Source organism: Oxalicibacterium sp. (genome assembly GCF_057353965.1).
Window position 1 is genome coordinate 54208 of the sequence record NZ_JBMQZD010000005.1, and the last position, 225496, is coordinate 279703.

Sequence of the window (225496 nt, forward strand, 5' to 3'; positions counted from 1 at the left end):
CGCGCTCGATCTCGATCCCGATCGGGTGCGCGATGCGCAGGCGGCCGGCGTGCATGTTTCCTATGGCGATGCCGGCCGGCGCGAAAGTCTGGTGGCCGCCGGTATCAATCGTGCCGCCGCGCTGGTCGTGACCTATGCGAGTACGCCGTCAGCATTGAAAGTTTTGCATCATGTGCACGAGATGGCACCGGCGCTGCCGGTCATCGTGCGCAGCATGGACGACAGCGATCTCGATCGCCTGCGCGCAGCCGGTGCGACGGAGGTGGTGCCGGAAGTGATCGAAGGCAGCCTGATGCTGGCCTCGCATGCGCTGCTGACGCTGGGTGTGCCGCTGCGCCGCGTCATTTCCCGCATACAGACGGCGCGCGGCGAGCGCTATGCGTCGTTGCGCGGATTTTTCCACGGCGTCAGCGATACATCCGACATCGCCGAAAACCTGCAGGTGCGCCTGCGTTCGATCGTGCTGCCGGAAGGTGCGCGTTCGATCGGCAAGTCCTTGGGCGAACTGGAACTGGCTGAACTGGGCGCCGAAGTGATCGACCTGCGCCGCAATCGCAGCCGACTGGAATGGACGCCGGAGACGACCTTGCTGGCCGGCGATATCGTCGTGCTGCGCGGTGCGGTAGAGGAGCTGGCGCGCGCCGAAGAACATTTGCTGAAGACGCGCCGCAGCCAGCGCAGCGCCAGTGCGGGCGCCGGTTGACGGTATCCATATGAAGAAGGACAATTGCCGACCTTGGTCCGCGAGCTGCGGGCCGGTGCAGAGAATGTCCACATGGAGCAGCGGCGCGCCGCTTTGCCATGGCATCGATGGAAACAGGCGGCGTACCGAAGGCAATGAGCCGGCGCGCTTTTCCAGGACACCCCTATCTCGTTTGTTCCAGGTGGCGATTTGAGCGTTTCCCCAGGCAGCTTTTCCCGCGCGAACCGCGAGCCGTCCGCTCCTGATAACGGAACGGCACAGGCCGGATCGTCGCTGCCGCTGTACGTCGATCTGGACGGCACGCTGATCTACAGCGATCTGCTGTTCGAATCCTTTCTGCTGCTGATCAAGCGCAATCCCTTCTATTTGTTCCTTTGCATGTGGTGGCTGCTGCGCGGCCGTGCCTTCCTGAAGGTGCAGATCGCGCGACGCGTGGAGCTCGATGCATCGCTGCTGCCGTACAACGAAACGTTGCTGGCGTGGCTGCGCGGGCAGCATGCGGCCGGCCGCCGGCTGGTATTGGCGAGCGCATCGGATGCCGGGCTGGTGCGGCAGGTGGCCGATCATCTCGGCTTGTTCGACGACGTGCTCGGCAGCGATGCCGCGCACAATCTGAAATCGCACAACAAGCTGCGTGCCATTGCGCAGCATGCCGGCGCAGAAGGTTTCGCCTACGCGGGCAACAGCACGGCCGATCTGGCTGTCTGGGAGCAGGCGGCGGAAATCGTCGTCGTCAACGCATCGCAATCGGTCGCGCGCCGCGCCGAAGGTATGCGCAAGCCGGCGCTGGTGATCGCGCCGCGTCCGTTCAGCTGGCGTGCGCTGTTCAAGGCGCTGCGCTTGCATCAGTGGGCCAAGAACGTGCTGCTGTTCGTGCCGCTGCTGGCGGCGCACAATCTGCGATGGGAATTCTGGTGGCCCACACTGCTGGCCTTCGTCGCCTTCGGCATGTGCGCATCGGCCACCTACATCGTCAACGATCTGTTCGATCTCGCTTCCGACCGTGCGCATCCGCGTAAATGCATGCGGCCGTTCGCTGCCGCGACGCTGGCGATTCCGTTCGGACTTATTCTTGCCGGCGTGCTGCTGCCGCTGTCGCTGCTGCTGGCGGCGTGGATTTCGCTGCCGTTCTTCGGTCTGATGATCGTCTACGTCATCGTCACGCTGCTGTATTCGGCACGACTGAAGCAGCTCGCCATCGTCGACGTGCTGGTGCTGGCTTCGCTTTATACGCATCGTATCCTGGCCGGTGGCGTGGTCGGTGGCATCGTAATCTCGAACTGGCTGCTGGCGGTGTCGCTGTTCATCTTCCTCAGCCTCGCGCTGGTCAAGCGTTGTGCCGAACTGGAAGTGATGAGCGAAGGCGGCCGCACATCGGCTGCCGGACGCGGCTATCGCACCAGCGACCTGCCGTACCTGATTTCGATGGGCATCGCCAGCGGCTTCGTCGCGGTGCTGTTGCTGGCGCTGTATATCGATACGCAGAAGGCCGACGTGCTGTATCCGTATGCCGATCTGTTGTGGATGATTCTGCCGCTGATGCTGTTCTGGATCATGCGGCTGTGGCTGAAGATCGCGCGCATGGAAATTCATGACGATCCGCTGCTGTTTGCGATCACCGATCGCGCCAGCTGGATCGTTGCGCTGCTGGTCGGTGTCATTGCGCTGGCGGCATCGTTCGGAGGATGGGCATGAGCCAGATGGCGGCATTAGGGCTGGCATTTTTCTGCGTGTGCCTGACGGCGCTGGCACAGGTGCTGATGAAGATGGGCATGTCGACGCCGGCGATCCAGCAGGCGATGGGCGGCGAGTTGCGTGCCATCGTCGGACTGGTGCTGACGAATCCGTTGATCTGGGGCGGCATGCTGTGCTTCGGTGCGAGCGCCGGCCTGTGGCTGCTGGTGCTGGGCAGGCTGGAAGTGAGCATGGCGTATCCGCTGGTGTCGCTCGGCGTGGTGCTGACGACGCTGGCTGGCATCTTCCTGCTGGGCGAGACGGTCAGCATTGCCAAGGTGCTGGGCGTGGGATTGATCGTCGCCGGCGTGCTGGTGCTGGCGGTAAAAAGTTAAAGGCGGAATCAAGGAAGTGGTAATGAAATTGAACACGACGCGCGCGCTGTATGCCGACGCCGATCCGATACGCGCCCGCAGGGTGTTCTGGTGGACCTTCATCGTCACGCTGGCGATCCGCCTGTGGCTGGCGGCCGCGTTTCCGGTCACCGGCGACGAGGCGTTTTTCTATCAGTGGGGCGTCTATCCGGCGTGGGGTTATTCCGATCATCCGCCGATGGTTGGCTGGCTGCTATATGCGCTGAACAGCGTTTCGTCTTCGCCGCTTTCTATCCGTTTCTTCACGGCCGTCATGTGGAGCCTGATTGCGCTGGGCATGGTCGATCTGATGAAACGCCTGCAGCCGTATCAGGAAGGTTCGGCGTGGTGGATGGGCACGTTGTTCCTGGTGTTGCCGTTCACGCTGCTGCTGAACTTCGTCACGACGGACACGCCGCTGATCTTCTTCATGTTCCTGTCCGGCTACTGCTTCATTCGCGGTATGCATGCGCGCAATCACTGGTGGTCGGTGGCCTGCGGCATCTTTCTCGGACTGGCGCTGCTGTCCAAGTATTTCGCCGGCCTGCTGGCGATCGCCTACTTTTTCTACCTGTGCCGTTCGCGCCGCGGCTGGATCGACCTGATCATCATCGCGTTGTGCTCGGCGCCGCTGTTTGCGATCACCGTGGTTTTCAATGCCGATCATTGCTGGACCAACGTGATGTTCAACCTGATCAACCGCAACGAGGATGCGCGCTGGTCGTGGAAGACGGTCGGCACCTATCTCGTGATGATGGTTTACCTGATCACGCCATGGGCAACGTTACGCGTGCTGCGTTCGATGCCGTCGATGGCGCGCAATGGCGCAGTGGTCGTGCTGTTCGTCGTACCGTTTCTGCTATTCCTGTTGCTGTCGGTCGAAAAGACGATTGGCCTGCACTGGGTGCTGGGCTTCATGCCTTTCGTTTTCCTGTTCCTCGGCATCGTCGCCAGTGCAGGCGACCTGCGCCGCTATGCGATCTGGACCGGCCTGTTTTCGGTGCCGCATTTCCTGTTCCTGGCAGCAATCGTCCTGCTGCCGACGACGATGTGGAAGGACGTCGGCGGTCTGCATGACGACATCGTGTTCCACAAGGAAGCGAAGAACATCGTCGCTGCCTTGCGCACCAATCTGCCGCCGGGCACGCCGATCATGGCGCGCGCCTACACGCCGGCGGCGCTGCTGTCGTATCACGCTGGCGAATACTGGCCGACCTTCGGCGAAGGCAAGTTCCATGCGCGGCAGGACGATTTGCAGGTGGATTTCCGCAACTATGCCGGCAAGAGCATCCGCATCTTCGATCGCAAGCGGATCGATCCGCAGGACTTCGCACCGTACTTCTCGTCGGTGACGGTGGGAACGATCATGGCCGGCGGCGTACGCTACTGGTATGCGGACGGCCACGATTTCAACTACGCGGTCTATCGCGAACGCATCCTGAAGACGGTGGCCGACAAGTACTACCGCATTCCATCCTTCCTGCCGATGAACGGCTGTCCATTCCTGGAACGCTACGACCTGCCGCGGCCTGCAGCGTCCAGATAATGCCGGCGCCGGTGAAAATCCGGCAGCCGATGTAAAGTAGCGCATCCGGATGCCGGACGGGCTTGGCCCTCCGGCATTTTTCAATCCGGTTCCCGGAAAAAGCAGCAATGGAAATCTTCGAACGCATCCTCGGCATCATTCTGCCGGTCTTCATCATCATCGCACTGGGCTACGGCTATGCGCGGTTGCGCGGCGAGACCGTGCGCGGCGACATGCTGGCGGTCAATCGCATCAGCATGGATGTGCTGTGCCCGCTGCTGATCTTCACCGCGCTGGCGGCCAAGGATTTCGATCTGGCGCACAACGGCACGCTGATCCTGGCCGGTGCACTGATCTCGATCGGTTCCGGTGCGCTGGCATGGCCGGTCGCGCGTCTGTTCGGTTACGACGTGCGCAGCTTCGTGCCGCCGATGATGTACAACAATTGCGGCAACATGGGTTTGCCGCTGGCGGTGCTGGCTTTTGGCGGTGCCGGTCTTGGTTCGGCGGTGGCGCTGTTCATGGCCTGCAATCTCGTCTATTTCTCGCTCGGCATCAAGATCCTGGAAAGCGGCCGCAGCGATGGCGTGCGCGTATCGCCGTGGAAGTTTCTCGCCAATCCGATGATGATCGCGATGATCATCGGCACGGCATTCGCCGCCGTGCACGTGCCGCTGCCGGGGCCGCTGTTCCAGGCGATGAAGATGCTGGGCGATGCCTGCATTCCGCTGATGCTGTTTTCGCTCGGCGTGCGGATGCTGGACGTGAATTTCCGCAGCTGGCATATCGGTGTGGTCGGTGCGATCGTCTGCCCTGTTGCGGGTCTTGTCGTCGCGTGGCTGCTCGATCAGGTGCTGGGGCTAACGACGGAACAGCGCGGGCAGATGTATCTGTTCGCCTCGCTACCGCCTGCAGTGTTCTGCTTCATGATGGCCGAACAGTACAGGCAGGAACCGGACAAGGTGGCGTCCATCGTGTTGCTAGGCAATCTGGCGGCACTGGTATTCGTGCCGCTGGGTTTGTGGCTCGGTCTGCCAAAATGAAAAAGGCGAACTACGGTTCGCCTTTTTCATTGCCATCGAAGGCGTAATGCAGATGCTCTCTGCCGTCAGTGCCAATACCTCTCGTATTGCTCTCTGCGTCAACCGTAGGGTTCTGTAAACAGACGGGAACGTACATTCATGTGTCTGGCTGGCAACGCTTTCCGTTAAACTCCAGCTTGGGCAAGGGGATGGCATGGACAGAATTTCGGTAGTCATGGTGGAGGACGATGCGTCGTTTCGCGAATCGGTGCGAAACGCCATTGCTGCCGTGTCCGACATGACTGTTGCCGGAATGGCAGCAAGTCTGGCCGAAGGCAGAACCTTGCTGAAAGGCGCACCGGCAGATGTGCTGGTGGTGGACCTGGGGCTGCCTGACGGTTCCGGCATTGCGCTGATTCGCGAGGCGCGGCAGCGCTGGCCGCAATGCGAAGTGATCGTGGCGACGCTGTTCGGCGACGAGGACAAGGTGCTGTCGGCCATCGAAGCCGGCGCTTCGGGGTATCTGCTGAAGGATGCGCTGCCGCTGTCGCTGGTCGATGAAATCCGCAATGTATGCGCCGGCGGCAGTCCGGTCAGTCCGATGATCGCGCGCCAGCTTTTGCGCCGGCTGTGCACCGCGCCTGCGCTCAACGAAGAGGGGGGCGAACGCCTGTCGATGCGCGAAGTGCAGGTGCTGGAACGCATGGCATTGGGCTACACGATGGCCGAGACGGCAGCCCATCTCGGCATCGCGGTGACGACGGTCAACACGTTTGTCCGGCGCATCTACACCAAGCTGGGCGTCGGTTCCAAGGTGGAGGCGATCGAAGCCGGCTACCGGCGCGGACTATTGCACCGGAACTGAATGATGAAACGCGCGCATCCGTTGCGATTGTTCTTTCTGCTGTGGCTATTATGGCTATTGAGTGCGGCCGGCTTTGCAGCTGCCGCCGAATCCGGCCAGGTCGCGCATATCGTGCGGGTCGAACGGCTGATTCAGAACGTCGAAACGGCGTTGCCGGCTCCCGGCAAGACACTGCCGTTGTTACCGGAGCAGGGCTGGCAGGAAGTCGCGTTGCCTGATGTATCCATGCAGCGTACGCCGGGCGACATGGCCGAACGCCGGACGCAAACCACCTGGTATCGCTTTACGCTTGATGCGCAACTGGCTGCGGCAAAAAACGAATTGCATTTCTACCTGCCGCGCTGGCAGACGGTCGGGCAGGTGGCGCTGTATGGTGATCGATGGCTGCTATGGCGCTCGTCTGGCGATCCGGTCTGGAACGGCTTCAATCAGCCGGTCTGGGTAACGCTGGATGCACCGGAACTGACCAAGCGGCCGCAAACGATCGTGTTGCGCATGGACAGCGTGCCGGGTGCGGGGGCCGGCATTTCGACGGCCTGGATCGGGACGCGATCCGCGCTGGGATGGCGTTATCACACGCGTACCGCGCTGCAGGTGTATGTGTTGCTGGCGACCGGCATCGCATTCCTCGGACTCGGATTTTTCTGTCTCGGCGTGTGGCGCAAACGCCGGCATGAAATCCTGTACCTGCTGTGTTTTCTTGCGTCGCTGTGCTTCGCTGGCCGCTATCTGCATTACGTGACGCCGCTGAATACCAGCTTCATTTCTTCTGCGTGGTATGGCTGGATCAGCGTGAATGCACTGAACTGGTTGGCCGTCGTCATCCTGATCTTCAATTTCCGACTTTGCCGTCGCCACTATCGCTGGTTGGAGCGCGGCATGATCGCCAGCGTGGTGCTGCAAAGCCTGGTGACGCTGCCGCTACTGGAAAGCAGCGAAGCGATTGCCGCCTTGTCGTCCTATGCCTATTTGCTGGTGCTGCTGATGGCGATCCCGGCCTGCGGGGTTGCGTCATATGCGGCGTGGCGCGAACGCGAAAAGGCCGGCATGCTGCTCGCGCTGATTTCGCTCAGTGGCATCCCACTCGGCATACACGACATGATGATGCACGGCTATCGGATCAGCGTGGAACACGTGTATTTGCTGCCGCTCGCGCAGATCGGTTTCTTCGTCGTGTTTGCCTTCATCATCCTGCAGCGTTACCTGAACGGCATCGAACATCTGGAGCACAGCCGTGAATTGCTGACGCAACGCCTGCAGCAGCGTGAAACCGAACTCGCGGACAGCTATGCAAAGCTGCGCGAAATCGAACAACGCGATCTGTTGAGCCGAGAGCGCCAGCGTTTGATGCAGGACATGCATGACGGGCTCGGTGGTGCGCTGGTCGGCATGATGCGCATGGTCGATCGTGGCGACGTGCAGTCGGAACGGCTGAAGACGGCGTTGCAGGATTCCATCGATGAACTGAGGCTGACGATCGATTCGCTGGAGCCGGTCGGCTCTGACATCAGCGTATTGCTTGCCGGATTGCGTTTCCGCCTGCAGCCGCGATTGGAGGCGGCCGATGTACAACTGCGCTGGCAGCCGGAAGCCTTGCCGCCGGTGCCGTGGCTGACGCCGGGGTATGCGATGCATCTGATCCGGATCGTGCAGGAAGCGGTGACCAATATCGTCAAGCACGCCGGCGCCAGCGAGATCGTTTTCGCGACGCACGCGGATGCGACGCATGCGCGCATTTGCATCAGCGATAACGGCAACGGGTTTGCGGGTGAGGATGGCGACAACGGTGGCAAAGGATTGCGCAACATGCGTTACCGTGCAGAGCAGTTGAGCGCCGTGTTGCACTGGCAGAAAATCACCGATGGTGGTCGTGTGCAGGGCACGCAATTCACGCTGGAATTGCCGCTGGCACGAGCCACGTCGTGAACATTTTCTGCATGCCGAAAAAACAGCCGTTTGAAGACTGGAAGAATTTCTAGAAGAGCCAGTGCACCGCCAGTACCCAGTCGGAAACGATGCGCACCGAATTCTCCACCGACGTGTCGCGCGAGTAACGCAGACTGGCCGCCACGTCGGGCGCAATCATGGTGCTGATGTTGAACATCACGCGCTGCTGATCGGGTTTGTTGTTCTGACGCACGCCATCGATGATCTGATCGCCGCCGCCATTGCTCTGGAAGCCGACGCTGGCCGACCACGGTCCATAAAAACGCCAGCGCAGATAGCCGGTCAATGCATAGGCATTTTCCTGTTCCATGTGCGTGCCGACATAGTCGTTGTTATCGCTTTGCCAGCTGAATTCAGGCGTCAGTTCCATGCTGACGGTCTTCGACAGCGGCTCGATCCAGGTGAGCTGCAAAGTCAGGCGATTGCGGTTGTCGCCGGGACTCAGTACTTGATTGCGCTCGTACCGGCCAGTGTCCGGCTGCCAGATGCCCGTCAGCGCCAGATAACGTCCGCGTTCCGGATCGTTGACCGGCCATACCGAATACTTCAGACGCAGATCCGACATGCCGCTGGTTTCGTCGCCAAACCAGACGGGGAGGGTGCCGGCTGTCTTGTGGATGTCGAAGTAGGGCAGCGTGACCGACCATGCCGATGTCATATTGCCGATCTGTCCGTAGCGCGTATAGGCGGCAACGCTGGCGCGTGCCTTGGCTCTCGCACCACCGACGCGTTCGCCGTTGAAGTAATAGCCTTCGAAATCACGCTCGTACTGGTAAAAGCTCAGCACCTGGGTGCCGGCTGGCAGCGCGATGAAGTCGCCTGGATAGACTTCGCTGCCGGCGGCATGTGCGGACTCTACGATGCATAAGGAAGCGAGGATGCAGAGCATGCGTGCACGGTGGCCGGCAATGGTGCGCAAGTATCTGGCGAGGGCTTGGGAAAATCGTTTCGTCGGCGCCTGGCTTGCATGCGAGACGAAGCTGACATCGGGGTGCGCGGCCGAGTTCTTTTTCAGTCTGCCCGGATGTGTGCGGCACAGACTTGTCTGCGACTGCGATTCTTTTGATATTTCCATCGCCCGGTATGCGATGTAAATATCGCAGCGTTGTGATTAACCGCGCGAGTTTGCCGAAACGAGAAGATTTTGTCCATTTCCGATGTGCAGGAAATGTGTCTGCGTGCGTCTCTTGCGGAGACACATTTAAACAAGCCTGCAACCCGGCTACAGCAGCCCTATGTCATCAGAACGAGCTGCAACCGGGCGCATTCCTTGCGGAATCCGTTCGGAGCGAAATATTTGCGGCGACTTGTCAGAATGCCCAGTTGGCTTTGACGGAAGCGGTCTGGTTGATGTAATCGCTGCGTCCTTCGGCGTCATAGCGCAATGTGATTTCGGTGTCATTCGCGGTAGTCATGCGATAGCCGATGCCGCCGCGCATCAGCCACGGCGAATGATCGATGCCTGGCGTGACGAAAGATTGCGCCGGCGCGCCTGCGTAGGCGGCAACGATGCTGTCGCGATCGTTGATCGTGTCATAGCCGGCGCCGATGTAGGCATCCAGCCAGGATACGGCCGAGAAGCGATGCTGCAGGCGTGCATCTGCGCCGATGACAAAGGCTTCCGTGCGGTTCGAATCGACCTGCAGGTTAAGGCTGTCTGCGCCGCTTTCGTCATAGCTTTGCGATTTCAGCCATGTATAGTCGGCGCGCAGCATCGGCGTGAAGCTTGTCTTTTCGCTCAGCGCAAATTCCTGCGAGACGGCGAGGCCGAGATGGGCGCTGTATGTCCGGTAGTCGCCGGAGGCGGTGCGGCGCAAGCCGCCGAACTCGATGGCACGTGTGCTGTCGTTGTCGTTGAAGCCGACGTCGCCCTGGAACAGCAATGTGCGATTGTCGCCGATATCCTTGTTGCCGTAGAGGGAAAGAATGTGCGAGTCGACCTTCGCGTGCTGGCCGGTGCCGGTCAGATCGGTGTTGCCATCGACGGCGGTGTTGGCATAACCGTAGGCGACACCGAAGCGCGTGCCAGGAACGATTTCCGCATCGGCACCAAAGGCCAAGCCCCAACTTTCCGCCTTGAAGCCTGCGGTGCCGTCGCGATCATCCTGGTCGGCGCGCGATCCGAAGGCACGGCCCCAGAGTTGCCGATTCGCGAGATCGTCGCCGGACGACAGGCCAGTGGTGCCTGCATTACCGCCCGCACTGCCGCCGATGCGATCCTGTACCAGTCGCTGGAACGAAGCGAGCGTTCCCTGGATCGCCTGATTGCCGGAAACCAGTGGCAGGGTTTGCGCCGCGGCGCGTGCGACATCGCGATTATCCGTGAGCTGGCCGAGCGCATCGATCACCGTGCCCATGTCGCCAGTTGCACCGTTGTTCAGTTGCAGATCGAGCACGTCGGCTGCACCCAGCGCTGGCCAGAGGCGACGTTCGATCACGGCGTCGCGAATGCCCGCGAAACTGTTCTGGACGACGAACAAATCAAGGCTGCTGCCGGTTTGTCTGGCGCGGAAATTGAACAGTGCGGAGTTGTCCGTGACGGCGAATCCGGACGACGCGAAACTTCCGCTCGCCGTGACGACGTCATTCAGGACGTTGCCTACGGCCAGCGTATTGACCGCATTCACATTGACGTCGATTTTTGCGCGCGCGGCGAACGTGGCATTGCCGTTGACGGCAAGCTTGCCGTGGTTGCCGGCGTCCGCTGCATCAAGGCGCAGCACGCCGTCCGCCTGCTGTGTGTAATTGCCGTTGATGGTGAGCGTATCGCTGCCGGCCGCATGCACGGTGCCGCCGTTCATCAGCGTGGTACTGCCGACCGAACCGGTGCCGGACAGCGTGGCGCCGCTGTTGACGGTGGTGGCGCTGGCCACCGAGCCGTTCACAGTCAGTGTGCCTGCCGAGATCGTCGTGGCGCCTGTGTAGACATTGATGCCGGTCAGTACAAGCGTCCCGCTACCCTCTTTGTTCAGATTGCCACCGCCGTTGATGGCGCCGGAGAACGTGGTGCTGGTATTGTCGGCGCCTGTGTTGAGCGTGGCATTGCCAACTCCAAGCATAACGTTGCCCGCGCCGGCAAGTGAACCGATCGTTTGGGTGAAACTGGTGAGATCGAGTGTTGCACCGCTGTTGACTGTCACGGCGCTGTTGTTCCCCAAGGCGTTGGCGGCGCCAGTACGCAGTGTGCCCGTACTGATGGAAGTTGCGCCCCCGTAGGTATTGGCGCCGCTCAGCGTGAGTGTGCCGTTGCCTAGCTTGGTCAGACTGCCGCTGCCGTCGATGGTGCCGGAGAAGGTCGTGCTGGCGTTGTTGCTGCCGACGGTAAGCATGGCCGAGCCGAGCACGACATTCCCGCTGCCGGCCAGCGAACCGAGCGTCTGGCTGAAGCCGTTCAGGTCGAGTGTGGCGCCGCTGGCGACTGTCGTCGCACTGCCATTGCCGAGCACGTTGGCTGCGCCGGCCCGCACGGTGCCGCTGCTGATGTTGGTATCGCCCGTATAGTTGTTGGTGCTGGAAAGTGTCAACGTGTCTGCGCCTTGTTTGGTCAGATCGCCACTGCCGCTGATGATGCCGCTGTAAGTCACCGCGTTGCTACGATCGAAGACCAGCGACGCGTTGTTGGTGATGTCGCCGTCAATTGTGCCGGATGTGCCGCCGTTGCCGATCTGGAGCGTGCCGTCGGCGATGCTCCATGAAGTGGTAGTGGTACCGGTCACCACCCAGGTGCTGGCTCCGGTCTTTTCGAAATTGTTGAAGCCCTGATATTGGGAGCCGATCCGTGAAAGATCGAAACTGCTATCGGCACTTCCGCCCAATACCAGCGTATCGCCGCCATTGGTGGTGCCGCTGCTGCTGACCACATTGCCATCGAACGTGTAGCCGGCCTGTAGCTCCAGTGTGTTGCCGCCATCGGATAGCGTCATGGCATTCGCGCGTGTCGTGCCGTTGGCGGCAAGTCCGCCACTGATGCTGCCGCTGTTGACGACGGTATTGTTGCCACCGCTGACGACGAGGCCGATGCCGCCACTTCCACCACTTCCCGCGCCGCCGGTGCAAAAGGTGTCGCACAGGCCTGGCTGACCGCCATTGCCGCCCGTGATGTTGCCGGTATTGGTCAATTGAATCTGGCTGCCGGACAACGCGATGCCGTTGCCACCGTTACCGGCATTGCCGCCCCGACCATTGCCGCCGCCATCTCTGCCGCCATTTCCACCATTTCCGCCGATGACACTGGCATTATTCATGATGGTCGTTGTGCCGGAGGCCGTGGAAACGAATTGAACGCCACCACCGCCGCCGCCGCCGCTGCCACCGCCGCTGCCGTTATGTCCGACGGCACCGACGCCGCCGGTGCCGCTGCTGTTGCCGCCGGCACCGGACGTCGTGTTATAGCCACCGCCGCCGCTGGTGCCGCCGACACCGCCGGTGCCGCCCGTGATGGCAGCATCGATGGTCAACGATGTGCCGGTGCCGCTTGTGTTCACATACAGGGCTGACCCGCCGCCGCCGCCACCGCCGCCGCCGTAACTACCCCATCCCCCAACACCGCCCGTGCCGCCGGTAATGGTGGCATTGCTGTCCAGGTTGCCGCTGGCGTTCGACAGTACGATGCCGAAGCCGCCTGCACCACCACCGGCGCCATCGGCGGGATCCATGCCGCTGCCATCGTAAGCATTGCCACCATTGACGCCACTGACCGGTGACCCGCTCAGGGCAGTACCGCCGTTGGAGCCGCCATTGCCGCTGCGGGAATCAGAGCCGGCAGTCGGACCGGCAACGCCGGCATTGCCGCCCGTGCCGCCGGCTGCCACGTTACCAGGCGATCCGGAGGCGCCGCCACCGCCGTATGCAACGCCGAGCGTTTGCGCATGCGACGGCAGGCTGGCCGCCATCAGCAGGCAGGCCACGGCGGTCAGGCTGCGTAGCGGCACTAAATCGGCGAAAGCGATGCGGGAAGTCGATGACGTCGATGAAGGGAATGCATCCCGGGGATGTTTGAAACTGTCGCGGTTGTCCATGATTCTCCGGCGGCCCTGCTATTGAATTGCCGAACTATATCGACGCAGGATAGGACTGTCTGTCCTCTAAACAGATGACAAATGCAGGTACTTATGCCGACTGGCGCGAGGGTAGTGTTGTACTTTTGTAATTTGGTTGGCCGGCCCGGACGTATGTTTTTCCTGCGTGCGGCTTAGTGCATTTTTGACACGGGAAAAAAATCGAGTCGAATGACTTGCTTCTTTTGTGTCGTGCGTGGCGATGATGCAGATGGATTTACTCGGTAGGGCGAATGTCGAAAGATCCGATGGCGATCTGCGCGTCGTCCGTTTCGACGACATCGATGCGCTCCACGCGCGCCATCGTCGGCCCACGCTGTGCCCATGCGATCACCTGCTGCACGGTGGTTTCATCGCCGCGAATCATCGCTTCGACGGAACCGTCGCGACGATTGCGTACCCAGCCCGATACGCCGAGTGCGCGTGCCTGCGCATCGAAGCCGGCGCGGTAGCCGACGCCTTGCACGATGCCGTGGATGCGCAGGTGCTTCGCCATGATCACTTTTTCTTCAGCAGCGGCGCCAGGTACTTGCCGGTAAAGCTGGCCGGATTCTGCGCCACGTCTTCCGGTGTGCCGGTCGCGATGATCTGCCCGCCGCCGGCGCCGCCTTCGGGGCCGAGATCGACGATCCAGTCGGCCGTCTTGATGACGTCGAGGTTGTGCTCGATGATGACGACCGTGTTGCCCTGGTCGCGCAGGCGATGGATCACTTTCAGCAACAGATCGATGTCGTGGAAGTGCAGACCGGTGGTCGGCTCATCGAGGATGTACAGCGTGCGGCCAGTGTCGCGCTTCGACAGTTCCAGCGACAGCTTCACGCGCTGCGCCTCGCCGCCGGACAGCGTGGTCGCGCTCTGGCCGAGGCGGATGTAGCCGAGGCCGACGTCGAGCAGCGTCTGCAGCTTGCGCGCGATGGCTGGCACCGGCTTGAAGAACTCGTGCGCTTCTTCCACCGTCATGCCCAGCACTTCGGTGATGCTCTTGCCCTTGTAATGGATTTCCAGCGTTTCGCGGTTGTAGCGGTTGCCGTGGCAGACGTCGCACGGCACGTAGACGTCCGGCAGGAAGTGCATCTCGACCTTGATCACGCCGTCGCCCTGGCAGGCTTCGCAGCGGCCGCCCTTGACGTTGAACGAGAAGCGGCCGGCCGAATAGCCGCGTTCCTTCGCCTGCGGCACGGTGGCGAACAGTTCGCGGATCGGCGTGAACAGGCCGGTGTAAGTCGCCGGATTCGAGCGCGGCGTGCGGCCGATCGGCGCCTGATCGACCGAGATCACCTTGTCGAAATGCTCGAGGCCGGAGATCGATTCGTGCGCGGCCGGTTCTGCTTGCGAACCGTACAGATGGCGCGCGGCAGCCAGGTACAGCGTGTCGTTGACCAGCGTCGATTTGCCGGAACCCGATACGCCGGTTACGCAGGTCAAGAGGCCCACCGGTAGTTCCAGCGTCACGTTCTTCAGGTTGTTGCCGGATGCGCCGGTGATGACGAATTGCTTCTTTGGATTTGGTGCAGTGCGTTTCTTCGGCACGTGGATTGCCAGCGTACCGTTCAGGTATTGCGCGGTCAGCGACTTCTTGTTCTTCAGGATGTCCTTCAGCGGTCCTTCGGCGATCACTTCGCCGCCATGCACGCCGGCACCGATACCCATGTCGACCACATAGTCGGCACAGCGGATCGCATCCTCGTCATGTTCGACCACCAGCACGCTGTTGCCGATGTCGCGCAGATGCTGCAGCGTCGCGATCAGGCGGTCGTTGTCGCGCTGGTGCAAGCCGATCGACGGTTCGTCCAGCACGTACATCACGCCGGTCAGGCCGGAGCCGATCTGCGATGCAAGTCGAATGCGTTGCGCCTCGCCGCCGGACAAGGTATCGGCACTGCGTTCCAGCGACAGATAGTCGAGGCCGACGTTGTTCAGGAAGGTCAGGCGCGAGACGATTTCCTTGATGATGCGATCGGCGATCTCTTTCTTCGCGCCGGTCAGCTTCAGTTTCTGGAAGAAGTCCAGCGTCTCGCGCAGTGGCGTTGCGGCAATTTCATAGATCGCACGTTGCTGTTTGCCGCTGCCGACCTTCACATGGCGTGCCTCGACACGCAGACGCGCGCCGTCGCAAGTCGGACACATTTTTTCGTTGATGAACTTCGCCAGTTCTTCCTTGACGGCGATCGAATCGGTCTCGCGATAGCGGCGCTGCAGATTCGGCACGATGCCTTCGAACTCGTGTTCGCGGATGACGGTGCGGCCTTTTTCGTTCACGTACTGGAACGGAATCTTCTGCTTGCCGGAACCGAACAGGATGACCTGCTGCGCCTTCTCCGGCAGTTTTTCGAACGGCACGTCGAGGTCGAATTCGTAGAAGTCGGCGAGGTTCGACAGCATCTGGAAGTAGAACTGGTTGCGGCGATCCCAGCCTTTTACCGCGCCGCTGGCCAGCGACAGATTCGGAAACGCGACGATGCGTTTCGGATCGAAGAATTCGATATGCCCCAGGCCGTCGCATTCGGGGCAGGCGCCCATCGGATTGTTGAACGAGAACAAGCGTGGCTCCAGTTCCTGCAGCGAGTAGCCGCAGACCGGGCAGGCGAACTTGTTCGAATACAGGTGCTCGACGCCGGTATCCATCTCGACGGCGAGTGCGCGGCCTTCGGCCAGGCGCAACGCGGTCTCGAAACTTTCGGCCAGGCGCTGCTTCATGTCGGCGCGCACCTTGATGCGGTCGATGACGACGTCGATCGTGTGCTTCTCGGCTTTCTTCAGTTTCGGCAGCGCATCGACGTCGTAGACGTGCGGATTGCCGGTGCCGCTCTGCACGCGGAAACGCACGAAGCCCTGCGCCTGCATCTGCTCGAACAGATCCAGATGTTCGCCCTTGCGATTCGCCACCACGGGCGCGAGGATCATCAGTTTGGTGTCTTCCGGCATCGCCAGCACGGCATCGACCATTTGCGACACCGATTGCGCCGCCAGCGGATTTTCCGGATGGTCGGGGCAGTAGGGCGTGCCGACGCGTGCGTACAGCAGACGCAGGTAGTCGTGAATCTCGGTGACGGTGCCGACGGTCGAGCGCGGGTTGTGCGACGTCGCCTTCTGCTCGATCGATATCGCCGGCGACAGGCCTTCGATCAGATCGACATCGGGTTTTTCCATCAGCTGCAGGAACTGGCGTGCGTAGGCCGACAGCGATTCGACATAGCGGCGCTGGCCTTCCGCATACAGCGTGTCGAACGCGAGCGACGACTTGCCGGAGCCGGACAGACCGGTAATCACGATCAGCTTGTTGCGGGGAAGATCAAGATTGATGTTCTTCAGGTTGTGCGTGCGCGCACCCCGGATGCGAATTTCTTCCATTCACTCTTTCAGTCAAGGATGGTTCGGCCGCCGCCGTCCTTTTTGGAGACGTGAGGCGAGAGTCAACCTGCTACTATAACGGGTTTTCAAGGCGGCCGTAAAAGCGTTCCGCCGGGACATTTCCCAAGACGTTTAGCGCCTGTCATTCACTCTCAGGGATTGCCAGTCTTACATGTCATCGCACCCATCCATCGATGCCGGCAACGGCATGACGCGCACCGAAATCCGTGCCAGCACCTCGCTGGCCGGCATCTTCGCGCTGCGCATGCTGGGGCTGTTCCTGATCCTGCCGGTCTTTGCCGTGCATGCGCATTCCATGCCGGGCGGTGACAGCGCGACATTGGCCGGGCTGGCGATGGGTATCTACGGGCTGACGCAATCGTGCGGCCAGATTCCCTACGGCATCGCCTCGGACCGCTACGGCCGCAAGCGCGTGATCGTCATCGGGCTGATCGTCTTTGCCCTGGGTTCTTTCGTCGCTGCCGCTGCAACCAATATCTACTGGGTCATTGCCGGACGCGCGCTGCAAGGCGCGGGTGCGATTTCGGCTGCCGTCACGGCGCTGGTCGCCGATTCCACGCGCGATGAACATCGCACCAAGGCGATGGCGATGATAGGCGCATCGATCGGATTGACGTTTGCCGCTTCGCTGGTGTTGTCGCCGCTGCTGTATCGGACGATTGGCATGGGCGGCATCTTTGCGTTGACCGGCATGCTGGCGCTGCTGGCGATCCTTGCCGTGATCTTCGTTGTGCCCGCCGCGCCGGCGCTGCCGGCCGAACGTACACCGATTCGCGCGGTGCTGGCGAATACCGAACTGATGCGGCTGAACTACGGCGTGTTCGCCTTGCACCTGACGCAGATGGCTATGTTCGTCGTGGTGCCGGGCGCCTTGATTCGCCTCGGTCATCTGCCGCTGACCGAACACTGGAAGGTCTATCTGCCGGTGGTGGTGCTGTCCTTCCTGCTGATGCTGCCACCGATCTTCGTCAGCGAACGGCATGGCAAGTCCAAGCAGGTTTTCGTCGGCGCGATCGCCTTGCTGCTGCTGGTGCAGATCGGCATGGGCGTACTGCTGTCGGGCGCGCATGCAAGCTGGCCATGGCTGCTGGCATTGCTGCTCGCATTCTTCCTTGCCTTCAACATTCTTGAAGCCAGCCAGCCGTCGCTGGTGTCGCGCATCGCGCCGCCATCCGCCAAGGGCGCGGCGCTTGGCGTCTACAACACCCTGCAGGCGCTCGGCCTGTTTTGCGGCGGCGCGCTCGGCGGCCTGCTGGTCCAGCATGTCGGGCCGACTGCGGTCTTCGTGCTGGGCGCGGTGTTGACGACGGGCTGGCTTATAATTGCCGCCAATATGAAAAACCTGCCGCGCCGCAGTCGAGTCGAAGCTGCTGCCGCTTGATATCGGAAAATATCGGAAGCGCGGAAAACCTCCCGGAGAAAACAATGGCATCAGTCAACAAAGTCATCATCGTCGGCAACCTCGGCCGCGATCCAGAAACGCGCTACATGCCGAACGGCGAGGCAGTCACCAACATTGCGGTCGCGACGACCGAAAGCTGGAAGGACAAGAACACCGGCGACAAGAAGGAAATGACCGAGTGGCACCGCATCACCTTCTACCGCCGTCTGGCGGAAGTGGCCGGCCAGTACCTGAAGAAAGGTTCGTCGGTCTACGTCGAAGGCCGCCTGCAGACGCGCAAGTGGACCGACAAGGACGGCGTCGAGCGCTACACGACCGAGATCATCGCCGACACGATGCAGATGCTGGGCGGCCGTCCGGGCGCCGGTGGCGGCAGCGCATCGATGGACGACGACTATGGCGGCGGCGCACCGGCTCCGCGCCAGAGCGCGCCGGCGGCACGTCCGGCAGCCAAGCCGGCCGCATCGAACTTCAGCGACATGGATGACGATATTCCGTTCTGACGTCCATTTTTAAAACTTTTAAGAAATACCGGTCGTAATTGATTGCAATGGCCCGGCTGCCTCAGCATCCGGGCCATTGTTGCGTTTGTTCGACCGATTTGTTGCGGCATGCTTCTTCCGGCAAATTCTTCCCTCATTGCATCCCGCAAGCAATGCGACAAAAGACGGTCTTTTGTTCGCCAGCCCACAAAGCGTTATCTCCGCGAAGAGTACCTTACGGCGATGGCACGCCATTTCGGAATGCCCCTGTCTTTCGGAGAAGAAATGAAAATCAACGGAAAAATGCGCATCATTGGATTGGCACTGGCCCTGGGACTTGGAAACGTTACCGCTGCCGTCGCTGCGACGGATGCGACGTCGCAGGCCAAGGCTGGCGTGTCGAAAAAGGACAGCGATTTTCTGAAGAAACTGGCGCAAGCCAATCTTGCGGAAATCGAGACCGCGAAAATCGCGCAATCCCGCTCAAAGGATGAGCAGGTGCTCGGATTTGCGAAGCAGATGATCGAGGATCACACGGCGGGCTTGAGCAAGGTCAAAAAGCTCGCGGGGGAAAAAGGCGTAACGTTGCCGACAGAGCCGGACAAGGCACATAAAAAAGAGGCAGCGAAGCTGAGCAAGCTGGAGGGGGAAAAGTTCGACAAGGCATATCTGACAAATGCCGGCCTGAAGGATCATGAGGCTGCAAGGGATCTGGCGAAGAAGGTCGCGCAACAAGCAGATGATAGCGAGCTGAAAGCATTGGGCGAGGACATGGGGGCGACGATCAACAAGCATCTCGAGATGTTGCAGCAGGTCGTCAGAAAGTAGTAATGCACTGACCGTTGCTGGCAATTGCGTAAAACCTGTCAAGGGTTAAGCCATACGGCTTAACCCTTTTGCTTTCTTCCGATTTCAAAGCGGCGCCGCAACGTGTCAACAGCAAGGTTCGGATCATATTTGTATGCCGAGCCATTCATTGATCGTGTCAATCGTCCTCATTATCTAATTCCCTTCAACCTTTTCAGGCGTCGGAAATTCTTCAATATCCGGGTGTATGCGTATCGTGAATCGTCTCCGTACACGGACGGTGAATCTGATGCACAGCAAGCAGAATTTCGGCAAACTCGTTATAAAGGACATTTTCGTATTGCCGGAACCCGGAATTGGAGAGCGCAGATGAGCAAGCCCGTTTTGTTTACCCCGTATCAGGTCGGAAAGCTCGACCTTTCCAATCGCATCGTCATCGCTCCGATGTGTCAGTACTCGGCTGTCGACGGCTGCATGACGGATTGGCACCTGATCCATCTGGGCCATCTGGCCTTGTCGGGCGCCGCGTTGCTGACGATCGAGGCGAGTGCGGTGTTGCCGGAGGGGCGCATCACGTGGGCGGACGTCGGTTTGTACAGCGATGAGACGGAAGCGGCGATGCGTCGTGTGCTGGATGCCGTTCGCGCACATTCCGCGATGCCGATTGCGATTCAGCTGAGCCATGCCGGACGCAAGGCATCGACGGAAGTCCCCTGGAAAAAGGCGAAACAGTTTGCGCCGGATGAGGCGAAGGGATGGCAGACGGTTGGGCCTTCAGCCTTGCCTTTCACGGAAGGGCAGGTCGCGCCGACGGCATTGGACAAGCAGGGATTGCAGCGTGTGCGCGAAGCGTTTGCCGCTTCCGCGGTACGCGCGGCGCGCCTGGGCATCGATGCCATCCAGATTCATGCGGCGCACGGTTATCTGCTGCACGAGTTTCTTTCGCCGCTTTCCAACCAGCGGCAGGACGAATATGGCGGTTCGCTGGAGAATCGCATGCGTTTCCCGCTCGAAGTGTTCGATGCGGTGCGGCAGGCGTTCCCGGCCGATCGTCCCGTGACTGTGCGTGTATCGGGAACCGATTGGGTGGATGGCGGCTGGGATATAGAACAGACCGTCGCGTTTGCGCAGGCGCTGGAAGCAAGAGGATGCGATGCGATCCATGTATCCAGCGGCGGCCTGCATCCGGCGCAGAACATCCCGGTGGCGCCCAGCTATCAAGTACCGCTGGCGCGTGCGGTGAAAGCGGCGGTAAAGATGCCGGTAGTAACCGTAGGATTGATTACCGGCTTCGAACAGGCGGAAGCGATTGTCGCGAACGGCGATGCCGATCTGGTCGCGTTGGCGCGTACGATCCTCTACGACGCGCGCTGGCCGTGGCATGCGGCCGCAGCGCTTGGTGCAACCATCCGTGTACCGAATCAGTATCTGCGTTCGCAGCCGCATCAGTTCAAGCATCTGTTCGAATCCGAGTCGGAATGAGGCGCGAGCCGAACCTGATCCGGAAGATGTTCAGATCCAATTGACGTCATGGCCGTCGATACATTCAATCTGCAACGGTTCGTCGATGCACAGGACGATGTGTACGACGAAGTGCTGGCGGAATTGTCGCAGGGCAGGAAAACGACGCACTGGATGTGGTTCGTCTTTCCGCAGCTGCGTGCGCTCGGACACAGTGTCACCGCGCATTACTACGGCATCGCGTCTGCCGAGGAAGCCGGTGCTTATCTGCAGCATCCGGTACTGGGTCCGAGGTTGCGTGAGTGTGTCGACTACTTGCTGGCGCTGGACATCGCCAACCCGCACGTCATATTCGGTTCGCCGGACGACATGAAGCTGCGATCCTGTCTGACCTTGTTTGGCGCGGTTGCTCCAGGGGAGCCACGCTTCGGCGAAGCATTGCGCAAGTTCTATCCGGACGGGCCTGACGGGAAGACGCTTCAATTACTGGTGTCGTGATTGCCGGAAATTGCTGTCACAGCTTCCGTTTGCGGAAAAACGGATTGCCCAAGATTAGAGTTTCATGGCGATGCTAGAAACGGATGTGCACCGATTCCACATTCCGTTTTGCCTCGCCATGGTAGACCGCTTCGATGTTGTTCCCGTCCGGATCGAGTACGAATGCGGCGTAGTAACCAGGGTGGTAGGAACGCTCGCCTGGCGCGCCATTGTCCTTCCCGCCGTGTGCCAGTGCCTGCTTGTAGAACAGGTCGACCATGTCGCGGTTCTTCGCCTGAAAGGCAATGTGCTGACGTCCGGTGAGTTGTCCTTGCGCGGCTTCGCTGTCCGCGGATGACACGACGAATTCATCTGCCCAGAAAAATCCGCCTTCCTCGTCGTTGATCGCGATGTTCAATGCGCCCATCACAGCTGAGTAGAAGGTGCGTGAAACATCCAGATTCGATACCACCAACTGAATGTGATCGATGAGGCGGCCGTAATGAAGTTCGTCTATTTCCATGAGGTACTCCTCGACTATTCGTGCGTCGCTTGAGTCCGGCTGAATCTGTGCGCTTTGTGGAGCGTCGAATGGCGTTTCAATACTGTCTTCAATGATTAGCCGGATTTTTTCCGTAGGTGCATATTGTTGCGAATCGACATGCGCGCCTATCGGTGGGTTTCACCACGTAGTGTAGGAATTTTTGTTTTCTAATTGGGGAATCGAAGTTTGGTGTTTTCCTCAACGGAAAGACCTCGCTCTATAATGATGGCGCCGTTCTCTTTCCGTGTGATCACATTCGTTCAGCCATGTCATTACCGCTACCTTCGTCGCTTCCTCTCTATATGCAGATCAGGGAAGCGTTGCGAGCGAAAATTCTTGACGGCACCTATGCCGCACATGAGCGCCTGCCATCCGAGCGCGAGATGATCGATGCATTCGGCGTCAGCCGCATCACGGTACGCCAAGCAATGAACGACCTGCAGAAGGAAGGCGTGCTGTTCAAGGTGCATGGAAAAGGCACCTTTGTTGCGGCACCCAGCGTCTCGCAGGACCTGATGCATCTACAGGGATTTGGCGAGGCGATGCGATTGAAGGGGCATGAGACGCATTCGGATGTGTTCGGCCTGTCGAACGTAATAGGTACTTCGCTTGCCTGTCTCAAGCTCGGTATCATGGATGGTGCGCCCGTGACTGAAATCAAGCGTGTGCGCTATCTGAACCGTGATCCCGTTTCCATCGATTATTCATGGGTACGGAATGAAACCGGTTCTCTCCTTTCCGAGAAAAACCTGCGTGAGAAAGACTTGTTTTCATTGCTTGAAAACGACTTGCAACAACCGTTGCATTCGGCAGATATTGAAATCGAAGCGACATCAGCCAGCAATGAAGTCGCGGCACGTCTTCAAGTTCCAGCCGGTTCTCCAATCCTTCGCATTGAGCGGTTGACCTTTGCTGCGGAAAACAAGCCGCTGGTATTCGAGTATCTGCATTACCCGGCGGAGCGCTTCAAGTACAAAATGAAAATAATGCGTTGAAGATGCATGTTCGGCATATGCGTGCATTGCATATGCAAGTTCAAAACGATTCGTTTCGTTATTTGCACGTTGCCGTTACGCTTCCTTCATTGCGAGGTGAAATGCATTGTCGGCAATGTGGGAGTCGACTGCACGGCAGTCGTGCGCCCCAAAATCGATCCGACGTTCACCACGACGGTTAGCTTTTTGCCGCTTTTCGCACCGTTCGCGATCAATCTTCCTTAGTTCTGAACAATAAGCTGCTGGAATGAACTGGCACACGTTTTGCATAACTTGTTATGACGAGTTATGACGAGATGTGTTTGGTCGATTTCGCAAATGAGAACGACTTTTCTTTCGTCGATCAGGGAAGTTTCATCGCGGCAAGAAGGGCCGCAACATTCTGGAAAGGCAAACATGAAAACCATCGAACTGGAATACGACATAGTGATCGTCGGCGGCGGCACAGGCGGGCCGATGGCGGCCGCCAAGGCGAAGGAAAAGAATCCGAAGTTGCGCGTGCTGGTGCTGGAAAAGGCCAACGTCAAGCGCAGCGGCGCGATCTCGATGGGCATGGATGGCTTGAACAACGCCGTCATTCCCGGCCATGCGACGCCTGAGCAATATACAAAGGAGATTACGGTCGCCAACGACGGCATCGTCGACCAGAAGGCCGTGTATGCCTATGCGACGAACAGTTTCGACATGATCCAGGAACTGGATCGCTGGGGCGTGAAGTTCGAGAAGGACGAGACCGGCGACTACGCCGTGCGCAAGGTGCATCACTTGGGCAGCTACGTGCTGCCGATGCCGGAAGGGCATCACATGAAGAAGGTGTTGTACCGCCAGCTGAAACGCCAGCGCGTGGAAATCACGAACCGTGTCGTTGCCACGCGCCTGATCACCGGCGCCAACGGCGAGATCGCCGGCGTCATGGGTTTCGACTGCCGCACCGCGGACTTCTACGTGATCAAGGCGAAGTCGGTCGTGCTGTGCACGGGCGCGGCGGGGCGCCTCGGCCTGCCGGCTTCCGGCTATCTGTTCGGCACTTACGAAAATCCGACCAACTGCGGCGACGGCCACGTGATGGCGTATCACGCCGGCGCCGAGCTGACGAATCTCGAATGCTTCCAGATCAATCCGCTGATCAAGGATTACAACGGCCCGGCCTGTGCCTACGTGACCGGCCCGTTCGGCGGTTTCACCGCGAACTCGCAGGGCGCGCGCTTCATCGAGTGCGATTACTGGAGCGGCCAGATGATGCTGGAGTTCTACAACGAACTCGAAGGCGGACGCGGCCCGGTGTTCCTGAAGCTCGATCACCTGGCGGAAGAGACGATCGCCGAGATCGAACACATCCTGCACACGAACGAACGTCCGAGCCGCGGCCGCTTCCACGAAAAGCGCGGCAACGACTATCGCTACAAGGCGGTCGAGATGCACATCTCCGAGATCGGCTTCTGCAGCGGCCACAGCGCGTCCGGCATCTGGACCAATGAAAAGGGCGAATGTTCGATCCCCGGCCTGTACGCCGCCGGCGACTGCGCAAGCGTGCCGCACAACTACATGCTGGGCGCTTTCGTGTTTGGCAAGTTCTGCGGCGAGAACGCGGCCGACTATGTGTCCGGCAGATCCGATCCGGTGCTCAACACCGACATGATCGAAGCAGAACGGCAGCGCATCGCCGCACCGCTGTCGCGCAGCGAGGGACTGACGCCGTTCCAGGTCGAGTACAAGACGCGCCGCATCGTCAACGATTACCTGCAGCCGCCGAAGATCACCCGCAAGATGGAAATCGCGCTGGAGCGTTTCGGCGAGATCAGCGACGACCTGCACGACATCAGCGCGGAGAACCCGCACGAACTGATGCGCGCGATGGAAGCCAGCACGATCCGCGACTGCGCCGAACTGGCTGCGCGCGCCTCCATGTTCCGTGAGGAAAGCCGCTGGGGTCTGTACCACCTGCGCGTCGATCATCCGGAAAAGAACGACGCCGACTGGTTCTGCCACACCAACGTCGGTAAGGATGCGGACGGCAAGATGCGCTTCCGCAAGCGCGAGATCGATCCGTACATCGTCGAGCTGAACGAAGAGGAAAAAGCGGCCTATCAACGTCTGCGCGTCGCCGGCGGCAGCCAACACTAAACGAGGAAACCATCATGACCATTGCAACCACCCGTACCCAGGCCCCGGTCGTCGTCGATCAATCCAAATGCATCGCGGAGAAGGGCTGCACCGTTTGCGTCGATGTCTGTCCGCTCGACGTGCTGGCGATCGACATGGTGTCCAACAAGGCGTTCATGAAGTTCGACGAATGCTGGTACTGCATGCCCTGCGAGCAGGATTGCCCGACCGGCGCGGTCCACGTGAACATCCCGTATCTGGTGCGTTGAGGAGGCAGCATGCTTGCGAACAGTATCCATGACAGATTGCAAAGCGACGATCCCGGCGTGCGCCGCATCGCCGTCATCGACCTGCCGTATTCGGAAGAAGAGGACGACATCGTACCGCTGCTGGTGACGGCGATGGCCGATCCGGATGCCGGCGTACGACTGGAGGCGGCGAAGGCGATCGAAGGCTATGAAGAGCCGGAAGCGCTGGAAGCGCTGGTGCCGCTGCTGAAGGACCCGGATGCCGAAGTGCGGCAGGCAGCGGCGATCACGCTGGCCGAACTGAAGGAACCGACCTCGGCCGGACCTTTGCTGCCGTATCTGTCGGACAGCAATCCGCAGGTCAAGGCCGATGCACTGCGCGCGGTACGCGCATTGCGGGTGGACGAAGCCTTTTCGCCGGCGATGGTGGCGCTGGAAGACCGCAATCCGCAAGTGCGGCGCGAAGCGGTCGGCGTGCTCGGCTATCTGAAGAAGTTGGAAGCGATCGGCGCATTGACCAATGCCGCCGCCAACGACCCGGACCCCGAAGTCCGGCGCGTGGCGATTGGCGCGCTCGGCTATTCGTCGGCGATCAGCATCCAGCCGACGCTGAGCCGCGTGCTGGCCGATGCGGCGTGGCAGGTGCGCGAGGAAGCAGCGGCCACGATGGGAAAGCTCGGTCTGACGCTGGGCGCGCCGGACCTGATCCAGGCGATGGACGACGAATTCTGGCAGGTGCGCGTGAAGGCGGCGCGCAGCCTCGGCAAGCTGAAGGCGAAGGCGGCGGTGCCGGCGCTGTGCGAAGCGCTGCAGCATCCGATCAGCAACCTACGCAAGGAATCGGTGATCGCGCTGGGCGAGATCGGCGACGTGCGCGCGATTCCCTTCCTCGAAGCAGCGCAGCAGGATGCCGATTCCGACGTGCGCAAGCTGTCCAAGCTCGCCATCACCACCATTCACATGCAGGGAGGCGGGTCATGACACACGTGGTCGGAGAGTCGTGCATCGGCTGCAAGTACACGGACTGCGTCGCGGTCTGCCCGGTCGAATGCTTCCATGAAGGGCCGAACTTCCTGGTCATCGATCCGGAAGTCTGCATCGACTGCGGCGTGTGCGTGGCCGAATGTCCGGTCGAGGCCGTGTACGACGAAAAGATGCTGCCGGCGGAACAGCACGAATACATCGGGCTGAACGCGCGGCTGGCGAAGCAGTGGCCGTTGATCGTGCAGTCGACGGAGCCGTTGCCGGAAGCGGATACCTGGGCGGAGAAACAGGGCAAACGAGAGCATTTGATGGGGATGAGTTAGACGCAGTCCAGCGGTACGAATTTTCTCTAGGCGCAACTGAAGGGAGTTTCCATGACGATCTTGCATATGACGGCACGTGGCGGCAGCATCAGACTGGTCGCACGTTTTCTGGTTTCATCCGCGGCGCTGCTGTTCGCTGCCGGCGTCCACGCGAAGGAAGTGGTCACCATCGGCATTGGCACGCAGAACACGACGACCAACACGGTGACGGGTGGCGTCGTCATCAAGGAGCTCGGTCTGCTGGAAAAGTATCTGCCGAAGACCGGCAAGTACGCCGACATCGATTTCAAGCTGGAATGGCAGAACGCGACCTCGGGGCCCCCGATCACCAACGGCATGATGGCCAACAAGATCCAGATCGGCATGATGGGCGACTATCCGCTGCTGGTGAACGGCGCGATCGGACAGAACAGTGGCGGCAACGCCACCGAGCTGATTGCCATCATCGCCTATAACCAGTTCGGCGCCGGCAATGGCGTCGTGGTGCACAAGGATAGTCCTTACTATCAGCTCTCCGACCTGAAGGGCAAGGCGGTGTCGGTGCCGTTCGGCTCGGCGGCGCACGGCATGCTGCTGCAGGCGATGCAGTCGCGCGGCTGGGGCAACGATTACTGGAACCTGGTGAGCCAGTCGCCGGAAGTCGGCACTACCAACCTGCAGGAAAAGAAGATCGACGCCCATGCGGACTTCGTGCCTTTCCCCGACCTGCTGCCTTACCGCGGCTTCGCCCGCAAGATCTTCGACGGTGTGGAAACCAAGCTGCCGACCTTCCACGGCGTGGTGGTGCGCAAGGATTTCGCCGAGAAGTATCCGGAAGTGGTGGTGGCCTACATCAAGGCGCTGATGGCGGCCAACGACTGGCTGCGCAAGAATCCCAGACTGGCTGCAGAAAGCATCGAGAAGTGGACCGGCATCGAGAAGGAAGTGGCTTATCTGTTCCTCGGCCCGGGCGGTATTCATACGCTCGATCCGACCATCAAGCCGATCCTGGTCGATGCGATCAAGACCGACCATGCGGTGCTGGAAAAGCTCAATCGCGTCAAGCCGCTGGACGTCAATGCCTGGGTCGACGAGAAGTATGTGCGCGAGGCTTTCAAGGAAGACGGCCTCGACTACGATGCCCAGAAGAAATCGTTGCAGAACTATTACAACATCAGCGGACGTGATCCGATCTGCGACAAGGACATCGCCGATTCGAAGAACGCGGCGGAGATCTGGATAGCCGGCGGCGATATCGTGCCGGTCAGCTCCCCGGTGTGCGCCCTCAAGGGCATCGAGCAATACCGGAAGGCAGGCAAGAAAGTTGCTGTGTTCTACGTGTACGACCACGCACTGGGCATCAAGGTCTTCGGCGACAAGGCGTTCTACGCGGTGCCCGGCGGCACGCCGGCCAAGCTCGACGTCGTGCCTTTCCTGCTGAAGAAGGATGCGGAAGCGTACGCAAAGAAGAACGGCGGCACCGTCGTTTCGTATGAGCAGGTTCTGCAAAAAATGGAGAAATGATCATGGCCCTGACCGATCGAGCCGTGGAGTCGCCGCTGGCGAGTCCGGCGGCGCCCAAAAAGAGTGCTCCGACATCCCGTCCCGCATTGCAGGCGATCCAGGGCGGCGTGCGTGACGACGCGCTGTCGCCGAATCGGGGATTGCAATGGAGAACGATGATGGCATCGGCCTGGATGCACTATCTGCTGGGCGCCGTCTCGATCGGCAGCGTACTGCTGTTGTGGTATCTGGCCACGAGATATCGCTGGGACTTCTATGTCCGTTTCAGCAACATTCCGACCCCTGGCGACGTGTGGCGGACGTTGCTGGAAGTTAATCAGTCGGCCCAGTTCATGACGAATGTCTGGGTGAGTCTGCGCCGCATTCTGCAAGGTTTCTTCATCGCGGCAGTGGTCGGCGTTGCGCTCGGCATCTTGGTCGGCCGTTATCGGCTATTCCGCTCGCTGACGATGCCGGCGATGGAAGTCTTCCGCCCGATCCCGGCGATCGCCTGGGTACCAATGGCGATCATGATTTGGCCCAGCAACGAGGGCAGCATCGTGTTCATCACCTTCATCGGTGCCTTCTTCCCGATCCTGCTCAATACGATCCACGGCGTGGAAGAGATCGACGACGTGCTGTTCCGCGCCGCAGCCAGCCTCGGCGCAAAGGAGAAGGACATCATGCTGCACGTGATCCTGCCCGGCGCGCTGCAGCACATCTTCACCGGCCTCGCCGTCGGTATGGGCGTGGCGTGGGTGTCGCTGATCGCTGCGGAAATGATCTCGGGACAGTTCGGCATCGGCTACTTCACGTGGGAATCCTATTCGCTAATCGAGTATCCGAAGATCGCGCTCGGCATGCTGACGATCGGCGTGCTCGGCCTGCTGTGCAGCAAGGTGATCCAGCTGTGCGCCAAATGGTCGACCCCCTGGATAGACGCAGCTGCGGGAGGACGCAAATGAGCACACAGATGCATGCTTCCGCCGGACATGTGAATGCGCGCGACGTCAGCATCGCGTTCACGTCGCGTGGCACGACCGTGCAGGCCGTCAAATCAGTCTCGATCAATGTGCAGCCGGGCGAATTCGTTTCCATCATCGGGCCTTCCGGCTGCGGCAAGTCGACGCTGATGAATGCGGTGGCCGGTTTTACCAAGGTCAACAGCGGCGTGCTGACGCTGGACGGCAAACCAATCGACGGCCCCGGCGCGGATCGCGGCGTGGTGTTTCAGCAGTATTCGCTGTTCCCGTGGATGACTGTGCGCAAGAACGTCGAATTCGGCCTGAAGATGCAGGGCATGTCGGCGGCGCAGCGCGAATCGCAGGCGCGCACGCTGCTCGGCCTGGCCGGTCTGCTGGCGTTTGAGAACCACTATCCGTCGCAATTGTCGGGCGGTATGCGGCAGCGTGTCGGCATCGTGCGCGCACTGGCGACCAGCCCGCAGGTGCTGCTGATGGACGAGCCGTTTGGCGCGCTGGATGCGCAGACGCGCACCGTGATGCAGGAAATCCTGACCAACATGTGGCAGCGGCTGCGGCTGTCGGTGCTGTTCATCACGCACGACATTGAAGAGGGCATCTTCCTCTCCGACCGCATCTATGTGATGACGGCGCGCCCGGGCCGCGTCAAGGCGGAGATCGTCGTGCCGCTGCCTCGCCCGCGCAAGCCGGAGATGATGGAGTCGCCCGAATTCACCGGCCTGCTGCGCACAATACGTCGGCTGATCCGCGAGGAAAGCCTGGCGGCGATGGGCGGAGAACTGGACGACGGCGGCTGCGCAGGTTTGAGCACCGAGATCGGGCCGGAGGGCGTGCGCCATGTTCTGTGACACCGTGCCCAGCGAAATGACGCTGCATGCGGGCAATCGCACGCTGCAGCTGCAATGGGACGGCCGCAGCATAACGGTGCCTTACGCGAAACTGCGCGCAGCGTGCCGCTGCAGCGTCTGCGAAAGCCTGCGACGCAAGACGCACAACGATCCGCCGGTGGCAGCCGATGTGGCGCTGGTCGATATCGCGCCGGTCGGTTCGGTCGGCGTGCAATTGTTCTTTTCCGACGATCACGACCGCGGCATCTATCCGTGGCGCTATCTGCACGAACTGGCGTTCGGTGATGAAGGTGACAACGCCGGTGATGGCGCGACGGATGACCCGTGCTTTTCCTGAAAGGATGCAACGATGAGCAATTTCTATTCTGCAGAAGTATTGTCGGTCTATCACTGGACGGACCGGCTGTTTTCGTTCACCACCACGCGCGAATCGAGTTTCCGCTACCAGAGCGGACAGTTTGCCATGATCGGACTGGATGTCGAAGGCAAGCCGCTGATGCGCGCCTACAGCATGGTCAGCCCGCACTATGACGACCAGCTCGAATTCCTCAGCATCAAGGTGCCGGACGGCCCGCTGACGTCGCGCCTGCAGAACATCCGTGTCGGCGACAGCATTCTCGTCGGTCGCAAGGCGTCCGGCACGCTGCTGTCACAGAACCTGCTGCCCGGTAAACGGCTGTACCTGCTGGGTACCGGCACCGGTCTAGCGCCGTTCATGAGCATCATCCAGGATCCGGACGTCTACGAGAAATTCGAGAAAATCATTCTGGTGCACGGCTGCCGCCATGTGCATGAACTGGCCTATCAGAAGCGCATTCTCGACGAACTGCCGCAGCATGAACTGCTGGGCGAGATGGTGGCCGAGAAGCTGCTCTATTACCCGACCGTGACGCGCGAACCGTTCCGTAATCAGGGTCGCATTCCCGCGCTGCTGGAAAGCGACGCCTTCTTCGCGCAACTAGGCGTACCGGCCTTCGATGCAACTGACGACCGCTTCATGCTGTGCGGCAGTCCGGCGATGCTGAAGGACACGGTCGAGGTGCTGGAAGCGCACGGACTGGCCGAAGGCAACATGAGCCATCCGGGCCACTACGTGATCGAGCGCGCCTTCGTCGACAAGTAGGCCGGTACCTTTTCCCTTTGTTGCAATGAACGAACCGCATCGTGATGCGGCCGGGCGGTGCTTTGCCTGCCGTTCCGGCGCGCGCCGCGATGAAACCAAGTACAACCGACTACAACCGAATGCAACCGAACTGGAAGGAAATACGATGAAAGTACTGGTCCCCGTGAAGCGGGTGGTGGATGCCAACGTCAAGGTCCGCGTGCGGCAGGACGGCAGTGGCGTCGAACTGGCCAACGTGAAGATGGCGATCAATCCGTTCGACGAAATCGCCGTCGAGGAAGCAGTGCGCCTGAAGGAAGCCGGCAAGGCAACCGAAGTGATTGCCGTGTCCTGCGGCACAGCGGCATCGCAGGAAGCGCTGCGCACCGCGCTGGCAATCGGTGCGGATCGCGCGATCCTTATCGAAACGGACGTCGAACTGCAGCCGCTGGCGGTGGCGCGCCTGCTGGCCGCGATCGTCGCGCGCGAGCAGGCGCAACTGGCGATTCTTGGCAAGCAGGCGATCGATGACGACTGCAACCAGACCGGCCAGATGCTGGCGGCACTGCTGGACTGGCCGCAGGCGACGGCAGTATCACAGGTCTTGCCGGGCGAGGACACGGTCGAGGTCGTGCGCGAGATCGATGGCGGCGTCGAACGTCTGGAACTGGCGCTGCCGGCGGTGCTGACCGCGGATCTGCGGCTGAACGAACCGCGTTTCGTCAGCCTGCCGAATCTGATGAAGTCGAAGAAGAAACCGCTAGAGACGCTGCCGGCGGCAGAGCTCAGTGTCGACATCGCGCCGCGCTGGACGACGGTGAAGGTGGCCGAGCCACCGCAGCGTCAGCCCGGCGTGCGCGTAGATGATGCGGCGACGCTGGTCGCACGGCTGCGCGACGAAGCCGGCGTACTGTGACGCCTGTCCGACCGCCACGATGAATCAACGATAAGGAAAGGAAGCCTCATGACGACACTGGTCCTCGCCGAACACGACAACGCAGCGCTGCATCCCGCCACGCTGCATGCCATTACTGCGGCCGCGCAATGCGGCGGCCCGGTTCACGTATTGATTGCCGGCGCCGGCTGCCAGGCCGTGGCGCAGGCGGCAGCCGCGATTGCCGGTGTGGAAAAGGTTTTGTTGGCCGACGCGCCGCATCTGGCCGACCACCTGCCGGAAAACCTCGCCGCGCAACTGCGGGCGCTCGTCACCGGTTATACGCACGTGATCGCGGCTGCCACCGCGCAGGGCAAAAGCGTGCTGCCGCGCGTGGCGGCCACGCTCGACGTCGGGCAGATTTCGGACGTGACGCGCGTGCATGCGCCCGATACCTTCGAGCGTCCTATCTACGCCGGCAACGCGATCGCGACCGTGCGGGCACAGGACACGCCTTGTGTGCTGACGGTACGTACTACCGGCTTCGCACAGGCGGCGAACGGCGGCAATGCCGCCATCGAAACGATCGCCGCGGCGCCGGATGGCGGCAAGGTGCGCCTGCTGTCGCGCGAACTGGCGTGTTCGGCACGGCCGGAACTGACGGCGGCGCGCGTCGTTGTTGCCGGCGGCCGCGGCCTCGGTTCGCAGGAAAACTTCAGGATTCTCGATCCGCTGGCCGACCGCCTCGGCGCGGCCGTCGGCGCCTCGCGCGCCGCCGTCGATGCGGGCTTCGTGCCGAACGATTTGCAGATCGGACAAACCGGCAAGATGGTCGCGCCCGAGCTGTACATCGCCGTCGGCATTTCGGGCGCGATCCAGCATCTGGCCGGCATGACGGATTCGCGGATCATCGTCGCTATCAATCAGGACCCGGATGCGCCCATCTTCGGCGTGGCCGATTACGGACTGGTCGGCGATCTGTTCCATATCGTGCCGGAACTGGTGGCGGCACTCGGTGCGGCGGAGGACAGTCTCGAAAAAGCGGCCTGATTTTCGTTTGTCCTAACTGGTTATAACGAGTTATAATATGAGATTCCTTATGTCCTGACCTGGAGCGCCATGACGACCTACGCCAGCCTGATTCTGATTTCCATCGGCATCGGCACGCTGGTCGGCGCCGCCGGTATCGGCGGCTTCTTCATGGCGCCGGCGCTGGTTCTGCTGACCGGGCTGACGCTGCATCAGGGAATGGCGACGGCATTGTTCACCTTCATCTTCACCGGAGTGGTAGGCGTCGTCTATTTCCATCGGCAGGGTACGATCGACTGGCGTGCGGCGGTGCCGGTCTGTCTGGGTGCAGCCCTGACCGGATTCGGTGGCGCGTGGACCGGTTCGATGCTGAGCGCTGCGATGCTGTCGCTGGTGCTCGGCTCCGTCATCCTGGCGGCCGGCATCTATGCGTTGGCGGCGAAGGGCGGCCAGTATGTGCTGCGGCTGCCGCATGGTGCACGCGGCCGCTGGCTGGCGCTGGCCGGCATCGGTGCGGTGACCGGCTTCCTGTCCGGCCTGACGGGTATCGGCGGTCCGGCGTTGTCGGTGCCGCTGATGGCGCTGTTCGGTTTTTCCATCCTGACTGCGATCGGTGTCGGCCAGGTGCTGCAGATCGTCGGCGCCTTGTCCGGTTCGATCGCGAATCTGCATCTCGGCCAAATCGATTACCAACTGGCCTTCTTCATCACCATCTTCGAAATCGTGGGCGTGCTGCTGGGCGCCTATGTCACCCATCGCGTCAACGAATTCGCCGTCCGGCGCTTCGTCGGCGCGCTCTGCCTGCTGGCGGGCAGTGTCTTCATCGGCCGTGCGCTGTAGCTGCCGCATCGTTGTTGCGCGCGGAATTTTCTTCCGGTGACCATGCCGCCGGGCAGGCGGTGCTTTTATAATGAGGCCGGCTGCAGCGGCAGGCTCGTCGCTGCATTTGCTCCCGGAACGAACATCCTGGCCTTGCATGGCCCTGATTCTCATGGAATCCACATCCGCCGATTTCGCCGGCTTTGCCGACCTGATGCTCGATGCCGTCTGCGTGGTGGATGAGATCGGCCGTTTCGTCTACCTGAGCGCAGCTTGCGAACGCATTTTCGGCTACCGTTCAGACGAATTGATCGGTACGCCGATGATCGAACTGGTGGCGCCCGACGATCGCGAACGGACGCTGAAGGCCGCGTCGGAAATCATGTCCGGCCGCCCAAATCTTCATTTCGAAAATCGCTATGTCCGCAAGGACGGCCGTATTGTCCACATCATGTGGACGGCGCGCTGGTCGGAAAAGGACAGATTGCGTATCGCTGTCGCGCGCGATATCACCGAACGCAAACGCACTGAATCCGTGCAGACGGCGCTTTACATGATTTCCGAAGCGGCGCATGCGGCGGGCGATTTGCCGGAACTAATCGCCCGCTTGCGCGATATCGTCGGTGCGTTGCTGCCATTCGTGTCGTTTGCCGTCGCCGTGTGCGATGAAAAGAGCGGCCGGCTGGCATTTCCCTGCCAAAGAGACAGCGAGCGATTCGATCTGACGATGCCAGCCGTCGAGGCTGCCTGTACCGGGAAGCGCGACGGCATGTCGAGGGGAGTGGAAGTCGTGCATGAGGGGCGCATGCTGGTGGTGTTGTTGCATGCGGAGCGCGGTCCGGTCGGCGTCATGCTGCTGGAAAGCGGCGAACATGGCCTGGCTTATGTGGAACGGGATGGTGAACTGCTGAGTCAGGTCGCCGGCCGCATTGCCGCCGCCATCGAGTGCAAACGCCAGCAGGCGCGTCTGCAGCATACGGCGCAATACGACGAGCTGACCGACCTGCCGAATCGCCGGTTGTTGCACGATCGTCTCGAAACGGCGCTGATCCGTGCGCGGCGCAACTGCGACTGCATGGCATTGCTGTATCTGGATCTGGATTATTTCAAGGACATCAACGACAACTACGGCCATGCGGCCGGCGATGTGCTGCTGCAGGAAGTGGCCGACCGCCTGAAGCGTTGCGTGCGTGATGCCGATACGGTGGCGCGCATCGGCGGCGATGAATTCATCGTGTTGCTGGAAGGGCTGCATGCGCGTGAGGAAGCGGCGCTGGTGGCGGACAAGATACGTGTAGCGTTGCAGCGGCCGGTCAGTGTGAACGCCGATGTGTTGACGGTGTCGCCCAGCATCGGCATTGCGTTCTACCCCGAGCATGGCGAGGAGGCGCAGGCGCTGCTGCGCCATGCCGACGCGGCGATGTATGCGGTCAAGAATGCGGCGAGAAGCCTCGCCGGGAAGTCTGCGAAACGCACGTTGACGGTATCTGACGGACGTTGCCTGCCGAACTGAGATGGTGCGGTTGAACAGGTACGGGAAGCAGTGTGCGCGTGCGTCGTATTCTTGTCACTCACGTTTTTGCATTTTCAGCGTACGTTGCAGGCAGATGAGCGCCCGTATCCGGTAGCGGGCGCATGCTGTCGCACTGGCGGTGCGATTTCGTTTTTTTCATGCAAACTTCCCTATTCTTTTCCCTCGTGCTGCATTAAGATTTGAGACGTTACGTTTACAGATTTTGCATTTCAGGATTGCGAAATTGTTATTCCTGCGAGGTTTCCTCGGTTTGTCATAAAGCGATTTTCTCCACGGCTGAAAAGCCGTTTTCTTCAACCTCCAGCCTTCAAGCATGTCCCCACAACGTAACGACTTATCCGATGTCCGGCTTTCCAGTTTGATGGAAGTGGCTGGCGAGGTCGTGTTGCGGCTCGATTCGCAAGGGGAAATCCGTCATGCAAGCCGGCGTGCTTCCGGTGCCGTTGGTCTGGGCGACGATGCATCGTTGATCGGACTGAATCTGTTCGATCTGGTGCGGCCGTCGGACCGTCATGCGATCGAGGCGGCGCTGCGGCAAGCGGTGGAATCGCGCGATGTCACGCGCGTCAGCGTGCGCCTGATGACGCAGGCCGGCGCGGTCTGGTTCGAACTGGAAATGATCGCGTGCGCGGCGGACGAAGCAAATAAAACAATCGAAATTCTTGTCGTTGGCCGCGACGTGTCGGCACGACATGCGACGGAAGAGCGCCTGCGTCATATCGCGACGCACGACGAGTTGACCGGATTGCCGAATCGCTCGCTGCTGGCCGACCGCTTGCGCATGACGGTTGCGCAGTCACGCCGCAGCAATGCCGGGTTCACGGTGATGGCCCTCGATCTGGACGGTTTCAAGAAGGTCAACGATGCGCTCGGCCATCCGGTCGGTGATGTGCTGTTGCGCGTGGCGGCGGATCGCCTGCGCGCGACCTTGCGCGACGGCGATACGCTGGCACGGGTCGGCGGCGATGAATTCGTCGCGGTGCTGCCGGGCGTGATCGACGAACACGAAATTCACAACATTGCGCGCCGCATGATCGCCGGCATGCAGCTGCCGTTCGAGATCGCTGGCAATACGTTGTATGTCAGCACGTCGATCGGTGCGGCAATCTACCCGATCCATGGCGACGGTGACGTCAAACTGCTGGCGCATGCCGATACGGCGATGTATCGCGCCAAGGAGCTGGGCAAGGCGCGCTGCATTGTCTACAACCAGTTGGCGTTCGACCAGATCGAGCACGACGTGTCGATGGAAGCCGCGATGTTCGAGGCGGTGCGCAATGGCGAATTCCTGCTGCACTATCAGCCCATCGTCGATGCGCATAGCGGCCAGATCATGGGCTTCGAGGCGCTGATGCGCTGGATACGGCCCGACATCGGCCTGGTGTCGCCCGCGCAGTTCATCCCGATGGCTGAGGAAAACGGCCTCATCCATCTACTCGGTGCCTGGGCGCTGAAGGCGGCTTGCGTGCAGTTGAAGCGTTTCGAGGAGGCTGCCGGCCGTCCGCTGTATGTGTCGGTCAACGTCAGCCCGCGCCAGTTCCGCAACGACCAGTTCATCAATACGGTCGACGATGCGATCCGCCTGTCCGGTCTCGACGGTCACCAACTGCTACTGGAAATCACCGAAGGCATCCTGATGGCGGATCCCGAGCATGCGGAACAGCTGCTGACCAGGATCGCCAGCCGCGGTGTGCGCATCGCGATTGACGATTTCGGCACCGGCTATTCGTCGCTGGTTTATTTGAAACGGTTTCCGATCGCTGCATTGAAGATCGACCGCACCTTCATCCGCGATCTGCCGGATTCCGTCAAGGATGCGGCGATCTGCAATGTGGTGCTGAGCCTTGCCAGCCATCTGAGTCTGCTGACGGTGGCGGAAGGCGTGGAGAACGAAGATCAGCTGCGCTTCCTGTCTGCGCAGGGATGTTCACTGATACAGGGGTTTCATACGGGTAGTCCCATGTTGCCGGATGCTGTAATCGAAATACTGAAGGCAGACGCGGAAGCGCTGCAAAACTAGGCAACAAGAATTTGATTCATGAACACACATGACAGCATTGCGCTGAACCCGGAAAAAACGCTCGATCTGCTGTTGACCCGGGTCCGGCAACGCGGTGACCTGCCCGGATTCTCGAAGGTCGTCAGTGCGATCGTCGGTGCCATGCACGGCGAGGACGACCGCGAATTCAGCATGACGCGCACCGTCCTGTCCGATCCGACGCTGACGCAGCGCGTGCTGCGGCTGGCCAATAGCGCCATGTATTCAGCTTTCGGGCAGGGCATCAGCACCGTTTCCAAGGCCGTCATCGTGCTCGGCACGGAAACGATCGGCCATCTGGCTTTGGGATTGAAGCTGATCGACGGCCTGTCGGCTGCTTCGCTGGGCACGTCGGAAACGCGCAACGAGATGGAAAAGGCGGTATTGGCGGGAAAGATCGCGCGCCAGGTGGCGCTGATTTCCGCACGCCGCGATGCCGAAGAAGTGGTCGTCAGTTCCATCCTGCATTCGCTCGGCCGGCTGATGGTTTCCTTTTACCTGCCTGAACATTGGGCGCAGATTTTGCAGGAAGCCGAGGAAAAGCGGCTCTCCAACAACGATGCGGCGCAGGCCGTGCTGGGCCTCAAGCTGGACGAGATCGGTCGGCTGGTCGGCAAACGCTGGGGCTTGCCGAACGGACTGGTTGCCAGCCTGACCGACATGCCGCCGCGCGGCGATCTGACCGAGCCGCTCGAGCACACCGAGTGGCTGGCTGCGGTATCGACGATGTCGACGCACTGCGCCACGGTGCTGTGCGAAGTGGACGATGCGACGATTGCGGACCTGACGGACATCGCCGACGGCTATGCCGGCATGCTGGGGCTGGAGGCGGACGCGATGCTGGTTGCCATCGAAGCCGCGCAGAAGAGTGCCGAGGACGAGACGGCGGATGAGAGCGGCGCCGACGAACCGGAGAAACAGCTGCTGCTGCCGCTGGGGAAGCCGGCCGATTCTGTCGACATCCTGCAGCGCGGCGTGGCCGACATGTGTGGTGAAGTGATGACGTCCAGCACCGGGCAGATGATGACGGTTGCGCTGGAAACCGTTTACCAGGGCCTCGGGCTGAGCCGCGCGATCGCCTTCCTGCGCCATCATGACGAAGGACGTTACGTGGCGCGCATGTGCCTCGGCGAATGCACGGAAGAATTACTGCCGCGGCTGAAGTTCAGCGACGCCTATCAGCCCGATGTGTTCCACGCGTCGCTTGCCAACGACAAGATGATCTATGTCGAGGATGCGCGTGCGCGCGGTTTCGCCAGCAAGCTGCCGCGCTGGTGGCAGAACGAGCTGGGTACGTCGCACAGTTTCGTGATCCTGCCGCTGATGCTGAACTTCCATCCGGTCGGCTTCATTTACGGCGATTGGCATCCGTCGTTGCCGGTCTCGAAGATCGCGCCGGGCGAGGTTGCGCTGCTGGATGAATTGCGCGCCCTGGTCGTCAAGGCGATCGAACAACGTTGCCGCAAGGAACCGGCCTGGGCTTCGGCAATGCGTTGAGTGCCATGATCGCGATAATTGGGGACGGAGTCGTATATGATGATGCGACTCCCGTTTTCACCTTTATCGCATGGCCAGGCTTCCCCGACTTGTCGTTCCCAATCAGCCGCATCACGTGATCCAGCGCGGCAATGACCGCCAGCTGATCTTCCGCGATACGGCCGACTACCTGTTCTTCCTTGACCGTCTGCGCGAAGGATCGCGCCAGTTCAAGGTCGCGATCCACGCCTACGTCCTGATGCCGAACCACCTGCATCTGCTGGTGACACCCTCCGACGAGCAGGGGCTGTCGCGGATGATGCAATGGATGGGGCGGTTGTACGTACCTTATTTCAATCACAAATATCACCGTACCGGCACGCTGTGGCAGGGGCGCTACCGGGCGACCGTGATCGATGCCGAACACTATCTGATGTTGTGCTCACGCTATATCGAGCTGAACCCGGTGCGCGCCGGGCTGGCGCCGTCAGCCGGTGATTATCCATGGTCGAGTTATCAGCATCATGTCGGCATCAAGAACGATCCGGTCATCACCGACCATACGCTGTACTGGTCTTTGGGCAACACGCCGTTCGAGCGGGAAGCGACCTACCGTAGCCAGGTGGAGCAGGGGCTGGACGAGCAGGAAGTCCGCCAACTGAGCGAGGCCACGTTGAAGGGTTGGCCGCTGGGGTCAGACCAGTTCAAGCAGGCACTGGAGCGGCAGACGCAGCGACGCGTACGACCTTCCAGACGCGGTCGGCCGATTCGCAACATGCCCGGCGAAGCCCTGTAATGGTGCAGATTTCTGCTTTTTTCCGCTGTAATCCGATCACTCTGTCCCTTAATAAAACTTGAGTAAAATACTGCTTTATTAAATTTACTCTGACCCCTTTTATTCGGGTTGAATTTGCTATTGCGCTGCACTATTCTTCAGGCTCGTTGAAAAGCAGTGGAGAAGGCAATGCAAGCGCAAGGTTTGTACGATCCGGCTAATGAACATGACGCTTGCGGCGTCGGTTTCGTTGCTCACATCAAGGGGCAGAAAAGCCATTCCATCATTGAGCAGGGTCTGCAGATCCTGAAAAACATCGACCATCGCGGCGCCGTCGGCGCAGACAAGCTGATGGGCGACGGTGCCGGTATCCTGATCCAGATCCCGGATCAGTTCTATCGCGAGGAAATGGCGAAGCAGGGCGTGACGCTGCCGCCGCCTGGCGAATACGGTGTCGGCATGATTTTCCTGCCGAAGGAAAATGCATCGCGCATCGCTTGCGAACAGGAAATCGAACGTACCGTGCTGGCGGAAGGCCAGGTCGTACTCGGCTGGCGCGACGTCGCCGTCGATCGCGAGATGCCGATGTCGCCGACCGTACGCGACAAGGAGCCGGTGATCCGCCAAATCTTCATCGGCCGCGGCCAGGACATCATGGTCACCGATGCGCTGGAGCGCAAGCTGTACGTGATCCGCAAATCGTCCGGCCATGCGATCCAGGCGTTGAACCTGCTGCACGGCAAGGAATTCTTCGTGCCGTCGATGTCGGCGCGTACCGTTGTCTACAAAGGTCTGTTGCTGGCAGACCAGGTCGGCCAATACTATAAAGACCTGCAGGACTCGCGTTGCGTCTCCGCACTGGCGCTGGTGCATCAACGCTTTTCGACCAACACCTTCCCGGAATGGCCGCTGGCCCACCCGTACCGCCTGCTCGCACACAACGGCGAGATCAACACCGTCAAGGGTAACTTCAACTGGATGCGTGCACGCGAAGGCATCATGAAGTCGGCTGTGCTGGGTGACGATCTGCAGAAACTGTTCCCGCTGATCTACGAAGGTCAGTCCGACACGGCCTGCTTCGACAATGCGCTGGAACTGCTGGTGATGGCCGGCTATCCGATTCCGCAGGCGATGATGATGATGATTCCGGAAGCGTGGGAAAACCACACGCTGATGGACGATAACCGTCGTGCCTTCTACGAATACCACGCTGCGATGATGGAACCGTGGGACGGTCCGGCTGCGATGGCCTTCACCGACGGTCGCCACATCGGCGGTACGCTGGACCGTAATGGTCTGCGTCCTGCCCGTTACATCGTCACCGACGACGATCTGGTCGTGATGGCATCCGAGTCCGGCGTGCTGCCGATTCCTGAATCCAAGATCATCAAGAAATGGCGTCTGCAACCGGGCAAGATGTTCCTGATCGATCTGGAAGCCGGCCGCATCATCGACGACAAGGAACTGAAGGATACCTACGCCAACGCGAAGCCGTACAAGCAATGGATTCAATCGGTTCGCATCAAGCTGGACGAACTGAAATCCGAGCCGGTCGAAAAGAACGCGAACACGGCTTCCCTGCTCGATCTGCAGCAGGCATTCGGCTACACGCAGGAAGACCTGAAATTCCTGATGTCGCCGATGGCGGTTGCTGCCGAAGAGGCAACGGGTTCGATGGGCAACGACTCGCCGCTGGCCGTCATGTCCAACAAGAACAAGACGCTGTACAACTACTTCAAGCAGTTGTTCGCGCAGGTCACGAACCCGCCGATCGATCCGATCCGCGAAGCGATCGTGATGTCGCTGGTGTCGTTCATCGGTCCGAAGCCGAACCTGCTCGATACCAACAACATCAACCCGCCGATGCGTCTCGAAGTGTCGCAGCCGGTGCTCGATTACGCCGACATGGCGAAGCTGCGCAACATCGGCGCGCATACCGGCGGCAAGTTCAAGTCCTTCGAACTGAACATCTGCTATCCGACCGCATGGGGCAAGGAGGGTATCGAAGCGCGCCTGGCATCGCTGTGCGCGAAAGCCGTCGATGCGGTCAACTCCGGCCACAACATCCTGATCGTCTCCGACCGTAAAGTCGGCGCGGATCAGGTCGCGATCCCGGCATTGCTGGCAACGTCGGCCATCCACCTGCACCTGGTCAGCAAGGGCCTGCGCACGTCGACCGGTCTGGTCGTCGAAACCGGTTCCGCGCGCGAGACGCATCACTTCGCATTGCTGGCGGGCTACGGCGCCGAAGCGATCCATCCGTACCTCGCGATGGATACACTGGCCGAAATGTCGAAGGATCTGCCGGGCGAACTGTCGCCCGAGAAGACCATCGCCAACTTCCAGAAGGCAGTCGGCAAGGGCCTGATGAAGGTCATGTCGAAGATGGGCATCTCGACCTACATGTCGTACTGCGGCGCGCAAATCTTCGAAGCCATCGGCCTGAATAAATCGCTGGTCGACAAATACTTCAAGGGTACGTCGTCGAACGTCGAAGGTATCGGCGTGTTTGAAGTGGCTGAGGAAGCGCTGCGCCTGCATCGCCTCGCATTCAGCAACGATCCGGTGCTGGCCAATGCGCTGGACGCCGGCGGCGAGTACGCCTACCGCGTGCGTGGCGAAGAGCACATGTGGACGCCGGATGCGATTGCGAAGCTGCAGCATTCGTCGCGCGCCAACAACTTCAACACCTACAAGGAATACGCGCAGATCATCAACGATCAGTCCAAGCGTCACATGACGCTGCGCGGCCTGTTCGAATTCAAGGTCGATCCGTCTGCCGCGATTCCGCTGGATGAAGTCGAGCCGGCGAAGGAAATCGTCAAGCGTTTCGCCACCGGCGCAATGTCGCTCGGCTCGATCTCGACCGAAGCACATGCCACGCTGGCCATCGCGATGAACCGCATCGGCGGCAAGTCGAACACCGGCGAAGGCGGCGAAGATACGCGCCGTTATCGTCCTGAGCTGCGCGGCATCCCGATCAAGGATGCAACGACGCTGGCGGCCGTGATCGGCAAGGATGTCGTCGAAGTCGACCTGCCGTTGCTGCCGGGCGATTCGCTGCGTTCGAAGATCAAGCAGGTCGCATCTGGCCGTTTCGGCGTGACCACCGAATACCTGACGTCGGCCGAGCAGATCCAGATCAAGATGGCGCAAGGCGCGAAGCCGGGCGAAGGCGGTCAGCTGCCGGGTCACAAGGTGTCGGACTACATCGCACACCTGCGCTTCTCGGTGCCGGGCGTCGGCCTGATTTCGCCGCCGCCGCACCATGACATCTATTCGATCGAAGATCTGGCACAGCTGATCCACGATCTGAAGAACGTCAACCCGACCGCATCGATCTCGGTCAAGCTGGTGTCGGAAGTCGGTGTCGGTACCGTTGCAACGGGCGTCGCCAAGGCGAAGGCCGATCACGTCGTGATCGCCGGCCATGACGGCGGCACCGGCGCATCGCCGCTGTCGTCGGTCAAGCATGCCGGCTCGCCGTGGGAACTCGGTCTGGCCGAAACGCAGCAGACGCTGATCCTGAACGGCCTGCGTACGCGTATCCGCGTGCAAGCCGACGGCCAGATGAAGACCGGTCGCGACGTCGTCATCGCCGGTCTGCTGGGCGCGGATGAAATGGGCTTCTCGACCGCACCGCTGGTCGCTGAAGGCTGCATCATGATGCGCAAGTGCCATCTGAACACCTGTCCGGTCGGCGTTGCGACGCAAGACCCTGTGCTGCGCGCGAAGTTTGCCGGCAAACCGGAACATGTCGTGAACTACTTCTTCTTCGTCGCTGAAGAAGCACGTCAGATCATGGCGCAGCTGGGCATCCGCAAGTTCGACGACCTTATCGGCCGTTCCGATCTGTTGGACAAGGCCAAGGCGATCACGCACTGGAAGGCGAAAGGTCTGGACTTCAGCCGCATGTTCTATCAGCCTGCCGTCGCCGAAGGCGAAGCGCGTTATCACGTCGAAGAGCAGGACCACAACCTGATCAAGGCGCTCGACCACAAGCTGATCGCACAGGCGAAAGCTGCAATCGACAACGGCGAAAAAGTCTCGTTCATCTCGCCGGTCATCAACGTCAACCGTACGGTCGGCGCGATGCTGTCGGGCGTGGTGGCGAAGAAATACGGTCACGAAGGCTTGCCTGACGACACGATCCACATTCAGCTGCAAGGCACCGCAGGCCAGTCGGCCGGCGCCTTCCTCGCGCACGGCATCACGCTGGATCTGGTCGGCGAAGGCAACGACTACGTCGGCAAGGGCTTGTCGGGCGGCCGCATCATCGTGCGTCCGAACACCGAGTTCCGTGGCCGTGCCGTCGAGAACATCATCATCGGCAACACCGTGCTGTTCGGTGCCGTCGCTGGTGAAGCGTTCTTCAACGGCGTTGCGGGCGAACGTTTCGCGGTGCGTAACTCCGGCGCGATCGCCGTCGTCGAAGGTACCGGTGACCACGGTTGCGAATACATGACCGGTGGCACCGTCGTCGTGCTGGGCGACACCGGACGCAACTTTGCAGCCGGCATGTCGGGCGGTATCGCTTACGTCTACGATCCGAACGGCGAATTCCCTGCCAAGTGCAACATGGCGATGGTGGCGCTGGAATCGCTGCAGGCGCATGACGAGCAGGCGAAGGGCGAGCGCGCAACCTGGCACAGCACCAAGCGTGGTGGCGAAGCGCAGACCGACGAAGCGATCCTGAAGTCGCTGATCGAGCGCCACTTCAAGTACACGGGCAGTTCGCGTGCACGTGCACTGCTGGATGAGTGGAGTGTCGCACGCACCAAATTCGTCAAGGTGTTCCCGTCCGAATACAAGCGCGCACTGACTGAAATACATGCACGCAAGGTCGACGAAGCATCCAACACCACCGTGACGGCTTAAGCTCCGCAACTCCGCATTGATGTGATCGGGCCGGTTTCGGCCGGCCCGAAAGAATGGTTTTAGAAGGCGAAAAACATGGGAAAGATCACCGGCTTCATGGAATATCAGCGCTTGCAGGAAGCAAGCGAAGAGCCGCAAAAACGTTTGAAGCACTACAAGGAATTCACGCTGCATCTGAACGATGCCGACGCGAAGATCCAGGGCGCACGCTGCATGGACTGCGGCATTCCGTTCTGCAATAACGGCTGCCCGGTCAACAACATCATCCCCGACTGGAACGATCTGGTGTTCCACGGCGATTACAAGACGGCGCTCGATACGCTGCATTCGACGAACAACTTCCCGGAATTTACCGGCCGTATCTGCCCGGCACCGTGCGAGGCTGCCTGCACGCTGGGCATCAATGAAGAACCGGTCGGCATCAAGTCGATCGAACACTTCATCATCGACAAGGGCTGGGAAAACGGTTGGGTCAAACCGCAACCGGCAGCCGTCAAGACCGGCAAGAAGGTTGCCGTCGTCGGAGCAGGCCCTGCAGGCATGGCGGCAGCGCAGCAACTGGCGCGCGTCGGCCACGATGTGACCGTGTTTGAGAAGAACGACCGCGTCGGCGGCCTGCTGCGTTACGGCATCCCCGACTTCAAGATGGAAAAGTCGCACATCGATCTGCGCGTCAAGCAGATGGAAGCCGAAGGCGTGACCTTCCGTACCGGTGTGCTGGTCGGCAAGGACTTCCCGGCAAACATCCTGAACTGGTCGAAGGAAACGGTTTCGCCGGACCAGTTGAAGAAGGACTTCGACGCCGTGGTCATCACCGGCGGCGCCGAGCAACCGCGCGATCTGCCGGTACCGGGACGCGAGCTGAAAGGCGTGCATTTCGCGATGGAATTCCTGGGCCCGCAAAACAAGGTCAACGCAGGCGACAAGGTCAAGGACCAGATCATGGCGACCGACAAGCACGTCATCGTGATCGGTGGCGGCGACACGGGTTCCGACTGCGTCGGCACGTCGAACCGTCACGGTGCAGCATCGGTTTCGCAGTTCGAACTGCTGCCGCAGCCGCCGGAAGCCGAAAACAAGCCGCTGGTGTGGCCGTACTGGCCGACCAAGCTGCGCACGTCGTCGTCGCACGAAGAAGGTTGCGAGCGCGACTGGGCTGTCGCTACCAAGCGTCTGGAAGGCAAGAACGGCAAGGTCGAGAAGCTGATCGCCGCACGCGTCGAATGGAAAGACGGCAAGATGGTCGAAGTGCCGGATTCCGAATTCGAAATGAAGGCTGATCTGGTACTGCTGGCGATGGGCTTCGTGTCGCCGGTGCAAAGCGTGCTGGATGCCTTTGGTGTCGAGAAGGATGCACGCGGCAACGCGAAGGCGACGACGGATGGTGAAGGCTGCTATCGCACGTCGGTGGACAAGGTGTTCGCCGCCGGCGACATGCGTCGTGGCCAGTCGCTGGTGGTCTGGGCGATCCGTGAAGGACGCCAGTGCGCACGCGAGGTTGACGCCTTCCTGATGGGTGAATCTGTCTTGCCACGGTAATGGATCGCCCGGCTGCGGCTTGCAAGCCGCAGCAGCGCTCGCCGAGTTTGACAGGTGCAAGTCTGTCAAACTATATCCGGCTCCCGTCCGCGAAGGACGTCAATGCGCACGCGAAGTTGATGCCTTCCTGATGGGTGAGTCCGTACTGCCGCGATAATGCAACCTGTACTGATGCATCGATTATTCGACATCGCCTGACAAAAGCCCGGCATTTGAAAGAATGTCGGGCTTTTTTACAACGGTATGACGTGAATTCCCATCGGCAACATCGGGATGTGCGAGAGCGATTTTGTAATCTGCACTACAATTACAGGCTTGGCAATCTTCTCCAGACGTTGCGTCCGATCCTTTGTGTCCAATCTCGTAGAAATCCGCAATCTACATTTCGGTTATGGTGAGCGCCCGATCCTGTCGGCGCTCGACATGGCATTCCCGCGCGGCAAGGTCGTGGCTGTCATGGGCGGTTCCGGCTCCGGCAAGACGACGATTCTGCGCCTGATCGGCGGCCAGCTGACGCCGCAATCCGGCAGCATCACGGTAGGCGGCCGTCCGGTCGATGCATCGGACACGAAGGCAATCTACGCATTGCGCCGCAAGATGGGCATGCTGTTCCAGCATGGCGCGCTGTTTACCGACATGTCGGTCTTCGACAACGTCGCCTTTCCCCTGCATGAGCACACCGATCTGCCGGAAGACATGATCCGCGATCTGGTGCTGATGAAGTTGCAAACCGTCGGCTTGCGCAATGCGGCGCAATTGCGTCCGTCCGAGATTTCCGGCGGCATGGCGCGCCGCGTCGCGCTGGCACGTGCGATTGCGCTCGATCCGGAACTGATCATGTATGACGAACCGTTCGCCGGTCTCGATCCGATTTCGATGGGCATGACGGCCAACCTGATCCGCAAGCTGAACGACGCGTTGGGCTCGACGTCGATCCTGGTGTCGCACGACGTGCACGAATCGTTTGCGATCGCCGACTACGTCTATTTCCTGTCGAAAGGTGCGATCGTCGCGCAGGGTACGCCGGCCGAGATGATGGCTTCCGACGATCCTTACGTGAAGCAGTTCGTCCATGCCGAGCCGGATGGTCCTGTGCCTTTCCATTATCCCGGCGCATCGCTGGCGGAAGATCTCGGACTGGAGGCGCGATGATTGCTGCCTTTTTGACATTGATCGGCCGTACCGTGCGCGAGACGATAGAGAACGTCGGCTTCGGCACGCGCACCTTCTTCGGCGTCATCGGCGCATCGGGCAGTTTGTTGCGCCGGCCGCGGCTGGTGACCAGCCAGATACATTTCATCGGTAACTATTCGTTGGTGCTGATCGCGGTGTCCGGCCTGTTCGTCGGTTTCGTACTCGGCCTGCAGGGCTATTACACATTGAACAAGTACGGCTCCGAGCAGGCGCTCGGGCTGCTGGTTGCGCTGTCGTTGACGCGCGAACTGGGGCCGGTCGTGACGGCCTTGCTGTTCGCCGGACGCGCCGGCACATCGCTGACGGCGGAGATCGGCCTGATGAAGGCTGGCGAACAGCTGTCGGCGATGGAGATGATGGCCGTCAATCCGCTGCAGCGTGTGCTGGCGCCGCGTTTCTGGGCTGGCGTGATCGCGATGCCGATCTTGGCGGCGATCTTCAGCGCGGTCGGTGTGCTGGGCGGTTACATCGTCGGCGTGCAGCTGATTGGCGTCGACGAAGGCGCGTTCTGGTCGCAGATGCAGGCCGGCGTCGATCTGTGGAACGACATCGCCAACGGCGTCATCAAGAGCATCGTGTTCGGCTTTGCCGTCACCTTCGTCGCGCTGTATCAGGGCTACGAAGCGCAGCCGACGCCGGAAGGCGTGGCACGTGCGACGACACGTACGGTCGTCATCGCATCGCTGGCGGTGCTGGGGCTCGATTTCCTGTTGACGGCATTGATGTTCAGCAACTGATTTGGTAATTCGTACGGAAGAGCAGGCGAAAACGGCGGGCGGGCTTTTCGATTAAAATGTGCGCCCCTCGAAGGCGTTCCGGAGTCGGAGCGCCATGTATCGGCGCCGAAGGCTTCCCCCATATTTGAGGTATCTGTTTATGCAACGAAAATCGTTAGACTTGTGGGTTGGCCTGTTCGTGCTGCTGGGTGCTGCGGCGCTGCTGTTCCTGGCGCTGAAGGCCGGCAACATGAGCTCGCTGTCGTTCGCGCAGACGTATCCGGTGGTTACGCGTTTCGACAACATCGGCGGCCTGAAGCCGCGTGCGCCGGTGAAGAGCGCCGGCGTGGTGGTCGGACGCGTGGGCAGCATTTCGTTCGACGACAAGACGTTTCAGGCGACGGTAATGCTGGACATCGAAGACCAATACAAATTTCCGAAAGATACGTCGGCAAAGATCCTGACGTCGGGATTGCTGGGCGAACAATATATCGGACTTGAAGCCGGCGGCGACACGCAGAATCTTGCCGCGGGCGACAGAATTACCATGACGCAATCGGCGATGGTGCTGGAGAACCTGATCAGTCAGTTCCTCTTCAGCAAGGCGACCGAAGGGAAGGAAGACCAAAAATGAGAAATGCAGGGAAAACCATCTTGTTCGCGTCCGCGCTGCTGCTTGGCGGCTGCGCGAGCACGAATCCGCAGGCAGACGGCGACGACAACCACGATCCGCTCGAAGGCTACAACCGCGCGATGTTTTCGTTCAACGACGGCGTCGACCGCGCCGTGCTGAAACCGGTCGCCACTGCTTATCAGGACGTGACGCCGTCATTCGTGCAGACGGGCGTGAGCAACTTCTTCGGCAACATCGGTGACGTCTGGACGATGATCAACAATTTCCTGCAAGGGAAAGTCGAGAACGGTCTGAACGATTTCATGCGCGTGGCCGTCAACACAACCTTCGGTTTCGGTGGCGTGCTGGACATCGCGTCGGAAGCCGGTATCCAGAAGCACAAGGAAGATTTCGGCCAGACGCTGGGCAAGTGGGGCGTGGCTTCCGGCCCGTACGTGGTGCTGCCGCTGCTCGGCCCGTCGACACTGCGTGACACGGCGGCATTGCCGGCCGATATCTACGGCGATCCATGGGCCTACGTGGATCCTGTCAGTGTGCGTAATACCGGGTATGTGATCCGCGCGGTCGACCAACGTTCGCAGGCACTCAATGCGACCAACCTGCTGGAAGATGTCGCACTGGATCGCTATATCTTCGTGCGTGATGCCTACCTGCAGCGCCGCGAAAGCCTGGTAAACGACGGCATGCACAAGGATACGAAGCCGTCCGGCGACGCTGTTCAACCTTGATTGACCTTGATCAGGCCTGATTGAGTCTTGATTCGGTCTTGATCGTTGGTGCGCCGCAACGCGGCGCGTTGAACCAGGGTTGTCTGCCGCGGTCGAAACGCTGGAACGCGTGGCTTGGCCTGACGTTGCTTGAAAATCGCGATGTCTGCGCACATCTGTCGGAAGCCGAAAACGCCGCGCCCGAACATACGCAATCATCCATGGATCGGAGAATCATGAATTCGTTGAAAAAACTGTTGCTCACCTTTGCCTTCCTGTCATTCGGCGGCTCCGCCTTCGCGCAGGAAGCGCCAGATGCGCTGGTCAAGCGCATCAGCGAGGACGTCATGGCGACGGCCAAGTCCGACAAGCAAATCCAGAGCGGCAACGCGCAACGCATCCAGCAGGTCGTCAACGAGAAGATCTTGCCGCACGTCGATTTCCAGCGCATGACCGCTCTGGCGACCGGCCGCTACTGGCGCAGCGCGACGCCGGAACAGCAGGCGCAACTGACGCGTGAGTTTCGCGATCTGCTGATGTATACGTATTCGGGAGCGATCTCGCAGATTCGCGACCAGAAGCTGGAATACAAGCCGCTGCGCGCCGATCCGGCCGACACCGAAGTGATCGTCAACACGCAAGTCGTGCAGACAAGCGCCGAGCCGATCCAGCTCAGCTATCGTCTGGAAAAGACGCCGACCGGCTGGAAAATCTACGACGTGAACATTCTCGGCGCATGGCTGATCCAGAGCTACAAAGGCAGCTTTGCATCCGAAATCGGCAAGAACGGCATCGACGGCCTGATCAAGACGCTGTCCGACCGTAACCAAAAACTGGCCGGCAACATGGCCAAGACCGGCAAGGCATCGGTGCCGGCCGCGCAATAACGCGATCGCGACGCGATAGAAAGAACGACAACATGTATCAGCCGGGACCATCGCTGACCTTCGATACTGCCAGGCCGGCAATGCAGGCGGGCCTGCAGGCCATCGCCGGCGGGCAGAAGGACATCGATTTTTCCGGTGTGACGGCAGTCGATTCGTCTGCCGTCTCCGTCGCACTGGCCTGGCAGCGCGCTGCCAGGGCGCGCGGCCTGCAGCTGGGATTTCACAATCTGCCGGAAAATTTCCGCAGCCTAATCACGCTGTACGACGTGGCCGAACTGCTCGGCCTCGAACGACATCGCGGCTCTCCGCACCATCATTGACCCCGTCTTTTCCGGGCGTTTCGTCTCCCCGTTCTGAAGGACGGCGGGGAAATCCAATATAATCAAGGGTTTCGCTATTCCAACGGCATTTTGCCCTTGCCTAAGGTTTCATCGCCGTCATGGCTGCCATACAGATTAACAACGTCGAAAAAAGCTACCGCTCGCTGAAGGCGCTGAACGGTGTGTCGCTCGCTATCGAGGAAGGCGAGTTCTACGGCCTGCTCGGTCCGAACGGCGCGGGCAAGACGACGTTGATTTCCATCATCGCCGGCCTCAATCGTGCCGATTCCGGCAGCGTGCAGGTGCACGGCCACGATGTCGTGACCGATTACCGGCAAGCGCGCATGCGACTGGGCGTGGTGCCGCAGGAACTGGTATTCGATCCTTTCTTCACCGTGCGCGAGACGCTGCGCCTGCAGTCGGGATATTTCGGCCTGAAGAACAACGATGCGTGGATCGACGAAGTGATGCATAACCTCGATCTGACGAACAAGGCCGATGCCAATATGCGCGCGCTGTCCGGCGGCATGAAACGCCGCGTGCTGGTGGCGCAGGCGCTGGTGCACAAGCCGCCTGTGATCGTGCTGGACGAGCCGACCGCCGGCGTCGACGTCGAGTTGCGGCAGACGCTGTGGAAATTCATCTCGCGCCTCAATCGCGAGGGACACACGATCGTGCTGACCACGCATTATCTGGAAGAGGCGCAGGCGCTGTGCAACCGCGTCGCGATGCTGAAAGGTGGACGCGTCGTCGCACTGGATGAAACGGCTGCGCTGATTCGTCGCATTTCAGGTTCGCAGCTGATCGTCAAGCTGGCGTCGGGCGCGCTGCCGGACGAACTGAAGCCGCTGGTGTCGCATCCGGAAGAGCTGATCGGCGGCGACAAGTACACGTTGCGCGTCAACGAATACACGGATGTCGAACCGATCCTGGCGAAATTGCGTCAGGGCGGTGCCGTCATCGAAGACATGCAATTGCAGCAGGCTGATCTGGAAGATGTCTTCATCCAGATCATGGAGGGCGAGAAATGACCGGCTTCCGGACCCTGTTCTACAAGGAGATGCTGCGCTTCTGGAAAGTGGCGACGCAGACCGTCGGCGCGCCTATCCTGACGGCTGTGCTTTATCTGCTGGTCTTCGGCCATGTGCTGGAAGATCACGTCGAAGTGTATGACGGCGTCAAATACGTGGCCTTCCTGGTGCCGGGCTTGGTGATGATGAGCGTGCTGCAGAATGCGTTCGCCAATTCGTCGTCGTCGCTGATCCAGTCGAAGATCACCGGCAATCTGGTCTTTGTGCTGCTGCCGCCGCTATCGCATTGGGAACTGTTCGGTGCCTACGTGCTGGCGGCCGTCGTGCGCGGTCTGGTGGTGGGCAGCGGCGTGTTCATCGTGACCGCATGGTTCGCCGACATTTCGTTCGTCGCGCCGTGGTGGATCGTGATATTCGCGGTGCTGGGTGCGGCCATCCTTGGCACGATGGGATTGATCGCGGGCATCTGGGCCGACAAGTTCGACCAGCTGGCGGCATTCCAGAATTTCCTGATCATGCCGGCGACTTTTTTGTCTGGCGTATTCTATTCGGTGCACTCGCTGCCGCCGTTCTGGCAGACCGTATCGCACCTGAATCCGTTCTTTTACATGATCGATGGTTTCCGCTACGGTTTCTTTGGCCAGTCGGATGTCAATCCGCTGTCGAGTTGTGCGGCGGTTGCCTGCTTCCTGGCGCTGCTGGTGACTTTCGCCATATCGTTGCTGAAAAACGGCTACAAGCTGCGCCACTGATCATTCACACACTTATTCAGAAAGACAAAGGCAACCTCATGATGCCCACTCCCGAACTGGTAAAAAGCTATATCGCTGCAGGCCTCGATTGCACGCATCTTGAAGTGAGTGGCGACGGCGCGCATTTCGAAGCGGTGATCGTGTCGAATGCGTTTGCCGGCAAACGGCTGATCCAGCGCCATCAACTGGTCTATGCAGCGCTCGGCGATCGCATGCGCGAGGAAATCCACGCGCTGTCGATGAAGACGCTGACTCCCGAAGAGTTTCAGCAATAAATTTCAGCAATACATTTCAGCAATAAGCCGGTAATGGCGAATAAGCGAATTGCAGCAAGATTAATGGACCTGGACCCGCGTTAATGGACAAGCTTCTGATTCAAGGCGGCCACCGCCTTTCCGGCGAGATCGCCATTTCCGGTGCGAAGAATGCCGCGCTGCCCATTCTGTGCGCAGGGCTGCTGACGTCGGATGCCGTGGCGCTGTCGAATGTGCCGCGCTTGCAGGACGTCGCCACGATGCTGAAGCTGTTGCGCCAGATGGGCTTGCGCGTCGAGCAGGACGGCGAGAATGTCACGCTGAACGGCGATGCGATCGACAAGCTCGAAGCGCCGTACGAGATGGTGAAGACGATGCGCGCTTCCATTCTCGTGCTGGGTCCGTTGCTGACGCGTTTCGGTGAAGCACGCGTATCGCTGCCGGGTGGTTGCGCCATCGGTTCGCGTCCGGTCGACCAGCACATCAAGGGGCTGCAGGCGATGGGTGCGGAGATCGCGATCGAGGCCGGTTATATTCATGCGAAAGCCAAACGTCTGAAAGGCGCGCGCATCCTGACCGACATGATTACGGTAACGGGAACCGAAAATCTGCTGATGGCAGCCGTGCTGGCCGAAGGCGAGACGGTGCTGGAAAATGCGGCACGCGAACCGGAAGTGACGGACCTTGCCAATCTGCTGGTCAAGATGGGCGCGAAGATCGAAGGCATCGGCACCGATCGTCTGGTGATCCAGGGTGTCGACAGCTTGCACGGCGCCTCGCATGGCGTGATTCCCGATCGTATCGAGACGGCGACTTTTCTGTGCGCGGTCGCGGCCGTTGGCGGCGACGTCACTTTGCGTCATGCGCGTACCGATACTTTCGATGCGGCGATCGACAAGCTGCGCGAAGCCGGCGCGATCCTGACGACAGGCGACGACTGGATTCGCATCCAGATGTCGTCGCGGCCGAAAGCGGTCAGCTTCCGCACCACTGAATATCCGGGTTTCCCGACCGACATGCAGGCGCAGTTCATGGCGATGAACTGTGTTGCCGAAGGCAGCAGCCGCGTCATCGAGACGATCTTCGAAAACCGTTTCATGCACGTGCAGGAAATGAACCGTCTCGGCGCGGCGATCACGATCGAAGGCCACACCGCGATCATCAACGGTGTCGACAAGCTGGTCGGTGCGCCGGTGATGGCAACCGACCTGCGCGCCTCGGCGTCGTTGGTCATCGCCGGCCTTGCGGCAGAGGGCGAAACGCTGGTCGATCGCATCTATCATCTGGATCGCGGTTACGATCGCATGGAAATGAAACTGTCCGCCGTCGGCGCCCACATTCAGCGAGTGAAATGATGAACCAACAATTGACGCTGGCCCTGTCGAAAGGCCGCATCTTCGAGGAAACGCTGCCGCTGCTGGAGGCTGCCGGCATTCGCGTGGCCGAAGATCCCGAAAGCTCGCGCAAGCTGATCCTGCAGACGAACGATGCGAACGTGCGCGTCATCATCGTGCGCGCATCCGACGTGCCGACCTACGTGCAATATGGTGCGGCCGATTTCGGCGTGGCCGGTAAGGACGTGTTGCTCGAACACGGCGGTGAGGGCTTGTACCAGCCGATCGATCTGAATATTGCGAAGTGCCGTATGTCGGTCGCGGTACGCAACGGCTTCGACTACGCAAGCGCCGTCAAGCAGGGTGCGCGGCTGCGCGTGGTGACCAAGTATGTGCAGACGGCGCGCGAACACTTTGCCGCCAAGGGCGTGCACGTCGACCTGATCAAGCTGTACGGCTCGATGGAGCTCGGCCCGCTGGTTGGTTTGGCCGATGCGATTGTCGATCTGGTCAGTACCGGTAGCACGCTGCGCGCCAACGATCTGGTCGAGGTCGAGCAGATCATGGATATTTCGTCGCGCCTGGTCGTCAACCAGGCGGCACTGAAACTGAAACGCGAAAAGTTGCAGCCGATTCTCTCCGCATTCGAGAAAGCATCGGTGCAGCGCGCATAAGGCCGCACAAAACGACGCACAAAACGATAGAACACTGCACACCGGGAATATCATGGCCATCAACATCCGCAAACTCGATTCCACCGATGCCGACTTCAAGGCACAACTGGCCGCCGTGCTGGCGTTTGAAGCCAGCGAGGATGAAGCGATCGACCGCGCCGTGCTGCGCATTCTGGAAGACGTGAAGAAGCGCGGCGATGCTGCCGTGCTCGAATACACGAAGCAGTTCGATCATGTGGATGGCGCATCGGTCGCCACGCTGGAAATCGGCCGCGATGAACTGCAGGCGGCGCTCGACAGCCTGCCGCCGGCGCGTCGTGCTGCATTGCAGACGGCGGCAGATCGTGTGCGCGCCTATCACGAGCGCCAGAAGAACGAGATCGGCTCCAATGGTTTCACCTATACGGAGGCCGACGGCACCGTGCTCGGCCAGAAGGTTACGCCGCTGGATCGCGTCGGCCTTTACGTGCCGGGTGGCAAGGCGGCCTATCCGTCGTCGGTGCTGATGAATGCGATTCCGGCCAAGGTCGCCGGCGTGCCGGAGGTGGTCATGGTTGTGCCGACACCGAATGGCGTGAAGAACGAACTGGTGCTGGCAGCCGCCGCGATGTCCGGCGTTGATCGCGTATTCACGATCGGCGGCGCGCAGGCGGTCGGCGCGCTGGCCTACGGCACGGCGACGATTCCGCAGGTCGACAAGATCGTCGGTCCCGGCAATGCCTACGTTGCTGCCGCCAAGCGCCGCGTGTTCGGCACGGTCGGCATCGACATGATCGCCGGTCCGTCGGAAATCCTCGTCGTCTGCGACGGCACCACCGATCCGGACTGGATCGCGATGGACCTGTTCTCGCAGGCAGAACACGATGAACTGGCGCAGTCGATCCTGCTCTGTCCGGATGCGGCCTATCTCGACAAGGTTGCCGAAAGCGTCAACCGCCAGCTGGAAGCAATGCCGCGCAAGGACGTGATCGCGACGTCGCTGACGAATCGCGGCGCGCTGGTCAAGGTGCGCGACATGGACGAAGCCTGCGAGATCTCCAACATGATCGCGGCCGAGCATCTCGAAATTTCTGCCGAAAATCCGCAACAGTGGGCTGACAAGATTCGCCACGCCGGTGCGATGTTCCTTGGCCGTTTTTCTTCTGAATCGCTGGGCGATTACTGCGCCGGCCCGAATCACGTGCTGCCGACGTCGCGCACCGCGCGTTTCTCGTCGCCGCTGGGCGTCTACGATTTCCAGAAGCGCTCCAGCATCCTGATGGTCAGCGAAGGTGGTGCGCAGACGCTGGGCAAGGTGGCCGCCGAACTGGCTTATGGCGAAGGGCTGCAGGCGCACGCGCGCTCGGCCGAGTATCGGCTGAAATCCGGACTGAAGTGACGGCGCAGGCGCGGCGATGAACGACTGGCGCAATCAGGTCTTCTGCGAAGATGCGTTGGCTGGTATGGCGCGCATTCCTGACGCGTCCATCGATCTGATCATCGCTGATCCGCCATACGGGCTCGGCAAGGATTACGGTAACGATTCCGACAAACTCGATGCCGATGCCTATCTGCAATGGACGCAGCAATGGATAGATGCCGCGCTGCCCAAGCTGAAGCCGAACGGCAGCCTCTACATCTTCCTGACCTGGCGTTATTCGCCGGAAATCTTCGTCATGCTGAAAAAGCGGATGACGATGATCAACGAAATCATCTGGGATCGCCGCGTGCCGTCGATGGGTGGCAGTACGCGGCGTTTTTCGTCGGTGCACGACACGATCGGCTTGTTTGCCAACGCGCGCGACTATTACTTCGATCTGGACGCGGTGCGTATTCCGTACGATGCGGAAACCAAGAAGGCGCGCTCGCGTTCGATCTTCGTCGGGGCCAAATGGCTGGAGGTCGGCTACAACCCGAAGGACGTCTGGAGCGTGTCGCGCCTGCATCGCGAACACCGCGAACGCGCCGACCATCCGACGCAGAAGCCGCTGGAAATCGTGACCCGCATGATCAAGGCATCGTGCCCGCCGGGTGGCGTCGTGCTCGATCCGTTCTTGGGCAGCGGCACGACGGCGGTGGCAGCGCGCAGCTGTGGACGGGATTTCACCGGCTTCGAACTGAACCCAGACTATTGCGCACTGATCCGGAGCAGACTGGATGCAGTGGACGCCGAAACGGCGGTTTCCGGCATCGAACAGCAAGAAAAGCTGCGTGCATCGCCCGCATCGTGAGCAGGAATGCAAAGTGCTTGCTGAAAATATGGGTAAAATGCCTGTATTGCTGTAATTTGCCGTTTTAATAGGCCCGAATGCGTTGCCGACCGGCCGCATTGTCACTATCGTTGTCACTCGAACATGTCTACGCCACGCACTGCAGAAATCACGCGTAATACCAACGAGACGCAAATCCGCGTTGCGATCAATCTCGACGGCACAGGAAAGCAGAAGCTGGATACCGGCGTGCCCTTCCTCGACCACATGCTGGACCAGATCGCACGCCACGGCCTGATCGATCTGGATATCGAAGCGAAGGGCGATCTGCACATCGATGCGCATCACACGGTGGAAGACGTCGGTATTACGCTGGGTCAGGCATTCGCGAAGGCGATGGGCGACAAGAAGGGCATTCGCCGCTATGGCCACGCCTACGTGCCGCTGGACGAGGCGCTGTCGCGCGTCGTCATCGATTTCTCCGGTCGTCCGGGGCTGGAATTCCACGTGCCGTTCACGCGCTCGATGATCGGTGCATTCGACGTGGATCTCACCAGCGAATTCTTCCACGGCTTCGTCAATCACGCGCTGGTCACGCTGCACATCGACAATCTGCGCGGCGCCAACGCGCACCATCAGTGCGAAACCGTGTTCAAGGCGTTCGGCCGCGCGCTGCGCATGGCCATCGAACTGGACCCGCGCGCTGCGGGTACGATTCCGTCGACCAAGGGCAGCCTCTAAACTCTCGATATCGCGATGCCGCGTCAAGCGTTGCTAGCTGAAGTCAGAATCACCGTATGAAAAAGATCGTGGTAGTGGATTACGGCATGGGCAACCTGCGTTCGGTAGCCCAGGCGTTGCGTCAGGCTGCGCCGGAAGCCGATGTCCGTATTTCCGGCGAAGTCGCCGACATTCGTGCGGCCGACCGTGTCGTGCTGCCGGGGCAAGGCGCTATTCCCGATTGCATGCGTTCGATGCAGGCCGCGGGACTGCAGGAAGAACTGATGCAGGTCGCGCGCAGCAAGCCGCTGTTCGGCGTTTGCGTCGGCGAGCAGATGATGCTCGACTGGAGCGAGGAAGGCGATACGCAGGGACTGAAACTGTTTCCCGGCAAGGTCGTGAAGTTCCGTCTGGAAGACCGCCTGCAGGAAGACGGCTCGCGCTTCAAGGTGCCGCAGATGGGCTGGAACCGCGTGCGCCAGACGATGCCGCATCCGTTGTGGGAAGGCGTTGCCGACGACAGTTACTTCTACTTCGTGCACAGCTATTATGCAGTTCCGGAGCAGCGCGCGCATGTTGCCGGCGAGACGCCGTACGGCGAGATTTTCTGCAGCGCGATCGCGCGCGATAATATCTTTGCGACGCAGTTCCATCCGGAAAAAAGTGCTTCGGCCGGGCTGCAGCTGTACCGTAATTTCGTTCACTGGAACCCGTAATCCGCCAAGCCGGACTTTCATCCATTCAACCACCCAGACAGAACCATGCTGCTCATACCTGCCATCGATCTCAAGGACGGTCATTGCGTTCGCCTGAAACAGGGCGATATGGATCAGGCCACCGTATTTTCCGACGACCCAGGCGAGATGGCTCGCCACTGGTTGGCCCAAGGCGCGCGTCGCCTGCATCTGGTCGACCTGAACGGCGCTTTCGCCGGCAAGCCGAAGAACGAGCCGGCCGTCAAATCCATCCTGCAGGCGGTACGCGAGTATGCCGAAGCCAACGGCGTGGAACCGATTCCGGTCCAGCTCGGCGGCGGCATTCGCGATCTCGATACGATCGAGCGCTATCTGGATGACGGCTTGTCCTACATCATCATCGGCACCGCGGCGGTCAAGAATCCGGGCTTTCTGCACGATGCGTGCAGCGCGTTTCCGGGACAGATCATCGTCGGCCTGGATGCGAAGGATGGCAAGGTGGCGACCGACGGCTGGAGCAAGCTGTCCGGCCACGAGGTGATCGACCTAGCGAAGAAATTCGAGGACTACGGCTGCGAAGCCATCGTCTATACCGACATCGGCCGCGACGGCATGATGGGTGGCGTCAACATCAATGCCACCGTCAAGCTGGCGCAGAGCATGACGATCCCGGTCATCGCCTCCGGCGGCGTGCACAGCGTGAAGGACGTCGAAGCCTTGTGCGCGGTGCAGGACGAAGGCATCGAGGGCGTGATCTGCGGCCGTTCGATCTACGAAGGCACGCTGGACCTGCGCTCGGCGCAGGAACGCGCGGACGAACTGAGCGGCGTAGAGCCGGAAACCGATACAGAATGACGCTTGCCAAACGCATCATCCCCTGTCTCGACGTAACCGCCGGTCGCGTCGTCAAGGGCGTCAACTTTCTCGAACTGCGCGATGCAGGCGATCCGGTCGAGATCGCGCGCCGCTACGATGCGCAGGGCGCGGACGAGATCACTTTCCTGGATATCACGGCAACCTCCGACGGCCGCGATCTGATTCTGCACATCATCGAATCGGTCGCATCGCAGGTCTTCATTCCGCTGACGGTAGGCGGCGGCGTGCGCTCGGTTGAAGACGTGCGCCGGCTGCTGAACGCGGGCGCGGACAAGATCAGCATCAACAGCTCGGCGATCAGCAATCCGCAACTGGTGGCGGATGCGTCGAACAAATACGGTTCGCAATGCATCGTCGTCGCGATCGACGCGAAGAAGTCGGCGGACGGCCGCTGGGAAGTGTTCACGCATGGCGGTCGCAAGGCGACCGGGCTGGATGCGGTCGAATGGGCGAAGAAGATGGAAAGCCTCGGCGCCGGCGAAATCCTGCTGACCAGCATGGATCGCGACGGCACCAAATCCGGTTTCGATCTGCCGCTTACGCGTGCGGTATCCGATGCGATCAGCATTCCCGTCATCGCTTCCGGCGGTGTCGGCGGTCTGCAGGATCTGGCCGACGGCATCAAGCTCGGTCATGCGGATGCGGTGCTGGCCGCCAGCATCTTCCACTACGGCGAACACACGGTGCCGGAAGCCAAGCGCTTCATGGCCGATCAAGGCATTCCAATGAGGCTGACATGACCGCCAACGCAAAATGGCTCAACAAGGTTAAATGGGACGAGCACGGCTTGGTGCCGGTCATCGCGCAGGAAGTCGGCAGCAACGACGTGCTGATGTTTGCATGGATGAACCGCGAAGCGCTGGCGAAGACCATCGAGACCGGCGAAGCCGTCTACTGGAGCCGCTCGCGCAAGAAACTGTGGCACAAGGGCGAGGAGTCCGGCCACACGCAGAAGGTGCATGAAGTGCGTCTCGATTGCGATGAGGACGTCGTGTTGCTGAAGGTCGAACAAGTCGGCAGCGTGGCCTGCCACACCGGCCGGCATTCGTGCTTCTTCCAGAAGTTCGAAGGCGATGCGGCAAGCGGCGACTGGCAGACGGTCGAGCCCGTGCTGAAGAATCCGGACGATATTTACAAGTAAGGACTCCTCACATGAACGACATTCTCGAACGTCTGGCCGAGGTCATCGAATCGCGCAAGCCGGGCAATGGCGGCGATCCGGAAAAATCCTATGTCGCGCGCCTGTTCACGAAGGGCGATGACGCCATCCTGAAAAAAATCGGCGAGGAAGCGACCGAGGCCGTGATGGCGGCCAAGGATGCGCGCGCCGGTGGTGACAAGTCCAAGGTGCTGTACGAATGCGCGGACCTGTGGTTCCATTCTCTGGTCATGCTGGCGCAGTTCGATCTGACGCCGCGAGACGTATTGAACGAACTGGCGCGCCGCGAAGGCTTGTCCGGTCTGGAAGAAAAGGCGGCTCGTCCGAAGTGACGAGTCAATCGAGCTGGCACATACTGTCGAGACGGAGCACACGTTTTGGATAATTGCATTTTCTGTAAAATCGCCGCCAAACAGATTCCATCAAAACTTATCTACGAAGACGAAGATCTGCTGGCCTTCCACGACATCAATCCTGCTGCGCCGGTGCATTTCCTGATTGTTCCGAAGAAACACATCGCTACGCTGGCCGATTGCACGGCGGAAGACCAGGCATTGTTGGGTAAAATGTTCCTGCTGGCACCAAAGCTGGCGCAGCAGCTCGGATGTGGCTTCTGCATGGAAAACGGCCAGCCGGCAGGCGGTTTCAAGACGCTGTTCAATGTTGGACCGAACGGCGGGCAGGAGGTGTACCATCTGCACATGCATGTGCTGGGCGGGCCGCGTCCGTGGAATCGTTCGATGGCCTGACGAACAAGATATTTTCTGGGCGAAAGACGCCATCAAGGAGAAAGCGCAATGGGTTCATTCAGCATCTGGCACTGGCTGATCGTTCTGGTCATCGTGATGCTGGTCTTCGGCACCAAGAAGATCGGCAACATGGGTTCCGACCTCGGCAAGGCCGTCAAGGGTTTCAAGGACGGCGTGAAGGGCGAAGAGGAAAAATCCTCGACCCAGCAGGTCGCCGACAAGAGCACGGTCGACGTCGAAGTCAAAGAGAAATCGAACACCTGAGCGTCATCCGTGCCGCACTGAAGTGCGGTTGGTGCGGAAGACATAGGAAGGCGTATACAGGATTGGTGTACACATGATCGATATCGCCTTTTCAAAACTAGCGATCATCGGCGCCGCGGCGCTGGTCTTTATCGGCCCGGAAAGGCTGCCGAAGGTCGCCCGCATGGCCGGCACCTTGTTCGGCCGGGCGCAGCGCTACATCAATGACGTCAAATCCGAAGTCAGCCGCGAAATGGAGCTGGAAGAACTGCGCAAGATGCATCAGGACGTGCAGTCAGCCGCCAGCGACATGGAGCGCTCAATCGCGCGCAATCTGACGCAGACCGAGGACGAATTGCGCTCGGTCTGGGATGACACCCCAGCGGCTTCGCAGCCGGGAGCGATGACATCTTCGCTGGAAAGCCTCGCCGCTACGGCAAAATCGAAGGACTTCCGCAAGAAGAAACTGGCGCATACATCCGCCGTGCCGTCCTGGTACAAGCATCGCAGCGGCCAGCGGTCACGTGTGATTTCCGGTGCGGCACGCATGGCGAAATATCGTGCTACCGGCGCGCGCAAGTCATCGTCCTTTTTCTCCTGATGAGGCCATCGTTGCCGGCCATTCATCTCCACCTGTCTGCATCACACCATTAGAAGAATCATGAGCGGCAGCGAAGAATCCTTTATTTCCCATTTGATCGAATTGCGCAGCCGGCTGATGAAGGCTGCGCTGGTCGTGATCGTCGTTTTTCTGTGCCTGATGCCGTGGGCCGGTACGATCTACGACTATCTGGCGCTGCCAATGATGCAGTCGTTGCCGCAGGGCAGCAAGATGATCGCCACCGGCGTCATCACGCCTTTCCTGATCCCGGTCAAGGTGACGATGCTGGTCGCCTTCATCATTGCGTTGCCGTGGGTGTTGTACCAGATGTGGGCCTTCGTTGCGCCAGGACTGTATGCGCACGAAAAAAAGTTGATTGCGCCGCTGGTGATTTCTTCATCCGTGCTGTTCATCGCCGGCGTCGCGTTCTGTTATTTCTTCGTGTTCGGCGTGATTTTTCATTTCATCAATAATTTCGCGCCGCATTCGATTTCGGTCGCGCCGGACATCGACAGCTATTTCGGTTTCGTGATGACGATGTTCGTTGCCTTCGGCATGACTTTCGAAGTGCCGGTGGTGGTGATCGTGCTGGTGAGGATGGGGCTGGTATCCGTCGAGAAGTTGCGCCAGATGCGACCCTACGTCATTGTGGGCGCATTCGTCGTTGCAGCCGTGGTGACGCCGCCGGACGTGATGAGTCAGATGCTGCTGGCCGTGCCGCTCTGTTTGTTGTATGAGATCGGCTTGCTGCTGGCGCCGATGTTCGTGCGCATCACGCGTGCACCGGCCGAAACGGAATCGCTTTGATTCTTTGTTCTGATCCCTTTGTTCTGATTCTTCCGATCAGACCTGCCGCAGCCAGTCGATCAGCGGCCAGGCATCCTTGAAGCCGGCCATCAGCGTTTTTTCCAGTACGTCGCTGTCTTTCGGTACCGGCATCTCCTGCCAGACGATGAAGCTCTTCAGCTTGATGTATTCCGCATGCGGACCGTCGGCAGAGAAACCTTTCGGTGGGCGCGTCAGCTTGCCTTCTTCCTGCAGATCGCCGTAAGTCCGCACGAGATTCCGGTTCTTCAGCATCTTCGAAAATCCTGTCGGATCGTCGAGCACGCGCTGGCGTATTGCACGCAGCCGGTCCGGCGGCGGCATGTATTCGCCGCCAGCGAACAGCAGCGTGCCTTGCTGGTCGATATGGAAGTAATAAGCGGGGCCGCCGCCTTGGCTGGGTTTCTTCAAGCCGCTTGCCGTCAGCGCTGCCGAAAAATGCGTTTTGTACGGTATTTTTTCCCGCGAAAAGCGCATGTCGCGGTTGATGCGAAACAGTGCCTTCTTCGGGTTGCATTGCGCGATGGCCGGATCGAACTTGCTGATGCCACCAATCAGATGGATCACCAGCTCGAGGAATTCGGCGCGCAGGATGTCGTAACGCGGCTTGTTCATGACGAACCATGCGCGATTGTTGTTTTCTGCCAGTTCGGCCAGATACTGTTTCAGATCGCGGACGTGCATGCGTTTCCCCGTGCTTTCGTGCAGCCTATTGTCGTGCGGCTATTCGGATTCCCGCGGCGGTGCCTTCGGGCGCACGCCGACCAGCACGTTCAGCGTGGTTTCCTGATTGCGCCGCAGCACGACGATGGCGGCTTTCTTGCCGGGCTGCAGTTGCGCGATCTGGTTCAGCATGTCGGACATGTCGGCGACCGGCTTGCCTTCGACGGAAACCAGGATGTCGCCCGGCTGCATGCCGGCCTTGTCCGCCGGACCGCCGCGCAGCACGCCGGCGATGATGGCGCCGGAGCTTTTCTTCAGGTTGAAGCTTTCGGCCAGCTCCGGCGTGATGTCCTGCGGCTCGACGCCGATATAGCCGCGAATCACCTGGCCGTTCTTGATGATGGCGTCCATCACCGACTTGACCGTCGTCACCGGAATCGCGAAGCCGATGCCGAGCGAGCCGCCGCTACGCGAATAGATCGCGGTGTTGATGCCGAGCAGATTGCCATTGGCATCGATCAGCGCGCCGCCGGAGTTGCCGGGATTGATTGCGGCATCGGTCTGGATGAAGTTTTCGAATGCGTCGAGAATGCCGAGATGGTTGCGGCCGAGCGCGGAGATGATGCCCATCGTTACCGTCTGGCCGACGCCGAACGGATTGCCGATCGCCAGTACGACGTCGCCGACACGCGCCTCCTCGACGCGGCCCAGTGTGATGGCAGGTAGATTGTCCAGATCGATCTTGACGACGGCGAGATCCGTTTCCGGATCGGAGCCGACGACCTTGGCAAGTGCCTTGCGGCCGTCGGCCAGCGCGACTTCGATTTCGTCGGCGGCCTCGACCACGTGGTTGTTGGTCAGGATGTAGCCTTGTGCGCTGACGATGACGCCGGAGCCGAGGCTGACCTGTTTTTCCTGTTCCTCGTCGAAGCGATCGCCGAAGAACTTGCGGAAGAACGGATCGTCCAGGAACGGATTCTGTACGGGTGCAGCCGTCTTGCTGGTGAAGATATTGACCACCGACGGCATCGCCAGCTTGGCGGCTTCACGATAGGAGGACTGGATCGGTGCCGTGTTCGGCGGTGCCTCCAGCATGGGAATGGATGTCGCACTGCGCACTTTCTGTGCAGTACCGAATACGCCACCGGCCCATTCGGGTTTCAGGGTCGCTACAATGAACAAGATCGCCAAACCGACGGTTACGGTTTGCGCAAACAACAGCCAGAGACGTCGCATAAAAAGCAGGGAAGATGAGTCTGAAAATGATCGCCAGAGACGAACTTGCCGGATATCTGTCCGGCACGCTTGATATTACCCGCTTTCGGGACTATTGCCCAAACGGCCTGCAGGTCGAGGGGCGCGCGCAGATCGGACGGATCGTCACCGGGGTGACGGCCAGCGTTGCATTGCTGGAAGCGGCGATCGCGCAGGGCGCCGATGCCATCCTCGTGCATCACGGCTATTTCTGGCGCGGTGAAGACATGCGCGTGATTGGCCAGAAACACAGACGGTTGAAGCTGCTGCTGACGCACGACGTCAACTTGTTCGCCTATCACCTGCCGCTGGACATGCATCCTGAATTCGGCAACAACGCACAACTGGCGCGTCAACTCGGACTGCGTGCCGAATCCTGTTTCGGCGACGATGCGCTGGGCTGGCTGGGCGAGATGGATGATGCCGCCGTCGATACGGTCGGCGCATTGGCCGAACGCGTGACGCAACGCCTGGGACGTGCGCCGCTGATCATCGGAGATCCGGCGCAGAAACTGGGCAAGGTCGGATGGTGCACGGGGGCTGCGCAGAGCATGCTGGGCGATGCGGTCGAAGCCGGCGCCAGCGTTTATCTCAGCGGCGAGATATCGGAGCCGACCGTGCATCTGGCGCGCGAAGCCGGCGTCGCCTATCTGGCCTGCGGCCACCATGCGACCGAACGCTACGGCGTACAGGCGCTGGGCGAACATCTGGCCGAAAACTTCGGTATCGCGCACGATTTCATCGACATCGACAATCCCGTCTGAGGCGGGGCGATAACACGCTATACAGGGCGTTATCTTGTGTCATGGCAATAAATTGCTATGATATGACTCCACCTCGAATAACAAACCGATGCGCAATGATCATTGCGCGGGAGACGAATGATCATGTCGCAACTATCTGGCAAGGAAGAGCCGATCACCGTTCTGGTCGTCGAAGATGATGCCGTGACGCGCCGCGTGCTGTCGCTGGCGATTGAAAAGGAACCGGCGCTGAAGCTGGCGGCTGCGCTGGATTGCGTCAAGTCCGCGCGAGTCTGGCTGGAGACGCAGCCTGCCGACATCCTGCTGGTCGATCTCGGCCTGCCTGACGGTTCGGGTATCGACGTGATCCGTTTGTGCGCGGACCGTTACCCGGAATCGAACGTGATGGTCATCACCGCTTCCAGCGACGACGACAACGTGCTGGCCAGCATCGAGGCCGGCGCTTCGGGTTATGTGCTGAAGGATGCGGGGCAGCCGGACATCGTTTCTTCGCTGCTCGAACTGCAGCGTGGCGGTTCGCCGATCAGTCCGACCATTGCACGCAAGGTGCTGGCCAGGATGCGCAAGCCGGCCGAAGCGTCGGGGCCGCACGGCGAAAAGCTGCCGCAGGTGAATCTGACCAAGCGCGAGGCCGCGATCCTGGATTTGATCGCGCGCGGCGACAGCTACGGCGAAGTGGCACGGGAACTGTCGCTGTCGGTCGGCACCGTGCAGACGCACATCAAGAATATCTACGACAAGCTGTCCGTGCATTCGCGCGGCGAGGCGGTGTTCGAGGCCAGCCGGCGTGGCTTGTTGCAGATGGATCGTCTGCAAGCGCGCTGAGCGCTGCAAACGATACGGCGCCAGCTGGCGCCGATGCGAGAGATTATTTTTTCAGGGAGTCGCGAATTTCGCGCAGCAGCTGGATTTCTTCCGGCGTGACTTCCGGTGCAGGCGGTTCGTCTTTCTTCATCTTGTTCAGAATACGCACCATCTGGAAGATGATGAAAGCCAGGATCAGGAAGTTCAGCGAGATCGTGATGAAATTGCCGTAGGCGAAGACCGCGCCGAGCTTTTTCGCCTCAACCAGAGGCAGGCCGGCGGCCTGATTGTTCAACGGGATGTAGTAGTTGCTGAAATCCAGCCCGCCGAAAATCTTGCCGACGATCGGCATGACGATATCCTGCACCAGCGAATCGACGATCTTGCCGAATGCTGCACCGATGATGACCGCTACAGCCAGATCAACCACATTGCCCTTGACGGCAAAGGTTTTGAATTCTTGCAGCATGCTCATGGCTGAGTCCTTTCTCCTGTTTGTAAAAGTGCAACGCGCGGACGTATGCTAATTTTCAGCTTCGCAAAGGTCAAATCAAATTTGTGCAACAGAAGCGCGGATTCGTGGATAATGCGTCGCACAAGGAAGCAAATGGAATATCGAAAGCATTCAAACGGTTCCGCCGAGGCAGTCAAGGGAACATCCATTTGCTTTTAAAACGGAAGTTGTCTCCGTTATAATCAAAAGTTGCTAGTAGTTTCGTACGATTCGATAGACATATTGGGGTTAGTATGAACAACGAAAAGCAGGTCGATTCCGGTCGGCGAGGCCTGCTTGTCGCAACATGTGCGGCAAGCGGCGTGGCTGGACTGGCAACAACAGGAGTTTTTGTCTCAACCTTTCAACCATCGGAACGTGCGAAGGCTGCAGGTGCCCCGGTTGAAGTCGATATCTCCACGCTGGCTCCCGGAGAAATGCGCACCGTCGAGTGGCGCGGCAAACCGGTCTGGATCCTGAAGCGCACGCCGGAACAGATCGCATCCCTGAAAGAGGTCGACGCGCTCGTTGCCGATCCCGAATCCCAACGCACCCAATTCTCGACGACGCCTGAATATGCGATGAACGAATGGCGCTCCCGCCAGAAGGACATCTTGGTCGTCGTCGGCATCTGCCCGCATCTGGGCTGCTCCCCCACCTCGAAATTCCAGACCGGCGCGCAACCGTCGCTGCCGGATGACTGGCATGGCGGCTTTCTGTGCCCGTGCCACGGCTCCACCTTCGATCTGGCCGGCCGCGTCTACAAGAACAAGCCGTCGCCGGACAATCTGCAGGTGCCGCCTTACATGTTCGAAGGCGAGACCAAGCTGGTCATCGGCAAGGACGAGAAAGGGGAGGCTTGATCATGGCATTCCAGGAAAAACAGCTTCCCGCAGATGCATCCTCCTGTGACAAGGCGTTGAACTGGGTCGATGCGCGTTTTCCGCTGTCTTCCACGTGGAAGGCGCATCTGTCCGAATACTACGCGCCCAAGAACTTCAACTTTCTCTACGTCTTCGGTTCGCTCGCGCTGCTGGTGCTGGCGATCCAGATCGTCACCGGCATCTTCCTCGTCATGCACTACAAGCCGGACGCCAACCTGGCATTTGCGTCGGTCGAGTACATCATGCGCGACGTGCCATGGGGCTGGCTGGTGCGCTACATGCATTCGACGGGGGCGTCGGCTTTCTTCATCGTCGTCTACATCCACATGCTGCGTGGTCTGTTGTACGGTTCCTATCGCAAGCCGCGCGAACTGGTGTGGCTGTTCGGTGTCGGCATCTTCCTGTGCCTGATGGCGGAAGCCTTCTTCGGCTATCTGCTGCCGTGGGGCCAGATGTCGTACTGGGGCGCACAGGTGATCGTGAACCTGTTCGGCGCGATTCCGTTCATCGGCCCGGACCTGTCGCTGTGGATTCGCGGCGACTACGTGGTGTCCGATGCGACGCTGAACCGCTTTTTCGCCTTCCACGTGATTGCGATCCCGCTGGTGCTGATCGGCCTCGTCATCGCGCATATCGTCGCGCTGCACGAAGTCGGCTCCAGCAACCCGGATGGCGTCGAGATCAAGGAAAAGGTCGACGAGAAGGGTGTGCCGCTCGATGGCATTCCGTTCCATCCGTACTACTCGGTGCATGACCTGTTCGTCGTCACGATCTTCCTGGCGATTTTCTCTGCAGTCGTGTTCTTCGCACCGGAAATGGGCGGTTACTTCCTCGAGTACAACAACTTCATTCCGGCCGATCCGCTGAAGACGCCGCCGCACATTGCACCGGTCTGGTATTTCACGCCGTTCTACTCGATCCTGCGTGCGACCACGTCGGACTTCATGTACTGGCTGGCGGCCGGCGTGGCAGCCTACGTTGCGCTGATCATCCTGAAGACGCGGCTGGCCAGCAAGTTCAAGATCGCCGCAGCGGTGATCGGTCTGCTGGTCATCGTCGGCATGTTCATCTTCGACGCGAAGTTCTGGGGTGTCGTGCTGATGGGCGTGTCGGTGATGATCATGTTCGGCCTGCCGTGGCTGGATACGTCGCCGGTCAAGTCGGTCCGCTATCGTCCGGGCTGGCACAAGTACATCTATCTGGTGTTCGGCATCGTCTTCCTGATCCTGGGCTATCTGGGCGTGCAGCCGCCGACCGATGCCCGTACGACGGTTTCGCAAATCTGTACTTTCGTCTATTTCGGTTTCTTCCTGCTGATGCCGTGGTGGAGCGCAATGGGCACGTTCAAGCCCGTTCCCGACCGCGTGGTCTTCCATCCGCACTAAGTCGCAAAGGATAAAAGAACATGACATTGCTGAAAAAACTGATTGCGACGTTGGTGCTTCTACCGGGCCTTGCGATAGCGGCCGAATCCGAACTCCCGCTGGATCGTGCACCGGACCATACGCGGGATCTGGCTGCCCTGCAGAATGGCGCCCGCCTGTTCGTCAACTACTGCCTGAATTGCCACTCGGCTTCATCGATGCGCTACAACAAGTTGCGCGATATCGGCCTGACCGATGAGCAGATCAAGGACAACCTGCTGTTTACCGGCGACAAGGTCGGCGACATGATGACGGTGGCGATGGCCCCCAAGGACGCCAAGGCCTGGTTTGGCGCGACGCCGCCGGACTTGTCGGTGATCGCACGCGCCAAGGCTTCCGGCGCCGGCAGTGGTTCGGACTGGTTGTACACCTATCTGCGCACTTTCTACAAGGACGACACCCGCCCGACCGGCTGGAACAACATGGTGTTCCCGAACGTGGGCATGCCGCATGTCTTGTGGGAATTGCAAGGAATCCGGGCCGCAAAATACGAGGAAATCAAGGATCCGCACGACGAAAACAAGGTCATTCACAAGTTTGCGGGCTTTGAACAGGTCACTCCGGGTAAAATGTCGTCCTTGGAGTACGATAAGTCGGTTGCCGACCTGGTCTCGTTCATGACCTGGATGGCCGAGCCTGCACAAAATACCCGGAAACGCCTCGGCGCCTGGGTATTGATGTTCCTGGGTGTCTTCATCGTGATCACCTGGCGCTTGAACGCTTCCTATTGGAAAGAGATCAAGTAATTCGTGCCCGCAGAATTGCGGGCAGTTGTTCCGGGGTGAGCCGTCCAGCGTCTCACCCTTTTGTTTCTAAGGAAACTGCACAATGATGGTTCTTTACTCGGGTACGACCTGCCCATTCTCCCAACGTTGCCGTCTCGTCCTGTTCGAAAAGGGCATGGACTTCGAAGTGCGCGACGTTGATCTGTTCAACAAGCCGGAAGATATTTCGACGATGAATCCGTACGGCCAGGTGCCTATTCTGGTCGAACGCGACCTGGTGCTGTACGAATCCAACATCATCAACGAGTACATCGACGAGCGTTTCCCGCATCCGCAATTGATGCCGGCCGATCCGCTGATGCGCGCACGCGCGCGCCTGATGCTGTTCAATTTCGAGAAGGAATTGTTCATCCACGTTCACACGCTGGAAAACGACAAAGGCCGCGGCGGTGAGAAGATTCAGGAAAAGGCACGCAATGAAATCCGCGATCGCCTGACCACGCTGGCGCCGCTGTTCCTGAAGAACAAGTACATGCTGGGCGACGAGTTCTCGATGCTGGACGTGGCGATTGCGCCGCTGCTCTGGCGCCTCGATCATTACGGCATTGAGCTGTCCAAAACTGCAGCGCCATTGATGAAGTACGCCGAGCGCATCTTCTCGCGTCCTGCCTACATCGAAGCACTGACGCCGTCCGAAAAGGTCATGCGCCGCTAAGCTCCTGCCGCGTCCTTCCTGTGCAGTCTGCGGGAAGTACGCGGCAAATTCGTGGCAAATCTGCAGTATTTCATCATGTCTGAAACATCCACCAAGCCCTACCTGCTGCGCGCCATCTATGAATGGTGCACGGACAACGGCTACACGCCCTACATGGCGGTCGTCGTCGACGGACGCACGCGCGTACCGATGGAATTCGTCAAGAACGGCGAGATTGTGCTGAACATCAGCTTCAGTGCGACCAGCGGCCTGAAGATGGAAAACGAGTTGGTCCGCTTCAGTGCGCGCTTCGGCGGCGTCTCGCGCGACATCGTCGTGCCGGTCGATAATGTGGTTGCCATCTATGCACGCGAGAACGGTCAGGGCATGGCATTCGAAGCCACGAGTTCAGCCGATGCGACCGAAGCCGGGCAGGAAGCGTTGCAAACCGATGTGCCGGAAACGACAGCGCCGACGCTGACTTCGGTGCCGTCGATGGAGCGGCCGGAAGGCAGCGAAGACGGCGATCCCGAACACGATCCGGAGCCGCCGAAAAAAAGCGGCAGGCCTACTCTGACGCGTATTAAGTAGGTACAATACGCGCTCTTTGCCGGCTTAGCTCATCAGGTAGAGCACATGATTTGTAATCATGGGGTGGCGGGTTCGAGTCCTGCAGCCGGCACCAGAAAAACAAAGGCCATTCTTCGGAATGGCCTTTTTGTTTTTGATACGCGCGAGTAAAAACAGTCATTGCACCCACGTGCGCACATACTGCGCAAGCTGCCGCGATTCCAGCCCGGAAATATTCTTCGAGACTTCCTTCGTCACCAGTTGCTGTACTTCCTTGCTCATGTTCTGGCGCAGCATGCCGAGAAATTTCGGAAAGGCAATCAGCGTCAGCTGATCGTAGCGGTGTTCGATGCGGGCCTTGTCCAGATAGTCGCTGACCGATTTGGAAAACAGCGTGGTCTTGTGCAACACCGCACTATTGTCCGGTTCGGCGGACGAGCCGTTGACCAGTCCGCGTTTGCCGGAATAGCGGCCGTTCGCATCGGTATTCAAATCCTGTTCACGCAGGCGCGCTTCGGGATTCAGGAATGCTTCGATTTCGCGGAGCGGGGCGCGAAGATTGTCCGCTTCGAAAATCCGGGCGCGATGTTCATCGGCAGCAACGATCCAGGTGGTCATGTCTTCCTCCTTTGTCAGCGGTGGCGATTTATTTTCGACCCGGGAAAAGAAGGTTTCGTTCAGAGCGATTGTGCATATGTCGTCAGTGCAGGGCGGCAAGTGCAATGTCGTCATTCGGTATTGCCGAAAAGGTCGAGCTGGCTGCCGTGCGCTTTTCCGACAGCGGCAGGCACATGCAAGGGGCGGCGAAAGCGCGAATTGTCCAAGGATGTGAAGCGCGTGACGCGTTGGCCGATGCCCAGCCGTTCGACGGCGATATCGAAGCGCCGTTGTATCAGTTCCGCCCACAGTCCTTCTCCTTTCATTCTGGAGCCGAACGTCGCGTCATAATCCTTGCCGCCACGCATGTCATGGATGCGGTTCATCACGCGTTGTGCGCGATCGGGAAAATGTGCCTGCAGCCATTGCCGGAACAACGGACTGACTTCCCACGGCAGGCGCAGCACGATGAAACCGGCGCTGATGACGCCCGCGTCGGCGACGGCGGCGAGGATGCGTTCGAGATCGGGTTCGGTAACGAACGGGATCACTGGCGCGATGCTGACGCCGACCGGAATGCCTGCATCGGTCAGCGTGCGTATCGTGCGCAGCCGCCGTGCCGGCGCGGCGGCGCGCGGCTCCAGCGTGCGCGCGATCGCCGGGTCCAGTGTGGTGATCGTGACGGCAACCGATGCGAGGCGTTTCGATGCCATGTCCGACAGCAGATCGATGTCGCGTTCGATCAGCGACGATTTGGTGATCAGCCCGACCGGATGCTCGCATTCGTGCAGCACTTCGAGTATGCGGCGTGTCAGCTTCAGTTCGCGCTCGCATGGTTGGTAGGCATCGGTGTTGATGCCGAGCGCGATGGATTCAGGCCGATAGGAAGGGCTGGCGAGTTCTCGCCGCAGCAGTTCCGGCGCGTTGACCTTGGCGAAGATGCGGCTTTCGAAATCCAGCCCTGGCGACAGGCCGAGATAGCTGTGTGTGGGCCGCGCGAAGCAGTAGATGCAGCCGTGCTCGCAGCCGCGGTACGGGTTCAGCGAAACGCCGAACGGCAGGTCGGGCGAAGCGTTGCGTGACAGGATGGTCTTGGCCCGCTCTTCGATGATTTGCGTCTTCCATGTCGAAGCGGATTCGTCCGCATCGTCATCTTTCGACGTTTCGTCGTCATGGCCGCTCCAGCCATCGTCGAAGGCTTCGCGGGTTTGCAGTTCGTAGCGTCCCTGCATGTTGGTCACGGCACCGCGACCCTTGCGGCCTTTCAGCGGCGCGGCAATCCATTGCGCTTCGTTGTTCGATTCGTCGTCCCGGTCAGACATTGCGCATCCAAAATACTGTATAAAAACACAGTATATGTGTCATGCACGACGATGCGAAGCCGAAGAGCGATAAATTTTCAGAGGCTTGCCGACATGCCAATGGCAAAGCGGCAAGATTGCCTGGACGCAGTATTGAACAGCGTGGAAGTGGCGGATTAGTCCGATGTTTTCATGCCCGACCAGCGCGGCGCAAGCGCATGTTGCAAGCCGAACAGATCGAGCACGCGGGCTAGCGTGTGATCAACCATTTTCTCGATGGAAGCAGGACGGTGATAGAAGCCGGGTAGCGGGGGAAAGATAATGCCGCCCATTTCGGTAACGGCGGTCATATTGCGCAGATGCGCGAGATTGAATGGCGTTTCGCGCACCATCAGCACTAGGCGGCGACGTTCCTTCAATGTGACGTCAGCTGCGCGTGCGATCAGGTTGTCGGAGAAGCCGTGTGCGACGGCGGCCAGCGTTTTCATCGAGCAGGGCGCGACGATCATGCCGTCCGACTGGAAAGAGCCGCTGGCGATGGCGGCGCCGATGTCACGCACGTTGTACGTCACGTCTGCCAGCGCTTCGACATCCTTGCGATTGAGATCGAGTTCCTGATGCAGGTTCAGTACGCCTGCTTCGGAAATCAGCAGATGCGTTTCCACGCCTGCGATGTGGCGCAGTGCCTGCAGCAGGCGCACGCCGTAGATGACGCCGGTCGCGCCGGTGATGGCAACGATCAACCGTGTCGGTCGCGTCGTCATCTCGGCTGCGCCGGCAGTTGCCGTCACGTTAGTCTTTCAGCAGCGTCTGCAGTTCGCCGGATTCGAACATTTCGGTCATGATGTCCGAGCCGCCGACGAATTCGCCCTTCACATACAGCTGCGGCACGGTCGGCCAGTTCGAATAATCCTTGATGCCCTGGCGAACTTCGGCATCGTCCAGCACATTGACGGTTACCAGATCCTTGACGCCGGCTTCCTTCAGCAGGGCGATCGCCTTGCCGGAAAAGCCGCATTGCGGGAATTGTGCGGTGCCTTTCATGAACAGCACGACAGGGTGCTGCGTCACGGTTTCCTTGATCCAGGTTTGTACTTCGTCGCTCATTGCGGCCTCACATTGGGGTTGATACTGCTTGAATCCGTCATTATAGGAAAATCCGGGCTGGCACGCTGCACTGCATCAGGATTTCAGTTTTGCAAACGCGGCAGCCATTGCGCCGCCGACCTGCGGCTGTGGAGCGCGTTGTTGTTGCGACAAGCGGCGCTGGTCGTTGCGATCTCCGCGTTGCTCGGGACGGCTGCCCGGCGCCGGCGCGCTGTCGGACAGGCGCATCGTCAGCGCGATGCGCTTGCGCTTCTCGTCGACTTCCAGCACCTTCACCTTGACGACCTGGCCGGCCTTGACGACGGTGTGCGGATCTTTGACGAAGGTATTCGACAGTGCGGAAATATGCACGAGCCCGTCCTGATGCACACCGATGTCGACGAAGGCGCCGAACGCGGCGACGTTGGTCACCACGCCTTCCAGAATCATGTCGGGACGCAGGTCGCGGATTTCCTCGACGCCTTCCTTGAAGGTCGCGGTGGTGAATTCCGGACGCGGGTCGCGGCCTGGTTTGTCCAGCTCCTTCAGGATATCGGTCACGGTCGGCACGCCGAATTTGTCGTCCGCGTATTTGGCCGGGCTCAGTGATTTCAGCAGCTTGCTGTCGCCGACGACGCTTTTCACATCCTTGTTGATGTCGGCCAGGATTTTTTCGACCAGCGGATACGATTCCGGGTGCACGGCCGAGGCGTCGAGCGGGTTGTCGCCGTTCATCACACGCAAAAATCCTACTGCCTGCTCGAAGGTCTTGTCACCCAGACGCGGCACCGCGCGCAACGCTTCGCGTGAGGCGAACATGCCTTTCATGTCGCGATAGCTGACGATGCTTTGCGCGACGCTGTTGTTCAGGCCGGACACACGCGCCAGCAGCGGCGCGGATGCCGTGTTGACGTCCACGCCGACCGCGTTCACGCAATCCTCGACGACGGCGTCAAGTGAACGCGCGAGCTGCGTCTGGCCGACGTCGTGCTGATACTGGCCGACGCCGATCGATTTCGGATCGATCTTCACCAGTTCCGCCAGCGGGTCCTGCAGGCGGCGTGCGATCGATACGGCGCCGCGCAGCGAGACGTCCAGTTCCGGCAATTCGCGTGAAGCGAATTCGGAAGCGGAATAGACGGAAGCGCCGGCTTCGGAGACGACGATCTTGGTCAGCTTCAATTCCGGCGTCATCTTGATCAGGTCCTGTGCCAGTTTGTCGGTCTCGCGCGAGGCGGTGCCGTTGCCGATCGAGATCAGCGCGACGTTGTGCTTGGCGGCGAGCAGCGCCAGCGTGTGCAGCGAACCGTCCCAGTCGCGGCGCGGCTCATGCGGATAGATGGTTGCCGTATCGACCACCTTGCCGGTGGCATCGACCACGGCGACCTTCACGCCGGTACGCAGGCCGGGATCGAGGCCCATCGTCGCGCGCGGGCCGGCCGGCGCGGCCAGCAGCAGATCCTTCAGGTTGCGCGCGAACACGTTGATCGCTTCCTGTTCGGCTTTCTCGCGCAGCGTCGTCATCAATTCCGTTTCCAGATGCATGAAGACTTTCACGCGCCAGGTCCAGCGCACGGTGTCGGACAACCACTTGTCGGCCGGACGGTCCTGGTTGGCAATGCCGAAGCGCTTGGCGATGCGTTCCTCGCAGGGATTGTGCGGCGCATCCCATTTCGGTTTTTCTTCTTCAGTGTCGAGACGCAGATTGACGTTCAACATCTCTTCGCGACGACCGCGGAACAGTGCGAGCGCGCGATGCGACGGAATCGTGCCGAGCGTTTCCGAATAGTCGAAGTAGTCGGCGAATTTGGCGCCTGCATCCTGCTTGCCGTCGACCACCTTCGATTCGACGATGCCATGTTCGTTCAGGTATTCGCGCAGCGCTTGCAGCAGTGTCGCGTCTTCCGCGAAGCGTTCCATCAGGATCTGGCGTGCGCCGTCGAGCGCGGCTTTGGCATCCGGCACGCCGGGATTCTCGGTGCCGTCGACGGTGAAGGCCGGCTTCAGGTATTTTTCTGCTTCGGCTTCGGGCGACAGCATCGGATCGGCCAGCAGCGCATCGGCCAGCGGCGTCAGACCCGCTTCGGCGGCGATTTGCGCCTTGGTGCGGCGCTTCGGCTTGTACGGCAGATACAAATCTTCGAGACGCGTCTTGTCTTCCGCATGCTGGATCGCATCCAGCAGTTCCGGCGTCATCTTCTTCTGTTCTTCTATCGACGCGATGATCGCGGCGCGGCGATCTTCCAGTTCACGCAGATAACGCAGACGTTCTTCCAGCAGGCGCAGTTGCGTATCGTCGAGTCCACCGGTGGCTTCCTTGCGGTAGCGCGCGATGAACGGCACGGTGGCGCCTTCGTCCAGCAGGGCGACGGCAGCGGCGATCTGTTGCGGTTTGGCGGCGAGTTCGTGGGCGAGGCGTAATTCGATCGAAGGCAGCATGAGGATCCGGTGAAATGTAAAACGAGCGCTAGATGATACGCAAAACGAGGGGATGCGCCAGTCTTGACAAATCGGCCCAGACGCGCGGGCGTATCAAGGTCGATGCCTGGGAGTAATGTTCGATGGCGATATTGGATGACGGGTCTTATGGCAATGCCGTCAACAACCAGCCGGCCAATGCGCCGCCCGCCACCACCAGCCATGGCGGCCAACGGCCGAACGTCAGCGCGGCGAACGCCAATAACGCCAGCACAGCATCGCCTGCATCAAGAATGCCGGTCTGCCACACCGGCTGATACCAGGCCGCGAGCAGCAAGCCGACGACGGCTGCATTGACGCCGGCCAGCGCCGATTGCGCTTTCGGATTGCGGCGCAGCGTTTCCCAGAACGGCAGCGCACCGGTGACCAGAAGGAAAGCGGGAGCGAAGATCGCAAGCAGGCATGCCAGTCCGCCCAGCCATGGCGACGCGAAGCCCGGCATCGCGGCGCCGAGGAAGGCGGCGAACGTGAACAGCGGCCCCGGCATCGCCTGCGCGGCGGCATAGCCGGCCATGAAGGTGCCGGCATCGATCCAGCCCGGATGCACCACTTCGCTTTGCAGCAGCGGCAGCACGACGTGGCCGCCGCCGAATACCAGCGCGCCGGCGCGATAGAACGCGTCCACTGCCATCAACGCCGGCGCCGGAAAGATGTGCGACAGGATGGGCAGGGACGCCAGCAATATGAAAAAGATGCCCAGCCAGCCGGCGCCTGCACGATGGCCGATTGTTGTCGGTAGCGCTTCGTGCGGCGTGGTTTGTGCGGGTTTCAGCAACAGGCCGATCAAGCCGGCTGCGGCGATGATGCCGATTTGCGCTAGCGGAACGGGGAAGAGCAGTGCCGTGGCAGCAGCGGCAAGCATCACCGCAATGCGCGCTACGCCGGTGCACAGGATGCGCGCCATGCCGACGACGGCCTGTGCGACGACGGCGACTGCCACGACTTTCAGCCCATGCAGGATGCCAGAAGATAAAAGGTCCTGATGATGCGCGATGCCGAGCGCAAACAGGATCATGAGAATGGCCGACGGCAGCGTGAAGCCAGCCCATGCCGCCAGCGCGCCGGTATAGCCGCCGCGAAACAATCCCAGCGCGATGCCGGTCTGGCTGCTTGCCGGACCCGGCAGGAACTGGCACAACGCCACCAGGTCGGCATAGGCACGTTCGCTCAACCAGCGGCGGCGTGAGACGAATTCATCGCGAAAGTAAGCGAGATGCGCGACCGGGCCGCCGAAGCTGGTGAGCCCCAGTCGCAGGAAGATCAGGAAGATGCGGATGGCGCTATCGGCAGCACCATCCTTTGCGGGATGTTGCGAAGACATGAAGACGATTGCGCGATTGCGATATTCGTATCACTTCAACGAGAAATCGACGCGCGCCGCCGGTGTATCGCCCTTTGCATTGTCCTTGCCGTCGGCACCGGATTTTGAAGCGAGGATGAAGATGCGTTCAGCCGGAATCTTGCCTTCGGTCGTTAGCCAGTCCTTCGCTGCCTGCGCACGGCGATTGCCCAGCAAGGTGAGATCGTCATCGCTGACCTTGGCATTTTCGATCATCAGCTTTTCCATTTCCTCAACCGGCAGATCCTTCTGGAAGCCGATCATGTTGCGTGGCTTCTTGAAGTCCTCGTCCTTGTAGACGCGCTTGAGCAGCGCCGGATATTCCTGCGGCGTGACGATGACGCGCTCGCCTTCGGCAGACTGGCCGCGCGCGACCATCTCCTTCAGTTTGAGCGCGCGCACCTTGCGGTCTATCGATGCGCGCTTCAATCCTTCGCGATCGGCCTGCGGATCGGTGCGACCGGTGATCTCCAGTTTCAGCGCAGGACGGTCATCCAGCGCCTTGGCGATTGTCTTCAGTTTTTCCGCCGCCTTGTCGGTCAGTGCCGCGCGGCCCGGATCGAAGGCCAGGTGCGACAACTCCTCGCCGCCGCCGAACATCGAACCGATCAGCGAAAACGGCGCCGTCACCGCTTTCGTGATCAGGTTGACGATCACCTTGACGATGATGCCGCCGATCGAGAACTGTGGATCGTCGAGCGAGCCGCCGATTGGCAGATTGATGTCGATGACGCCGTTGCGATCCTTGAGTAGCGACAACGCGAACTGTACCGGAAGCGATGGCGCATCCGGACTGTCGACCTTGTCGCCCAGCGTCAGCTGTTCGAGGATCAGGCGGTTCTGCGCGGTCAGCACGCGATCCTCAACCTTGTACGACACGTCGAAGGTCAGCTTGCCCTTCTCGATGCCGTAGCCGATGTAGCGGCCGGAATAGGGCGAAAGCGGCGCCAGTTCCATGCCGCGTACTTCGGCGCGAATGTCCATGGACAGGTCGCCCTTCAGCGGGTTGACGCGTCCGGCCACCGCCAGCGGCGCGCTGTTGACCAATCCTTTCAGATCGACGTTGGCGTTGCTGTTCGCATCCGACGACAGGCCGGCAATGGAGCCGCCCAGACGCTCCAGCGTAGCCGTGTAGTTCGGCTTGATGAAGTTGTCGGTGAAGCGCACGCGGCCGCCACGCAGCAATACCTTGCCGATCTTGATCGGCGGTATGGCGCTGGCTGGTTTGGCCGGTTGCGGCAGCGGTGCGCTGGCGGTGTTGGTGCCGCGCACGCGTTCCTGCGTGGCAACCGGCTGATTTTCGTTGGTCACGCTCTTGTGCGCGCCATCCTCGCCGCGCGCGACATCCTGCAGATTGATGCGACCGGTCGAATCGATGATGATGCGCGCGAAGAAATTGTTGAGCGCGACCTGATCGATGTTCAGCGAGAACGGCGAAAAATTGACGTCCATGCCTTTGACGCTCAACGATTTCCAGCGCAGGAAATCGCTGGCGCTGAGCTTGTCGACGGTTGCCACGTCGCCGAGCGCGACATCGCCTTTAAAGCTGCCGGTAAAGTCGCCCTTGTTCTGCGCGAAACGCAGTGCGCCCTTGCCTGAAACGTTGGCACGCGTCAGCAGGATGTTGACCTGCTCGGTGAAGTAGGGTTGGAGCTGCATGATGTCGACCTGCTGGAAGTCCAGCACCAGATCGCCATACAGCGGCGCCATGCCCAGCTCGCCCTCCACGGACAGCTTGCCGTTCTTGTTGACGGTGGCTTGCAGATCGATGCGGCCGCGCGCATCCGGTTTGGTCGATACGTTCTGCATGGCCAGATTCAGCGGCGCGATCGTCGTCACCGCCGGACGGCGCAAACTGCGGTCTTCCAGTTGTGCAGACCAGCCGGCAATCGTGATCTTGCCGATATTGACGATGTAGCCCGGCTCTTCCGCACCCTTGCCGCCATTCTTCTTCGAGGCCGATTTTGCCGATGCGGTGCTCGGCGCATTTGCCGCATCGCCGGCACGTTTGCTTGCACCGGGCGATTTGCCCTGCTGCAGCGAGAAGCCGGCGCGGTTCGAAACGACTTCGCCGACGTCGACGATGCGCTTGCCGGTATCGATGTTGACGTTGCGTACGTTGAGATCGAAATCCTTGACACCAGCCTGCATCGGCTGCGCTGCATCCGCATAGCTGAGTGCTGCATTGCGGATGTCGAGCTCGCCAAGTGCCAGCACCAGCGGCTCGGCCGGTTTTGCCGGCGTGACCGGTTCGGTTGGCTGCTTTGCCGCTTGCCCGGTTGATTGTTGCGTTGTTTGCTGATCCGGTTGGACTGCGGTCAGCTGTTGCGCAGCCTTGTCTGCCGGCGCGGCAACCTTGATCTGCTTGGCTTGCGATTTCTGCGCGGATTTTTGTGCCGCCGGTTTCGGTGCTGATGCCGATGTCGATGTTGATGTTGATGTTGATACAGTAGGCGGCGTCAACAGATTGTCGATATTGAATTTGCCGCCGGCGGTGCGCGCGATGCTGGCCTCGATGCCGTCGATGGCGACGCGTGCCACGGCGATCTTGCTGTCGAGGACCTTGGCATCCTGCAGCGTCACCTTCAGCGAAGGCAGTTTCAGGATGGATTTGTCGCTGGCGTCGTTGAGCTGCACGTTCTTCAGCGTGATGTCGCCGGTCAGCAGCAGCGCGGGCGCTTCATCCTTCTTCTGCCGGAAATGCGCAGCCATCTTCATGTCCAGCCGCGCGCTCGGCAGCTTGAAGTGCGGCGTGCCGGGAATGTATTTCAGGTAAGTCGTCAGGTCGAAATTGTCGAGGTTCAGGTCGACGGTGGCATCCCGCGGATCGGCGAACGGCTGCGCCTTGCCCTTGATCAGCAGTGGCGTGCCATTGATGTTCGCGCTCAGCATCGGTTCGACGAAGACGTCGACCTGCGAGGGCAACGACGAGATGAAGGGGATGCCCAGCTTCAGGTCGGTGATCTTGTGCACCACCTGCTCCAGCTTGTCGTCGAGTTCGAAGCGGCCGTCGTTGATCTGGATGTTGAAGACCGAGAAGCGCGCCGGCTTGCCGTCGTCCGGTTTCGGCGGCTGGCTGTTGGCCAGCGCGATCAGGTCGTCGATGTTGTAGTGGTGGGCATCCTTGCGCACCAGATGCACGTAGGGCGTATCGAGTTTGACTTCCTCGATCACCGGCGCGAAGCGGAACAGCGATTGCAGCGAGACGTTGACCGTCAGCGCGCCAAAACTGGCGAAGACGGCATCGCCTTCCGGTTCCATCATCTTCATGTCGTGGATGGTCACCCGCATCGCGTACGGGCTGACGTCGACCTTGCCGATCGTGGTCTGGCGATGCAGCATTTCCGAAATCCGCTGTTCGGCCTGCGACTTGATGATGCCGGGGAGGACGAAGTAGCCGAACAGGCCGATCAGCAGGATGAAGGCGAGCAGCCCGATGAAGCTGCGTCTGGCGGCCGGTTTGCGCGAGAAGGTGCGAAGGTTTTGCGGCAACCGCGAAATGAAGTTGGGCATAGAGGCATCGCCGATGATGGTGATGACGGGATTCTATCAGCGCGCCGCCGCAGGCGTTGTCTTTTGATTATGAAGATTTTGTTGCGGCTGCATGAAAAAAAATCCGGCCGGAGCCGGATTTTTGTGCAGTGCGAATACGTTCAATAAGCCAGCGGCCCGAGTCCGCCGATCACAATGGTGAGCAGACCGAGCGCCAGATTGACGGCGACCAGCTTGCGGATGCTGGCCATGGCGACTCCCGCGGCCTGCCATTCCTGCGCGGCGACGCTGCGCTTGAGGCGCCGGTAGGGCGCGAAGAAGATGTGGCCGAAGATCAGCATCATCACGATGCCGATCACGGCCATCAGCGTGACGGGTACGGGCGGCTTGCCCATCAACGCCATCATATAGAGGCCGCTGCCGAGGATCAGCGCGATCGCGATCCAGACCCAGAAAAAGAATCGGGTGAAGACGCCGGCCAGCAGCGTCAGGCGCAGCGGCGGCTCCAGCGTGACGGCGACCGTCGGCCGCAAGGCATTGTGGGCGAAGAACATGCCGCCGATCCAGATGGTGAAGCCCAGTATGTGCAGAAATTTGGCAAGGAACATGGCGGTTTTCTCGCAGGTTGAGGGTGGAGCCGGGCGGCTGAAGGTGATGCGTCGTCGTTGAACGTTATCGTTACGCTGTCGATATTCGCTGGCGTTGTTCTGCGCGCTTATTCGTTTTCTTCCGGAAACCGATAGATACCGCCTGCGGCTGCTCCGGCGTCCTTCTTGCCTGCACGCAGGTCGCGATAAACCGCGGCCCGCATGATCATCATCGCGACGATGGGCGCGGTCAGCAGCAGAAATACCGAGATGATGATCTCATGGATCACCGGGCGTGACTGCAGCACGGTGAAATAAATCATCGATGCCACCAGCAGGCAGCCGGCGCCGAGCGTGACAGTGATGGCCGGACCGTGGATGCGCTGGTAGAAGCTCGGCAGGCGCAGCAGACCGAGCGCGCCGATCAGCACGATGCTGCCGCCGACGACCAGCAGCAGCGAGACCGGGACGATGGCCCAGGCCGGAATGGCTGTAATGTGATTCATTCGATGATCTCCCCGCGCATCATGAACTTGGCCAGCGCAATGGTGGAAACGAAGCCGAGCAGCGCGATCAGCATCGCCGCCTCGAAATAAATGAGATTGCCGAAGCGGATGCCGAACATGATCGCCAGCAGCATGGCGCACATCCACAGTGTGTCGAGCGCCAGCACGCGATCGTGCACGGTGGGGCCGATCAGCAGCCGGATCGTGCAGAACAGCATCGCCATCACGACGCAGAAGAAGGCGAAGCCGATCGCCAGTTCGAGTACGGTCATCATGGTTGCGAGGCCTCCTGTTCGAAAATCTCCATCAGCGGTTTCTCATAGCGCGTCTTGATGGTATCGACCCACCATTGTGCATCGTGCAGATCGAACACATGCAATGCCAGTTCATGCCGTTCCGGCAGGATCTCGACCCAGACCGTGCCGGGTGTCGAATTGATCAGACAGGACAGCAGCGCCAGTCCGTATGGACTGCGCATGTCGAGCGGGATCGTGATGAATTGCGAGTTCAGGCCGTGACGGCGGGGCGACAGAATGAGCCAGCTCACGTTGAGGCAGGAGCGCACGATCTCGACCAGCGCCATGCCGAGCAGGCGGAACAGCACGAATGGCTTGTGCAGTTTTGGATAACCGTCCGGCACCAGCGGCCGGCACAGCAGCGGAATAAGGATGCCGAGTACGGCGCCGAGCAGCAGATCGGAAGGCGCGACGCTTTCGTTGAGCAGCAGCCAGGTCAGCAGCAGCGCGATCGACAGCCGCGGAAAGGGAAGCCAGCGGCGGATCATGGCGTTGCTCCCGGCTGGACCACGCCCGGTACGACCGGTGCCGAGCGGATCTGTTCGACGTAATGAGCAGGGCGATGCAGGTCGTGGCTGGTGCGTTGCAGATAGTCGAACATCGGCCCCGCTTTCACCGTCAGCGCGACGCACAGCAACAGCAGCAGCGTGATCGAGGCGACCTCGGTCACGTGCAGTTTGGGTGCGGTGATCGCGCCCGACGCCCAGAAGGTACGCACGCCGAAACGCATCAGCGCGATGATGGCGGTCAGACCGGAAAACACGATCAGCGCCATCAATGCCCAGGTGGTGCCGCTGATCAGGATGTTCGCGTCGTCCGGATGCAGCAGTGCGTGGAACATGCCGAACTTGGCGACGAAGCCCGACAGCGGCGGCATGCCGGTGATCACCAGCGCGCAACCGGCGAACGCCAGGCCGAGGAAGGCAAGCGCGCCCGGAATGCCGACACCGGCGGTTTCTTCCGGGGTCTCATCGACGGCGAACGCTTCCATCGTCACCGCCAGGATCGAGGCGCCGGGTTTGCGTATGCGTTCGATCAGCTCGATCAGCAGCATGAAGGCGCCGGCCGCCAGCGTCGAGCCGAGCAGATAGTAGAGACCTGCCGTCACCAGCGATGCCTGGCCGTAACCGACCACCGCCAGCAACGTGCCGGACGACACGATGGCGGCATAGCCGGCCATGCGTCCCAATCCTTCGCTGGCCAGCATGCCGGCGGCGCCGAACAGGATGGTCGCCATGCCGCCCCACAGCAGTGCCGTGTAGCCGTAACCCGCGGCTTCGCCGGCATCGGACGAGAACACCAGCAGCCACACGCGCAGCACGACATAGGCGCCGACCTTGGTCATCAGCACCAGCATGGCGGCGACCGGCGGCGAGGCGGCGGAGTAGGTCGTCGGCAGCCAGAAGCCGAGTGGCCACATCGCGCTCTTGGTCAGGAAGGCGATCGCCAGCACGGCCACGCCGGTCTTTAGCAGGAACATGTCCTGCCCGGTGATGCTGCCGATGCGGCCGGCCAGATCGGCCATGTTGAGTGTGCCGGCACTGGCGTAGATCAGCGCCACGCCGATCAGGAACAGCAGCGACGCTGCGAGATTGATCGCGATGTACTGCATGCCGGCGCGCAGCCGCGTGACGTTGTAGCCGTGCAGCAGCAGGCCGTAGGAAGCGGCCAGCATGACTTCGAAGAACACGAACAGGTTGAACAGATCGTGCGTAAGGAAGGCGCCGTTGATGCCCATCAGCAGGAACTGGAACAGCGAATGGAAGTGCACGCCGATGCGGCTCCAGCGCGTGGCCGAGAACAGCAGTGCCGCACCGGCCATGATCGCGGTCAGCAGCAGCATCAGCGCCGCCAGGCGATCTGCGGCGAGCGCGATGCCGAACGGCGCCGACCAGTTGGCGGCCAGATAGACGCCGATGCCGTCATGCCACAGGCCGGTATCGGTCAGCTTCATCAAGGCGATGGCGATGGCGAATTGCGCCAGCACGGAAACCAGATTGATGGCGAACTTCAGATGATGGCGGTTTTCATTGATCATGATCAGCACCGCGCCGCACAGCAGCGGCAGCAGCACCGGCAGGATGATCAGTTGCTGGACCCAATGCAGATTCATTGATCGGGCTCCTCGCCGTCGACGTGATCGGTGCCGGTCAGCCCGCGCGAGCCGATCATCACGACCAGATAGAGCGCGGTGGTGGCGAAGCCGATCACGATCGCCGTCAGCACCAGCGCCTGCGGCAGCGGATCGCTGTACATGGACGGATCGACGGCGCCGCCGCCCAGCGTCAACGGCGCCTTGTCCACCCACAGCCGGCCCATGATGAAGATGAACAGGTTGACGGCATACGACATCAACATCAGCCCGGTCAGCACCTGGAAGCTGCGCGGGCGCAGGATCAGCCAGATGCCGGAGCCGAACAGCACGCCGATGGCGAGAGAAATGACGAGTTCCATCAGACGGTCCCTCGCTTGGGTTGGACAACGGGTTCGGACGCGCCGTCCGCCTGCGGGCGGCGGCTGCGGACGGTCTGGTGCGCCAGCGCGATCAGGATCAGCATGGTCGCGCCGACCACGACGAAAAATACGCCGAGGTCGAACATGAAGGCGCTCGGCACGTGCACCTCGCCCAGCAGCGGCAGATGCAGATGCGCGGTATGGCTGGTCAGGAACGGAAAGCCGAGCGCGAGCGCGCCCAGACCGGTCACGCAGGCGGTCACCAGTCCCCATGCGATCCAGCGCAGCGGACGCAGGCGGATGTGTTCTTCCATCCATGCGGTGCCGGCGATCATGTGCTGCACGATGATGGCGACCGAGAAGATCAGGCCCGCGACGAAGCCGCCGCCCGGCAGATTGTGGCCGCGCATGAAGAAGTAGACGACGATCACGCCCATGAAGGGCAGCAGGAAGCGCAGGTACACGCCCGGTATGTGCAGGTGCCCGTGCTCGAACTGTTCGGCCGGTGTCTGCGATGCGGCAGGATCGACGTTGTTGCTCTGCTGTTCGGGGATGACAATGCTTTCAGGCGCCGGGCGGAAGCGACGCAGCAGCGCATAGACGGTCAGCGCGACGATCGCCAGCACGGTGATCTCGCCCATCGTATCGAAGCCGCGGAAATCCACCAGCAGCACATTGACGACATTGGTGCCGCCGCCTTCCGGCAGCGCGCGTGCAAGGAAAAAGTTGCCGATGCTGTCCGGCTGCGGATGCGTGAGCACGACGTAGCTGATGCCGGCGATGGCAAGGCCGCCGAGCACCGCCAGCCCGAGATCGCGCGAACGGCGCAGCCACACCGAGCGCGGAATCTGCAGGCCGCCCTGCAATTCCTTCGGCGGCAGGCGGCGCGGCAGCCAGCGCAGGCCGAGCAGGATCAGCACGGTGGTGACGGTTTCGACCATCAGCTGCGTCAGCGCCAGATCGGGCGCGGACAGCCAGAGGAAGGTCATGCTGACGACCACGCCGACGCCACCCACCAGGATCAGCGCGGCCAGGCGATGGTACTTGGCCTGCCATGCCGCCGTGACGGCGCACGCGCAGCCGATCAGCCACATCACGGCGAACAGCGGCTTGATATCGGCGAGGGCGACCGGCTTCAGCGGCGGCAGCGGGCCGACCAGCAGATACGGCACCGCCAGCATGGCGGCGATCATCAGGAACAGCTGCGGCTGCAGGCGGCGCGTGCCCAGCCATTTCAGCAGCAGATTGGCGCTGGAGGTCAGGCGCAGCATGGTGGTTTCGTATGCCTGCGCGCCCGACAGGCGGTACAGCACCGGCACATCGGCGCGCTGCTGCAGCGTGAAATACTTGCGCAGGACGGTGTAGAACAGGATGCCGCCGGCCAGCGCCGCGAAGCTCATCGCCAGCGGCAGGTTGAAACCATGCCACATTGCGAGGCTGTACTCCGGCGTCTGCGCATCGAGCACGGCTTCCACTGCCTGATGCAGATAAGGGCCGGCACTGATGCCCGGGATGATGCCCACCACCAGGCACAGCAACACCAGAAACTCCACCGGGAAGCGCATCCAGTGCGGCGGCTCGTGCGGTTTTTTCGGCAGATCGTCGGGCAGCTTGCCGAAGAACACGCTGATGAAGCGCAGCGAATAGGCGACGCTGAAGATGCCCATCGCGACGGCGGCGTACGACATCCACCAGTTGTCGTTGCCGCCGACCAGCAGCGTCTCGGCGAAGAACATTTCCTTCGATAGAAAACCGTTGAGCAGCGGCACGCCGGCCATCGACGCACTGGCCACGATTGCCAGCGTGCCGGTGATCGGCAGGGCCTTGCGCAGGCCGCGCAGCACGCGCATGTCGCGCGTACCGGTTTCGTGGTCGATGATGCCGGCCGCCATGAACAGCGAGGCCTTGAAGATCGCGTGGTTCAGCGTATGGAAGATGGCGGCCACCACGCCCAGCGGTGTGCCGATGCCGAGCAGCGTGGTGATCAGGCCGAGATGGCTGATGGTCGAATAGGCGAGCAGACCCTTCAGATCATGCTGGAAGATCGCGACGAAGGAGCCGATCAGCAGCGTGCAGACGCCGGCACCGGCAATCAGCCACGTCCATTCCGGCGTGCCCGACAGCGCTGGCCACAGGCGCATCAGCAGGAAGATGCCGGCCTTCACCATGGTCGCCGAATGCAGGTAGGACGACACCGGCGTCGGCGCCGCCATCGCATGTGGCAGCCAGAAATGGAAAGGGAACTGCGCGCTCTTGGTCAGCGCGCCGAGGCCGATCAGCACCAGTGCCGCCAGATAGAGCTTGTGTTCGCGGATCGTGTCGCCAGCCGCCAGCACTGCATCGAGATCGTAGCTGCCGGCGATATGGCCGAGGATCAGCACGCCGCACAACAGGCACAGGCCGCCGGTGGCGGTCACGGTGAACGCCATGCGCGCGCCGCGGCGTGCATCGATGCGGTGATGCCAGTAACCAATCAGCAGGAAGGAAGTGACGCTCGTCAGTTCCCAGAACACCACGAGCTGGATCAGATTGCCCGACAGCACCACGCCCAGCATCGAACCCATGAAGGCGAGCAGGAAGGCGAAGAAGCGCGGCACCGGATCGTCGGCCGACATGTAATAGCGCGCGTACAGCACCACCAGCAGGCCGACGCCCAGCACCAGCATCGTGAACAGCCAGGCCAGTCCGTCCAGTCGCAGCAGGAATTCGAGGCCGAAGGCCGGTACCCATTCGGCCGAATAGCGGACGGTCTGACCGTCGCCGATGTACTGATACAGATAGATGACGACCAGCAGCCCGTACAGCGCCACGCCCCCGGCCAGCAGCGATTCCCGGTTGCGCGCATCGGACGGCATGCAGGCGGCGGCCACGCTTCCCAGGAAGGGAACCGCGATCAGGGAAAGAAGCAGCAGGGATTCGGGAGCAAATGTATGCATGCGCAGGAAAACATCCAGGAATAACAGCCGGTCGGACAACGCCGGACGGCACGGGTTTTACGGGATTCGGATCGTCGAGCGAATTCTGCCGGAGGCGACATCTCGTTCGGACCGCTGTGTACAACCGGTTGTCTGTGCAGTTCTCCTCTTTTTACGATTGCATGCGATGACGCGCAAGCCGCGCAGCGCCGTACCGGACGACAGAAGACAAGACGGATTGTCTTCTGCCCGATGCGCACTTGCATGGCGATTTTTGCTGCCGAGCCGACCGGACGCAGCCTGCGGGCGCGCCCTGTATCGGAAAATGTACTGGTATTTGTGGAACATCGGCCGGAACGAAGGGCATTCGATCGTCCGATATCCGGTGTCGGTGAGGCACGATGCAGACTGCTTCGTGCCGGAAGGCCGGCCAAAAACGCGATTGCACCACCTGTTTTTTGCCGGACAACTACCCTGCGCATGATACCAGACTCGCTCTCGTGCCGGCAGGCAATTTAACGAAAATTTCACGCATCGCCTGCGATGTGCGGCGATCGTCTGCATTACGGCGTCTATGGTTGGTGTGTCGACGGCATGTATCGGTGCGCGATTACTTGAGGTCCAGTTTGCAACGGGCTGCGTGCAATGCGCCGATGTCGGGGATATGCAAGAATTCTGCCTTGTCTGTCGTTCGCTGTCCGCGCAATGCTTGCGCGTGTGCCTCGATGCGGTCCCTTCAGTGCCACTTCGGCATCATTTGGCGCTTGGCGTAGCTTTGGGGCACTTGACTTGCTGTCCGCCACTCGTTCGCATCCCTTGCGCATATGCATGCGCGCTCTGCAACATTCCCGCGTGCCGGACCGATTTGGAGAAATGCATGCTTCGCTGGTTTGAAAACCTGCTGCATCCGTATCAGGATGCACAACCCGACACGCCGCCCAGCGGCTTCGCCGCTTTCATCTGGGCCTGCACCAAGGGTGCGCGCCGTTACATCCTGGCCATGACGCTGCTGACCGCGATGACCGGCGCCTTCGAGGCGCTGCTGTTCGCGATGATGGGCCATGTGGTCGACTGGCTCGGCAAGGTCGAACCGGCGCAATTGTGGGCGCAGGAGCGCGGCACCTTGCTGCTGCTCGGCGGCATCGTGCTGCTGAGCACGGTGCTGGTGGCGCTGCAGACCTTCTTCAAGCACCAGACTCTGGCCGGCAACTTCCCGATGCAGCTGCGCTGGAATTTTCACCGCCTGATGCTGAACCAGAGCATGGGTTTCTACCAGGACGAATTCGCCGGCCGCATCGCCGCCAAGGTGATGCAGACCGCGCTGGCGGTGCGCGACGTCTGCATGATCACCGGCGACATCCTCGTCTTTGTCGTCATCTATTTCGTCACGCTGGTCAGTGTGGTCGGCACTTTCGACCGCTGGCTGCTGGTGCCGTTTCTGGCATGGGCGGCCTGTTACGCGATTGCGCTGAAATGGTTCGTACCGCGTCTGGGCAAGGTGTCGCGGCTGCAGGCCGACGCGCGTTCGCTGATGACGGGGCGCATCACCGACGCCTATACGAACATCGGCACGGTGAAACTGTTCTCGCATGCCGGCCGTGAAGCCGGGTATGCCCGCAGCGCGATGAAGGAATTCCTGGTGACGGTGCACGGCCAGATGCGTCTGGTCAGCGGTTTCGAAGTCGTCAACCATGCACTCAGCATGCTGCTGATTCTCGGTACCGCAGGCGTGGCGCTGTGGCTGTGGACGCTGGGGCAGATCGGCGTCGGCGCAGTGGCGGCGGCGACCGCGATGGCCTTGCGGCTGAACGGCATGTCGCACTGGGTGATGTGGGAAATGGCGTCGCTGTTCGAACAGGTCGGCACCGTGCAGGATGGCATCAATACGCTGTCGCGCCATCATGCGGTGGCCGATGCGGCCGATGCCGTGCCGCTGAAAGTGACGAAAGGCGAACTGAAATTCGACGAAGTCGGCTTCTCGTACGGCAGCGGACGCTCGGTGATCGAAGGCTTCAACCTGACGATACGCCCGGGTGAAAAGGTCGGCCTGGTCGGCCGTTCCGGTGCCGGCAAGTCGACCATCGTCAACCTGCTGTTGCGCTTCTACGATCTGGAGGAAGGCCGCATCCTGATTGACGGCCAGAACATCGCGCACGTGACGCAGAATAGTCTGCGTGCGCAGATCGGCATGGTTACGCAGGATACGTCGCTGCTGCATCGTTCGGTGCGCGACAACATCCTGTACGGCCGTCCCGATGCGGGCGAGGAGGACATGGCCGATGCCGCCAGGCGCGCCGAGGCGCATGACTTCATCGGTACGCTGGGCGATGCGAAAGGACGTGTCGGCTACGACGCACACGTCGGCGAGCGTGGTGTGAAACTGTCCGGTGGGCAGCGCCAGCGCATTGCGATCGCACGTGTGATGCTGAAGGACGCACCCATCCTGCTGCTGGATGAAGCGACCAGCGCGCTTGATTCGGAAGCGGAAGCCGCGATCCAGGCCAGCCTGTACAAGCTGATGGAAGGCAAGACGGTGGTCGCGATTGCGCACCGGCTGTCGACGATCGCGGCGATGGACCGCCTGATCGTGCTGGATAAGGGCCGCATCGTCGAAGAAGGCACGCACCGTGAACTGCTCGCGCAAGACGGCTTGTATGCGCGCCTGTGGGCGCATCAGAGCGGCGGCTTCCTCGGCGAGGAAGCGGACGATGAACTGGTCGCCAACGGTTGATGTTGCGCCCGATGGAAAGCGTGTGCTTCCCATCGCTGGGCGATTGCGGAGACTCTATTTCGCGCGCGCCTCGATCATCTTCCATCCGTTGCCGGACGGATCGCGAAAACCGGCATCCACGGTGCCATAACGCTCGATCGGTTCCTGGATGAATTCCACGCCTTTTGCACGCAGGCGATCGTAGGTGGCGCGGCAGTCGTCCACCGCCAGCACCAGCGGCGGCATCGCGCCCTTGGCGACGATTTCACGTGCAGCCTGTGCGGTGGCGGCATCCAGCATCGGCGGGCCGGGTGCGAACAGACCAAGCTGAAACATCGGTTGATCGGGATGCTGAACGGTCAGCCAGCGATAGTCGCCGTTTTTGACATCCGTATGGACGCGGAAGCCGAGCTTGTCGACATAGAAGGCGAGCGCTTCCTCCTGATCGTGCACGTACAGTCCGACTACTTGAATACCCTGGGTCATGGAACCTCCTTGTTTGAAGAGGGTTTCTTTATACCGGCCGTCGCACGGCGTCGCTTCTCCGAAACTGCGATCGTGAGATCGGGACGATGCGAAGCGGCGGCGATGCAGCCCGGCACTTCCGCCAATCTTTCCATTGCCTCTCTTGCACGCGCCCGGTTTGTGCTTGGGCTTTCACCGGTGATGTCGCGAAAGGTGCGGCTGAACGTGCCCAGGCTTTCCCATCCGGTCTGGAAGGCGATGTCGGTGATCGACAGCTCGGTATCGCGCAACAATGCCGTTGCCCGTTCGATGCGCCGCGTCAGCAGATAGCGATGCGGCGGAATGCCGAAGGCTTGCCTGAAGGCGTGGGCAAAGTGGTCGGCGGACACGTCGCTTACTTGCGCCAGACGTGCGACCGGCCACGCTTCGTGCGATGCCGCATCCATTCTGTCCTTGGCGCGCAGCAGGCGGCGCAGCAGCCTGGGGTCTTGGGCTGGCCGATTGTCGGCAGGTCCGGATGCCGGCGAGCTTGCAGCTCTTCCAGTCAGGGTTTTAGACATGACCGTGCGTGCCATCAGCCGTTGCCGGTGAATTCTTCCGCGCGAATTCCTGCGTCGCCCAGTCGAGAAACACGCGCACGCGCGGCGACAGTTGCCGGTTGCGCGGATAGACCAGCGACACCGGCGCCGACGGCGGCGGGCGATCGTTCAACACGGTGACGAGCAGGCCGCTTTTCAGGTCTTGCTCGATGTGAAAACGCGGCACTTGTGCAAGCCCCAGCCCCAGGCGAACGCCTGCAAGAAAACTCTCGGGTCCGGTCACCGACAGTGTCGCCGGCAGCACGATGTTTTCGTGCGCGGGCCCGCCGGTGAATTCCAGCGGCGTCAGATTGCCGGTCGAAACCAGCCGAATGCCGACCATGCGATGGCCCTGCAGCGACGCGATGTCGACCGGCGTACCGAACTTTTCAAAATATTCCGGTGTGCCGCAGGTCACACGCTCTAGCATCGCGACCTGGCGTGCTACCAGATCGCTGTCCGGTAGCTTGCCGTAGCGCAGTGCGCAATCCATGCCTTCCTGTACCAGGTCGACCCAGCGGTCGCTCTCGCTCATCGCCAGTTCGATTTCGGGATGCTGCGCAAAGAAATCCGGCAGCGCCGGCATCAGGAAATGGCGCGCCAGCGTGCCTTGCACCTCGACGCGCAGCATGCCCTTCGGTACCGCGCCACTGAACGCGCCTTCGGCATCTTCGACGTCGTCGAGAATCGCCAGGCAGCGGCGGTAATAAGCTTCCCCGTCCAGCGTCGGTTTCACAGTGCGCGTGGTCCGCTGCAGCAGCCGCACGCCCAGTCTTTCTTCCAGTTGCCGGATCACTTGCGTGACGGTCGAACGCGGCACGCCAGTGTCGTTGGCCGCCAGCGTGAAGCTGCGGCGCTCCACGATGCGAGTGAACAGGCGCATGGCATCGAGTTTGTCCATTTCGTGTCGTTTTTCGGCTTATTGTTCCGCTAAATGGAATAGTGATGGCAATTTATCACAGATTATTTTTCTCAGGCCGGCTGCCATAGTGGGATCACAGCGCCGCTGATATCGGCGCTTACACCGACAAACCGAAGGAGAAAAACCATGAACGCAACGCAAAACGACAAGGTCGCCATCGTCACCGGCGCGGCGCGCGGCATCGGCGCCGCCATCGCGCAGCGTCTGGCGGCGGACGGTTTCATCGTCGTCGTCAACTACGCCGGCAGCGCACAGGCAGCCGAATCCGTGGTGCAGGACATCGAACGTGCCGGCGGCACCGCGATCGCCACGCAGGCGGATGTCAGCGATGCGGCAGCCGTCGCCCGCATGTTCGATGCGACCGAGGCGGCGTACGGCGGTGTGGACGTGCTGGTCAACAATGCCGGCATCATGAAGCTGGCGAATCTTGCCGACAGCGACGACGCATTGTTCGACAGCCAGATCGCGATCAACCTGAAGGGCAGTTTCAACACCTTGCGCGAAGCGGCACGACGCTTGCGCAGCGGCGGCCGCATCGTCAACCTGTCGTCCAGCGTCGTCGGTCTGTACCAGCCGACTTACGCGGTCTACGCGGCGACCAAGGCCGGCGTCGAAGCGATGACGCATGTGCTGACCAAGGAACTGCGCGGCCGCAACATCACCGTCAACACGGTCGCGCCCGGTCCGACGGCGACCAGTCTTTTCCTCGACGGCAAGCCGCAGGACGTGATCGACCGCCTCGCCAAGCTCGCACCGCTGGAACGACTCGGCCAGCCGGAGGATATCGCCGCCGCCGTTGCGGTGTTGGCCGGCCCGGACGGCGCATGGATCAACGGCCAGACGATACGTGTCAACGGGGGGATCGTCTGATCCCGCGATGGCCGTGAAGGAGCGCCGTTGCCATATCGGCTGCGTGCCGGGGTGCTGCTCCGCTTCGGCCTATCACAATGCCCGCTATCGGCGGGCGCATCTCGTTGATCAAGCAATAGGAGGATCCGATGTCGAATAAAACTGCACTTGTTTTTCCAGGCCTCGTACCGTTCTACGAAAAACTCAGGCCGCTGACTTACACGCTGCTCAGAATCGCTTTTGGCCTGACCATCTTTACTCACGGGCTACCGAAGCTGACTGGCTCCGCACACGGTTCGATGGCAGATCCGATGGCGGGGTCGATCAATCTCATGACCCATGTGTTGCACCTGCCGTTTGCGCCGCAGTTTGCAGTGTTCGTCGCGCTACTCGAAACGTTTGGCGGCCTGGCCGTGGCGGCCGGCTTCGTAACGCGGATATTCGCTCCCATGTTGACCATTCAGATGATGGTGATCTGCGTTGCTCTTGGTCCGACCTATCCCTGGATCGATCGCGGTTTTGAGTATCCGCTGATCCTGGGCTGTGTGGCACTGATGATTTCCATCCATGGCGGTGGAAAATGGTCGGCCGATCGGCTGATCGGCCGGGAGGTCTAGCTTCCCGCACGGGGAGCAGGAAGAAGGAATGATTTAAGCGTATCGCGTCCTGCCGACCAGCAGCAACGCGATCAGCGTCAGCAGCGCGGAAACGGCGAGATAGTAGCCGACATACTGCAGGCCGTAATGCGTGGCCAGCCAGGTTGCCGCGTACGGCGCCAGCGAGGCGCCGAAGATGCCGCCGAGGTTGAATGTCAGCGATACGCCGGTGTAGCGGATCTCGGCCGGGAACAGTTCGGACAGCATCGTGCCCAGCGGGCCGTAAGTCATGCCCATCAGCGCTAGTCCCAGCGACAGGAAGAAGGTCACGCCGATCAGGCTGTCACGGGCGAACAGCGGCGCCATCAGCAGGCCGAACACGATGATCGCGATCGTTACCAGGATCATCGTGATGCGGCGGCCGTAGCGGTCGGCCAGCAGCGCGGACACGGGAATCGTGATCGCGAAGAACAGCACCGCGAACAACTGCAGGATCAGGAAGGTTTCGCGCGAGTAGCCAAGCGCGGTCGTGCCCCAGCTCAGCGCGAATACCGTCATCAGGTAGAACAGCACGAAGGTCGCCAGCGCGATCACCGTACCCAGCACCAGCATGCGGCCGTGTTCGCGGAACACGGTGGCGATCGGCACCTTCACGCGTTCGCCTTCGTCGATCACTTTCTGGAAGGCCGGCGTCTCGGTGATCTTCAGCCGCACGTACAGGCCGATCAGCACCAGCACCGCGCTGGCGAGAAAGGGGATGCGCCAGCCGTAGCTGAAGAACTGTTCGTCGGTCATGCATTCGGACAGCAGCAGGAAGATGCCGCCCGACAGGAAGAAGCCCAGCGGCGCGCCCAATTGCGGAAAGCAGCCGTACCACGCAATCTTGCCGGGCGGTGCATTCTCGGTTGCCAGCAGCACGGCGCCGCCCCATTCGCCGCCGAGGCCCAAACCTTGCCCGAAGCGGCACAGCGCCAGCAGCAGCGGCGCCAGCGCACCGATCGTTTCATACGTCGGCAGCAAGCCGATGGCGACGGTGGAGAGGCCCATCGTCAGCAGCGCTGCGACCAGCGTCGCCTTGCGGCCGATGCGGTCGCCATAGTGGCCGAACACGGCGGAGCCGACCGGCCGCGCGAAGAAGGCGATCGCGAACGTCGCCAGCGATTGCAGGACGGCGGCAGTCGGATCGGACGACGGGAAGAACAGATGTGGGAACACCAGCACCGCCGCCGTCGCGTAGATGTAGAAATCGAAGAATTCGATCGTCGTGCCGATCAGGCTGGCGAACAGCACGTTGGCGGGCGAATTGACTTTCTCGAAGCCGTTGTTGCTCATGGATGTCTTCCCTGATTGCGTTGGTCCGGCGCGGTGGATGTTGGCCGGCACGCCGTTTTACAGCCCGCCATTGTAGAAGATTTGCGCGGATGTCCACCGCCGAACATGTCGTCAGCCGTGGCTTTCCGGCATCGCCTCCTGCCGCTTCCAGCGCGCCGGCGTCATGCCCATGTGCTGCTTGAAGGCGCGCTGGAATGAGGCTTCCGACTGGTAGCCGACCGCCTCCGAGATGGCGGAGACCGAGGCTGACGGCTTGCGCAGCGCATTCGCCGCCAGCGTCATGCGAATATCGGTCAGCATGTCGCTCGCCGAACGGCCCATGCTTTCCTGGAAATGGCGGGCGAAGGTGGCACGCGACATGTTGCACAGCGTGGCCAGTTCCGGCAGCGTCCACGGTTTCTCCGGCTCGTGGAACAGTGCCGATAATGCCGGAGCCAGGCGCGGATTGCCGGCCAGCGCCAGCAGGCCGGACGGCGTCTGCGCCGATTCGCCGGCGAAACGCAGCGTCAGCGTGAACAGCGCGGCCGACAATGCATTCAGCATCGCGTTGCCGCCGATGTTTTCATTGCCGGCTTCGGCGCGCATCATCGCCACCAGCGCCGCCAGTTGCGCGCCGGTCGGCGAGGACGAGGCCGCTTCGCGGCCGGCAAATACCACCAGCAGCGGCGGCAGATATTCGCGCAGCAGTTTGTCGTGCGGCCGTTCGACAATGAAGCGGCCGCACAGCATGTCGAGCCGTTCGCCGTTGCCGTTGTTTTCGGTGATCGTCAGATTTAGTCCCGGCCGCTTGGTGGCTGGCCCCGGCGGCACGCCGCCGCCATCGTGCAATGCGTGAGGCGAACCGTGCGGCAGGATCACGATGTCGCCGGCCTGCAATTGACGTACCGGTTCGCCCGGCGCTTCCATGACTGCGCTGCCGCCGACGATCACGTGATACGGCAGTTCGCCCGGCGGCGACGGTTCGTAGCCGACGCGCCACGGCGCGCCGTAGGCGCAGCGGATTTCCAGCCTGCCGCTGACCGGGATCATGTTCAGCAGCCGGCTCAGCCAATCGATGGGTGGCGACATGGATTTCTCCCGTGGTAATGGGTGTGAGACGAATTGATATTTTATTGAGTATTTTAAATATTATAAAGCTCATTGAGCTCCCCTAAAGTGAGGACTCCACAACAAGTGTTTTGAAAAGGAGTTTCACCATGGATCGCATCAATACCCCAGCCATCGAATCGGCAACCGGCGCAACCGCAGAAGTCTATGCACAGATCCGCAAATCCATCGGCAGCGTGCCGAACCTGTTCGTCGCGGTCGGCGCGCACGGTCCGGAAGCGCTGAAAGCGGTGCTCGCCGCTGAAAGTGCGCTGGCTGCCGGTACGCTGGACAAGAAGGATCAGGAAACCATCAAGTTGCTCGTCAGCGTGTTGACCGGTTGCGATTATTGCGAAGCCGCGCATACGGTGATCAGCAAGATTGCCGGCCTGCCGCAGGACGTGATCGGCAGGATCCGCCGAGGCGAACCGACCGGCGACGCCAAGCGCGATGCGCTGATTCATCTGGTGCGCACGTTGATCCAGACCAGCGGCACGATTCCCACTGCGGAATTCGATGCGATCAAGGCGGCTGGTTATACCGATCGCCAACTGGTCGAAATCAGCTTTGCGATTTCGCTGGTGATCTTCACCAACATCTTTAACCGCATCAACGATACGACAGTGGATTTCCCGGTCACGCCGCGTTGATGCCTCGCGGTGAATGCGCAGAAAGAAAAAGCGGTTCCTCACTTGTACGAGGAACCGCTTTTTTGCATGTCGTCCCGTATCGGACGATTGCCTGCCAGGCTGTGGGCAGGAAGGAGCAGATGCGGAATCAGATGCGTTCGGCGGATTTCTTCATCGTCATGACGGTGTCCGAACTGCTGATCAGCTTGTGCAGGATGCCGACGATCAACAACGCGGCGAGCACGAGTGCATAGTGCGCGATGCTGAAATCGTCGTTGACCCGGTTGGCGGATGTCGCTACCTGCACCGGTTCGACGATCAACTGGCGCAGCAGCGTGATGATCGCAACCTCGATGAAGACGGTCAGATGGAACACGCCGCTTTGCACATAATTGATTTCTGCCGCGATCAGGCTGGACAGCGTCCAGACGATGAACAGTGTGCCCAGCGCCTGCAGGAAGCCGTGCGCCAGGTTGTTCTTGTGCACGGACTCGATGACGGCCGCGGAAAATTCCCACATCACCATCAGGCTGGCGATGCCCAGCGCGATGGCCAGCAGCACGTGCAGCACGCGGTTGAAACTCTTCAACGCCTTGATGAGCTTTGTTTCGAATGTATCGATCATTTCGTTTTCTCCAGACTAAGTTGCAAAATCGGTCGGAAGGAGAGCGCGAAACAGGAGCGGAAACCACGCAATTCCGGCGCGGCCCGCGCCGGTTCGGGCGGACTCTGCTTCAGGAATGGTGGTGATGGACGACACCGGCACGCGCATTCGTGGCGGCGTTGGTGTCATGCGAGACGTGAGGCGTGCGTAGCGGCATGCATGTTGCGGTAACGCTGCACGCAGCCTGCGTACGATCAAACGAAATCGAGTCGAACGGGAGAGGAAGACGAGACGTTCCGGCAACGCATAGTTGCGGCTGAAAGGCAGCGGGAACGGATTGGATATTCATCTTGCGGGTCGCTTCTGTCGGTGGTCTTCGCACTGACGTCGGGTAGGACGTTGCCAAAGACGCATGACGCGGAGGATGTCGCTGTCATGTCCATCCATGATAAACCTGCGGTGTGTCGTTGTCGATGCAGATGTTGCGCGATGCCTGTGCCGGCATGCTGGACGATTGTCTCATCACGCAAAAAACGGTTCCGTGCCAAAAGCAGGGAACCGTTTTTTGCGGATGTGTAGGCGAGGCCTGTACCGATTCACGTTTTGCGTGCACGGTGCGCCGCCTGCTTGGCACGATTGCCGCAGATCGCCATGCTGCACCAGCGCCGCGCATGGCCGCGCGTCTTGTCCGCGAACAGCAGCGTGCAGGCATGGCCTTCGCAGGCTTTGACGTAGCTGAAATTTTCTTCGCAGACGACGCGTGCCATCGCTTCGGCGATCGGCAGCAGCAGCGATTCGGGCGAACGCCAGCGCCGCTCGCGCTGCCAGCCGACGCCGCGTTCGCCATCTTCGGCCGTTGCCACGATCTGGGCGAAACCTTCGTCGCGCGCCAGCAGGCGGTTCAGCGGTTCAAGTTCATGCAGCGCCGTTTTCGGCAGCGACTTTCCCTTGTGCGCCAGTACAAAATTCCTGAACCACTCGCGCAGTCCGCGCGCCTGGGCGGCGATCGCATCCAGTTCGCCGGGGCCGGCGCTGCGGCGGAAATCGTCCAGCACGTTGTGCGGCACCAGTTGCGCCTGTGCCAGCCAGTTCAGCAAATCCTCGCCGGAACCCAGCCATTCGACCGGCGTATCCAGCGGCGTGGCGACGGAATTAAGGAAGTCCAGGCCGAGCGCATCGGCGATGAAGATCGCGGGGGGCAGCGTTTCCTTCATGTGTGGCTCCTGTGTTTGATTGTGAGAAATGGTAACTCATTTGAATTAAAAATAGAAGTTACTTTTGTATCGGAGATGAGTAAGGGAACCAAGCGTTTCACCAGTTTTCGATATTTTCGCAACAAGGAAAATATTTGTAATTATTTGAATATAAAGGAATTTTAATGAAATGGTGGCTGATTTTAATTTCCAAAATTGAATAACCTCTAAAAATTTGTTTGACGGGTTACATTATGATGTATAACCTCCAATCCGTATTCAGCACGGTTATTTGCCGACTGCTTATCCGGTTATTCATCCGATCGTTCATCTCAAGGAGCCTGTCATGTATCAAGTCCGCCATAAAAAAGTCGTCGTCGATGGTCTGGAAGTTTTCTATCGCGAAGCCGGCCGCGCCGGCGATCCGGTGCTGTTGCTGTTGCACGGTTTTCCTAGCAGCAGCCACATGTTCCGCGACCTGATTCCGCTGCTGGCGGATCGCTTCCACGTGATCGCGCCGGACCTGCCCGGTTTCGGCCAGACGCAACTGCTGCCGCGTGAGCAATTCGCCTACACCTTCGACAATCTGACGAACGTGATTGCGCGTTTCACCGACGAACTGAAACTGCAGCGTTTCGGCATCTACGTTTTCGATTACGGTTCGCCGGTCGGTCTGCGTCTCGCGCTGAAGCATCCGGAGCGCGTGACGGCCATCGTCACGCAGAACGGCAACGCCTATCTGGAAGGATTGAGCGACGGCTGGAATCCGATCCGCCAGTACTGGCAGGAACCGAGCCAGGCCAATCGCGATGCGTTGCGTGCGCTGCTGCAACCGGAAACCACGCTGTGGCAATACACGCATGGCGTGACCGACAAGGAAGCGGTGTCGCCGGACGGTTATTCGCTCGACGATTTCTACATGACGCGGCCGGGCGCGCATGAAGTGCAGCTCGATCTGTTCCTCGATTATGCAAACAACGTTGCGCTGTATCCCGAATTCCAGGCGTATTTCCGCCAATACCAGCCGAAGCTGCTGGCCGTGTGGGGCCGCAACGATCCCTTCTTTTTGCCGGCCGGTGCCGAAGCATTCAGGCGCGATATTCCGCAGGCAAAAGTCGTGTTCTACGAGACCGGTCACTTTGCGCTGGAGACGCATGCTGCAGAGATCGCTGGAGAAATCCGCAGCTTCCTGCTGGAGCGGGCCGCTGCGGCGTAATCCGGTTCTTCTCCATTCCAATTTCAATATCCATCTTCAAAGGAGTGCAGCATGCGCGCCATCGTCATCAAGGAATACGGTCCGGTCGAAGGGCTGGCTTATCAGGAATTGCCGGAGCCGACGGCGGAAGCCGGTCATGTCGTCATCGCGATCAAGGCTTTCGGCCTGAATCACGCGGAGATGCATATGCGCCGCGGCGAGTGGGCCGAATCGGCGCCGGTGCCCGGCATCGAATGCGTCGGTCTCGTCAAATCGTGTCCGGGCGGCGAATTCAAGGTCGGCCAGAAAGTCGCGGCGCTGATGGGCGGGCTGGGCCGCACGGTCAACGGCAGCTATGCCGAATACACGAAAGTGCGCGTCGAGAACGTTGTCTCGATCGAATCGGATCTGCCGTGGGAAGTGCTGGCTGGATTGCCGGAAACTTATGCGACGGCGTGGACCTGCCTGTTCCGCAATCTCGATATCCAGAAAGGACAGACCTTGCTTATTCGCGGCGCGACATCGTCGTTCGGTCAGGCTGCGATCAACATGGCGGTCAATGCCGGCGTGAAGGTCATTGCAACGACGCGCAGCAAGGAACGCTTCGCGATGCTGGAAGAGCTGGGCGTCGCGCGTTGCGAACTGGAAGGGGCGGGATTATCGACGCGACTACCCGATACGAAACGGATCGACGCCGTGCTCGATCTGGTCGGCAACAGCGTCGTCATGGATTCGCTGAATATCGTGCGTCGCGGCGGCCGCGTTTGCCTGGCCGGCTGGCTGGGCGGGCTCGATCCGATTCCCGACTGCAATCCGCTGTTGCAGATGGCCAGTGGCGTGTACCTGACTTTCTTCGGCAGCTTCGTGTTCGGCGAACCGCAATTCCCATTATCCGATGTGCCGCTGCAGGACATCGCGCGCGACGTGGCGAAAGGCCGTTATGTCGCCAACCCGTCGCGCGTCTTCTATTTCAACGAAATTCACGAAGCACATCGCGTGATGGAAACCAATCAGGCCAGGGGAAAGATGGTCGTGCTGGTGGATTGACGCTTCATTGCGACGGTATGACGACATTCATTCAACAATATCAAGGAAAAACATCATGCAAAAAACAGCCATCGTGACAGGCGCAAGCCAAGGCATCGGTCGTGCAACGGCGATTCGCCTCGCCAGGGATTTCGCCAATGTAGTGCTGGTCGCGCGCAATGCCGACAAGCTGGAAGAAACGGTAAGGGAAGTCGGCAAGGCCGGTGCGCAGGCGCTGACCGTTGCGCTCGACCTGAGCGAATCGTCGGCGGCGGATGCGATCGTCGATCGGACGTTGAAACGTTTCGGCCGCATCGATGCGCTCGTCAATATTGCCGGGGATGTGCCACAGATTGATCTGTTCCAGATGACGGACGAGCAATGGGACGCCGGCATGGCGCTGAAATTTCACGGCGCACGCCGACTGACGATACGCGCATGGGAGGCATTGAAGGCGACGCAAGGTTCGGTCGTGCTGACTTCCGGCAATTCGGCCGACGTGCCGAAGGCGGCGTTTGCCGCAGTGGCAGCGATCAATGCGGCGATCGTGTCTCTGGCAAAAGCCTTTTCCGAACGCGGCATCCATGACGGCGTGCAGGTCAACAGCGTGCTGCCGGGGCCGGTGATGACGGGGCGGCGCGAAGCCTTTCTCGCCAAATGGTCGACTGCGAACAATCTGTCGGTGGAAGAAGCGAAGTCAAAGTTTCTCGATGCGGCGGACATCGCACGTTACGGCCAGCCGGAAGAAATCGCCGAACTGATGGCCTTTCTCGTTTCGCCGGCAGCGAAATGGATGACCGGATCGGCGCTGCGCATCGATGGCGGCGAGATCAAGTCGGTGTGATCCGAGCGATGAGACTGGCATATGAAGCAACCGTTCGGCGATGCCAATCGACCTCTGTTGAAAATATGTTACTTATTATGTTTATAATATTTAACGTTTATCGCCCATGTTTCATGGCACGAACCTGATGCGCGCTGGACGACTGCTGCAAGGCCAAGACTGAATGGAAGGAGAGGAATTGCGATACGAAAGACTGCCGAACATCGTGGTGAAATCTCTCGCCGGTTTGAGTTGGTACGCGCTCGTCGCGTTGCCGGCCGCCGCATATGATCTTCCCAAGGACATGCCGGCCCGCAAACCGGGGCTATGGGAAATGGTGATGACCGGCACCATGGACGGTTTGGGAAAAGTCAGCTCGAAAGAACAATATTGCCTCGATGCGCGCGCGGATCGGGCTTTGCATGAACTCTTTATCCTGCGCAAGGAGTTGCAGGTCGTGTATCCCGACTTGACCTGTCAGGCACCCGGCTTCAGTCAGTCCGGCAATGTCCTGAGCGGCGAGATGCTGTGCAGGACCAATTCTCAGACGGATGCCGAAGATGCCGGCAAGGATTTTCGCTGGAAATACATGTTTGAAAGCGATAGCCATGTCGTGCTGGAAGAGCACGATACTGCGCGCGAAATGCTGTTTTCTGGTGAAACACATATCGTCGAGGAGCAGCGCTGGATAGGTGAGTGCGCGGCCGATCAGCAGCCTGGCGATGGCATCATGGATCGTCTCGGCAAGCGGAAAAAGGGCGAGTACGACAATATCTACAAGTCGCAGGAAGTGGTGAATAAGCTGCTGCAAGAAGGGAAAGAGATCAACCAGCGCCTGGGGCCGATGTGATGCGGCGCGCTCGACGATTATCCATTCTGGCGGGAGCCGTATCCCTGGCGTCCTGCTCCCTTGCATTCGGCTTCGATCTGCCGGCAGACCTGCCTGTCCGTGCTGAGGGACTCTGGCGCATCGACCGGACGGGCACCATCACCGACGGCAAGACCACATTTGAAATTCAGAAGATCTGGAACGTCTGTCTTGATGCAAAAGCCGATCGCGCATTGCATGCACTGGAAGTGTACGAACAGCAGGCCAGTGTTGCCGGTCTGAAGGAAACCTGTGAAGGCCCGCAGCCGGCGTTTGCCGGAAATACGTTCTCCTGGACGATGCACTGCGCCGGTCCTTCTCCCATCGAAAACAAGACAGGCAAGACGGATATCCGGCATACGACGACGTTCGTTGCGGGCGATCAGACGCAGGGTGAATCCGTCATCATTAATCGCGACAACCTCGTCGAAAGCGACGGCCGATTTCTCACACGCATGCAGCATCTCGGCGCCTGCGAGGCCGGGACGAAGCCGGCCGACATGACGTTGATGCACTGGCGGGTCAATGGCGAGGAAACGCTGAAAGCCCGTCAGAAGCGAGACGTATACAGTGAGATCGAGTATTACAGGAAATTCACGGCGTCGCGATTGCAAAGATAGAAGCGCCAGCACTTTCTGAAGGCGCTTCAACGAAAGCGATTTTCAATACCTGCACTACCGTGCCGACCCGCGCCGCGGGATGCTCTCTAGTTGGCAGGCAATATCGCCGTCGTCACGCCGTGCGCCTGCTGATCCGCGTGATAGGAACTGCGTACCATCGCGCCGACGGCGGCATGCTTGAATCCCATCTTGTACGCTTCTTCCTCGTACATCTTGAAGGTGTCCGGATGCACGTAGCGGCGCACCGGCAGATGATCGCCGCTCGGCATCAGATACTGTCCGATGGTCAGCATGTCGACGTTGTGCGCGCGCATGTCGCGCATCACCTGCAGCACTTCCTCATCCGTTTCGCCCAGGCCGACCATGATGCCGGATTTGGTCGGTACTTCCGGATGCAGTTCCTTGAAGCGCTTCAGCAGATTCAATGAATACAGATAGTCGGAACCGGGGCGCGCTTCCTTGTACAGGCGCGGCGCGGTTTCGAGATTGTGGTTCATCACGTCCGGCGGCGCGGCTTTCAGGATTTCCAGCGCGCGATCCATGCGGCCGCGGAAGTCGGGGACGAGCACTTCGATTTGCGTCTGCGGCGACAGTTCGCGCACACGGCGGATGCAGTCGGCGAAATGGCCGGCGCCACCATCGCGCAGATCGTCGCGATCGACCGACGTGATGACGACATAGTTCAGGCGCAGTGCGGCGATCGTCTTCGCCAGGTTTTCCGGTTCGCTCGCGTCGAGAGGATCGGGGCGGCCGTGGCCGACGTCGCAGAACGGGCAGCGGCGCGTGCACTTGTCGCCCATGATCATGAAGGTCGCGGTGCCCTTGCCGAAGCATTCGCCGATGTTCGGGCAGCTGGCTTCCTCGCACACGGTATGCAGCTTGTGCTCGCGCAGGATGTCCTTGATTTCGTAGAAGCGAGTCGATTGCGACGCTGCCTTCACGCGAATCCAGTCCGGCTTGGGCAGACGTTCTGCCTGCACGACCTTGATCGGGATGCGGATGGTCTTGGCCGCGCCTTTCTGCTTTTCGTTGGGATTGTAGGCAGGTGTGGCGGAGGCGGATTCGGTGGTCATCTGGCTGGTCGCTTGTGGTTGTGTGCTGTCGTGCCGGTGCCGGGTAGGGCGCCGTCGATAGCGCATGGCGCGGAGTTTGTCGTTGCCATGTCGGTCAATAAAAATGCAAACCTGTCGATTCGTCTAGCGTTCCAGTTGCGCAAGCAGTTGATCGGCCAGTTGCTGCTGCACCTGATCCAGCACGGCTTGCGCGCCGACGCTGTACATGTCGACAGTCGCCAGCCCCTCGTAGCCACATGGATTGATCCACGTGAAAGGTGCCAGGTCCATGGCGACATTCAATGACACGCCGTGATAGGTGTGGCCGCTGCCGCGAATCTTCAGTCCCAACGCGGCGATTTTCGCGCCGCGCTGCGGGCCGTCCGACAGATAAATGCCGGGCGCGCCGGGTTTGCGTTCAACGGCCAGATTATACGCCGCCAGCGTATCGATCACTGCCTGCTCGATACGATGCACCAGATCGCGCGCCAGCAGTTTCGCACCGGTCTGGCGGCGGCGCAGATCGAGCAGCAGGTAGACGACGACCTGGCCGGGGCCGTGATAGGTGACTTCGCCGCCGCGATCGGTCTGCACGACCGGCACGCCGTGCGCATCCAGCACGTGCGACGGATCGGCGGCCAGGCCAAGCGTGAAGACGGGCGGATGTTCGACGATCCACAATTCATCGACCGTCTCGGCGGTACGCGTATCGGTGAAAGCGCGCATCGCGGCGAACGTCGTGTCGTAATCCTCGCGGCCGCGCCGGCGGACGACAGGCGGTAAAAGTGCGGACATGCAGTGCTGCCGGATTGTACGTGCCCGCCGTTACAGGACGAACTTCACCATCGGATGCGAGGACAATGCGCGATACAGATCGTCGAGCTGTTCACGGCTGGTGGCGCGCACGGTCAGTGTCAGCGAAAGGTAGTTGCCGGCCGACGACGGACGCATCTCGACCTTGCCCGCATGGAAATCGGGATCGTGCACGGTCACCACCTCGACGATGGTTTGCGCAAAGGCGTCATGCATGGTGCCGACCACCTTGATGGGGAAGTCGCTCGGATATTCGATCAGGCTTTCTTTCTGTTCTGTCATGGCTGTGCATTCCGTGCCGCTGGGCGGCAGTTCGATAAGGTTCGGGCGCTAGGCCCGTTTTGCTGTTTGATAGGCCGCATATAACTTCTTGAATATGGGGCCGGGTTTGCCGTTTCCAATGATACGGCCGTCGATGGTGGCGACCGGCAGGATTTCTTTTCCCGCAGACGACAGCAGCACTTCATCGGCGGCGAATACCTCGTTGCGTGCGATGCGGCGGCTTTCGAACGGAATGCCGTTCGCTTCGCACAACTCCGCAATCAGATGATAGCGGATGCCTTCGAGAATCAGGTTGTCGACCGGCGGGCCGAGCAGCGTGCCATCTTTCACGATCCACACATTCGACGACGAACCTTCGGTCAGGCTGCCGTCGCGGAACTGGATGGTTTCGTTGGCCTGCTGCGCGGCGGCATTCTGGGCGGCCAGTACGTTGCCCAGCAGCGAGATCGACTTGATCTCGCAACGCAGCCAGCGCTTGTCTTCCATCGTCACGCAGGCCACGCCGTTTTCCAGCATGGCCGGCGTCGGCGGGATCAGCGGATTGGACATCAGGAAAATGGTCGGTTTCGGTTCCTGTGCGGGGAAGGCGTGCGTGCGTGGTGCCGGGCCGCGCGTAATTTGCAGATAGGCGAGCTGGTCTTCGGTCGGCGCGGCCTGCACGACCTTGTCGACCAGTGCCAGCCATTCAGCCTCGCTGTACGGATTGCGGATATCGACCGCTTCGATGCCACGGAAGAAGCGCGCCAGATGCTGGGCGGGGCGGAACGGTTTGCGGTCGTAGACGGGAATTACTTCATAGATGCCGTCGCCGAAGATGAAGCCGCGGTCGAGCACGGATACCTTCGCTTCGGAAAGCGGAGTCATTGCGCCGTTCAGATAGACGAAAGGGTCTTCCATGGAGTGCATCCCGTGGGTTGGAGGTTCATTCTAAACGCTGCGGCCCGCGGCCGTGAGCGGAAGGTGGCGGCAAGCGATGATGCTCATGGGCAAGCCGCCAAAGAAAAACGGCAAGATCGTTGGTGCCGATCTTGCCGTTTTGTTCATGGCGATTCGCCTTTGCGATCAGTGCAACAACAAACGCAGCGAATCAAACGCACGACCGAACATGCCGGCCTGGCCGACCTGTTCCAGCGCCAGTACCGGCAGTTCCGCGATGGTCTTGCCGTCGGCCGTTACCTTCAGCGTGCCGACCGTGCTGTTCTTGTCGATCGGTGCGACCAGTGGGTCTTTGCGCGTCAGTTCGGTCTTGATCTTGTCGGCGGTGCCTTTCGGGACCGTCACGTACAGATCGTGGTTGAAGCCGATCTTCAGGCTGTTCTGCGAACCCTTCCAGACGTTCGGCGTATCGACGGCTTGGTCTTTCGCATACAGGCGCACCGTGTCGAAATTGAGGAAGCCCCAGTTCAGCAGCTTCTGGCTTTCCTGCGTGCGCATCTGATCGGACGAGGTGCCGAGCACGATCGAGATCAGGCGGCGGTCGCCGTTCTTGCCGTTCGGGCGCTTGGCGGTGGAGATCAGGCAGTAGCCGGCGTTTTCCGTGTGGCCGGTCTTCATGCCGTCGACGGTCGGATCCAGCCACAGCAGGCGGTTGCGGTTCGGCTGGCGAATCTTGTTGTAGGTGAATTCCTTGGTCGAATAGATCTTGTACAGCTCCGGATGATCGACGGCCAGATGTGAGGCAAGGGTAGCGAGGTCGCGCGCGGTCGAATAGTTGTCCGGGCTCGGCAGACCGTGCGAATTGGCAAAGTGCGTGGATTTCATGCCGATGCGTTCTGCTTCGCGGTTCATCATCGCGACGAAGGCGTCTTCGGTGCCGGCGACGGTTTCGGCCAGCGCGACGGAGGCGTCGTTGCCGGACTGGACGATCAGGCCGTAGACCAGGTCATGCACGCTGACCGGTACGCGCGGCTCGATGAACATCTTCGAGCTTTCGGCATCGACTTTCCATGCCTTGGTCGACACCGTGACCATCTGATCCATCGAGATGCGCTTTTCGTTGAGCGCGTCGAACACGACGTAGGCCGTCATCAGCTTGGTCAGCGATGCCGGCTCGATGCGCATGTCCGGTTCGTTCGAAGCCAGAATCTGGTTGCTTGTCGCATCAAGCAGCAGCCAGGATTTGGCGTTGATGGTCGGCGAGGGGATGGTGATCTGGGCGAAGGCGGAGGAAACCGAAAGCAGGGCGACGGCGAGAGCCGCAAATAGTTTTTTCATGAGACTGATCGAAGAACGGGCGCGTACCGTGTATGGCGTGCGGAGGTTAACAAAAATGAATCGAAAATCGAATCGTATGGTGCAGTGCAAACATCGCAACGAGGTCAGCAAGGCCACATTTCGACCACGAAGCGCTTGATATGTTGCAACTTGCGATTGAAAAAATGATCGGAGCCCGGCACCACGATCACCGGCAGGTCCTGCGGGCGCGCCCAGTCGAAGACGTCGGCCAGCGGAATCGTCTCGTCCAGCTCGCCGTGGATGACGATGGTGTCCTTCGGTACTGTCGGTAGCGGCCACTTGCCTGGTGCGGCGCCGCACAGCACCAGGCGTTCGGCCGGCGTGCCCTGTTCTTCCAGGCGTTTCTGCAATTGCGTCTGCACGAAGGTGCCGAACGAAAAGCCGGACAGCACGAACGGCAGGCCCGGATACTGCGCGCGCATGTGTTCCAGCAGCTGCGCCATGTCGTCGGTCTCGCCGCGGCCTTCGTCGTATGCGCCGCCGGACGCGCCGACGCCGCGGAAATTCATGCGCACGGTCGCGTAGCCGAGCGAGACGAAGGCGCGCATCAGCGTGGTGACGACCTTGTTTTCCATCGTGCCGCCGAACAGCGGATGCGGATGGGCGACCAGCGCCAGGCCGCGCGGCGCGTTGTGCTGCGCGTCATCTGGCAGATCCAGTGCGCATTCGAGCGGACCGGCAGCGCCTGCGAGGGTGAAGAGTTGGGTTTTCATGATGACATTCGATGGCGGAAAACGTTGCGCATGCGGATTCAGATGACAAGGCGCTCGACGATTTTTCCGCCGACCAGATGTTCGTCGATGATTTCGTCGATATCCTGCTCGTCGACGTAGGTGTACCAGGTGCCTTGCGGATAGACGACGATGACCGGGCCTTCCTCGCAGCGCCCGAGGCAGCCCGACTGGTTGACGCGCACGTCGCCGTTGCGGTTCAGCCCGAGTTCCTTGACGCGCGCCTTCAGGTGCTGCTGCGCCGCATGCGCGCCCTTGTCGGCGCAGCATTCGCGGCCGTCGTCGCGCTTGTTCATGCAGACGAATACGTGCTGGCGGAAAAAAGGCTTGTCGTCGGTCATCGCATTGTTCGCTTCAAGGAGCGGCCCGAAAGAAGGGCCTCAAAGAGCGAAATGATACACCCGCTGACTTGTCGGTATCCGCATCGGCATTGGCGGCATCGAACGTTTCGGCATCTGCCGCGCCTGCGGCGGAACGATTTGCTATTTGCGCTTCGTGCGGTGTGTCGCATGCAGCAGGAACCACAGCGCGGAAAACGGCCACAGCAGCGACAGGAATTGTGCGGCACCATTGAAGTTGAGGAACTTGCCCTGCACCCAGGTTTCCAGCGTGGCGACGAAATACGGATTCGGCGGCGCGAGATTGACGGCAAGCAGTGCGACGATCAGCAGCATTGCCGCACAGCGCCGTTGCAGCGGCGGACGCAGACGCGTCAATGCGCTCGACAACACGATGCCCAGCAGCAGGCCGCCCATCGCGCCGGCGGTGACCCAGGCAAATGCATTCTGCGGCTTGAACAGCAAGGCCGACGCCAGCGCCTTGACGGCGAGCGCGGCCAGCAACCATGCCGCCGGCAACAGCAGGCGCGGCGCCTTGTCGCGTAGCATGCAGTGCAGTGCCAACAGCGCGCCGGCAACCTGGCAGGCAGTGATGGCGGTTTCGGCCAGCCAGTATTGTTCGGCCGACAGCTGCACGCCGCTGCGCAGCAGGTCGCCGAGATCGATGGGCGCATCCAGCCAGGCCGACAGCCATTCGGAAAGAATGGGCAGGATCTGGCCATTGCCGAACAGATAGCCTTGTGGATAGATCTGCGCCAGCGGCCACAGCGCCAGAATGATTAGTCCGCGGCTGGCCTCGGCGGTGAACCAGCGATGGCGGATGTGGCGCAGGCGGCTGCGTTCTAGCACCAGATGGCTGCTGCGGCTGCCGATGACGGCGCCGATCAGCGCGCCCAGGCTATTGGTCAGGAAATCGAGATTGGATGCGACGCGATTGGGCAGGAAGGTTTGCAGCGTTTCCATCGTGCCGGAGACGACGATGCCGAGCAGCAGCGCCAGCAGCATCGCGGCGGTATTGCGGATGCGCGGATGTAGCGCATAGACGGCGAGGATGCCGAGCGGAATGTAGCCCAGCACGTTGATCGCTGCATCGAAACCGGTCCAGTAGCGCGGCATGCCGGCGAACAGATAAGCCTGCAATGGCAGGCCGACATGCTGCCAGCCCGTGAACGGATACAGGCTCGCATAGACGATCAGGAACAGCCACGCCAGCAATGCGCCGCGCGACACGATCGATGCTTCCGGCTCGGTGACCGGAAGCTGGGGCGTCATTTTTTCGGGGGCAGTGCCGCCAGCCATGCGCCGACCTCGCTGATGATGGCGTCGCTGGCGGCAGCCAGCGCAGCTGCGCCGCCTTTGGCATCGGCACTGGCGGCGGGCATTTGCTTGACGAAGTTTTTCTGTGCGCGCAGCACGCGGCCGTCAAACAGCGATGCGCGGATGGCGACATGCACGGTGCTGTTGCTGGCGCTGGCGAAGGTCTGCGAGAAATCGTCGGCTTCCAGATGCAGCACAGGCAGATTGAGTGCGCCGTCGGATGCCGACACGACGACCCCGCCGGCACGCGCCAGCGATGCCTTCAGCCGCTGCTCGAACAGCTGCGCCGGAGGCATCGTCCATTTGCTGGCCGAATAGGGGCGCGGCTGCAGATCGTTCGCATAGTTGAGCCGGTAGAACATCATCTGGCTGTCCATCCATGCAGGCGCGCGAATGTCGGCGACGCTGATCGCCGGCAGCGGCGAAGCCGAGACGGTATCCGGTTTCAGCGGCCCCAGATCGTATAGATCCATATCGGCCGGCGGTGTGCCTGCGCATCCGGACAGCAGGCCGGCAAGCAGTGTGCCGGCCGCCAGCGCAGCGACGGCGCGGCGGCGGGAAAGGGAGGTCGACAGTGCAGTCATCATAAGAAGAAGCCTGGAATGGTGAACGACGGTGAACTTACGGAGCGGCAGCGCTGAATCCGGGTTCGCCCGGGCCGGGCGGTACCGGCGACGCGCCGAACAGGATGCTTTGCGGCCGCTGGTTGAATGTCTCTAGCGTGCGGTTCAATGCACGCATCGACGTGCGGGTTTCGTTGAGCAGCGGCACGGCCTGGTATTCGACCATGGCGGCGGCGGAGCCGACGTTGCCCACTGTCTGATTGAGGCCGGCCAGCGGACCATCCGGGGAATTCAGATGCGTTGTCAGGTCATTCAGGTTGGATGTCAGTATGGCGGCATCGTCGGAAAGTTTGTTCAGTGAGGTAAGCACGCTATCGGCGCGTTTTGTCAGGCCGGGCAACTGTTCCAGCGTCGGCTGCAGTTTTTCCGGCACCTCGGCCAGTTTGTTGGCGGCGCGGCTGACATCGTTGAGTGCGGATGTTGCCGCCTTCAGGTTGGCGTCCGACAACAGATCGTTGGCACGCCTTGCCAGTTCTTCGGTCTGCTTCAAGATCGCCAGGCCGCGCAGTTGCAGCGTGTCGAGCAGGCCGGGGCGTAGCGCGATGCGTGCCGGTTTCTGTTTCGACGTCGGCAGTAGCGTCGGGTCGCGGCCGTTGTCGTCCAGCTGTAGATAGGCCAGGCCGGTGACGCCCTGATAGCTGAGCGTAGCGAAGGTCGAGTGCGTAATCGGCGTGTCTTTCGTCACGCTGAAGCGGATCAGGATCTGGCCCGGCTTCTGCGGATCGAACAGTACGGCGTCGACACGGCCGACATCCAGTCCGCGGTAGCGTACGCCGGCCTGCGGGTTCAGTCCCGGAACCGACAGCGTGGTGGCGATCTCGTACGGGACGCGTTCGACGCGATCCTGGTTGAACCACATCGCGATCAGCACGGCGGCGAGCAGCAGCGCGAGGGTGAAGATGCCGGCCATCAATGCATGTGCCTTGTTTTCCATATGCGACTCTCTATCGGTTTCCCGTTGTATTGCTCATTTAATTTCTCATCTTTTCTGCTGTTTCCCTGTCCCTATTCATCCGGCATTGCCTCGATCGCGCGTAGTCCGCGCTCGCCGCGGAAGAAGGTTTCGATGAACGGATGCTTGAACTCGACCACCTTGTCCGGCGCGCAGTAGGCGATGATGTGCCGGTCGGCCAGTACCGCCACGCGTGACGACAGCGCGAACAACGTGTCCAGATCGTGGGTCACCATCACCACCGTCAGCTTCATCTCGTCGTGCAGGTTGCGGATCAGGTCGACGAAGCTGTCCGAGGCGTTCGGGTCCAGCCCGGCGGTCGGCTCGTCGAGAAACACCAGTTCCGGATCCAGCGCCAGTGCGCGCGCCAATGCCACGCGCTTGATCATGCCGCCGGACAGGTCGGCCGGCATCTTGCGCGCATGCTCGCAGCCGATGCCGGCCATCTGCAGCTTCAGCAGTGCCGCGTCGCGGATCACTGATTTCGGTAGTGTGCCCAGTTCGCGCAGCGGTTGGGCAACATTGTCGAATACCGTCAGCGCCGAGAACAGCGCACCGTGCTGGAACAGCATGCCCCAGCGGTTGCGCAACTGCTGCAACCGTTCGCTGTCGATGCGGTTGATGTCCTCGCCGAACACGCGCACCGTGCCCTGCGCCGGTTGCGTCAATCCGAGCATCTGCCGCAGCAGCACCGTCTTGCCGGAACCCGAGCCGCCGACCAGCGAGACGATCTCGCCGCGGTTGATCGTCAGGTTCACGTCGTCGTGCACCACCGTCTCGCCGAACTGCGTGCGCAGGTGTTCGATCTCGATGATCGGCACGCGGTTCGTTTCCGGCTGCATCGGATCGCATTCGTTCAAAATCCCACCCCGCTGAAAACGATGGCGAACACGGCGTCGGCCAGGATCACGATGGTGATGGCGCTGACGACAGAAATCGTGGTGCCTGCGCCCAGGCTTTCGGTATTCGGTTCGATGCGCAGGCCGAAGTGGCAGGCTACCAGCGCGATCAGGCCGCCGAATGCCACGCCCTTGCCGAGGCCGATCCAGTAGTTCGCCAGCGGTACGGCATCGGGCAGGCCGGTCAGGAAATACTTGAACGTCAGTCCCAGTTCAATATTGGCTGCGACCATGCCGCCCAGCAGCGCCATCGCATCGGTCCACACCACCAGCAGCGGCATCGAGATCGCCAGCGCGATCACGCGCGGCATGATCAGCCGGTAGCCATGCGGCAGGCCCATCACCAGCATCGCATCGAGTTCTTCCGTTACGCGCATCACGCCCAGCTGCGCGGTGATCGCCGAACCGGAGCGGCCGGCCACCAGGATCGCCGCCAGCAGCGGACCCAGTTCGCGGATCACGGCCATGCCGAGAATGTTGACAAGGAAAATATCGCCGCCGAATTGATGCAATTGCTGTGCTGACAGATAGGACAGCACGACGCCGATCAAAAATCCCACCAGCGCGGTGATGCCCAATGCCTGATAGCCGGTGTGGAAGATGCTGGCGGAAATTTCCTTCCACGGGCCGCGCTTCGGTTGCCGGATGAAGCGGCCCAGATCCAGCACCAGCTGGCCGATCAGCATGATGAAGCCGGTCAGGTGATCGAGAAGATTGCATTTGATCCGGCGCAGCGTCTCTAGCGAATACCAGTGCGGTTTCGGCAGCTTCTTGATTTGCAGCGTACCGGTTTCTTCCAGCCGTCGGAAAAAATCCTCGTGCTGCGGCGCCAGCACCAGTTGCGCCGGGCGCTTGTGGCCCCAGGCGTTCCACAAAAATTGCGCGCCGATGTAGTCGAGCGCCTCGATCTGCGAAATGTCCCAATGCAGCGACTGCGCATCGTGTAGCGTATGCAGCGTCGCGTTGACCTGCTGCATCGCGGCGCGATCGGCCAGCGCGCGTACCTGCCACGATCCGGCGGCAGTCGCGTTGTCGTTCTGGCGGATGAGCGTAGGCGCGGCAAAATTCGACATCAGGCAAGTGTAAGGGAGAAACACCGATGTCGCATCATCGGTGTGCGGCATGCGTCTGCCATGTCCGTATTCCGCTGCTGCAATCTGCCGCTACAATGCCGCCATGCATTCTTTGCCATCTGCTTTCCCATCCGCGCCTCCTTCCGTCCAGAGACTGGCCGGCCTGTGCGGACCGGCGGCGCGCGACATTGTGCTGGAAATCGTCGCCGAAACCGGTTCGACGAATGCCGATCTGCTGGCACGCGCGGCGCGGCAGGAACTGGTGGGAGCGACGTTGCTGTGGGCGCTGCGCCAGACCGCCGGCCGCGGGCGCGCGGGCCGCAGCTGGCATTCGTCGGGCGCTGCGACGCTGACCTTTTCGCTGGCATGGCCGTTTGCATTGCAGCCACAGCAGCTTGCTGGATTGCCGCTGGCAGTGGGCGTCGCGGTTGCGGAAACACTGGCGGCATCCAGCATCGACGTGCGGCTCAAATGGCCGAACGACATCCTGCGCAATGGCGACAAGCTGGCCGGCATCCTCATCGAAACCGCAGTCGACAAGCGGCAACGCGGCACGATCTGGGCCGTCATCGGCATCGGCATCAATCTCGCGCAATCCGAAGCGCTCACTGAGCAGATCGGCCGCGTCGTGGCCGATGCTGCTGAACTGGATAGAGACCGCGAACGCCTGATGGCCGATCTGCTGAGTGCGCTGGCGCAGGCATTGCCGCGTTTCGCCGAACAGGGATTCGCCGCATTCGCCGATGCATGGAACCGGTACGATGCCTATGCCGGCGCAGCGGTGAATATCGTCGATCAGGGGCGCGTGCTGCAGCAGGGAACGGCGCGCGGCGTCGATGCCAGCGGCTGCCTGCAGCTCGATACCGATCAGGGCCGCGTCGCAATTGCGGCCGGCGACGTTTCATTACGCATCAAGGAGTAAGCGCATGCTGTTGCTGGTGGACGCAGGCAATACGCGAATTAAGTGGGCATTGGTCGACCGTGCGGCGGCGCATCCGGTGCCGGGTATCTGGCATGCGGCCGGCAGTGTAACGCGCGCGCAGGCGGCCGAACTGGAAAAGATCTGGCAGAACCTGCGCATCGGCCGCGTGCTGTTGTCCAACGTGGCGGGTGCCGGCACGCGCGACGAACTGGAGCGCACGGTACGGCATGCGCTGGGCAGTCGGCCGGTGGCGATCGAATGGTTCGTCTCGACCGCCGAGTGTGGCGGCGTGCGCAATCTTTATCGCAATCCCGCGCAACTCGGATGCGACCGTTTTGCCGCCGCGATCGGCGCGCATGCATTGTTTCCCGATCGGCCGCTGGTGGTGGCGACTTGTGGCACGGCGACCACGATCGACGCCGTCACTGCCGACGGCGATTTCATCGGCGGCATGATCCTGCCGGGCCTGGGACTGATGGCCGCATCGCTGGCGAAAAACACGGCGCAGCTACCGGAAGTCGCGCTGCAGGCGAGCGCCCTGCAGCCGTTCGCCGATCACACCGACGGCGCCATCGTCAGCGGCTGCATCGCGGCACAAGCCGGCGCGATCGAGCGTGCGGTTGCGGCATTGGCGCACATGCATCCGGCGCAGCAGGTCGCTTGCATTCTGGCTGGCGGAGCGGCAGACTTGGTCGCGCCGCATCTGTCGATCGCGCATGAACGCGTCGAGAATCTGGTGCTGATCGGTTTGCAAACGGTAGCGTTGGGACGTTCCTCATCATGTTAAAAATCCTGTTCGGCCTGTTGTTGGCAATCAATGGCGGCTTGTTCGCCTACCAGCAGGGTTGGCTGGCGCCGTTGCAGCCGCCCAGCCGGGAGCCGTCGCGGCTGAAGCAGCAACTGCATCCGGAACAATTGAAGCTGGTGCCGTTGCCGGAAAGCGCGCCTGCATCGTCGACAACGTCGAGCGCGTCGACTCCGGCTGCTGCGTCGCCGGTCGCCGGTACGCAGCAGGCAACGGCGGCGTCGGCAGCTGCCGGCACCTGTGCGGAAATCGGCAATTTCGATGCGACCGACGCGCAGCGTTTCGAAAGCCGGCTGGCGGCGCTGTCGCTGGGCGACCGTGTGACGCGCCGCGCAATTGCCGACAGCGCGCGCCACATCGTCTACATTCCGCCGCTGGGCAACAGGGAGGCGGCCGAACGCAAGGCGGCCGAGCTGCGCAAGTTCGGCGTCGAGGATTTCTTCATCATTCAGGACAATTCTGCGCTGCAGTGGGGCATCTCGCTGGGCGTGTTCAAGACGGAAGAGGCAGCGAATAACCAGTTGGCGATGCTGAACAAGAAGGGCGTGCGCAGCGCCCGTGTCGGTGGCGGCAATCGCATCGCCTTCCAGTTGCATGACATCGATGCTGCCACGCGCGGCAGCATCGACAGCATCAAGGCGGATTTCCCGCGCCTGCAATGGCGCGAATGTGTTGGCGGCAATTCGCCTGCCTGATTCGCTGTTTCGTCACTGAGCCTGGCAGCTACCTTCGAAATATCGGCGGCAATCTCGTCAGTCGCCTGAAAGCGACGCGCGCAACGCCTGTTGCCGTGCACGCAGGCAATCCGGACACAGGCAACTCTCCGCTTTTTCCATTCCGTCGCGCAGTGTGGCAGACGGCAAGCGCGGCAGCGCCATGCACCAGCAAGCCACGGATGTGCTGCTTTGCGTGCAGTGCTGCGATTCGTCGGCCACGCCGCAGGAGAAGCTTGCATTGCAGTTTGGGCAGTGGTTCATCGAGGGGAGATTCTTTCACGGGAAGTTGCCGGCAGTGCATCGTGCCGGCGCAGACGGAAGCGGCGCGGTGCCGGATGCGCCGTCAGTGGGGAGATGCAGGCGGCGTCATTTGTACAACAGTGGCGCAATAATCCCGCATTTATCCGGCATTTCAGCGGAAGCGCCCGGAAATCCGCGGGCATTCCCTGTAAAATCGCGGCATTCATTTCCCGAGCATGCCATGACCGACACGACTCCCGATCTTACTGTAATTTCCCCGCAAGTCCACGCGCAAATCCTGGCCGAGGCGCTGCCGTACATCCGCAAGTTCCACGGCAAGACCATCGTCGTCAAATACGGCGGCAATGCGATGACCGACGAAAAACTCAAGCACGGCTTCGCGCGCGACGTGATCCTGCTGAAGCTGGTCGGCATGAACCCGGTCGTGGTCCACGGCGGCGGCCCGCAGATCGACAATGCGCTGAAGAAAATCGGCAAGCAGGGCACCTTCGTGCAGGGCATGCGCATCACCGATGAAGAGACGATGGAAGTCGTCGAATGGGTGCTGGGCGGCGAAGTGCAGCAGGACATCGTGATGCTGATCAACCATTATGGCGGCCAGGCAGTCGGCCTGACCGGCAAGGATGGCGGCCTGATCCGCGCGCGCAAGATGCAGATGCCGAACAAGGAAAAACCGGGCGAATTCCTCGATATCGGTTTCGTCGGCGAAATCGAGGCGATCAACCCGGCAGTCGTCAAGGCGCTGCAGGACGATGCCTTCATTCCCATCATCTCGCCGATCGGCTTCGGCGACGACGGCCAGGCCTACAACATCAACGCCGACCTGGTGGCCGGCAAGATCGCGGAAATCCTGAAGGCCGAAAAACTGATCATGATGACCAACATCGCCGGCGTGCAGGACAAGCAGGGCACGCTGCTGACCGATCTGTCGGCGCGCGAGATCGACGAGATGTTCGAGGACGGCACGATTTCCGGCGGCATGCTGCCGAAGATTTCGTCGGCGCTGGATGCGGCGAAGTCGGGCGTCAATACCGTGCACATCATCGATGGCCGCATCGAGCATTCGTTGCTGCTGGAAGTGCTGACGGAGCAGGCGTTCGGAACGATGATCCGTTCGCACTGAGCGATTGGGCATCAAGCCCAAGCGGGCGAATGCGGCGAATTTAGCGAATAAAAAAGGCGCACCGAGGTGCGCCTTTTTTGTGTCCGCGTTTTTCAGGCATCGGTCTCGATGCGTGCGATCACATCGCCTTCGCCGACTTCGTTGCCTTCCTCCTTCACGATCTCGACCAGCGTGCCCGCCGCCGGTGCAACGACTTCGACGACCACCTTGGTGGTTTCCAGATCGGTAAGGTTTTCGCCTTCGGCAACGCGGTCGCCTTTTTTCTTGTTCCAGCCGAGCAGCGTGGCTTCGGTGGCGCCTTCGGTCAGCTCGGGAACTTTGACTTCGATCAGCATGCGATTCTCCTTGGTGGTGAGGGGATGTGGAATGGGATTCTATCGATATGCAGGCCATCCCGCGAGTTTCCTGAAGGCGGATGGCTGGTGTCAGCAGGAAACGGCTTTCCCGACAGTGAAGCGGCCGTTGTGCCGCTTATGCCATTGTTCGAATTCGGCCGCCGGCAGCGGACGGGAAATCGCGAAGCCCTGCGCAATGTCGCAGCCCAGTCCGGCGAGGACGCTGTAGATTTCCTCGTTTTCGACGCCTTCCGCGATGGTCTGCATGCCCATCTTGTGCGTCAGCGTCACGGCAGCCTCGACGATATGCAGCGCGCCCTTGTCGGCCGGCAGGCGGCGCACGAAGGACTGGTCGATCTTGATCAGCGAGATCGGCAGTTTGTGCAGGTATTGCAGCGACGAATAGCCGGTGCCGAAGTCGTCGATCGAGATCGTGATCTTGGCGTCGGCCAGGCGATGCAGTTCGACGATGGTGCGTGCCATGTCGGTCATCAGCGCGCCCTCCGTGACTTCCAGTTCCAGCAGACGGCCTTCGACGCCATGCCTTTCCAACAGGCTCAGGATCAGATCGGAAAAGCCCGGTTGCAGCAGGTTGCGCGGCGAGATGTTGACGGCGACCGGAATGTCGATGCCGTGGTCTTGCCACTGCACGATCTGCTGCATCGCCTGTTCCAGCGCGAATTCGGTGACCAGATTGATCAGCGTGCTCTGTTCCGCGCGCGGAATGAAGACGCCGGGCGGAATGTTGCCGCGCTCCGGATGATGCCAACGCATCAGCGCTTCCACGCTCTTGATGGCGCCGCTGCGCATGCAGATCTTGGGCTGGTAGTGCATCGACAGCTGGCCTTCGTGGATGGCCTGCATCAGGCTGCCAAGCACCGACAGGTTGTCCTTTGCGATGGTGCTGATTTCGGGGCTGTAGGCGATGCAGTCCTGTCCGCTCTCGTAGGCGGAAACCAGTGCTGCCTCGGCGCGCTGCAGATAGGTACCGGGCGGATGAATCAGCTGGTCGAAGGCAATGTAGCCGAGCCGCGAATCGGTATGGATCGGAATGCCGTTGAACTGGAACGGCTGGCGCGAGCCTTCCATCAGCTCGGCCAGCAGCGCATCGACGTTCCGGGCGCCACGGTTCTCGATCAGGATGCCGATCTGCTCCGCGTCGATGCGATAGACCTGCGTGCGGTGGCGCAGGATGCTGCCGTAGCGTTGCGCAGACTGGCGCATCAGGTCTTCGATGATCTCGAAGCCGAAGGCGGACTTCAGCTCCATCGCATTCTGCAGGCAGATGACGACGAGCAGGAAGGAATCTGCCGTCTGCTTTTTCTTCGACAGGGCGGACAGCGAATCGAGCAGTGCGGTGCGGTTGGGCAGCTGCGTGGCGGCGTCGTGGCGTGCGATCCATTGCAGGTGTCGCAGGTAGGAGCGCACGCTGTCGCTGACGGCACCGCTGAACATGCCCACCAGCATGAAGAAGCCGGTGCGGTAAATCCAGTTCAGCACGTTCTGCATTTCGCCGGTGACGGAATCGAGCGGCATGAAGGGACCGAGTATGAGGCCGCCGAGCAGGCCGATCAGCAGACCGCCGCGCATGCCGAACACGAAGCCGGCCAGCATCACGGGCAGGTACATCGAATGCAGGTAGGAGAATTTGACACCGCCGGTGGCATGGACCAGCAGTCCGACGCCGACGACCAGCAGGACGAGCGTCGGCATCATGGCGAGGCGTATTGCGCGCATGTGCAGGGTCAGCCATTCAAACAATCTTGTCGTGTTCATGGGAATTCTCACGGTTGGCGCGTTTGACGGCATGTCCTGCTTGCGCGGCATGCTTGCTGCATGTTGCCACGATGGCATTGTCCATGCAATGCCATGATGATGGCGATCGTGGCGATTTGCTGTCTGCCCGTTTTTGGTGCGGCGTGAAGAGGCAGAATAAAAGAGACGGAATAAAAGAGACGGAATAAAGTAGGCGGAAGAGAGAATGAATCAGGAAAATGACAGCCGCATGACAATGGCGTCGGCATCCTGCACGGCGATGTCGGCGAAAAAAACCGGCAGCCGTGCAATTTCCGCATAGCCGCAGTCGCGATAGATGCGATGCGCGGGCAACCATTCCGCGCTCAGCAGCAGAATGGAACTGTGCAGATGCGGCAGCCGCGTGCGCAGCAGCGCGACGGATTGCTGGAAGAAGCGTTTGCCGAGGCCGCCGCCGCGATGTGCGGGTGCGATGGTCATCGATGAAACATACAGATGCGCGCCGTCGTGGCGATGGGTTTGCCGGATGTCATGACCGAGTGTGAAATGATCCGTGTTGCAAGGGGCCGATCCGCCGGCATGATCCTGCGCCCACAGTTCGGAGCACAGATAGCCGATGGCGCCGTCCGCATGTTCGAGGATCAGGAAGCCGTCGGTGAAATGTTCCAGCCGCTGCCGCATGACGTCGCGGCTCTCGCGGATGGCGGATGGAAAGCCGCTCGCTTCCAGTTGCATGATCGCGTCCAGATCGTCCATGCGTGCCGTGCGGATGACAAGTGCGGTCATCAGTAAAGTTTCCTGACCTGATAGCCGCGCTTTTGCAGCAGCGCGGGAATGCTGTTTTCGCCGCCGATCAGATGCAGCATGCCGATGGCGACGAACGAGGTCTTGTCGTCGTTCAGCAGCATCGCGATGCCATCGGCTAGTCTTGGATTGCGCTGATTGAGCAGGATGTCTTCGATGAACCGCGAAGAAGCGGAGCCGTCATTGAGCATCTGCTGTTTCAGCGTGAGCATGCGTGCGCTGTCGGCGTGACGCCAGGCATCGATCAGTGCGATGGCTTGCGCGACTTCGGAGCCGTCGTTCAGATCCTGTAGCGTTTCTTCCAGATATTCCTGCTGTTGCGTGTCATCCAGGCGATTGAACAGCGACAGCTGATAGTCGGCCGTTTCCAGTCCGCGCACGATCTTGCCTTCCTTTGCCGCGACGGACAGGAAATACAGTTCGAGTCCTTGTTCCGCTGGATAGCCGTTGCGCGCCATCGTCTGCACGATCAGCAGGTTGGCGATCATCCACGGCTTCATGCGTGCGACGCGTTCGAACGGAATATCGTTCTGCTGCAGCGCGGCTTTCAGCTTGCCCAACCGGTCGGTCGTCAGATGATCGGCAACCGTGGTGCCGTCGGTATACAGACCGTGCTTGACGATGGCCTGATTGAAAGCGTTTTCGTTGCGGATGTCGATTTCCAGTGCGAGCGTGTTCGACGCATGCAATGCGCGCATGGCGATGGGTTCGAGCGGATAGAATGCGGCCTGCCCGACGTGTACGGTGCCGAACAGATAACAGGTATGCCCGTTGTGTTCGACGCGGTATAGCGTGCCGCGCAGCGGAATCGGCGCCTGAGCCTTTTCCGGCGACGCGCCGCCGATCGGTACGCGTACTGCATCGGCGTGCGCGGATGCGGTATAAAGACTGGCAAGCGGCAGCAGGACGGCAACGAAAAGGGCGACGATGAGATTGGGGGCGCGACGCATGCGGTATTTTCCGAAACTGTTTTTTATTGAATGACAAGATGTCCAGACAAGATCCGATCTGGCTGTTCGATCTCGACAATACGCTGCATGATGCATCGCATGCGATTTTCCCGGCGATCAATCTGAACATGAATGCCTATATCGCACAGGTGCTGCGCGAACGGGGCCTGCCGTGCGATGCCGATGCCGTCAACGCGGAACGCATCGGCTACTGGCGGCGCTACGGCGCCACGCTGCTTGGTATGGTAAATCATCATCAGGTCAGGCCGGACGATTTCCTGCGAGAGGCGCACCGTTTCGATGACCTGACGGCGATGATCCGCACCGAACGCGGACTGGCGCGCCTGCTGCACAAGCTGCCGGGACGCAAAATCCTGCTGACGAATGCGCCGCGCCGCTATGCGCGCGACGTGCTGCGCCACATCGGCCTGCACCGGCATTTTGCGCAGCACGTGCCGATCGAGGCGATGCGTGTGCATGGCCGCATCCGTCCCAAGCCGTCGCGGCTGATGCTGCGTCGACTGCTGGCGCGCGAGAAGCTGCCGGCCGGCCGCTGCATTCTGGTCGAGGATACCGTCGTCAACCTGAGGGCGGCACGGGCATTGGGCCTGCGCACGGCCTGGATCACCCAATATCTGGCCCCGGATGTGGCGCGCCACATGCATCCGGGCAGCGGCGCAACGGCTGCGGCCACAAAACGCCCCATTTACGTGGATGTCAAAGTAAAATCCGTAGGGCAACTATTCCGGCAGTTGCATCGATTGCGCTAGATTGCTGTTTCTTGTTGTTTCCTTCTCATAAATAGAATCATGGCAACGACCAAACCAGGCGAACGCAAGCTGCAGATACTCCAGACGCTGGCAGCGATGCTGGAGCAGCCCAAGGGAGAGAAGATCACGACGGCGGCGCTGGCGGCGCGGGTCGACGTGTCAGAGGCGGCGCTGTACCGGCATTTCGCCAGCAAGGCGCAGATGTTCGAAGGGTTGATCGAATTCATCGAGACGACGGTATTCGGCCTGATCAACAAGATCACCGAGCAGCAGGAAAACGGCCTCTCGCAAGTGCAGGCCATCGTGACCATGCTGCTCAATTTCGCCGAACGCAATCCCGGCATGACGCGTGTGATGATCGGCGATGCGCTGGTCAACGAGGACGAACGTCTGCAGCAGCGCATGAACCAGTTCATCGAACGCATCGAACTGGCGGTGAAGCAGTCGCTGCGCGTGGCGGCCACGCAGGGACAGGCGAACGAAGCCGAAGTGGCGGCGCGCGCCAACCTGATCGTCGGCGCGGTGCTGGGGCACTGGCAGCGTTATGCGAAGACCGGTTTCAAGCAACTGCCATCGGCGCACGTGCAGGCGCAGATCGCGATGTTGCTCGGCTGAGTTTTTTCTCGACGCTTTTACCGCCCTGGATTCCCCGCTTGCACCTTCCTCCCGTTTGCCGCGGAGCCGTACAATAGCGGCTGCTCTTCTTATCTTCCCGTCTCGCTTTCATGTTCCTGCCTGCTTCCACCGGTTCCGACGATTGCTTCGCATTGCTCGACGATTGCGAGACAGGCGGTGAGGACGGACATTCGCGTCTGTACTCGGACTACATTGGCACGCTTTGTTGCGATGACCATGCGCAATTGCCTGCGATGCTGGAAAGCATGCAGCGAAAACTGCAGGAAGGCTGTTTTGCCGTCGGCCTGTTTACGTACGAACTGGGCGAGGCGATGCATGGCATCGCACGGCGCATGGTTGATGTCGCGGCAGATACCGATGCTGATGCGAACGCTGAAGGAAGATTGGCAGAAGTGCTGCTGTTCCGGCGTTGCGAAAAATTGCGCGCCTCGCAGGTGAGCGACTGGCTGGAAGCGCATATTGAGGCACATGCCGCATCGCAGCCTGCCGGCGTCGCTAATGTGCATGCGGATATCGACCGCGCTGCCTTCCATACCGCGCTGACGCGCATTCGCGATTACATCGAGGCAGGCGATACCTACCAAGTCAATTACACGTATCGTCTGCGCTTCGACGCCTATGGCGATGCGGTTGCACTGTACCGCCGCTTGCGTGTGCGGCAACCGGTGCCGTATGGCGCATTGATTGGCTTGCCGGATGGCCGTGCTGTACTGTCGTTGTCGCCGGAACTGTTCGTGCGCCACGATGGCGGACGGCTGACCGTGCAACCGATGAAAGGCACGGCTGCCGCCAGCGGCGATGCGGCGCGCGATGCCGACGCTGCGCATGCGCTGGCGGCCGATCCGAAAAATCGTGCGGAAAACCTGATGATCGTCGACCTGTTGCGCAACGACCTGGGCCGAGTGGCGGCGACCGGCTCCGTCGCTGTGGAAAAACTGTTCGATGTGCAGTGCTTCAGCAGCGTGTTGCAGATGACCTCGACCGTTACGGCGCAGTTGCGCGGCGACATGACGCTGGCCGATGTGTTCGCCGCGTTGTATCCATGCGGTTCGATCACCGGTGCACCCAAGCACAGGACGATGCAAATCATCCGCGAACTGGAAGCGCATGCACGCGGCCTGTATACCGGCGCGATCGGCTGGTTCGATCCGCCATCGGCGAAGCAGGGCATCGGCGATTTCTGCATGTCAGTGCCGATTCGGACGTTGCGGTTGGGTGCCGTGCATGAGGATGGCGTCCGGCAAGGCGAACTGGGTGTGGGCGCGGGCATCGTGCATGACAGCGTCGCGGCGTTGGAATATGAAGAATGTCTGTTGAAGGCGCGTTTCCTGACAGGACTGGAAGCCGGTTTTGCGCTGTTCGAAACGATGCGAGCAACGCGCGACGGCTGCCGCAATCTGGAACGGCATTTGCAACGCTTGCGTCGCTCCGCAGCCTATTTCGGTTTCGCCTTCGACGAAGCGACGATTCGCACGACGATTGCACAGACGGTGGCCGGTTTCGATGGCGATACGGATTACCGGATGCGCCTGGCTTTGCAGCAGGACGGCGTCATCGAGATACAGACCGCGCCGCTGGCAGCATTGTCGACACCGGTGAATATCCTGATGACCGCACAGGCGACAGAGGCGGACGATCTGTTCCTGCGCCACAAGACGACGAATCGTACCGTCTATGACGAAGCGTGGCGCGATGCCGAGCGACAAGGCGCATTCGACAAGTTGTTCTGCAATTCGAGCGGAGAAGTGACGGAGGGAGGCCGCAGCAATGTCTTCGTCAAGCTGGACGGCAAGTGGTTCACGCCGCCGCTGACGGCCGGCGTATTGCCCGGCGTGATGCGCGGCGTGATGTTGGACGATCCGCAATGGAACGCGAAGGAGCGTGTGCTGACGGTGGACGATTTGCGCCGCGCGGAAGAGGTCGTCATGTGCAACGCTTTGCGCGGCGCATTGCCGGCGACCATCGTCTGGGGCTGATTGCCTTTCCGCCTTCGAAATTGCGCGGAATGTTCTTCAGCGCGGCAGCGTGACGACGAAGCAGCTGCCGCGGCCGTGGCGATCCGTGCAGAGGACGTCGCCGCCATGGCGACGCGCGATCTGCCTGACCAGCGCCAGGCCCAGCCCGACACCGCCTTCGCGTTCGCTGGCGCCGGGCAGCCGATAGAACGGCTCGAAGATTTTTTCGCGCTCGGCCGGCGGCACGCCGGGGCCTTCGTCGCAAATCTGCAGAGCTACCGTATTCCCCGCCATGGCAAGCGATGCCGTGATCGGCGTGCCGCCGCCGTAGCGGCGCGCATTTTCCAGCAGGTTGCGCACCAGCCTGCGCAGCAGCCGCGCATCGCCTTTCACTTCGACCGCTTCCGCATCCAGTACAGCGTCGACGCGTGCACATTCCTCGGCAACCAGCGCCGTCAGGTCGATCTTCTCGAACGCCATCGTCGTTTCCGCCGTAGCATCGAGCCGGCTGGCGAGCAGGATTTCGTCGATCAGCTGATCGAGTTCGGCGATGTTGTGCGCCAGCTCGTCGCGCATCGCCGGTTCGACAGAAGGCGATGCCAGCTCCAGCGCCATCCGGATGCGCGCCAGCGGCGAACGCAGTTCGTGCGATGCATTTGCCAGCAATGCCTTCTGTGCATTGACCAGTTCCTCGATGCGTGCCGCCGAGCGGTTGAAGCTGGTTGCCAAGCGCGCGATTTCATCCTTGCCTTCGACCGCAATACGCGTCGACAACTGGCCGGCACCCAGCGCTTCCACGCTGGTCTGTAGACGTTCGAGGCGGCGCGTCAGGCGGCGCACGATCGGATAGGCGCCGATGCCGGTGGCAAGGCAGATCATCGCCAGCGCGGCGAACAGGTTGATCGGCGGACCGCGCCGTCCGCGTATCTGGCCGACCAGCCAGCGGTCATCCGGCAGCTTGACGGCGAATACCGGCGGACCGCCGTCCAGCCAGCCGCTGGTGGTTTGCGTCGGCTCCAGTGGCGGCAGCGGCCGGCCGACCGCAGCAATCTCTTCGCGTTGCGCCGAGTACAGCGTGAGATCGGCGCGCATGCGGTTGCGCCAGCGTTCCAGCGCTTCCTGCTGCGTGGCGTTGTCGGCGTCGGCCGGCGGCAGCACATCGGCGGCGATGGCGGCGAACGATTCGAGGTTGGGGCCGATCTGGCGTGATTCGGTATTCAGTCGCCAGGCCCAGGCAAACAGCAGTGCTGCGACCACGATGCTGACCAGTACCGCGACGTAGATGCGGATGTAAAGCCGGTTCGGCCAGAACGAGCGTGCGGTCATGTCAGACATCCTGCGCCTTGGCGAATACGTAGCCGGCGCCGCGCACGGTGATGATGCGTTTGGGTTGTTTCGGATCGTCTTCGATGGCGGCGCGCAAGCGACCGATGTGGACGTCGATCGAGCGGTCGAAGGCTTCCAGCGGTTCGCCTTTTACCGCATCCATCAACTGCTCGCGCGAAAGCACGCGGCCGGCGCGTTCGGCCATTGCGGCCAGCAGGTTGAATTGATAGGAGGTGACGGGTTTTTCCTGATCATCGACACGAATGACGCGCGCGTCCAGATCGATTTCCAGGCGACCGAAGCGCAATGTGCGCTGCGTATCGCTCGCGGGGGCGGGTACACCTTGCTGCCGGCGCAGCACGGCGCGCAGGCGCGCCAGCAGCTCGCGCGGTTCGAAGGGTTTGGGGACGTAATCGTCGGCGCCGATTTCTAGGCCGATCACGCGATCCATCGGATCGCCCTTGGCGGTCAGCATCACGATCGGCAATGTATTCAGCGGCGCGGGAAGCGCGCGAATCTGGCGGCATACGTCGAGGCCGTTGGCATCGGGCAGCATCAGGTCCAGCAGCACGACGTTGAATGCCGGTTCGGCCTGCTGCAATTGCTGCAAGCCGTCTGCGGCGGTGCCGCTGTGGTGCACGTCGAAATCGTTCTGTCCCAGATAGGTGGCGACCATCGCCGCGAGGCGCTGGTCGTCTTCGATCATCAGTAGGCGTTGGCTCATGGGCGTAGTGTAACGCGGCGCCTCGCCTTCCCGGAAAGAGAAGGCGAGGCGTTGGTCATGCAGCGTTACTGTGCTGCGCCGTCATGCATCTTGCCGTCGTGGTGGCGCGGGCCGTGGCCGTGACCGTGACGGAAGTGATGGCGATGCTTGGCCAGTTTTTCTGCCGCGGCGACGCGCTGTGCCGGCGTCAGCACTTCGGCCGCATCGGCAAACGACTTGGTGACGATGCGCGAACGCTGGTCGGCCAGTTGCTGGTTTGCCTGGCGTGCTTTTTCCAGTGCGTTGCGATCGATGGTTGGCTGCGACAGCAGTTTCATCTCGTCGGCGCGTACGGCGCGTAGTTTTTCATTCAACGGACGCAGCTGCTCGAAATTGGCCTTGGCGATGGCAGACAGCTTGGTCTTCTGTTCCGCCGTCGCATCCGGCACCAGGCGTTCGATCATGCGTTGCGTGCGTTTCTCCGCTTTTTCCGGGCTCATGCGGGTGTGCTTCCCGTCATGTTTCTGTGCGGTTGCTTGCGGTGCGGACTGCGAAGCCGTCGTGTCGGCCGCCTGGCTGATGCCGGACAGCGACAATGCGCCGATCAGGGCGGCCGTAACGCCAGCCAGCACCATACGGTTGCGTGCTGGGGAAGTGGTGCGGATCGTGGTGATTTGCTTGTTCATATGAAGCTCCTTTCGATGTCTCCCGCAAGTCGAGCGGGCATGTCGTTACTGTAGGAGCGCTCTGTTGCCGATACGCTTGCGATCGGTAAAGTTGTGTAAAGCACGGTAACGACTTGTTGGAATAGGGCATCCACTTATTTGGGCGAATGGCTGCGTGGCAGAGGCGCCATGGCGGTTTTTCGCGGGATGGAACGCCGGGTGGCCCGCAAAATTTCGGAAACCGGCAGGTTATGGCGACGAACGAGGGTTCAGGGAAGCGATGCATGTGCAATGAAGTCGGCGTCTTCGTTGCCGGTATGCGGCAGATGATGTGGTCAGCCCGATTTGCGGGCAAGCGGATGGTCGATTCCGGCATCGCCATATGTGCGCAGTACCTGCGAGATGACGACCTGATAGCCATGCAGCCATTTTTCCTGCGCAGCCTTTGCCTCGAGATGCTTTGGATGTTGCATCAGCATCTGCAGGGATTCCAGCGATTCCCAGTAATACACGTTCGATACCAGGCCAGTGTCGGGGTTTTGCCAGGTTTCTTCGCCAAGATAGCCGGGGATGTTTTTGGCTATCTCTGCGATGGCCTGATCCAGGCGATGAAATGTATCGTCGTACTGCCCCGGGGCAAAGGTGAAGGTCGACGTGTACATGGCGGCTTCAGATCGCGCAGATCAATGCACGTGGCCGCAGACGCTGCAGGTCGGATTGCGGGCGATGCGAATGCTGCTCCATTCCATCGCACGTGCATCGAGCAGCAGCAGGCGTCCGGCCAGCGGTTCGCCGATGCCGGCGACCAGTTTCAGCGCTTCGGCCGCCTGCATGCTGCCGATGATGCCGACCAGCGGCGCGAACACGCCCATCGTGCCGCAATTGACTTCCTCGAACTGCTGGTCTTCCGGGAACAGGCAGGCATAGCATGGCCAGTCGCCGCCGATGCCACGCGGATCGAACACGCTGATCTGACCGTCGAAGCGGACTGCCGCGCCGGATACCAGCGGCACGCGATTGGCGACGCAGGCGCGGTTGACGGCATGGCGCGTGGCGAAGTTGTCGCAGCAGTCCAGCACGACCGAAGCCTTGCTCACCAGTTCGTTGAGCCGATCGCCCGACACGCGTTCCTTCAATGCGACGATTTCGACGGTCGGATTGATGTCTGTCAGCGTCTGTTTGCCCGATGCGACCTTGTCCTGTCCGACGCGTTCGGTTGTATGCAGGATCTGGCGTTGCAGGTTGGTCAGGTCGACAGTATCGTCGTCGACCAGCGTGATAGTGCCGAGTCCAGCGGATGCCAGATACATCGCTGCAGGCGAACCGAGGCCGCCGGCGCCGATGATCAAGGCGTGTCCGGCCAGCAGTTTTTCCTGGCCGGCGATGTCGATTTCGTCGAGCAGGATATGGCGGGAGTAGCGCAGCAGCTGTTGATCGTTCATGGATTTCGTTTACTCATTCGTACGTCTGTGCATTTAACGTGATCGCGTACGCTGTAATCAAAAGAGCCGCATCGCTGCGGCTCTTTTCTATCGGTTGTCGCGATTACTTCTTGTCGCCTTTTTCGTCGCCCTTGGTGCCTTTGTCGGCGGGCTTGTCACTGCCTTTTTCACCATTCTTCGGATCGTTGATGCTCGGTTCCTTCTTGGTTTCGATCTTGGCGGATTTCGACAGCGTCACCGGTTTGCCCTGCAGGAAATTCAGCGCCTGCTGCAGCTGGAAGTCGTCCGCGCTGCCGAATTCCAGCGGCTTGCGTTTCTTCTCCATGTCGAGCAGTCGCTGCTCTTCCGCCGGCGTGTCGATCTCGGCATGGACTTCCGGGCCTTTGTCCTTGTCGTTGATCAGATGCTTCTGCAGATCGGCTTCGCGCAGACGCAGGCCGTCGAGGCCGTCGCCATCTGCGGTTTCATCGACCAGCATGTCGGGCACGATGCCGCGCGCCTGGATCGAGCGGCCGTTCGGAGTGTAGTAGCGCGCCGTCGTCAACTTGACTGCGGTATCCGGCGACAACTGGCGGATCGTCTGTACCGAACCCTTGCCGAAGGTTTGCGTGCCCATGATGGTGGCACGCTTGTAATCCTGCAGGGCGCCCGACACGATTTCGGAAGCGGATGCCGAACCGGAGTTCACCAGTACGACCATCGGAATCTTCTTGATCGCATCCGGCAGCTTGGCCAGCGGATCGCCGACCATGCGCGTCGCATAGAATTCGCGGCGTGCGTAGAAGGTCTGCTTGGAATCCGGCAATTGGCCGTTGGTCGACGTCACCACGACATCCTTGGGCAGGAAGGCTGCCGCCACGCCGATCGCGCCCGGCAGCACGCCGCCCGGGTCGTTACGCAGGTCGAGCACCAGGCCTTTCAGATTCGGATCTTCGGCGTACAGCATGGCGATCTTCTTCGCCATGTCGTCGACGGTCGGTTCCTGGAATTGCGAGATGCGCAGCCATGCGTAGCCGGGCTGCACCATCTTGGCCTTGACACTCTGCACGCGGATTTCCTGACGCACGATCGTTACGATGACCGGCTTGTCGACATCCTTGCGGGCGATCGTCAGCGTGATCTTGGTATTCGGTTCGCCGCGCATGCGCTTGACGGCTTCGTCCAGCGTCATGCCCTTGACCGGCGTCGAATCCAGGCGCGTGATCAGGTCGCCAGCCTTGATGCCGGCGCGGTAGGCAGGGGAATCCTCGATCGGCGAGATGACTTTTACATAACCGTCTTCCATGCCGACCTCGATGCCGAGGCCGACGAACTTGCCTTGCGTGCCTTCGCGCAGTTCCTTGAATGCCTTTTTATCAAGATAGGCCGAGTGCGGATCGAGCGACGAGACCATGCCGGAAATGGCTTCGGTCAGCAGTTTCTTGTCGTCGACCGGTTCGACGTAGTCGGATTTGATCAGGCCGAACACATCGGCCAGCTGGCGCAATTCGTTCAGCGGCAGTGTCGAGCCGGCATTTTTCTGGGCGATTGCGTCCAGTTGTGTACCCATCCCGATCGCGCCGACAATCATGCCGAAGCCAACCAGTGCGATATTCTTGAGTTTCATTCCCATGTTCACCTGATATTTACCCAACCGAGCGGGTCGAACGCACGGCCATCATGCCGCATTTCAAAGTATAAACCCGATTGATCGTTGCCGCCGCTGTTGCCGGTGCCGGCAATCACGTCGCCGGCGCGCACTGCATCGCCGGCGCGCTTGAAGACGGACTGGTTGTTGCCGTAGATCGTCAGGTAATGGCTGCCGTGATCGATGATGATCAGGTTGCCGAAGCCGCGCAACCAGTCGGCGAAGACGACGCGGCCATTGGCCACGGCCTTGACTTCGGTACCTTCCGGCGCGCGGATGAACAGACCTTTCCACGGCGGGCCGTCGCCGCGTTTGCTGCCGTAGCGCGCGATCAGGTCGCCGGCGATCGGCAGCCGCAGCTTGCCGCGCAGCGCGGGGAAGGCACCATCCTGCATGCCGGGCACTGGTGTTAGTTCGTTGCGGGCCAGCGCTTCTGCGGGCTGTTCTTCCGGCGGTTCGTCGTCCTCGATGGCATCAGGATTGGTCTGCTTGTTCTGCGCCAGACGGCGTTCGCGTTCAGCCTTGGCACGCGCGGCGCGTTCCCGCCTTGCCTGTTCGCGTTTCTTGGCAGCGGCCGCTGCGGCACGCTTTTGTTCAGCGATCAGGGAGGTCAGCTTGTCCACCAGCGTCGACAGCCGGCGCTCGTTGCGCGCGATGTTGCCAGCTTCCTTGCGTTGCGCGGCCAGTTTGTTCGACAGCGTCGACAGCAGCGCGGCACGCTGCGTCTTCTGCTTTTGCAGGATGGCGTGCTGGTTGCGTGCCTCGGCGGCGATTTCGTCCAGTTCGGCCTTGGCGTTCTGCACTTCGACCTGTTTTTCTTCCAGCTTGTGCAGGTTGGCGCGCAGCGATTCGATCAGCTCGGCCTGCGCGCGCGACACATAGCCCATGTATTGCAGTTCGCGATTGATGCGGTTGGGATTGTCGCCCGACAGCAGCAGCTTGATGCGATCCTCGTTGCCGGCGACATACTGGTCGCGCAGCAGAGACGCGAGCTGGCCCTGTTGCGATTCGACCGTCTTTTGCAGCTCCGTCATCTGTTTCGACAGTTCGTCGAGCTTGGCCTGCGTCTGTTTCTGTTCGCCCGCCAGCTCGCGCAGATCGCGCTTGGCATCGGAAATCGCGGCTTCGGATTCCGCCAGTGCATCGGCGGCGTCGCTCTTGGCGCTTTCGGTCTTGTCGATGCTGCGCTTGAGTTCGTTCAGCTTCTGCCGCAGATCGGCGCGTTCGGCTTCAGCCGCCTTTTTCTGCCTGCTGCGGTCGGTTTCCTTTTGTGCGTGCGCAGCCGGCAGCGCCAACGCCAGCATGACCGACGTCAGCAGGACAAGCGAACGCATGGAGCGGAAGCGGCGCGGAAAACGAATGAAATGCGGAATCTGCACAAATTCGGTTGCGGAATCAGCGGGCCTGAGCGGCGGCCGGCGTTGCCGCCGGTTCGCCGAGATAGTAGTGGCGGATCGGCTTCAGGTTGGCGTCGAGTTCGTAGACGATGGGACGACCGTTCGGAATGTTGAGCGAGACGATGTCCTTGTCGCTGATGTCGTCCAGCACCTTGATCAGCGCACGCAGGCTGTTGCCGTGTGCCGAGATGATGACGTTCTTGCCCGAGCGGATTTGCGGTGCAATCGTGTCGTTCCAGTAGGGGATGACGCGTTCGACCGTGTCTTTCAGGCATTCGCCGAGCGGAATCTCGCTGCGGTCGAGATGGGCATAGCGCGGATCGTCGTACGAGGTGCGCGGATCGTCGGCTTCCAGCAGCTTGGGCGGGATGTCGAAGCTGCGACGCCATTGCATGACCTTGTCGGCGCCATACTGGGCGGCGGTTTCTGCCTTGTTCATGCCTTGCAGCGCGCCGTAGTGGCGCTCGTTGAGGCGCCAGTGGCAGACGACCGGAATCCACATCAGATCCATTTCGTCGAGCGCAATCCACAGCGTGCGGATCGCGCGTTTCAGCATTGACGAATAGGCCAGATCGAAGGTGAATCCCGCTTCGCGCAGCAGTTCGCCGGCGTGCCTTGCTTCTGCGCAGCCTTTTTCCGTCAAATCGACATCTGCCCATCCGGTGAAGCGATTATCGAGATTCCATGTGGACTCGCCGTGGCGCATCAATACGATTTTGTACATGGTTCTGGTAAGGGTAGATATGGGTTTTTGATGCAAAATGCCGAATCCGAATTGTAGCCGGCCTTCTATTTTATAATGCCGGGATTCATTCAACCCAGTAGGACACCGTGAAATTCATCATCGACAATATTTTTCTGATCGCCCTGGCACTGATTTCGGGCGGCGCCTTGTTGGTCACTTCATTGCAGCGCATGGGTGCGAAAGTTACCGCGTTGCAAGCTACGCAACTGCTGAATCAAGGGAAGACCGTGGTTGTTGACGTGCGTTCCGCCGAAGAGTTCGCGGCGGGCCACATTCGCGATGCAAAAAACATCCCGCTGAAGGAGCTGAAAAGCCGTACCGGCGAGCTGGAAAAATTCAAGGAGCGCCCGGTGATCGTGGTATGCGACAAGGGCTTGCAATCGAACAGGGCGACCGCACTTCTGAAGAAGGAAGGTTTCAAGGACGCGGCGGCGCTGCTGGGCGGCATGGACGGCTGGCAAACGCAGGGCCTGCCGATCAGCAAATAAGGAACAGGTAGAAATCATCATGACTGCGCATGTGACGATGTACAGCACGGGCGTGTGCCCGTATTGCCTGATGGCCGAGCGTCTGCTGAAGGCCAAGGGCGTGGCGGAGATCGAAAAGATTCGCGTCGACCTGCAACCCGAACTGCGCGCCGCCATGATGGAAAAGACCGGCCGCCGCACGGTGCCGCAGATCTACATCGGCGACACGCATGTCGGCGGCTTCGACGATCTGAGCGCGCTGGACCGCGCCGGCAAGCTGGATGGCCTGCTGCAAGGCGCCTGATTCCCACATTTCAATATCCGGCGGGCGCAAGCCCGCTTTCTTCAATCCTCGATGAAAGTGCCTCATGGCTGACGACAAACAACCCGTATTCCAGATCCAGCGTATCTACCTGAAGGACATGTCGCTGGAGCAACCGAACTCCCCGGCGATTTTCCTGGAACAGGAAAACCCGTCGATCGAGGTCGCGGTCGACGTCGGTGCGCAGCCGGTGGCTGAAGGCATCGTCGAATCCACGGTGACGATCACCGTGACCGCCAAGATTCAGGATAAGGTCGCTTTCCTCGTCGAGGGCAAGCAGGCCGGCATTTTCGAAGTGCGCAACATCCCGGAAGAGCAGCTCGATCCGCTGCTCGGCATCGGCTGCCCGAACATCATCTATCCGTATCTGCGTGCCAATATCGCCGACGTCATCACGCGTGCCGGCTTCCCGCCCGTGCATCTGAGCGAAGTCAATTTTGAGGTGTTCTACCAGCAGCGCCTGGAAGCCTTCGCACGCCAGCAGCAGGAACAGAATGGCGCCGGCATCGTCATGGCCGACGGCTCCGCCGCCAAGCATTGATTGCATGCGGCGCTTGCGTATGATGCAAGCGCCGCTTCATCGATCGTGGAGTGATCGCATGAAAACATCCGTTTTCCTGACGACTGGCATCAAGGGCGCGCTGTGCATGTTGTGCGGCATGGCGTTTGCTGCCAGTGCCTCTGCTGCCAATTACCGTTCGGTAGGCGACGATCCGGCCGTCATGTACAACGCGCCGTCGGAGCGCGGCCGCAAGGTCTTCATCGCGCCGCGCGGCATGCCGGTCGAGGTTATCCTGAATCAGGACGGCTGGACCAAGGTACGCGATGCGACCGGCGATCTGTCATGGATGCAGAGCAAGGCGTTGACGACGAAGCGCAATGTCGTCGTGACGGCCGCCAGCGCGACAATCCGCGCGGCGCCGGCAGAGACTGCCGCCACGGTGGCGACGGCGGAAAAGAATGTGCTGCTCGAATGGCAGGCTGCCGCCGCCGCCGGATGGGTCAAGGTTCGCCATCAGGACGGCACCAGCGGATACGTCAAGGCGAGCGAGGTCTGGGGTGAATGAATGATTCGCGACACATTCATTCGCGGCACATTCGCAGATGATGCGGTGCCGTTTCGTATTCGCTGCCAGCCGTCGGCGTTGTCTTCCCGGTTTCTTTCACGAGGTAATTCGTTGATCCTATCCATCGCATGAAGATCACCATTCTGGGCGCGGGCGCGTGGGGAACGGCGCTGGCCATTTCGCTGGCCGACCGCCACGACGTCGTACTGTGGGGACGTGAAGAAGACACCATGCGGCGCGCGCAGGCCAGTCGTGAAAACGCGGCTTATCTGCCGGGCTTTCCGCTGCCGGCAGCGCTGTCGCTGACGTCGGATTTCGATGCCGCCGTTGCGCATGCCGGAACGGACGGCCTGCTGCTGGCGGCAACATCGTTGTCCGGCCTGCGGCCGACCGTCACGCGGCTGCAGGGACGGCAGATTCCGAACGTCGTCTGGCTGTGCAAGGGCTTCGAAGAGCAGACGCATCTGTTGCCGCATCAGGTGGTGCGCGAGGTGCTGGGAAGCGCTGTGCCGGCAGGCGTGTTGTCCGGCCCGTCGTTTGCGCAGGAAGTGGCGCGCGGACTGCCGTGTGCGCTGACGATTGCCTCCGAGGACGAAGTCTTGCGCGACCGCACGATTGCTGCCGTTCATGGCGGCAATATCCGGCTCTATTCGACCGATGACGTGATTGGCGTCGAAGTCGGCGGTGCCGTGAAGAACATCCTGGCGATCGCCACCGGCATCGTTGATGGCATGGGACTGGGAATGAATGCGCGCGCCGCGCTGATCACGCGTGGTCTGGCCGAGATCGTGCGGCTCGGCGTGGCGCTGGGCGGACGCGCGGAAACCTTTACCGGCCTGACCGGCATGGGCGATCTGATCCTGACCTGCACCGGCGACCTGTCGCGCAATCGCCGAGTCGGTCTAGGGCTGGCGCAAGGAAAACGGCTGGAGCAGATCGTCGAAGAGCTGGGACACGTGGCCGAAGGTGTGCGTTGCGCGCAGACGGTACGCGAACTGGCGCAGCAGCACGGTATCGATATGCCGATTGCGCATGCAGTGGCGGCCGTGCTGTTCGACGGCGTGTCGCCGGCCGAGATGGTCGGCCGTCTGCTGTCGCGTGGTCCGCGCGACGAAAACGCCTAGCGAAAAACATCTGACTGAAACCGTTGCCGCGTTCAGTGCGGCAGCAGCAGCGTCAGCAAGACGGACGTGTCTTCCACCGCATGCAGCGCATGCGGTTCTCCTCCTGCCAGATAGACCAGTTCGCCGGCACGCAGCGTCTGCGTCTTTTGATGCGCGTGCAATTCGACCGCGCCTTCCAGGCACTGTATCGTGAGCGGTCCGTGCACCGCATGCTCGGGCATGCCCTTGCCGCGCGGCAGTACCAGCCGCATCAGTTCGAGCTGCGGCGTCTTGAACAAGGCATTGGAAACGGCGTTGGAAATACGCGGCCCCAGAGGGCGGACGTCAATCAATTCCCCGGATGTTGCGTGCGGCAGAGCCATCGTGTTCTCCTCGGCGTTCGTTCCGGTGTGCGGCGCCAGCGCGCCGTGCGGGATGCGACGCGTCTTTTATAGCAATAAACCGGGGATCGATCAATCGATGGAGGGTTGCGCTACGGCATGGCGATGATGCCGGTCTGCCGTTTCATTCGTCGTCCGGTTCCGGCAGTTTCGACAGCTTTTTACCGAGCTGGCGTTTCTGTTCCTGACGGATGCCGGAGGCCGATTTGCGATGCGGGCCGGCTGCGCGCTGCAGTGCCGGCGCTACCAGCGGATTGCGCGGCTTCAGGGCTTTTTGCGAAGGCTCGATGCGGATGGTCATCTTCTGCCGCTTGGCGAGTGCCTTGTTGGCCATGATGATGAGAAGAATGCCGGGATGAAAAAACAACGGCACCGCGATGGGTGCCGTTTGCGTGGATCAGGCGTTTGCGCACGCTGCTGTTTTTGCCTTGCCGCCGCTCATGTCCAGCATCAGCATGGCTTGCAGTTCCGGGCTTTTTGACTGGTCTGCAGCTTCGTTGCTGTAGGTGGATGCATATAACGTCTCTGCCGTGCTGCGTTCGACGCCTTTTTCAACCAGGGCGTCGACCCAGCGCTTTTGCCAGTAGTAGGCGCTCATCTCTTCTTCCTTTCCTTGTCTCTGTACCCATTCTTCCATCCGCTACCTGCGCAGGCCGGCGGATAGTTTGCGTCGCTATTATAGCGCCCGTCTCGTTTACAGCACGTAACGCGACAGGTCTTCGTCGACCGCCAGTGCGCCCAGTCGCGCGTCGACATAGGCGGCGTCGATGGTCAGCGTTTTGTCGGCGCTTTCGCTGGCGGAAAACGAGATTTCTTCCAGCAATTTCTCCATCACCGTGTACAGCCGGCGCGCGCCGATGTTTTCGGTCTTTTCGTTGACCGAGTAGGCGATCTCCGCCAGGCGTTTGATGCCGTCCGGCGCGAATTCGAGCTTCACGTCCTCGGTGCCGATCAGCGCTTCGTACTGGCGCGTCAGGCAGGCGTCGGTGCCGGTCAGGATGCGTTCGAAGTCGGCGATCGACAGCGATTCCAGTTCGACGCGGATCGGGAAGCGTCCCTGCAGTTCCGGAATCAGGTCCGACGGTTTGGCTAGATGGAACGCGCCGGAAGCGATGAACAGGATGTGATCGGTCTTGATCATGCCGTACTTGGTATTGACGGTGGTGCCTTCCACCAGCGGCAGCAGATCGCGCTGCACGCCGGCGCGGGAAACGTCGCCGCCGCCGACTTCCGAGCGCGTGGCGATCTTGTCGATCTCGTCCAGGAAGACGATGCCGTTCTGCTCGACGTTGGCGATCGCCTTCTGTTTCAGCTCGTCGTCGTTAACGAGTTTTGCGGCTTCCTCGTCGATCAGCAGCTTCATTGCTTCGCGGATTTTCACCTTGCGCATCTTCTTGCGATTGCCACCGACGCCGGAAAACATCGACTTGATCTGCTCGGTCATTTCTTCCATGCCGGGCGGCGCCATGATTTCCATCGTCGGCCCGGCTTCGGACAGTTCGATCTCGATTTCGTTGTCGTCCATCGAGCCTTCGCGCAGGCGCTTGCGGAAGGTCTGGCGCGCGGTATTGCCGCTGTCGCCGCTGTTCGGCGTGGAATTGAAGCCGAAGTCGCGCGGTGGGGGCACCAGAATGTCGAGCACACGGTCTTCCGCTGCATCTTCGGCGCGTGCACGTACCTTGCGCGTTTCCGCCTCGCGCGTCTGCTTGATGCCGATGTCGATCAGGTCGCGGATGATGGTGTCAACGTCGCGGCCGACGTAGCCGACCTCGGTGAACTTGGTCGCCTCGATCTTGATGAAGGGCGCATCGGCCAGTTTGGCGAGGCGGCGTGCGATCTCGGTCTTGCCGACGCCGGTCGGGCCGATCATCAGGATGTTCTTCGGCGTGATTTCATGGCGCAGCGGATCGGGCACCTGCTGGCGACGCCAGCGGTTGCGCAAGGCGATGGCGACGGCGCGCTTGGCATTGCCCTGGCCGACGACGTGCTTGTCGAGTTCGGAAACGATTTCCTGGGGAGTCATGTTCATGATGGAATGCTTTCGGATCAGTCCAGTGTTTCGATGATGTGGGACAGGTTCGTGTAGATGCAGAGTTCGCCGGCGATGGTCAGCGATTTCTTGACAATGTCGGCCGGCGGCAGATCGGTGTTCTCGAACAGTGCCTTGGCGGCCGATTGCGCGTAGGTGCCGCCGGAGCCGATTGCGCCGATGCCGTCGTTCGGCTCCAGCACGTCGCCGTTGCCGGTGATGATCAGCGTGCTGTCGCGATCGGCCACCAGCAGCATTGCTTCGAGCCGGCGCAGCATGCGGTCGGTGCGCCAGTCCTTGGCGAGTTCGACCGAGGCTCGCATCAGATTGCCCTGGTGTTTTTCGAGTTTGGCTTCGAAGCGTTCCAGCAGTGTGAAGGCGTCGGCCGTGCCGCCGGCGAAGCCGACCAGGACCTTGCCGTTGTAGACCTTGCGCACCTTGCGTGCAGTGCCTTTCATGACGACGTTGCCGAGGGTGACCTGGCCGTCGCCGCCGAGTGCGACGCTGTTGCCGCGCCGTACCGACAGGATGGTGGTGCCGTGAAATTGTTCCATGCTGGCCTCTGGATGAATGCGCAAGAGACGGTAAATCGGGTCCTTGCCGCGGAAATGATGAAAAAGCGGACGAAAAGTGGGCGAACAAGCGGTTGCGAAACGATCAAAACCGCAGAATGAAGCTGAAGGTTGGGGCGCTCGCCGCGATTGCAAGAGTATCGTGGCAAGCGTACCGCAGGAGCCGGTGGCGCGTCAGGTCTTGCGCGGGACGACGCGGATGATGTCCTTGATGCCCATCACGCCGCACAGCGCCGTGACGAAATGGTTGACGTTGTGCAGTTCGATGACGCGGCCGCTGTTGATCAGCGGTGTCATGCCGCCGAACAGCCAGCCGGCGGCGGTGAAATCCATGCGCGTCAGCTTTGCGCAATCGAGGATGGCCGGGTTGTGCTTGTGTACATGTGCGGTGATGTTCTGCAGCAGCGTTTCATTGCGCGCATCGATCACGGCCGGCATCATGAAACGGTCTTCGGCATCGTCCGTCGTATCCTGCCCGAACGACTCCTCGGTATCGGTGACGACCTTGTCCTGCGGCGATTCGAAGGCCGGCGGCGAGACTTCGAAGGTGACGCAGTAATCGATACTGGTTTCCTCGAATTCGGCTTCGCGGTTCAGCAGTCGCAGCAATTCGAGCAGCAGCAGCCACGGCGCTTCGGTCTCGTCGCGGCGGCCCACGGCGAGGATGGCACGTATCTTGTCTGCCAGTTCGGCGGCGCCGACCAGGATCAGGTTGTGCCCGGATTTCTGCAGCTTCTTCAGCACGCTCAGCAACAGGCCGCAGCCGATCGGATCGACTTCGGCCACGCGCGCGAATTCGAGGCGCAGCACGTTGCTCATCTCGGCCATGTTCTTCAGGCGTTCCAGCTGCTTGACGATGCCGGCATCGAGCTTGGCAGGAAAGGCGACGCCCGGTGTCGAGCCACCGGATTTCGGCGCGGCAGCAGGCGTTTCGGGTTTGCCGCTGTCGATCCAGGCCGGCGGCGACATTTCGAACTTGCCGGCATAGTCGAGTGACAGGTTTTCGAATTTTTCGCGCTGGCCGGTGATCTGGTACAGATCGAACAGCATGCCCCAGACGGTCTGCGGCGTGCTGCCAACGGCATCGTCGGCAATCGCGTGCAGCAGGATGGGTTCGATCATGTCCGTCTGGCCGTTGGCGAACAGGATGGCGGCTTCCTCAATGACGGGCGCCGCTTCCGATGCGGAAATCGCCGGCCGGCCGATCACCGTTTCCGCGCCTAGCAGGAAGGCTGTGCTGGCGCCCATGATGTCGGGTAGTACCGAAGAGTTCTCCGATTCGGCCGGGGTGTCGGTTTTGTTGGCGCCTTTGTCTGTTGGCTTGTCGGTCGTTTTGTCAGCGACTTTCGCGGTCGAGGCGGGCTGGGGTTTGGTTTGCGTCTCGGCAGTTTCCGGGAGCGGAATATTGGTGTTCAGGAACTGGCTGGGTGGGCCGGGCATCGTGTTGCCGCTGAACGGCAGCGGCTTGACGAATTCGGACGACATTTCGGACTCGATCGCATCGATCTTCAGCGCGGTTGCCTGTGCTGCCTTGCGCTGCACCTGCTGCGTCTGCTCGTCGACTTTGGGACGTGCGGTGTTGCCGTCGCGGCGTTTGCGGGTAGCGTCGGATTCGGCGGTCTTGCGTGCCGGCGGGCCGTCCTTTTTCCCGAATAACGAAAAAATCCCCACGTCTGTCCTGATTTGCAACGGTCTGCCGTTGCCGGCGATGCACCGAGTTGATAAGGAAACATCCCGCATGGTCATGCCAGCCTTGCGAGGATGCCGAAGTTCCGCAAAGGTAACACAAGCGGTAGGCCAAAAAACAGCCTGCCACCGTCACGCGGACAATGGCAGGCTCGTTAGTGTAGCCAAAAAACGGCAGTTGGCGATACCGGAATGGCCTTAGAAGTTGGTACGCACGCCGACGATCAGATTGCGGCCCGGCAGCGGCGCCACGTCGTTCAGTACCGACGTCGACAGGCGGATGTCGTCGTTCGTCAGGTTCTTGAGAATGGCGAACCAGGTGATCGGCATAGACGACGAGGCATTCTGCGTGTACGACAGGTTGGCATCGACCTGCGTATACGACGGCGTGGCGAAGGTTTCGAAGCGGGCCAGATTGTCCTGGCTGTCGGCATGCACCACCGACAGGCCGGAGCGCCACGGTCCCTGGCGATAGCCAATCTCGCCGCCGACGCGGGTCACCGGTTGCAGCGGCAGGTTGCCCATGTTGTCCAGGCGGCCGCGCGACGTGTCCGTGAAGCCGCGCAGCGACAGGCCGGGGCCGTCGAGGTTGTAGCTGATCTCGGCTTCCGCGCCGCGTATCGTCGCATCACCCTGCGACCAGAAGCGCTCGGTGAATTCGCCGTCCGGATCGGCAATGCCATCTTCGTCCACGGTACCGGTTGTGCGGCCATAGATGTAGTTCTTCACGCGGTTCTCGTAGACGTTCGCCTTCCAGCGGATCAGACCGGTCGTCTTCTGCAGGCTCAGCTCGATGTTGTGCGAGGTTTCCTTGCGCAGGTTGTTGTCGCCGATGTCGAAGGTGGCGGTCGATTCGTGCGGGCCGTTGGAATACAGTTCCTCGATCGCCGGGGCACGCTGCGCGACGGAGCCAGTCAGGCCGAGCGCGTAGCCGGGCGTAAAGGTCCACAGGCCGCCGAGCGAGTAGGAGCCGAGCGTGAAGTCGCGATCGGTCAGTGCGTCGTCCTGCGGTTTGCGCTTGACGCTTTCGATGCGCGCGCCGCCGGTCAGCTTGAACGGGCCGAAGTCGCGTTCCTCGACGATGAAGCCGGCAATCGAATCGGACTTGGTGACCGGCACCGTTTCCGGTCCGCTGCCGTCGGCCGCCAGCGCGGAAAACTTCGAATTCTCGGTCTGGATGCCGAAGGTGCCGCGCCAGCCCGCGATCGGCTTATGCGTCAGTTCCCAGCGGCTTTCGATCGCATCGTTCTTGAAGTCGGTGGCCGGTGTGCCGTCTTCTTCATGCTCGGTGTGCTTGTAGTCGGTATTGCCGATCTTGAAGCGCAGCGATTCGAAGGCGCCGCCGAACGGTTCCTTGATCAGGCCGTCGAGGTCGATGCGCGTCTGTTTCAGCGTGATGTACGAGCGCTCTTCGGTCGGAATGCCGTAGCGGTCGTCGTTGACGCCGACCGATGCACCGATGTGGCCCCAGCTCTGGATGTAGGAAGCGCCGACGCCCAGGCTGTTGGTGCGTGCAAACGAGTTCGGCAGACGGCCGCTGGCCGAGCCGGAATCGTTTGCGTCCGCATGGCCGGGGATCTTGTAGTCGTCGGCATCGCGCAAATTGCCGTCGACGTGCAGGCCGATGTCGCCGGCCGCACCATCGATCGACAGCGACGTGTTCTTGGTGCGATCGACGGTGCCGTAGCGCACTTCCGCTTCGCCGGTTGGTTTGTCTACCAGCTGCGTCGGGATGCGGTCGTTGACGATGTTGACGACGCCGCCGATTGCGCCCGAACCGTAGAGCAGAGAGGCCGGGCCGCGCAGGATTTCGATCTGACGTGCGGTCGATGCTTCACCGCCGACGGCATGGTCGTTCGACAGAGTGGATGCGTCGAGAATGGACATGCCGTTCTGCAGTATCTTCACGCGCGGACCTTCCATGCCGCGGATGATGGGGCGCGATGCGCCGGCGCCGAAGGCAGAAGCGGAAACGCCGAGCTCGTGCGACAGCGTGTCGCCGAGCGAATTGCCGAGCTTGTTGCGCAACTCGTCGCCTCTCAGCACGCTGGCGGGCGCGAGGATTTCGGAATTTTCATCGTTGCCGAACGGCGTGGCGGTGACGACGACGGCGGGCAGTGTGGTAGTGGCGGTGTTGTCCGCAGCAGGCGTGGGGTTTGCCGTCTGGGCGAGTGCGACGTGGGATAGCGAGGCAAGCGCGGAGACGACGGCGCTCGCCAGCAAAGTGCGTTGGGCGATCATGAAACTTCCTTGAATGCGAATGGGGACAGCCGCATGCCGAGCGACAGCGCGATCGGTGCGACGAAAAGGGAAAGTTCGATTACGCCCGCGGCGGCGCGCGGGAAGAGAAGTGGCAACGCAGCGGCGCATCCCACAGGATGGCCGATATGCGCTGCGTGATGATGCGCATGCCGGTACGGATGACCGGCAGTACGATAGGTAGCGGTGCTGAATCGCTCAGCGTGGCGCTGTCGTAGAGTTTGCAGGAATGGCCCTTGTCGCCGACGTATTCGCTTGAAGCGTCGGCTGCTTGTGCCGACTGGAACACGACATGGTTGCCGTCGATCAGATCGGCATGCGCGATGCTGTGTCGCAGCCCCATCCACTGTGCGAACAGCAGCAACATCGCCAGCGCTGCGATGAAGCAGAGTCGGTTTTGGCGACGCATGACTGGAAGCACGGGTTTCACGGGTTTGGCGTTGGGCTGCTAAAGGTTGCTATTCAAATTGCCATGAAGTTGTCACGAAATTGTTGCGAGTTGCCTCGAAGGCGTACCAGGATTGCCGCCGGGCTTGTCGTCGACAGGCGGCGATTTGCAATACAGGATTGCAACACGGTTGCATTCTATAAAAAAACAAAGCGCGCGGATAGAGCCGCGCGCTAATTATTTGCAGATGGCTGATTAGGGCGCCGAATCGACTGCGTGTGATCAGTCACCGTGAACCGTCATCGATCGGATCAGTCGCCGTACAACTTCTGCTTCAGTTCGCGGCGCTGCTGTGCTTCCAGCGACAGCGTTGCGGTCGGACGCGCCAGCAGGCGTGCCACGCCGATCGGTTCGCCGGTTTCCTCGCACCAGCCGTAATCGCCGGAATCGATGGAGGCGATCGATTGTTGCACCTTCTTCAGCAGCTTGCGTTCACGGTCGCGGGTACGCAGTTCCAGCGCATGCTCTTCCTCGATCGTGGCGCGGTCGGCGGGATCGGGTACCAGCACGGTTTCGCGCAGATGTTCGGTGGTTTCGTCGGCGTTTTTCAGCAGGTCTTTCTCAAGCTGTTGCAGGCGGTTCTTGAAGAACGCGAGCTGCGCCTCGTTCATGTAATCCTTGTCGCTCATCTTCAGGATCTGTTCTTCGGTCAACAGCGTGCCTTCTGCGGGAGCGGGAGATGCTTTGGATGTCTTGGTTGCCACTTCTCTTGCCTTTGAAACGGATGGTTCAATATTATCCATCGGTCTGGAGACGGTCTTGCCGCTCGTCGCTCCGGACCGGGATGCGTTTTTTTCGGGGACCGCTGCGGCAGTTTTGCGGACGGGTGTCGTGCTTTTCGCAGCGGGTCTGACCGCGGTTTTGGCGGCAGGTTTCGTTTGGGCTGCCGATTTTGTCGGCGTCTTTGCGGTTTTTGCCACGCTTGTCCGGGTTGCCGCCGGCGTTTTCGGCTTCGCCGTCTTGGCGGCCGGCTTCGGCGATTTTACCGCACTCTTGGTTGGTGTTTTCTTTGCCGGTGCCGCGGTTTTCCCTGCGGCTTTCAGCGGTTTGGCCAGCGCCTTGACGACTTTGCCGGTCAGCGCTTTCACGGAAGTTTTGGCCGGCGTCTTCTTGGCAGACGGCTTGGCGCGAGCACTACTTGCAGCGGTTTTTTTTGCGCTTTTTGCAGTTTTTGTGACGGTGGCGTTCATAGTCCCTTGTCCTTGATGAACCTTCGCACATTCGGATCGCATCGTGCCTTGCGCGATTGCCTCCCTCGCATCTACAGGCCGCTACCTCCAGAGCTCAAAACCACGGTAGTTTATACCAAACATTGTTTCAATCCGAGAATAAACGTGTCTTTCGGCAAATTCTGTCCGATGAAGACCATTTTGCTGCCGCGCACCTCGTTTTCGCCCCATTTCGCACCGATGTCGGTGCCCATCAATTGGTGCACGCCCTGGAACACGACCTTGCGGTCGGCGCCATCCATCCACAATACGCCTTTGTAGCGCAGCATGCGCGGTCCGTAAACCTGTACCAGGCCACCGAGGAATTCGTCCAGCTTTTCCGTATTGAACGGCCGGTCGGCACTGAAGACGAAAGCGGCGATGTCGTCGCTGTGGTGGCCATGATGATGGTCGTGATGATGGTGCTCGTGATCGCAGTGCGCGCCGCAGGCATGGTCGTGATCGTGATGCGCATGCTCGTGTTCTTCGGCGGCAAGAAAATCAGGATCGATATCCAGCTTGTCGTTCAGATTGAAGCCGTGCAGATCCAGCACGTCGGCGATCGGCACATGGCCGAAATCGACGTTGGCGATCGGTGCGCGCGGATTGATGCGCTTGATGCGATCGGTCAGCACCTGCAATTCGTCCGGCGTCACCAGATCGGTCTTCGACAGCAGCAGGCGATCGGCGAAGCCGACCTGGCGCTGCGCTTCTTCGTACTGATCAAGTTGCTGCATTGCGTGGCGCGCGTCGACGACGGTGACGACGGCATCGACGCGATATTCGGATGCCACTTCCTCGTCGATGAAGAAAGTCTGCGCGACAGGTCCGGGATTGGCAAGGCCGGTGGTTTCGATGACGACGCGATCAAACTGCAGTTCGCCGGCATTGCGCCGGTTCGCCAGATTGGTCAGCGCCACGATCAGATCGCCGCGTACCGTGCAGCAGATGCAGCCGTTGTTCATTTCGACGATCTGTTCCTTGCTGTCCTGCACCAGGATTTCGTTGTCGATGTTTTCCTGGCCGAATTCGTTTTCGATGACGGCGATCCTGTAACCGTGCGGTTCCTGCAGGATGCGATTGAGCAGCGTGGTCTTGCCGGCGCCGAGGAAGCCGGTGAGGATGGTGACGGGAATCAATGCCATGGTGGTTGCCTTGTGATGATTGATGGTGCCGTTGTCGGCCCGACTCAGGCGGACTTGCGGGTGCCGGTTTTCAGGGCGCCGGCTTTCGTTGCGCAGTCTGCGCACCAGCCCTTGATCGTGAGTTCGATGTCGTGGCTCTGGAAACCTTTGCCCAGTGCATCCTGCAGCACTTTCTGCAGTTGCTGGCGCAGCGATTTCGTGTTTGCGCCATCGTTGCCGGCGAACAGCTTTTCATCGACGTTCTCGATGCAGAAGACGCGTGCGCAGCGTGTGCATTTGAAATGGCCGTGCTGGTGCTGCTGTGCGTGGTCGCCGGCTTCGTGCTGTTCGACACCGGCGTTGTAGCGGAATACGCGGTCGTCACCGGCGATCTTGTGTGCCAGGCCGGCATCGGTCAGACAATCCAGTGCGCGGTACAGCGTGACGCGATCCATGTCGGTCAGCGTGTCCTGAATGTCCTGATGTGATTGCGCATGGTGTGCGCCGAGCAGCGAAGCCAGAACCTTGATGCGGGCATCGGTGGCGCGCAGCGGCGATTCGCGCAACTGGTGTTCGGCCAGCGCATGGAAATCCGGAGCGGCGGTTTTTTTCATGGTGTGCTCAACAATGATGTGCGGGTGGATGTGCTTGTACGATGAAAGTGCGGCGTCTGCGATTATGCCGCAATTCTGCAATTGAGTTGCATAATGAAATTCTGCAACAGGATTGGTCGGCCGATTCCTCGGATGCAATTCCTTTAATCAGGTTTCTCGATCGGCCTTCGATCGTCCTTCTGATTGACGTTCTTAATCGGTTTTCTTCTTTGCGCGTGGATGCGCAGCGTCGTAGACCTGCGCCAGCCGCTGGAAATCGAGCGACGTATAGATTTGCGTGGCGGAAATCGATGCATGACCTAGCATTTCCTGCACGGCGCGCAAGTCCCCCGACGATTGCAACACATGCGAGGCAAACGAATGCCGCAGTACGTGCGGATGCACATTGGTCGGCAGGCCGATGGCTTGCGCATGCGCCTTCAGCCGAAATTGGACGACGCGCGGCGAGATGCGCGTACCGCGTTCGCTGAGAAACAGCGGGTGAGGGTCGGTCTTCAACAGCGTTGCGCGCACGCCCAGCCATGCATGGATCGCTTCCAGCGCAGGACCGCCGATGGGCACCGTGCGCACCTTGTTGCCTTTGCCGGTGACCGTGACTTCGCGCGTGTCGAAATCTATCCAGCCGGCGGATGTATGGTTGCCTTCCCGGGCATAGCGCACGTCGAGGGCGGCCAATTCGGACACGCGCAATCCGCTCGAATACAGCAGTTCGAACATCGCGTGGTTGCACAGCGTCATCGTCGCATCGGCCTGTTTGCCCGGGGTGTTTTCGGCGACGACGCGTACCGCATCGTCGGCTGTCAGCGCCTTCGGCAAAGGTTTGGTGCGCTTGGGTGGTTTGATGCCGTCGACCGGATTGGAGGCGATCGCATTCTGTTCGGCCAGCCAGCCGAAGAAGCCGCGCCAGGCGGACAGCTTACGTGCGATGGAACGCGGATTCAATCCGCGCGCATGCAGTTGCGCGGCAAATTTACGAACCTGGAAATGCGAGATGGCGGCCACGTCCTGTTTCGCCTCGGCGGCGAAGGCAGCCAGTTCGAGCAGGTCGCGCCGGTAGCTGGTTATCGTCAGCTGCGACAGTTTGCGCTGACTGGCGAGACTGTCGAGATAGCCGTCCATGGTTGCATGATCGACGGCGTTGCGCATGATGGCGTTCAGTCGATCAGGCTGGCGAGCGCGGCGGCTGCCGTCTGTGCGATGTTGGAAAGGAAGTCGGTGCCCATGTCGGGCGTGAAACGCTCGGCATCGGGTGAGCCGAGCACGAGCAGGCCGAAGGCTTCCGATGTGCCGTCCAGACGCAACGGCAGCAGCGCAACCGACTGGATTGCCGGCGTGTCTTCCAGCCAGGAGACGGCTTCGAAATCGTTGTTCGGGCCGCAGAACGGTTCCGACAGGCTGTTCGTGAACAGGCGTACGTCGTCGGAAACTTCAGCCGCAAACCACGTATGCGCGAATTCTTCCGCGACGCCCCACAGGCGCAGCGTCACGTGCGGTACGCCGAAAATGCCCTGCAATCCGGTCGTCAGCGTATGCGGCAGGTCGACATCGTTGCGTGCCAGCAGCAGGTCGCGCGTCCATGCTTGAAAGTTATGCGTGATGCGGTCGTTTTCCTGGCCGATGCGCATCAGTTCAGCCAGACGCAGTTCCATTGCCTTCAGCTTGTCGCGCAGCACGTCCATCTGGCGTTCCTGCAGCGACAGCGTGCGGCCGCCCAGCACGCTGGACAGGCGGACCTGTGACAGCAACTCGGCATGCTCTTCGAAAAACTTCGGGTTGGCCAGCAGGTAATCGGCGACGGCGTTGGAATCCATGACTAGTCTTTTCTGTATCGAATGAGGTGTGTGGCGTGGCGCAGCACAAGGCTGCGCAGTCTGCGGGCGATTTTAACCGACAACCGGTCGGCTCGAAACAGCTGCGGCATGTGCCGGCAGAATGGCAAACCTGCATCCGGCATTTGTACGGCTTTGCAGCCTGCCGACCGTGTTTACTTAAATCTCGATTTCGCCGTCGAACACGCGAACCGCCGGTCCGGTCATCATTACCGGCGATGCATCGCCAGCCCATGCGATCGAAAGATCACCGCCGCGCGTATGCACCTTGACCGGCGACGCCAGCAATCCGCGGCGGATGCCCGAAACCACGGCAGCGCAGGCGCCGGTGCCGCAGGCCAGCGTTTCGCCGGCGCCGCGTTCGAACACGCGCAGCTTGATTTCGTTGCGGTTGACGATCTGCATGAAGCCGGCGTTGACGCGCTTCGGAAAACGCGGATGACGCTCGATCAGTTCGCCGTGCGTACGTACTGGTGCCGTTTCGACGTCGTCGACTACCTGCACGGCATGCGGGTTGCCCATCGAGATGGCAGCGATCCATTCTGTATCGCCATCGACGTCGAGCGGCCACAGCGTCTGGTCACCTTCGATGCGCGCCGTCAATCCGTCGGTATCGAACGGCACGTCCTGCGGCAGCAGGATGGGCGGACCCATGTCGACGGTGACGTTGCCATCCGCTTCCAGGCGCGGTTCGATGATGCCGGACATCGTCTCGACGCGGATTGCGTTCTTGTCGGTCAGTTTTTTATCGGTGACGAAGCGCACGAAGGCACGCGCGCCATTGCCGCATTGTTCGATTTCGCCGCCATCGGCGTTGTAGATGCGATAGCGAAAATCGATGCCTGCGCCTTGCGGTTTTTCGACGACCAGAATCTGGTCCGCGCCGATGCCGAAGCGGCGATCGGCGATGAAACGCCACTGTTCGGGCGTCAGGGAAATCTGCTGATTGATTGCATCGACGACGACGAAATCGTTGCCAGCGCCATGCATCTTGGTGAATTTGATTTTCATCTGCCGATTATATGGCGTATGGCTGCGGCGTGTGATGAATGGCGAACATGAAATGGAGACGTGGAATTACTCGGCAGATTCACTTCGTAGAAGTGTTCTGCAGCGTTTTCCGTGGTGCTATTCCGCGGTGTTATTCATTGATCAGTTGCGTATCGGTATCGTTTTTTGCGTAGAAGCCGGGCTCGCCGGGCGGTCGCGTCTTGAATCGCTTGTGCGTCCAGAAATATTCGGCCGGCGCTTCGCGCGCACGTTCCTCGATGAAGGCATTCATGCGGCGCGTAGCTTCGGTGATGTCGTCGCCCGGATAGTTTTCCCATGCCGGATAGAAACGCACGATCCACCCACGGTAATTCGGCAGGTAGGTGGCGATCACCGGAATCACCTTGCCCTGCGTGGCGGCGGCGATGCGTGCCGGTGCCGTCAGCGTGGCGGCGGGAATGCCGAAGAAGGGAACGAAAGCGGCATCCTGCATGCCGAAATCCATGTCCGGCAGCATGAAGAAGGGCAGTCCCTCGCGCATCGCACGGATGATCGGCTTGACGCCGTCCTCGCGCGTGACCAGCTTGACCGGACGGAAGCGCGAACGGCCCTTGCGCAGCACTTCATCGAAGACGTCGTTCAACTGCTTCGTGTAGATCGAGCACAGCGACGATTCCAGCATCACGGCCACACCGGCTACGTCCAGTCCGACGAAGTGCGGGCACAGAAGAATGGTTGGGCTGGCGGCGATCTCATCGACTGGCACACCGGGCTCCACCTTGATCAGTCGGCGCAGCCGCGCTTCTGAAGCCCACCACAGGATGCTGCGTTCCAGCACGCTGCGCGCGTAATTGCGGAAATGCTGACGGGCAACCTGTTCGCGCTTTTCTTCCGTCCATTCCGGAAAGCACAGGCGCAGATTGGTCAGCGTGATGTGGCGGCGCGATTTCTTGAATGCGTACAGCAGGTCGCCGATGCGTTCGCCCAGCCAAGCCAGCACCGGCAGCGGCAGCCAGTGCAACAACCACATCAGCAGGATCAGCAGGCGCATCGTCATTCTTCTTCTCCCGCCTTCTGTCCCGCGTCGGGTGCGGCCACGCCGGAGGGACGTTTGTAATGGTTGTAGCTCCACAGATACTGCGGTGGGCATTGTGCGATCAGGCGTTCCATCGCACCGTTGATGGCGTGCGCCTGCTGTTCGGGCGTCAGATTTTCTTCCAGCGAGAATGATGACAGATGCAATACGTAACCGCGTCCGCGCGGCAGGCGTTCGGCGAAAGCGAGCACGATGGCGGCGCGTGTCATTTGCGCCAGCTTGCCCGGCAGCGTCATCGTATAGGCCGGCTTGCCGAAGAAATCGGCCCATACGCCTTCGCCGTTCTGCGGCACCTGGTCCGGCAGCAGGCCGATGGCGCCGTTGCGTTTCAATACCTTGAACAGGCTGCGTACGCCAGAAAGGTTGGCCGGCGCCAGCGCGAGGTTATGGCGTGCACGCGCACCCTCGATCAGCGGCTTCAATGCTGCCTGCTTCGGCGGGCGGTACAGCACGGTCAGCGGCATGCGCGCGGCCGCGATCTGTGCCGATACTTCAAAGCAGCCGAGATGCGGCGTCAGGAACACGATGCCGTTGCCGGCAGCCAGCGCATCGTCGATGACGTTCCAGTTTTCGATACGGACCTTGTTCAGCACGCGTTCCGGCGAGGCGCACCAGATGAACGGCAGCTCGAGCGCGCTCTTGCCGGCTTCGCCGACGGCGGCGTGCAGATGTTCGCCGAAACCGGCTTGCGCCAGATTGGATTGCAGGCGTGTCCGGTAGCGCGACGACGACAAATAGACGATCCAGCCGAGTGCGGCGCCGATCGCATGCAAAACCGGCAACGGCAGGAACGACAGAAGGCGGAAGAGAAGAACGAGCATGCTTGTACGGCAAGGGTTTGCAACGTTTTGCCGATTTTTTTCAAGACGCGTAAAATACCACACAGTTTTTCCCGCCGAGTTAATCAGACAACTTGCGAGGCGGTATACAAATTTCGCTAAAGCGTCGCAGGCTCGGTAAGGTTGGCCGCGACATCCACCAACTTGTAGAAAGGGAGCCTGCACGTGGCAAACGACTATCTGTTTACTTCCGAATCCGTGTCCGAAGGTCATCCGGACAAGGTTGCCGATCAAATTTCCGACGCCATTCTCGACGCGATCTTCGAACAGGATCCGAAGGCGCGCGTCGCCGCCGAGACGCTGTGCAACACCGGTCTCGTCGTTCTGGCCGGCGAAATCACGACGACCGCCAACGTCGATTACATCAACGTCGCACGCAACACCATCAAGCGCATCGGCTACGACAACGCCGACTACGGCATCGATCACAAGAGCTGCGCCGTGCTGGTTGCCTACGACAAGCAGTCGCCGGACATCGCACAGGGCGTGGACGAAGGCGCCGGCATCGACCTCGATCAGGGCGCGGGCGATCAGGGCCTGATGTTCGGCTACGCCTGCAACGAAACGCCGGAACTGATGCCGGCCGCGATCCACTATGCGCACCGCATCGTCGAACGCCAGGCAGAACTGCGCAAGGACGGCCGTCTGGCATGGCTGCGTCCGGATGCGAAATCGCAGGTTACGCTGCGCTATGTCGACGGCAAGCCGGTTTCGATCGACACCATCGTGCTGTCGACGCAGCATGCGCCGGACATCGAGCACAAGAGCATCACCGAAGCCGTCATCGAGGAAATCATCAAGCCGGTCGTGCCGGCCGAATGGCTGAAGGACACGCGCTTCCTGGTCAACCCGACCGGCCGCTTCGTCATCGGCGGCCCGCAGGGCGATTGCGGCCTGACCGGCCGCAAGATCATCGTCGATACCTACGGCGGCGCAGCGCCGCACGGCGGCGGCGCGTTTTCCGGCAAGGACCCGTCCAAGGTCGACCGTTCGGCAGCGTATGCCGGCCGTTATGTGGCGAAGAACATCGTCGCCGCCGGTCTGGCCGAACGCGCGCAAATCCAGATTTCGTACGCGATCGGTGTGGCCAAGCCAACTTCCATCATGGTGACGACCTTCGGCACCGGCAAGATCAGCGACGAGAAGATTGCGCAACTGGTGCAGGAACATTTCGACCTGCGTCCAAAAGGCATCGTGCAGATGCTGGACCTGCTGCGTCCGATCTACGGCAAGACCGCGGCATACGGCCATTTCGGCCGCGAGGAACCGGAGTTCAGCTGGGAGCGTACAGACAAGGCTCAGGCGCTGCGCGCGGCAGCTGGTCTGTAATGGCCTGACCGCCGATGTCCGCCACGGCGCGGACATCGGTTTCGGGGATGCCGCCCGGCCTGCGCAGCAAATGTGGCGCAGAGCATACGGTGGCATTCCTGTAACCCTCTGGCCTGCATGACCGGATAGAATCCTACGGATTCTTCCGGTCTTTTTTTATGGAGTAACGATGCATCTTGCAGGAATTCTGGCCGTTGCAGCGGCGATTGCAGTCACGCCGCCGACACAGGCGGAAAAGCCGGTGCGCCAAACGTTCGCTGCATCTGCCTCACTGACTTCGCCGGCCGACTGGTGCAGGCAACTGGTCGTGCGCCTGCCGGAAGTGAGTAGTGCCGAATGCGAAAACAGCGGCATGTCGGCGACCGGTGCCCGATCCCGGCAGGGATTCCCGCTGCTGGCGCGGCATATCGCTGCTGCACCGGATGCCAAGCGCCGGCCGGTGCGCGTGCTGCTGATGGGCGGCATCCATGGCGACGAACTGACTTCTTCTTCCATCGTTTTCAACTGGCTGGAATGGCTGGGCGGGCCGCTGGCCAGCCAGTTCGAATGGCGCGTGATGCCGGTCGTCAATCCGGACGGCCTGCTGGCGCGAACCGCCACGCGCGTCAATGCGAACGGCGTCGATCTGAACCGCAATTTCCCCACGCCGGACTGGGAGCGTGACGCGCCGCATTACTGGCAGGTACGCACGCATCGCGATCCGCGCCGCTTCCCGGGCGACGCACCGCTGTCCGAACCGGAAAGCCGCTGGGTCAACGAGGAAATGCAGCGTTTCCGTCCTGACGTGATCATTTCCGTTCATGCGCCGTTCGGCGTGCTCGATTTCGACGGCCCGTCGGAGCCGCCGCGCAAGTTCGGCCGCTTGCTGCTGGATCGGGTCGGCGTGTATCCGGGTTCGCTCGGCAATTACGGCGGCGTGCACAAGAATGTGCCGGTGATCACGATCGAACTGCCGAATGCATTGCGCATGCCGACGCGCGCGGAACAGTGGCGCATCTGGGTCGACATGCTGGTCTGGATGTCGCGCAACGTCGAGCGTCGCAACGACCGGATGGCTTACGTGGTGTTTCCACAAGGACAAGACAGTGTTGCGCCGACGGCGGCTGTGTTGTCCAAACAGCCATGACAGGTGGATCGGCTTGGATTAAAATGCGTATCCGCATCAAGGAGCGTTGCGACAGGTTTCCCGGCCTGCCAGGCTTGATGTGTCAATATTCTGCAACCGCGCTCACGTTTTCTTTTTTCTCGAATGAAAGGAGGGCGTGATGAACGCCGCAGTACTCAATTCCGCATCCCAGGATTACATCATTGCCGACCTGTCGCTGGCCGACTGGGGCAACAAGGAAATCAAGATCGCCGAAACCGAAATGCCGGGCCTGATGGCGATCCGCGAAGAATTCGCCAAATCGCAGCCGCTGAAGGGCGCGCGCATTACCGGCTCGCTGCACATGACGATCCAGACCGCCGTGCTGATCCAGACGCTGGAAGCGCTGGGCGCGAAAGTGCGCTGGGCATCGTGCAACATCTACTCGACGCAGGACCATGCCGCCGCCGCGATCGCCGCCAACGGCACGCCGGTGTTCGCGGTCAAGGGCGAAAACCTCGACGAATACTGGGAATACACGCACCGCATCTTCGAATGGACCGATGGCGGCTACTCGAACATGATCCTCGACGACGGCGGCGACGCCACGCTGCTGTTGCATCTGGGTACGCGCGCCGAGAAGGACATTAGCGTGCTGAACAATCCGGATTCGGAAGAAGCCGTTTGCCTGTTCAACTCGATCAAGAAACATCTGGCTGCCGATCCGGCCTGGTACTCGAAGCGCCTGAAGGAAATCAAGGGCGTGACCGAAGAAACCACGACCGGCGTGCATCGCCTGTACCAGATGCACAAGGAAGGCAAGCTGGCCTTCCCGGCAATCAACGTCAACGACTCCGTGACGAAATCCAAGTTCGACAACCTGTACGGCTGCCGCGAATCGCTGGTCGATGGCATCAAGCGCGCGACCGACGTGATGGTCGCGGGCAAGATCGCCATCGTTGCCGGCTATGGCGACGTCGGCAAAGGGTCGGCGCAGGCATTGCGCGCGCTGTCGGCACAGGTGTGGGTCACCGAGATCGATCCGATCTGCGCACTGCAGGCAGCGATGGAAGGCTATCGCGTCGTGACGATGGATTACGCGGCCGAACACGGCGACATCTTCGTCACCTGCACCGGCAATTACCATGTGATCACGCATGAACACATGAAGAAGATGAAGGATCAGGCCATCGTCTGCAATATCGGCCACTTCGACAACGAAATCGAAGTCGCCGCACTGAAGCAGTACACCTGGGAAAACATCAAGCCACAGGTCGATCACATCATTTTCCCGGACGGCAAGCGCATCATCCTGTTGGCCGAAGGCCGTCTGGTGAACCTCGGTTGCGGCACCGGCCATCCGTCCTACGTGATGAGCTCGTCGTTCGCCAACCAGACGATCGCGCAGATCGAACTGTTCATGAACACGAACAACTATCCAGTCGGCGTCTACACGCTGCCGAAACATCTGGACGAGAAGGTCGCACGCCTGCAGTTGAAGAAACTCAACGCACAGCTGACGACGCTGACCGAAGAGCAGGCTGCCTACATCGGCGTCAAGCAGGACGGTCCGTACAAGCCGGAGCATTACCGCTACTGATGTCCCGGCGAAGCGGTGCGGCATGCATAAGCTGCCGCACCGCTGCATTTCGGTTTTTCCAACCTACTGAAGGAGAATCGCATGCGCCTGCTACTCATCTGGTTCATCAATGCCGTCGCGCTGTTTGCGCTGCCTTACCTGATGACGTCGATTCGCGTCGATAGCGTCGGGGCTGCACTGATCGGTGCGCTGGTGCTCGGCCTGATCAATGCGTTGATTCGTCCGGTGCTGGTACTGCTGACCTTGCCGGTCACACTGCTGACGTTGGGGCTGTTCATCTTCGTGATCAACGGCCTGCTGTTCTGGGCGATGGCGAGCCTGGTCGGCGGATTCCATGTCGCCGGATTCTGGTCGGCGGTGGGCGGAGCGATTCTCTACAGCATCATTTCGTGGCTATTGTCCGCACTCATACTGGACGACAAGAGAATATGACCCAACAGAATTTCAGCATCGAATTCTTCCCGCCGAAGACCGATGCCGGCGTCGAGAAGCTGCGCGCGACCTGCGCGAGGCTGTCCGAGCTGAAACCGCAGTTCTTTTCCGTGACCTTCGGCGCGGGCGGCTCCACCCAGCAGGGCACGCTGGATACCGTGCTGGAAATCCGCTCCGCTGGCCACGATGCCGCGCCGCATATTTCCTGTCTCGGCAGCTCGCGTGAAAACCTGCGCGAGATCCTGCAACGCTACAAGTCGCATGGCATCAAGCGTCTGGTTGCGCTGCGCGGCGATCTGCCGAGCGGCTACGGCGATTTTTCGTCCAGCGAATTCCATTACGCGAACGAACTGGTCGAATTCATCCGTGCCGAAACCGGCGACTGGTTCCACATCGAGGTGGCCGCCTATCCGGAAATGCACCCGCAGGCGAAGTCGCCGCGCGACGATATCGACAGCTTCGTGCGCAAGGTGAAGGCGGGCGCGGATTCGGCGATCACGCAGTATTTCTACAATGCCGATGCCTATTTCCGTTTTGTCGAAGATGTGCGGAAAGCCGGCTGCGACGTGCCGGTGGTGCCGGGCATCATGCCGATCACCAATTATTCGCAACTGGTGCGCTTCTCCGACATGTGCGGCGCGGAGATTCCGCGCTGGATCAAGCTGAAGCTGGCAAGCTTCGGCGACGATACCGATGCGATCCGCGCCTTCGGCCTCGATGTGGTGACGGATTTGTGTGGCCGCTTGCTGGATGGCGGTGCGCCTGGCCTGCATTTCTACACGCTGAACCAGGCGGCGGCGACGCATGCGATCTGGAGCAGGCTGAACCTTGCACGCGGCTGAGTATTTTCGCGTGAAACGAAACGGCGCCATTGGCGCCGTTTTTTTATGTTCATCCGAGAGATCGATTCAGGCAGCGTAGGGGCCTTGTTCCGTGATCAGGAAATCCAGCGCCACATCGAAGGTGTCTGCCGCGAATTCAGCTTCGCCCAATGAATAGGAAACGCCGACCGTGCGCGGACGCGGTACGGCCTCCAGCGTACGGTCGTAGAATCCGCCGCCGTAGCCGAGCCGGAAACGGCCGGCGTTGAAACCTACGCATGGAATGATCAGAATTTGCGGCCAGACCTGCGGATTCGCTGCCGGTGGCGTGCGTGCGCCGTAACGATCGTCCCGCAATGTGTCATTTTCTTTCCACAGAACGAACTTCAGCGGCGCATTGTCGTCCACTACGACAGGCAATGCCAGTTGCACGCCGTGCGCGCGCAAGGCGGCATAGGTTGCATGCAGGTCGGGTTCGCCACGCATCGGCCAGTAGACGCCGATCGTCGTGTCCCGCGCGGTCTGCCACCAGGCCAGGATCGCGTCGCCAATGCGTCGGTCGAATGCGGTTTTATCTTCGGCGGGAATGGCGTTGCGCAGCGCCAGCAATTTGCGTCGCAGTTCGGGTTTTTCCTGCATGTTTTCATCATCGTCTGAAGGGTGTCGCGTGCTATTCTAGCCGCATCGCCATTCGGTATCAGCCAGCATAGAAAAGGGGCATAAAAAGGCCATGAATTACACGTTCTCGACAGCTTTGTTTGCACGTTTCGTAGTCGTCGCGGCATGCGTCGTCCTGCTGCCGGCTGCACACGCGCAGAAACGGACGAACAGCTTCGCGAACGACGACGATGCCTTCCTGGCGCTGCGCGATGCGGCACGCCGTGGCGATGCAACGCGAGCTGCCGATATTGGCATGTTGCTGCGCGATTATCCGATTCCTTCCTATGTCGATTATTACCAGTTGCAGCCGCGCATCGCGGAGGCCTCGCCGGACGAAATCCTGGCCTATATATCGCGCTACAACGGTAGCGCGATTGCCGATCGCCTGCGCAACGACTGGCTGCTGGAGCTTGGCAAGCGGCGCGATTGGGTGACCTTCGACGCCCAGTATCCGCTGTTCCAGTTGAAAGACGATACGCAGCTGAAATGCTATGCGCTGATGTCCAGAATGGCGAAGGGTGACGACGTTGCCGCCGAGGCTCGCCTGTTGCTGACGGTGCCGAAGAATTACGGCGAAGGCTGCACGGCGTTGATCGGCATGTTGGTCGAAAACCGTCAGTTCGATGACGACGATCTGTGGACGCAGATTCGCATGGCGGCCGATACCGGCAACGCCGATTACGTGCGCCGTCTGCAAGCGTTTGCCGGCATCGACGACGATGCGCTGGGCAAGGCGATGGACAAGCCGATGTCGGTCGTTGCGCGCGGTCCTGGCTTTCGCCGCGTCAAGCATGAAATCTTTATCGTCGCGTTGGGACGTGTGGCGCGCAACGATCCGGATCGTGCGGCCGAAGTATTGTCATCGAAAGACGGCAAGCGTCTGAGCCGCAAGCAGCAGGAACTGGCATGGGCGCAGATTGCGATGCCGACGGCGCGCAAGCTGCTGCCGGAAGCCGACGATTACTGGCACAAGGCCGGCGATGCGCCGCTGTCGCAGGAAGCGCATGAATGGAAAGTGCGAACCGCGCTGCGTGCAGGCGACTGGAAACTGGTGAAGCAGGGCATCGAGCAGATGCCGCCGTCGCTGCGCAACGATACGGCTTGGGTGTACTGGATGGCGCGTGTGCTGCGCGAAGAAGGCAAGCGCGAACAGTCCGATGCACTGCTGCAATCGATCGCCGGCCAGCACAGTTTCTATGGTCAGCTGGCTGCGGAAGATCTGGGTCGCAAGATCACGATTCCGCCACGTCCGGCGCCGGTCACCGAAGCCGAAGTGGCGCCGATGGCGAACAATGCCGGTTTCCGTCGCGCCTTCAAGTTCTTCGATCTTGGCCTGCGTTTCGAGGGCTACCGCGAATGGAACTGGGAATTGCGCAGCATGAACGAGCGCCAGCATCTGGCTGCGGCCGAGTTTGCGCGCCGCAATTCAGTACTGGACCGGATGGTCAATACATCTGACCGCACCAAAATCGAAGTCGATTTCGATCAGCGTTTTCCGACGCCTTATCGCGACGTGATGCAGGAAGCGACGAACAAACTTGGGCTGGAAATGGCCTGGGTGTACGGATTGATCCGGCAGGAATCGCGCTTCGTGATGGATGCGCGTTCGCATGTCGGCGCATCCGGCCTGATGCAATTGATGCCGGCAACCGCGCGGCATGTGGCGAAGAAAATCGGCTTCGACGATTTCAAGCACAGCCGCGTCAACGAACTCGAAACCAATATCCTGCTGGGTACCAATTACCTGAACATGGTGCTGAACGATCTGGAAGGTTCGCAGGTATTGGCGACGGCTGCCTACAACGCCGGGCCGGGGCGTCCGCGTGCCTGGCGTGCGACGTTGACGCGTCCGGTCGAAGGCGCGATCTTTGCCGAGACGATCCCGTTTACCGAAACGCGCGACTATGTGAAAAAGGTCATGTCGAACGCGACCTACTATGCCGCGATGCTGGAAAACAAGCCGCAGTCATTGAAGGAGCGGTTGGGCAGCGTCGGCCCCGAAGCCTACGAGCCGAGTACGTTGCCCTGATCGTTGTAGTTCAATACAGGCCTGTTTCTCTCTGAATCGTTTTTCCCTGACGACGGAAAGCCATGCAAACCACAGAACTCGATCCGGCGCTGTCGCAGACCCTGGCCGATGCGGAGAACAGCGGCCTGAAGCTGGTGATCGCCAACAAGAACTATTCGTCCTGGTCGATGCGGCCGTGGGTGGTGATGACGGCTTTCAGCATCCCGTTCCAGGAGGTCTGCGTACTGCTGGACCGTAGCGACACGGCCCTGCAGATCGCACATTATTCGGCGGCGGGACGCGTGCCCGTGCTGCTGGCTGGCGATATCACGATCTGGGATTCGCTGGCGATCTGCGAATACCTGGCCGAGCAGTTTCCCGAAAAACGTATGTGGCCCGAGGATGTCGCGGCACGCGCGCTGGCGCGATCGATCTGCGCCGAAATGCATTCCGGCTTCGCCGGTTTGCGTTCGGCGATGTGGATGAACATCCGCGCGAAATTCCCGGGCAAGGGGCGCACGCTGGAAGCGCAGGCCGACATCGGCCGCATCAGCGAAATCTGGGAAACCTGTCTGGCGATGTCCGGCCCGAGCGATTATCTGTTCGGCGACTTCACGATTGCCGATGCGTATTTCGCGCCGGTCGTCATGCGTTTCCGTACCTATGGCGTCACGCTCGGACCGCTGCTCGATGCCTATGCGGATCGTGTCGCGCAACATCCGGCGGTCGCGCAATGGATTGCCGGCGCGCTGGCCGAAACCGCGTGCATCGACAAATACGATATCTATCCTGACTGACTTGCACCGATTGAGTTACACCAACTGAGTTACATCAACTGAATTACCCCGATCGATTTCGATGGCAGAGATGAAGACCTATGTCGTTGGCGGCGCCGTACGCGATGCCTTGCTGGGCGTGCCCGTGCAGGACCGCGATTACGTCGTCGTCGGTGCGACGCCGGAGCAGATGGTCGCGCAGGGTTATCTGCCGGTGGGCAAGGATTTCCCGGTTTTCCTGCATCCGAAGACGCATGCCGAATACGCGCTGGCGCGTACCGAACGCAAGACCGCGCCCGGTTACAAAGGCTTCGTATTTCATGCCGATGCCGCGGTGACGCTGGAAGAGGACCTGGTGCGGCGCGACCTGACGATCAACGCGATGGCGCAGCAGGAAGACGGTACCATCGTCGATCCTTTCAACGGTCGTCGCGATCTGGAACAGCGCATTTTCCGCCACGTATCGCCGGCCTTCGCCGAAGATCCGGTGCGTATCCTGCGTGTGGCGCGGTTTGCCGCGCGCTTTTCGGATTTCACGGTAGCACCGGAAACCAATGCGCTGATGCGAAAGATGGTGGAAGCCGGCGAAGTCGATGCGCTGGTGCCGGAGCGCGTCTGGCAGGAGCTGGCACGCGGCCTGATGGAAAAGACGCCATCGCGCATGTTTGCCGTGTTGCGCGACTGCGGCGCTTTGCAACGCATCCTGCCGGAGCTCGATGCACTGTGGGGCGTGCCGCAGCCGGAAAAATACCATCCGGAAATCGATACTGGCGTGCATGTGATGATGGTGGTCGATTATGCCGCAGCACAAGGATTCGATCTGCCGATCCGCTGCGCTGCGTTACTGCACGATCTGGGTAAGGGCGTGACGCCGTCCGATCAGTGGCCGCGCCATCATGGTCACGAAATGCACAGCGAGAAACTGGTTGCCGCGGTTTGCAAGCGCCTGCGCGTGCCAAACGATTGCCGCGATCTGGCGCTGATGACGGCACGCGAGCACGGCAATGTCGGCCGCGCGCTGGAATTGCGCGCTTCGACGATCGTCACGCTGTTCGAGCGCTGCGATGCTTTCCGCAAGCCGCAGCGCTTTCTCGACATGCTGGCGGCGTCGGAATGCGATCATCGCGGACGCACCGGTTTCGAGGACGTGCCGTTTCCGCAGCGCGCCTATCTGCAACAGGCGTTGGCAACGGCACAGACCGTCGATGGCGGCAAGATTGCGGAATGGGTGCGGCAGCGTCATCCAGACCAGTTGCAGCGTGTGCCGGAAGCAATTCGCGAGGCGCGGGTGGAGGCAGTTGCCAAGGCCATCAAACGGGACGACGGCAGTAATGCGGGATGAGTGCTTTATGGAATAAGTGCTTTAACGATCTGTCATCGATGTGGCACAAAACATGTGACCTCAGGCATGCGGTAAAAGACGCAGTGCGACGTCGCATCAGGTCATCGGCACATGACGGCGCATCGACAGCGCGTAAGCGCGCAATTCGTTGCGTGTGACGATGCCATCGTTATTGGCATCGATTCTTTCGAAATTTTCCACGACGACAGCCATCTTCGCAGCCTTGGCTTGCGATTTCGTCACGCTCTGACGTGCTGCGGTGGAAGATTTTTCCGGCACGGCGTGCCGTAGCGGTTGCGCGGCGGCGATGTTGGCGCCGAGCAGGATTGCCATCAAGGCGGCAAGTTTGACGTTCATATTGCTCCCCTTCGTCAATGTGAGGCGATTGACAGAGGATATTGAAAGCCCGTTTGCCGATCGCGCCAAATCCATTTACGCCTTGTTACATTCAACGCGTTGAATTCGCTTGCGCGAATCCGTCATGGAATGGCGTTCAGATTAGGCGGGTGCGTGGGAGATTTCTGTGCGGAATCTCACGCGGGAAGACAATCTACAGCTTCGGAATGTGCAGCGTCTTGCTGATCATCAACGTGCCCGACAGCGCAAACAGCAGTGCCACCGGATGCAGTTGCCACGACAGGAAGGTCCAAGCGCCGCCGAACAATGCGTCGCCGACCTGCCCGTTGGAAGCCAGCCACGCCAGGATGCCGGTGAGGATGACGCTGGTCGGGATCGGCGTGCCTTCGAAATAGGCGACCTTGTCGCTGCCTTCGGAGAGTTCCTCCGCCGTGACGTTGAAACGCGCCAGCCGGCTGACGCCGCAGCAGACAAAATAGATCATCGCGATCCAGTCCCAGCCGCCATTCAGGCCGGCGGCGAAACCGAGCGTGGCCGGGGCGACGCCGAAGGAAATCACGTCGGCCAGCGAATCGAGCTCGCGTCCCAGCGACGAATGCTGCTGGCGCCAGCGCGCGATGCGTCCATCCAGTACGTCGAACAGGAAGGCGGCCGGTGCCATCGCGGCTGCGGCGTAGAAATGCGTGAGCGACTGGCTGCCCATGTACAGCATCGCCAGAAAGACTGCAGCGACGCCGCAGGCTGCATTGCCCAGCGTAAAGAAATCGGCGAGATGGAATTCGCGCAGCATCGAGAAGTGCTTGCGGCGGGAAGTCGGTGGAGAACCCATTGCGTCTCTCTTGGCGGTCAGTGATGATGAGATTGCCGGTGGCGGCGGAAAGTTTTCATGTTGCAGTACCTGCAGTCGCAAGTATGTCATCGAATGAAATGATTGTGCGCAGGAAATGCAGCATTCCTGTGGACATTGTCTTGCATTGCTCTGTAATGCGCTGAAATGCTGCGTCCGCTACCGCACATACGCGACGCCGAGTTTTTCCTACAATGAGGATTTTCGATGACAGGAGACTGCCATGCCATTCGTTCATTGTTCGTTTTCCGTCATGTCCGCAGCCTCACGGGCCGCAGTCACTGCCCTCGCATGCTGTCTCGCCGGCTTTTCCGGCCAGGCGCTGGCGGCTCCGGCCGGCGGCAATGCCTACCAGAAGGAAAGAGCCGCCTGCGTGGACGGCAGCTCCCAGCAGGATCGCACCACCTGCCTGCGCGAAGCCGCTGCAGCGCGTGGCGAAGCCAAGCGCGGCCATTTGACCGAAAGTAGCTCATACGAGGAAAATGCGACGGCGCGCTGCAACGTGCTGCCGCCCTCCGATCGCCAGGAATGCGTCAAACGCATACACGGGCAGGGAACGGTGTCGGGTAGCGTGGAGAGCGGTGGGATCTACCGCGAAACCACGACGACCGTAGTCGGCACGCCGCCCCCTCCACCTTCGTCAACCTCGTCGCCTTCGTCGGTAACGCCACCGCCGCCGGCTCCGGCGCCACAGCAGTCTTATCCGCCGATTGCGCCGCGTTATTGAAGCGAGGTGAGGGTGTGATGTGATGAGGCGAGGGCGCCACATCAATTAGCATTCATGGCGTTGCAACAAAGAGAAACGGCGGTGTCTGGACACCGCCGTTTTTGCGTGCAGTTTGATGAAAACGATCAGGCGGGTTTGTTGGCCCCGGCAATGAAATTTTCATAGCCGCGCGCGCGCAAGGCGCAGGCCGGGCAGGTACCGCAGCCGTAGCCCCAGTCGTGCAGTGCGCCGCGTTCACCCAGATAGCAGGTATGCGTTTCCTTGCGGATCAGGTCGAGCAGCGTCTGGCCGCCGAGATCTTCGGCCAGCGCCCAGGTTTGTGCCTTGTCTATCCACATCAGTGGCGTTTCCACCTTCAGTTTCGTTGCCATGCCGAGATTGAGCGCGACCTGCAAGGCCTTCATCGTATCGTCGCGGCAATCGGGGTAGCCGGAAAAATCCGTTTCGCACATGCCGCCGACCAGCACCGTCAGTCCGCGGCGATAGGCGACGGTGGCGGCTACCGTCATGAACAGCAGATTGCGGCCGGGAACGAAGGTGTTCGGCAGGCCGTTTTCCTGCATCGCGATTTCGACATCCTGCGTCAATGCGGTGTCGGAAATCTTCGAAATCAGCGACAGGTCGATCATGTGGTCGTCGCCGAGTCGTTCGTCCCATTCGCGATTCAGCGCGCGCATTTTCTGCAGCACGGTGGGCCGCACGGCCAATTCGATTGCATGGCGCTGGCCGTAGTCGAAGCCGATGGTTTCGACATGCGCATAGCGCGCCAGCGCCCATGCCAGGCAAGTGGTGGAATCCTGCCCGCCGCTGAACAGGACGAGCGCGCCTTCCGATGTATTCATTGTGTTTTTCATCGACGGCATTATAAGGGCGCGACGGAGGCAAGAAAGGCCGCGACGGGCATCGTCATCGACTGCGGCACGGCAGCCATCAGGACTTCGGCGTGATCGAGGCGATCGTCTGTTCGATGAAATCGCCTTCCGGTTCGGCGAAGCGGATGCGTACCGGATACCAGTTGCGCGCCGGTGCGAACCAGATGTCGATCTTCTGTTCCTTGCCGCCATCTTTGACGACCTTGCTGATCTTCACGGCACTCAGATCGCCCAGTGGCGATTTGATCTTTTCGGACTTGCCGACCTTGAAGTGCCAGGTTTCCGCATCCTTCTGTCCTGCCACGACGATGGCAAGCGAGGCGCCGGTCTTCAGTTTCGACGGCGTGCTGCGTGCCATCGTGGCCAGTTGCCAGACGATGCTGTTGCGATCCTGTTCGCCGCCCTTGATTGGCTGGCTGTTGCCGGAAGCGTTGAACGTGATTGTATTGGCCTGGCGATCGAAGGTCGTGACGGTTTCCTTCTTGCGGTAGCGTTTTTCGGTGGATGACAACGGCACCAGGCCGTTCGCATCGATGGTGCCTTCACTCTTCGCTTCCAGGATCTTGCCGAGCAGCATGGCGCGGGTTTCCGTCACGATCGTGTAGCGTCCGTCCTTGTTGGTCCAGTGCACGTCGGCGGAGCCATTGAGCGACAGGCCATGCTGGTTGGCGTTGATCGTGTAGTTCAGGTCGGCCGAGGGCGGCGGGCTGGTAGCACGCTTGCCTTGCGCCGCTGCGCCGTGCGAGGCGATCAGCGCGCACGCCAGCAGTGCTGCATGCACAGGGCGAATGGAGCGGAAAAGGGATTGCTTCATCGTTTTTACCGGTGTGAGGATGAAATAAGGTGGAAATATCTGACTAAGGTACAGCAGAATCGTTCAAGTCGGTCAGCGTCATGTTCAGGACGTCGCCATTGGGTTCCGTATAGCGCAGGCGTACCGGATACCACTGCAGTTGCGGTGCGAACCAGATGTCGAGCTTCTGGTCGCGACTGCGCGCACGCGGCGCGCGCACCACATGCCACGCACCGAGTGCGCGACCGTCGAAGTCGATATTCTCCTGTCCGACGACTTGAATCTGCCATGGTTCGGCATCGCGTGTGCCGGTGACGATGACATCGAACACGGCCCCGGGAACGTAGCGCGTTTCGTCGCCGCGGCCGATGCCGGCCAATTGCCAGATGATGCTGGCGCGATCCTGTTCGGTGCCGGTGCGCGGATAGGTTTTCGAAGAGGTCGAAAAGCTGATCGTATTGGATTCGCGCTCGAAGCGTGTACTGGTCTCGGCGCGTCGGAAACGCTTTTCGCTGTACAGATCGGGCGCGATGCCGCCATTCTCTATTGCGCCTTCGCTGTGGAAGTGCAGCGCGGTGATGAACAGTACCCCGAAATCGCCGTCGATCGTGTAGCGGCTGCCATCCTGATGCCAGGCGATGGTGCCGCTGCCATAGGTGGGCTGGCCGTCGACCGGTGTTTTCTGCACGTCGTATTCCAGTGTCGCGGAGGGCGGAAGGTCTAGCGTGTAATCCGGCTCCACCGGTTCGGCAGTCTCGCCTGCCGGATCGGTTGCAGTATCTGCTGCGTTTGCCGACGATGCGATGGCGTCGCTTTGGATATCGGCAGTTTGTTTCGCCGATGCGGGAGGAGCCGGCGGCTCGGATTTTTTCGGAGCGGGACGCGGTTTGGGATGCGGCTTTGGCCTGGGTTTGGGTTTCGGCTTGGGTGGCGGTGCCGGGGGAGGCGGAGGCGCGATCAGCTCTGCATCGATCACGTCATCTGCCGATGCCGCCGGAGACGGCAATGATATCCATTCGCCGGCGCGGCCGATGACCAGCAGATGCAGTAGAAGAGAAAAGCCCAGCACGAAAAGCCAGCGCAGCGATCTGCGTGCATCGGTGCGGGTGGCGGGTGGCGTCATGGCCGCTAGTGTAAACGAGCGCCTGTTCCGGTGTGCGTTCTGTTACTCTTGGCTATCCCGTTTTCGGAGTGTTGTCGTGACCCTGGATTTCCTGTCGATTGTAGTTTGCCCGCATGCCGTGCATGCATCGTCGTCGACAGATGTGTCGGCAAGGGGCGGCGACGCATGATCTGGTTTGTTTCCTATGTGCTGGCCGGCGCTTTCGTCGGCGTATTGGCGGGATTGCTCGGTATCGGCGGCGGCATGACACTGGTGCCGATCATCGCGGCATTGTTCGCCGCTCAGCATTTCGCACCGGATCACGTGGTGCATATGGCGCTGGCAACCTGCATGGCGTCGATCGTGTTCACATCCAGTTCCAGCGTGCGCGAACACATGAAGTTCGACGGCGTGGACTTTCACATCGTCAAGCGGATGACGCCGGGTCTGGTCGTGGGCAGTCTGCTGGCGACGTCGGTTTCGGCCTGGATTCCGCAACGCCATCTGGCCTTGGCCTTCGCCATCATCGTGTTTTTCGGCGCGACGCAAATCCTGCTGAACAAGAAGCCGAAAGCGGCACGCGAGCTGCCCTCGACCGGACCATTGTTCCTGGTCGGTTTGGTGATCGGCATCATCAGCGGGCTGGTGTCGGCAGGCGGCGCTTTCCTGACGATTCCGTTCATGCTGTGGTGCGGCGTGCCGATGAAAAAGACGATCGGCACCGGCGCGATGATGGGCATTCCGCTGGCCGTGGTCGGCACGATCGGTTACATCATCTCCGGCTGGCGCATTCCGGAACTGCCGGACGGTACGATCGGCTTCATTTCGATCACGGCATTGATCGGCATCGTCTGCGGTAGCGTGGTAACGGCGCCGCTCGGTGCGCGCCTTGCGCACCGGCTGCCGGTGCCGATATTGAAAAGGATTTTCGCCTGCCTGCTGTACATACTGGCGGCGAAGATGCTGTGGACCTACTGGTAGCGCCCGAGAAGGCGCCGAAGATCAGTTCTTGCGCGAGAACTTGGCGGCCAGCTGGTTCAGCTTGTCGGCGCGACGGCGGTCCGCTTCTTCGGCTTTGCGCTGCGTTTCTTCTGCCTGACGCTGTGCCTTGCGTTGTTCGGCATTTTTCTTGAAGCGTTCCTTCAGCGTCGTCGTGGCATGTGCACGATGTTCATCGGTCACCGCGTCGGCCTCGGTGCCGTCGAGGTTGAAGCGCACCGTGGCCTTTTCCATGCTTTTCAGATAGCGCAACGAATTGGTATGCATGCCCAGCGCCATGCGCAGTACGCGGCGGCTGACGTCGGGCATTTGCGCGATCAATTGCTTGTCGATGCCGATGGCCAGCGGTTGGCAATCGCCGAAGACGGTGAATTTTTCCTGGATTTCCTTGAGCAGTGTGCGTGCAGTCTGAAAAGCGGTCGGTACGGATTCGTTGGTCGTCATGAACGGCGAGGAACAATGGGTGGATACAGGGTGCGCAGGATATCATGCGCGCTGCGTAATTGCCTGTGATGGCGTGGTATTTATCCGACGTTGCCGCAATGAATGAACGTACTTCGAAACAAAAAATGATGATGGAAGAAAATGAAGATGACGGCATCGAAGAAGCGATCGAGCGGCCGTGGATCGTGTTGAAAGACACCTACGATATCGAAACCTGGATCGATCATCAAAGCCGTCATCTGCAACGCAGAATGGCCGGCGGCCGTGCCGACGCAGGGTGCGGCATCTGTTTTCGTCTGGAGGCAGGCGGCGAGATCTACATGCATACGTCGCCGGAAGGCATGGTGCTGCTGGACGTGACGGAAGAGGCAGAATGGATTGCGCCGCTGATCGTTGCGACAACCGGGGCGCAGATGCCGGCAGGCCGCATCTGGACGTTATCGGTGGAGAGCCTGACGCAACTGCTGTTCGGATTGAATGGACTGATTGCAGCGACGCGCATCGTGACCGATCACGACTTCCGCATCCGCAAGCGTTAAGCAAGCGCTAGGCATGCGTTGATCCGGCAAACACCGGATAAAAAAACGGCCCGGCGAGCAGTGCTCCCGGGCCGTTGTCAATCAACCACCGCTATGCGGCAGAAGTACCGGTAATGATTACGCTGCGGTAGCAGGCTTGCTGTGGCGCTTGGCAAGGTAGGTGCCGACGATGACGACGCCGACGGCCAGTACCAGACCAGGGATGCTCAGGTGGCCACTGCCGAACAGCGACAGCTCGTGGTGCGGAATGTTGGCTTCGATCCACGGTGCGACTGCGGTGTCGGAGAACAGCATTTCACCGGCCAGATAGCCCAGCAGTGCAGCGCCCAGCGTGACGATGATCGGGAATTTTTCCATCAGCTTCAACACCAGGGTGCTGCCGAACACGATCAGCGGAACGCTGATTGCCAGACCGATGATCAGCAGCACCAGGTTGCCGTTGGCGGCAGCGGCGACGCCGAGCACGTTGTCCAGGCTCATCACCAGGTCGGCGATCAGGATGGTCTTGATCGCGCCCCACAGATTGCCGTTGCCTTCGATCTCTTCTTCGCCTTCTTCTTCGGCAAGCAGTTGCACGCCGATGTAGAACAGCGCGACGGCACCGACCAGCTTCAGGTAGGGCAGCGTCAACAGTTTCAGTGCGAAGATGGTCAGCACGATACGCAGGATGATTGCTGCGGCGCTACCGTACAGGACGGCCATTTTCTTTTGCTTCGGCGGCAGCGATTTGGCCGCCAGCGCGATCACAACCGCGTTGTCACCCGACAGCACGATGTTGATCAGCATGATGTTGCCTAGGGCGGCCCAAAAGGCCGGGGAGCTTAAGAGTTCCATTATCTTCCTCAAGTTTTCTAGCGCGCTCCGTACGGCTGAAGCGACGTTGGTCAATGTGGCGGTCGTTTGTCGACCATGTTTTTATCGATCATCAGAAAAATCTGAAAGATCGTCTGTACCACTGCATTTATTCGCGCACTTCATCCGGCGCCGTGCCGGATATCCGTCCACCGTCGGAACTGCATCGAATCGGTGGCGGCGGAAAGCTGTATTTCCGAGGGAGATACGGCCTAAATGCACAGTCGCAGGTTATCGCCGCGGAGCTTAAGAAGACATGAAGATGATGTTAAGTACTCGTTAAAGTTGCTTTAAAATCAATTCGAAAATTACTGCCATTTTTTGGATTATTTTCTACATGCAGACTGGCGCCGAGGTATTCGCAGATGCGCATGACCAGTGCGAGTCCGAGGCCGGTGCCGGCCGAGCCGACCAGCGGTTTGGTCGGGATGCCGTTGCTGAGATGAGCGTGTACCGATTCCGACAGGCCGGGGCCGGTGTCTTCGACGATGACAGAGGTGTCCTGCACGCGCACGGTGACGGTGCCGCGCTCCGTGTACTGGCATGCGTTGCGGATCAGGTTGCCGATTGCGGAAGATAGCAATTCCTTATGCGCGGCGACGGCGAAATCGTTGTCGCCCTCGTAACGCAATTCGACGGGCTTGCCGGCAAGCAAAGGGCGGCAGCGTGCGACCTGCTCGCGGATGACGTCGTCGACATAGGTTTGCGGCCGGTTGATGCGATCCGGCGCGCGCGCCAGCATCAGCAGGACGCCGACGCATTCGGTTGCGTCGCTGGCGGCGCGCAGGATGCGTTGTGCGGCAACCTGCAGTGCCGGCTGGTCGGCAGTCTGGTCGACCAGCAGTTCGGCGGCGCCGGTGATGATGGTCAGCGGCGTGCGTAGTTCGTGGCTGACGTCGCCGGTGAAGAAGCGTTCGCGGGTCAGGAAGCGTTTTAATTCGGCCGTGTGGTCGGCGAAAGCGCGCGCCAGCACGCCGAGCTCGTCCTTGCTGGACAGCAGCGGCAGATTGGGTGAGACGCCTTCGTTGCTGACCGAATCGGCCAGATCGATGATGGGTTCGACGAAGCCGTGTGCGATGAAGCGGCCGAGGAACAGCGACAGTGCAACGAAGCCGAAGAAGCCGGCGATGATCATCGCCCAGATCGTGCGTTCGATGCTCTTGTATTCGCTGGCGCGGTCGACGACGACATATTCGCCGGCGTTATCTTCGCCGATCAGCACATGGACGACCTTGCCTTCGAAGACAGGTTTGTCGACGCCGTGCGGCAGATTGCGTAATTCTTCCGGAATGTCGGCACTGTGGTAGAAGCTGATGTCGGATGGCATTTCGACCGGCAGGCCGGCAGCATGGCGCGGTGAGGCCCAGGCGGCGATGCTGCGCAGGTGTTCGTCGACCAGCAGGTCTTCGACGCCTTCGATCGCGACGGCGGCAACGATGCCGAAGAAGGTACAGATCGCCAGCGCGAAGAACAGATACGCGATGACGATGCGGCGGCGCAGCGTGCTAGGCCGTGTCATCCGATGCCACCAATCGGTAGCCTATGCCCTGTACGGTGCGCAGCATGGCGAAGGAGTGGGACTTGTCCAGCGCCTGCCGCAGGGCGTGGATGTGAGTGCGCAGCGCATCGCTGTCCGGCGGATGATCACCCCAGACTTCCAGCTCCAGCGTTTCGCGCGAGACGACCTTGGGAGCTTCCTTCATCAGACAGGTCAGGATCTTGAAGCCGGTCTTCGTCAGGTTGATCGGCACGCCGTTGCGGCTGACCTGGTAGGTGGACGTGTCGAATACCAGATCGCCGACCGTCAATGCATTGGTTGTCTGGTTCTTGCCGCGCGCACGCCGGATCAGCGCTTTCAGGCGGACTTCCACTTCCAGCAGCGAGAACGGCTTGACCAGGTAATCGTCGGCGCCGCTGTCGAAACCGGCGACCTTGTCGTCCAGTGTGTCGCGTGCGGTCAGCATCAGCACCGGCGTGTCCTTCTTCAGTTCGTCACGGATGCGGTGGCAGACTTCCAGGCCATCGATGCCGGGCAGCTTGACGTCCAAGATCATCGCATCGTATTCGTGCTGCGCAGCCAGCGCGAAACCGGCATAGCCGTTGGTGGCTGAATCGAGTACGTAGCCGCGCGGCTCCAGGAATGCGTACAGGTTGGCGACGATGTCGGCGTTGTCTTCGATGATCAGGATGCGCATGGGTATGAAGGCGTCGGAGCGCCGTAGTCTTTCTGTCTGTTGCTGCTTGTTACGTAGGGGAAGGGGATGCGCGGCGCGGCGTTTCGCGCCGGCGGCAAGGCCGATCCAGCGCGTATCCTAGCATTCCGCCAATGTGCGCTGCCAGCGGCGAGGCGGGCAGTGCGGGTTGGCCCCCGCTTGTTGCGGTGGGTGATTATATGCGCGGATGGTGCATGCGCGGCGTCAATTCCTTGCCAGTGCCTTTTCGATATCGGCGACCAGCTTCGCGTCGTCCGGCGTCACTTTCGACGGATAGCTGCCGACGACATTGCCGCGGCGATCGAGCAGGATTTTGTGGAAATTCCATTTCGGCGGCTCCGCGCCGGCACGGAACAGCGATTGATAGAAGGCATTGGCCTGCGCACCTGTCACCGAACTCTTGGCAAACATCGGGAATTTCACGCCGTAGGTGTTAGTGCAGAAATCGGCGATCTTGCTGTTGGCGTCGGGTTCCTGCTGGAAATCGTTGGACGTGAAGCCGAGCACGACGAAACCTTGCGCCTGATAACGCGCGTACAACTTTTCCAGCCCCTCGTATTGGTTCGTATAGCCGCAATAGCTGGCGGTATTGACGACCAGGATCACGTTGCCGGCATAGCGGCACAGATTCTGCGGCGTTTCGTCCTGCAAGCGCGCGGGTGTGTGATTCAGTACGGCCGGGCAGGACGGTGCGGCAGGTGCCGGTGCGGCATTCTGGGCATGGGAAGGTGCGGCTGCCAGCATGCCGGTCAGCAGAAGAAGGCGCAGCAGCGACAAGCGAAGAGATAGGTGAGATAAACGAAGAAGCGGTCGGATCGTCATGGCAGATGGAAGTCTATGAGTGGAGGGCGTGGTTCGCACGAACAAATGGAATCCGGAGCAGTAACTGCGCATTTTCAGGGAAGTGCCTTATATCGTATTGCAATTTCATGACAAGTCGCCGACATCCGCTTTTAAACAGCCAAATTGAACAAATTGTTGCCATTCGTGAATTTCTTTCAGCGTTTTGCTTGACGAAAGCTGTCGGATTTGTCGGTTATGCGGGAATTTCTTGGTAGAATCAAGGACTTAACGCAATCCATCTCAATCCATATTAATAAGGGACGTATGCTGTACCCAGAATTGTTCAAATCGCTGGAGCAGGTTCGCTGGAACATGGAAAACGATATTCCATGGGATGAATTCGACGGTTCGAAACTGACCGACGAACAGGCACAAACGATTCGCATGAATGCGATCACCGAATGGTCGGCATTGCCGGCTACCGAGATGTTCTTGCGCGACAATCGCGGCGACAGCGATTTCTGCGCTTTCATGTCCGTCTGGTTCTTCGAAGAGCAGAAACATTCGCTGGTGCTGATGGAATATCTGCGCCGTTTCCGTCCGGAGCTGGTGCCGACGGAAGAGGAATTGCACAACGTGCGTTTCGAATTCGATCCGGCGCCTGCGCTGGAAACCCTGATGATGCACTTCTGCGGCGAAATCCGCCTGAACCACTGGTATCGTTGCGCCGCCGACTGGCATACGGAGCCGGTCATCAAGCAGATCTACAAGATCATCAGCCAGGACGAGGCGCGCCACGGCGGCGCCTACCTGCGCTACATGAAGAAAGCCTTGAACGAAGTCGGTGACAGCGCGCGTGCCGCATTCGCCAAGATCGGCGTACTGATGGCATCGGCGCGCCGCACCGAAAAGCCGCTGCATCCGACCAACCTGCATGTGAACCAGGCCCTGTTCCCGAACGATACGGTGCAGTCGCGCCTGCCGGACCCGGAATGGCTGGAGCGCTGGCTGGATTTCCAGATCAAGTTCGACAGCGAATGGGAAAAGAAAGTGGTCGACCGCATCCTGCACAACATGTCGCTGCTGTTCGAGCGCACGTTCGGCACGGTGCAAGAGCTTAACCGCTACCGCAAGGAAATCGTGAATCGCATGGGTGCGCAGCCGGAACCGGCCTGAGCATCGATTCTCTTTCAATCCGAAAAGCCGCAATTGCGGCTTTTCGTTTATGGCGATCAGGAGTGATGATGCAGCGACGTACGTTGATGAAGGCGATGATGGCGCTTTGCGTGGCGCCGGCTCTGGCGCATGCGCGCGGCGGGCAGGACGGTAAAACCATCGAGGTATACAAGAGTGAGACCTGCGGCTGCTGCACGCAATGGATCGCGCATCTGCAGGAAAACGGCTTTGCGGTAAAGGCGCACAACGTGCCTAATACGGCGGCGTATCGCGCGCGCCTTGGCATACCGGCTGCGCTGGGTAGTTGCCATACCGCGACTGTGGGTGGTTACGCGCTGGAAGGCCATGTGCCGGCCGCCGAGATACGGCGTTTGCTGGCCGAAAAGCCGCGTGCCGTCGGCCTGGCGGTCCCCGGCATGCCGCTTGGTTCGCCGGGGATGGAAATGCCGGACAGGGTGGCCGATGCCTATGATGTGCTGCTGTTGCGGGCGGATGGAAGTCAGGAAGTGTATCGGCGCTACGGCGCGCGATGAACGGGCGATGAGCCTGCAAATAAAAAGGACGCTTGCTGCGTCCTTTTTATTTGCTTCGTTGTTTATTTTTCGTCGGCGATGGCCATGGTTCAGTGATGATGGCCCATTTCTCCGTGATTCATGCTGCCATCGACGACGATGATCGTGGTCTCCACCTTGCCGCCCTTGCGGAAGGTCAGCGTCACCGGCAGCCTGTCACCGGCTTTCAACGGCGCTTTCAGACCCATCAGCATCAGATGATAACCCTCGCCGGGGCGCATGGTGATTTTCTCGCCCGGCTTGATGTCGATCGTGCCGATTTCGCGCATCCGCATCACGTTGCCGTTCATGGCCATCGTGTGGATTTCCACCGATTGCGCGACAGGAGACTGCACGGCGATCAGCGTGTCGGCATGGTCGCTGCGATTTTCCAATGTCAAATAAGCGCCGCCGCTGGTCTGGCCCGGCATGGTGGCGCGCGCATAGGAATGATCGATGCGGATGGCATCGGCCGGATGTTGCTGGGCAAGAGCGGCAGACGCCATCAACGCGGCCAACATAGATGCGATGAGGAATGTGACAGGGCGAAAGTTCATGATTTTCCCGTATCGAAAGCCACAGGACGGACGCGCCATGCGGCAGGTTGGAAAGAGGACATAGGCTGTCTATCGTAGCGTAAGTGCGTAACGCAAGTCTGTAGCGCAAGTTCGCAGCGCAAATCCGCCGATTCAGCTACCACCGGCGAAGCCGTTCTGCCGCCATGCTTCATAGACGACGACAGCGACGGTATTGGACAGGTTCAGGCTGCGATTGTCCGGGCGCATCGGCAGGCGGATGCGTTGCGAAGCGGGGAAAGAGTCACGCAACGCGGGCGACAGGCCACGCGTTTCCGAGCCGAATACGAAAATGTCGCCTGGCCGGAACGTCACGCCGGCGAAGGGCGTTGAGCCATGCGTCGTCAGTGCGAACATGCGCGTCGGGTCCAGCGGGGATTCGGGCGTGGCGGAATCAAGGAAGGCCCGCCAGTCGCGATGCACCTTCATCGTTGCATAGTCGTGGTAATCGAGGCCCGCGCGACGCATTTTTGCATCGTCAAGCGGGAAGCCGAGAGGCTCGATCAGATGCAATTGTGCGCCGGTATTGGCGCACAGGCGGATGACGTTACCGGTATTGGGCGGAATTTCTGGTTCGACCAGAACGACGTGAAACAAGCGATTCTCCTTCTTGATGCGCAGATCGGGTGCGTGACGTATGCGGCATACGTCACGGGCGCCATGATACTTGCACTGCCGCTGCCGGTCGCTATTTTAGCGGCGTGCGTGCAAATACCAGATTGGTGACGCGGGAAGCGCCGCTGCGCTTCAGCGTGGCGGCGATCTCGTTGAGCGTTTCTCCGGTGGTCATTACATCATCGACGATGGCTACTTGCCGGCCCTGGATGCGCTCGATCGCATGCTTCTGCAACACAAAGGCATGGCGAATGTTGCGATGCCGCTCGTCGGGATGCAGCCGCGACTGCATCAGCGTTTCGCGCGAGCGCGCCAGCAATTGCGGTTCGAATGGGACTGCAAGCATGCGCGCCAGCGGCCGAGCGATTTCCAGTGCCTGATTGAAGCCGCGTTCCGCCAGACGTTTGTCGCCCAATGGAACTGCGGTCAGCAGATCCGGCATCGGCATGTCGGATTGTTGTATCGCCTGATGCAGCAGACGTGCGAACAGTGGCGCGAGCGCGAGGCGGCTGCCGAATTTCAGCGCCAGCACCAGATGATCGAGCGGCGCAGCGTAATCGGCCACGACGATGGTGGCATCGAAGGCGCGCGGTGCTGTCAGGCAGGCACCGCATCGTTGCGGGCCAAGTGTTTCGTTTGCGGAAACAGGCAGTGCGCATTGCGGACAACGATGATCGTGCGTGGTGAGGAAATGCTTGCTGCAGGCATCGCACAATGCTGCATTTCCGGTCGAGCCGCACAGGGCGCATGAGGATGGGATGGTGCGCGAAATGGCATGCGGAATGGCGGATGGCAGGCGTCGCGCCAATTGCAGCGTCCAGTCGGGAAACCGATCGAGCATCGCAGCCTTGTCTCCATGCGTGTAAACTTGTGCGCATTATCTCATTGCCGGTTCTGTTTCCATCGTGCCTGTCGAACATACCCCGTCGGATTCCCATCTCAGTGCGCCCATCGATCTGGCGCGTGTGCGTGCGCTGTTCGGCGATTCGTCGCGCATCGCCGAATCGCAATTCCTGCGCCGCGAGGTGGCGCAGCGCATGCATGAACGGCTGATGCTGATCAAGATCGAACCGCATCGCGTGCTGGATGCCGGTTGCGGCGAAGGTGCGGATCTGGCGGCTTTGCAGAAACGCTTTCCACAGTCCGAAGTGATCGGGCTGGATGCATCGGCGGCAATGCTGCAGCACGCGCAATCGGTGCAAAAGGAAGGGCTGTCGGCATTGCATCGTTTATTGCAGCAATGGCTGCCAGGCAGAAACGGATTGCTTGGCGCGCGCGGTGGGCTGTTGTCGGGCAATTTTGCGCAGTTGCCGTTTGGCGCAGATGCGGTTGATCTGGTCTGGTCAAACCTGGCGTTGCACTGGTATCCACAGCCCGATCGCGTATTTGCCGAATGGCGGCGCATTCTGCGCCGAGACGGCTTGTTGATGTTTTCCTGTTTCGGCCCTGACACGTTCAAGGAATTGCGCGCTGCCTTTGCGGCTGCCGACGCCATGCCGCATGTGCTGCCGTTTGTCGACATGCACGATTTCGGCGACATGCTGGTCCAGGCCGGGTTTGCCACGCCGGTGATGGACATGGAAACGCTGACCGTGACCTACGGTTCGGTCGAGCGGTTGATGGCGGACGTGCGTGCCTGTGGCGGCAATCCGCTCGATACGCGCAGTCGCGGACTGATGGGGCGTCAGGCGTGGCAGCGCGTCACGGATGCGCTGGAAGGAATGCGATCCGCGGACGGCAAGATTCCTTTGACGTTCGAGATCGTCTACGGCCACGCTTTCCGGCCGGTGCCGCGCACGACGTCGAGCGGGGAAGCGATCATCCGCTTCGACTTGCCAAAGAAATAAGGGAGATTCTCCCCCGGATGCATTTGCAGGTGTCATGCTGCAGTGCGCAAAGTTGTCGTGAAGAGGCTGTGCAAAAGAAACGGAATCGGGCGTAAAGCCATGCGTGGCGTGCGCTGCGGTGCAGGATTTTTTATGCTTGATCAGTCTGACAATTCAGACTTATACTTCGACGGTTTTGCGCGATGGTGATATGGTGGGCGCAGTCCGTTCAGGCGGTGCACGATGGGATCGAACCGTGAATGGCTGCTGAAGCGTAACTGCTCCATTTCCCCGCGACAGTTGGCGAAGGCCTACGCACTTCTGTGTACGGCATCGCTGGCGGTCGCAATCTATTTCACCTATCGCGGCGCGTGGTTCATCCTCGGCTTTTCGTTAATGGAATTGACGGCGGTTACCTGTGCATTCATCCATTACGCTCGCCACGCGACAGATCGCGAACACATCGTCCTGTCGGACGACTGGCTGTTGGTCGAGCTGGTCCGGGGCGAGAAGTCGCAGCAGTTCCGATTGAGACGGAACCGGACAATCATTATTCAACCGGCTTCGCACAATCGATTGATTGGTCTGGAATCTTCCGGTATACGTGTCGATGTCGGACGATTCCTGACGGAAGGCAAGCGGCGACAGTTCCTGCAGGAGCTGCGCCGGGAACTGGGTGAGGAGACAAGCAGGTTTACCCGGTACCAATAACAAAATTCTTATTTTGGGCTTTTGGGGAAATCATGAAACATGCGAAGCGCCTTCAATCGTTGATGTTCGGTGCGTCGCTGCTGGCGGCGGGCATGCCGTCCTGGGCAGTGACCGATAGTCCCGGCGGACCGGCAGTGCGTCAGCTCAATTTTCAGCAGCCCGTCACGAAGATCGCCGAGGAAATCTACTCGCTGCACACCATGATGCTGATCATCTGCCTGGTGATCTTCATCGCCGTGTTCGCGGTGATGTTCTACTCGATTCTCAAGCATCGCAAATCCCTTGGCCACAAGTCGGCCACCTTCCATGAAAGCACCGCAGTAGAAATTGCCTGGACCGTCGTTCCCTTCCTGATCGTCATCGGCATGGCATTGCCGGCGACCAAGACGGTGGTCGCGATGAAGGACACGTCGAATGCCGACATCACGATCAAGGCGACCGGCATGCAGTGGAAGTGGGGCTACGATTACCTGAACGGTGAAGGTCAGGGCATCAATTTCCTTTCCAATCTGGCGACGCCGCGCGAACAGATCGTCGACTCCTCGATTGCCAAGAACGAGAATTACCTGATCGAGGTCGACAATCCGGTCGTCGTTCCGGTCAACAAGAAGATCCGCATAGTGCTGACGGCCAACGACGTCATTCATGCGTGGATGATTCCTGCATTCGGCGTCAAGCAGGATGCGATTCCTGGCTTCGTGCGAGACACCTGGTTCCGTGCCGAGAAGATCGGCACCTATCGCGGCCAGTGCGCGGAACTGTGCGGCAAGGATCACGCCTTCATGCCGATTGTCGTGAATGTCGTCAGCGAAGAAGACTACAAGAAGTGGGTCGACGAGAAGAAAAAGGAAATGGCAGCCAATGCCGACGATCCGACCAAAACCTGGACGCTGGACGAGCTGATCCAGCGCGGCGAAAAAGTCTATGCCGCCAATTGCGTTGCCTGCCATCAGGCCAATGGCAAGGGCGTGCCGGGCAGTTTCCCGGCACTGGACGGCGGCCCGCTGGTATTGGGACCTAAAGCAGGGCAAATCGATATCGTGATGCACGGCAAGAACGCGATGCCGGCATGGGCGCCAGTACTGTCCGATACCGAGATTGCGGCCGTCATCACCTATACGCGTAACAGCTGGTCCAACAAGGCTGCAGAGAACATCGTGCAACCGGCCGAAATCGTCGCCGCACGCAAGTAACAATCAGGAGACTTGAGATGAGCACAACTGCAGTCGATCATACGCACAATGCAGCGCACGGTCACGACCACGCGCACGATCATCCGCACGGCTGGCGCCGCTGGGTCTACGCGACCAACCACAAGGATATCGGCACCCTTTATCTGTGGTTCTCCTTCGCCATGCTGCTGTCGGGCGGCGTTCTGGCGATGCTGATTCGCGCGGAGCTGTTCCATCCCGGCCTGCAACTGATGCAGCCGGAATTCTTCAATCAGCTGACGACGATGCACGGCATCATGATGGTATTCGGCGCCATCATGCCGGCGTTTGTCGGTTTTGCGAACTGGATGGTGCCGCTGCAGATCGGTGCATCCGACATGGCGTTCGCGCGCATGAACAACTTTTCGTTCTGGTTGTTGCCGCCGGCTGCCATCCTGCTGGTTCTCTCCTTCTTTGTGCCGGGCGGTGCTACGGCCGCTGGCTGGACGCTGTATGCGCCGCTGACGGTGCAAATGGGGCCTGGCATGGATCTGGCGATCTTCGCGCTGCATATCATGGGTGCGTCGTCGATCATGGGTTCGATCAACATCATCGTCACGATTCTGAACATGCGCGCGCCCGGCATGACACTGATGAAAATGCCGATGTTCTGCTGGACGTGGCTGATTACGGCCTATCTGCTGCTGGCCGTGATGCCGGTGCTGGCCGGCGCGATCACGATGACGCTGACCGACCGCCATTTCGGCACATCGTTCTTCAATGCCGCAGGCGGCGGTGATCCGGTAATGTATCAGCACATCTTCTGGTTCTTCGGACATCCGGAGGTGTACATCATGATTCTGCCGGCGTTCGGCATCGTCTCGCACATCATTCCGGCTTTCGCCCGCAAGCAATTGTTCGGTTATGCATCGATGGTCTATGCGACGGCATCGATCGCGATCCTGTCGTTCATGGTGTGGGCACATCACATGTTCACGACCGGCATGCCGGTGACCGCACAATTGTTCTTCATGTATGCAACGATGCTGATCGCAGTGCCGACCGGCGTGAAGATTTTCAACTGGGTGGCAACAATGTGGCGCGGTTCGATGACGTTCGAAACGCCGATGCTGTTCGCGATCGGCTTCATCTTCGTGTTCACGATGGGCGGCTTCACCGGGCTGATCCTCGCTGTGACGCCAATTGACATCCAGCTGCAGGATACCTACTACGTGGTGGCGCACTTCCATTACGTGCTGGTGGCCGGGTCGCTGTTTGCTCTGTTTGCCGGTTTCTACTACTGGGGTCCGAAATGGACCGGCCACATGTACAACGAGACGCGCGGCAAGATCCATTTCTGGGGCTCGCTGATCACCTTCAACATCACGTTCTTCCCGATGCACTTCCTGGGGTTGGCCGGCATGCCGCGCCGCTATGCCGACTACCCTGCGCAGTTCACCGATTTCAACATGATCGCGTCGATCGGCGGCATCGGCTTCGGCGTGATGCAGTTGTACTTCCTGCTCGCCGTCGTGCTGCCGACGATCCGTGGTGGAGCGCCGGCAGCGGACAAGCCGTGGGACGGTGCGGAAGGTCTGGAATGGACAGTGCCGAGCCCTGCGCCTTTCCATACGTTCGAAACGCCACCGACCGTCAAGTGAATCGCGGACGCCGACGGGCATAGCCATGGATGAGCTGAAACGACGTAATCTGCGCACCGCCATCATTCTGGCGGTGATCGCGGCGATGTTCATGTTCGGCGTGATCGCCAAGCATGTCTGGTTCATGTGAGACAAAGATGGAAAAACGCAACGACAATGCGACGCACCGGCTGAATGCCAGGATGTTCGGCAAGCTCGTTGTCGTTGCGGTCATGATGTTCGGCTTCGGCTACATGCTGGTGCCGCTGTACAAGCAAATCTGCGAACTGACAGGCATCAATGTCCTGGCCTTCCAGGAAACGGAAGGCGTGAAGGTCAAGCCGATCGACAATTCGCAGATCGACAAGAGCCGGACGATTACCGTCGAGTTCGATGCGAACACGCAGGGGCCGTTCCGCTTCCGTCCGACGGTCAGCAGTATGCAGGTGCATCCGGGCGAGATGACGCAGGTCGTGTACGAAGTGGTCAATACGCAGCCGCGCACCGTGGAAGCACAGGCGATACCGAGCTATGCCCCGCAACAGGCGGCGCCACATTTCAAGAAGGTCGAATGCTTCTGTTTCCAGCAACAGACGTTGACGGCCAGCCAGGCAAGACAAATGCCTGTCGTGTTTTATCTGGATCGGGATTTGCCGAAGGATGTAAAGACGATCACGTTGTCGTATACGTTTTTTGAAATCGGCGGCCGGGACAACAAGAAGGCAGAAACAACATCGCCGGCGACGGCAGGGTGATACCGGATGAGGCCGAGCTGTTCTCGGTCTTATCGTTGCATCGCATGACTGATTGATAGATATATTATTTATGGATATCGGGAGATGGAGATGAGTACACAACATACGGAAGCGCCGTATTATTTCGTGCCGGGCCCGTCCAGATGGCCGCTGCTGGCCGGGATATCGATGCTGGTTGTGATGATCGGTGCATCGGCGTGGGTCAATGGTGCCGGTTGGGGCGCGTATGTGAACATGATCGGCCTGCTCGGTGTGCTGTACGTTCTCTATCACTGGTTCGGTGACGCGATCAAGGAATCGGAAGGCGGGCTGTACAGCAAGCGCATCGATGCCTCGTTCCGCTGGAGCATGAGCTGGTTCATCTTTTCCGAAGTCATGTTCTTCGGCGCATTCTTCGGCGCCTTGTTCTATGCCCGCAGCATCACGATGCCGTGGCTGGCCGATCTGGATCACAAGATCCTGTGGCCGGATTTTGCAGCGCACTGGGGCAATATCGGTCCGGCCGGCACGATCGAATCCTTCGCGACGATGGGGCCGTTCTGGATTCCGACCATCAATACGGCGTTGTTGCTGACGTCCGGCATCACACTGACGATTTCCCATCATGCGATTCGTGCCAATCACCGTCAGCAGGCGGCGATCTGGTTGTTTCTGACGATCCTGCTCGGCGCGATCTTCATGGGCTTTCAGGCATACGAATACATCCACGCCTATACCGAGCTGAATCTGAAGCTGACGTCAGGCATTTACGGCTCGACTTTCTTCCTGCTGACGGGATTTCACGGCTTCCACGTAACGATGGGTGCGATCATGCTGAGTGTGGTGCTGTATCGCATCCTGAAGGGGCACTTCACACCGGATCACCATTTTGCCTTCGAAGGTGCAGCCTGGTACTGGCACTTTGTTGACGTCGTGTGGCTCGGTCTGTATGTGGTCGTGTACTGGCTGTAGCGCGATATTCTGCGATGAAAAAAGCCGCACTTTGGTGCGGCTTTTTTACGGACGAAACAGCAGCGCTTAAAACAGAATGCTACCGGCAGATCATCACAGGCAGGACGTTAGCGAATGCCGGTAGGCTGGATGTAGCCGAGATGCCAGGCAATCAGGATCAGGATGAACAGCGTGACCGAAAAGCCGACGCGCATGGCCAGCGCCTTCACGGTACGATTGCTTTTTCCCTTGTCGCGCATCAGGAAAAACAGTGCGGAGGCGAGGCTGGACAGGATCAGGATGAAGGCGATGGCGACGAGAATTTTCATGCGTGTGACCGAATGGAAGAGCCGGCGCAGCCCTATTGAGTGAAACGACATTGTAATGCGATTCAGATTTCGACTGGTTCCATTTATCGCGACCGTCATCGTGATGGTAGCCGGCATATCGCTTGCCCAATGGCAAACGCGGCGCGGTGACGAGAAACTGGCGATCGAAGCGATGATGCGCGCGCGTCAGGCCGAAGCGCCGATCCGGTTTGACGGCCAAGCGCTGACCCACATGCCGACCTCGGAAATCGAATATCGCCATGTATTGCTGCGCGGCGAATTCGTGCACGGCTGGCCCGTTTATCTGGACAACCGTCCGCACGACGGCATTGCCGGGTTCTATCTGTTGATGCCGTTTAAAATAGCGACCACCGATTTGCATGTGCTGGTTGCACGCGGCTGGATTCCGCGTAATCCAGTGGTGCGTACGCAACTGCCGCCGATAGTCACGCCGACAGGGATGGTGGAAATCGAAGGTGTCTTGCGCTATGGCGTCGGCCACGTCATGCAGCTGGGTTCACCCGAGGCATTAAAACCAGGGGCGATCGTGCAGAATCTGGATGCGGCCGAGTTTGCCGCGGCGAGTGGCCTTGGCACATATCCGATGCTGGTCGAGCAGACGAACGATACGCATGACGGTTTGGTACGTGACTGGCCGTTGCCGTCGAGCGGTGTGGAAAAACATCGCGCCTATGCCTTCCAGTGGTATGCACTGACGGCGATGGCATTTCTCTTTTTTGTCGTGACGGGATTCAGACGTGGAAGCAAACAAGAAAGCAGATAAACCGAACAAGCATGCGGGCCGCTGGAAGTTGTTCGCCGTCATCCTGGTCTGCGCCTCGCCGATCATCGCTTCCTATCTGACGTATTACGTCATCAAGCCAGAGGGGCGGACCAACTACGGCGCATTCATCGATCCGCGCGATTATCCGATTCCCGATTTGCACAGCAAGGCGCTGGACGGCGCGCCGACGGGTCTCGACGCATACAAGGGCAAATGGATCATGCTGCAGGTGGATAAGGCGGACTGTGCCGATGCTTGCCGCAAGAAACTGTACGACATGCGCCAACTGCGTCTGACGCAGGGCAAGGAAATGGATCGCATCGAACGCGTCTGGTTGATCACCGACGAACAGCCGCTGGATACCATGCTGATGCGCGAATACGACGGCACGCACATGCTGCGTGCCAGCTCCGATCTGGTGAAGAGCTGGCTGCCGGCGGAGGACGGCACTACAGTCTATGACCATCTGTACATGATCGATCCGCTAGGCAACCTGATGATGCGGTTTCCGAAGGATGCCGATCCGAACCGGATCAAGAAAGATCTGAATAAATTATTGAAAGCTTCATCAATTGGATAACTTCGGTCTGTTGTTTCAACTGGCGACCAAGGGCATTCTGGTCGCACTGCTTGCATTTCTGATCGTCTGGTCGTCGAAGGACAGCAACAAGTATCGCAAACTGGTGTGGGTGACGTTGTTTCTCACCTTCGACGTCATCATGTTCGGCGCTTTCACCCGCCTGACCGATTCGGGTTTGGGCTGCCCCGACTGGCCGGGTTGCTACGGGCACTCCAATCCGTTGCAGGCAATGGAACATATCCGTGCGGCGGAAGCTGCGATGCCGGATGGTCCCGTCACGGTGATGAAGGCGTGGATCGAGATGATTCATCGCTATCTGGCGATGGGTATCGGCGTACTGATCATCGCCATCGTTGTGATTTCCTGGCGTTTCTGGCTGCGCAGCGGCAAGACGCAATCGCAGTTTTCGCCGCGCTTCCCGGTTGCATTGTTTCTGTTCGTCTGCGTGCAGGGCGCGTTCGGCGCATGGACGGTGACGATGAAGCTGCAGCCGATCATCGTGACGATCCATCTGCTGCTGGGCATGACGCTGCTGGCGATGCTGACATGGGTCGCGGCGCGGCAGAACGATCATCCGGCAGTCGCTCGCGCTGCGTTATCGCTGCGCGCGCCGGCATGCATTGCACTCATCCTGCTGGCAATGCAGATTGCATTGGGCGGCTGGGTCAGCACCAATTACGCGGCGCTGGCGTGCATGGATTTTCCGTTGTGTCACGGCGCGCTGGTGCCGCAGATGGATTTCCAGCATGGTTTCACGCTATGGCGTAGCCTGGGCAAGACTGCCGACGGCGACTATCTGCCGTTCGCCGCATTGACAGCGATTCACTGGACGCACCGGGTGTTCGCCTTCATCGTTGCCGCGTGGATTGCATGGGTTGCCTGGAGGGCGCTGCGAATTCCAGGCCTGAAGCGGATCGGTCGTGCACTGCTGGGTGCATTGGCGTTGCAGATCGCGATCGGCATCGCCACCGTTTCTCTGAAATGGCCGCTGGCATTGGCAGTGGCGCATAACGGTTGCGCTGCGCTCCTCGTGCTGTTGACCGTCATGTTAAACTACAAGGTCAGAATTCCAGGGCGGATCGGCGAGAACTGACAGAATGGCAAGTCGTCGAACGCTGTACAGCGCCGTATTCACAAATCACGCATGACCACTTTGACTGCCTCTCCCAATCGCATGGCCCAGTACTGGGCGTTGACCAAGCCACGCGTTACGCAGCTGGCGGTGTTCTGTGCGGTGATCGGCATGTTTCTCTCCACGCCGGGATTGCCGGATCTGCAGCTGGTAATCGCTGCAACGATCGGCATCTGGCTGCTGGCCGGCGCGGCTTTCGCAATCAATTGCCTGGTGGAACGCGAGATCGATTCGCGCATGGCACGTACCGCCCGCCGTCCGCTGGCGCGTGGCGAAATCACCGTGATGCAGACGCTGGTCTTTTCCGGCGTCATCGGCGGCGCCGGCATGTGGGTGCTGTACAACTTCGTCAATCCGCTGACGATGTGGCTGACCTTCGCTACCTTCGTCGGCTATGCCGTCATCTACACGATGATCCTGAAGCCGGCGACGCCGCAGAACATCGTGATTGGCGGCCTGTCCGGCGCGATGCCGCCGGCGCTGGGCTGGGCGGCAATCGCCAACGATGTGCCGATGCAGGCATGGATTCTGGTCATGATCATCTTCGTCTGGACGCCGCCGCATTTCTGGGCGCTGGCGCTGTATCGTCGCGACGAATATGCGAAGTCGGGCCTGCCCATGCTGCCGGTCACGCACGGCAAGGAATTCACGCAATTGCAGGTCTGGCTGTATTCGATTGCGCTGGTGGCGACGACGATGCTGCCGTTTGCCGTCGGCATGAGCGGCCTGATTTATCTGGCTGTCGTGACGGTACTCGACGTCATTTTCCTCTGGTATGCATGGCAGGTGTACCGCCATTACACAGACCGGATTTCGCGCAAGATGTTTGCGTATTCGATCGTCTATCTGTCGCTGCTGTTCGCGGCGCTGCTGGTCGATCACTATCTGCGATTCTGACAATATGCGCTTGCGAATTCTTCTCGCCTTGTGCGCGACCGTTCTTGCGTTGGCGGCTTGCGGCAAGAAGCCGGAAGCTTTCCAGAATACCGATGTGACGGGATTGGCCTACGGCCGCGATTTCTCGCTGCATGACCACAATGGCAAGCTGCGCACGCTGGCCGATTTCCGTGGCAAGGCGGTTATCGTTTTCTTCGGTTTCACGCAATGCCCCGACGTCTGTCCGACGACGATGCTGGAAATGGCGAACGTGATGAAGGCGCTGGGGCCAGATGCCGATCGCGTGCAGGTGTTGTTCATTACTCTCGATCCGGAACGCGATACGCCGGAATTGCTGGCGCAATACGTGCCGGCTTTCGACAAGCGTTTCCTGGGTTTGCGCGGCAATCTGGAAGAAACCGACAAGGTCGCCAAGGAATTCAAGGTGTTCTATGAAAAGGTGCCGGGCAAGACGCCAGGCAGCTACACGATCGATCACATGGCCGGCAGCTACGTGTTCGATCCGCAGGGACGTATCCGCTTGTTCATCCGGCACGGCCAGGGCGTGGAGTCCATTGCGCACGATCTGAAGATTCTGCTGGCCGAAAATTCCTGACATCGCATCGAATCAAGAAAAGAAAAAAGCGCCCCGTGGGGCGCTTTTTGTTTGTGCGATTACCGAGACGTCAGGATGCGTAGGCCGTCAACGAACCTTTCATCTTCTTCAGCGCGACGGCCTCGATCTGGCGAATGCGCTCGGCAGACACGCCGAACTCGTCGGCCAGCTCGTGCAGGGTTGCACCGGAACCGTCATCGTTCGCAAGCCAGCGCGCCTCGACGATGCGGCGAGAGCGCGGATCGAGCTTGCCCAGTGCTTCGGACAGGCCTTCGGTCTGCAAACGATCGTATTCCTGCGATTCCAGCACACGCGTCGGCTCCTGCGATTCCGACGACAGGTAGGCAATCGGCGCGAACTTGTCGTCTTCGTCGTCGGTAGGCGCTTCCAGCGCAATGTCGCGACCGGAAAGACGGGTTTCCATCTCGATCACTTCCTCGCGCTTGACGTTCAGCGTTTCGGCCAGCGCGTTGACCTGATCCGGCGTCATTGCATCGAGTCCGGTCTTGTGGCTGCGCAGGTTGAAGAACAGCTTGCGTTGCGCTTTCGTCGTTGCAACCTTGACCAAGCGCCAGTTCTTCAGGATGTACTCATGGATTTCAGCCTTGATCCAGTGCATCGAATACGACACCAGACGCACGCCCTGATCGGGATCGAAACGCTTGACCGCCTTCATCAGACCGATATTGCCTTCCTGAATCAGGTCGGCGTGCGGCAGGCCGTAACCCAGATAGCCGCGTGCGATCGATACGACCAGGCGCAAATGCGACAGGATCAGCTTTTGTGCAGCTGCCAGATCATTCTCGTCGCGCAGGCGGCGTGCCAGAGAAGCTTCCTCTTCCTGCGTCAACATGGGCATGCGGTTGACTGCAGAAATGTAGGAGTCGATATTGCCCAACGCGCCCGAAAAACCCAGCGACAACAGGTTGTTGCCAGAAGGGATGATTGCGGTTGATGCAGTTGTTTTCATGGTTTCTCCTTGCATTCAGGAACGGTTTTCCGTTCAGCCAAATCCGTCAAGAACAAATATTAGCACTCTCTTGTAAGGACTGCTAATCGATGTTTTATACCGAATCGATAGTCAAAACACTATTGATAAATTGGCTATCATTGTTCTTTGCGTCAATCGTTAGAATGGGAATTCCCGCTGAAGTTGCGTACTTCAAGAAACTTTACAAAACGAATTGCCGCAAATAAGCGGTGGGAGAATCACAGGAAACAGAGGTAAGCGGCGATAGTAACCGCTTACCTTGATGAGGAGGGCGTCAATCCGAAAGGCGCGCCAGTTGCCGTGTGACGGACAGCAGAGCGCCAAACAATCCCAGAAAGGCGCTGATTGCCAATAGGACAAGCATCGTCAGCGGGTCCAGCGAGACCAGTTGGAATTCGGAGGCATAAAGTCGGGCGAAATCGGCGATTGCCGCATTCATCGGATACAAGGCCAAGGCGACCGCAATCAGGGCGACGCCGCCGGCAATCAGGCCCAGCAAGGCCCCGGTGTAATAGAAAGGGCGGCAAATGAAGGAATCCGTGGCGCCGACCAGCCGGGATACTTCGATTTCCTCGCGCTGCGTCATCACCTGCAGGCGGATCGTATTGAAGACCACGGCGACCACGACCACGCCTAGCGTGACGGCAAGGAACAGCAGCACCAGCCGCATCACCTGCAGCAATGCGGCCAGGCGCTTGACCCAGGCCGAATCGACCTGCACGACATCCACGCCGTCGAGCTTTTGCAAGCCGGCCGCGATTGCCTCCACCTTGCCGGCATCGTCGCCGCTTTTGAATCCGATCATCCTCACGACATAGGCATCGGGCAGCGGATTGCTGCCCAGCGTAGTGATGGCGTCTTCCAGTCCGGTGCGATCCTTCAGCGTCTCCAGCGCTTTTTCGCGCGGAATGAAATTCAGCTGGATCTTGTGCCCGGCTTGCTGCGCGATACGGCGAATGTCGTTGCCGACGGCATCGGCGCGATCCCGCGTGGCATCCATCTGCATGAAGACACTGATTTCAGGTTCCACCGCCAATTGTTCGGAAACCGGCCGTACGTTTTCCAGCAAGGTAAGACCGGCAAACGGCAGCGCCAGTGCGATCGCCACCACCAGCACGTTCAGCAGGAAATTGCCCGGCGTGCGCAGCAGATGGCGAAACGCATCGCCGAGCGCGAAGACGTGGTGTCTGAACCAGCCCGTCATGCGATCTCCTGCGGCGTGGCGCGGCGCCAACTCTCAAGGATGCGGCCATGATCCAAGTAGATCACGCGTGTTGCCGTATCGAGGAACTGTTCGTCGTGGGTGGAAATGAGGCAGGTGACGCCGACCGAATGGAAAGCCTTCAGCGCGTCGAGCACCTTGTTGGCGGCTTCGCGATCGAGATTTGCAGTTGGTTCGTCGGCGAGGATGATCTGCGGGCGATTGACGATGGCGCGCGCGATCGACACTCGCTGCTGCTCGCCGCCGGACAGCATCATCGGCGCCATCGGCGCCTTGTCGAGCAGGCCGACCTTGTCCAGTGCCGCACGCGCACGGCGTTCGGCATCGGCGCGCGTGGCGCCGCAGACGATCAGCGGCAGCATCACGTTGGCCAGCACAGTGCGATCGTCGAGCAGGCGCTGCTGCTGAAAGATCAGGCCCAGATTGCGGCGCAGATAGGGCAGGCCTGACGGGCGGATGCGGCCGATGTCGTAACCGCTGACGTTGACGCTGCCTTCGGTTGGCCGCTCCATCGCGGCGATCAGTTTCAGCAGTGTGGACTTGCCCGCGCCGGACGGACCGGCGAGGAAGACCAGTTCCCCTTTGTTGACCGACAGCGAAATGTCGGTCAGGGCCGCGATATTGGGCGGATAGCGTTTCGATACCTGACGGAATTCGATCATCAAGATGGTTTATCCCAGCAACGCTTCGACGAACTCTTCGGCATCGAACGGTTGCAGATCCTCGATCTGCTCGCCGACACCGATGAAATAGACGGGAATCGGCCGCGTGCGCGCAATGGCCGCCAGCACGCCGCCCTTGGCGGTTCCGTCCAGCTTGGTCACCACCAGGCCGGTGAGGTTCAATGCATCGTCGAAAGCCTTCACCTGCGTCAGTGCGTTCTGGCCGGTATTGCCGTCGATGACCAGCAGTACTTCGTGCGGCGCTTCCGGCATGGCCTTGGCGATCACGCGCTTGACCTTCTTCAGTTCTTCCATCAGGTGCAGCTGCGTCGGCAGGCGGCCGGCGGTATCGACCATGACGACATCGATCCTGCGCGCCTGCGCCGATTGCACGGCATCGAAGGCGACCGCGGCCGGGTCGCCCGATTCCTGCGCGATCACGGTGATGTTGTTGCGCTGGCCCCAGACGGCCAGTTGCTCGCGCGCGGCGGCGCGGAAGGTGTCGCCGGCGGCCAGAAGCACCGATTGCCGATGCGTCTGCATGTGTTTGGCGAGCTTGCCGATGGTCGTCGTCTTGCCGGCGCCGTTGACGCCGGCGATCATCATCACCAGCGGCTGCTGGCGGCCCAGCACCAGCGACTTCTGCAGTGGCGACAGCATCTCGACCAGCAGTTCGCGCAGTGCCGATTTGACCTGTGTGGCTTCGGTCAGCCGTTCGTTCTTCACCTTGCGTTTCAGCGTATCCAGCAGGAACTGTGTGGCGTCGACGCCTGCGTCGGACATCAGCAGCGCCGTTTCCAGTTCGTCGTACAGATCGTCGTCGATCTTGGTGCCGACGAACAGCGTGCTCAGATTGGACGAAGTTTTCGACAGGCCCGCCTTCAGCCGTGCCATCCACGAACGCTTCTGCTCGACCGGTGTTTCAGCCGGGACGATTTCTTCAACCGCATCCTCGATCGCGGCCGGAGCGGACGTTTCTAGGGATGTTTCTACGGGCGTTTCCGCGATGTTTTCTACGGCCTCTTCCGCAACTTCTTCGATCGGCGATACGTCGGGCGCGCTCGCAGGCTGTGGCGCAACGGGTTCCTCGGGGCGCGGTTTTTTCTTGAAGAAACTAAACATCGGGAATGGGGTCAGAGCAGCGTTTGGAGGCGGCCTGCCGCATCAATGCGGGCCGCGGATACAATCGCCGTATTCTATCAGAGCAAAAAAATCATGAAATCCAACATTGCGAACATCGCAGCCACCGCAAACGTAGCGAATATCGGCAGGCTGCTGGCCGCGACGACGCTGGTGCTGGCATCCGCCTGGGCTGTGGCCCAGCAGACGCCGCCACAGCCGGCAGTCGAAGATGCAACGCCGGCTGCCGCAAAAGCGACTGCGCAGACAGTCGCCCGTATTTCCGAACTGACGCTGAAGAACGGCATGCGCATCATCGTCAACGAAGATCACCGCGCGCCGACGGTGGCGCACATGGTCTGGTATCGCGTCGGCTCGATCGACGAGCGCAACGGCACGACCGGCGTCGCGCACGCGCTGGAACACATGATGTTCAAGGGCACGAAAAAGCTGAAGCCGGGCGAATTCAGCCGTCGCGTCGCCCAGCTCGGCGGGCGCGAGAACGCGTTCACCAGCAAGGATTACACCGCCTACTTCCAGCAGATCGAAAAATCGCGGCTGGAAAAGGTGATGGCGCTGGAAGCCGACCGCATGCGCAATCTGGTGGTCGACAAGAACGAATTCGCCAAGGAAATCCGCGTCATCATGGAAGAGCGCCGCCTGCGTACCGACGACCAGCCGATCGCGCTGGTGCATGAGGCGCTGAACGCGACCGCATTCGCCGTCGCGCCGTACCGCAATCCGGTGATCGGCTGGATGGACGATCTGCAGTACCTGACGGCGGAAGACGTGCGCGACTGGTATGCGCAGTGGTACGCGCCGAACAATGCGACGATGGTCGTCTCCGGCGACGTCGATCCGAAGCATGTATTCAAGCTGGCGCAGAAATATTTCGGCAAGTACGAGCCGATGGCGCTGGTGCGCACGCGGCCGCAGAACGAGCCGCCGCAGACCGGGCCCAAGCGCGTCGTCGTCAAGGCACCAGCCGAGAATCCCTATGTCGTACTCGGCTTCAAGGTGCCGGCATTGCATGATGTGGACAAGGATGACGACGCGTTGGCGCTCGAAGTGCTGTCCGCCGTGCTGGACGGCTATGACAATGCGCGGTTGACCGCAAAACTGGTGCGTACTGATCGTGTCGCCAACGAGGTTGGCGCCTCGTATTCCGGCATTGCACGCGGCCCCGTGCTGTTCATGCTGGATGGTGTGCCGACGGCAGGCACGACGACTGAACAGCTGGAAAAACTGTTGCGCGCTGAGGTGGAACGCATTGCGCGCGACGGCGTGTCGGAAGAAGAACTGAAACGTGTGAAAACGCAATTGATCGCCAGCCAGATCTACAAGCGCGATTCGGTGTTCGGCCAGGCGATGGAAATCGGCGTGATGGAAATGTCCGGTCTGTCGTACAAGGACATCGACCGCCTGATCGAGCGCCTGCGTGCCGTCACGCCGCAGCAGGTGCAGGCGGTGGCGCAGAAGTATTTCGGCGACGATGCGCTGACGGTGGCGACGCTGGTGCCGCTGCCGCCGGACCGGAACAAGCCGGCGCCGGCAGCCTTGCCGGCCGATATGGTGCGATGAATGTTGCCGACGAATGTTCCCAATGAACGCTGCGTTGATCGCAGCCATCCCGCTTTCAACGCAACCAACACAACCAACGGAACCCAACAGAATACAGATCCGGAGTCATCATGCTTAGATTGATCGCAGGTGCCATGTTGTACGCCGCATGCAGCCTGTCACACGCTGCCCTGAACATCCAGTCGTGGACGCTGGACAATGGCGCGCGCGTGCTGTTCGTCGAGAACCACACGATCCCGATGCTGGATGTCAGCATCGATTTCGATGCCGGCGATCGTCGCGATCCGGCCGGCAAATCCGGTGTGGCTGCGCTGACGAACGCAATGCTGGCGCGCGGTGTGCATCAGGGCACGTCCGCCGCCGAGCCGGCGCTGAACGAGGCGCAGATTTCCGACGGCTTTGCCGACATCGCAGCACAGCGCGGCAACCGCATCGAAGGCGATCGCGCCGGCCTCACGCTCCGCACGTTGACCACCGAACGCGATGCCGCGATCGCGTTGCTGTCGCGTGTACTGGCCCAGCCGAGTTTTCCTGCCGATTTGCTGGAGCGCGACAAGGCGCGCACCATCGCAGCGATTCGCGAAAGCCTGACCAAGCCGGAGGTGATCGCTGCCCGTGCCTTCGACAAACTGCTGTACGGCAGCCATCCGTATGGCGACAATCCCAGCCCCGAATCGATAGGCGCCGTGACGCGCGATGATCTCGCGGCTTTCTATGCGAAGTACTATGTCGCTAACCGCGCTGTCATCGCGATGATCGGCGATGTCACGCGCGCCGATGCCGACCGCATTGCGAGCCAGCTGACGGCTCATCTGCCGCAGGGCGCGCCGTTGCCGGATCTGCCGCCGGTCACGATCACGGCCGGCAGCGAGCAGCGCATCGCGCACAATTCGGCGCAGGCGCATATCCTGATCGGCGAGCCGGCGCTGACGCGGCATGACCCGGACTATTTCGCGCTGATGGTCGGCAACTACACCTTGGGCGGTGGCGGCTTCGTGTCGCGTCTGATGAATCAGGTACGCGAGAAGCGCGGTCTGGCCTACGGCGTCTACAGTTATTTCGAACCGCTGGCCCAGCCTGGACCGTTCCAGATCGGCTTGCAGACGAAGAGCGATCAGGCCGATGAAGCGCTGAAGGTCGTGCGCGAAACGGTTGCCGGTTTCCTGCATGATGGGCCGACCGAGACGGAACTGGCGGCAGCCAAGGACAACCTGATCGGTGGTTTCGCGCTACGGCTGGACAGCAACCGCAAGCTGCTGGAAAACGTCGCGATGATCGGCTTCTACGGCCTGCCGCTCGATTATCTCGATACCTGGACCGACAAGGTTTCGCGCGTCACCGCCGCGCAAATACGCGATGCGTTCAAGCGCAAGCTGCAGATGGATAAATTGTCGACGGTCGTCGTCGGTGCGGCGCCGGCATCCGCACCTTGAACACAAGCCGCGATGCCATGACACGCTGGCGCGGATCGCCCGCGATCCCTACAATGCGCTTCTTTGCAATGCGTCGCACCGTGTCATGGCCAAATCGTCTCCCGTGAAAAAATCGCCGCCCCGTTCGGGGCCGCATCAGGTCCGCATCATCGGCGGTCAGTGGAAACGCACGCCGCTGGCGGTGCTGGACGCCGAAGGCTTGCGGCCGACGCCGGATCGCGTGCGCGAGACGGTCTTCAACTGGATCAATCACCTGATCGACGGCGGTTGGAACGGCCTGCGCTGTCTGGATGCCTTTGCCGGCACCGGCGTGCTGGGTTTCGAAGCAGCCAGCCGCGGTGCCGCCGAGGTCGTGATGGTCGAAACGCAGGCGCAAGCCGTACGCCAGATCGAAACGATCAGGGACAAGCTGCGTGCCGAACAGGTACGCATCCTGCGCAGTGATGCCATATCGACAATGCAGTCCTTGCAGCGCAACGGCGCGCAATTCAACCTGATCTTCCTCGATCCGCCATATCACCGCGACTGGCTGGCGCGCAGTCTGCCGTTGTGCGTGCCGCTGCTGCGTTCGGGCGGCCTGGTCTATGTCGAATCCGAGATGCCGCTGGCTTCCGAAACGCCGCCGGAATGGCTGCAGGGATGGCGGATCGTGCGGGCCGACAGCGCCGGCATGGTCTACTACCATTTGCTTCAGCCTGAAAAAGAGGCCGAAGTTCAGGCATAATTCGCTTTCTGTTCAGTTGCGGCACCCCTTTTGTCGTGCCGCGCCATGTATCAGCCAGGGCAAAGACGTCCTTGCCGCGCTTGCGGCACCTGCGCCTTCATGCGCGCATGACAAGCCACCGTACGGGAGCCAATATGGTCACAGCTGTTTATCCGGGAACCTTCGATCCACTGACGCGCGGTCATGAAGACCTCGTGCGTCGCGCGTCGGGATTGTTCGACAAGCTGATCGTCGGCGTCGCCGACAGCCGCAACAAGAAACCGTTCTTCACGCTGGAAGAACGCCTGACGATTTCCAACGAAGTGCTCGGCCATTATCCGAATGTCCACGTCGAGAGCTTCTCGGGACTGCTGAAGGATTTCGTGCGTCGCCACGACGCGCGCGTGATCGTGCGCGGCCTGCGCGCCGTATCCGACTTCGAATACGAATTCCAGATGGCCGGCATGAACCGTTATCTGCTGCCGGACGTGGAAACGCTGTTCCTGACACCGTCCGATCAATATCAGTTCATCTCCGGCACCATCGTGCGCGAGATTGCGAACTTGGGCGGCGATGTTTCCAAGTTCGTGTTTCCATCGGTCGATCGCTGGCTGAAGGAAAAGATCGCTTCACAGAAGAAGTAGGAAGAAGTGATCGGCAGCAGCAAAATGCGGCGAAGCATAGAATGGTGACATCGATGTTCGAATGGGGTGCTGCATCATGGCACTAATGATTACAGAGACGTTGGCCGGGGTTTCGCAAAGCATTGCTTTGCGCCGGGCAGCGCGGCAAACGCCCACAGGCGTTTGTTGTATTCGTCGGAACGGAGGTTGCGCATCATGGCGCTGATGATCACCGACGAATGCATCAACTGCGACGTCTGCGAGCCGGAGTGCCCGAACGACGCGATCTCGATGGGCTTGGAAATCTACGAGATCGATCCGCACAAGTGTACCGAGTGCGTTGGCCATTTCGATGAGCCGCAGTGCCAGCAGGTTTGCCCGGTCGAATGCATTCCCTTCAATCCTGCCTGGCGCGAGACGAAGGAAGAATTGCAGGCCAAGTACGAACATCTGCAGGCTGAAGCGAAAACCGCTTCCTGAAAAATCAAAGGGACCGTTTGGTCCCTTTTTCATTTCTGCACCCAAAACGATCGTTGATCATTGATCGCGTCATACGGCACTGACGACGCGATTGCGCCCATCCTTCTTCGCGCGGTACAGCGCTTCATCGGCACTTGCCAGCAACTGCTGCGCGACGGCCGCCGCGTCGTCGGTGCGTTCGATGCTGTCCAATGTCGCCACACCGATCGAAACGGTCGCAACCAACTCCTCGCCGGTACTCAACTGCAAGGGCGTGCCGTTGACGCTGCCGCGTATGCGTTCGGCGACGGCCAGTGCGGCATCGTGCGGCGCATCGATCAGCAGCACGACGAATTCCTCCCCGCCGAAACGACCCAGCGCATCGCTCAGCCGCAGCTCGGCCTTGATGCGCGCAGCGACGGCGCACAACACTTCGTCGCCGCCCTGGTGGCCGTAACTATCGTTGACCTTCTTGAAGTGATCCAGATCGATGTACATCGCCGACAGCGCGTGGCCGTGGCGCCGTGTGCGGCCGACTTCTTCCAGCAGGCGGCGTTCGACATAACGCCGGTTGTTCACGCCGGTCAGCGGATCGGTCAGACCGATGTGCTGCAGCCGTTCGTTGTTGATGACGTTCTCGATGCAGATCGCGACGATGGAGGCGCGATGCTGCAGGATGTCGCTGCCGAGGCTGGCAGTGAAGCGTGATGCATCCAGGCTGCCCAGGCTCAGCCAGCCGATCAGGCTGTTGCGGCGAATCAGCGGCAGCACGGCGACGCTGGTCGGCTTCAACACCGAATCGGGAAACATGCGGCGATGCGTCAGTGTGTTGTACGGACCGAGCGCCGCGCGCCGCGCCGGATGATCGGGATCGTGTACGCCGTTCTGCTGTTCGACGAAGATCAGGTTCGGGTAATCGCTGACGTCGATGCGCAGGTCGGTCAGGATGCGTCGGATTTCGGCTTCCGGATCGATCAGCGTCAGTGTCACGACGTCGAGTTCCGACGCTTCGGTTAGCGTGTCGAACACGCTGTCGATCAGTTCCTGGAAGGTATTGGCGCCGATGAACTTCAGGTCGAGTTCCTGGTAGCGCTGCATGATCTGCTGGTTGCGATGCGCTTCCTTCAGCAGCAGCTGAAGCTGGCTGCGCAACTGCGAATTTTCGGAAACCAGCGGGTTTGTCATGGAGGAGAGCCGACTGCGGCGGCGCGGAATCGCGCAAGCGAACAGTCTACCCGGATGATTTCTGGTGGGCAACTTGCAAACGGCGATGATGCACTGAAGTTGACGGAAATACGACGCAGTAGGCCGCCAGATATATCAACAAATGTAAACGGTTCTTCAGAAAGCCAGTTCGATTTCGACCGGTTGGCCGACGCGCAGAATACGGCCTTCGCCTTCCAGCAGGATTGTGTTGATGCCGAAGGTGACGCGGTCTTCCACGCGCGGATTGGCGCGGTAGGTCTGCAGGATATCCAGCGGATCGGGTCCGAATTCGCCGGTGGCCTGGTCGATCGACGGCATCGGGCAGCGCGGGCAGGGTTTGACCGGCTTCAACAGCGCTTCGCCGATGCGGTAGGACTCCGCATATTCCTCCTCGAACGGCGGAATGTCGCCCAGCACGATGTTCGGACGGAAGCGGTTCATCGGCAGCGCCTCGCGTCCCTGCGTCACCAGTTTTTGGTTCAGGTCATTCAGCGAGCCGGTGCCGATCACCAGCATCGGGAAACCGTCGGCGAAGAAGGTCGGCACTTCCGCGCCGTCCGTCCATTTCGTGCTGGCGATACGTTTTGCCTGTGGGTGGAAGCGTACCAGCCGGCACGGTGTGCCGACGGCGTTCGAGAACCATGCCGCAGTCGTTTCGTCGCAATCGTAGGCGTCGACTTCGTCGTTCCATACGCGCACCCGCAGCAGGCGTTCGTCGTCCGGATGCGGCAGGTCGAGCGGAATATCCAGCCGCAGCATGCCGGGCGCCTTCACCTCCAGCACGTCGCCGCGGATGCGCGGCACGATCAGTGCCATCTTCGGGAAGTCGCGCTGCGTCAGCATTTCGCCATCTGCATCGACCACCATCCATTCGCGATCGTAGATGCGCTCGTGCATCAGCCCGGCAGGCGTCAGTGTCGCTTCGCGCAGTGTGATGCCGGCGCAGGATTTGATCGGATACAGGTTCAGTTCGGCGAGGATGGGCATGGCAGTCGGGGTAGGGGAGCCGCGCCCGCAGGCACGGCGAAGGTCAGGAAAAATCAGGATGGCAATCGTGACGGTTGTGATGAAAACAGGAAATTCGGTCAGGCGACTTTCTTGCGCAACGGCGGCGCCATGAATTCGGGGCCGACTGGATCGGTGATGTGTTCGGCCAATAGCGCATCGATATCGGACAGGTCCTGTGCATTCAGCTTCCAGCCGAACACGTCGGCGATGCCGTTCAACTGGTCAGGACGGCGTGCACCCCACAGCGCAATCGTCGGCCCCTGATCCAGCACCCAGCGGATCGCCAGCGCCAGCACCGATTTGCCGTGGCGTTCACGTGCGAATTTTTCCAACGCGTCGACTGCCGACAGATATTGCGCAAAGCGCGGCTGCCTGAATTTCGGATCGGACTTGCGCAGATCGTCGCCGTCGAAAGTCGTGTTCGCACGCATGCGGCCGGATAGCAGGCCGCGGCACAACGCGCCGTAGGCCAGCACGATCATTTGCTTGTCGCGTGCGTATGGCAGGACGTCTGTTTCGATCGCGCGTTCGAACAGGTTGTACGGCGGCTGCACGGTCGCCAGCGGCGCAACGGACGAGAACGCATCCATCTGCGCTGGCGTGTAGTTGCTGACGCCGATCGCAAGAATCTTGCCTTCCTGCTGCAGCTTCAGCAACTCGGCGGCGGTTTCCTCGAACGGCACCTGCGTGTCCGGCCAATGCACTTGGTATAGGTCGATGCGGTCGGTACGCAGTCGGCGCAGCGAATCCTCGATTTCCTGGCGGATGCGTTCCGGCGTCGCATTGCGGCGCACACGGCCGTCGTTCCATTCGAGTGCAACCTTGGTGGCGATAACGGCCTCGTTGCGAATGCCTTCCAGCGCGCGCCCGATCACTTCTTCCGAATGGCCGAAACCATAGACCGGCGCAGTATCGATCAGGTTGATGCCCTGTTCGATCGCGCCGCGAATCGTGGCAACGGATGCTTCGTCGTCCGCGCCGCCCCACATCCAGCCGCCGATGGCCCAGGTGCCGAGGCCGACGCGGGAAACGGGAACGGGAATGTTGGCGATGCGGATGGTTTCGGTCGTCATGGAAACGTTCTAGCGAGGAAAAGTCGAGCGGCAAATATAACGCATCCAGGAAAAACGCATTGGGCGCGGTACGGCGAGGCGCGCGTGGCATACGTGCCCGCGCATTTTTACATTCCATTTACAGGCGGTAACGCTGTGTTTCGCTTCTTGATTCGCCTGTCGCACAGGCTAAGCTGGCAAGCGGCATATTGCGATGGAGGTTCCCATGTCCCGTCATTTTTTAAATCGTTTCCTCGCCAGTGTCGCGATCAGTACCGGCCTGCTGTTCGGCGGCACATCCGCATTGGCTGCTGATGCCACGATCGAACAGGTATATGCGGCTGCCGATGGCGGTCATCTGGATCGGGCGCAGCAGATGATGCGCGACGTGCTGCGCGATCATCCTACTAGCGGCAAGGCGCATTTTGTCGAAGCCGAGCTGCTCGCCAAGCAGGGCGATCTGGCAGGCGCGCGCAGCGAATTGACGAAGGCAGAACGGCTGGAGCCTGGCTTGCCGTTCGCCAAGGTGACGGCTGTGCAGGAACTGGAAGGATTGCTGAGAGCGGACAGCGTGCATGCTGCACGCGCATCGCTGGTCAGGACTTCGCATAAGACGCGGTGGGGATGGATTGCCGCTGCATTGATGGCGGTCGCGATGATGGCTTATCTGTTCCGTCGGCGTCCGCAAGCTGCCGAGGCTACGCCTTTCTATGGCTACGGTTACGGTAATGGGCCGGTCTCGCAGAACACCAATTATGGCGGCGCACCGATTGCACCCGGCGGACTCGGTTCGAATCTTTTCGGCAGCCTTGCCACTGGCGCGGTGGTCGGTGCCGGCGTGGTGGCCGGCGAAGCGTTGATGCACCGCGTGCTCGACGGCAACGGTCAATCCATGGTCACGCCGGTTCCGCCGCCAGTATGGGATGACATGCAGCAGCGTGAGCGAAACTACGATATGGGCGGTAAAGATTTTGGCTTGAACGACGAGTCGTCATGGGACGACGGTTCGGTCAGTACGCCGAATGACTGGAGTTGATTGATGGATATGCAAAACGAAAACGCCCGATCTGCATCGGGCATTTTCGTTTTCGGCGAATTGATGGTGTGGGTGTTTGTATGGGTTATGTCACCGGATGTACCAGAACTGGTTCCGTGCGATAGCGCCGCGGGAATAGCCGCTTCAGTTCATTTACCTTCGGTAGATCGTTGATGACGATATACGGATTGGACGGATGACGCGTCAGAAAGTCCTGGTGATAGTCCTCCGCAGGATAAAAGCCGGTGTAATTCTCGATGCGCGTCGCGATCGGCTGGCGGAACGATTTGGCGGCATCGAGCTGGGCGATGTAGGCCTGCGCGATGCGCTGTTGCGATGCATTCATCGGAAAGATCGCCGAACGGTATTGCGTGCCGACGTCCGGTCCCTGGCGATCGCGTTCGGTCGGATTGTGTGCCACCGAAAAGAAAATCTGCAACAGCGTGCCGTAGCTCACTTTGGATGGATCGAATGTGATCTGCACCGATTCCGCATGGCCGGTACGGCCGGTGCCGACCGTTTCATAACGTGCCGTATTCGCTGCGCCGCCGGCATAGCCGGACACCACGCGTTCTACGCCCTGCACATGCTGGAACACGCCTTGCACGCCCCAGAAACAGCCGCCGGCGAAGACGGCTGTTTCCGTTTTTGCGGTAACCGTTTCGTCCTGTATCGGTGGCGGGATAGCGACAGCTGGCTCTGCGCCTCCGAACGAATACGCGTATTGCCAGATGAAGCCGCCCGCCAGCACGGCGGCGCCCAATGCCATCCAGCGCAGCAATGAATGGTTCGTAACGGTCGAGGAAGATGTGGTTCGCATGGAATGCTCCGTGGCGGCAGTGCAATGTAAGATGTGATCAGCGGCAATGTCCGGATACGGCGATGTAAAAAACGATTCCCTAAGCTGCCGCCGCGTTGAACGTCATCGCCACGCCGTTCATGCAATAGCGCAGGCCGGTCGGACGTGGTCCGTCGTTGAACACATGGCCCAGATGTCCGCCGCAGCGGCTGCAATGGACTTCGGTGCGTTGCATGGCAAAGGATCCATCGTGCCGCGTGCCGACCGCGCCATCCAGCGGTTTCCAGAAACTCGGCCAGCCGGTGCGGCTGTCGAATTTCGTTTCCGATGAAAACAGCGCCTGTTCGCAACCGGCGCAATGGAAAATGCCCGGCCGATGTTCATCGTTCAACGGGCTGGTGTAGGCACGTTCGGTCCCTTCCTGGCGCAGCACCCGGTACTGTGCCGGCGTCAGCCGGGCGCGCCATTCTTCATCGGAATGCACGACCGCAAAAACTTCATTGCCGGAAGCTGGCGCGGCATTCGCCGTCCGCGGGGCGAGGCGTGGGGAAATCAGTGCGCCGGCCACGGCGGCAGCGATACCGCCGCCGGCAAGCAGAAACTGTCTTCTGGGTGTCATGGCATGTCTCCGAAGGCGAAAGCATTTCGATGCAGGCAGCTTAGTCCTTCGCGCATCCCGGAATCCTCACGCAATGTTAAAAATTTCGTGATAATCCCCAGCGGAAAAGCCTGCATACTTGGCGGCAAGCCCACATCTCGCTCAAACCGCATCCGCATGGACCAGCCCAAACGCATCCTCCTCGTCGAGGACGACCCGCACATCGCCGATCTGCTCGCACTGCACCTGCGCGACGAACGCTTCGAGGTCGTCCACAGCGCTGACGGCGCCGAAGGTCTGCGCCTGCTGGAACAGGGCGGTTGGGATGCGCTGGTGCTGGACGTGATGCTGCCGAATGTGGACGGCCTCGAAATCTGCCGCCGCGCCCGCGCGATGGTGCGTTACACGCCGATCATCATCATCAGCGCGCGATCCAGCGAAGTGCATCGCATCCTCGGTCTGGAACTCGGTGCCGACGACTATCTCGCCAAGCCGTTCTCGGTACTCGAACTGGTCGCGCGCGTGAAGGCGCTGCTACGTCGTACCGAAGCGCTGGAACGCAACATGCGCATGGACGCCGGCAGCCTGTCCATCGACGGCATCTTCATCGATCCGCTGGCACGCAACGCTACGCTGAACGGCCAGTTACTGGAACTCACGCCGCGCGAGTTCGATCTGCTGTACTTCTTCGCCCGCCAGCCCGGCAAGGTCTTCTCGCGGATGGAGCTGCTGGATACCGTCTGGGGCTACAACCACGAAGGCTACGAGCACACGGTCAACACGCACATCAATCGCCTGCGCGCCAAGATCGAAACCGATCCCGCGCAGCCCAGGCGCATCCTCACTGTCTGGGGCAAGGGCTACAAGTTCGTCGCCGGAGACGCCGCATGAAGCTGACGCTGACGCAGCGGCTCTCCGTCGTCTTCGCGGTACTGCTGTTGATTTGCAGCGGCACCTCGGCCTGGCTGCAACTGCGCTCCAACGCCATGCATGAACAGGAAGTGGTGCAGGGCGTCTCGCGCGGCCTGGCCGAACACATCGCCAGCCGCACGCAGCTGATGGACGAGCAGGGGCCGATGCCGGGCGCCGTGCAGCGCCTGTTCGGCCAGCTGATGATGGTGAATCCCAGCGTCGAAGTCTATCTGCTCGATACCGAAGGCCGCATCCTCGAACATGCGCTCGGCCCCGAGCCGCTGAAGCGCGATCACGTCGACCTGGCGCCGATCCGCAAGCTGCTGAACGGCGACATGCTGCCTATCCTCGGCGACGATCCGCGCAGCAGCGACGGCCGCAAGGTCTTCAGCGCCGCGCCGCTGGTCGTGAACGGCCACGACAAGGGTTACATCTACGTCGTGCTGCTTAGCGAAGCGCACGACCGCTTTGCTGCACGCGGCATCACCGATGCAGCATTGACGACGACGCTGTGGTCGATCGCACTGGTCGCGCTGCTGTGCCTGATCGCCGGCCTCGTCGCCTTCGCCTGGATCACGCGGCCGCTGAGGACGTTGACGGAAGACGTACGCGGCTTCGACATCGATGCCGAACCGGTCGTGCCGGCCGCGAAAGAAAAGAAAGCACGCCGTAACGACAACGACGAAATCGCCGTCCTCGACTCGGCATTCACGCAGATGATGGCGCGCCTTAGCGACCAATGGCGCAGATTGCGGCGGCAGGATCAGGAACGCCGCGAAATGATCGCCAACGTCTCGCACGATTTGCGCACGCCGCTTGCATCGATCCACGGCTATCTGGAAACGCTGTTGCTGAAGGATGCGTCGCTGACGCCGGAAGAACGCCGCCGCTACCTTGGCATCGTGCTCGACCAGAGCAGCAAGGTTGGCGCATTGGCGCGCTCATTGTTCGAACTGGTTCGGCTGGAGCAGGGCTTCATCCGGCTGGAGCCGGAAACATTCTCGCTGACCGATCTGGTGCAGGACGTGTTCCAGAAATTCGAACTGGCGGCGGAGACGAAGCGCATCGCGTTGAATGCAGCGTTCTTACCGAACGTGCTGCCGGTGCATGCCGATCTCGCGTTGATCGAGCGCGCGTTGACGAACCTGATCGACAACGCGATCCGCCACACGCCGGAAGGAGGAGAAGTGGAGATTGCGATCGTGCCGGATGGCGATGATGCCGTGCGTGTCACCGTGCGCGATACCGGGCCCGGTATTCCGGCGGAATTGCGTGACGGGCTGTTTGAGCGGCCGTTCAATGTCAGCGGTGCGCGGCGGGAAGGTGGATTGGGATTGCGGATTGTTTATCGGATTGTGCAACTGCATGGAAGCGTATTGCGATTGCTGGATTCGAAAGAAGGCGCAACGTTTGAATTCCAATTGCCGATAAGGAAGGAAAAGTAGGCCTCTTGAACGGAATCAATAAAAAAGCCCGGGAAGCCGGGCTTTTGTTTTTTGCTCGAAATGCTCTTAGACGTTGAACAGGAAATTCAGCACATCCCCATCCTTCACTACATATTCCTTGCCCTCGGCGCGCATCTTGCCCGCTTCCTTTGCGCCGTTCTCACCCTTGTAGGCAATGAAGTCTTCAAAAGAAATTGTCTGCGCGCGGATGAAGCCGCGTTCGAAATCGGTGTGGATGACGCCGGCTGCTTGCGGTGCGGTATCGCCGACATGGATGGTCCAGGCGCGCACTTCCTTGACGCCTGCAGTGAAGTAGCTTTGCAAACCGAGCAGCTTGAAGCCGGCACGGATCAGGCGGTCAAGACCCGGTTCTTCCATGCCCATGTCGGCAAGGAAATCGGCCTTGTCCGCATCGTCCAGATCGGCGATCTCGGATTCGATGGCGGCGCAGATGGCGACCACTGGTGCGTTCTGTGCAGCGGCGTATTCGGTCAGTTTGTCGAGCAACGGATTGTTGGTGAAGCCGGAGTCGGAGACGTTGCCGACGTACATCGCCGGCTTGGCGGTGATCAGGCACAGCGGCTTGATCAGTTCCTGTTCTTCCTTGTCCAGGCCCATTGCGCGCACCGGCTTGGCTTCGTTCAGCTGCGGCATGATGCGTTCGAGCAGCGCGACCAGCTTGGCGGAATCCTTGTCGCCAGAGCGCGCTTTCTTGTTTTCGCGGTGGATGGCTTTTTCGACGGTGCCCATGTCGGCCAGTGCGAGTTCGGTCTGGATCACTTCGATGTCGGCGATCGGATCGACCTTGCCGGCGACGTGGACGACGTTGTCGTCCTCGAAGCAGCGCACGACGTTGACGATGGCGTCGGTTTCGCGGATGTGTGCGAGGAACTGGTTGCCCAAACCTTCGCCTTTCGATGCACCGGCGACCAGGCCGGCGATGTCGACGAATTCCACCGTGGAGGGCACGATGCGTTCCGGCTTGACGATCTCGGCCAGCGCCTGCAGGCGCGGATCGGGCACTTCCACCATGCCGACGTTCGGTTCGATCGTGCAGAACGGATAGTTCTCGGCAGCGATGCCCGCTTTCGTCAAGGCGTTGAAGAGGGTGGATTTGCCGACGTTAGGCAGACCGACGATGCCGCATTTGAGACTCATGGTATGTGCTTTGCTGAGAGGGGAATCAACCCGCTATTTTACTGTAGCCGACGCCTGTCGGGGCCGAATGGCGGGAGAAGCCGGTCAAAGGGTTGTACGGCGAGCGTCGGGGCCGTGAAGCGGAAAGTGGGAACGGTTATTTCGCTTGCGTGTGCAATTGCGTCGCGGCCTTGGCGAATTCGCCTGCGCACAGCAGCGGGACGATCTTCAGGCTCTTTTCGATCGCGTCGTCAATCAGCGGCTGCTCTTCCTTGCGCGGGCGATGCAGTACGAAATCGACGACCGCTTGGTTCAAGTTCAGCGTGCGCGGATGGCCGATGCCGATGCGCAGCCGCCAGTAATCCTGCGTGCCGAGCGCAGCAGTGATGTCTTTCAGGCCGTTGTGTCCGCCGGATGAACCGCCTTTCTTCAGCTTGGCGGTGCCGGGCGGCAGGTCGAGTTCGTCGTGGGCGACGAGGATTTCATCCGGTGCGATCTTGAAGAAGCGCGCCAACGCGCTGACCGACTGGCCGGAACGGTTCATGAAGGTCTGCGGTTCCAGCAGCCAGACTTCGTTGCCGGCAATGTTCGTTTTCGCGGCCAGTGCGTTGTATTTGGCTTCGCGTACCAGATGGCAGCGGCCGATGTCGTTCGCGAGGTTGTCGACCAGCCAGAAGCCGGCGTTGTGACGGGTTTGTTCGTATTCGGCGCCGGGATTGCCGAGGCCGACGATGAGGCGGATGGACATGGTAGTGCGCAAAAGCGTGCAAAAGGAAGGATTATCGGGGATTGCGACGCACTTGGCGACTGCGGCGTTGTGCGAAACAGGAGCCGGGTGCGGCAAATGGAAACGCCGGAAATAAAAAAACCCGTCGCGAGGACGGGTTTTTTGTTCGACTGCGGAAGAATTACTTCTTCTCTGCGTCGCCTTCCGGTTGCTCGGCTGCGGCTGCTTCGTCGGAAGCTTTGCCAGCCGGGACAGCGGCGGTGGCGATCGTCGGGTTCTCGTCGCCGCCGTGCTGGACAGCCGAGACGCCTTTCGGCAGCTTGATGTCAGCCAGGTGGATCGAGTGGCCGACGTCCAGGTTCGCCAGGTCGACTTCGACGAATTCCGGCAGATCGGCCGGCAGGCAGCTGACGTCCAGTTCGGAAGTTACGTGGCTGATGATGCCGCCCGACAGTTTGACTGCCGGCGAAATTTCAGCGTTGACGAAGTGCAGCGGCACCTTGACGTGGATCTTCTGGGTTGCGTCGACGCGTTGGAAATCGACGTGCAGAACCAGTTGTTTGTAAGCGTGCATCTGGAAATCGCGCAGCAGCACTTTTTCTGCCTTGCCGTCCACTTCGAGGTCGAGGATCGACGAGTGGAACGCTTCCTTCTTCAATGCGTGGTACAGCGCATTGTGGTCGAGCGAGATGTTCAGCGGGGCAGCCGTGCCACCATAGACGATGCCAGGGGTCATGCCTGCAATGCGCTGGCGGCGGCTCGCTCCGGTCCCCAGCTCTTTGCGTGCGAATGCAACTACTTTCATGATAGAGCTCCAATAATGCAGAACAGGTTTGTATCTGTCCTGCGGTTCAATCCCCCGCGACCAGGGGATTCAGAAAAGAATGCGGCCAGAGCCGCATTCGGTTCGGATGTCCGGCCATGCCGTTTCATCCGTCGACCCGCGCCATCGGCACGGGGTAAAACATTCTTTTGCGTTGCCGTTTTAGTCGGCGAACAGCGACATGACCGAATCGCCCTTCGTGATGCGCTTGAAGGTTTCTGCCAGCAGCGGGGCGCAGGTCAGCACACGAATCTTCGGGCAGGCGCGCGCCGCTTCGGTCAGCGGAATCGTGTCGGTGACGACCAGTTCGTCCAGCGGCGACGTCGTGATGCGCTCGATCGCCGGACCGGACAGCACCGGGTGGGTGCAGTAGGCGATGACCTTCTTCGCGCCGCGTTCCTTCAATACTTCTGCAGCCTTCGTCAGCGTGCCGGCGGTATCGACCATGTCGTCCATGATCACGCAGTTGCGGCCTTCGACTTCACCGATGATGTTCATCACTTCCGACACGTTTGCCTTCGGACGGCGCTTGTCGATGATGGCCAGATCGCAGTTCAGGCGCTTTGCCAGCGCACGGGCGCGCACCACGCCGCCGACGTCCGGCGACACGACCAGCAGGTCGTCGTAGTTCTTTGCCACCAGATCGCTCAGCAGAACCGGCGATGCGTAGATGTTGTCGACCGGGATGTCGAAGAAGCCTTGAATCTGGTCGGCGTGCAGATCCATGATCAAAACGCGTTCGACGCCGGCTTCCTGCAGCATGTTGGCAACGACTTTTGCCGAAATTGCCACGCGTGCCGAACGCGGGCGGCGATCCTGACGCGCATAACCGTAGTACGGAATCGCGGCGGTGATGCGGCCGGCGGACGCGCGCTTCAATGCGTCGACCATCAGCATGATTTCCATCAGGTTGTCGTTGGTCGGCGCGCAGGTCGATTGCAGCACGAAGACGTCCTTGCCGCGCACGTTCTCGTTGATCTCGACGACGATTTCACCATCGGAGAATTTCGAGACCACGGCCTTGCCGAGCGGAATGCCGAGTTGTTCGGTAACCCCCAGTGCCAGATCCGGATTAGCGTTGCCGGTAAAAACCATCAGGTTCTCGAGTGCCATGGGGGATTCCTGCTTGCAGTGGGCTGTGTCGTGAAAAGGTTGAAGCCGCCAAAACCTGACTATGGAAAAGTCTTGTTATTGGCGGCTCGCACTTGTGCTTCTTACTCTTGGTACTGCCTGATTGAATGGCAGGGGAACAAGGATTCGAACCTTGGAATGCCGGAATCAAAATCCGGTGCCTTAACCGACTTGGCGATTCCCCTACACAACCTTTTTGTCTGCCGTCCTCTTCGCTTTGCAGCGGCGGAGCTCGTCAGACGAATCCGGTGTTACGACTGCAGCAAGTGTGCCAGCGGATGTTGCGGGAGCGCTCTGGCTTTCCAGGCTTTCCACTTGGCGGGCATGGATGCCAGCACCGCATCTGCTTGCCGTTCTTCCCTGAAGGGACAGAACACGCATGCGCCAGAGCCGGTCATCCTCGCTTCCCCGTATTGCTTCAGCCATTCGATGGCGTCGGCGACCGGCGGAAACAGCTTTGCGGCCACGACTTGCAGGTCGTTTTTTCCGAAGCCGAGAGGCGTTTCAGAAAAGTCCGTTATTTTGACGGGTTTTGTATTCCGTGTCAATTCCGTTGCGGAAAATATCTGCTGCGTCGGCACGCCCACGCCGGGCTCGATGACGACATACCAGCAATCGGGCGTTGTCACTTCGATCAATTCCTCGCCGACGCCTTCGGCAAAGGCGTTGCGGCCGAACAGGAAGAACGGCACGTCGGCGCCCAGTTGCAATCCCAGCGCCATCAGTTCGCGGCGCGACAGCCCGGTCTGCCACAGGTGATTCAGCACCAGCAGCGTGGTGGCGGCATCCGACGAGCCGCCGCCGAGTCCGCCCCCCATCGGCAGCCGCTTCTCGATGGCAATATCGGCGCCGAGCATGCTGTCGATATTGCGGTTGGGTTGCCGTTGCTGCACGGTTTGCTGCAGCAGGCGTGCGGCGCGCACGACCAAATCGCTTTCTTCCGGCACGCCGGGCAGATCGGTGGTGCGGCGGATGTGGTTATCGTCGCGCGTGGCGAAATGCAGCGTGTCGCCGTGGTCGATCAACTGGAAAACGGTTTGCAGCAGGTGATAGCCATCGGCGCGCCGGCCGGTCACGTGCAGGAACAGGTTCAGCTTGGCTGGCGCGGGGCAGTCGTTCAGTGCGGGCATGGAATGTGATGGATAAGCGCGATCGGATCAGCGCGTCTGCCAGTTGTCGATGACGATGCGGATGGAAACGTCGCCGGCCTGTTCCGTCTCCCGTGCGAGGTCGATGCGCCGCGGGTGGCTGTCAGCCGGATCGCTGTCGTCCCAACTGACGTAATGCAGGCGCCAGCCATCGCTGGTGGTGACGCTATCGGCGCTCGGAGAGGCGACGAAGCGCTTGCCGTTTTCGTCCGTGGCGTATCCCTGCAGCCAGTCGCGCAGGCCGGCAACGGGCAGCGGCCAACCTAGCGATTGCGCGGCCAATGCATCGACGTCGGATGCGGTGCGCGGTGCCTTGCCGGATTCCGTCAGCGTGGCGCTGCCGGGTTCTACGGTGATCGTGGCCAGCGTCTGGCCGAGCGGCGACAGTAGCGTGATGGCATTGCGTTGCGCGGTCTGGCGCCAGGTGAAGCTGCCGTGCAGGGATTCATCCTGATTGTTGCGCTGGTACTGGACCGACAGGCGACCGTCCAGATTGAGCGTGTCGCGATAACGGTGCGGTGTCGTCGTCTGCGTAGTCTGTGCCGACGTGTCGGTATCGGCACGCGGCGCAAGTTCCGCGCAACCCGTCATCAGCAGTACCGACAGCGCGAGCATGGCGGCGCCGGAAGGCGATTGCAGGCGGAGAAAAGTCGTCATTGGCATCGAGTCGATCGGTAATTGGTAATAGTGAAAAAGCGGCGGTCATCCGTCATTCGGTTGCCGCCTGCATGGTGTCGGCGCGCGATTGCACGCTACGGATCGATTACAGGTCGACGCGCAGGCGTGCCAGTGTGCTTTTCAGCAGATCGTTCAGCGGATCTTTCTGACTGGCGTCGCGCCAGAATTGCTGGGCGGCTTCCTTGTCGCCCCTGGTCCACAGCACTTCGCCCAGATGCACGCCGATCTCGATGTCTGGCCGGATCGCGTAGGCGCGGCGCAGATAGTCTTCGGCCTGCTGCAGATTGCCGAGGCGGAATTCCACCCAGCCCATGCTGTCGAGGATGAAAGGATCTTCCGGTGCCAGTTGCAGCGCCTTCTCGATCAGCGAATATGCCTCCTGCAGGCGGACGTTGCGGTCAGCCAGCGAATAGCCGAGGGCATTGTAGGCATGCTGGTTCTGCGGCGCGAGCTGGATGACCTTGCGCAGCAGCGTTTCCATCAAGTCCATGCGATCGGCTTTTTCCGCCAGCATCGCGTAGTCGTACAGCAGGCTCGTATCCTGCGGGAAGCGTTTTTCGCCGGCGGCCATCACGGCCAGCGCTTCCTGCATGCGGCCGGCATCGCGCAGCAGTTGCGCTTCGACGACGATGACCTGTATCTGTTCGCGTTGCCCTTCAGGCGACAGATGCGCCAGCAGATTGCGCGCGCTGTCCAGATCGCCGCTTTCCGCCATGATCTGCGCGCTGCGCAACTGCGCTTCCATGTAGGCCGGGCCGGGGTCGACCTGCGACAGCCATTTCAGCGCGCCCTGGTAATCCTTGCGATCCTCGGCGATCTGCGCCAGGATCAGCAGCGCCTGTGCCGGGTCGCGCGTTTCGTCCGGCGTTTTTTCCAGCTGCGCCAGATAGGCGGTCAGATATTTCTCGGTCATTGCGCGGTCGTTCATCTGCGCGCCGAGGATGCCCATTGCATACAGGATGGTCAGGTCATCCGGTTTTTCCTGCAGTAGCGTGTCGAGTTGCTTGTGCGCGGCATCGTACTGCTTGTCGTCGATCAGCAGCTTGGCGTAGGCGATGCGTATGTCGCGTGCCTTCGGATGGGTTTCGAGATACGAAGACAGGTATTGCAGCGCATCGTCGCGATTGGTCATCGCCTGCGCCACCATCAGCGCGGCGATTTCGAGATCGGGCTTGATCTTCAGCGCCTGTTCGGCTTCGAGGCGGGCGCGCACCGGTTCCTGATTGGCATAGGCGCTCTGCGCCAGCGCCAGATGGCTTTCGACCAGTTCCGGATAGGGCTCGACCAGTTCCTCCAGCAGCGCAAACGCGGCTTCCTTGTCGCGCGAATTGGCGAGCAGGCGCTGTACCTGCAGGATCATCAGGCCGCGTGCCTGCGGCCGTACTTCCTTCAGGCGTGCGGCGAGAATGGGTTTGGCTTCGTCCAGATTGTTGCCCAGCACGGACAGGCCCAGATAGAACTGGTCGGCCTCGTCGGAATTCGGTGCCAGTTCGCGCCACAGGCGGACGGCGGACAGCGCTTCGTTGGGACGCTTGGCGCTCAATGCGATTTCGGCGGCGCGATGCGCAAGACGCGGATCGCGCGTCTGTTGCGCGGTCGTCATCATCGTCACATAGCCGAGTTGCCAGTCGCCGCGCTGCAGCGCGAATTCGCCACGCAGAATCTTGTACATCAATTCGTCGGTCAGTTCGACCGACGGCAGGCCGGTTTCTTCCTTGTCGCCATCGTCCTTGCCGGCGGCTGGTTGCGCGCTATCCGGTTGCGCCGGATTCGGCGGCGCATCGTGGCCTTGGGCGGCAGCGGCGGGGACGGAGAGAAAGGCGGACAGCGTTACAATGACGAGTGCATTTTTCAATTGAAGAAGCCCAGACTGATAGCAGATTTTCCATTCTACGCTGAACCGCCTGGCGATGCGTATTGCACGTACGCGGTGGCGTGTGCTGCACGGTCGAGATTCATGCGTCGCTATCGTTTTTCATTTTTTCCAGAGTTACGTTCCCATGCCCGAATTGCCAGAAGTCGAAGTCACGCGCCGCGGGGTTGCCCCGCACCTGGAAGGGCGAATGGTCGGCAGCGTGACGCTGCGCCATACGGGCTTGCGCTGGCCGTTTCCGCAGGAGCTGCCGCGCATCCTTGCCGGCCGCACGGTGCGCGGCACGGGGCGTCGCGGAAAGTATCTGCTGGTGCGTTTCGATCACGGTACGCTGATCATCCATCTCGGCATGTCCGGCCATATCCGCATCCTGCCGCAGGACGTGCCGCCGCAGAAGCATGACCATTTCGACATGCAGATCGGCGCCCAGGTGCTGCGGTTGACCGATCCGCGCCGTTTCGGTGCCGTGCTGTGGCATGCGGCGGAGGATGGCGACGTCGAGAACCATCTGCTGTTGCGCACGCTGGGCGTGGAACCGCTGGAAGAAAAATTCACCGCACAGTTGCTGCACAGGCAGACGCGTGGCCGTACGGCCGCGATCAAGCAGGTGTTGCTGGCCGGCGACATCGTGGTCGGCGTCGGCAACATCTATGCGTCGGAAAGCCTGTTCCGCGCGCGTATCAATCCGAAGACGCCGGCGCACCGCATCAGCCTGGCGCGTTACGAAAGGCTGGCGCAGGCGATTCGCGAAGTGCTGGCCGAAGCCATCGCGCAGGGCGGCAGCACGCTGAAGGATTTCATTTCGGTCAACGGCCAGTCCGGTTATTTTCAGCAAAGCTATTTCGTCTATGCGCGCACCGGCGAACCTTGCCGGATTTGCAATGCGCCGATACGCCAGTTGGTGCAGGGGCAGCGTTCGACCTTTTATTGCGCAAATTGTCAAAAATGACGGCCGGTGCTAGTGTCCCGTTACTACGGATTACGGATCGACGAACTTGGTCGCGTCGGTAGGTGGCAGGCGGCAATGGCGGGACGATAACGACACAACGACAGCAATAAACGACGATAACAATAACGGCAATGTGCCGCTGGAAGCGAGGTCCATGTGAGCAATCTGGTGCAGAAATTTCAGGAATACGGCAGCTGGCGCGATAACGTGCGGCAGGCGCTCGAACGTTATCGCGATTGCATGCAGGAATTCGAGCTGTCCGATGCCGCCAGCGAGCAGCGTATTCAGCATGCGTTGACGCGCCTGAACGAGGACAAACTGTCGATCGCCTTCGTCGCCGAATTTTCTCGCGGCAAATCAGAACTGATCAACGCGATCTTTTTCGCCGATTACGGCCAGCGCATTCTGCCGACTTCGGCAGGCCGTACGACGATGTGCCCGACCGAACTGCTGTACGACGAAACCTTCCCGCCGTCGATTCGCCTGCTGCCGATCGAGACGCGCGCCGAATCGCAATCGACCAGCGATTACAAATCGCAAAGCCAGGTGTGGACCGTGCTGCCGCTGGATACCGCCAGCGGCGACGGCATGCTGGAAGCCTTCAAGCAAGTCGGCCTGACCAAGCGTGTGCCGGTCGCGGAAGCGGTGCAGTACGGCCTGTACGACGAAGACGATTCCGACATGGCGCTGGCAGTCGACGAGGACGGCACCGTCGAAATCTCGCGCTGGCGGCATGCGATCGTCAACTTTCCGCACCCGCTGTTGAAACAGGGCTTGGTGATCGTCGATACGCCGGGGCTGAACGCGATCGGCACTGAACCGGAGCTGACGCTGAACCTGATTCCGAACGCGCATGCGGTGTTGTTCATCCTCGCCGCTGATACCGGCGTGACGAAGAGCGACATCGAAATCTGGCGCGATCACATCGGCGGCACGGGCGCAGGCCGCCTCGTCGTGCTGAACAAGATCGACAGCATGTGGGACGAGTTGCGTACCGAAGACGAGGTCGAACGCCAGATCGCGATGCAGGTCGCAAGTGTGGCGCAGACGCTGGAACTGACCGAGCGCCAGATCTTCCCGGTCTCCGCGCAGAAGGGGCTGGTCGGCAAGATCAACGGCGACGCGCCTCTGTTGGAAAAGAGCCGGCTGCCGGTTCTGGAAAATGCCTTGTCGAGCCGTTTGATTCCAGCCAAGCAGGACATCATCCGTTCGCAGTTGCTATCTGAAGTCGCCGAGCTGGCCGCATCCGGCCATGCGCTGCTGTCGTCGCGTTCACGCAATGTCGTCGAACAGCTGATGGAACTGAAGAGCCTGCGCGGCAAGAACCAGAACATCCTCGAACACATGATGAAGCGCATCGACATGGAGAAGCGCGAGTTCGACGGCAGCCTGTTCAAGCTGCAGGCGACGCGCGCGGTGTTCGCGCGGCTGTCGACCGAGGTGTTCACCAGCCTCGGCATGGGCGTGTTGAAGCAGAACGTGCGCACCACGCGCGATGCGATGGAAAACAGCAAATTTACCGCCGGCCTGCGCCAGGCCGTGCGTGAATTCTTCGAGCAAGTGCAGGACAGTCTGAAGCAGTCGTCGCAGAAGACCGAAGAAATTGGCGAGATGATGTCGGTCATGTACCGCAAGTTCTCGACTGAGCACGGGCTTGCGCTGGCGACGCCGATGCCATTCACGCTGGAAAAATACATGAAGGAAGTTGCAATGATCGAGCGGCTGTATCACAAGCAGTTCGGTGCGGCGGCCGTGTTGACGACGCCGCAAGTCGTGCTGATGCAGAAGTTCTTCGATTCGATCGCATCGCGCGTCAAGCAGACGCTGCTGCAGGCGAACCGCGACGTCGAAGCCTGGTTGAAGGTCGTGATGGCGCCGCTGGAGGCGCAGATCGGCGAGCACAAGCTGCAACTGAAGCGCCGCAAGAAATCGATCGAGAAAATCCATCTCGCCACCGACAGTCTGGAAGAAAAACTGCTGTCGTTCGAACAGATGCAGATGGACATGGACATGCAGCGCGCGCAACTGACGCGGCTGGAAAACGACCTGAAGGCAGCCGTTTCGGCGCCGCTTGGTACGATGAGGGCTGCGGCGTAGATGAAACGTGTTGTAGAGCGGGAAGACTCGGCTGCATCGTCTTCCCGTAAGCAGGTCAAAAAGACTTCAGACGTTGTCGCACACGAGGCCGATCCGGGATTTTCCCGCGATGTGATCGACTGGCAGAAACGCCATGGCCGCCACGCGCTGCCGTGGCAGAACACGCGCGACGCCTATCGCGTCTGGCTGTCCGAAATCATGCTGCAGCAGACGCAGGTCTCGGCGGTCATTCCCTACTATCTGCGCTTTCTCCAGACTTTTCCCACCGTGCAGTCGCTGGCCGCTGCGCCATCCGAACAGGTGATGGCGCACTGGGCCGGACTTGGCTATTACTCGCGTGCGCGCAATCTGCACAAGTGCGCGCAGACGGTGGTCGCCGAATATGGCGGCGTCTTCCCGCACGCCCCGACCTTGCTGGAGCAATTGCCCGGCATCGGCCGTTCGACGGCGGCGGCGATTGCTGCGTTTTCCTACGGTGCGCGTGCGGCCATTCTGGACGGTAACGTCAAGCGCGTGTTCGCACGTGTATTCGGCATTGATCGTTTCCCCGGCGAGAAGGCGGTGGAAAACGATCTGTGGCAGCGCGCATCCGTATTGCTGCCCGAACAGGACATCGAATCCTATACGCAGGGTTTGATGGATCTCGGCGCGACGCTTTGCACGCGCAGCAGTCCCGCTTGCCAGCGCTGTCCGCTTGCGCATCGCTGCGTGGCGTACGCAACGGGGCGCACGGCAGAACTGCCGGTGCGCAAGCCAAAGCAGAAAGTGCCGGAAAAGGAAACGGCGATGCTGGTGATATGCCACGAAGACCGCGTGCTGCTGGAACAGCGGCCCGACAGCGGCATCTGGGGTGGATTGCTGTCGCTGCCGGAAGTGCCGGCGGATGAACAGGAAATCGATGCCGACCATGCGGTCGCAGCGTTCGGCACGGTGGCGCAGCTGCAGAAGCTGGCGCCGTTCTCACACGTCTTCACGCATTTCAAGCTGCACGTTTCTCCCTGGCGCATCGATCTCGCAAGGCGTTTGCCTGGCGTTGCGGAAGGCAGTCATGTCTGGCTGCCGGTGAGAGATGTGGCAAATGCGCCGTTGCCGGCGCCGGTCAAGAAACTGCTGCTGGCGGTGTTCGCTGCCGAGCCTGATCTATTGTCGTGAGATGCCGGTTATCAGCTGGCACAGTCAGATGATGCGGTGTTGCAGCAGGTATTGATGGATGATTTCCAGCCGGTCTTGCGGGTCGGGTAATTCCAGCAGTTTCTGCCGCGCCTTCAGCGGAATCGGCAGCACTTCGCTCCAGCGGTTGGCAACCCAGCCGGCGTCGTCCAGCCGCAGAACCGGTGGAAAGGGATCGTCGAAATCTTCGTCTGTTTCTTCGTCCCCTTCTTCATTTATTTCTTCGTTGATTTCCTCACCTGCTTTTGCGTTCTCACCGCTGCGCAGGTCGTTGATGACCAACCCCAGCGTTGCGGCACAGGCTTCGTGCTTCTGCGTGACGGTGGATGGCGCGTCGGGCGCGATCAATTCGATGCGCGCTTCCAGATGTTGATCCTTGTGTATGCGTGTTTCGATGATGCGGAAACGTTGCCCGCCTTGCGTGCGCAGCATCAGCAGCCCTAGCTGTTCTGCATCCCATTCGATGATGTGCGCCAAGCAGCCGACATCTTCCGGTTCGGCGGCAGCGCCGACTTCCTTGCCTGAACGGATCAGCACGGCGCCGAACGGAATTTCGCGGCGCATGCAATCGCGCACCATGTCGATGTAGCGGGTTTCGAAAACCCGCAGCGGCAGAATCCCGTCGGGAAACAGCACGGCGTGCAGGGGAAACAACGGCAGCCAGGTTGGGATGTCAGGCATGGCAGGCGGAAAATTGGACGGCTTGCGGCGATATGCTGCATCGCGCCGGACGAAAATGCCGGCACAGGGCCGGCATGTAATTGGAGTGCGCGGCTTCAGTCAAGTTCGCGATGACGCAGCAGCACGTGTTCGGTGGGGCGGAAATGCGCGGCCAGCCGTTCGACGAAATAAACGGAGCGATGCTGGCCGCCGGTGCAGCCGATGGCCACCGTCAGATAGCCGCGGTTGTCCTTCTTGAAGGCGGGCAGCCATTTGTCGACGAAGCCGCGGATGTCGGCCAGCAGTTCGACCGCATCCGGCTGCGCGGCGAGGAATTCCTGCACCGGCGCATCGCGGCCGGTCAGCGGACGCAGCGCTTCGTCGTAATGCGGATTGGGCAGCGCGCGCACGTCGAACACCAGATCGGCATCCAGCGGTACGCCGAACTTGAAGGCGAACGATTCGAACAGCAGCGTCAGCGGCGCATGACCGGTATCGGCAAAGGCCTTGATCCAGGCGCGCAGCTTGTTGGCGCGCATGCCGGACGTATCGACGACGTGGCTGATTTCCTCGATGCCGGCAAGCATCTCGCGTTCTTCACGTATGCATTCGGTTAGCGTACGGCGTTCAGTGGCGTTGTCGCTGACGTAGCTGCGATGCGACAGCGGATGGCTGCGGCGCGTTTCGGAAAAGCGTGCGATCAGCGAATCGGTCTTCGCGGTGAGGAACAGGACCTTGACGTCGTGCCCCTGGCTGCGCAGCCACTCCAGGTCAGCCGGCAAACCGATCAGCGAACGTGCGCTGCGTGCATCCATCGAGACGGCAAGCATGTCGCCGCCTTCTTCCTGACGGGCGGTGACCAGCGCGCGCAACAATGGCGGTGGGAGATTGTCGACACAGAAGTAGCCGGCATCTTCGAGCGCCTTCAGTCCGACCGACTTGCCGGAGCCCGAAATACCGGTGATGAGAATGATGCGCATGGCGGCCATGATACCGCAAGCATGGAATGCCGTCGGACGAGGAGTGACTTGCTGGCTTGTGACGCGGAAACCGTGGCCGAAGTCGGCAATGGTCGAGTTGAGATGAACGTCGGTGACTGCTGTTTGAAGTTGGCTTGCGGCTAATTTGTCGCAGTTGATTATTGCTGCCGATCAGTGCAGTCGAGGAGTGCAGCCGATGTGCGCCGCGATGTGCACCTGATTACTCGTCGCTTTCCATCGCCTTCTGCTGACGCACGATGAAGTCCTTCAGCGTATCGATACCGCGCATCTGCAGGATGGTGTTGCGTACGGCGGCTTCCAGCAGCACCGCGATGTTGCGGCCGGCTTCGACGGGAATGACGACCTTGCGGATAGTCAGGCCGAGGATTTCTTCCGACTGCGAAGAGACTGGCAGACGTTCGTAGTTTTCTTCCAGCGTTTTGCGGCGGACCAGATGCGCGATCAGGTTCAGGCGCATTTTCCGGCGCACGGCGGTCTCGCCGAAGATGGTGCGGATGTCGAGCAGGCCGAGCCCCCGCACTTCAAGCAGATTCTGCAGCAGCGGCGGGCAGCGGCCTTCGATCATGTTCGGCGCAATGCGCGCGAACTCGACGGCGTCGTCTGCCACCAAGCCGTGGCTGCGCGAAATCAGCTCAAGTCCCAGTTCGCTCTTGCCCAGACCCGATTCGCCGGTGATCAGCACGCCCACGCCCAGCACGTCCATGAATACGCCGTGCATCGTGATGCGCTGTGCGAGCTTCTTCGACAGGTAGACGCGCAGATAGTCGATGACCTGCGCAGCCGGCAGCGGCGTGGAGAACAGCGGGATGTTCTTCTGGTCGCAGATCGTCATGATGTCGGCCGGCGTTTCCAGACCCTGCGCGATGATGACGGCTGGCGGCTGGCCGGCGATCAGCTCGGCCGTGTGATAGGCGCGCGCGCCCGGCGACAGCCGTTCGTAGTATTCGGTTTCCTGATGGCCGAAGACCTGGATGCGGCCCGGATGGATCAGGTTCAGGTGGCCGACCTGGTCGGCGGCCGAGGTGGCATCGCCGGAGATCAGGCGCTCGCCGCCGGGAAAGCCTGCGAACCAGCCAAGCTGCAGCGATTCGCGATTGTCGTCGTAGATTTGCTGGATCGAGAGCGGGGTCGGTAGAGGCATGGGCATCTGCGCCTTGCGGCGCGCGGATCAGTCTGCGCCTTGCAGACTGGGTTGCCAGGTGATCAGGCGAGCGTGGACGGCTGCCGCATCGGTGGCGGTGGCCAGCATCGTGCGGAAGCTTTCGTCGGAAAACATTTCTGCCAGTTCGGACAGGATTTCCAGGTGCTGCTGCGTGACGTGATCCGGGATCAGCAGGAAGATCAGCAGGCTGACCGGCTGGCCGTCCGGCGATTCGAACGGAATCGGCTGTGCCAGGCGCACGAAGGCGGCCAGCGGCGCTTTTAGACCCTTGATGCGACCGTGCGGAACCGCGACGCCATGACCGAGGCCGGTCGAGCCGAGGCGCTCGCGGGCAAACAGATTGTCGGAAACGTCGGAGCGGGCGATGCCGCAGTTGTTTTCAAAAATCAGGCCGACCTGTTCGAATGTACGCTTTTTGCTGGAGACGTCGAGATCGAGCACGACATTGGCAGGGGGGAGAATCTGACTTAGATGGTTCATTGATGCAATGCACAAAAAAGGACTCTGCGTCGCATTATAGGCCTATTTTTTCCGGTCAGGTCCGAAACGGACGGGATCAGCGGAAAGCCAGGGAGAATTGTTGTTCGTTGGATGCGTTTTGTTAAAAACAATACATGGTTCGCGGTAGCGGCTTGACGTTTGCGGCGCCGGGTGCTTGCGGTGGCTGGCATCGTTGGCGTGCGCATTGTTCATCCGTCATTGTCTTTATTGCCGCGCATTGCGAATGTTCGACGGCGGCTGCCCGGTGCTGAAGTTGCTGCGCCACGGGTTGATGTCGAGCCCGCCGCGGCGTGTGTAGCGTGCATAGACGACCAGTTTCTGCGGCCGGCACTGGCGCAGCACGTCCATGAAGATGCGTTCCACGCATTGCTCGTGGAATTCGTTGTGTTCGCGAAAACCGATCAGATAGCGCAGCAGGCCTTCGTGATCGATCGGCGCGCCGACATAGCGGATCTGCACGCTGCCCCAATCGGGCTGCCCGGTGACCAGGCAGTTCGATTTCAGCAGATGCGAGACCACCGTTTCCTCGATCGGCGCTTCTTCGTGGTTGGCGCGCAGCACGGAGGCATCCGGCTGGTAATTGTCGACCTCGATGTCGAGGCGATCCAGCGGCATGCCGTCCAGTTCGCCCATCGTCACCTTGCCGAAGCTGTCCGGCGTCGTCAGCGCGATCTGCACCTGTGCGCCGAAACCGTTCGACAGGTCGGCGCGCAGCAGTTCCAGCAACGCTTCGGTGCCACCGAGCTTGGTCTGGTTGAACGAATTCAGGTAGAGCTTCAGCGATTTGGATTCGATGATGTTGGGCGAATCGGCCGGCACCATGAAGCGCGCGATCGCCACCTGCGGCTTGCCGCGCATGTTCAACCACGACAGTTCGTAGGCGTTCCAGATATCCATGCCGAAGAAGGGCAGTGTGCCGGCGAGGCCGAGTTCGTCGCGCTTTTCCTGGCGCGGAATCGAAAACAGCAGCGACGGATCGTACTGCGCGCAGTAGACGGTAGGTTTGCCGAGTGGTGAAGACGAAGGGGAAAAATCAGTCATGGGGAATATTGTCCGAAGTGCATGTCGTGGATGACGGCGCAGATTCGATTTTAAAGCGTATCGACGATGCCATCGATGCGTGGTCAGCCTTCGATGGCTGCCATCGCGTGCGCGATATCGGTGATGCTGTCGGGGCGCACCAGGCGAGAGACTTCCATGCCGTCTTTCATGAAGATCAGCGTCGGCCATAGCTTGATGCGAAACGAGCGCCCCAGCGGGCGGCGCGGACCGTCTTCGATTTTGACGTGCCGCAGGTCGGGATGTGCGCCGAATGCGTCTTCCAATAACGGCTGTACGCGCTGGCAATGCGGGCACCACGGTGCGCCGAATTCGATGACGGTGCCGCCGGACAGCGCATCGATATCCTCACGCGCCGGTTCGATGCTCGCGTATTTGTGATTCATGGGCATGATCTGCTCCGGTCGCGTTTCTCGATGTATCGGCCCGCTGCCCTTGGGAAGAGCGGTATTCCGTTACAGGAACAGTCGATAGACAGGATTGTCGGATTCATCCCAGTGACGATAGCCGAGGCCGGCGAGGAAGGCGCGAAAATCCTTCATCTCTTTTTTCGGCACCTGCAGCCCGACCAGGATGCGGCCGACGTCGCCGCCCTGGTTGCGGTAGTGGAACAGGCTGATGTTCCAGTTCGGCGCCATGCTGTCGAGGAAACGCATCAGCGCGCCCGGACGTTCCGGGAATTCGAAGCGGTACAGCAGTTCGTTCTGCGCCAGTTCGCTCTTGCCGCCGACCAGATGGCGGATGTGGCTCTTGGCCAGCTCGTCGTGCGTCAGATCGAGCGCCTTGAAGCCGTGCTTCTCGAAATTCTTGGCGATCCTGGTCGACTCTTCACGATCGGCGATCTGGATGCCGACAAAAACGTGCGCCTGGCTGGCATCGCTGATGCGGTAGTTGAACTCGGTCACATTTCGCGGGCCGATCAGCTGGCAGAACCGCTTGAAGCTGCCGCGCTCTTCCGGAATCGTCACGGCCAGCACGCCTTCGCGCGCGGTGCCGACGTCGGCCATTTCGGCGACGAAGCGCAGGCGGTCGAAATTCATGTTGGCGCCGCTGGCGATGGCGACCAGGGTTGCGTTCTTCAGCGGACGCTTGTTCGCCTGCTCGCGTTCGACATATGCCTTGGCGCCGGCGATCGACAATGCGCCGGACGGTTCCAGAATGCTGCGCGTATCCTGGAAGACGTCCTTGATCGCGGTGCAGACTTCATCGGTATCGACCACGATGACGTCGTCCACGTATTTTCTGGCAAGACGGAAGGTTTCCTCGCCGGGCAGCTTGACCGCGGTGCCGTCGGCAAACAGGCCGACGTCGGGCAGCGTCACGCGGCGGCCGGTTTTCAAACTGCGCGCCATTGCGTCGGAATCGACCGTCTGCACGCCGATGATCTTGATTTCGGGACGCACCGCCTTGACGTAGGCGGCGATACCGGCGATCAGGCCGCCGCCGCCGATAGGCACGAAGATCGCATGAATCGGGCCTGCATGCTGGCGCAGGATTTCCATGCCGATCGTGCCCTGGCCGGCGATCACGTCGGGATCGTCGAACGGGTGGACGAAGGTGAGCTTGTGTTTTTTCTCCAGCGTCAGCGCGTGCTGATAGGCGTCGGAATACGAATCGCCGAACAGCACCACTTCGCCACCGCGCGCCTTGACCGCGTCGACCTTGACCGAAGGCGTGGTGGTCGGCATCACGATCACGGCGCGGCAGCCGAGCTGGGCGGCGGACAGCGCCACGCCCTGCGCATGGTTGCCGGCCGACGCGCAGATTACGCCGCGCTTGAGTTTCTCCGGCGGCAGCTGCGCCATCTTGTTGTAGGCGCCGCGCAGCTTGAAGCTGAAGACGCTCTGAATATCCTCGCGCTTGAAGTAAATCTGGTTGCCGTAGCGTTTCGATAGCGTCGGCGCCAGTTCCAGCGGCGATTCCACGGCGACGTCATAGACGCGCGCGGTCAGGATTTTTTTCAGGTAGTCGGTCGTCATAAGCGGCAATGTGAGGAACGCGGGCCGGAATTTGCAGCAGTAGCTGGTACAGTCGCGGCATCTTCGAAGCCCATCATTATAATGGACGCCCTTTCAACGTTTGGGGGACGCGTGCAATGTATATGCACAATGCGTCGCTGCCTGCCACGATAACTTCATGATCGAATCCGCCGTCCAGTGGCTGCTTGCCGTGCTGTCCGTTCCCCAAGTCGGGTTGTGGTCGGTCTTCATCATCAGCCTGGCGTCGGCCACCATCCTGCCGATCGGCTCTGAACCGGCCGTGTTTGCGGTCGTGAAGGCCAATGCGGCGCTGTTCTGGCCGGCGATCCTGGTCGCCACCGCCGGCAACACGATGGGCGGCATCATCGATTACTGGATGGGCTACGGTGCCAAGCGGGTGTTTGCAAAGGAACGGGAAACGCGCTGGTTCGGCTGGCTGCAGCGCTATGGCGCGAAGACGATGGTGCTGTCGTGGCTGCCCGGCATCGGCGACCCGATTTGCCTGTTGGCCGGCTGGCTGAAGTTGCCGTTCTGGGAATGTGTGATTTACATGGCGATCGGCAAGTTTCTGCGCTACCTGACGATGACCGGATTGCTGCTGTTCGTGCCGGACGGATTCTGGCATACGCTGGTGCATTTGTTCTAGCGCCGGAATTGGGCCGGAATCGAGCCGAAAAACGAAGAAAATGGCCGGTTGAAAGCGGGCTGAGCGGCTGCTGAATGTCCGCCGAACGTCTGTTTCCACACCGACGGCGGATATCGCAATCGGCTAAAATGCGCCTTTAGTATCAGTCCGCGTGACCTTCGATGAACGCCCCAGCACAGTTCCAGACCCTCCTAGCCGACGCCCCGGATGGCCACACCGCTACGCGCCTGCGTGAAATCCCGTACAACTACACGTCTTTTTCCGATCGCGAGATCGTGATTCGCCTGCTCGGTGAAGAGGCGTGGAAGTTGCTGGATGAATTGCGCGGCGAGCGCCAGACCGGCCGTTCCGCGCGCATGCTGTACGAGGTATTGGGCGACATCTGGGTGGTGCGCCGCAATCCGTACCTGCAGGACGACATGCTGGACAATCCGAAGCGTCGCCAGGCTCTGATCGATGCGCTGAACCATCGTCTGGGCGAAGTCGACCGGCGCCGCAAGAACGATCTGGCCGCACACGACGATGCAGCGGCGCAGCGCCGCGCTGCTGCCGTGGAAGTGCTGGTGCAGGCAGCCTGCAAGGCGGTGGCCGATTTTGGCGAGGAATTCCGCAATACCTGGGATCTGCGCAAGCGCGCCACGCGCGTGCTGGGCCGCTATACAGACAAGGACAACATCAAGTTCGATGGCCTGTCGCGCGTGTCGCACGTGACGGACGCGACCGACTGGCGTGTCGAATATCCGTTCGTCGTGCTGACGCCGGATTCCGAGGACGAGATGGCAGGTCTGGTCAAGGGCTGTATCGAACTCGGCCTGACCATCATCCCGCGCGGCGGCGGCACCGGCTATACCGGCGGCGCGATTCCGCTGACGCCGATGTCGGCCGTCATCAATACCGAAAAGCTGATTGGCCTGAGCGAAGTCGAAATGACGCGCCTGCCTGGCGTCGAGCGCGACTACGCGACGATTTATTCCGGCGCTGGCGTCGTCACCAAGCGCGTGGCCGATGCGGCCGAGAAGGCCGGCTTCGTGTTCGCCGTCGATCCGACTTCGGCCGAAGCCTCGTGCATCGGCGGCAACATCGCGATGAACGCCGGTGGCAAGAAGGCCGTGCTGTGGGGTACAGCGCTCGACAATCTGGCCAGCTGGCGCATGGTCGATCCGAACGGCGACTGGCTGGAAGTCACGCGCATCGAACACAACCTCGGCAAGATTCATGACGCGCCGGTGGCGAAGTTCAAGCTCGAATGGACGCATCCGAGCGAGAAGGGCCGTAGTCGCAACGCGCCGTTCAGGACCGAGACGCTGGAAATTCCCGGCCGTATCTTCCGCAAGGAAGGCCTGGGCAAGGACGTCACCGACAAATTCCTCGCCGGCCTGCCGGGCGTGCAGAAGGAAGGCTGCGACGGCCTGATCACGTCGGCGCGCTGGATCCTGCACCGCATGCCGAAGCACACGCGTACCGTCTGCCTCGAATTCTTCGGCCATTCGCGCGACGCGGTGCCGTCGATTGTCGAAATCAAGGATTATCTGGACAGCCTGCCGGCACGCGGCGGCGCGTTCGAGACCGTGCGTCTGGCCGGCCTCGAACATCTGGACGAACGCTATCTGCGCGCGGTCGGTTATGCGACCAAGTCCAAGCGCGACGTGCTGCCCAAGATGGCGCTGTTCGGTGACATCGTCGGCGACGACGAGGATGCAGTTGCGCAGGCGGCTTCCGAAGTGGTGCGTATCGCTAATCAGCGCGTCGGCGAAGGCTTCATTGCCGTCAGCCCGGAAGCGCGCAAGAAATTCTGGTTGGATCGCGCGCGTACCGCGGCCATCTCCAAGCACACCAACGCGTTCAAGATCAATGAAGACGTCGTGATTCCGCTCAATCGCATGGGCGAATACTCGGACGGCATCGAGCGCATCAACGTCGAACTGTCGATCAAGAACAAGCTGCAGTTCCTCGCTGAACTGCACAACTTTTTCATCGCCGGCAATCTGCCCCTGGGCAAGAGCGACGATGCGGAAGGCGATGCGATTCCGCCGGCAGAATTGCTGGAAGACCGCGTCAATCAGGCTGAACAACTGATCGAAGACACGCATGCGCGCTGGTCCTTCCTGCTGTCGAATCTGGACACGCCGCTGCGTGACGCGAAGGAAAAAATGCTGGCGCTTGGCGTGCAGGCGCTGAACGGCACTTTCGACGAACGGCTGGCGAAGCAGCCGGACGCGACCGTGTTCGATGTCATCCAGGACCGCACCGTGCGCGTGTCGTGGAAGACCGAAATCCGCGCGCAGTTGCGCCAGATCTTCGGCGGCGTCGCCTTCCGCCTGATCCTCGATGAAGCCGCTGCTATCCACAAGCGCGTGTTGCGCGGCCGCGTGTTCGTCGCGTTGCACATGCACGCAGGCGACGGCAACGTGCACACCAACATCCCGGTCAATTCTGACCACTACCAGATGCTGCTGGATGCGCACGAAACCGTGGCGCGCATCATGAAGTTCGCGCGTTCGTTGAACGGCGTGATTTCCGGCGAGCATGGCATTGGCATCACCAAGGTCGAATTCCTGACCGATGAAGAGCTGGCCGATTTCCGCGCTTACAAGCGCCGCGTCGATCCAGAAGGCCGCTTCAACAAGGGCAAGCTGATGGACATGCCGGAGTTGCGTGCCGATCTGCGCAATGCCTACACGCCGTCGTTCGGACTGATGGGGCATGAGTCACTGATCATGCAGCAGAGCGACATCGGCGCGATCGCCAACAGCGTCAAGGATTGCCTGCGCTGCGGCAAGTGCAAGCCGGTCTGCACCACGCACGTGCCGCGCGCCAACCTGCTGTACTCGCCGCGCAACAAGATCCTGGCGACGTCGCTGCTGGTCGAAGCCTTCCTGTACGAAGAGCAGACGCGCCGCGGCGTGTCGCTGAAGCACTGGGAAGAATTCGAGGACGTCGCCGACCATTGCACCGTCTGCCACAAGTGCGTGACGCCATGCCCCGTCGATATCGATTTCGGCGACGTGTCGATGAACATGCGCAACCTGCTGCGCAAGATGGACAAGAAGTCGTTCAACCCCGGCACGGCGACGGCGATGTTCTTCCTGAACGCCACCGATCCGGCAACGATCAATGCGACGCGTCAGGCGATGGTCGGCTTCGGCTACAAGGCGCAGCGCTTCGGCCACGATTTCTTCCGTAAGCTGGGTAAGAAGCAGACTGCCGCGCCGAAGCCCACGATCGGCAAGCCGCCGATCAAGGAACAGGTGATCCACTTCGTCAACAAGAAGATGCCGGGCAACCTGCCGAAGAAGACGGCGCGCGCGCTGCTTGACATCGAAGACAACAAAATCGTGCCCATCATCCGCAACCCGCAGCAGACGACGGCGGACAGCGAAGCGGTGTTCTATTTCCCCGGCTGCGGTTCGGAGCGGCTGTTCTCGCAGGTCGGGCTGGCGACGCAGGCGATGCTGTGGAACGTCGGCGTGCAGACCGTGCTGCCGCCGGGCTATCTGTGCTGCGGCTATCCGCAGCGCGGCACCGGCGATTACGACAAGGCCGAGAAGATCATCACCGACAATCGCGTGCTGTTCCACCGCATGGCGAATACGTTGAACTATCTCGACATCAAGACGGTGGTCGTGTCGTGCGGCACCTGTTTCGATCAGTTGCAGGGCTATGAATTCGACAAGATATTCCCCGGCTGCCGCATCATCGACATCCATGAATATCTGATGGAAAAGGGCGTCAAGCTGGAGGGCGTATCCGGCGTGCGCTACATGTATCACGATCCCTGCCACACGCCGATGAAGCAGCAGGATGCGCTGAAGACGGTCAATGCGCTGATCACGACTGCCGATGCGCAGAAAATCGAAAAGAACGATCGCTGCTGCGGCGAGTCCGGCACCTTTGCGGTATCGCGACCTGACATCGCGACGCAGGTACGCTTCCGCAAGCAGGAAGAGATGGAGAAGGGCGCCGACAAGTTACGCGCCGACGGCTTTACCGGCGAGGTGAAAGTGCTGACGTCGTGCCCGTCCTGCCTGCAGGGTCTGTCGCGTTACAAGGAAGACACTGGCGCCAATGCCGACTACATCGTCGTCGAGATGGCCAAGCACTTGCTGGGCGAGGACTGGCTGCAGAACTATGTCGCCAGTGCCAACAACGGCGGCATCGAGCGCGTGCTGGTATGACATCCACCACATCGAACGCCTGCGAACTGTGCCGCGAAGAAGACGGAAGCGGCGGCGAAATCCTGTTCCGTAACGACAAGCTGCGCGTCGTATTGATCGATGATGCCAACTATCCCGGCTTCTGCCGTGTCATCTGGAATGCGCACGTTGCCGAGATGACCGATCTGCCGCCGGTCGACCGTTCGCTGCTGATGCGCACCGTCTGCCAGGTGGAAGTCGCGCTGCGCGACGTGATGCAACCGCTCAAGATCAATCTCGCCAGTCTGGGCAACATGGTGCCGCATCTGCACTGGCACGTGATTCCGCGCTATGCGGACGATGCGCATTTTCCGAATCCTGTCTGGGCGCCAGCGGTCAGGCAGACCGCACCGGACGCGCTCGCTGCACGGCAGGCGCTGTTGCCGGTGTTGCGTGCAGCGGTGGCGAAGCATGTCG

230 protein-coding genes, 2 tRNA genes and 1 riboswitch (2 of these 233 running past the window's edge) are annotated in these 225496 nt (G+C 60.6%); of the genes, 123 read left to right on the forward strand and 109 right to left on the reverse strand.

All coding sequences use genetic code 11. From position 1 onward, the window contains the following. The 7 genes from ACO1VH_RS09825 to ACO1VH_RS09855 all read left to right on the forward strand — a co-directional run. Positions 1-703, forward strand: the 3' portion of a protein-coding gene (locus tag ACO1VH_RS09825) for a monovalent cation:proton antiporter family protein (RefSeq protein ID WP_486244510.1). Its footprint begins 1322 nt before the window's first position; only the last 703 of its 2025 coding nucleotides appear in the window; the start codon falls outside the window, past its left edge; the stop codon is at positions 701-703. A gap of 189 nt (positions 704-892) precedes the next feature. Continuing rightward, positions 893-2398 carry a UbiA family prenyltransferase gene (locus ACO1VH_RS09830; protein WP_486244289.1) on the forward strand — a complete coding sequence of 502 codons (1506 nt, stop codon included), beginning with the start codon at positions 893-895 and terminating at the stop codon, positions 2396-2398. Further along, positions 2395-2772, forward strand: a complete 378-nt coding sequence (locus ACO1VH_RS09835) for an SMR family transporter (RefSeq protein WP_486244290.1) — start codon at positions 2395-2397, stop codon at positions 2770-2772. Before ACO1VH_RS09830 ends, ACO1VH_RS09835 begins: the two co-directional genes overlap by 4 nt. Before the next feature lie 22 nt (positions 2773-2794). Continuing rightward, on the forward strand, positions 2795-4336 hold the full coding sequence (locus ACO1VH_RS09840) for an ArnT family glycosyltransferase (protein ID WP_486244291.1): 1542 nt from the start codon (positions 2795-2797) through the stop codon (positions 4334-4336). A 107-nt stretch (positions 4337-4443) separates the two neighbouring features. Further along, positions 4444-5358 carry an AEC family transporter gene (locus ACO1VH_RS09845; protein ID WP_486244292.1) on the forward strand — a complete coding sequence of 305 codons (915 nt, stop codon included), beginning with the start codon at positions 4444-4446 and terminating at the stop codon, positions 5356-5358. Positions 5359-5551: 193 nt separating this feature from the next. Then, on the forward strand, positions 5552-6202 hold the full coding sequence (locus ACO1VH_RS09850; RefSeq protein ID WP_486244293.1) for a response regulator: 651 nt from the start codon (positions 5552-5554) through the stop codon (positions 6200-6202). Next, complete coding sequence (locus ACO1VH_RS09855; protein ID WP_486244294.1) at positions 6203-8128, forward strand: sensor histidine kinase; 1926 nt, start codon at positions 6203-6205, stop codon at positions 8126-8128. It abuts the gene before it with no gap. A gap of 49 nt (positions 8129-8177) precedes the next feature. On the opposite strand, the gene ACO1VH_RS09860 is transcribed toward ACO1VH_RS09855, so the two are convergent. From ACO1VH_RS09860 to uvrA, 4 genes are all read right to left on the reverse strand, one after another. Then, on the reverse strand, positions 8178-9224 hold the full coding sequence (locus tag ACO1VH_RS09860; RefSeq protein WP_486244295.1) for a transporter: 1047 nt from the start codon (positions 9222-9224) through the stop codon (positions 8178-8180). Positions 9225-9459: 235 nt separating this feature from the next. Next, positions 9460-13167: an autotransporter domain-containing protein gene (locus ACO1VH_RS09865; protein WP_486244296.1), complete on the reverse strand. Its 3708-nt coding sequence runs from the start codon at positions 13165-13167 to the stop codon at positions 9460-9462. 256 nt (positions 13168-13423) lie between these two features. After that, positions 13424-13702, reverse strand: coding sequence for an acylphosphatase (locus ACO1VH_RS09870; protein ID WP_486244297.1), 279 nt, complete (start codon positions 13700-13702; stop codon positions 13424-13426). Positions 13703-13704: 2 nt separating this feature from the next. Further along, positions 13705-16557: an excinuclease ABC subunit UvrA gene (gene uvrA / locus ACO1VH_RS09875; protein WP_486244298.1), complete on the reverse strand. Its 2853-nt coding sequence runs from the start codon at positions 16555-16557 to the stop codon at positions 13705-13707. A 172-nt stretch (positions 16558-16729) separates the two neighbouring features. Between uvrA and ACO1VH_RS09880 the strand changes: the two genes are divergently transcribed. The 5 genes from ACO1VH_RS09880 to ACO1VH_RS09900 all read left to right on the forward strand — a co-directional run bounded on the left by ACO1VH_RS09880 (position 16730) and on the right by ACO1VH_RS09900 (position 21228). Beyond that, the gene (locus ACO1VH_RS09880; RefSeq protein WP_486244299.1) at positions 16730-17959 is read left to right on the forward strand and encodes an MFS transporter; all 1230 of its coding nucleotides are present in this window, start codon (positions 16730-16732) and stop codon (positions 17957-17959) included. 44 nt (positions 17960-18003) lie between these two features. After that, a complete protein-coding gene (gene ssb / locus ACO1VH_RS09885) occupies positions 18004-18483 on the forward strand; it encodes a single-stranded DNA-binding protein (RefSeq protein ID WP_486244300.1) in 480 nt (159 codons plus the stop codon). A gap of 108 nt (positions 18484-18591) precedes the next feature. After that, positions 18592-19290: a DUF4142 domain-containing protein gene (locus ACO1VH_RS09890; RefSeq protein WP_486244301.1), complete on the forward strand. Its 699-nt coding sequence runs from the start codon at positions 18592-18594 to the stop codon at positions 19288-19290. Between the two features lie 348 nt (positions 19291-19638). Next, positions 19639-20751: an NADH:flavin oxidoreductase/NADH oxidase gene (locus tag ACO1VH_RS09895; RefSeq protein WP_486244302.1), complete on the forward strand. Its 1113-nt coding sequence runs from the start codon at positions 19639-19641 to the stop codon at positions 20749-20751. 48 nt (positions 20752-20799) lie between these two features. Continuing rightward, positions 20800-21228, forward strand: a complete 429-nt coding sequence (locus ACO1VH_RS09900; RefSeq protein WP_486244303.1) for a DUF1810 domain-containing protein — start codon at positions 20800-20802, stop codon at positions 21226-21228. A gap of 73 nt (positions 21229-21301) precedes the next feature. On the opposite strand, the gene ACO1VH_RS09905 is transcribed toward ACO1VH_RS09900, so the two are convergent. Continuing rightward, a complete protein-coding gene (locus ACO1VH_RS09905) occupies positions 21302-21730 on the reverse strand; it encodes a VOC family protein (RefSeq protein WP_486244304.1) in 429 nt (142 codons plus the stop codon). Between the two features lie 287 nt (positions 21731-22017). Between ACO1VH_RS09905 and ACO1VH_RS09910 the strand changes: the two genes are divergently transcribed. From ACO1VH_RS09910 to tatC, 42 genes are all read left to right on the forward strand, one after another. Beyond that, the gene (locus ACO1VH_RS09910) at positions 22018-22746 is read left to right on the forward strand and encodes a GntR family transcriptional regulator (protein ID WP_486244305.1); all 729 of its coding nucleotides are present in this window, start codon (positions 22018-22020) and stop codon (positions 22744-22746) included. A gap of 396 nt (positions 22747-23142) precedes the next feature. Then, positions 23143-24870 (forward strand): fumarate reductase/succinate dehydrogenase flavoprotein subunit, encoded by a 1728-nt coding sequence (locus tag ACO1VH_RS09915; protein ID WP_486244306.1) that lies wholly within the window; start codon positions 23143-23145, stop codon positions 24868-24870. Between the two features lie 14 nt (positions 24871-24884). Beyond that, positions 24885-25118, forward strand: a complete 234-nt coding sequence (locus tag ACO1VH_RS09920; RefSeq protein WP_188421232.1) for a 4Fe-4S dicluster domain-containing protein — start codon at positions 24885-24887, stop codon at positions 25116-25118. A gap of 9 nt (positions 25119-25127) precedes the next feature. Then, positions 25128-26078: a HEAT repeat domain-containing protein gene (locus ACO1VH_RS09925; RefSeq protein WP_486244307.1), complete on the forward strand. Its 951-nt coding sequence runs from the start codon at positions 25128-25130 to the stop codon at positions 26076-26078. After that, a complete protein-coding gene (gene fdxA / locus ACO1VH_RS09930; RefSeq protein ID WP_486244308.1) occupies positions 26075-26404 on the forward strand; it encodes a ferredoxin FdxA in 330 nt (109 codons plus the stop codon). The genes ACO1VH_RS09925 and fdxA overlap by 4 nt, the downstream gene beginning before the upstream one ends. Positions 26405-26455: 51 nt before the next feature. Beyond that, positions 26456-27907, forward strand: coding sequence for an ABC transporter substrate-binding protein (locus ACO1VH_RS09935; protein WP_486244309.1), 1452 nt, complete (start codon positions 26456-26458; stop codon positions 27905-27907). Positions 27908-27909: 2 nt separating this feature from the next. Continuing rightward, positions 27910-28851, forward strand: coding sequence for an ABC transporter permease (locus ACO1VH_RS09940; protein WP_486244310.1), 942 nt, complete (start codon positions 27910-27912; stop codon positions 28849-28851). Then, positions 28848-29717 carry an ABC transporter ATP-binding protein gene (locus ACO1VH_RS09945; RefSeq protein WP_486244311.1) on the forward strand — a complete coding sequence of 290 codons (870 nt, stop codon included), beginning with the start codon at positions 28848-28850 and terminating at the stop codon, positions 29715-29717. Before ACO1VH_RS09940 ends, ACO1VH_RS09945 begins: the two co-directional genes overlap by 4 nt. Then, positions 29707-30054 carry a DUF971 domain-containing protein gene (locus ACO1VH_RS09950; protein WP_486244312.1) on the forward strand — a complete coding sequence of 116 codons (348 nt, stop codon included), beginning with the start codon at positions 29707-29709 and terminating at the stop codon, positions 30052-30054. Before ACO1VH_RS09945 ends, ACO1VH_RS09950 begins: the two co-directional genes overlap by 11 nt. A gap of 12 nt (positions 30055-30066) precedes the next feature. Then, positions 30067-30840, forward strand: a complete 774-nt coding sequence (locus ACO1VH_RS09955) for a ferredoxin--NADP reductase (RefSeq protein ID WP_486244313.1) — start codon at positions 30067-30069, stop codon at positions 30838-30840. Between the two features lie 145 nt (positions 30841-30985). Then, positions 30986-31735 carry an electron transfer flavoprotein subunit beta/FixA family protein gene (locus ACO1VH_RS09960; protein ID WP_486244314.1) on the forward strand — a complete coding sequence of 250 codons (750 nt, stop codon included), beginning with the start codon at positions 30986-30988 and terminating at the stop codon, positions 31733-31735. 48 nt (positions 31736-31783) lie between these two features. Continuing rightward, a complete protein-coding gene (locus ACO1VH_RS09965) occupies positions 31784-32743 on the forward strand; it encodes an electron transfer flavoprotein subunit alpha/FixB family protein (protein WP_486244315.1) in 960 nt (319 codons plus the stop codon). 69 nt (positions 32744-32812) lie between these two features. After that, positions 32813-33562 carry a sulfite exporter TauE/SafE family protein gene (locus ACO1VH_RS09970; protein WP_486244316.1) on the forward strand — a complete coding sequence of 250 codons (750 nt, stop codon included), beginning with the start codon at positions 32813-32815 and terminating at the stop codon, positions 33560-33562. A 151-nt stretch (positions 33563-33713) separates the two neighbouring features. Next, a complete protein-coding gene (locus ACO1VH_RS09975; RefSeq protein ID WP_486244317.1) occupies positions 33714-35054 on the forward strand; it encodes a diguanylate cyclase domain-containing protein in 1341 nt (446 codons plus the stop codon). A gap of 334 nt (positions 35055-35388) precedes the next feature. After that, positions 35389-37095, forward strand: coding sequence for a putative bifunctional diguanylate cyclase/phosphodiesterase (locus ACO1VH_RS09980; RefSeq protein WP_486244318.1), 1707 nt, complete (start codon positions 35389-35391; stop codon positions 37093-37095). Positions 37096-37113: 18 nt separating this feature from the next. Next, entirely contained in the window at positions 37114-38610 is a 1497-nt protein-coding gene (locus ACO1VH_RS09985) for an HDOD domain-containing protein (protein ID WP_486244319.1), read from the forward strand. A 70-nt stretch (positions 38611-38680) separates the two neighbouring features. Next, positions 38681-39385, forward strand: coding sequence for an REP-associated tyrosine transposase (locus ACO1VH_RS09990; protein WP_486244320.1), 705 nt, complete (start codon positions 38681-38683; stop codon positions 39383-39385). 168 nt (positions 39386-39553) lie between these two features. Continuing rightward, positions 39554-44242 carry a glutamate synthase-related protein gene (locus ACO1VH_RS09995; protein ID WP_486244321.1) on the forward strand — a complete coding sequence of 1563 codons (4689 nt, stop codon included), beginning with the start codon at positions 39554-39556 and terminating at the stop codon, positions 44240-44242. 75 nt (positions 44243-44317) lie between these two features. Continuing rightward, positions 44318-45781, forward strand: a complete 1464-nt coding sequence (locus tag ACO1VH_RS10000; RefSeq protein ID WP_486244322.1) for a glutamate synthase subunit beta — start codon at positions 44318-44320, stop codon at positions 45779-45781. Between the two features lie 351 nt (positions 45782-46132). Then, positions 46133-46933, forward strand: a complete 801-nt coding sequence (locus ACO1VH_RS10005) for an ABC transporter ATP-binding protein (protein WP_486244323.1) — start codon at positions 46133-46135, stop codon at positions 46931-46933. Next, positions 46930-47712: a lipid asymmetry maintenance ABC transporter permease subunit MlaE gene (gene mlaE, locus ACO1VH_RS10010; RefSeq protein ID WP_486244324.1), complete on the forward strand. Its 783-nt coding sequence runs from the start codon at positions 46930-46932 to the stop codon at positions 47710-47712. The genes ACO1VH_RS10005 and mlaE overlap by 4 nt, the downstream gene beginning before the upstream one ends. A gap of 139 nt (positions 47713-47851) precedes the next feature. Then, a complete protein-coding gene (gene mlaD, locus ACO1VH_RS10015; RefSeq protein WP_486244325.1) occupies positions 47852-48325 on the forward strand; it encodes an outer membrane lipid asymmetry maintenance protein MlaD in 474 nt (157 codons plus the stop codon). Continuing rightward, positions 48322-49053, forward strand: a complete 732-nt coding sequence (locus ACO1VH_RS10020) for an MlaA family lipoprotein (protein ID WP_486244326.1) — start codon at positions 48322-48324, stop codon at positions 49051-49053. Before mlaD ends, ACO1VH_RS10020 begins: the two co-directional genes overlap by 4 nt. Before the next feature lie 215 nt (positions 49054-49268). Continuing rightward, a complete protein-coding gene (locus tag ACO1VH_RS10025) occupies positions 49269-49919 on the forward strand; it encodes an MlaC/ttg2D family ABC transporter substrate-binding protein (protein ID WP_486244327.1) in 651 nt (216 codons plus the stop codon). Positions 49920-49951: 32 nt separating this feature from the next. After that, positions 49952-50239, forward strand: coding sequence for an STAS domain-containing protein (locus ACO1VH_RS10030; RefSeq protein WP_486244328.1), 288 nt, complete (start codon positions 49952-49954; stop codon positions 50237-50239). Between the two features lie 119 nt (positions 50240-50358). Continuing rightward, the gene (locus ACO1VH_RS10035) at positions 50359-51270 is read left to right on the forward strand and encodes an ABC transporter ATP-binding protein (protein WP_486244329.1); all 912 of its coding nucleotides are present in this window, start codon (positions 50359-50361) and stop codon (positions 51268-51270) included. After that, a complete protein-coding gene (locus ACO1VH_RS10040) occupies positions 51267-52022 on the forward strand; it encodes an ABC transporter permease (RefSeq protein WP_486244330.1) in 756 nt (251 codons plus the stop codon). The genes ACO1VH_RS10035 and ACO1VH_RS10040 overlap by 4 nt, the downstream gene beginning before the upstream one ends. Before the next feature lie 38 nt (positions 52023-52060). After that, positions 52061-52297 carry a BolA family protein gene (locus ACO1VH_RS10045; protein ID WP_188419915.1) on the forward strand — a complete coding sequence of 79 codons (237 nt, stop codon included), beginning with the start codon at positions 52061-52063 and terminating at the stop codon, positions 52295-52297. Positions 52298-52380: 83 nt separating this feature from the next. Beyond that, complete coding sequence (murA, locus tag ACO1VH_RS10050; RefSeq protein ID WP_486244331.1) at positions 52381-53631, forward strand: UDP-N-acetylglucosamine 1-carboxyvinyltransferase; 1251 nt, start codon at positions 52381-52383, stop codon at positions 53629-53631. Then, the gene (gene hisG / locus ACO1VH_RS10055) at positions 53631-54284 is read left to right on the forward strand and encodes an ATP phosphoribosyltransferase (protein WP_486244511.1); all 654 of its coding nucleotides are present in this window, start codon (positions 53631-53633) and stop codon (positions 54282-54284) included. Before murA ends, hisG begins: the two co-directional genes overlap by 1 nt. A gap of 52 nt (positions 54285-54336) precedes the next feature. Continuing rightward, positions 54337-55662: a histidinol dehydrogenase gene (hisD, locus tag ACO1VH_RS10060; protein ID WP_486244332.1), complete on the forward strand. Its 1326-nt coding sequence runs from the start codon at positions 54337-54339 to the stop codon at positions 55660-55662. 16 nt (positions 55663-55678) lie between these two features. After that, on the forward strand, positions 55679-56494 hold the full coding sequence (locus ACO1VH_RS10065; RefSeq protein WP_486244333.1) for a DNA-methyltransferase: 816 nt from the start codon (positions 55679-55681) through the stop codon (positions 56492-56494). A gap of 123 nt (positions 56495-56617) precedes the next feature. After that, positions 56618-57214 carry an imidazoleglycerol-phosphate dehydratase HisB gene (gene hisB / locus ACO1VH_RS10070; RefSeq protein WP_486244334.1) on the forward strand — a complete coding sequence of 199 codons (597 nt, stop codon included), beginning with the start codon at positions 56618-56620 and terminating at the stop codon, positions 57212-57214. 56 nt (positions 57215-57270) lie between these two features. After that, positions 57271-57909, forward strand: a complete 639-nt coding sequence (gene hisH / locus ACO1VH_RS10075) for an imidazole glycerol phosphate synthase subunit HisH (RefSeq protein ID WP_486244335.1) — start codon at positions 57271-57273, stop codon at positions 57907-57909. Between the two features lie 45 nt (positions 57910-57954). Continuing rightward, a complete protein-coding gene (gene hisA / locus ACO1VH_RS10080; RefSeq protein ID WP_486244336.1) occupies positions 57955-58743 on the forward strand; it encodes a 1-(5-phosphoribosyl)-5-[(5-phosphoribosylamino)methylideneamino]imidazole-4-carboxamide isomerase in 789 nt (262 codons plus the stop codon). Beyond that, positions 58740-59504: an imidazole glycerol phosphate synthase subunit HisF gene (hisF, locus tag ACO1VH_RS10085; protein WP_486244337.1), complete on the forward strand. Its 765-nt coding sequence runs from the start codon at positions 58740-58742 to the stop codon at positions 59502-59504. Before hisA ends, hisF begins: the two co-directional genes overlap by 4 nt. Continuing rightward, positions 59501-59905: a phosphoribosyl-AMP cyclohydrolase gene (gene hisI, locus ACO1VH_RS10090; protein WP_486244338.1), complete on the forward strand. Its 405-nt coding sequence runs from the start codon at positions 59501-59503 to the stop codon at positions 59903-59905. Before hisF ends, hisI begins: the two co-directional genes overlap by 4 nt. Before the next feature lie 11 nt (positions 59906-59916). Next, positions 59917-60255 carry a phosphoribosyl-ATP diphosphatase gene (locus ACO1VH_RS10095; protein WP_486244339.1) on the forward strand — a complete coding sequence of 113 codons (339 nt, stop codon included), beginning with the start codon at positions 59917-59919 and terminating at the stop codon, positions 60253-60255. 45 nt (positions 60256-60300) lie between these two features. Continuing rightward, the gene (locus tag ACO1VH_RS10100) at positions 60301-60672 is read left to right on the forward strand and encodes a histidine triad nucleotide-binding protein (RefSeq protein ID WP_486244340.1); all 372 of its coding nucleotides are present in this window, start codon (positions 60301-60303) and stop codon (positions 60670-60672) included. 48 nt (positions 60673-60720) lie between these two features. Then, positions 60721-60936, forward strand: a complete 216-nt coding sequence (gene tatA / locus ACO1VH_RS10105) for a Sec-independent protein translocase subunit TatA (RefSeq protein WP_486244341.1) — start codon at positions 60721-60723, stop codon at positions 60934-60936. Between the two features lie 73 nt (positions 60937-61009). Continuing rightward, entirely contained in the window at positions 61010-61516 is a 507-nt protein-coding gene (gene tatB, locus ACO1VH_RS10110; RefSeq protein ID WP_486244342.1) for a Sec-independent protein translocase protein TatB, read from the forward strand. Positions 61517-61576: 60 nt separating this feature from the next. Further along, a complete protein-coding gene (gene tatC / locus ACO1VH_RS10115) occupies positions 61577-62323 on the forward strand; it encodes a twin-arginine translocase subunit TatC (RefSeq protein WP_486244343.1) in 747 nt (248 codons plus the stop codon). A gap of 36 nt (positions 62324-62359) precedes the next feature. Here the strand turns inward: tatC and ACO1VH_RS10120 are convergent, their stop codons facing one another. Both ACO1VH_RS10120 and ACO1VH_RS10125 read right to left on the reverse strand, forming a co-directional pair. Continuing rightward, positions 62360-63025: a DUF2461 domain-containing protein gene (locus ACO1VH_RS10120; protein ID WP_486244344.1), complete on the reverse strand. Its 666-nt coding sequence runs from the start codon at positions 63023-63025 to the stop codon at positions 62360-62362. Between the two features lie 39 nt (positions 63026-63064). Then, entirely contained in the window at positions 63065-64240 is a 1176-nt protein-coding gene (locus ACO1VH_RS10125) for a Do family serine endopeptidase (RefSeq protein WP_486244345.1), read from the reverse strand. 14 nt (positions 64241-64254) lie between these two features. Between ACO1VH_RS10125 and ACO1VH_RS10130 the strand changes: the two genes are divergently transcribed. After that, a complete protein-coding gene (locus tag ACO1VH_RS10130) occupies positions 64255-65022 on the forward strand; it encodes a Nif3-like dinuclear metal center hexameric protein (RefSeq protein WP_486244346.1) in 768 nt (255 codons plus the stop codon). Positions 65023-65145: 123 nt separating this feature from the next. Further along, complete coding sequence (locus ACO1VH_RS10135; RefSeq protein ID WP_486244347.1) at positions 65146-65847, forward strand: response regulator; 702 nt, start codon at positions 65146-65148, stop codon at positions 65845-65847. Between the two features lie 43 nt (positions 65848-65890). On the opposite strand, the gene mscL is transcribed toward ACO1VH_RS10135, so the two are convergent. After that, entirely contained in the window at positions 65891-66301 is a 411-nt protein-coding gene (mscL, locus tag ACO1VH_RS10140; protein WP_486244348.1) for a large conductance mechanosensitive channel protein MscL, read from the reverse strand. 272 nt (positions 66302-66573) lie between these two features. Between mscL and petA the strand changes: the two genes are divergently transcribed. The 6 genes from petA to ACO1VH_RS10170 all read left to right on the forward strand — a co-directional run bounded on the left by petA (position 66574) and on the right by ACO1VH_RS10170 (position 70731). Next, positions 66574-67182 carry a ubiquinol-cytochrome c reductase iron-sulfur subunit gene (gene petA / locus ACO1VH_RS10145; RefSeq protein WP_486244349.1) on the forward strand — a complete coding sequence of 203 codons (609 nt, stop codon included), beginning with the start codon at positions 66574-66576 and terminating at the stop codon, positions 67180-67182. Continuing rightward, the gene (locus ACO1VH_RS10150; protein WP_486244512.1) at positions 67182-68588 is read left to right on the forward strand and encodes a cytochrome b; all 1407 of its coding nucleotides are present in this window, start codon (positions 67182-67184) and stop codon (positions 68586-68588) included. The genes petA and ACO1VH_RS10150 overlap by 1 nt, the downstream gene beginning before the upstream one ends. 20 nt (positions 68589-68608) lie before the next feature. Then, positions 68609-69373 carry a cytochrome c1 gene (locus tag ACO1VH_RS10155; protein ID WP_486244350.1) on the forward strand — a complete coding sequence of 255 codons (765 nt, stop codon included), beginning with the start codon at positions 68609-68611 and terminating at the stop codon, positions 69371-69373. Positions 69374-69455: 82 nt separating this feature from the next. Beyond that, positions 69456-70067 (forward strand): glutathione S-transferase N-terminal domain-containing protein, encoded by a 612-nt coding sequence (locus tag ACO1VH_RS10160; protein WP_188419895.1) that lies wholly within the window; start codon positions 69456-69458, stop codon positions 70065-70067. A 75-nt stretch (positions 70068-70142) separates the two neighbouring features. Beyond that, positions 70143-70637, forward strand: coding sequence for a ClpXP protease specificity-enhancing factor (locus tag ACO1VH_RS10165; protein ID WP_486244351.1), 495 nt, complete (start codon positions 70143-70145; stop codon positions 70635-70637). Positions 70638-70655: 18 nt separating this feature from the next. Then, positions 70656-70731, forward strand: a tRNA-Thr gene (locus tag ACO1VH_RS10170). A 62-nt stretch (positions 70732-70793) separates the two neighbouring features. On the opposite strand, the gene ACO1VH_RS10175 is transcribed toward ACO1VH_RS10170, so the two are convergent. From ACO1VH_RS10175 to ACO1VH_RS10240, 14 genes are all read right to left on the reverse strand, one after another. Beyond that, positions 70794-71234: a host attachment protein gene (locus ACO1VH_RS10175; protein WP_486244352.1), complete on the reverse strand. Its 441-nt coding sequence runs from the start codon at positions 71232-71234 to the stop codon at positions 70794-70796. Between the two features lie 110 nt (positions 71235-71344). Beyond that, a complete protein-coding gene (locus ACO1VH_RS10180; protein WP_486244353.1) occupies positions 71345-72535 on the reverse strand; it encodes a PA0069 family radical SAM protein in 1191 nt (396 codons plus the stop codon). 155 nt (positions 72536-72690) lie between these two features. Further along, positions 72691-73278: a UbiX family flavin prenyltransferase gene (locus ACO1VH_RS10185; protein WP_486244513.1), complete on the reverse strand. Its 588-nt coding sequence runs from the start codon at positions 73276-73278 to the stop codon at positions 72691-72693. A 28-nt stretch (positions 73279-73306) separates the two neighbouring features. Further along, entirely contained in the window at positions 73307-73621 is a 315-nt protein-coding gene (gene grxD / locus ACO1VH_RS10190; RefSeq protein ID WP_486244354.1) for a Grx4 family monothiol glutaredoxin, read from the reverse strand. A gap of 75 nt (positions 73622-73696) precedes the next feature. Beyond that, on the reverse strand, positions 73697-76039 hold the full coding sequence (locus tag ACO1VH_RS10195) for a Tex family protein (RefSeq protein WP_486244355.1): 2343 nt from the start codon (positions 76037-76039) through the stop codon (positions 73697-73699). Between the two features lie 145 nt (positions 76040-76184). After that, positions 76185-77399 carry a chromate efflux transporter gene (gene chrA, locus ACO1VH_RS10200; protein WP_486244356.1) on the reverse strand — a complete coding sequence of 405 codons (1215 nt, stop codon included), beginning with the start codon at positions 77397-77399 and terminating at the stop codon, positions 76185-76187. A gap of 30 nt (positions 77400-77429) precedes the next feature. Beyond that, positions 77430-80930: a DUF748 domain-containing protein gene (locus ACO1VH_RS10205; RefSeq protein ID WP_486244357.1), complete on the reverse strand. Its 3501-nt coding sequence runs from the start codon at positions 80928-80930 to the stop codon at positions 77430-77432. A gap of 140 nt (positions 80931-81070) precedes the next feature. Continuing rightward, on the reverse strand, positions 81071-81517 hold the full coding sequence (locus ACO1VH_RS10210; RefSeq protein WP_486244358.1) for a CopD family protein: 447 nt from the start codon (positions 81515-81517) through the stop codon (positions 81071-81073). Between the two features lie 107 nt (positions 81518-81624). Then, the gene (mnhG, locus tag ACO1VH_RS10215; protein WP_486244359.1) at positions 81625-82002 is read right to left on the reverse strand and encodes a monovalent cation/H(+) antiporter subunit G; all 378 of its coding nucleotides are present in this window, start codon (positions 82000-82002) and stop codon (positions 81625-81627) included. Then, entirely contained in the window at positions 81999-82277 is a 279-nt protein-coding gene (locus ACO1VH_RS10220; RefSeq protein WP_486244360.1) for a K+/H+ antiporter subunit F, read from the reverse strand. Before ACO1VH_RS10220 ends, mnhG begins: the two co-directional genes overlap by 4 nt. After that, positions 82274-82786, reverse strand: coding sequence for a Na+/H+ antiporter subunit E (locus ACO1VH_RS10225; protein ID WP_486244361.1), 513 nt, complete (start codon positions 82784-82786; stop codon positions 82274-82276). Before ACO1VH_RS10225 ends, ACO1VH_RS10220 begins: the two co-directional genes overlap by 4 nt. Further along, complete coding sequence (locus tag ACO1VH_RS10230; protein ID WP_486244362.1) at positions 82783-84411, reverse strand: monovalent cation/H+ antiporter subunit D; 1629 nt, start codon at positions 84409-84411, stop codon at positions 82783-82785. The genes ACO1VH_RS10225 and ACO1VH_RS10230 overlap by 4 nt, the downstream gene beginning before the upstream one ends. Beyond that, the gene (locus ACO1VH_RS10235) at positions 84408-84752 is read right to left on the reverse strand and encodes a Na+/H+ antiporter subunit C (protein ID WP_486244363.1); all 345 of its coding nucleotides are present in this window, start codon (positions 84750-84752) and stop codon (positions 84408-84410) included. The genes ACO1VH_RS10230 and ACO1VH_RS10235 overlap by 4 nt, the downstream gene beginning before the upstream one ends. Next, on the reverse strand, positions 84752-87688 hold the full coding sequence (locus tag ACO1VH_RS10240; protein WP_486244364.1) for a monovalent cation/H+ antiporter subunit A: 2937 nt from the start codon (positions 87686-87688) through the stop codon (positions 84752-84754). Before ACO1VH_RS10240 ends, ACO1VH_RS10235 begins: the two co-directional genes overlap by 1 nt. A gap of 856 nt (positions 87689-88544) precedes the next feature. Between ACO1VH_RS10240 and ACO1VH_RS10245 the strand changes: the two genes are divergently transcribed. Next, a complete protein-coding gene (locus ACO1VH_RS10245; RefSeq protein ID WP_486244365.1) occupies positions 88545-90398 on the forward strand; it encodes an ABC transporter ATP-binding protein in 1854 nt (617 codons plus the stop codon). A gap of 54 nt (positions 90399-90452) precedes the next feature. Here the strand turns inward: ACO1VH_RS10245 and ACO1VH_RS10250 are convergent, their stop codons facing one another. Genes ACO1VH_RS10250 through ACO1VH_RS10260 form a run of 3 tightly spaced genes read right to left on the reverse strand, consistent with a single transcriptional unit; the run spans position 90453 to position 92321 of the window. After that, a complete protein-coding gene (locus tag ACO1VH_RS10250) occupies positions 90453-90863 on the reverse strand; it encodes a VOC family protein (RefSeq protein ID WP_486244366.1) in 411 nt (136 codons plus the stop codon). After that, the gene (locus ACO1VH_RS10255; protein WP_486244367.1) at positions 90860-91402 is read right to left on the reverse strand and encodes a helix-turn-helix transcriptional regulator; all 543 of its coding nucleotides are present in this window, start codon (positions 91400-91402) and stop codon (positions 90860-90862) included. The genes ACO1VH_RS10250 and ACO1VH_RS10255 overlap by 4 nt, the downstream gene beginning before the upstream one ends. Next, a complete protein-coding gene (locus ACO1VH_RS10260) occupies positions 91395-92321 on the reverse strand; it encodes a LysR family transcriptional regulator (RefSeq protein WP_486244368.1) in 927 nt (308 codons plus the stop codon). The genes ACO1VH_RS10255 and ACO1VH_RS10260 overlap by 8 nt, the downstream gene beginning before the upstream one ends. Before the next feature lie 147 nt (positions 92322-92468). On the opposite strand from ACO1VH_RS10260, the gene ACO1VH_RS10265 reads away from it, so the two are divergent. Both ACO1VH_RS10265 and ACO1VH_RS10270 read left to right on the forward strand, forming a co-directional pair. Then, positions 92469-93212 (forward strand): SDR family oxidoreductase, encoded by a 744-nt coding sequence (locus ACO1VH_RS10265; RefSeq protein ID WP_486244369.1) that lies wholly within the window; start codon positions 92469-92471, stop codon positions 93210-93212. Between the two features lie 128 nt (positions 93213-93340). Continuing rightward, positions 93341-93808 carry a DoxX family protein gene (locus ACO1VH_RS10270; protein WP_486244370.1) on the forward strand — a complete coding sequence of 156 codons (468 nt, stop codon included), beginning with the start codon at positions 93341-93343 and terminating at the stop codon, positions 93806-93808. 33 nt (positions 93809-93841) lie between these two features. On the opposite strand, the gene ACO1VH_RS10275 is transcribed toward ACO1VH_RS10270, so the two are convergent. Together ACO1VH_RS10275 and ACO1VH_RS10280 are read right to left on the reverse strand one after the other, a co-directional pair. Continuing rightward, positions 93842-95119 carry an MFS transporter gene (locus ACO1VH_RS10275; RefSeq protein WP_486244371.1) on the reverse strand — a complete coding sequence of 426 codons (1278 nt, stop codon included), beginning with the start codon at positions 95117-95119 and terminating at the stop codon, positions 93842-93844. Positions 95120-95230: 111 nt separating this feature from the next. Next, positions 95231-96187 (reverse strand): cupin domain-containing protein, encoded by a 957-nt coding sequence (locus ACO1VH_RS10280; RefSeq protein WP_486244372.1) that lies wholly within the window; start codon positions 96185-96187, stop codon positions 95231-95233. 128 nt (positions 96188-96315) lie between these two features. On the opposite strand from ACO1VH_RS10280, the gene ACO1VH_RS10285 reads away from it, so the two are divergent. Continuing rightward, entirely contained in the window at positions 96316-96855 is a 540-nt protein-coding gene (locus tag ACO1VH_RS10285; protein WP_486244373.1) for a carboxymuconolactone decarboxylase family protein, read from the forward strand. Positions 96856-96982: 127 nt separating this feature from the next. Here ACO1VH_RS10285 and ACO1VH_RS10290 read toward each other — a convergent pair whose 3' ends face one another. Together ACO1VH_RS10290 and ACO1VH_RS10295 are read right to left on the reverse strand one after the other, a co-directional pair. Continuing rightward, positions 96983-97459 (reverse strand): phosphate-starvation-inducible PsiE family protein, encoded by a 477-nt coding sequence (locus ACO1VH_RS10290; protein ID WP_486244374.1) that lies wholly within the window; start codon positions 97457-97459, stop codon positions 96983-96985. Positions 97460-98034: 575 nt separating this feature from the next. Beyond that, positions 98035-98652 carry a CGNR zinc finger domain-containing protein gene (locus ACO1VH_RS10295; RefSeq protein WP_486244375.1) on the reverse strand — a complete coding sequence of 206 codons (618 nt, stop codon included), beginning with the start codon at positions 98650-98652 and terminating at the stop codon, positions 98035-98037. 325 nt (positions 98653-98977) lie between these two features. Here ACO1VH_RS10295 and ACO1VH_RS10300 point away from each other — a divergent pair, with 325 nt between their 5' ends. From ACO1VH_RS10300 to ACO1VH_RS10320, 5 genes are all read left to right on the forward strand, one after another. Further along, a complete protein-coding gene (locus ACO1VH_RS10300; RefSeq protein WP_486244376.1) occupies positions 98978-99847 on the forward strand; it encodes an alpha/beta fold hydrolase in 870 nt (289 codons plus the stop codon). Between the two features lie 51 nt (positions 99848-99898). After that, entirely contained in the window at positions 99899-100873 is a 975-nt protein-coding gene (locus ACO1VH_RS10305) for a zinc-binding alcohol dehydrogenase family protein (protein WP_486244377.1), read from the forward strand. Between the two features lie 55 nt (positions 100874-100928). Next, positions 100929-101696, forward strand: a complete 768-nt coding sequence (locus ACO1VH_RS10310) for an SDR family oxidoreductase (RefSeq protein WP_486244378.1) — start codon at positions 100929-100931, stop codon at positions 101694-101696. Positions 101697-101874: 178 nt separating this feature from the next. Beyond that, a complete protein-coding gene (locus tag ACO1VH_RS10315; RefSeq protein ID WP_486244379.1) occupies positions 101875-102525 on the forward strand; it encodes a DUF3617 domain-containing protein in 651 nt (216 codons plus the stop codon). Continuing rightward, a complete protein-coding gene (locus ACO1VH_RS10320) occupies positions 102525-103163 on the forward strand; it encodes a hypothetical protein (protein ID WP_486244380.1) in 639 nt (212 codons plus the stop codon). Before ACO1VH_RS10315 ends, ACO1VH_RS10320 begins: the two co-directional genes overlap by 1 nt. An 86-nt stretch (positions 103164-103249) precedes the next feature. On the opposite strand, the gene lipA is transcribed toward ACO1VH_RS10320, so the two are convergent. From lipA to ACO1VH_RS10380, 12 genes are all read right to left on the reverse strand, one after another. After that, positions 103250-104236, reverse strand: coding sequence for a lipoyl synthase (gene lipA / locus ACO1VH_RS10325; RefSeq protein WP_486244381.1), 987 nt, complete (start codon positions 104234-104236; stop codon positions 103250-103252). A gap of 123 nt (positions 104237-104359) precedes the next feature. Then, a complete protein-coding gene (gene lipB / locus ACO1VH_RS10330) occupies positions 104360-105010 on the reverse strand; it encodes a lipoyl(octanoyl) transferase LipB (protein WP_486244382.1) in 651 nt (216 codons plus the stop codon). A gap of 30 nt (positions 105011-105040) precedes the next feature. Beyond that, entirely contained in the window at positions 105041-105310 is a 270-nt protein-coding gene (locus ACO1VH_RS10335) for an HP0495 family protein (protein WP_486244383.1), read from the reverse strand. A 48-nt stretch (positions 105311-105358) separates the two neighbouring features. Beyond that, positions 105359-106207 carry a D-amino acid aminotransferase gene (locus tag ACO1VH_RS10340; RefSeq protein ID WP_486244384.1) on the reverse strand — a complete coding sequence of 283 codons (849 nt, stop codon included), beginning with the start codon at positions 106205-106207 and terminating at the stop codon, positions 105359-105361. Positions 106208-106372: 165 nt separating this feature from the next. After that, positions 106373-107524, reverse strand: a complete 1152-nt coding sequence (locus ACO1VH_RS10345) for a D-alanyl-D-alanine carboxypeptidase family protein (RefSeq protein ID WP_486244385.1) — start codon at positions 107522-107524, stop codon at positions 106373-106375. Positions 107525-107628: 104 nt separating this feature from the next. Further along, complete coding sequence (locus ACO1VH_RS10350) at positions 107629-108258, reverse strand: alpha/beta hydrolase (RefSeq protein ID WP_486244386.1); 630 nt, start codon at positions 108256-108258, stop codon at positions 107629-107631. A gap of 38 nt (positions 108259-108296) precedes the next feature. Then, the gene (locus tag ACO1VH_RS10355; RefSeq protein WP_188419862.1) at positions 108297-108617 is read right to left on the reverse strand and encodes a (2Fe-2S) ferredoxin domain-containing protein; all 321 of its coding nucleotides are present in this window, start codon (positions 108615-108617) and stop codon (positions 108297-108299) included. A 141-nt stretch (positions 108618-108758) separates the two neighbouring features. After that, positions 108759-109886 (reverse strand): VanZ family protein, encoded by a 1128-nt coding sequence (locus ACO1VH_RS10360; protein WP_486244387.1) that lies wholly within the window; start codon positions 109884-109886, stop codon positions 108759-108761. Further along, a complete protein-coding gene (locus ACO1VH_RS10365) occupies positions 109883-110518 on the reverse strand; it encodes an ABC-type transport auxiliary lipoprotein family protein (protein WP_486244388.1) in 636 nt (211 codons plus the stop codon). Before ACO1VH_RS10365 ends, ACO1VH_RS10360 begins: the two co-directional genes overlap by 4 nt. 34 nt (positions 110519-110552) lie before the next feature. Continuing rightward, complete coding sequence (locus ACO1VH_RS10370) at positions 110553-111488, reverse strand: MlaD family protein (protein ID WP_486244389.1); 936 nt, start codon at positions 111486-111488, stop codon at positions 110553-110555. 71 nt (positions 111489-111559) lie between these two features. Beyond that, on the reverse strand, positions 111560-112348 hold the full coding sequence (locus tag ACO1VH_RS10375; protein WP_486244390.1) for an ABC transporter ATP-binding protein: 789 nt from the start codon (positions 112346-112348) through the stop codon (positions 111560-111562). 14 nt (positions 112349-112362) lie between these two features. Further along, complete coding sequence (locus ACO1VH_RS10380; protein ID WP_486244514.1) at positions 112363-113478, reverse strand: MlaE family ABC transporter permease; 1116 nt, start codon at positions 113476-113478, stop codon at positions 112363-112365. A gap of 103 nt (positions 113479-113581) precedes the next feature. Here ACO1VH_RS10380 and ACO1VH_RS10385 point away from each other — a divergent pair, with 103 nt between their 5' ends. Genes ACO1VH_RS10385 through ACO1VH_RS10395 form a run of 3 tightly spaced genes read left to right on the forward strand, consistent with a single transcriptional unit; the run spans position 113582 to position 115900 of the window. Continuing rightward, complete coding sequence (locus ACO1VH_RS10385; RefSeq protein ID WP_486244391.1) at positions 113582-114400, forward strand: biotin--[acetyl-CoA-carboxylase] ligase; 819 nt, start codon at positions 113582-113584, stop codon at positions 114398-114400. 4 nt (positions 114401-114404) lie between these two features. Next, positions 114405-115187: a type III pantothenate kinase gene (locus ACO1VH_RS10390; RefSeq protein ID WP_486244392.1), complete on the forward strand. Its 783-nt coding sequence runs from the start codon at positions 114405-114407 to the stop codon at positions 115185-115187. Beyond that, entirely contained in the window at positions 115181-115900 is a 720-nt protein-coding gene (locus tag ACO1VH_RS10395) for an SPOR domain-containing protein (RefSeq protein WP_486244393.1), read from the forward strand. Before ACO1VH_RS10390 ends, ACO1VH_RS10395 begins: the two co-directional genes overlap by 7 nt. A gap of 57 nt (positions 115901-115957) precedes the next feature. Here the strand turns inward: ACO1VH_RS10395 and ACO1VH_RS10400 are convergent, their stop codons facing one another. Then, on the reverse strand, positions 115958-116182 hold the full coding sequence (locus ACO1VH_RS10400; protein WP_486244394.1) for a cysteine-rich CWC family protein: 225 nt from the start codon (positions 116180-116182) through the stop codon (positions 115958-115960). Positions 116183-116402: 220 nt separating this feature from the next. Here ACO1VH_RS10400 and argB point away from each other — a divergent pair, with 220 nt between their 5' ends. Continuing rightward, positions 116403-117305, forward strand: coding sequence for an acetylglutamate kinase (gene argB / locus ACO1VH_RS10405; protein WP_486244395.1), 903 nt, complete (start codon positions 116403-116405; stop codon positions 117303-117305). A gap of 92 nt (positions 117306-117397) precedes the next feature. Here argB and ACO1VH_RS10410 read toward each other — a convergent pair whose 3' ends face one another. The 4 genes from ACO1VH_RS10410 to ACO1VH_RS10425 form a co-directional block, all read right to left on the reverse strand. After that, the gene (locus tag ACO1VH_RS10410; protein ID WP_486244396.1) at positions 117398-117640 is read right to left on the reverse strand and encodes a biotin/lipoyl-containing protein; all 243 of its coding nucleotides are present in this window, start codon (positions 117638-117640) and stop codon (positions 117398-117400) included. A 90-nt stretch (positions 117641-117730) separates the two neighbouring features. Next, positions 117731-119416, reverse strand: a complete 1686-nt coding sequence (locus tag ACO1VH_RS10415; protein ID WP_486244397.1) for a putative bifunctional diguanylate cyclase/phosphodiesterase — start codon at positions 119414-119416, stop codon at positions 117731-117733. Positions 119417-119626: 210 nt separating this feature from the next. Continuing rightward, complete coding sequence (locus ACO1VH_RS10420; RefSeq protein ID WP_486244398.1) at positions 119627-120181, reverse strand: GNAT family N-acetyltransferase; 555 nt, start codon at positions 120179-120181, stop codon at positions 119627-119629. Continuing rightward, a complete protein-coding gene (locus ACO1VH_RS10425) occupies positions 120181-121149 on the reverse strand; it encodes a TraB/GumN family protein (RefSeq protein ID WP_486244399.1) in 969 nt (322 codons plus the stop codon). Before ACO1VH_RS10425 ends, ACO1VH_RS10420 begins: the two co-directional genes overlap by 1 nt. Positions 121150-121187: 38 nt before the next feature. On the opposite strand from ACO1VH_RS10425, the gene ACO1VH_RS10430 reads away from it, so the two are divergent. The 3 genes from ACO1VH_RS10430 (at position 121188) to pabB (ending at position 124531) form a co-directional block, all read left to right on the forward strand. Continuing rightward, positions 121188-121919: a pyrimidine 5'-nucleotidase gene (locus tag ACO1VH_RS10430; RefSeq protein ID WP_486244400.1), complete on the forward strand. Its 732-nt coding sequence runs from the start codon at positions 121188-121190 to the stop codon at positions 121917-121919. A 39-nt stretch (positions 121920-121958) separates the two neighbouring features. Next, the gene (slmA, locus tag ACO1VH_RS10435; RefSeq protein ID WP_486244401.1) at positions 121959-122534 is read left to right on the forward strand and encodes a nucleoid occlusion factor SlmA; all 576 of its coding nucleotides are present in this window, start codon (positions 121959-121961) and stop codon (positions 122532-122534) included. Positions 122535-122644: 110 nt separating this feature from the next. After that, entirely contained in the window at positions 122645-124531 is a 1887-nt protein-coding gene (pabB, locus tag ACO1VH_RS10440) for an aminodeoxychorismate synthase component I (protein ID WP_486244402.1), read from the forward strand. A gap of 36 nt (positions 124532-124567) precedes the next feature. On the opposite strand, the gene ACO1VH_RS10445 is transcribed toward pabB, so the two are convergent. The 8 genes from ACO1VH_RS10445 to gpmA form a co-directional block, all read right to left on the reverse strand. Then, positions 124568-125845, reverse strand: coding sequence for a sensor histidine kinase (locus ACO1VH_RS10445; RefSeq protein WP_486244403.1), 1278 nt, complete (start codon positions 125843-125845; stop codon positions 124568-124570). Continuing rightward, positions 125838-126560 (reverse strand): response regulator, encoded by a 723-nt coding sequence (locus ACO1VH_RS10450; protein WP_486244404.1) that lies wholly within the window; start codon positions 126558-126560, stop codon positions 125838-125840. Before ACO1VH_RS10450 ends, ACO1VH_RS10445 begins: the two co-directional genes overlap by 8 nt. A 65-nt stretch (positions 126561-126625) precedes the next feature. Beyond that, positions 126626-127225 carry a periplasmic heavy metal sensor gene (locus tag ACO1VH_RS10455; RefSeq protein ID WP_486244405.1) on the reverse strand — a complete coding sequence of 200 codons (600 nt, stop codon included), beginning with the start codon at positions 127223-127225 and terminating at the stop codon, positions 126626-126628. A 314-nt stretch (positions 127226-127539) separates the two neighbouring features. Continuing rightward, on the reverse strand, positions 127540-127866 hold the full coding sequence (locus tag ACO1VH_RS10460) for an antibiotic biosynthesis monooxygenase family protein (RefSeq protein WP_486244406.1): 327 nt from the start codon (positions 127864-127866) through the stop codon (positions 127540-127542). A 21-nt stretch (positions 127867-127887) separates the two neighbouring features. Then, positions 127888-128646 (reverse strand): HesA/MoeB/ThiF family protein, encoded by a 759-nt coding sequence (locus tag ACO1VH_RS10465; protein WP_486244407.1) that lies wholly within the window; start codon positions 128644-128646, stop codon positions 127888-127890. A 103-nt stretch (positions 128647-128749) separates the two neighbouring features. Further along, a complete protein-coding gene (locus ACO1VH_RS10470) occupies positions 128750-130258 on the reverse strand; it encodes a S41 family peptidase (protein WP_486244408.1) in 1509 nt (502 codons plus the stop codon). Positions 130259-130260: 2 nt separating this feature from the next. Continuing rightward, positions 130261-131607, reverse strand: a complete 1347-nt coding sequence (locus ACO1VH_RS10475) for a murein hydrolase activator EnvC family protein (protein ID WP_486244409.1) — start codon at positions 131605-131607, stop codon at positions 130261-130263. 61 nt (positions 131608-131668) lie between these two features. After that, positions 131669-132394: a 2,3-diphosphoglycerate-dependent phosphoglycerate mutase gene (gene gpmA / locus ACO1VH_RS10480; protein WP_486244410.1), complete on the reverse strand. Its 726-nt coding sequence runs from the start codon at positions 132392-132394 to the stop codon at positions 131669-131671. 107 nt (positions 132395-132501) lie between these two features. On the opposite strand from gpmA, the gene ACO1VH_RS10485 reads away from it, so the two are divergent. The 5 genes from ACO1VH_RS10485 (at position 132502) to ACO1VH_RS10505 (ending at position 135395) form a co-directional block, all read left to right on the forward strand. Beyond that, a complete protein-coding gene (locus ACO1VH_RS10485) occupies positions 132502-132903 on the forward strand; it encodes a rhodanese-like domain-containing protein (RefSeq protein ID WP_486244411.1) in 402 nt (133 codons plus the stop codon). A gap of 19 nt (positions 132904-132922) precedes the next feature. Beyond that, on the forward strand, positions 132923-133186 hold the full coding sequence (gene grxC / locus ACO1VH_RS10490; RefSeq protein ID WP_188420018.1) for a glutaredoxin 3: 264 nt from the start codon (positions 132923-132925) through the stop codon (positions 133184-133186). A 64-nt stretch (positions 133187-133250) separates the two neighbouring features. Next, positions 133251-133745 carry a protein-export chaperone SecB gene (gene secB, locus ACO1VH_RS10495; RefSeq protein WP_486244412.1) on the forward strand — a complete coding sequence of 165 codons (495 nt, stop codon included), beginning with the start codon at positions 133251-133253 and terminating at the stop codon, positions 133743-133745. Between the two features lie 58 nt (positions 133746-133803). Next, on the forward strand, positions 133804-134271 hold the full coding sequence (locus tag ACO1VH_RS10500; RefSeq protein WP_486244413.1) for an SH3 domain-containing protein: 468 nt from the start codon (positions 133804-133806) through the stop codon (positions 134269-134271). Positions 134272-134399: 128 nt separating this feature from the next. Beyond that, entirely contained in the window at positions 134400-135395 is a 996-nt protein-coding gene (locus tag ACO1VH_RS10505) for an NAD(P)H-dependent glycerol-3-phosphate dehydrogenase (RefSeq protein ID WP_486244414.1), read from the forward strand. A 32-nt stretch (positions 135396-135427) separates the two neighbouring features. Here ACO1VH_RS10505 and ACO1VH_RS10510 read toward each other — a convergent pair whose 3' ends face one another. The 9 genes from ACO1VH_RS10510 to dksA form a co-directional block, all read right to left on the reverse strand. Next, complete coding sequence (locus ACO1VH_RS10510; protein ID WP_486244415.1) at positions 135428-135757, reverse strand: cupin domain-containing protein; 330 nt, start codon at positions 135755-135757, stop codon at positions 135428-135430. 142 nt (positions 135758-135899) lie between these two features. Beyond that, complete coding sequence (locus ACO1VH_RS10515) at positions 135900-136142, reverse strand: hypothetical protein (protein WP_486244416.1); 243 nt, start codon at positions 136140-136142, stop codon at positions 135900-135902. 30 nt (positions 136143-136172) lie between these two features. Further along, entirely contained in the window at positions 136173-136373 is a 201-nt protein-coding gene (locus tag ACO1VH_RS10520) for a hypothetical protein (protein WP_486244417.1), read from the reverse strand. 96 nt (positions 136374-136469) lie between these two features. Then, positions 136470-137804, reverse strand: a complete 1335-nt coding sequence (gene hslU / locus ACO1VH_RS10525; protein ID WP_486244418.1) for an ATP-dependent protease ATPase subunit HslU — start codon at positions 137802-137804, stop codon at positions 136470-136472. 17 nt (positions 137805-137821) lie between these two features. Beyond that, on the reverse strand, positions 137822-138358 hold the full coding sequence (gene hslV / locus ACO1VH_RS10530) for an ATP-dependent protease subunit HslV (protein ID WP_486244419.1): 537 nt from the start codon (positions 138356-138358) through the stop codon (positions 137822-137824). 192 nt (positions 138359-138550) lie between these two features. Beyond that, on the reverse strand, positions 138551-140047 hold the full coding sequence (locus tag ACO1VH_RS10535) for a hypothetical protein (RefSeq protein WP_486244420.1): 1497 nt from the start codon (positions 140045-140047) through the stop codon (positions 138551-138553). A gap of 213 nt (positions 140048-140260) precedes the next feature. Continuing rightward, the gene (locus tag ACO1VH_RS10540) at positions 140261-142303 is read right to left on the reverse strand and encodes a TonB-dependent receptor (protein ID WP_486244421.1); all 2043 of its coding nucleotides are present in this window, start codon (positions 142301-142303) and stop codon (positions 140261-140263) included. A gap of 79 nt (positions 142304-142382) precedes the next feature. Further along, positions 142383-142730 (reverse strand): hypothetical protein, encoded by a 348-nt coding sequence (locus ACO1VH_RS10545; RefSeq protein WP_486244422.1) that lies wholly within the window; start codon positions 142728-142730, stop codon positions 142383-142385. 290 nt (positions 142731-143020) lie between these two features. Then, complete coding sequence (gene dksA, locus ACO1VH_RS10550) at positions 143021-143473, reverse strand: RNA polymerase-binding protein DksA (RefSeq protein ID WP_486244423.1); 453 nt, start codon at positions 143471-143473, stop codon at positions 143021-143023. Between dksA and ACO1VH_RS10555 the strand changes: the two genes are divergently transcribed. Beyond that, positions 143463-143975, forward strand: coding sequence for a hypothetical protein (locus tag ACO1VH_RS10555; protein ID WP_486244424.1), 513 nt, complete (start codon positions 143463-143465; stop codon positions 143973-143975). The genes dksA and ACO1VH_RS10555 overlap by 11 nt on opposite strands. A 94-nt stretch (positions 143976-144069) precedes the next feature. Here the strand turns inward: ACO1VH_RS10555 and ACO1VH_RS10560 are convergent, their stop codons facing one another. From ACO1VH_RS10560 to ACO1VH_RS10590, 7 genes are all read right to left on the reverse strand, one after another. Next, positions 144070-145122: a CobW family GTP-binding protein gene (locus ACO1VH_RS10560; RefSeq protein WP_486244425.1), complete on the reverse strand. Its 1053-nt coding sequence runs from the start codon at positions 145120-145122 to the stop codon at positions 144070-144072. A gap of 44 nt (positions 145123-145166) precedes the next feature. Continuing rightward, complete coding sequence (locus tag ACO1VH_RS10565; RefSeq protein WP_486244426.1) at positions 145167-145715, reverse strand: Fur family transcriptional regulator; 549 nt, start codon at positions 145713-145715, stop codon at positions 145167-145169. Between the two features lie 192 nt (positions 145716-145907). Then, positions 145908-146861: a tyrosine recombinase XerC gene (gene xerC, locus ACO1VH_RS10570; protein ID WP_486244427.1), complete on the reverse strand. Its 954-nt coding sequence runs from the start codon at positions 146859-146861 to the stop codon at positions 145908-145910. A gap of 8 nt (positions 146862-146869) precedes the next feature. Then, entirely contained in the window at positions 146870-147526 is a 657-nt protein-coding gene (locus ACO1VH_RS10575; protein WP_486244428.1) for a DUF484 family protein, read from the reverse strand. A 177-nt stretch (positions 147527-147703) separates the two neighbouring features. After that, positions 147704-148555 (reverse strand): diaminopimelate epimerase, encoded by an 852-nt coding sequence (gene dapF, locus ACO1VH_RS10580; RefSeq protein WP_486244429.1) that lies wholly within the window; start codon positions 148553-148555, stop codon positions 147704-147706. Between the two features lie 130 nt (positions 148556-148685). Beyond that, the gene (locus ACO1VH_RS10585; protein ID WP_486244515.1) at positions 148686-149585 is read right to left on the reverse strand and encodes an LpxL/LpxP family acyltransferase; all 900 of its coding nucleotides are present in this window, start codon (positions 149583-149585) and stop codon (positions 148686-148688) included. Positions 149586-149587: 2 nt separating this feature from the next. Beyond that, positions 149588-150451 (reverse strand): lysophospholipid acyltransferase family protein, encoded by an 864-nt coding sequence (locus ACO1VH_RS10590; RefSeq protein WP_486244430.1) that lies wholly within the window; start codon positions 150449-150451, stop codon positions 149588-149590. A 183-nt stretch (positions 150452-150634) separates the two neighbouring features. Between ACO1VH_RS10590 and metK the strand changes: the two genes are divergently transcribed. The 5 genes from metK (at position 150635) to metF (ending at position 155756) form a co-directional block, all read left to right on the forward strand. After that, positions 150635-151798, forward strand: coding sequence for a methionine adenosyltransferase (gene metK / locus ACO1VH_RS10595; RefSeq protein WP_486244431.1), 1164 nt, complete (start codon positions 150635-150637; stop codon positions 151796-151798). 169 nt (positions 151799-151967) lie between these two features. Beyond that, complete coding sequence (locus ACO1VH_RS10600; protein ID WP_486244432.1) at positions 151968-152924, forward strand: M14 family zinc carboxypeptidase; 957 nt, start codon at positions 151968-151970, stop codon at positions 152922-152924. 32 nt (positions 152925-152956) lie between these two features. Next, a riboswitch (S-adenosyl-L-homocysteine riboswitch) is annotated at positions 152957-153035 on the forward strand. A gap of 28 nt (positions 153036-153063) precedes the next feature. Further along, positions 153064-154482 (forward strand): adenosylhomocysteinase, encoded by a 1419-nt coding sequence (gene ahcY, locus ACO1VH_RS10605; RefSeq protein WP_486244433.1) that lies wholly within the window; start codon positions 153064-153066, stop codon positions 154480-154482. Positions 154483-154563: 81 nt separating this feature from the next. Continuing rightward, positions 154564-154914 (forward strand): phage holin family protein, encoded by a 351-nt coding sequence (locus tag ACO1VH_RS10610; protein ID WP_486244434.1) that lies wholly within the window; start codon positions 154564-154566, stop codon positions 154912-154914. Then, the gene (metF, locus tag ACO1VH_RS10615; protein WP_486244435.1) at positions 154911-155756 is read left to right on the forward strand and encodes a methylenetetrahydrofolate reductase [NAD(P)H]; all 846 of its coding nucleotides are present in this window, start codon (positions 154911-154913) and stop codon (positions 155754-155756) included. The genes ACO1VH_RS10610 and metF overlap by 4 nt, the downstream gene beginning before the upstream one ends. Positions 155757-155822: 66 nt before the next feature. Here the strand turns inward: metF and ACO1VH_RS10620 are convergent, their stop codons facing one another. After that, a complete protein-coding gene (locus ACO1VH_RS10620) occupies positions 155823-156374 on the reverse strand; it encodes a 5-formyltetrahydrofolate cyclo-ligase (protein ID WP_486244436.1) in 552 nt (183 codons plus the stop codon). A 91-nt stretch (positions 156375-156465) separates the two neighbouring features. On the opposite strand from ACO1VH_RS10620, the gene ACO1VH_RS10625 reads away from it, so the two are divergent. The 3 genes from ACO1VH_RS10625 to ACO1VH_RS10635 all read left to right on the forward strand — a co-directional run bounded on the left by ACO1VH_RS10625 (position 156466) and on the right by ACO1VH_RS10635 (position 160521). Beyond that, a complete protein-coding gene (locus tag ACO1VH_RS10625) occupies positions 156466-158424 on the forward strand; it encodes a lytic transglycosylase domain-containing protein (protein WP_486244437.1) in 1959 nt (652 codons plus the stop codon). Between the two features lie 62 nt (positions 158425-158486). Next, positions 158487-159200, forward strand: coding sequence for a glutathione S-transferase family protein (locus ACO1VH_RS10630; RefSeq protein ID WP_486244438.1), 714 nt, complete (start codon positions 158487-158489; stop codon positions 159198-159200). A 70-nt stretch (positions 159201-159270) separates the two neighbouring features. Continuing rightward, the gene (locus ACO1VH_RS10635; RefSeq protein WP_486244516.1) at positions 159271-160521 is read left to right on the forward strand and encodes a multifunctional CCA addition/repair protein; all 1251 of its coding nucleotides are present in this window, start codon (positions 159271-159273) and stop codon (positions 160519-160521) included. A 96-nt stretch (positions 160522-160617) separates the two neighbouring features. Here the strand turns inward: ACO1VH_RS10635 and ACO1VH_RS10640 are convergent, their stop codons facing one another. Together ACO1VH_RS10640 and ACO1VH_RS10645 are read right to left on the reverse strand one after the other, a co-directional pair. Beyond that, on the reverse strand, positions 160618-160878 hold the full coding sequence (locus tag ACO1VH_RS10640) for a hypothetical protein (protein WP_486244439.1): 261 nt from the start codon (positions 160876-160878) through the stop codon (positions 160618-160620). Between the two features lie 193 nt (positions 160879-161071). Further along, a complete protein-coding gene (locus ACO1VH_RS10645) occupies positions 161072-161707 on the reverse strand; it encodes a CDP-alcohol phosphatidyltransferase family protein (RefSeq protein ID WP_486244440.1) in 636 nt (211 codons plus the stop codon). Positions 161708-161948: 241 nt separating this feature from the next. Between ACO1VH_RS10645 and ACO1VH_RS10650 the strand changes: the two genes are divergently transcribed. Next, a complete protein-coding gene (locus ACO1VH_RS10650) occupies positions 161949-162452 on the forward strand; it encodes a hypothetical protein (protein WP_486244441.1) in 504 nt (167 codons plus the stop codon). Positions 162453-162577: 125 nt separating this feature from the next. Here ACO1VH_RS10650 and queC read toward each other — a convergent pair whose 3' ends face one another. The 3 genes from queC to ACO1VH_RS10665 all read right to left on the reverse strand — a co-directional run bounded on the left by queC (position 162578) and on the right by ACO1VH_RS10665 (position 165240). Then, positions 162578-163294: a 7-cyano-7-deazaguanine synthase QueC gene (gene queC, locus ACO1VH_RS10655; RefSeq protein WP_486244442.1), complete on the reverse strand. Its 717-nt coding sequence runs from the start codon at positions 163292-163294 to the stop codon at positions 162578-162580. Positions 163295-163382: 88 nt separating this feature from the next. Then, positions 163383-164138, reverse strand: a complete 756-nt coding sequence (locus ACO1VH_RS10660) for a DUF3108 domain-containing protein (RefSeq protein WP_486244443.1) — start codon at positions 164136-164138, stop codon at positions 163383-163385. Positions 164139-164181: 43 nt separating this feature from the next. Next, the gene (locus ACO1VH_RS10665) at positions 164182-165240 is read right to left on the reverse strand and encodes a DUF3108 domain-containing protein (protein ID WP_486244444.1); all 1059 of its coding nucleotides are present in this window, start codon (positions 165238-165240) and stop codon (positions 164182-164184) included. Positions 165241-165405: 165 nt separating this feature from the next. Between ACO1VH_RS10665 and ACO1VH_RS10670 the strand changes: the two genes are divergently transcribed. Beyond that, on the forward strand, positions 165406-166200 hold the full coding sequence (locus ACO1VH_RS10670; protein ID WP_486244445.1) for a sulfite exporter TauE/SafE family protein: 795 nt from the start codon (positions 165406-165408) through the stop codon (positions 166198-166200). 21 nt (positions 166201-166221) lie between these two features. On the opposite strand, the gene ACO1VH_RS10675 is transcribed toward ACO1VH_RS10670, so the two are convergent. Next, entirely contained in the window at positions 166222-166662 is a 441-nt protein-coding gene (locus tag ACO1VH_RS10675; RefSeq protein ID WP_486244446.1) for a ProQ/FINO family protein, read from the reverse strand. 98 nt (positions 166663-166760) lie between these two features. Between ACO1VH_RS10675 and ACO1VH_RS10680 the strand changes: the two genes are divergently transcribed. After that, the gene (locus ACO1VH_RS10680) at positions 166761-167201 is read left to right on the forward strand and encodes a hypothetical protein (RefSeq protein WP_486244447.1); all 441 of its coding nucleotides are present in this window, start codon (positions 166761-166763) and stop codon (positions 167199-167201) included. A 117-nt stretch (positions 167202-167318) separates the two neighbouring features. On the opposite strand, the gene ACO1VH_RS10685 is transcribed toward ACO1VH_RS10680, so the two are convergent. The 4 genes from ACO1VH_RS10685 to ACO1VH_RS10700 form a co-directional block, all read right to left on the reverse strand. After that, positions 167319-168035, reverse strand: a complete 717-nt coding sequence (locus tag ACO1VH_RS10685) for a TerC family protein (protein WP_486244448.1) — start codon at positions 168033-168035, stop codon at positions 167319-167321. 286 nt (positions 168036-168321) lie between these two features. Next, positions 168322-169572 carry a sensor histidine kinase gene (locus ACO1VH_RS10690; protein WP_486244449.1) on the reverse strand — a complete coding sequence of 417 codons (1251 nt, stop codon included), beginning with the start codon at positions 169570-169572 and terminating at the stop codon, positions 168322-168324. Next, positions 169559-170248 carry a response regulator transcription factor gene (locus ACO1VH_RS10695; protein WP_486244450.1) on the reverse strand — a complete coding sequence of 230 codons (690 nt, stop codon included), beginning with the start codon at positions 170246-170248 and terminating at the stop codon, positions 169559-169561. Before ACO1VH_RS10695 ends, ACO1VH_RS10690 begins: the two co-directional genes overlap by 14 nt. Positions 170249-170470: 222 nt before the next feature. Next, positions 170471-171088 carry a glutathione peroxidase gene (locus tag ACO1VH_RS10700; RefSeq protein WP_486244451.1) on the reverse strand — a complete coding sequence of 206 codons (618 nt, stop codon included), beginning with the start codon at positions 171086-171088 and terminating at the stop codon, positions 170471-170473. Positions 171089-171373: 285 nt separating this feature from the next. Here ACO1VH_RS10700 and ACO1VH_RS10705 point away from each other — a divergent pair, with 285 nt between their 5' ends. Continuing rightward, on the forward strand, positions 171374-172225 hold the full coding sequence (locus ACO1VH_RS10705) for a ferritin family protein (RefSeq protein WP_486244452.1): 852 nt from the start codon (positions 171374-171376) through the stop codon (positions 172223-172225). Positions 172226-172290: 65 nt separating this feature from the next. Then, a complete protein-coding gene (locus ACO1VH_RS10710) occupies positions 172291-172758 on the forward strand; it encodes a DUF411 domain-containing protein (RefSeq protein WP_486244453.1) in 468 nt (155 codons plus the stop codon). An 89-nt stretch (positions 172759-172847) separates the two neighbouring features. Here the strand turns inward: ACO1VH_RS10710 and ACO1VH_RS10715 are convergent, their stop codons facing one another. The 3 genes from ACO1VH_RS10715 to ACO1VH_RS10725 form a co-directional block, all read right to left on the reverse strand. Then, positions 172848-173333 (reverse strand): copper chaperone PCu(A)C, encoded by a 486-nt coding sequence (locus ACO1VH_RS10715; RefSeq protein ID WP_486244454.1) that lies wholly within the window; start codon positions 173331-173333, stop codon positions 172848-172850. 132 nt (positions 173334-173465) lie between these two features. After that, a complete protein-coding gene (trmL, locus tag ACO1VH_RS10720; RefSeq protein ID WP_486244455.1) occupies positions 173466-173948 on the reverse strand; it encodes a tRNA (uridine(34)/cytosine(34)/5-carboxymethylaminomethyluridine(34)-2'-O)-methyltransferase TrmL in 483 nt (160 codons plus the stop codon). 91 nt (positions 173949-174039) lie between these two features. After that, a complete protein-coding gene (locus tag ACO1VH_RS10725; RefSeq protein ID WP_486244456.1) occupies positions 174040-174807 on the reverse strand; it encodes a phosphoribosyltransferase family protein in 768 nt (255 codons plus the stop codon). A 64-nt stretch (positions 174808-174871) separates the two neighbouring features. Here ACO1VH_RS10725 and ACO1VH_RS10730 point away from each other — a divergent pair, with 64 nt between their 5' ends. From ACO1VH_RS10730 to ACO1VH_RS10760, 7 genes are all read left to right on the forward strand, one after another. Continuing rightward, positions 174872-175813 carry a methyltransferase domain-containing protein gene (locus ACO1VH_RS10730; protein ID WP_486244457.1) on the forward strand — a complete coding sequence of 314 codons (942 nt, stop codon included), beginning with the start codon at positions 174872-174874 and terminating at the stop codon, positions 175811-175813. 222 nt (positions 175814-176035) lie between these two features. After that, entirely contained in the window at positions 176036-176503 is a 468-nt protein-coding gene (locus ACO1VH_RS10735) for a DUF2244 domain-containing protein (protein ID WP_486244458.1), read from the forward strand. 32 nt (positions 176504-176535) lie between these two features. Next, on the forward strand, positions 176536-177696 hold the full coding sequence (gene coxB, locus ACO1VH_RS10740; RefSeq protein ID WP_486244459.1) for a cytochrome c oxidase subunit II: 1161 nt from the start codon (positions 176536-176538) through the stop codon (positions 177694-177696). 17 nt (positions 177697-177713) lie between these two features. Then, positions 177714-179315: a cytochrome c oxidase subunit I gene (ctaD, locus tag ACO1VH_RS10745; protein WP_486244460.1), complete on the forward strand. Its 1602-nt coding sequence runs from the start codon at positions 177714-177716 to the stop codon at positions 179313-179315. 25 nt (positions 179316-179340) lie between these two features. Then, complete coding sequence (locus tag ACO1VH_RS10750) at positions 179341-179445, forward strand: cytochrome oxidase small assembly protein (protein ID WP_486244461.1); 105 nt, start codon at positions 179341-179343, stop codon at positions 179443-179445. Positions 179446-179452: 7 nt separating this feature from the next. Further along, on the forward strand, positions 179453-180049 hold the full coding sequence (locus ACO1VH_RS10755) for a cytochrome c oxidase assembly protein (protein WP_486244462.1): 597 nt from the start codon (positions 179453-179455) through the stop codon (positions 180047-180049). A 90-nt stretch (positions 180050-180139) separates the two neighbouring features. Then, positions 180140-181000, forward strand: a complete 861-nt coding sequence (locus ACO1VH_RS10760; RefSeq protein ID WP_486244463.1) for a cytochrome c oxidase subunit 3 — start codon at positions 180140-180142, stop codon at positions 180998-181000. Between the two features lie 107 nt (positions 181001-181107). Here the strand turns inward: ACO1VH_RS10760 and ACO1VH_RS10765 are convergent, their stop codons facing one another. After that, a complete protein-coding gene (locus tag ACO1VH_RS10765; RefSeq protein ID WP_486244464.1) occupies positions 181108-181308 on the reverse strand; it encodes a twin transmembrane helix small protein in 201 nt (66 codons plus the stop codon). A gap of 55 nt (positions 181309-181363) precedes the next feature. On the opposite strand from ACO1VH_RS10765, the gene ACO1VH_RS10770 reads away from it, so the two are divergent. Genes ACO1VH_RS10770 through ACO1VH_RS10790 form a run of 5 tightly spaced genes read left to right on the forward strand, consistent with a single transcriptional unit; the run spans position 181364 to position 185296 of the window. After that, positions 181364-182092 (forward strand): SURF1 family protein, encoded by a 729-nt coding sequence (locus ACO1VH_RS10770; RefSeq protein ID WP_486244465.1) that lies wholly within the window; start codon positions 181364-181366, stop codon positions 182090-182092. After that, a complete protein-coding gene (locus tag ACO1VH_RS10775; protein ID WP_486244466.1) occupies positions 182067-182672 on the forward strand; it encodes an SCO family protein in 606 nt (201 codons plus the stop codon). Before ACO1VH_RS10770 ends, ACO1VH_RS10775 begins: the two co-directional genes overlap by 26 nt. Positions 182673-182679: 7 nt before the next feature. Further along, a complete protein-coding gene (locus ACO1VH_RS10780; RefSeq protein WP_486244517.1) occupies positions 182680-183765 on the forward strand; it encodes a COX15/CtaA family protein in 1086 nt (361 codons plus the stop codon). 51 nt (positions 183766-183816) lie between these two features. After that, positions 183817-184701, forward strand: a complete 885-nt coding sequence (cyoE, locus tag ACO1VH_RS10785; RefSeq protein WP_486244467.1) for a heme o synthase — start codon at positions 183817-183819, stop codon at positions 184699-184701. Between the two features lie 4 nt (positions 184702-184705). Continuing rightward, positions 184706-185296: an SCO family protein gene (locus ACO1VH_RS10790; protein WP_486244468.1), complete on the forward strand. Its 591-nt coding sequence runs from the start codon at positions 184706-184708 to the stop codon at positions 185294-185296. Between the two features lie 70 nt (positions 185297-185366). Here ACO1VH_RS10790 and rpoH read toward each other — a convergent pair whose 3' ends face one another. The 4 genes from rpoH to ftsY all read right to left on the reverse strand — a co-directional run bounded on the left by rpoH (position 185367) and on the right by ftsY (position 189293). Then, positions 185367-186266 carry an RNA polymerase sigma factor RpoH gene (gene rpoH, locus ACO1VH_RS10795; protein ID WP_486244469.1) on the reverse strand — a complete coding sequence of 300 codons (900 nt, stop codon included), beginning with the start codon at positions 186264-186266 and terminating at the stop codon, positions 185367-185369. Between the two features lie 295 nt (positions 186267-186561). Next, the gene (gene ftsX / locus ACO1VH_RS10800; protein WP_486244470.1) at positions 186562-187491 is read right to left on the reverse strand and encodes a permease-like cell division protein FtsX; all 930 of its coding nucleotides are present in this window, start codon (positions 187489-187491) and stop codon (positions 186562-186564) included. Next, a complete protein-coding gene (locus ACO1VH_RS10805) occupies positions 187488-188171 on the reverse strand; it encodes a cell division ATP-binding protein FtsE (protein WP_486244518.1) in 684 nt (227 codons plus the stop codon). The genes ftsX and ACO1VH_RS10805 overlap by 4 nt, the downstream gene beginning before the upstream one ends. 9 nt (positions 188172-188180) lie before the next feature. After that, on the reverse strand, positions 188181-189293 hold the full coding sequence (ftsY, locus tag ACO1VH_RS10810; protein ID WP_486244471.1) for a signal recognition particle-docking protein FtsY: 1113 nt from the start codon (positions 189291-189293) through the stop codon (positions 188181-188183). A gap of 93 nt (positions 189294-189386) precedes the next feature. Here ftsY and ACO1VH_RS10815 point away from each other — a divergent pair, with 93 nt between their 5' ends. The 5 genes from ACO1VH_RS10815 (at position 189387) to ACO1VH_RS10835 (ending at position 194110) form a co-directional block, all read left to right on the forward strand. Next, the gene (locus ACO1VH_RS10815; protein ID WP_486244472.1) at positions 189387-190871 is read left to right on the forward strand and encodes a M16 family metallopeptidase; all 1485 of its coding nucleotides are present in this window, start codon (positions 189387-189389) and stop codon (positions 190869-190871) included. A gap of 110 nt (positions 190872-190981) precedes the next feature. Next, on the forward strand, positions 190982-192304 hold the full coding sequence (locus ACO1VH_RS10820; RefSeq protein WP_486244473.1) for a M16 family metallopeptidase: 1323 nt from the start codon (positions 190982-190984) through the stop codon (positions 192302-192304). 85 nt (positions 192305-192389) lie between these two features. Further along, a complete protein-coding gene (rsmD, locus tag ACO1VH_RS10825) occupies positions 192390-193028 on the forward strand; it encodes a 16S rRNA (guanine(966)-N(2))-methyltransferase RsmD (RefSeq protein WP_486244474.1) in 639 nt (212 codons plus the stop codon). Positions 193029-193162: 134 nt separating this feature from the next. Next, a complete protein-coding gene (coaD, locus tag ACO1VH_RS10830) occupies positions 193163-193651 on the forward strand; it encodes a pantetheine-phosphate adenylyltransferase (RefSeq protein WP_188419782.1) in 489 nt (162 codons plus the stop codon). A gap of 195 nt (positions 193652-193846) precedes the next feature. Beyond that, complete coding sequence (locus ACO1VH_RS10835; protein WP_188419781.1) at positions 193847-194110, forward strand: YfhL family 4Fe-4S dicluster ferredoxin; 264 nt, start codon at positions 193847-193849, stop codon at positions 194108-194110. A gap of 69 nt (positions 194111-194179) precedes the next feature. Here the strand turns inward: ACO1VH_RS10835 and ACO1VH_RS10840 are convergent, their stop codons facing one another. The 3 genes from ACO1VH_RS10840 to ACO1VH_RS10850 form a co-directional block, all read right to left on the reverse strand. After that, positions 194180-195274 (reverse strand): DUF484 family protein, encoded by a 1095-nt coding sequence (locus ACO1VH_RS10840; RefSeq protein ID WP_486244475.1) that lies wholly within the window; start codon positions 195272-195274, stop codon positions 194180-194182. Between the two features lie 156 nt (positions 195275-195430). Then, on the reverse strand, positions 195431-196282 hold the full coding sequence (locus ACO1VH_RS10845; protein ID WP_486244476.1) for an MOSC domain-containing protein: 852 nt from the start codon (positions 196280-196282) through the stop codon (positions 195431-195433). 98 nt (positions 196283-196380) lie between these two features. Then, on the reverse strand, positions 196381-197376 hold the full coding sequence (locus ACO1VH_RS10850; RefSeq protein WP_486244477.1) for an aldo/keto reductase: 996 nt from the start codon (positions 197374-197376) through the stop codon (positions 196381-196383). Between the two features lie 205 nt (positions 197377-197581). On the opposite strand from ACO1VH_RS10850, the gene ACO1VH_RS10855 reads away from it, so the two are divergent. Beyond that, the gene (locus tag ACO1VH_RS10855; RefSeq protein WP_486244478.1) at positions 197582-198391 is read left to right on the forward strand and encodes a tetratricopeptide repeat protein; all 810 of its coding nucleotides are present in this window, start codon (positions 197582-197584) and stop codon (positions 198389-198391) included. A gap of 85 nt (positions 198392-198476) precedes the next feature. Here ACO1VH_RS10855 and msrA read toward each other — a convergent pair whose 3' ends face one another. Continuing rightward, a complete protein-coding gene (gene msrA / locus ACO1VH_RS10860; RefSeq protein ID WP_486244479.1) occupies positions 198477-199211 on the reverse strand; it encodes a peptide-methionine (S)-S-oxide reductase MsrA in 735 nt (244 codons plus the stop codon). 79 nt (positions 199212-199290) lie between these two features. Next, the gene (msrB, locus tag ACO1VH_RS10865) at positions 199291-199809 is read right to left on the reverse strand and encodes a peptide-methionine (R)-S-oxide reductase MsrB (protein WP_486244480.1); all 519 of its coding nucleotides are present in this window, start codon (positions 199807-199809) and stop codon (positions 199291-199293) included. Positions 199810-199965: 156 nt separating this feature from the next. On the opposite strand from msrB, the gene ACO1VH_RS10870 reads away from it, so the two are divergent. Then, on the forward strand, positions 199966-200679 hold the full coding sequence (locus ACO1VH_RS10870) for a response regulator transcription factor (protein ID WP_486244481.1): 714 nt from the start codon (positions 199966-199968) through the stop codon (positions 200677-200679). After that, a complete protein-coding gene (locus tag ACO1VH_RS10875) occupies positions 200676-202145 on the forward strand; it encodes a sensor histidine kinase (RefSeq protein ID WP_486244482.1) in 1470 nt (489 codons plus the stop codon). Before ACO1VH_RS10870 ends, ACO1VH_RS10875 begins: the two co-directional genes overlap by 4 nt. A 66-nt stretch (positions 202146-202211) precedes the next feature. Here ACO1VH_RS10875 and ychF read toward each other — a convergent pair whose 3' ends face one another. From ychF to ACO1VH_RS10915, 8 genes are all read right to left on the reverse strand, one after another. Next, positions 202212-203303, reverse strand: a complete 1092-nt coding sequence (gene ychF, locus ACO1VH_RS10880; protein WP_486244483.1) for a redox-regulated ATPase YchF — start codon at positions 203301-203303, stop codon at positions 202212-202214. Positions 203304-203439: 136 nt separating this feature from the next. Then, positions 203440-204030, reverse strand: coding sequence for an aminoacyl-tRNA hydrolase (pth, locus tag ACO1VH_RS10885; RefSeq protein ID WP_486244484.1), 591 nt, complete (start codon positions 204028-204030; stop codon positions 203440-203442). Between the two features lie 160 nt (positions 204031-204190). Then, positions 204191-204814: a 50S ribosomal protein L25/general stress protein Ctc gene (locus ACO1VH_RS10890; RefSeq protein ID WP_486244485.1), complete on the reverse strand. Its 624-nt coding sequence runs from the start codon at positions 204812-204814 to the stop codon at positions 204191-204193. Positions 204815-204994: 180 nt separating this feature from the next. Next, complete coding sequence (locus tag ACO1VH_RS10895; protein ID WP_486244486.1) at positions 204995-205945, reverse strand: ribose-phosphate pyrophosphokinase; 951 nt, start codon at positions 205943-205945, stop codon at positions 204995-204997. A gap of 126 nt (positions 205946-206071) precedes the next feature. Then, positions 206072-206148 (reverse strand) — tRNA-Gln (locus ACO1VH_RS10900). A gap of 66 nt (positions 206149-206214) precedes the next feature. Further along, positions 206215-207093: a 4-(cytidine 5'-diphospho)-2-C-methyl-D-erythritol kinase gene (ispE, locus tag ACO1VH_RS10905; protein ID WP_486244487.1), complete on the reverse strand. Its 879-nt coding sequence runs from the start codon at positions 207091-207093 to the stop codon at positions 206215-206217. A 27-nt stretch (positions 207094-207120) separates the two neighbouring features. Further along, the gene (gene lolB, locus ACO1VH_RS10910; protein ID WP_486244488.1) at positions 207121-207768 is read right to left on the reverse strand and encodes a lipoprotein insertase outer membrane protein LolB; all 648 of its coding nucleotides are present in this window, start codon (positions 207766-207768) and stop codon (positions 207121-207123) included. Positions 207769-207874: 106 nt separating this feature from the next. After that, positions 207875-209644, reverse strand: coding sequence for a tetratricopeptide repeat protein (locus tag ACO1VH_RS10915; RefSeq protein WP_486244489.1), 1770 nt, complete (start codon positions 209642-209644; stop codon positions 207875-207877). Positions 209645-209789: 145 nt separating this feature from the next. Here ACO1VH_RS10915 and mutM point away from each other — a divergent pair, with 145 nt between their 5' ends. The 3 genes from mutM (at position 209790) to mutY (ending at position 213860) form a co-directional block, all read left to right on the forward strand. Beyond that, the gene (mutM, locus tag ACO1VH_RS10920) at positions 209790-210611 is read left to right on the forward strand and encodes a bifunctional DNA-formamidopyrimidine glycosylase/DNA-(apurinic or apyrimidinic site) lyase (RefSeq protein ID WP_486244490.1); all 822 of its coding nucleotides are present in this window, start codon (positions 209790-209792) and stop codon (positions 210609-210611) included. A 156-nt stretch (positions 210612-210767) separates the two neighbouring features. Continuing rightward, positions 210768-212708 carry a dynamin family protein gene (locus tag ACO1VH_RS10925; protein ID WP_486244491.1) on the forward strand — a complete coding sequence of 647 codons (1941 nt, stop codon included), beginning with the start codon at positions 210768-210770 and terminating at the stop codon, positions 212706-212708. After that, positions 212709-213860: an A/G-specific adenine glycosylase gene (gene mutY, locus ACO1VH_RS10930; protein WP_486244492.1), complete on the forward strand. Its 1152-nt coding sequence runs from the start codon at positions 212709-212711 to the stop codon at positions 213858-213860. Between the two features lie 24 nt (positions 213861-213884). Here mutY and ACO1VH_RS10935 read toward each other — a convergent pair whose 3' ends face one another. The 7 genes from ACO1VH_RS10935 to ilvA all read right to left on the reverse strand — a co-directional run bounded on the left by ACO1VH_RS10935 (position 213885) and on the right by ilvA (position 220240). After that, complete coding sequence (locus tag ACO1VH_RS10935; RefSeq protein ID WP_486244493.1) at positions 213885-214559, reverse strand: LON peptidase substrate-binding domain-containing protein; 675 nt, start codon at positions 214557-214559, stop codon at positions 213885-213887. A 95-nt stretch (positions 214560-214654) separates the two neighbouring features. Continuing rightward, positions 214655-215518 carry an RNase adapter RapZ gene (gene rapZ / locus ACO1VH_RS10940; protein ID WP_486244494.1) on the reverse strand — a complete coding sequence of 288 codons (864 nt, stop codon included), beginning with the start codon at positions 215516-215518 and terminating at the stop codon, positions 214655-214657. Positions 215519-215738: 220 nt separating this feature from the next. Further along, complete coding sequence (gene hprK, locus ACO1VH_RS10945) at positions 215739-216680, reverse strand: HPr(Ser) kinase/phosphatase (protein WP_188419761.1); 942 nt, start codon at positions 216678-216680, stop codon at positions 215739-215741. Between the two features lie 27 nt (positions 216681-216707). Further along, positions 216708-217181, reverse strand: a complete 474-nt coding sequence (locus ACO1VH_RS10950; RefSeq protein WP_486244495.1) for a PTS sugar transporter subunit IIA — start codon at positions 217179-217181, stop codon at positions 216708-216710. 225 nt (positions 217182-217406) lie between these two features. Next, complete coding sequence (gene queF / locus ACO1VH_RS10955) at positions 217407-218243, reverse strand: NADPH-dependent 7-cyano-7-deazaguanine reductase QueF (protein ID WP_486244496.1); 837 nt, start codon at positions 218241-218243, stop codon at positions 217407-217409. Between the two features lie 83 nt (positions 218244-218326). Beyond that, complete coding sequence (locus tag ACO1VH_RS10960; RefSeq protein ID WP_486244497.1) at positions 218327-218653, reverse strand: thioredoxin family protein; 327 nt, start codon at positions 218651-218653, stop codon at positions 218327-218329. A gap of 63 nt (positions 218654-218716) precedes the next feature. Then, positions 218717-220240 carry a threonine ammonia-lyase, biosynthetic gene (gene ilvA, locus ACO1VH_RS10965; RefSeq protein ID WP_486244498.1) on the reverse strand — a complete coding sequence of 508 codons (1524 nt, stop codon included), beginning with the start codon at positions 220238-220240 and terminating at the stop codon, positions 218717-218719. 157 nt (positions 220241-220397) lie between these two features. Between ilvA and ACO1VH_RS10970 the strand changes: the two genes are divergently transcribed. The 3 genes from ACO1VH_RS10970 to ACO1VH_RS10980 all read left to right on the forward strand — a co-directional run. Further along, positions 220398-220886 (forward strand): YqaA family protein, encoded by a 489-nt coding sequence (locus ACO1VH_RS10970; protein ID WP_486244499.1) that lies wholly within the window; start codon positions 220398-220400, stop codon positions 220884-220886. A gap of 161 nt (positions 220887-221047) precedes the next feature. Then, on the forward strand, positions 221048-225061 hold the full coding sequence (locus ACO1VH_RS10975; RefSeq protein WP_486244500.1) for a DUF3683 domain-containing protein: 4014 nt from the start codon (positions 221048-221050) through the stop codon (positions 225059-225061). After that, positions 225058-225496 carry the 5' portion of an HIT family protein gene (locus ACO1VH_RS10980; protein ID WP_486244501.1) on the forward strand. It continues 14 nt past the right edge of the window, so 439 of the gene's 453 nt are visible here — the first part of the coding sequence; the start codon lies at positions 225058-225060; its stop codon lies off the right edge, out of view. The genes ACO1VH_RS10975 and ACO1VH_RS10980 overlap by 4 nt, the downstream gene beginning before the upstream one ends.

Excerpts from the sequence above, each read along its gene's own strand:
- ACO1VH_RS09835 (WP_486244290.1), top strand. The coding sequence starts at position 2,395 with ATGAGCCAGATGGCGGCATTAGGGCTGGCATTTTTCTGCGTGTGCCTG.
- ACO1VH_RS09840 (WP_486244291.1), top strand. The coding sequence starts at position 2,795 with ATGAAATTGAACACGACGCGCGCGCTGTATGCCGACGCCGATCCGATA.
- ACO1VH_RS09845 (WP_486244292.1), top strand. The coding sequence starts at position 4,444 with ATGGAAATCTTCGAACGCATCCTCGGCATCATTCTGCCGGTCTTCATC.
- ACO1VH_RS09850 (WP_486244293.1), top strand. The coding sequence starts at position 5,552 with ATGGACAGAATTTCGGTAGTCATGGTGGAGGACGATGCGTCGTTTCGC.
- ACO1VH_RS09855 (WP_486244294.1), top strand. The coding sequence starts at position 6,203 with ATGATGAAACGCGCGCATCCGTTGCGATTGTTCTTTCTGCTGTGGCTA.
- ACO1VH_RS09860 (WP_486244295.1), bottom strand. The coding sequence starts at position 9,224 with ATGGAAATATCAAAAGAATCGCAGTCGCAGACAAGTCTGTGCCGCACA.
- ACO1VH_RS09865 (WP_486244296.1), bottom strand. The coding sequence starts at position 13,167 with ATGGACAACCGCGACAGTTTCAAACATCCCCGGGATGCATTCCCTTCA.
- ACO1VH_RS09870 (WP_486244297.1), bottom strand. The coding sequence starts at position 13,702 with ATGGCGAAGCACCTGCGCATCCACGGCATCGTGCAAGGCGTCGGCTAC.
- uvrA (WP_486244298.1), bottom strand. The coding sequence starts at position 16,557 with ATGGAAGAAATTCGCATCCGGGGTGCGCGCACGCACAACCTGAAGAAC.
- ACO1VH_RS09880 (WP_486244299.1), top strand. The coding sequence starts at position 16,730 with ATGTCATCGCACCCATCCATCGATGCCGGCAACGGCATGACGCGCACC.
- ssb (WP_486244300.1), top strand. The coding sequence starts at position 18,004 with ATGGCATCAGTCAACAAAGTCATCATCGTCGGCAACCTCGGCCGCGAT.
- ACO1VH_RS09890 (WP_486244301.1), top strand. The coding sequence starts at position 18,592 with ATGCTTCTTCCGGCAAATTCTTCCCTCATTGCATCCCGCAAGCAATGC.
- ACO1VH_RS09895 (WP_486244302.1), top strand. The coding sequence starts at position 19,639 with ATGAGCAAGCCCGTTTTGTTTACCCCGTATCAGGTCGGAAAGCTCGAC.
- ACO1VH_RS09900 (WP_486244303.1), top strand. The coding sequence starts at position 20,800 with ATGGCCGTCGATACATTCAATCTGCAACGGTTCGTCGATGCACAGGAC.
- ACO1VH_RS09905 (WP_486244304.1), bottom strand. The coding sequence starts at position 21,730 with ATGGAAATAGACGAACTTCATTACGGCCGCCTCATCGATCACATTCAG.
- ACO1VH_RS09910 (WP_486244305.1), top strand. The coding sequence starts at position 22,018 with ATGTCATTACCGCTACCTTCGTCGCTTCCTCTCTATATGCAGATCAGG.
- ACO1VH_RS09915 (WP_486244306.1), top strand. The coding sequence starts at position 23,143 with ATGAAAACCATCGAACTGGAATACGACATAGTGATCGTCGGCGGCGGC.
- ACO1VH_RS09920 (WP_188421232.1), top strand. The coding sequence starts at position 24,885 with ATGACCATTGCAACCACCCGTACCCAGGCCCCGGTCGTCGTCGATCAA.
- ACO1VH_RS09925 (WP_486244307.1), top strand. The coding sequence starts at position 25,128 with ATGCTTGCGAACAGTATCCATGACAGATTGCAAAGCGACGATCCCGGC.
- fdxA (WP_486244308.1), top strand. The coding sequence starts at position 26,075 with ATGACACACGTGGTCGGAGAGTCGTGCATCGGCTGCAAGTACACGGAC.
- ACO1VH_RS09935 (WP_486244309.1), top strand. The coding sequence starts at position 26,456 with ATGACGATCTTGCATATGACGGCACGTGGCGGCAGCATCAGACTGGTC.
- ACO1VH_RS09940 (WP_486244310.1), top strand. The coding sequence starts at position 27,910 with ATGGCCCTGACCGATCGAGCCGTGGAGTCGCCGCTGGCGAGTCCGGCG.
- ACO1VH_RS09945 (WP_486244311.1), top strand. The coding sequence starts at position 28,848 with ATGAGCACACAGATGCATGCTTCCGCCGGACATGTGAATGCGCGCGAC.
- ACO1VH_RS09950 (WP_486244312.1), top strand. The coding sequence starts at position 29,707 with ATGTTCTGTGACACCGTGCCCAGCGAAATGACGCTGCATGCGGGCAAT.
- ACO1VH_RS09955 (WP_486244313.1), top strand. The coding sequence starts at position 30,067 with ATGAGCAATTTCTATTCTGCAGAAGTATTGTCGGTCTATCACTGGACG.
- ACO1VH_RS09960 (WP_486244314.1), top strand. The coding sequence starts at position 30,986 with ATGAAAGTACTGGTCCCCGTGAAGCGGGTGGTGGATGCCAACGTCAAG.
- ACO1VH_RS09965 (WP_486244315.1), top strand. The coding sequence starts at position 31,784 with ATGACGACACTGGTCCTCGCCGAACACGACAACGCAGCGCTGCATCCC.
- ACO1VH_RS09970 (WP_486244316.1), top strand. The coding sequence starts at position 32,813 with ATGACGACCTACGCCAGCCTGATTCTGATTTCCATCGGCATCGGCACG.
- ACO1VH_RS09975 (WP_486244317.1), top strand. The coding sequence starts at position 33,714 with ATGGAATCCACATCCGCCGATTTCGCCGGCTTTGCCGACCTGATGCTC.
- ACO1VH_RS09980 (WP_486244318.1), top strand. The coding sequence starts at position 35,389 with ATGTCCCCACAACGTAACGACTTATCCGATGTCCGGCTTTCCAGTTTG.
- ACO1VH_RS09985 (WP_486244319.1), top strand. The coding sequence starts at position 37,114 with ATGAACACACATGACAGCATTGCGCTGAACCCGGAAAAAACGCTCGAT.
- ACO1VH_RS09990 (WP_486244320.1), top strand. The coding sequence starts at position 38,681 with ATGGCCAGGCTTCCCCGACTTGTCGTTCCCAATCAGCCGCATCACGTG.
- ACO1VH_RS09995 (WP_486244321.1), top strand. The coding sequence starts at position 39,554 with ATGCAAGCGCAAGGTTTGTACGATCCGGCTAATGAACATGACGCTTGC.
- ACO1VH_RS10000 (WP_486244322.1), top strand. The coding sequence starts at position 44,318 with ATGGGAAAGATCACCGGCTTCATGGAATATCAGCGCTTGCAGGAAGCA.
- mlaE (WP_486244324.1), top strand. The coding sequence starts at position 46,930 with ATGATTGCTGCCTTTTTGACATTGATCGGCCGTACCGTGCGCGAGACG.
- mlaD (WP_486244325.1), top strand. The coding sequence starts at position 47,852 with ATGCAACGAAAATCGTTAGACTTGTGGGTTGGCCTGTTCGTGCTGCTG.
- ACO1VH_RS10020 (WP_486244326.1), top strand. The coding sequence starts at position 48,322 with ATGAGAAATGCAGGGAAAACCATCTTGTTCGCGTCCGCGCTGCTGCTT.
- ACO1VH_RS10025 (WP_486244327.1), top strand. The coding sequence starts at position 49,269 with ATGAATTCGTTGAAAAAACTGTTGCTCACCTTTGCCTTCCTGTCATTC.
- ACO1VH_RS10030 (WP_486244328.1), top strand. The coding sequence starts at position 49,952 with ATGTATCAGCCGGGACCATCGCTGACCTTCGATACTGCCAGGCCGGCA.
- ACO1VH_RS10035 (WP_486244329.1), top strand. The coding sequence starts at position 50,359 with ATGGCTGCCATACAGATTAACAACGTCGAAAAAAGCTACCGCTCGCTG.
- ACO1VH_RS10040 (WP_486244330.1), top strand. The coding sequence starts at position 51,267 with ATGACCGGCTTCCGGACCCTGTTCTACAAGGAGATGCTGCGCTTCTGG.
- ACO1VH_RS10045 (WP_188419915.1), top strand. The coding sequence starts at position 52,061 with ATGATGCCCACTCCCGAACTGGTAAAAAGCTATATCGCTGCAGGCCTC.
- murA (WP_486244331.1), top strand. The coding sequence starts at position 52,381 with ATGGACAAGCTTCTGATTCAAGGCGGCCACCGCCTTTCCGGCGAGATC.
- hisG (WP_486244511.1), top strand. The coding sequence starts at position 53,631 with ATGAACCAACAATTGACGCTGGCCCTGTCGAAAGGCCGCATCTTCGAG.
- hisD (WP_486244332.1), top strand. The coding sequence starts at position 54,337 with ATGGCCATCAACATCCGCAAACTCGATTCCACCGATGCCGACTTCAAG.
- ACO1VH_RS10065 (WP_486244333.1), top strand. The coding sequence starts at position 55,679 with ATGAACGACTGGCGCAATCAGGTCTTCTGCGAAGATGCGTTGGCTGGT.
- hisB (WP_486244334.1), top strand. The coding sequence starts at position 56,618 with ATGTCTACGCCACGCACTGCAGAAATCACGCGTAATACCAACGAGACG.
- hisH (WP_486244335.1), top strand. The coding sequence starts at position 57,271 with ATGAAAAAGATCGTGGTAGTGGATTACGGCATGGGCAACCTGCGTTCG.
- hisA (WP_486244336.1), top strand. The coding sequence starts at position 57,955 with ATGCTGCTCATACCTGCCATCGATCTCAAGGACGGTCATTGCGTTCGC.
- hisF (WP_486244337.1), top strand. The coding sequence starts at position 58,740 with ATGACGCTTGCCAAACGCATCATCCCCTGTCTCGACGTAACCGCCGGT.
- hisI (WP_486244338.1), top strand. The coding sequence starts at position 59,501 with ATGACCGCCAACGCAAAATGGCTCAACAAGGTTAAATGGGACGAGCAC.
- ACO1VH_RS10095 (WP_486244339.1), top strand. The coding sequence starts at position 59,917 with ATGAACGACATTCTCGAACGTCTGGCCGAGGTCATCGAATCGCGCAAG.
- tatA (WP_486244341.1), top strand. The coding sequence starts at position 60,721 with ATGGGTTCATTCAGCATCTGGCACTGGCTGATCGTTCTGGTCATCGTG.
- tatB (WP_486244342.1), top strand. The coding sequence starts at position 61,010 with ATGATCGATATCGCCTTTTCAAAACTAGCGATCATCGGCGCCGCGGCG.
- tatC (WP_486244343.1), top strand. The coding sequence starts at position 61,577 with ATGAGCGGCAGCGAAGAATCCTTTATTTCCCATTTGATCGAATTGCGC.
- ACO1VH_RS10120 (WP_486244344.1), bottom strand. The coding sequence starts at position 63,025 with ATGCACGTCCGCGATCTGAAACAGTATCTGGCCGAACTGGCAGAAAAC.
- ACO1VH_RS10125 (WP_486244345.1), bottom strand. The coding sequence starts at position 64,240 with ATGCGACGTCTCTGGCTGTTGTTTGCGCAAACCGTAACCGTCGGTTTG.
- ACO1VH_RS10130 (WP_486244346.1), top strand. The coding sequence starts at position 64,255 with ATGAGTCTGAAAATGATCGCCAGAGACGAACTTGCCGGATATCTGTCC.
- ACO1VH_RS10135 (WP_486244347.1), top strand. The coding sequence starts at position 65,146 with ATGTCGCAACTATCTGGCAAGGAAGAGCCGATCACCGTTCTGGTCGTC.
- mscL (WP_486244348.1), bottom strand. The coding sequence starts at position 66,301 with ATGAGCATGCTGCAAGAATTCAAAACCTTTGCCGTCAAGGGCAATGTG.
- petA (WP_486244349.1), top strand. The coding sequence starts at position 66,574 with ATGAACAACGAAAAGCAGGTCGATTCCGGTCGGCGAGGCCTGCTTGTC.
- ACO1VH_RS10155 (WP_486244350.1), top strand. The coding sequence starts at position 68,609 with ATGACATTGCTGAAAAAACTGATTGCGACGTTGGTGCTTCTACCGGGC.
- ACO1VH_RS10160 (WP_188419895.1), top strand. The coding sequence starts at position 69,456 with ATGATGGTTCTTTACTCGGGTACGACCTGCCCATTCTCCCAACGTTGC.
- ACO1VH_RS10165 (WP_486244351.1), top strand. The coding sequence starts at position 70,143 with ATGTCTGAAACATCCACCAAGCCCTACCTGCTGCGCGCCATCTATGAA.
- ACO1VH_RS10175 (WP_486244352.1), bottom strand. The coding sequence starts at position 71,234 with ATGACCACCTGGATCGTTGCTGCCGATGAACATCGCGCCCGGATTTTC.
- ACO1VH_RS10180 (WP_486244353.1), bottom strand. The coding sequence starts at position 72,535 with ATGTCTGACCGGGACGACGAATCGAACAACGAAGCGCAATGGATTGCC.
- ACO1VH_RS10185 (WP_486244513.1), bottom strand. The coding sequence starts at position 73,278 with ATGACGACGCGACCGACACGGTTGATCGTTGCCATCACCGGCGCGACC.
- grxD (WP_486244354.1), bottom strand. The coding sequence starts at position 73,621 with ATGAGCGACGAAGTACAAACCTGGATCAAGGAAACCGTGACGCAGCAC.
- ACO1VH_RS10195 (WP_486244355.1), bottom strand. The coding sequence starts at position 76,039 with ATGCTGCCTTCGATCGAATTACGCCTCGCCCACGAACTCGCCGCCAAA.
- chrA (WP_486244356.1), bottom strand. The coding sequence starts at position 77,399 with ATGTCTTCGCAACATCCCGCAAAGGATGGTGCTGCCGATAGCGCCATC.
- ACO1VH_RS10205 (WP_486244357.1), bottom strand. The coding sequence starts at position 80,930 with ATGCCCAACTTCATTTCGCGGTTGCCGCAAAACCTTCGCACCTTCTCG.
- ACO1VH_RS10210 (WP_486244358.1), bottom strand. The coding sequence starts at position 81,517 with ATGTTCCTTGCCAAATTTCTGCACATACTGGGCTTCACCATCTGGATC.
- mnhG (WP_486244359.1), bottom strand. The coding sequence starts at position 82,002 with ATGAATCACATTACAGCCATTCCGGCCTGGGCCATCGTCCCGGTCTCG.
- ACO1VH_RS10220 (WP_486244360.1), bottom strand. The coding sequence starts at position 82,277 with ATGATGACCGTACTCGAACTGGCGATCGGCTTCGCCTTCTTCTGCGTC.
- ACO1VH_RS10225 (WP_486244361.1), bottom strand. The coding sequence starts at position 82,786 with ATGATCCGCCGCTGGCTTCCCTTTCCGCGGCTGTCGATCGCGCTGCTG.
- ACO1VH_RS10230 (WP_486244362.1), bottom strand. The coding sequence starts at position 84,411 with ATGAATCTGCATTGGGTCCAGCAACTGATCATCCTGCCGGTGCTGCTG.
- ACO1VH_RS10235 (WP_486244363.1), bottom strand. The coding sequence starts at position 84,752 with ATGGAACTCGTCATTTCTCTCGCCATCGGCGTGCTGTTCGGCTCCGGC.
- ACO1VH_RS10240 (WP_486244364.1), bottom strand. The coding sequence starts at position 87,688 with ATGCATACATTTGCTCCCGAATCCCTGCTGCTTCTTTCCCTGATCGCG.
- ACO1VH_RS10245 (WP_486244365.1), top strand. The coding sequence starts at position 88,545 with ATGCTTCGCTGGTTTGAAAACCTGCTGCATCCGTATCAGGATGCACAA.
- ACO1VH_RS10250 (WP_486244366.1), bottom strand. The coding sequence starts at position 90,863 with ATGACCCAGGGTATTCAAGTAGTCGGACTGTACGTGCACGATCAGGAG.
- ACO1VH_RS10255 (WP_486244367.1), bottom strand. The coding sequence starts at position 91,402 with ATGTCTAAAACCCTGACTGGAAGAGCTGCAAGCTCGCCGGCATCCGGA.
- ACO1VH_RS10260 (WP_486244368.1), bottom strand. The coding sequence starts at position 92,321 with ATGGACAAACTCGATGCCATGCGCCTGTTCACTCGCATCGTGGAGCGC.
- ACO1VH_RS10265 (WP_486244369.1), top strand. The coding sequence starts at position 92,469 with ATGAACGCAACGCAAAACGACAAGGTCGCCATCGTCACCGGCGCGGCG.
- ACO1VH_RS10270 (WP_486244370.1), top strand. The coding sequence starts at position 93,341 with ATGTCGAATAAAACTGCACTTGTTTTTCCAGGCCTCGTACCGTTCTAC.
- ACO1VH_RS10275 (WP_486244371.1), bottom strand. The coding sequence starts at position 95,119 with ATGAGCAACAACGGCTTCGAGAAAGTCAATTCGCCCGCCAACGTGCTG.
- ACO1VH_RS10280 (WP_486244372.1), bottom strand. The coding sequence starts at position 96,187 with ATGTCGCCACCCATCGATTGGCTGAGCCGGCTGCTGAACATGATCCCG.
- ACO1VH_RS10285 (WP_486244373.1), top strand. The coding sequence starts at position 96,316 with ATGGATCGCATCAATACCCCAGCCATCGAATCGGCAACCGGCGCAACC.
- ACO1VH_RS10290 (WP_486244374.1), bottom strand. The coding sequence starts at position 97,459 with ATGATCGATACATTCGAAACAAAGCTCATCAAGGCGTTGAAGAGTTTC.
- ACO1VH_RS10295 (WP_486244375.1), bottom strand. The coding sequence starts at position 98,652 with ATGAAGGAAACGCTGCCCCCCGCGATCTTCATCGCCGATGCGCTCGGC.
- ACO1VH_RS10300 (WP_486244376.1), top strand. The coding sequence starts at position 98,978 with ATGTATCAAGTCCGCCATAAAAAAGTCGTCGTCGATGGTCTGGAAGTT.
- ACO1VH_RS10305 (WP_486244377.1), top strand. The coding sequence starts at position 99,899 with ATGCGCGCCATCGTCATCAAGGAATACGGTCCGGTCGAAGGGCTGGCT.
- ACO1VH_RS10310 (WP_486244378.1), top strand. The coding sequence starts at position 100,929 with ATGCAAAAAACAGCCATCGTGACAGGCGCAAGCCAAGGCATCGGTCGT.
- ACO1VH_RS10320 (WP_486244380.1), top strand. The coding sequence starts at position 102,525 with ATGCGGCGCGCTCGACGATTATCCATTCTGGCGGGAGCCGTATCCCTG.
- lipA (WP_486244381.1), bottom strand. The coding sequence starts at position 104,236 with ATGACCACCGAATCCGCCTCCGCCACACCTGCCTACAATCCCAACGAA.
- lipB (WP_486244382.1), bottom strand. The coding sequence starts at position 105,010 with ATGTCCGCACTTTTACCGCCTGTCGTCCGCCGGCGCGGCCGCGAGGAT.
- ACO1VH_RS10335 (WP_486244383.1), bottom strand. The coding sequence starts at position 105,310 with ATGACAGAACAGAAAGAAAGCCTGATCGAATATCCGAGCGACTTCCCC.
- ACO1VH_RS10340 (WP_486244384.1), bottom strand. The coding sequence starts at position 106,207 with ATGGAAGACCCTTTCGTCTATCTGAACGGCGCAATGACTCCGCTTTCC.
- ACO1VH_RS10345 (WP_486244385.1), bottom strand. The coding sequence starts at position 107,524 with ATGAAAAAACTATTTGCGGCTCTCGCCGTCGCCCTGCTTTCGGTTTCC.
- ACO1VH_RS10350 (WP_486244386.1), bottom strand. The coding sequence starts at position 108,258 with ATGAAAACCCAACTCTTCACCCTCGCAGGCGCTGCCGGTCCGCTCGAA.
- ACO1VH_RS10355 (WP_188419862.1), bottom strand. The coding sequence starts at position 108,617 with ATGACCGACGACAAGCCTTTTTTCCGCCAGCACGTATTCGTCTGCATG.
- ACO1VH_RS10360 (WP_486244387.1), bottom strand. The coding sequence starts at position 109,886 with ATGACGCCCCAGCTTCCGGTCACCGAGCCGGAAGCATCGATCGTGTCG.
- ACO1VH_RS10365 (WP_486244388.1), bottom strand. The coding sequence starts at position 110,518 with ATGATGACTGCACTGTCGACCTCCCTTTCCCGCCGCCGCGCCGTCGCT.
- ACO1VH_RS10370 (WP_486244389.1), bottom strand. The coding sequence starts at position 111,488 with ATGGAAAACAAGGCACATGCATTGATGGCCGGCATCTTCACCCTCGCG.
- ACO1VH_RS10375 (WP_486244390.1), bottom strand. The coding sequence starts at position 112,348 with ATGCAGCCGGAAACGAACCGCGTGCCGATCATCGAGATCGAACACCTG.
- ACO1VH_RS10380 (WP_486244514.1), bottom strand. The coding sequence starts at position 113,478 with ATGTCGAATTTTGCCGCGCCTACGCTCATCCGCCAGAACGACAACGCG.
- ACO1VH_RS10385 (WP_486244391.1), top strand. The coding sequence starts at position 113,582 with ATGCATTCTTTGCCATCTGCTTTCCCATCCGCGCCTCCTTCCGTCCAG.
- ACO1VH_RS10390 (WP_486244392.1), top strand. The coding sequence starts at position 114,405 with ATGCTGTTGCTGGTGGACGCAGGCAATACGCGAATTAAGTGGGCATTG.
- ACO1VH_RS10395 (WP_486244393.1), top strand. The coding sequence starts at position 115,181 with ATGTTAAAAATCCTGTTCGGCCTGTTGTTGGCAATCAATGGCGGCTTG.
- ACO1VH_RS10400 (WP_486244394.1), bottom strand. The coding sequence starts at position 116,182 with ATGAACCACTGCCCAAACTGCAATGCAAGCTTCTCCTGCGGCGTGGCC.
- argB (WP_486244395.1), top strand. The coding sequence starts at position 116,403 with ATGACCGACACGACTCCCGATCTTACTGTAATTTCCCCGCAAGTCCAC.
- ACO1VH_RS10410 (WP_486244396.1), bottom strand. The coding sequence starts at position 117,640 with ATGCTGATCGAAGTCAAAGTTCCCGAGCTGACCGAAGGCGCCACCGAA.
- ACO1VH_RS10415 (WP_486244397.1), bottom strand. The coding sequence starts at position 119,416 with ATGAACACGACAAGATTGTTTGAATGGCTGACCCTGCACATGCGCGCA.
- ACO1VH_RS10420 (WP_486244398.1), bottom strand. The coding sequence starts at position 120,181 with ATGACCGCACTTGTCATCCGCACGGCACGCATGGACGATCTGGACGCG.
- ACO1VH_RS10425 (WP_486244399.1), bottom strand. The coding sequence starts at position 121,149 with ATGCGTCGCGCCCCCAATCTCATCGTCGCCCTTTTCGTTGCCGTCCTG.
- ACO1VH_RS10430 (WP_486244400.1), top strand. The coding sequence starts at position 121,188 with ATGTCCAGACAAGATCCGATCTGGCTGTTCGATCTCGACAATACGCTG.
- slmA (WP_486244401.1), top strand. The coding sequence starts at position 121,959 with ATGGCAACGACCAAACCAGGCGAACGCAAGCTGCAGATACTCCAGACG.
- pabB (WP_486244402.1), top strand. The coding sequence starts at position 122,645 with ATGTTCCTGCCTGCTTCCACCGGTTCCGACGATTGCTTCGCATTGCTC.
- ACO1VH_RS10445 (WP_486244403.1), bottom strand. The coding sequence starts at position 125,845 with ATGTCTGACATGACCGCACGCTCGTTCTGGCCGAACCGGCTTTACATC.
- ACO1VH_RS10450 (WP_486244404.1), bottom strand. The coding sequence starts at position 126,560 with ATGAGCCAACGCCTACTGATGATCGAAGACGACCAGCGCCTCGCGGCG.
- ACO1VH_RS10455 (WP_486244405.1), bottom strand. The coding sequence starts at position 127,225 with ATGAACAAGCAAATCACCACGATCCGCACCACTTCCCCAGCACGCAAC.
- ACO1VH_RS10460 (WP_486244406.1), bottom strand. The coding sequence starts at position 127,866 with ATGTACACGTCGACCTTCACCTTTGCCCCGGGGCAGTACGACGATACA.
- ACO1VH_RS10465 (WP_486244407.1), bottom strand. The coding sequence starts at position 128,646 with ATGAACGATCAACAGCTGCTGCGCTACTCCCGCCATATCCTGCTCGAC.
- ACO1VH_RS10470 (WP_486244408.1), bottom strand. The coding sequence starts at position 130,258 with ATGGGAATGAAACTCAAGAATATCGCACTGGTTGGCTTCGGCATGATT.
- ACO1VH_RS10475 (WP_486244409.1), bottom strand. The coding sequence starts at position 131,607 with ATGCGTTCGCTTGTCCTGCTGACGTCGGTCATGCTGGCGTTGGCGCTG.
- gpmA (WP_486244410.1), bottom strand. The coding sequence starts at position 132,394 with ATGTACAAAATCGTATTGATGCGCCACGGCGAGTCCACATGGAATCTC.
- grxC (WP_188420018.1), top strand. The coding sequence starts at position 132,923 with ATGACTGCGCATGTGACGATGTACAGCACGGGCGTGTGCCCGTATTGC.
- secB (WP_486244412.1), top strand. The coding sequence starts at position 133,251 with ATGGCTGACGACAAACAACCCGTATTCCAGATCCAGCGTATCTACCTG.
- ACO1VH_RS10500 (WP_486244413.1), top strand. The coding sequence starts at position 133,804 with ATGAAAACATCCGTTTTCCTGACGACTGGCATCAAGGGCGCGCTGTGC.
- ACO1VH_RS10505 (WP_486244414.1), top strand. The coding sequence starts at position 134,400 with ATGAAGATCACCATTCTGGGCGCGGGCGCGTGGGGAACGGCGCTGGCC.
- ACO1VH_RS10510 (WP_486244415.1), bottom strand. The coding sequence starts at position 135,757 with ATGGCTCTGCCGCACGCAACATCCGGGGAATTGATTGACGTCCGCCCT.
- ACO1VH_RS10520 (WP_486244417.1), bottom strand. The coding sequence starts at position 136,373 with ATGAGCGCCTACTACTGGCAAAAGCGCTGGGTCGACGCCCTGGTTGAA.
- hslU (WP_486244418.1), bottom strand. The coding sequence starts at position 137,804 with ATGAACATGACTCCCCAGGAAATCGTTTCCGAACTCGACAAGCACGTC.
- hslV (WP_486244419.1), bottom strand. The coding sequence starts at position 138,358 with ATGGAACAATTTCACGGCACCACCATCCTGTCGGTACGGCGCGGCAAC.
- ACO1VH_RS10540 (WP_486244421.1), bottom strand. The coding sequence starts at position 142,303 with ATGATCGCCCAACGCACTTTGCTGGCGAGCGCCGTCGTCTCCGCGCTT.
- ACO1VH_RS10545 (WP_486244422.1), bottom strand. The coding sequence starts at position 142,730 with ATGCGTCGCCAAAACCGACTCTGCTTCATCGCAGCGCTGGCGATGTTG.
- ACO1VH_RS10560 (WP_486244425.1), bottom strand. The coding sequence starts at position 145,122 with ATGGCATTGATTCCCGTCACCATCCTCACCGGCTTCCTCGGCGCCGGC.
- ACO1VH_RS10565 (WP_486244426.1), bottom strand. The coding sequence starts at position 145,715 with ATGAAAAAAACCGCCGCTCCGGATTTCCATGCGCTGGCCGAACACCAG.
- xerC (WP_486244427.1), bottom strand. The coding sequence starts at position 146,861 with ATGCGCAACGCCGTCGATCATGCAACCATGGACGGCTATCTCGACAGT.
- ACO1VH_RS10575 (WP_486244428.1), bottom strand. The coding sequence starts at position 147,526 with ATGGATTCCAACGCCGTCGCCGATTACCTGCTGGCCAACCCGAAGTTT.
- dapF (WP_486244429.1), bottom strand. The coding sequence starts at position 148,555 with ATGAAAATCAAATTCACCAAGATGCATGGCGCTGGCAACGATTTCGTC.
- ACO1VH_RS10585 (WP_486244515.1), bottom strand. The coding sequence starts at position 149,585 with ATGCGCCTGCTGATCCTGCTGATGTGGTTGTTGCACTGGCTGCCGCTG.
- ACO1VH_RS10590 (WP_486244430.1), bottom strand. The coding sequence starts at position 150,451 with ATGCTCGTTCTTCTCTTCCGCCTTCTGTCGTTCCTGCCGTTGCCGGTT.
- ACO1VH_RS10600 (WP_486244432.1), top strand. The coding sequence starts at position 151,968 with ATGCATCTTGCAGGAATTCTGGCCGTTGCAGCGGCGATTGCAGTCACG.
- ahcY (WP_486244433.1), top strand. The coding sequence starts at position 153,064 with ATGAACGCCGCAGTACTCAATTCCGCATCCCAGGATTACATCATTGCC.
- ACO1VH_RS10610 (WP_486244434.1), top strand. The coding sequence starts at position 154,564 with ATGCGCCTGCTACTCATCTGGTTCATCAATGCCGTCGCGCTGTTTGCG.
- metF (WP_486244435.1), top strand. The coding sequence starts at position 154,911 with ATGACCCAACAGAATTTCAGCATCGAATTCTTCCCGCCGAAGACCGAT.
- ACO1VH_RS10620 (WP_486244436.1), bottom strand. The coding sequence starts at position 156,374 with ATGCAGGAAAAACCCGAACTGCGACGCAAATTGCTGGCGCTGCGCAAC.
- ACO1VH_RS10625 (WP_486244437.1), top strand. The coding sequence starts at position 156,466 with ATGAATTACACGTTCTCGACAGCTTTGTTTGCACGTTTCGTAGTCGTC.
- ACO1VH_RS10630 (WP_486244438.1), top strand. The coding sequence starts at position 158,487 with ATGCAAACCACAGAACTCGATCCGGCGCTGTCGCAGACCCTGGCCGAT.
- ACO1VH_RS10635 (WP_486244516.1), top strand. The coding sequence starts at position 159,271 with ATGAAGACCTATGTCGTTGGCGGCGCCGTACGCGATGCCTTGCTGGGC.
- ACO1VH_RS10640 (WP_486244439.1), bottom strand. The coding sequence starts at position 160,878 with ATGAACGTCAAACTTGCCGCCTTGATGGCAATCCTGCTCGGCGCCAAC.
- ACO1VH_RS10645 (WP_486244440.1), bottom strand. The coding sequence starts at position 161,707 with ATGGGTTCTCCACCGACTTCCCGCCGCAAGCACTTCTCGATGCTGCGC.
- ACO1VH_RS10650 (WP_486244441.1), top strand. The coding sequence starts at position 161,949 with ATGCCATTCGTTCATTGTTCGTTTTCCGTCATGTCCGCAGCCTCACGG.
- queC (WP_486244442.1), bottom strand. The coding sequence starts at position 163,294 with ATGAATACATCGGAAGGCGCGCTCGTCCTGTTCAGCGGCGGGCAGGAT.
- ACO1VH_RS10660 (WP_486244443.1), bottom strand. The coding sequence starts at position 164,138 with ATGAAGCAATCCCTTTTCCGCTCCATTCGCCCTGTGCATGCAGCACTG.
- ACO1VH_RS10665 (WP_486244444.1), bottom strand. The coding sequence starts at position 165,240 with ATGACGCCACCCGCCACCCGCACCGATGCACGCAGATCGCTGCGCTGG.
- ACO1VH_RS10670 (WP_486244445.1), top strand. The coding sequence starts at position 165,406 with ATGATCTGGTTTGTTTCCTATGTGCTGGCCGGCGCTTTCGTCGGCGTA.
- ACO1VH_RS10675 (WP_486244446.1), bottom strand. The coding sequence starts at position 166,662 with ATGACGACCAACGAATCCGTACCGACCGCTTTTCAGACTGCACGCACA.
- ACO1VH_RS10680 (WP_486244447.1), top strand. The coding sequence starts at position 166,761 with ATGAATGAACGTACTTCGAAACAAAAAATGATGATGGAAGAAAATGAA.
- ACO1VH_RS10685 (WP_486244448.1), bottom strand. The coding sequence starts at position 168,035 with ATGGAACTCTTAAGCTCCCCGGCCTTTTGGGCCGCCCTAGGCAACATC.
- ACO1VH_RS10690 (WP_486244449.1), bottom strand. The coding sequence starts at position 169,572 with ATGACACGGCCTAGCACGCTGCGCCGCCGCATCGTCATCGCGTATCTG.
- ACO1VH_RS10695 (WP_486244450.1), bottom strand. The coding sequence starts at position 170,248 with ATGCGCATCCTGATCATCGAAGACAACGCCGACATCGTCGCCAACCTG.
- ACO1VH_RS10700 (WP_486244451.1), bottom strand. The coding sequence starts at position 171,088 with ATGACGATCCGACCGCTTCTTCGTTTATCTCACCTATCTCTTCGCTTG.
- ACO1VH_RS10705 (WP_486244452.1), top strand. The coding sequence starts at position 171,374 with ATGCTGTACCCAGAATTGTTCAAATCGCTGGAGCAGGTTCGCTGGAAC.
- ACO1VH_RS10710 (WP_486244453.1), top strand. The coding sequence starts at position 172,291 with ATGATGCAGCGACGTACGTTGATGAAGGCGATGATGGCGCTTTGCGTG.
- ACO1VH_RS10715 (WP_486244454.1), bottom strand. The coding sequence starts at position 173,333 with ATGAACTTTCGCCCTGTCACATTCCTCATCGCATCTATGTTGGCCGCG.
- ACO1VH_RS10725 (WP_486244456.1), bottom strand. The coding sequence starts at position 174,807 with ATGCTCGATCGGTTTCCCGACTGGACGCTGCAATTGGCGCGACGCCTG.
- ACO1VH_RS10735 (WP_486244458.1), top strand. The coding sequence starts at position 176,036 with ATGGGATCGAACCGTGAATGGCTGCTGAAGCGTAACTGCTCCATTTCC.
- coxB (WP_486244459.1), top strand. The coding sequence starts at position 176,536 with ATGAAACATGCGAAGCGCCTTCAATCGTTGATGTTCGGTGCGTCGCTG.
- ctaD (WP_486244460.1), top strand. The coding sequence starts at position 177,714 with ATGAGCACAACTGCAGTCGATCATACGCACAATGCAGCGCACGGTCAC.
- ACO1VH_RS10750 (WP_486244461.1), top strand. The coding sequence starts at position 179,341 with ATGGATGAGCTGAAACGACGTAATCTGCGCACCGCCATCATTCTGGCG.
- ACO1VH_RS10755 (WP_486244462.1), top strand. The coding sequence starts at position 179,453 with ATGGAAAAACGCAACGACAATGCGACGCACCGGCTGAATGCCAGGATG.
- ACO1VH_RS10760 (WP_486244463.1), top strand. The coding sequence starts at position 180,140 with ATGAGTACACAACATACGGAAGCGCCGTATTATTTCGTGCCGGGCCCG.
- ACO1VH_RS10765 (WP_486244464.1), bottom strand. The coding sequence starts at position 181,308 with ATGAAAATTCTCGTCGCCATCGCCTTCATCCTGATCCTGTCCAGCCTC.
- ACO1VH_RS10770 (WP_486244465.1), top strand. The coding sequence starts at position 181,364 with ATGCGATTCAGATTTCGACTGGTTCCATTTATCGCGACCGTCATCGTG.
- cyoE (WP_486244467.1), top strand. The coding sequence starts at position 183,817 with ATGACCACTTTGACTGCCTCTCCCAATCGCATGGCCCAGTACTGGGCG.
- ACO1VH_RS10790 (WP_486244468.1), top strand. The coding sequence starts at position 184,706 with ATGCGCTTGCGAATTCTTCTCGCCTTGTGCGCGACCGTTCTTGCGTTG.
- rpoH (WP_486244469.1), bottom strand. The coding sequence starts at position 186,266 with ATGAAAACAACTGCATCAACCGCAATCATCCCTTCTGGCAACAACCTG.
- ftsX (WP_486244470.1), bottom strand. The coding sequence starts at position 187,491 with ATGACGGGCTGGTTCAGACACCACGTCTTCGCGCTCGGCGATGCGTTT.
- ACO1VH_RS10805 (WP_486244518.1), bottom strand. The coding sequence starts at position 188,171 with ATGATCGAATTCCGTCAGGTATCGAAACGCTATCCGCCCAATATCGCG.
- ftsY (WP_486244471.1), bottom strand. The coding sequence starts at position 189,293 with ATGTTTAGTTTCTTCAAGAAAAAACCGCGCCCCGAGGAACCCGTTGCG.
- ACO1VH_RS10815 (WP_486244472.1), top strand. The coding sequence starts at position 189,387 with ATGAAATCCAACATTGCGAACATCGCAGCCACCGCAAACGTAGCGAAT.
- ACO1VH_RS10820 (WP_486244473.1), top strand. The coding sequence starts at position 190,982 with ATGCTTAGATTGATCGCAGGTGCCATGTTGTACGCCGCATGCAGCCTG.
- rsmD (WP_486244474.1), top strand. The coding sequence starts at position 192,390 with ATGGCCAAATCGTCTCCCGTGAAAAAATCGCCGCCCCGTTCGGGGCCG.
- coaD (WP_188419782.1), top strand. The coding sequence starts at position 193,163 with ATGGTCACAGCTGTTTATCCGGGAACCTTCGATCCACTGACGCGCGGT.
- ACO1VH_RS10835 (WP_188419781.1), top strand. The coding sequence starts at position 193,847 with ATGGCGCTGATGATCACCGACGAATGCATCAACTGCGACGTCTGCGAG.
- ACO1VH_RS10840 (WP_486244475.1), bottom strand. The coding sequence starts at position 195,274 with ATGACAAACCCGCTGGTTTCCGAAAATTCGCAGTTGCGCAGCCAGCTT.
- ACO1VH_RS10845 (WP_486244476.1), bottom strand. The coding sequence starts at position 196,282 with ATGCCCATCCTCGCCGAACTGAACCTGTATCCGATCAAATCCTGCGCC.
- ACO1VH_RS10850 (WP_486244477.1), bottom strand. The coding sequence starts at position 197,376 with ATGACGACCGAAACCATCCGCATCGCCAACATTCCCGTTCCCGTTTCC.
- ACO1VH_RS10855 (WP_486244478.1), top strand. The coding sequence starts at position 197,582 with ATGTCCCGTCATTTTTTAAATCGTTTCCTCGCCAGTGTCGCGATCAGT.
- msrA (WP_486244479.1), bottom strand. The coding sequence starts at position 199,211 with ATGCGAACCACATCTTCCTCGACCGTTACGAACCATTCATTGCTGCGC.
- msrB (WP_486244480.1), bottom strand. The coding sequence starts at position 199,809 with ATGACACCCAGAAGACAGTTTCTGCTTGCCGGCGGCGGTATCGCTGCC.
- ACO1VH_RS10870 (WP_486244481.1), top strand. The coding sequence starts at position 199,966 with ATGGACCAGCCCAAACGCATCCTCCTCGTCGAGGACGACCCGCACATC.
- ACO1VH_RS10875 (WP_486244482.1), top strand. The coding sequence starts at position 200,676 with ATGAAGCTGACGCTGACGCAGCGGCTCTCCGTCGTCTTCGCGGTACTG.
- ychF (WP_486244483.1), bottom strand. The coding sequence starts at position 203,303 with ATGAGTCTCAAATGCGGCATCGTCGGTCTGCCTAACGTCGGCAAATCC.
- pth (WP_486244484.1), bottom strand. The coding sequence starts at position 204,030 with ATGTCCATCCGCCTCATCGTCGGCCTCGGCAATCCCGGCGCCGAATAC.
- ACO1VH_RS10890 (WP_486244485.1), bottom strand. The coding sequence starts at position 204,814 with ATGAAAGTAGTTGCATTCGCACGCAAAGAGCTGGGGACCGGAGCGAGC.
- ACO1VH_RS10895 (WP_486244486.1), bottom strand. The coding sequence starts at position 205,945 with ATGGCACTCGAGAACCTGATGGTTTTTACCGGCAACGCTAATCCGGAT.
- ispE (WP_486244487.1), bottom strand. The coding sequence starts at position 207,093 with ATGCCCGCACTGAACGACTGCCCCGCGCCAGCCAAGCTGAACCTGTTC.
- lolB (WP_486244488.1), bottom strand. The coding sequence starts at position 207,768 with ATGACGACTTTTCTCCGCCTGCAATCGCCTTCCGGCGCCGCCATGCTC.
- mutM (WP_486244490.1), top strand. The coding sequence starts at position 209,790 with ATGCCCGAATTGCCAGAAGTCGAAGTCACGCGCCGCGGGGTTGCCCCG.
- mutY (WP_486244492.1), top strand. The coding sequence starts at position 212,709 with ATGAAACGTGTTGTAGAGCGGGAAGACTCGGCTGCATCGTCTTCCCGT.
- ACO1VH_RS10935 (WP_486244493.1), bottom strand. The coding sequence starts at position 214,559 with ATGCCTGACATCCCAACCTGGCTGCCGTTGTTTCCCCTGCACGCCGTG.
- rapZ (WP_486244494.1), bottom strand. The coding sequence starts at position 215,518 with ATGCGCATCATTCTCATCACCGGTATTTCGGGCTCCGGCAAGTCGGTC.
- hprK (WP_188419761.1), bottom strand. The coding sequence starts at position 216,680 with ATGCCTCTACCGACCCCGCTCTCGATCCAGCAAATCTACGACGACAAT.
- ACO1VH_RS10950 (WP_486244495.1), bottom strand. The coding sequence starts at position 217,181 with ATGAACCATCTAAGTCAGATTCTCCCCCCTGCCAATGTCGTGCTCGAT.
- queF (WP_486244496.1), bottom strand. The coding sequence starts at position 218,243 with ATGACTGATTTTTCCCCTTCGTCTTCACCACTCGGCAAACCTACCGTC.
- ACO1VH_RS10960 (WP_486244497.1), bottom strand. The coding sequence starts at position 218,653 with ATGCCCATGAATCACAAATACGCGAGCATCGAACCGGCGCGTGAGGAT.
- ilvA (WP_486244498.1), bottom strand. The coding sequence starts at position 220,240 with ATGACGACCGACTACCTGAAAAAAATCCTGACCGCGCGCGTCTATGAC.
- ACO1VH_RS10970 (WP_486244499.1), top strand. The coding sequence starts at position 220,398 with ATGATCGAATCCGCCGTCCAGTGGCTGCTTGCCGTGCTGTCCGTTCCC.
- ACO1VH_RS10975 (WP_486244500.1), top strand. The coding sequence starts at position 221,048 with ATGAACGCCCCAGCACAGTTCCAGACCCTCCTAGCCGACGCCCCGGAT.